199 protein-coding genes, 2 tRNA genes, 6 pseudogenes and 1 other annotated feature (2 of these 208 running past the window's edge) are annotated in these 227,349 nt (G+C 67.6%); of the genes and pseudogenes, 82 read left to right on the top strand and 125 right to left on the bottom strand.

Annotated features, from left to right (window positions below; all coding sequences use genetic code 11):
- Together D9R12_RS01270 and D9R12_RS01260 are read left to right on the top strand one after the other, a co-directional pair.
- On the top strand, positions 1-157 hold the 3' portion of the coding sequence (locus tag D9R12_RS01270; RefSeq protein ID WP_280518452.1) for a LysR substrate-binding domain-containing protein. Its footprint begins 161 nt before the window's first position; only the last 157 of its 318 coding nucleotides appear in the window; its start codon lies beyond the left edge, outside the window; it ends in the stop codon at positions 155-157.
- A 201-nt stretch (positions 158-358) separates the two neighbouring features.
- Positions 359-1,069 carry a LysR substrate-binding domain-containing protein gene (locus tag D9R12_RS01260; RefSeq protein WP_244919609.1) on the top strand — a complete coding sequence of 237 codons (711 nt, stop codon included), beginning with the start codon at positions 359-361 and terminating at the stop codon, positions 1,067-1,069.
- Between the two features lie 315 nt (positions 1,070-1,384).
- Here the strand turns inward: D9R12_RS01260 and D9R12_RS01255 are convergent, their stop codons facing one another.
- The 7 genes from D9R12_RS01255 to D9R12_RS01230 form a co-directional block, all read right to left on the bottom strand.
- Entirely contained in the window at positions 1,385-1,696 is a 312-nt protein-coding gene (locus D9R12_RS01255) for a type II toxin-antitoxin system RelE/ParE family toxin (protein WP_122227141.1), read from the bottom strand.
- A 4-nt stretch (positions 1,697-1,700) separates the two neighbouring features.
- Positions 1,701-1,970, bottom strand: coding sequence for a type II toxin-antitoxin system Phd/YefM family antitoxin (locus D9R12_RS01250; protein WP_014160797.1), 270 nt, complete (start codon positions 1,968-1,970; stop codon positions 1,701-1,703).
- A 500-nt stretch (positions 1,971-2,470) separates the two neighbouring features.
- Positions 2,471-3,169, bottom strand: a complete 699-nt coding sequence (locus tag D9R12_RS15515) for a hypothetical protein (RefSeq protein WP_147475034.1) — start codon at positions 3,167-3,169, stop codon at positions 2,471-2,473.
- An 84-nt stretch (positions 3,170-3,253) separates the two neighbouring features.
- Positions 3,254-4,246, bottom strand: a complete 993-nt coding sequence (locus D9R12_RS01245; RefSeq protein WP_210538839.1) for a COG3904 family protein — start codon at positions 4,244-4,246, stop codon at positions 3,254-3,256.
- Positions 4,247-4,912: 666 nt separating this feature from the next.
- Positions 4,913-5,740, bottom strand: a complete 828-nt coding sequence (locus D9R12_RS01240) for a hypothetical protein (RefSeq protein WP_122227137.1) — start codon at positions 5,738-5,740, stop codon at positions 4,913-4,915.
- A 420-nt stretch (positions 5,741-6,160) separates the two neighbouring features.
- Positions 6,161-7,033 (bottom strand): nucleotidyl transferase AbiEii/AbiGii toxin family protein, encoded by an 873-nt coding sequence (locus D9R12_RS01235; protein WP_122227135.1) that lies wholly within the window; start codon positions 7,031-7,033, stop codon positions 6,161-6,163.
- Entirely contained in the window at positions 7,026-7,649 is a 624-nt protein-coding gene (locus tag D9R12_RS01230) for a type IV toxin-antitoxin system AbiEi family antitoxin domain-containing protein (RefSeq protein ID WP_280524756.1), read from the bottom strand. The genes D9R12_RS01235 and D9R12_RS01230 overlap by 8 nt, the downstream gene beginning before the upstream one ends.
- A gap of 487 nt (positions 7,650-8,136) precedes the next feature.
- On the opposite strand from D9R12_RS01230, the gene puuE reads away from it, so the two are divergent.
- Both puuE and uraD read left to right on the top strand, forming a co-directional pair.
- Positions 8,137-9,072 (top strand): allantoinase PuuE, encoded by a 936-nt coding sequence (gene puuE / locus D9R12_RS01225; RefSeq protein WP_014160802.1) that lies wholly within the window; start codon positions 8,137-8,139, stop codon positions 9,070-9,072.
- Positions 9,069-9,578 (top strand): 2-oxo-4-hydroxy-4-carboxy-5-ureidoimidazoline decarboxylase, encoded by a 510-nt coding sequence (gene uraD, locus D9R12_RS01220; RefSeq protein ID WP_122227133.1) that lies wholly within the window; start codon positions 9,069-9,071, stop codon positions 9,576-9,578. The genes puuE and uraD overlap by 4 nt, the downstream gene beginning before the upstream one ends.
- Before the next feature lie 45 nt (positions 9,579-9,623).
- On the opposite strand, the gene hisIE is transcribed toward uraD, so the two are convergent.
- From hisIE to D9R12_RS01165, 11 genes are all read right to left on the bottom strand, one after another.
- Positions 9,624-10,253, bottom strand: a complete 630-nt coding sequence (gene hisIE, locus D9R12_RS01215; RefSeq protein WP_122227131.1) for a bifunctional phosphoribosyl-AMP cyclohydrolase/phosphoribosyl-ATP diphosphatase HisIE — start codon at positions 10,251-10,253, stop codon at positions 9,624-9,626.
- 23 nt (positions 10,254-10,276) lie between these two features.
- Positions 10,277-11,053 carry an imidazole glycerol phosphate synthase subunit HisF gene (hisF, locus tag D9R12_RS01210; RefSeq protein ID WP_122227126.1) on the bottom strand — a complete coding sequence of 259 codons (777 nt, stop codon included), beginning with the start codon at positions 11,051-11,053 and terminating at the stop codon, positions 10,277-10,279.
- The gene (hisA, locus tag D9R12_RS01205) at positions 11,047-11,814 is read right to left on the bottom strand and encodes a 1-(5-phosphoribosyl)-5-[(5-phosphoribosylamino)methylideneamino]imidazole-4-carboxamide isomerase (protein ID WP_170159114.1); all 768 of its coding nucleotides are present in this window, start codon (positions 11,812-11,814) and stop codon (positions 11,047-11,049) included. Before hisA ends, hisF begins: the two co-directional genes overlap by 7 nt.
- Before the next feature lie 5 nt (positions 11,815-11,819).
- On the bottom strand, positions 11,820-12,419 hold the full coding sequence (hisH, locus tag D9R12_RS01200) for an imidazole glycerol phosphate synthase subunit HisH (RefSeq protein WP_014160807.1): 600 nt from the start codon (positions 12,417-12,419) through the stop codon (positions 11,820-11,822).
- Complete coding sequence (hisB, locus tag D9R12_RS01195) at positions 12,419-13,495, bottom strand: bifunctional histidinol-phosphatase/imidazoleglycerol-phosphate dehydratase HisB (protein WP_122227120.1); 1,077 nt, start codon at positions 13,493-13,495, stop codon at positions 12,419-12,421. The genes hisH and hisB overlap by 1 nt, the downstream gene beginning before the upstream one ends.
- Positions 13,492-14,580: a histidinol-phosphate transaminase gene (gene hisC, locus D9R12_RS01190; protein WP_122227118.1), complete on the bottom strand. Its 1,089-nt coding sequence runs from the start codon at positions 14,578-14,580 to the stop codon at positions 13,492-13,494. Before hisC ends, hisB begins: the two co-directional genes overlap by 4 nt.
- A complete protein-coding gene (hisD, locus tag D9R12_RS01185) occupies positions 14,577-15,908 on the bottom strand; it encodes a histidinol dehydrogenase (protein WP_122227116.1) in 1,332 nt (443 codons plus the stop codon). Before hisD ends, hisC begins: the two co-directional genes overlap by 4 nt.
- The gene (gene hisG, locus D9R12_RS01180) at positions 15,905-16,819 is read right to left on the bottom strand and encodes an ATP phosphoribosyltransferase (protein ID WP_014160811.1); all 915 of its coding nucleotides are present in this window, start codon (positions 16,817-16,819) and stop codon (positions 15,905-15,907) included. The genes hisD and hisG overlap by 4 nt, the downstream gene beginning before the upstream one ends.
- An 11-nt stretch (positions 16,820-16,830) precedes the next feature.
- A complete protein-coding gene (locus D9R12_RS01175; RefSeq protein ID WP_122227114.1) occupies positions 16,831-17,154 on the bottom strand; it encodes a YerC/YecD family TrpR-related protein in 324 nt (107 codons plus the stop codon).
- 206 nt (positions 17,155-17,360) lie between these two features.
- Positions 17,361-17,651 carry a hypothetical protein gene (locus D9R12_RS01170; protein WP_122227112.1) on the bottom strand — a complete coding sequence of 97 codons (291 nt, stop codon included), beginning with the start codon at positions 17,649-17,651 and terminating at the stop codon, positions 17,361-17,363.
- A gap of 41 nt (positions 17,652-17,692) precedes the next feature.
- Positions 17,693-20,083 (bottom strand): glycoside hydrolase family 15 protein, encoded by a 2,391-nt coding sequence (locus tag D9R12_RS01165; protein ID WP_210538846.1) that lies wholly within the window; start codon positions 20,081-20,083, stop codon positions 17,693-17,695.
- Between the two features lie 365 nt (positions 20,084-20,448).
- Here D9R12_RS01165 and D9R12_RS01160 point away from each other — a divergent pair, with 365 nt between their 5' ends.
- Positions 20,449-20,697, top strand: a complete 249-nt coding sequence (locus D9R12_RS01160; protein ID WP_122227644.1) for a type II toxin-antitoxin system ParD family antitoxin — start codon at positions 20,449-20,451, stop codon at positions 20,695-20,697.
- A gap of 6 nt (positions 20,698-20,703) precedes the next feature.
- Positions 20,704-20,997 (top strand): type II toxin-antitoxin system RelE/ParE family toxin, encoded by a 294-nt coding sequence (locus D9R12_RS01155; protein ID WP_122227110.1) that lies wholly within the window; start codon positions 20,704-20,706, stop codon positions 20,995-20,997.
- A 288-nt stretch (positions 20,998-21,285) separates the two neighbouring features.
- On the opposite strand, the gene D9R12_RS01150 is transcribed toward D9R12_RS01155, so the two are convergent.
- From D9R12_RS01150 to folD, 8 genes and pseudogenes are all read right to left on the bottom strand, one after another.
- The gene (locus D9R12_RS01150; protein ID WP_122227108.1) at positions 21,286-21,729 is read right to left on the bottom strand and encodes an Hsp20/alpha crystallin family protein; all 444 of its coding nucleotides are present in this window, start codon (positions 21,727-21,729) and stop codon (positions 21,286-21,288) included.
- A gap of 243 nt (positions 21,730-21,972) precedes the next feature.
- Positions 21,973-22,491, bottom strand: coding sequence for a dienelactone hydrolase family protein (locus D9R12_RS01145; protein ID WP_244919608.1), 519 nt, complete (start codon positions 22,489-22,491; stop codon positions 21,973-21,975).
- A 159-nt stretch (positions 22,492-22,650) separates the two neighbouring features.
- Positions 22,651-23,967, bottom strand: coding sequence for an erythromycin esterase family protein (locus D9R12_RS01140; RefSeq protein WP_122227104.1), 1,317 nt, complete (start codon positions 23,965-23,967; stop codon positions 22,651-22,653).
- Entirely contained in the window at positions 23,964-24,623 is a 660-nt protein-coding gene (locus tag D9R12_RS01135) for a phosphoribosyltransferase (protein ID WP_122227102.1), read from the bottom strand. The genes D9R12_RS01140 and D9R12_RS01135 overlap by 4 nt, the downstream gene beginning before the upstream one ends.
- Before the next feature lie 266 nt (positions 24,624-24,889).
- Positions 24,890-25,471, bottom strand: a pseudogene (locus D9R12_RS01130) (tyrosine-type recombinase/integrase); the annotation flags it as partial.
- 50 nt (positions 25,472-25,521) lie between these two features.
- Positions 25,522-27,102, bottom strand: coding sequence for a glutamine-hydrolyzing GMP synthase (gene guaA / locus D9R12_RS01125; RefSeq protein ID WP_122227100.1), 1,581 nt, complete (start codon positions 27,100-27,102; stop codon positions 25,522-25,524).
- A 139-nt stretch (positions 27,103-27,241) separates the two neighbouring features.
- Positions 27,242-28,699, bottom strand: a complete 1,458-nt coding sequence (gene guaB, locus D9R12_RS01120) for an IMP dehydrogenase (protein ID WP_014160870.1) — start codon at positions 28,697-28,699, stop codon at positions 27,242-27,244.
- A gap of 124 nt (positions 28,700-28,823) precedes the next feature.
- Positions 28,824-29,699 (bottom strand): bifunctional methylenetetrahydrofolate dehydrogenase/methenyltetrahydrofolate cyclohydrolase FolD, encoded by an 876-nt coding sequence (gene folD, locus D9R12_RS01115; RefSeq protein ID WP_122227098.1) that lies wholly within the window; start codon positions 29,697-29,699, stop codon positions 28,824-28,826.
- A gap of 49 nt (positions 29,700-29,748) precedes the next feature.
- Between folD and D9R12_RS01110 the strand changes: the two genes are divergently transcribed.
- Positions 29,749-30,045: a DUF1244 domain-containing protein gene (locus D9R12_RS01110; protein WP_122227641.1), complete on the top strand. Its 297-nt coding sequence runs from the start codon at positions 29,749-29,751 to the stop codon at positions 30,043-30,045.
- Between the two features lie 106 nt (positions 30,046-30,151).
- On the opposite strand, the gene D9R12_RS01105 is transcribed toward D9R12_RS01110, so the two are convergent.
- From D9R12_RS01105 to ndk, 11 genes are all read right to left on the bottom strand, one after another.
- Positions 30,152-31,549 (bottom strand): FAD/NAD(P)-binding protein, encoded by a 1,398-nt coding sequence (locus tag D9R12_RS01105; protein WP_122227096.1) that lies wholly within the window; start codon positions 31,547-31,549, stop codon positions 30,152-30,154.
- 175 nt (positions 31,550-31,724) lie between these two features.
- Positions 31,725-33,551, bottom strand: coding sequence for a monovalent cation:proton antiporter-2 (CPA2) family protein (locus D9R12_RS01100; protein ID WP_122227094.1), 1,827 nt, complete (start codon positions 33,549-33,551; stop codon positions 31,725-31,727).
- Between the two features lie 204 nt (positions 33,552-33,755).
- Positions 33,756-34,850, bottom strand: a complete 1,095-nt coding sequence (moeB, locus tag D9R12_RS01095; RefSeq protein ID WP_122227092.1) for a molybdopterin-synthase adenylyltransferase MoeB — start codon at positions 34,848-34,850, stop codon at positions 33,756-33,758.
- A 27-nt stretch (positions 34,851-34,877) separates the two neighbouring features.
- On the bottom strand, positions 34,878-36,095 hold the full coding sequence (locus D9R12_RS01090; protein WP_122227090.1) for a molybdopterin molybdotransferase MoeA: 1,218 nt from the start codon (positions 36,093-36,095) through the stop codon (positions 34,878-34,880).
- Between the two features lie 4 nt (positions 36,096-36,099).
- Positions 36,100-37,500 carry a ribosome biogenesis GTPase Der gene (gene der, locus D9R12_RS01085; RefSeq protein WP_122227088.1) on the bottom strand — a complete coding sequence of 467 codons (1,401 nt, stop codon included), beginning with the start codon at positions 37,498-37,500 and terminating at the stop codon, positions 36,100-36,102.
- 161 nt (positions 37,501-37,661) lie between these two features.
- A complete protein-coding gene (gene bamB, locus D9R12_RS01080; protein WP_122227086.1) occupies positions 37,662-38,849 on the bottom strand; it encodes an outer membrane protein assembly factor BamB in 1,188 nt (395 codons plus the stop codon).
- The gene (locus D9R12_RS01075) at positions 38,849-39,487 is read right to left on the bottom strand and encodes a YfgM family protein (RefSeq protein WP_122227084.1); all 639 of its coding nucleotides are present in this window, start codon (positions 39,485-39,487) and stop codon (positions 38,849-38,851) included. Before D9R12_RS01075 ends, bamB begins: the two co-directional genes overlap by 1 nt.
- Before the next feature lie 63 nt (positions 39,488-39,550).
- Positions 39,551-40,429: a helix-turn-helix domain-containing protein gene (locus D9R12_RS01070; protein ID WP_122227082.1), complete on the bottom strand. Its 879-nt coding sequence runs from the start codon at positions 40,427-40,429 to the stop codon at positions 39,551-39,553.
- The gene (locus D9R12_RS01065) at positions 40,426-41,220 is read right to left on the bottom strand and encodes a tetratricopeptide repeat protein (protein ID WP_425479027.1); all 795 of its coding nucleotides are present in this window, start codon (positions 41,218-41,220) and stop codon (positions 40,426-40,428) included. The genes D9R12_RS01070 and D9R12_RS01065 overlap by 4 nt, the downstream gene beginning before the upstream one ends.
- Before the next feature lie 7 nt (positions 41,221-41,227).
- Positions 41,228-42,439 carry a dual-specificity RNA methyltransferase RlmN gene (rlmN, locus tag D9R12_RS01060; RefSeq protein WP_122227078.1) on the bottom strand — a complete coding sequence of 404 codons (1,212 nt, stop codon included), beginning with the start codon at positions 42,437-42,439 and terminating at the stop codon, positions 41,228-41,230.
- A gap of 12 nt (positions 42,440-42,451) precedes the next feature.
- Positions 42,452-42,877, bottom strand: coding sequence for a nucleoside-diphosphate kinase (gene ndk, locus D9R12_RS01055; RefSeq protein ID WP_122227077.1), 426 nt, complete (start codon positions 42,875-42,877; stop codon positions 42,452-42,454).
- 217 nt (positions 42,878-43,094) lie between these two features.
- Here ndk and D9R12_RS01050 point away from each other — a divergent pair, with 217 nt between their 5' ends.
- The 3 genes from D9R12_RS01050 to D9R12_RS01040 all read left to right on the top strand — a co-directional run bounded on the left by D9R12_RS01050 (position 43,095) and on the right by D9R12_RS01040 (position 47,492).
- Positions 43,095-43,730 (top strand): TetR/AcrR family transcriptional regulator, encoded by a 636-nt coding sequence (locus D9R12_RS01050; protein WP_122227076.1) that lies wholly within the window; start codon positions 43,095-43,097, stop codon positions 43,728-43,730.
- Positions 43,731-43,758: 28 nt separating this feature from the next.
- Complete coding sequence (locus D9R12_RS01045; protein ID WP_122227075.1) at positions 43,759-46,158, top strand: 3-hydroxyacyl-CoA dehydrogenase/enoyl-CoA hydratase family protein; 2,400 nt, start codon at positions 43,759-43,761, stop codon at positions 46,156-46,158.
- Between the two features lie 125 nt (positions 46,159-46,283).
- The gene (locus D9R12_RS01040; protein WP_122227074.1) at positions 46,284-47,492 is read left to right on the top strand and encodes an acetyl-CoA C-acyltransferase; all 1,209 of its coding nucleotides are present in this window, start codon (positions 46,284-46,286) and stop codon (positions 47,490-47,492) included.
- Between the two features lie 98 nt (positions 47,493-47,590).
- On the opposite strand, the gene galU is transcribed toward D9R12_RS01040, so the two are convergent.
- The 8 genes and pseudogenes from galU to cmk all read right to left on the bottom strand — a co-directional run bounded on the left by galU (position 47,591) and on the right by cmk (position 55,889).
- Positions 47,591-48,493 carry a UTP--glucose-1-phosphate uridylyltransferase GalU gene (gene galU, locus D9R12_RS01035; RefSeq protein ID WP_122227072.1) on the bottom strand — a complete coding sequence of 301 codons (903 nt, stop codon included), beginning with the start codon at positions 48,491-48,493 and terminating at the stop codon, positions 47,591-47,593.
- Positions 48,490-50,397 (bottom strand): polysaccharide biosynthesis protein, encoded by a 1,908-nt coding sequence (locus D9R12_RS01030; protein ID WP_014160888.1) that lies wholly within the window; start codon positions 50,395-50,397, stop codon positions 48,490-48,492. The genes galU and D9R12_RS01030 overlap by 4 nt, the downstream gene beginning before the upstream one ends.
- Positions 50,394-51,377: an MraY family glycosyltransferase gene (locus tag D9R12_RS01025; protein ID WP_122227070.1), complete on the bottom strand. Its 984-nt coding sequence runs from the start codon at positions 51,375-51,377 to the stop codon at positions 50,394-50,396. Before D9R12_RS01025 ends, D9R12_RS01030 begins: the two co-directional genes overlap by 4 nt.
- Positions 51,377-52,555 carry a lipopolysaccharide assembly protein LapB gene (gene lapB, locus D9R12_RS01020; RefSeq protein WP_014160890.1) on the bottom strand — a complete coding sequence of 393 codons (1,179 nt, stop codon included), beginning with the start codon at positions 52,553-52,555 and terminating at the stop codon, positions 51,377-51,379. The genes D9R12_RS01025 and lapB overlap by 1 nt, the downstream gene beginning before the upstream one ends.
- A gap of 4 nt (positions 52,556-52,559) precedes the next feature.
- A complete protein-coding gene (locus tag D9R12_RS01015; protein WP_122227068.1) occupies positions 52,560-52,853 on the bottom strand; it encodes a LapA family protein in 294 nt (97 codons plus the stop codon).
- Between the two features lie 114 nt (positions 52,854-52,967).
- Positions 52,968-53,291, bottom strand: a pseudogene (locus D9R12_RS01010) (integration host factor subunit beta); the annotation flags it as partial.
- 66 nt (positions 53,292-53,357) lie between these two features.
- The gene (gene rpsA, locus D9R12_RS01005) at positions 53,358-55,049 is read right to left on the bottom strand and encodes a 30S ribosomal protein S1 (RefSeq protein WP_122227064.1); all 1,692 of its coding nucleotides are present in this window, start codon (positions 55,047-55,049) and stop codon (positions 53,358-53,360) included.
- A gap of 159 nt (positions 55,050-55,208) precedes the next feature.
- On the bottom strand, positions 55,209-55,889 hold the full coding sequence (gene cmk, locus D9R12_RS01000; protein ID WP_122227062.1) for a (d)CMP kinase: 681 nt from the start codon (positions 55,887-55,889) through the stop codon (positions 55,209-55,211).
- A 176-nt stretch (positions 55,890-56,065) separates the two neighbouring features.
- Between cmk and ykgO the strand changes: the two genes are divergently transcribed.
- From ykgO to D9R12_RS00965, 7 genes are all read left to right on the top strand, one after another.
- Positions 56,066-56,191: a type B 50S ribosomal protein L36 gene (gene ykgO / locus D9R12_RS00995; RefSeq protein ID WP_010342887.1), complete on the top strand. Its 126-nt coding sequence runs from the start codon at positions 56,066-56,068 to the stop codon at positions 56,189-56,191.
- A 250-nt stretch (positions 56,192-56,441) separates the two neighbouring features.
- A complete protein-coding gene (locus D9R12_RS00990; RefSeq protein WP_014160895.1) occupies positions 56,442-56,768 on the top strand; it encodes a hypothetical protein in 327 nt (108 codons plus the stop codon).
- Between the two features lie 120 nt (positions 56,769-56,888).
- On the top strand, positions 56,889-57,920 hold the full coding sequence (locus D9R12_RS00985; RefSeq protein ID WP_122227637.1) for an agmatine deiminase family protein: 1,032 nt from the start codon (positions 56,889-56,891) through the stop codon (positions 57,918-57,920).
- 124 nt (positions 57,921-58,044) lie between these two features.
- Complete coding sequence (locus tag D9R12_RS00980) at positions 58,045-58,929, top strand: carbon-nitrogen hydrolase (protein ID WP_122227060.1); 885 nt, start codon at positions 58,045-58,047, stop codon at positions 58,927-58,929.
- 109 nt (positions 58,930-59,038) lie between these two features.
- Positions 59,039-60,271, top strand: a complete 1,233-nt coding sequence (locus tag D9R12_RS00975; RefSeq protein WP_014160898.1) for a TraB/GumN family protein — start codon at positions 59,039-59,041, stop codon at positions 60,269-60,271.
- A 228-nt stretch (positions 60,272-60,499) separates the two neighbouring features.
- Positions 60,500-60,916, top strand: a complete 417-nt coding sequence (locus D9R12_RS00970; protein WP_043290507.1) for a c-type cytochrome — start codon at positions 60,500-60,502, stop codon at positions 60,914-60,916.
- Between the two features lie 7 nt (positions 60,917-60,923).
- A complete protein-coding gene (locus D9R12_RS00965) occupies positions 60,924-61,394 on the top strand; it encodes a c-type cytochrome (RefSeq protein WP_014160900.1) in 471 nt (156 codons plus the stop codon).
- Positions 61,395-61,489: 95 nt separating this feature from the next.
- Here D9R12_RS00965 and D9R12_RS00960 read toward each other — a convergent pair whose 3' ends face one another.
- A complete protein-coding gene (locus D9R12_RS00960) occupies positions 61,490-63,307 on the bottom strand; it encodes a hypothetical protein (protein ID WP_122227058.1) in 1,818 nt (605 codons plus the stop codon).
- A gap of 12 nt (positions 63,308-63,319) precedes the next feature.
- Positions 63,320-63,913 (bottom strand): NfuA family Fe-S biogenesis protein, encoded by a 594-nt coding sequence (locus D9R12_RS00955; RefSeq protein WP_014160903.1) that lies wholly within the window; start codon positions 63,911-63,913, stop codon positions 63,320-63,322.
- A gap of 117 nt (positions 63,914-64,030) precedes the next feature.
- On the opposite strand from D9R12_RS00955, the gene D9R12_RS00950 reads away from it, so the two are divergent.
- Both D9R12_RS00950 and D9R12_RS00945 read left to right on the top strand, forming a co-directional pair.
- A complete protein-coding gene (locus tag D9R12_RS00950) occupies positions 64,031-64,378 on the top strand; it encodes a 4a-hydroxytetrahydrobiopterin dehydratase (protein ID WP_014160904.1) in 348 nt (115 codons plus the stop codon).
- On the top strand, positions 64,375-64,812 hold the full coding sequence (locus D9R12_RS00945; protein WP_014160905.1) for an energy transducer TonB: 438 nt from the start codon (positions 64,375-64,377) through the stop codon (positions 64,810-64,812). Before D9R12_RS00950 ends, D9R12_RS00945 begins: the two co-directional genes overlap by 4 nt.
- A 79-nt stretch (positions 64,813-64,891) precedes the next feature.
- Here the strand turns inward: D9R12_RS00945 and D9R12_RS00940 are convergent, their stop codons facing one another.
- Positions 64,892-65,872 carry an RluA family pseudouridine synthase gene (locus D9R12_RS00940; protein WP_122227056.1) on the bottom strand — a complete coding sequence of 327 codons (981 nt, stop codon included), beginning with the start codon at positions 65,870-65,872 and terminating at the stop codon, positions 64,892-64,894.
- A 406-nt stretch (positions 65,873-66,278) separates the two neighbouring features.
- Here D9R12_RS00940 and D9R12_RS00935 point away from each other — a divergent pair, with 406 nt between their 5' ends.
- Positions 66,279-69,584 carry an Rne/Rng family ribonuclease gene (locus D9R12_RS00935; protein ID WP_244671834.1) on the top strand — a complete coding sequence of 1,102 codons (3,306 nt, stop codon included), beginning with the start codon at positions 66,279-66,281 and terminating at the stop codon, positions 69,582-69,584.
- A gap of 28 nt (positions 69,585-69,612) precedes the next feature.
- On the opposite strand, the gene D9R12_RS00930 is transcribed toward D9R12_RS00935, so the two are convergent.
- The 3 genes from D9R12_RS00930 to D9R12_RS00920 form a co-directional block, all read right to left on the bottom strand.
- The gene (locus D9R12_RS00930; protein ID WP_122227052.1) at positions 69,613-70,260 is read right to left on the bottom strand and encodes a response regulator; all 648 of its coding nucleotides are present in this window, start codon (positions 70,258-70,260) and stop codon (positions 69,613-69,615) included.
- A gap of 89 nt (positions 70,261-70,349) precedes the next feature.
- Positions 70,350-70,829: a DUF421 domain-containing protein gene (locus D9R12_RS00925; protein WP_014160909.1), complete on the bottom strand. Its 480-nt coding sequence runs from the start codon at positions 70,827-70,829 to the stop codon at positions 70,350-70,352.
- 322 nt (positions 70,830-71,151) lie between these two features.
- A complete protein-coding gene (locus D9R12_RS00920) occupies positions 71,152-71,517 on the bottom strand; it encodes a response regulator (protein WP_014160910.1) in 366 nt (121 codons plus the stop codon).
- 169 nt (positions 71,518-71,686) lie between these two features.
- Between D9R12_RS00920 and D9R12_RS00915 the strand changes: the two genes are divergently transcribed.
- Genes D9R12_RS00915 through D9R12_RS00900 form a run of 4 tightly spaced genes read left to right on the top strand, consistent with a single transcriptional unit; the run spans position 71,687 to position 77,323 of the window.
- On the top strand, positions 71,687-74,806 hold the full coding sequence (locus D9R12_RS00915) for a response regulator (protein ID WP_122227051.1): 3,120 nt from the start codon (positions 71,687-71,689) through the stop codon (positions 74,804-74,806).
- On the top strand, positions 74,779-75,627 hold the full coding sequence (locus D9R12_RS00910; RefSeq protein WP_014160912.1) for a CheR family methyltransferase: 849 nt from the start codon (positions 74,779-74,781) through the stop codon (positions 75,625-75,627). The genes D9R12_RS00915 and D9R12_RS00910 overlap by 28 nt, the downstream gene beginning before the upstream one ends.
- A gap of 2 nt (positions 75,628-75,629) precedes the next feature.
- Complete coding sequence (locus tag D9R12_RS00905; RefSeq protein ID WP_014160913.1) at positions 75,630-76,208, top strand: chemotaxis protein CheB; 579 nt, start codon at positions 75,630-75,632, stop codon at positions 76,206-76,208.
- The gene (locus D9R12_RS00900; RefSeq protein WP_014160914.1) at positions 76,205-77,323 is read left to right on the top strand and encodes a hybrid sensor histidine kinase/response regulator; all 1,119 of its coding nucleotides are present in this window, start codon (positions 76,205-76,207) and stop codon (positions 77,321-77,323) included. Before D9R12_RS00905 ends, D9R12_RS00900 begins: the two co-directional genes overlap by 4 nt.
- Positions 77,324-77,349: 26 nt before the next feature.
- Here D9R12_RS00900 and D9R12_RS00895 read toward each other — a convergent pair whose 3' ends face one another.
- From D9R12_RS00895 to ispG, 6 genes are all read right to left on the bottom strand, one after another.
- Complete coding sequence (locus tag D9R12_RS00895; RefSeq protein WP_014160915.1) at positions 77,350-77,586, bottom strand: hypothetical protein; 237 nt, start codon at positions 77,584-77,586, stop codon at positions 77,350-77,352.
- Positions 77,587-77,603: 17 nt separating this feature from the next.
- Positions 77,604-77,777 (bottom strand): hypothetical protein, encoded by a 174-nt coding sequence (locus D9R12_RS15670; RefSeq protein WP_014160916.1) that lies wholly within the window; start codon positions 77,775-77,777, stop codon positions 77,604-77,606.
- Positions 77,778-77,886: 109 nt separating this feature from the next.
- Positions 77,887-78,126, bottom strand: coding sequence for a hypothetical protein (locus tag D9R12_RS00890; protein WP_043290510.1), 240 nt, complete (start codon positions 78,124-78,126; stop codon positions 77,887-77,889).
- Positions 78,123-86,786: a glycoside hydrolase family 94 protein gene (locus D9R12_RS00885; RefSeq protein ID WP_244671835.1), complete on the bottom strand. Its 8,664-nt coding sequence runs from the start codon at positions 86,784-86,786 to the stop codon at positions 78,123-78,125. Before D9R12_RS00885 ends, D9R12_RS00890 begins: the two co-directional genes overlap by 4 nt.
- Positions 86,787-87,008: 222 nt before the next feature.
- Complete coding sequence (locus tag D9R12_RS00880; RefSeq protein WP_425479026.1) at positions 87,009-87,719, bottom strand: phosphatase PAP2 family protein; 711 nt, start codon at positions 87,717-87,719, stop codon at positions 87,009-87,011.
- Complete coding sequence (gene ispG / locus D9R12_RS00875; protein WP_425479022.1) at positions 87,700-88,977, bottom strand: flavodoxin-dependent (E)-4-hydroxy-3-methylbut-2-enyl-diphosphate synthase; 1,278 nt, start codon at positions 88,975-88,977, stop codon at positions 87,700-87,702. The genes D9R12_RS00880 and ispG overlap by 20 nt, the downstream gene beginning before the upstream one ends.
- Before the next feature lie 94 nt (positions 88,978-89,071).
- Between ispG and xseA the strand changes: the two genes are divergently transcribed.
- Positions 89,072-90,415: an exodeoxyribonuclease VII large subunit gene (gene xseA / locus D9R12_RS00870; protein WP_122227043.1), complete on the top strand. Its 1,344-nt coding sequence runs from the start codon at positions 89,072-89,074 to the stop codon at positions 90,413-90,415.
- 339 nt (positions 90,416-90,754) lie between these two features.
- Complete coding sequence (locus D9R12_RS00865) at positions 90,755-91,423, top strand: TetR/AcrR family transcriptional regulator (RefSeq protein ID WP_122227041.1); 669 nt, start codon at positions 90,755-90,757, stop codon at positions 91,421-91,423.
- Positions 91,424-91,618: 195 nt separating this feature from the next.
- On the opposite strand, the gene D9R12_RS00860 is transcribed toward D9R12_RS00865, so the two are convergent.
- The 14 genes from D9R12_RS00860 to rlmE form a co-directional block, all read right to left on the bottom strand.
- Complete coding sequence (locus tag D9R12_RS00860; RefSeq protein WP_122227039.1) at positions 91,619-92,068, bottom strand: hypothetical protein; 450 nt, start codon at positions 92,066-92,068, stop codon at positions 91,619-91,621.
- A 136-nt stretch (positions 92,069-92,204) separates the two neighbouring features.
- Positions 92,205-93,269 carry a class III poly(R)-hydroxyalkanoic acid synthase subunit PhaC gene (locus D9R12_RS00855; protein ID WP_122227037.1) on the bottom strand — a complete coding sequence of 355 codons (1,065 nt, stop codon included), beginning with the start codon at positions 93,267-93,269 and terminating at the stop codon, positions 92,205-92,207.
- A complete protein-coding gene (locus tag D9R12_RS00850) occupies positions 93,266-94,456 on the bottom strand; it encodes a poly(R)-hydroxyalkanoic acid synthase subunit PhaE (protein WP_170159099.1) in 1,191 nt (396 codons plus the stop codon). Before D9R12_RS00850 ends, D9R12_RS00855 begins: the two co-directional genes overlap by 4 nt.
- Positions 94,457-94,511: 55 nt before the next feature.
- Positions 94,512-95,132 (bottom strand): CDP-diacylglycerol--serine O-phosphatidyltransferase, encoded by a 621-nt coding sequence (pssA, locus tag D9R12_RS00845; protein WP_043290513.1) that lies wholly within the window; start codon positions 95,130-95,132, stop codon positions 94,512-94,514.
- A 437-nt stretch (positions 95,133-95,569) separates the two neighbouring features.
- Entirely contained in the window at positions 95,570-96,058 is a 489-nt protein-coding gene (locus D9R12_RS00840) for an NUDIX hydrolase (protein ID WP_014160928.1), read from the bottom strand.
- A gap of 150 nt (positions 96,059-96,208) precedes the next feature.
- Positions 96,209-98,317 (bottom strand): polyribonucleotide nucleotidyltransferase, encoded by a 2,109-nt coding sequence (gene pnp / locus D9R12_RS00835; protein ID WP_122227033.1) that lies wholly within the window; start codon positions 98,315-98,317, stop codon positions 96,209-96,211.
- A 159-nt stretch (positions 98,318-98,476) separates the two neighbouring features.
- Entirely contained in the window at positions 98,477-98,737 is a 261-nt protein-coding gene (gene rpsO, locus D9R12_RS00830) for a 30S ribosomal protein S15 (protein ID WP_014160930.1), read from the bottom strand.
- 157 nt (positions 98,738-98,894) lie between these two features.
- Positions 98,895-99,932 (bottom strand): tRNA pseudouridine(55) synthase TruB, encoded by a 1,038-nt coding sequence (gene truB / locus D9R12_RS00825; RefSeq protein ID WP_014160931.1) that lies wholly within the window; start codon positions 99,930-99,932, stop codon positions 98,895-98,897.
- Positions 99,932-100,309, bottom strand: a complete 378-nt coding sequence (gene rbfA / locus D9R12_RS00820) for a 30S ribosome-binding factor RbfA (RefSeq protein ID WP_014160932.1) — start codon at positions 100,307-100,309, stop codon at positions 99,932-99,934. Before rbfA ends, truB begins: the two co-directional genes overlap by 1 nt.
- 180 nt (positions 100,310-100,489) lie before the next feature.
- Positions 100,490-103,159 carry a translation initiation factor IF-2 gene (gene infB / locus D9R12_RS00815; RefSeq protein ID WP_170159098.1) on the bottom strand — a complete coding sequence of 890 codons (2,670 nt, stop codon included), beginning with the start codon at positions 103,157-103,159 and terminating at the stop codon, positions 100,490-100,492.
- 95 nt (positions 103,160-103,254) lie between these two features.
- Positions 103,255-104,766 (bottom strand): transcription termination factor NusA, encoded by a 1,512-nt coding sequence (gene nusA / locus D9R12_RS00810; protein WP_043290514.1) that lies wholly within the window; start codon positions 104,764-104,766, stop codon positions 103,255-103,257.
- 49 nt (positions 104,767-104,815) lie between these two features.
- Entirely contained in the window at positions 104,816-105,376 is a 561-nt protein-coding gene (rimP, locus tag D9R12_RS00805) for a ribosome maturation factor RimP (protein ID WP_122227030.1), read from the bottom strand.
- 448 nt (positions 105,377-105,824) lie between these two features.
- Complete coding sequence (ftsH, locus tag D9R12_RS00800) at positions 105,825-107,765, bottom strand: ATP-dependent zinc metalloprotease FtsH (RefSeq protein ID WP_043290515.1); 1,941 nt, start codon at positions 107,763-107,765, stop codon at positions 105,825-105,827.
- Between the two features lie 74 nt (positions 107,766-107,839).
- On the bottom strand, positions 107,840-108,472 hold the full coding sequence (gene rlmE / locus D9R12_RS00795) for a 23S rRNA (uridine(2552)-2'-O)-methyltransferase RlmE (protein WP_014160937.1): 633 nt from the start codon (positions 108,470-108,472) through the stop codon (positions 107,840-107,842).
- Positions 108,473-108,570: 98 nt separating this feature from the next.
- On the opposite strand from rlmE, the gene yhbY reads away from it, so the two are divergent.
- On the top strand, positions 108,571-108,876 hold the full coding sequence (gene yhbY, locus D9R12_RS00790) for a ribosome assembly RNA-binding protein YhbY (protein ID WP_014160938.1): 306 nt from the start codon (positions 108,571-108,573) through the stop codon (positions 108,874-108,876).
- 71 nt (positions 108,877-108,947) lie between these two features.
- Positions 108,948-109,322, top strand: a complete 375-nt coding sequence (locus tag D9R12_RS00785) for an Mth938-like domain-containing protein (RefSeq protein WP_122227028.1) — start codon at positions 108,948-108,950, stop codon at positions 109,320-109,322.
- Positions 109,323-109,359: 37 nt separating this feature from the next.
- Here the strand turns inward: D9R12_RS00785 and D9R12_RS00780 are convergent, their stop codons facing one another.
- The 4 genes from D9R12_RS00780 to surE are packed head-to-tail and all read right to left on the bottom strand — an operon-like array spanning position 109,360 to position 112,239.
- A complete protein-coding gene (locus tag D9R12_RS00780) occupies positions 109,360-110,169 on the bottom strand; it encodes a peptidoglycan DD-metalloendopeptidase family protein (protein ID WP_122227026.1) in 810 nt (269 codons plus the stop codon).
- Positions 110,166-110,780: a YqaA family protein gene (locus tag D9R12_RS00775; RefSeq protein ID WP_122227024.1), complete on the bottom strand. Its 615-nt coding sequence runs from the start codon at positions 110,778-110,780 to the stop codon at positions 110,166-110,168. Before D9R12_RS00775 ends, D9R12_RS00780 begins: the two co-directional genes overlap by 4 nt.
- Positions 110,780-111,463: a protein-L-isoaspartate(D-aspartate) O-methyltransferase gene (locus D9R12_RS00770; protein ID WP_122227022.1), complete on the bottom strand. Its 684-nt coding sequence runs from the start codon at positions 111,461-111,463 to the stop codon at positions 110,780-110,782. The genes D9R12_RS00775 and D9R12_RS00770 overlap by 1 nt, the downstream gene beginning before the upstream one ends.
- A complete protein-coding gene (gene surE, locus D9R12_RS00765; protein ID WP_122227020.1) occupies positions 111,460-112,239 on the bottom strand; it encodes a 5'/3'-nucleotidase SurE in 780 nt (259 codons plus the stop codon). The genes D9R12_RS00770 and surE overlap by 4 nt, the downstream gene beginning before the upstream one ends.
- A 92-nt stretch (positions 112,240-112,331) precedes the next feature.
- On the opposite strand from surE, the gene D9R12_RS00760 reads away from it, so the two are divergent.
- The gene (locus D9R12_RS00760; protein ID WP_122227018.1) at positions 112,332-112,868 is read left to right on the top strand and encodes a Smr/MutS family protein; all 537 of its coding nucleotides are present in this window, start codon (positions 112,332-112,334) and stop codon (positions 112,866-112,868) included.
- Positions 112,869-113,067: 199 nt separating this feature from the next.
- Here D9R12_RS00760 and D9R12_RS00755 read toward each other — a convergent pair whose 3' ends face one another.
- The 16 genes and pseudogenes from D9R12_RS00755 to D9R12_RS00685 all read right to left on the bottom strand — a co-directional run bounded on the left by D9R12_RS00755 (position 113,068) and on the right by D9R12_RS00685 (position 127,543).
- A complete protein-coding gene (locus tag D9R12_RS00755; RefSeq protein ID WP_043291180.1) occupies positions 113,068-114,450 on the bottom strand; it encodes an ATP-binding protein in 1,383 nt (460 codons plus the stop codon).
- 17 nt (positions 114,451-114,467) lie between these two features.
- Positions 114,468-115,157 (bottom strand): response regulator, encoded by a 690-nt coding sequence (locus tag D9R12_RS00750; protein WP_014160946.1) that lies wholly within the window; start codon positions 115,155-115,157, stop codon positions 114,468-114,470.
- 24 nt (positions 115,158-115,181) lie between these two features.
- Positions 115,182-115,853, bottom strand: a complete 672-nt coding sequence (locus D9R12_RS00745) for a tetratricopeptide repeat protein (protein ID WP_122227016.1) — start codon at positions 115,851-115,853, stop codon at positions 115,182-115,184.
- A complete protein-coding gene (locus D9R12_RS00740) occupies positions 115,834-116,673 on the bottom strand; it encodes an SDR family oxidoreductase (protein ID WP_122227014.1) in 840 nt (279 codons plus the stop codon). Before D9R12_RS00740 ends, D9R12_RS00745 begins: the two co-directional genes overlap by 20 nt.
- Entirely contained in the window at positions 116,673-117,347 is a 675-nt protein-coding gene (locus D9R12_RS00735) for an iron-containing redox enzyme family protein (RefSeq protein WP_122227012.1), read from the bottom strand. Before D9R12_RS00735 ends, D9R12_RS00740 begins: the two co-directional genes overlap by 1 nt.
- The gene (locus tag D9R12_RS00730) at positions 117,344-118,843 is read right to left on the bottom strand and encodes an AMP-binding protein (RefSeq protein WP_122227010.1); all 1,500 of its coding nucleotides are present in this window, start codon (positions 118,841-118,843) and stop codon (positions 117,344-117,346) included. The genes D9R12_RS00735 and D9R12_RS00730 overlap by 4 nt, the downstream gene beginning before the upstream one ends.
- The gene (locus tag D9R12_RS00725) at positions 118,840-119,511 is read right to left on the bottom strand and encodes a thermostable hemolysin (RefSeq protein WP_122227008.1); all 672 of its coding nucleotides are present in this window, start codon (positions 119,509-119,511) and stop codon (positions 118,840-118,842) included. The genes D9R12_RS00730 and D9R12_RS00725 overlap by 4 nt, the downstream gene beginning before the upstream one ends.
- Before the next feature lie 117 nt (positions 119,512-119,628).
- Positions 119,629-120,672, bottom strand: coding sequence for a tRNA pseudouridine(13) synthase TruD (gene truD / locus D9R12_RS00720; RefSeq protein ID WP_122227006.1), 1,044 nt, complete (start codon positions 120,670-120,672; stop codon positions 119,629-119,631).
- A 174-nt stretch (positions 120,673-120,846) separates the two neighbouring features.
- A complete protein-coding gene (gene ispF, locus D9R12_RS00715; protein WP_122227626.1) occupies positions 120,847-121,323 on the bottom strand; it encodes a 2-C-methyl-D-erythritol 2,4-cyclodiphosphate synthase in 477 nt (158 codons plus the stop codon).
- A 9-nt stretch (positions 121,324-121,332) separates the two neighbouring features.
- Positions 121,333-122,145, bottom strand: a pseudogene (gene ispD / locus D9R12_RS00710) (2-C-methyl-D-erythritol 4-phosphate cytidylyltransferase); the annotation flags it as partial.
- Positions 122,142-122,513 (bottom strand): cell division protein FtsB, encoded by a 372-nt coding sequence (ftsB, locus tag D9R12_RS00705; protein ID WP_014160954.1) that lies wholly within the window; start codon positions 122,511-122,513, stop codon positions 122,142-122,144. The gene ftsB and the pseudogene ispD, both read right to left, overlap by 4 nt.
- Positions 122,514-122,562: 49 nt before the next feature.
- Complete coding sequence (gene eno / locus D9R12_RS00700) at positions 122,563-123,855, bottom strand: phosphopyruvate hydratase (RefSeq protein ID WP_122227004.1); 1,293 nt, start codon at positions 123,853-123,855, stop codon at positions 122,563-122,565.
- Complete coding sequence (locus D9R12_RS15510; protein ID WP_147475033.1) at positions 123,852-124,229, bottom strand: hypothetical protein; 378 nt, start codon at positions 124,227-124,229, stop codon at positions 123,852-123,854. The genes eno and D9R12_RS15510 overlap by 4 nt, the downstream gene beginning before the upstream one ends.
- A gap of 100 nt (positions 124,230-124,329) precedes the next feature.
- Positions 124,330-125,988, bottom strand: a complete 1,659-nt coding sequence (gene pyrG, locus D9R12_RS00695; RefSeq protein WP_122227002.1) for a CTP synthase — start codon at positions 125,986-125,988, stop codon at positions 124,330-124,332.
- A gap of 154 nt (positions 125,989-126,142) precedes the next feature.
- Positions 126,143-126,418 carry a hypothetical protein gene (locus D9R12_RS00690; RefSeq protein ID WP_147475032.1) on the bottom strand — a complete coding sequence of 92 codons (276 nt, stop codon included), beginning with the start codon at positions 126,416-126,418 and terminating at the stop codon, positions 126,143-126,145.
- An 81-nt stretch (positions 126,419-126,499) separates the two neighbouring features.
- Complete coding sequence (locus D9R12_RS00685) at positions 126,500-127,543, bottom strand: glucokinase (RefSeq protein ID WP_122226998.1); 1,044 nt, start codon at positions 127,541-127,543, stop codon at positions 126,500-126,502.
- Positions 127,544-127,787: 244 nt separating this feature from the next.
- Between D9R12_RS00685 and parE the strand changes: the two genes are divergently transcribed.
- From parE to D9R12_RS00600, 16 genes are all read left to right on the top strand, one after another.
- Entirely contained in the window at positions 127,788-129,692 is a 1,905-nt protein-coding gene (gene parE, locus D9R12_RS00680) for a DNA topoisomerase IV subunit B (protein ID WP_122226996.1), read from the top strand.
- A 191-nt stretch (positions 129,693-129,883) separates the two neighbouring features.
- On the top strand, positions 129,884-130,609 hold the full coding sequence (gene pyrH, locus D9R12_RS00675; RefSeq protein WP_014160961.1) for a UMP kinase: 726 nt from the start codon (positions 129,884-129,886) through the stop codon (positions 130,607-130,609).
- Between the two features lie 65 nt (positions 130,610-130,674).
- Complete coding sequence (locus D9R12_RS00670; protein WP_014160962.1) at positions 130,675-131,652, top strand: cation diffusion facilitator family transporter; 978 nt, start codon at positions 130,675-130,677, stop codon at positions 131,650-131,652.
- Positions 131,653-131,733: 81 nt separating this feature from the next.
- Positions 131,734-132,291, top strand: a complete 558-nt coding sequence (frr, locus tag D9R12_RS00665) for a ribosome recycling factor (protein WP_014160963.1) — start codon at positions 131,734-131,736, stop codon at positions 132,289-132,291.
- A 27-nt stretch (positions 132,292-132,318) separates the two neighbouring features.
- Positions 132,319-133,065, top strand: coding sequence for a polyprenyl diphosphate synthase (gene uppS, locus D9R12_RS00660; protein WP_014160964.1), 747 nt, complete (start codon positions 132,319-132,321; stop codon positions 133,063-133,065).
- The gene (locus D9R12_RS00655) at positions 133,062-133,931 is read left to right on the top strand and encodes a phosphatidate cytidylyltransferase (RefSeq protein WP_014160965.1); all 870 of its coding nucleotides are present in this window, start codon (positions 133,062-133,064) and stop codon (positions 133,929-133,931) included. The genes uppS and D9R12_RS00655 overlap by 4 nt, the downstream gene beginning before the upstream one ends.
- Positions 133,932-133,936: 5 nt before the next feature.
- A complete protein-coding gene (gene dxr, locus D9R12_RS00650; RefSeq protein ID WP_122226994.1) occupies positions 133,937-135,145 on the top strand; it encodes a 1-deoxy-D-xylulose-5-phosphate reductoisomerase in 1,209 nt (402 codons plus the stop codon).
- A complete protein-coding gene (gene rseP, locus D9R12_RS00645; protein WP_122226992.1) occupies positions 135,142-136,500 on the top strand; it encodes an RIP metalloprotease RseP in 1,359 nt (452 codons plus the stop codon). Before dxr ends, rseP begins: the two co-directional genes overlap by 4 nt.
- A gap of 90 nt (positions 136,501-136,590) precedes the next feature.
- A complete protein-coding gene (gene bamA, locus D9R12_RS00640) occupies positions 136,591-139,077 on the top strand; it encodes an outer membrane protein assembly factor BamA (protein ID WP_122226990.1) in 2,487 nt (828 codons plus the stop codon).
- Positions 139,078-139,162: 85 nt separating this feature from the next.
- Positions 139,163-140,182 (top strand): UDP-3-O-(3-hydroxymyristoyl)glucosamine N-acyltransferase, encoded by a 1,020-nt coding sequence (gene lpxD, locus D9R12_RS00635; RefSeq protein WP_122226988.1) that lies wholly within the window; start codon positions 139,163-139,165, stop codon positions 140,180-140,182.
- Positions 140,183-140,188: 6 nt separating this feature from the next.
- A complete protein-coding gene (fabZ, locus tag D9R12_RS00630; RefSeq protein WP_014160970.1) occupies positions 140,189-140,647 on the top strand; it encodes a 3-hydroxyacyl-ACP dehydratase FabZ in 459 nt (152 codons plus the stop codon).
- 2 nt (positions 140,648-140,649) lie between these two features.
- Positions 140,650-141,438, top strand: coding sequence for an acyl-ACP--UDP-N-acetylglucosamine O-acyltransferase (gene lpxA, locus D9R12_RS00625; RefSeq protein ID WP_122226986.1), 789 nt, complete (start codon positions 140,650-140,652; stop codon positions 141,436-141,438).
- On the top strand, positions 141,435-142,697 hold the full coding sequence (lpxB, locus tag D9R12_RS00620) for a lipid-A-disaccharide synthase (protein ID WP_244671837.1): 1,263 nt from the start codon (positions 141,435-141,437) through the stop codon (positions 142,695-142,697). Before lpxA ends, lpxB begins: the two co-directional genes overlap by 4 nt.
- The gene (locus tag D9R12_RS00615; protein WP_122226982.1) at positions 142,694-143,314 is read left to right on the top strand and encodes a ribonuclease HII; all 621 of its coding nucleotides are present in this window, start codon (positions 142,694-142,696) and stop codon (positions 143,312-143,314) included. The genes lpxB and D9R12_RS00615 overlap by 4 nt, the downstream gene beginning before the upstream one ends.
- 158 nt (positions 143,315-143,472) lie before the next feature.
- A complete protein-coding gene (gene dnaE / locus D9R12_RS15975) occupies positions 143,473-147,624 on the top strand; it encodes a DNA polymerase III subunit alpha (protein WP_244919616.1) in 4,152 nt (1,383 codons plus the stop codon).
- A gap of 94 nt (positions 147,625-147,718) precedes the next feature.
- Positions 147,719-148,678, top strand: a complete 960-nt coding sequence (locus D9R12_RS00600) for an acetyl-CoA carboxylase carboxyltransferase subunit alpha (protein WP_122226980.1) — start codon at positions 147,719-147,721, stop codon at positions 148,676-148,678.
- A gap of 177 nt (positions 148,679-148,855) precedes the next feature.
- Here D9R12_RS00600 and D9R12_RS00595 read toward each other — a convergent pair whose 3' ends face one another.
- The 11 genes and pseudogenes from D9R12_RS00595 to D9R12_RS00545 all read right to left on the bottom strand — a co-directional run.
- Entirely contained in the window at positions 148,856-150,748 is a 1,893-nt protein-coding gene (locus D9R12_RS00595) for a M61 family metallopeptidase (protein WP_122226978.1), read from the bottom strand.
- A 179-nt stretch (positions 150,749-150,927) separates the two neighbouring features.
- Positions 150,928-151,287, bottom strand: a complete 360-nt coding sequence (cyoD, locus tag D9R12_RS00590; RefSeq protein ID WP_122226976.1) for a cytochrome o ubiquinol oxidase subunit IV — start codon at positions 151,285-151,287, stop codon at positions 150,928-150,930.
- Positions 151,287-151,922 (bottom strand): cytochrome o ubiquinol oxidase subunit III, encoded by a 636-nt coding sequence (cyoC, locus tag D9R12_RS00585; protein ID WP_193384100.1) that lies wholly within the window; start codon positions 151,920-151,922, stop codon positions 151,287-151,289. Before cyoC ends, cyoD begins: the two co-directional genes overlap by 1 nt.
- A complete protein-coding gene (gene cyoB / locus D9R12_RS00580) occupies positions 151,919-153,919 on the bottom strand; it encodes a cytochrome o ubiquinol oxidase subunit I (RefSeq protein WP_122227623.1) in 2,001 nt (666 codons plus the stop codon). The genes cyoC and cyoB overlap by 4 nt, the downstream gene beginning before the upstream one ends.
- A gap of 233 nt (positions 153,920-154,152) precedes the next feature.
- Positions 154,153-155,016 (bottom strand): annotated as a pseudogene (gene cyoA, locus D9R12_RS00575) (ubiquinol oxidase subunit II); the annotation flags it as partial.
- A 463-nt stretch (positions 155,017-155,479) separates the two neighbouring features.
- A complete protein-coding gene (locus D9R12_RS00570) occupies positions 155,480-156,643 on the bottom strand; it encodes a zinc-dependent alcohol dehydrogenase (protein WP_122226972.1) in 1,164 nt (387 codons plus the stop codon).
- Positions 156,644-156,727: 84 nt separating this feature from the next.
- Positions 156,728-157,066: a hypothetical protein gene (locus tag D9R12_RS00565; protein ID WP_122226970.1), complete on the bottom strand. Its 339-nt coding sequence runs from the start codon at positions 157,064-157,066 to the stop codon at positions 156,728-156,730.
- 57 nt (positions 157,067-157,123) lie between these two features.
- Complete coding sequence (locus tag D9R12_RS00560) at positions 157,124-157,660, bottom strand: hemerythrin domain-containing protein (protein WP_122226968.1); 537 nt, start codon at positions 157,658-157,660, stop codon at positions 157,124-157,126.
- 217 nt (positions 157,661-157,877) lie between these two features.
- Positions 157,878-158,780 carry a manganese catalase family protein gene (locus tag D9R12_RS00555; RefSeq protein WP_122226966.1) on the bottom strand — a complete coding sequence of 301 codons (903 nt, stop codon included), beginning with the start codon at positions 158,778-158,780 and terminating at the stop codon, positions 157,878-157,880.
- A gap of 247 nt (positions 158,781-159,027) precedes the next feature.
- A tRNA-Thr gene (locus tag D9R12_RS00550) sits at positions 159,028-159,103 on the bottom strand.
- 152 nt (positions 159,104-159,255) lie between these two features.
- A pseudogene (locus D9R12_RS00545) lies at positions 159,256-160,322 on the bottom strand (IS3 family transposase); the annotation flags it as partial.
- Positions 160,165-160,281, bottom strand: a sequence feature (AL1L pseudoknot). (Overlaps the previous pseudogene by 117 nt.)
- 299 nt (positions 160,323-160,621) lie before the next feature.
- On the opposite strand from D9R12_RS00545, the gene zorA reads away from it, so the two are divergent.
- The 4 genes from zorA to D9R12_RS15970 are packed head-to-tail and all read left to right on the top strand — an operon-like array spanning position 160,622 to position 168,045.
- The gene (zorA, locus tag D9R12_RS00535; RefSeq protein WP_122226964.1) at positions 160,622-162,511 is read left to right on the top strand and encodes an anti-phage ZorAB system protein ZorA; all 1,890 of its coding nucleotides are present in this window, start codon (positions 160,622-160,624) and stop codon (positions 162,509-162,511) included.
- Positions 162,512-162,515: 4 nt separating this feature from the next.
- Entirely contained in the window at positions 162,516-163,232 is a 717-nt protein-coding gene (locus tag D9R12_RS00530; protein WP_122226962.1) for a flagellar motor protein MotB, read from the top strand.
- Complete coding sequence (locus tag D9R12_RS00525; RefSeq protein WP_244671838.1) at positions 163,232-164,851, top strand: EH signature domain-containing protein; 1,620 nt, start codon at positions 163,232-163,234, stop codon at positions 164,849-164,851. The genes D9R12_RS00530 and D9R12_RS00525 overlap by 1 nt, the downstream gene beginning before the upstream one ends.
- Positions 164,848-168,045, top strand: coding sequence for a DEAD/DEAH box helicase (locus D9R12_RS15970; RefSeq protein ID WP_244671839.1), 3,198 nt, complete (start codon positions 164,848-164,850; stop codon positions 168,043-168,045). Before D9R12_RS00525 ends, D9R12_RS15970 begins: the two co-directional genes overlap by 4 nt.
- Here D9R12_RS15970 and D9R12_RS15965 read toward each other — a convergent pair.
- From D9R12_RS15965 to murJ, 6 genes and pseudogenes are all read right to left on the bottom strand, one after another.
- Positions 168,045-168,190: pseudogene (locus tag D9R12_RS15965) on the bottom strand (transposase); the annotation flags it as partial. The gene D9R12_RS15970 and the pseudogene D9R12_RS15965 sit on opposite strands and share 1 nt — an antisense overlap.
- Positions 168,191-168,416: 226 nt before the next feature.
- Positions 168,417-169,367, bottom strand: coding sequence for a 4-hydroxy-3-methylbut-2-enyl diphosphate reductase (gene ispH, locus D9R12_RS00510; protein WP_014160985.1), 951 nt, complete (start codon positions 169,365-169,367; stop codon positions 168,417-168,419).
- Between the two features lie 113 nt (positions 169,368-169,480).
- Positions 169,481-169,954, bottom strand: a complete 474-nt coding sequence (gene lspA / locus D9R12_RS00505; protein ID WP_122227615.1) for a signal peptidase II — start codon at positions 169,952-169,954, stop codon at positions 169,481-169,483.
- 143 nt (positions 169,955-170,097) lie between these two features.
- Positions 170,098-172,929, bottom strand: coding sequence for an isoleucine--tRNA ligase (gene ileS / locus D9R12_RS00500; RefSeq protein ID WP_122226960.1), 2,832 nt, complete (start codon positions 172,927-172,929; stop codon positions 170,098-170,100).
- Positions 172,930-173,008: 79 nt separating this feature from the next.
- Positions 173,009-173,959, bottom strand: coding sequence for a bifunctional riboflavin kinase/FAD synthetase (locus D9R12_RS00495; RefSeq protein WP_122226958.1), 951 nt, complete (start codon positions 173,957-173,959; stop codon positions 173,009-173,011).
- Positions 173,960-174,065: 106 nt separating this feature from the next.
- A complete protein-coding gene (murJ, locus tag D9R12_RS00490) occupies positions 174,066-175,658 on the bottom strand; it encodes a murein biosynthesis integral membrane protein MurJ (protein ID WP_122226956.1) in 1,593 nt (530 codons plus the stop codon).
- A 152-nt stretch (positions 175,659-175,810) separates the two neighbouring features.
- On the opposite strand from murJ, the gene rpsT reads away from it, so the two are divergent.
- Positions 175,811-176,080, top strand: coding sequence for a 30S ribosomal protein S20 (gene rpsT / locus D9R12_RS00485; protein WP_014160990.1), 270 nt, complete (start codon positions 175,811-175,813; stop codon positions 176,078-176,080).
- Positions 176,081-176,385: 305 nt separating this feature from the next.
- Here rpsT and obgE read toward each other — a convergent pair whose 3' ends face one another.
- The 3 genes from obgE to rplU form a co-directional block, all read right to left on the bottom strand.
- Complete coding sequence (gene obgE / locus D9R12_RS00480; protein ID WP_122226954.1) at positions 176,386-177,453, bottom strand: GTPase ObgE; 1,068 nt, start codon at positions 177,451-177,453, stop codon at positions 176,386-176,388.
- 175 nt (positions 177,454-177,628) lie between these two features.
- Entirely contained in the window at positions 177,629-177,889 is a 261-nt protein-coding gene (gene rpmA, locus D9R12_RS00475) for a 50S ribosomal protein L27 (RefSeq protein WP_014160992.1), read from the bottom strand.
- Positions 177,890-177,901: 12 nt separating this feature from the next.
- Entirely contained in the window at positions 177,902-178,222 is a 321-nt protein-coding gene (gene rplU, locus D9R12_RS00470) for a 50S ribosomal protein L21 (RefSeq protein WP_122226952.1), read from the bottom strand.
- A gap of 299 nt (positions 178,223-178,521) precedes the next feature.
- Here rplU and uvrA point away from each other — a divergent pair, with 299 nt between their 5' ends.
- The 3 genes from uvrA to D9R12_RS00455 all read left to right on the top strand — a co-directional run bounded on the left by uvrA (position 178,522) and on the right by D9R12_RS00455 (position 182,796).
- Complete coding sequence (gene uvrA / locus D9R12_RS00465; RefSeq protein ID WP_122226950.1) at positions 178,522-181,473, top strand: excinuclease ABC subunit UvrA; 2,952 nt, start codon at positions 178,522-178,524, stop codon at positions 181,471-181,473.
- Entirely contained in the window at positions 181,470-181,907 is a 438-nt protein-coding gene (locus D9R12_RS00460) for an acyl-CoA thioesterase (RefSeq protein WP_014160995.1), read from the top strand. Before uvrA ends, D9R12_RS00460 begins: the two co-directional genes overlap by 4 nt.
- A 115-nt stretch (positions 181,908-182,022) precedes the next feature.
- Positions 182,023-182,796, top strand: coding sequence for an enoyl-CoA hydratase/isomerase family protein (locus tag D9R12_RS00455; RefSeq protein ID WP_014160996.1), 774 nt, complete (start codon positions 182,023-182,025; stop codon positions 182,794-182,796).
- Here the strand turns inward: D9R12_RS00455 and D9R12_RS00450 are convergent.
- From D9R12_RS00450 to D9R12_RS00440, 3 genes are all read right to left on the bottom strand, one after another.
- Complete coding sequence (locus D9R12_RS00450; RefSeq protein WP_014160997.1) at positions 182,786-183,643, bottom strand: sulfurtransferase; 858 nt, start codon at positions 183,641-183,643, stop codon at positions 182,786-182,788. The two genes, D9R12_RS00455 and D9R12_RS00450, sit on opposite strands and share 11 nt — an antisense overlap.
- Positions 183,640-184,440: a CoA pyrophosphatase gene (locus D9R12_RS00445; RefSeq protein ID WP_014160998.1), complete on the bottom strand. Its 801-nt coding sequence runs from the start codon at positions 184,438-184,440 to the stop codon at positions 183,640-183,642. Before D9R12_RS00445 ends, D9R12_RS00450 begins: the two co-directional genes overlap by 4 nt.
- Before the next feature lie 98 nt (positions 184,441-184,538).
- On the bottom strand, positions 184,539-185,273 hold the full coding sequence (locus D9R12_RS00440) for an FKBP-type peptidyl-prolyl cis-trans isomerase N-terminal domain-containing protein (RefSeq protein ID WP_014160999.1): 735 nt from the start codon (positions 185,271-185,273) through the stop codon (positions 184,539-184,541).
- A gap of 176 nt (positions 185,274-185,449) precedes the next feature.
- On the opposite strand from D9R12_RS00440, the gene D9R12_RS00435 reads away from it, so the two are divergent.
- From D9R12_RS00435 to nth, 3 genes are read left to right on the top strand one after another with little or no spacing between them, the layout of a single operon-like run.
- Positions 185,450-186,232, top strand: a complete 783-nt coding sequence (locus D9R12_RS00435) for an enoyl-CoA hydratase/isomerase family protein (protein WP_043290518.1) — start codon at positions 185,450-185,452, stop codon at positions 186,230-186,232.
- Positions 186,232-186,597 carry a hypothetical protein gene (locus tag D9R12_RS00430; RefSeq protein WP_122226948.1) on the top strand — a complete coding sequence of 122 codons (366 nt, stop codon included), beginning with the start codon at positions 186,232-186,234 and terminating at the stop codon, positions 186,595-186,597. Before D9R12_RS00435 ends, D9R12_RS00430 begins: the two co-directional genes overlap by 1 nt.
- Positions 186,594-187,316, top strand: coding sequence for an endonuclease III (gene nth / locus D9R12_RS00425; RefSeq protein WP_122226946.1), 723 nt, complete (start codon positions 186,594-186,596; stop codon positions 187,314-187,316). Before D9R12_RS00430 ends, nth begins: the two co-directional genes overlap by 4 nt.
- A 114-nt stretch (positions 187,317-187,430) precedes the next feature.
- Here nth and arsH read toward each other — a convergent pair whose 3' ends face one another.
- The 5 genes from arsH to D9R12_RS00400 all read right to left on the bottom strand — a co-directional run bounded on the left by arsH (position 187,431) and on the right by D9R12_RS00400 (position 191,141).
- Positions 187,431-188,201, bottom strand: a complete 771-nt coding sequence (gene arsH / locus D9R12_RS00420; protein ID WP_122226944.1) for an arsenical resistance protein ArsH — start codon at positions 188,199-188,201, stop codon at positions 187,431-187,433.
- A complete protein-coding gene (gene arsB, locus D9R12_RS00415) occupies positions 188,198-189,292 on the bottom strand; it encodes an ACR3 family arsenite efflux transporter (protein WP_122226942.1) in 1,095 nt (364 codons plus the stop codon). Before arsB ends, arsH begins: the two co-directional genes overlap by 4 nt.
- Positions 189,289-189,735 carry an arsenate reductase (glutaredoxin) gene (gene arsC, locus D9R12_RS00410; protein WP_014161005.1) on the bottom strand — a complete coding sequence of 149 codons (447 nt, stop codon included), beginning with the start codon at positions 189,733-189,735 and terminating at the stop codon, positions 189,289-189,291. Before arsC ends, arsB begins: the two co-directional genes overlap by 4 nt.
- Before the next feature lie 120 nt (positions 189,736-189,855).
- Entirely contained in the window at positions 189,856-190,215 is a 360-nt protein-coding gene (locus D9R12_RS00405; protein WP_425476592.1) for an ArsR/SmtB family transcription factor, read from the bottom strand.
- A gap of 74 nt (positions 190,216-190,289) precedes the next feature.
- Positions 190,290-191,141, bottom strand: coding sequence for a 2OG-Fe(II) oxygenase (locus D9R12_RS00400; RefSeq protein ID WP_014161007.1), 852 nt, complete (start codon positions 191,139-191,141; stop codon positions 190,290-190,292).
- 269 nt (positions 191,142-191,410) lie between these two features.
- Here D9R12_RS00400 and D9R12_RS00395 point away from each other — a divergent pair, with 269 nt between their 5' ends.
- The 21 genes from D9R12_RS00395 to rnt all read left to right on the top strand — a co-directional run bounded on the left by D9R12_RS00395 (position 191,411) and on the right by rnt (position 213,138).
- A complete protein-coding gene (locus D9R12_RS00395) occupies positions 191,411-192,901 on the top strand; it encodes a hypothetical protein (protein ID WP_014161008.1) in 1,491 nt (496 codons plus the stop codon).
- Between the two features lie 104 nt (positions 192,902-193,005).
- Positions 193,006-195,642, top strand: coding sequence for a TonB-dependent receptor domain-containing protein (locus tag D9R12_RS00390; RefSeq protein ID WP_014161009.1), 2,637 nt, complete (start codon positions 193,006-193,008; stop codon positions 195,640-195,642).
- A 143-nt stretch (positions 195,643-195,785) separates the two neighbouring features.
- Positions 195,786-196,580 carry a type II secretion system protein N gene (locus D9R12_RS00385; RefSeq protein WP_122226940.1) on the top strand — a complete coding sequence of 265 codons (795 nt, stop codon included), beginning with the start codon at positions 195,786-195,788 and terminating at the stop codon, positions 196,578-196,580.
- Positions 196,577-198,688: a type II secretion system secretin GspD gene (gene gspD, locus D9R12_RS00380; RefSeq protein WP_170159094.1), complete on the top strand. Its 2,112-nt coding sequence runs from the start codon at positions 196,577-196,579 to the stop codon at positions 198,686-198,688. Before D9R12_RS00385 ends, gspD begins: the two co-directional genes overlap by 4 nt.
- Positions 198,685-200,184, top strand: a complete 1,500-nt coding sequence (gspE, locus tag D9R12_RS00375) for a type II secretion system ATPase GspE (RefSeq protein ID WP_122226936.1) — start codon at positions 198,685-198,687, stop codon at positions 200,182-200,184. Before gspD ends, gspE begins: the two co-directional genes overlap by 4 nt.
- On the top strand, positions 200,171-201,391 hold the full coding sequence (gene gspF, locus D9R12_RS00370) for a type II secretion system inner membrane protein GspF (protein WP_014161013.1): 1,221 nt from the start codon (positions 200,171-200,173) through the stop codon (positions 201,389-201,391). Before gspE ends, gspF begins: the two co-directional genes overlap by 14 nt.
- A 95-nt stretch (positions 201,392-201,486) precedes the next feature.
- Positions 201,487-201,906 (top strand): type II secretion system major pseudopilin GspG, encoded by a 420-nt coding sequence (gene gspG / locus D9R12_RS00365; protein ID WP_043290523.1) that lies wholly within the window; start codon positions 201,487-201,489, stop codon positions 201,904-201,906.
- Positions 201,907-201,913: 7 nt separating this feature from the next.
- Positions 201,914-202,378 (top strand): GspH/FimT family pseudopilin, encoded by a 465-nt coding sequence (locus D9R12_RS00360; protein ID WP_014161015.1) that lies wholly within the window; start codon positions 201,914-201,916, stop codon positions 202,376-202,378.
- On the top strand, positions 202,362-202,757 hold the full coding sequence (gene gspI, locus D9R12_RS00355) for a type II secretion system minor pseudopilin GspI (RefSeq protein WP_014161016.1): 396 nt from the start codon (positions 202,362-202,364) through the stop codon (positions 202,755-202,757). Before D9R12_RS00360 ends, gspI begins: the two co-directional genes overlap by 17 nt.
- A complete protein-coding gene (gene gspJ, locus D9R12_RS00350; protein WP_014161017.1) occupies positions 202,754-203,389 on the top strand; it encodes a type II secretion system minor pseudopilin GspJ in 636 nt (211 codons plus the stop codon). The genes gspI and gspJ overlap by 4 nt, the downstream gene beginning before the upstream one ends.
- On the top strand, positions 203,389-204,387 hold the full coding sequence (gene gspK, locus D9R12_RS00345) for a type II secretion system minor pseudopilin GspK (protein ID WP_014161018.1): 999 nt from the start codon (positions 203,389-203,391) through the stop codon (positions 204,385-204,387). The genes gspJ and gspK overlap by 1 nt, the downstream gene beginning before the upstream one ends.
- Positions 204,384-205,493: a type II secretion system protein GspL gene (gene gspL / locus D9R12_RS00340; protein WP_122226932.1), complete on the top strand. Its 1,110-nt coding sequence runs from the start codon at positions 204,384-204,386 to the stop codon at positions 205,491-205,493. Before gspK ends, gspL begins: the two co-directional genes overlap by 4 nt.
- Positions 205,490-205,981: a type II secretion system protein GspM gene (gene gspM / locus D9R12_RS00335; RefSeq protein WP_122226930.1), complete on the top strand. Its 492-nt coding sequence runs from the start codon at positions 205,490-205,492 to the stop codon at positions 205,979-205,981. The genes gspL and gspM overlap by 4 nt, the downstream gene beginning before the upstream one ends.
- Positions 205,978-206,694: a type II secretion system protein N gene (gene gspN / locus D9R12_RS00330; protein WP_014161021.1), complete on the top strand. Its 717-nt coding sequence runs from the start codon at positions 205,978-205,980 to the stop codon at positions 206,692-206,694. Before gspM ends, gspN begins: the two co-directional genes overlap by 4 nt.
- A gap of 353 nt (positions 206,695-207,047) precedes the next feature.
- Positions 207,048-208,148: a phosphate ABC transporter substrate-binding protein PstS gene (gene pstS / locus D9R12_RS00325; RefSeq protein ID WP_043291212.1), complete on the top strand. Its 1,101-nt coding sequence runs from the start codon at positions 207,048-207,050 to the stop codon at positions 208,146-208,148.
- Positions 208,149-208,325: 177 nt separating this feature from the next.
- Entirely contained in the window at positions 208,326-209,285 is a 960-nt protein-coding gene (gene pstC, locus D9R12_RS00320; RefSeq protein WP_014161023.1) for a phosphate ABC transporter permease subunit PstC, read from the top strand.
- Complete coding sequence (gene pstA, locus D9R12_RS00315; protein WP_014161024.1) at positions 209,285-210,136, top strand: phosphate ABC transporter permease PstA; 852 nt, start codon at positions 209,285-209,287, stop codon at positions 210,134-210,136. Before pstC ends, pstA begins: the two co-directional genes overlap by 1 nt.
- A complete protein-coding gene (gene pstB, locus D9R12_RS00310) occupies positions 210,129-210,986 on the top strand; it encodes a phosphate ABC transporter ATP-binding protein PstB (protein ID WP_425479021.1) in 858 nt (285 codons plus the stop codon). The genes pstA and pstB overlap by 8 nt, the downstream gene beginning before the upstream one ends.
- Before the next feature lie 180 nt (positions 210,987-211,166).
- Positions 211,167-211,895, top strand: a complete 729-nt coding sequence (phoU, locus tag D9R12_RS00305) for a phosphate signaling complex protein PhoU (protein WP_014161026.1) — start codon at positions 211,167-211,169, stop codon at positions 211,893-211,895.
- 116 nt (positions 211,896-212,011) lie between these two features.
- Complete coding sequence (locus D9R12_RS00300) at positions 212,012-212,362, top strand: RcnB family protein (RefSeq protein ID WP_043291215.1); 351 nt, start codon at positions 212,012-212,014, stop codon at positions 212,360-212,362.
- Between the two features lie 122 nt (positions 212,363-212,484).
- The gene (gene rnt / locus D9R12_RS00295; RefSeq protein WP_122226926.1) at positions 212,485-213,138 is read left to right on the top strand and encodes a ribonuclease T; all 654 of its coding nucleotides are present in this window, start codon (positions 212,485-212,487) and stop codon (positions 213,136-213,138) included.
- A 297-nt stretch (positions 213,139-213,435) separates the two neighbouring features.
- On the opposite strand, the gene D9R12_RS00290 is transcribed toward rnt, so the two are convergent.
- The 6 genes from D9R12_RS00290 to D9R12_RS00265 form a co-directional block, all read right to left on the bottom strand.
- Complete coding sequence (locus D9R12_RS00290; protein WP_122226924.1) at positions 213,436-215,001, bottom strand: fatty acyl-CoA synthetase; 1,566 nt, start codon at positions 214,999-215,001, stop codon at positions 213,436-213,438.
- A gap of 306 nt (positions 215,002-215,307) precedes the next feature.
- Positions 215,308-216,090: a 23S rRNA (guanosine(2251)-2'-O)-methyltransferase RlmB gene (gene rlmB, locus D9R12_RS00285; RefSeq protein WP_122226922.1), complete on the bottom strand. Its 783-nt coding sequence runs from the start codon at positions 216,088-216,090 to the stop codon at positions 215,308-215,310.
- Between the two features lie 21 nt (positions 216,091-216,111).
- On the bottom strand, positions 216,112-216,585 hold the full coding sequence (locus D9R12_RS00280) for a GFA family protein (RefSeq protein WP_122226920.1): 474 nt from the start codon (positions 216,583-216,585) through the stop codon (positions 216,112-216,114).
- A gap of 8 nt (positions 216,586-216,593) precedes the next feature.
- The gene (rnr, locus tag D9R12_RS00275) at positions 216,594-219,158 is read right to left on the bottom strand and encodes a ribonuclease R (RefSeq protein WP_122227612.1); all 2,565 of its coding nucleotides are present in this window, start codon (positions 219,156-219,158) and stop codon (positions 216,594-216,596) included.
- A gap of 420 nt (positions 219,159-219,578) precedes the next feature.
- The gene (locus tag D9R12_RS00270; RefSeq protein WP_122226918.1) at positions 219,579-219,905 is read right to left on the bottom strand and encodes a type II toxin-antitoxin system PemK/MazF family toxin; all 327 of its coding nucleotides are present in this window, start codon (positions 219,903-219,905) and stop codon (positions 219,579-219,581) included.
- Complete coding sequence (locus D9R12_RS00265; protein ID WP_244919614.1) at positions 219,902-220,072, bottom strand: antitoxin MazE family protein; 171 nt, start codon at positions 220,070-220,072, stop codon at positions 219,902-219,904. Before D9R12_RS00265 ends, D9R12_RS00270 begins: the two co-directional genes overlap by 4 nt.
- 239 nt (positions 220,073-220,311) lie before the next feature.
- Between D9R12_RS00265 and D9R12_RS00260 the strand changes: the two genes are divergently transcribed.
- The 5 genes from D9R12_RS00260 to D9R12_RS00240 all read left to right on the top strand — a co-directional run.
- Positions 220,312-220,398, top strand: a tRNA-Leu gene (locus D9R12_RS00260).
- 136 nt (positions 220,399-220,534) lie between these two features.
- Positions 220,535-222,364 carry an SLC13 family permease gene (locus D9R12_RS00255; protein ID WP_014161036.1) on the top strand — a complete coding sequence of 610 codons (1,830 nt, stop codon included), beginning with the start codon at positions 220,535-220,537 and terminating at the stop codon, positions 222,362-222,364.
- A gap of 200 nt (positions 222,365-222,564) precedes the next feature.
- A complete protein-coding gene (gene parC, locus D9R12_RS00250) occupies positions 222,565-224,811 on the top strand; it encodes a DNA topoisomerase IV subunit A (protein WP_122226914.1) in 2,247 nt (748 codons plus the stop codon).
- 83 nt (positions 224,812-224,894) lie between these two features.
- Positions 224,895-225,551 (top strand): thiopurine S-methyltransferase, encoded by a 657-nt coding sequence (locus D9R12_RS00245; protein ID WP_122226912.1) that lies wholly within the window; start codon positions 224,895-224,897, stop codon positions 225,549-225,551.
- Positions 225,552-225,618: 67 nt separating this feature from the next.
- On the top strand, positions 225,619-227,349 hold the 5' portion of the coding sequence (locus D9R12_RS00240) for a penicillin acylase family protein (protein WP_122226910.1). 693 nt of this gene lie beyond the right edge of the window; only the first 1,731 of its 2,424 coding nucleotides appear in the window; its start codon is at positions 225,619-225,621; its stop codon lies off the right edge, out of view.

Raw genomic sequence — 227,349 nt, 5'->3', positions numbered from 1 at the left:
CCTGCAGCTGGCCGTGTGCACCGCCCCGCGCCGCCAGCCCAGCCGCGCCGCCCAGCTGGTGCTGGCGAGGATGGTGGCTGCGCTGCAGGAATTGCCGGAGCGGCTGGTGCGCAAATCGGGGCAGAAGCTCGGGTCCAGAAAGTCTCCCAGCGGCTGAAGGCACCAGAAAGACTCACAGCGGCTGAAAGCAAAAGCGCCCGCTTTGTTCGTCATTCCCGCGAAGGCGGGAATCCAGGGACCTCGATTGGCTCCCAGAGATGAGAAGAGGGAAAGTGCACTCTGACCCCTGTTCGCTAGCGAGCTGCTGCTGGACGATCTCACCCGCTGGCGCAAGGAACACACCCGCACGCTGGAGCGCGTGGGCGACCTGCGCGGGCTGCGCCGCGGCCACGTCAGCATCGCCCTGATCGACGCCCTGAGCGAAGGCTTCGTGCCGCAGCTGCTGGCCGAGCTGACCTGCGAATATCCCGGCTTCTCCTTCGACCTGCGCGTGGTCAAGAACCGCATCGCCAGCGAGCTGGTGGCCGCGGCCGAAGTCGACTTCGGCCTGCTGCTGGACCCGGTCGAGCACGGCAACCTGGAAGTGCGCGCGGCCATCGAGGTGCCGGTGGGCGCAGTCCTGCCGCCCGCTCACGCCCTGGCCGGCGAGAAGACCCTGGCCATGAGCCGGCTGCTGGACCAACGCCTGCTGGTGCCGGCCGCGCCGCTGGTGATCGAGGAGCGCACCCGCAGCCTGTACCTGCGCCACGGCGTGGACCCGCGCCGGGTCACCACCTGCAACGACACCCGCCTGATCCGCTCGCTGATCCGCGCCGGCGGCGGCGTGGGCGTGCTGAGCCTGGTGGACGTGGCCCACGATGTCGAACAGGACACCCTGGCCTTCGTCCCCCTGCACGGCTGGCAGGCGCGCCCCCTGCAGCTGGCCGTGTGCACCGCCCCGCGCCGCCAGCCCAGCCGCGCCGCCCACCTGGTGCTGGCGAGGATGGTGGCTGCGCTGCAGGAATTGCCGGAGCGGCTGGTGCGCAAATCGGGGCAGAAGCTCGTGTCCAAAAAGTCTCCCAGCGGCTGAAGGCACCAGAAAGACTCGCAGCGGCTGAAGGCACCAGAAAGACTCACAGCGGCTGAAGGCAAAAGCGCCCGCTTTGTTCGTCATTCCCGCGAAGGCGGGAATCCAGGGACTTCGATTTCTTCGTCATTCCCGCGAAGGCGGGAATCCAGGGACTTCGACTTGTTCGTCATTCCCGCGAAGGCGGGAATCCAGGGACTTCGATTTGTTCGTCATTCCCGCGAAGGCGGGAATCCAGGGACTTCGATTGGCTCCCAGAGATGAGAAGAGGGAAAGTGCACTCTGACCCTGAGGTATCGCATCGCCCACGCTCATCGCTCATGGTGCGTCTTCGTCTGGCACGTCGAGCAGGCGCTCATTGCGCCAGACCCGAACCACGCGCACCTGCTTCAGGTCACGCCGATAGACGATGCGAAACGGTGGCCGGATCAGCTCGCGCAGAAAAGGCTGGTCGAACTCGGGGACGATACGCCCAAGGTCCGGATGATCGGCGAGTGCCTCGATGCGCGTGACGGTTTCGCCGAGCAAGCGCTCGCCCACTTCAGGCACACCCCGTTCGGCGTACCACGCCCGTATCGACTCTGGATCGACCAGCGCGGATTCGGCGAGCCGGACGGCAACCTTGGCCACGCCGCTACTTCAAACCGAGCCGCGCCTTGGCCTGCGCCAATGACAGCTCCCGGCCCGCCTCGAGGTCGGCGAGACCGGCAACGACCGCCCGCATGAATGCGCGTTCCTCTTCGGCCGTCTCGTAGTCGCGCATCGACTGCACCACGGCCACGCCGCGCCCGCGGCTGGTGAGCAGCACAGGGCGGTGCGCGTCCGCCGCATGCTTGACGACGCGGCCGGGGTTGACCTTCAGGTCGGTCAGCGGAATCACGTCCTCGGAGAACTTGGTGCCCATACCGGTATCCTCAAGGCTCTGTAGACAGGACCAACAATAGCACCCGTTCAAGAACCTATCCAACCCAATACGCCTGTAGGAGCGGCGTTCCCGCCGCGATCGGGCTTTCCCGGCGAACCAAGCCATCGGCCCGAGGGCGGGCCTCCTACAACCGGTGCCCGGCGCGCCCGTAGGCGCTGCCCCCGCCGCGGCCGGCGGGCCTCGCCGCGACGGGGCTTTCCCGCGAACGTGGGGAAGTCGGGGAAGAAGGTCGAGGCCCGAAAGACTCACAGCGGCTGAAAGCAAAAGCGCCCTCTTTATTCGTCATTCCCGCGAAGGCGGGAATCCGGGGACTTCGATTGGCTCCCAGAGATGAGAAAAGGGAAAGTGCACTCTGACCCTGAGGTATCCGAGATGGGAAGAGGGAAAGTGTACTTTGACCCTGAGGTTTTCGCTGAGGTTTTCGCTGAGGTTTTCGCTGAGGTTTTCGCTGAGGTTTTCGACCCTGAGGTTTTCGGTTTTTAGGCAGACCTGGATACCGGTAGAGACTCTCTGAGCTCCCGAACTACACGAACAAATGCAAGGCAATCTTCATCAGGGATGCGTAGAATGAAAGCTGGCTTATGACCTAGTCCGTTGAATGAGGCCCCAACAGACCAGGCTACTTGATCATCAGCGAGCCAGACACGGTCATGGAATTGCTCAGTTCTTCTGCAGGTAATTTTTAGCCGTCTGCGCCTACAAAGCTCATTAACTTGTCCAGCTATATCTACGTCACGAGCACGTGGCTTGATGAATATTTCAAGTTTTCTTGTCGATTGTGGGATCAGCTCGTCAAGTCCATTGATCAAGTCAGCTGCGGTCATATCACGACGACCCCTTAGAAGGTACGGATCGCAGATGGTTACTTGATATGGATTTCCAAGGCCTTCCCGGAGATAATTGATTCCGCTCCTTCGTTCGGCAGGGCCAACACTTGTCATAAGATGCATGAAATCTTGAGCGGCGGGCTCTTGCAGTCTGCACCGGAAATGTTCCTGCTCTAGTAACTTATCGAGGCGATCCTCGATTAGAGAAAGCCGATAGTCGTACCAAGATGATCCCCAAAGAAACCAATCAGCCAACGGCAAATCCAGCTGAGCCAGATCATCATCGTTGGTAAACTCTCTCAACCTCGCTATCGATCGGCTCAAAATTTCAATCGCGTCTTTTCGATTCACAACGGACCTCCGTTTTCCGCATAACGCCTGAATTAGTCCAACCCGCGAAGCCTGTTCGGCTTGAATTACTTGTTAGGCAAAAGCCTAGCGACCTTGCAAACAGTTTTTTATGAAGTAAGCCATCTTCTGCCTCGCGGGGCGGACATCTATAGTTATCCCCCATCTGGTTGGCCCGCCGTTCTCAGTCCAAATGCCAATTGTGTTAGTCTTGAGCAAATTTAATAGGTCGGAGTTAGAGGGCAATCGCTGCAGCCAAAGCACGCTGTCAACTGCACTGGTTCCCGATCGTGCTTTTGCAACCAGCAATTCGCCCGAGTCCGTTTCAAGATAGTTTCTAGCCAGGCCAAATTGCTTCTCTCTTGACAGATCTTGAGTCGTGACAATTCCCGCCAGCAGGATGATGCTATTATCCTCGCACCCAAATAAGAGCCTTGCTGTCCCATTGCTACTCCTCTGCTCTAGTTTTAAGTATGGAGTTGCACCAACCATCTTGATCTCAGCCACAGTCGGATTGGCGCCATTGTTTGAAAGCCCCAATGAAATGGCCTGACCTTCGGTCAGCCAGAACATCGAATCGCCGCGGGCAGTGCTTGCAACGACAAATGCCTGCGGATCAACTCCCATGGACTGTAAATAATCGACGATAACCGAGCTGACAATTTGAGTTTCTCCAATGTCGACTTGGTTGGTGCCAGATGAATAAAACTGATGTATCCCGAGCCTCTCTTTGCCACCGTAATAGAAACGGTATTCACCCCCTGCGAATGCATAGGCACAAGAGCTTGCACACATGCCCTGATATAGGCGCCCGCCGTTCTGGCCATACGAACCTACGCCTGTATCAAAGCGCATAGATCGAATCGCCTTCCCCAGTCTCAACCCTTCGGATAGCGATCCGCCCGGGGAATCAAATAACACGATTGCGTCATTGATCGCATTTGCGGTGACGAACTTTTGAAATCTCTCAGAAGCTCCTCTGTCGATCTCACCAAAAGCGAAGATCTCGTACTGGCCGCCACGTAGCGCAGCCCGAAAGAGATTGTTCTTAGGGGTGTTAGGAGCGATCTTGAACTGCATTGGCTCAGCTGCATAAGCAGGGACAACTAACGCCAGCGCCAGGGTTAATAATCGAGACATGCCGAGGCCTTTCCCATGCAAACGAATTAGGCCGGCCCGCGAAGCGGTTTTTCTTGAACTAGTTGTTGGCATTAGCGTAAAGCCCCGAGACCTAGCTTTCTATATTGGAACATCACCCATGGACGAAGTAGTAAATCTTGCTTCGGCCCTAACTCACCCTACGACAACAGGAATATGCCGTCGCTGGCCCGATGGAATGTTCCGCCATCCTATCAAGTTTCAGTTTACTGGAAAGAGGGGTTAGAAGGAAATGCGGATGAAACCTCAGGGTCGAAGCCTCAGGGTCAGAGTGCAACATGCACGCAGGCCCCCACCTAGCCAGTGCCTGGCGATAGCCAATTTGGCGTTCGCCATCAACATTGTGCATCGCACCAGCCCCGGCTCAGTTCTTGGCTTGCCCCCGTTGAGCATGCCCGATGTCCCGCGCACTGCCCTCGCCTTCTCCGATCGATGCGGTGCCGCCGGCCGGTCCTGGTTCCTGCTCGCCATCCAGCACGTCGTGCTGATGTGTGCCGGGCGGTGGCGGTGCCATTGGTCGTGGCGGGCGCCGATACCGCCTTCCCGCTCAGCGCCGACCTGTTCTCATCCGATGGCTGACATGGTCGTTCAGATCCCCTTGAACTCGATAATGTCTTCATCCGTGAGCGTCGGCATCTGCGGCTCCACCGGTGAACGGAGCGATAGAGCGATCGCGAGCTGAACAAATCGGTCGAACGTGGAGGCTAGGTACTCCAGCGCATCAGGTTCATGAGAGCGGTTCGGTTCTGTCGGCTCAATGGGGATGGTCGGTGTACGCGTGGCGGAACCTGAAGATCGCTGTTGAACCAACAGCTGCGGATCACGCCGGAGCGGGTAGTAGAGTTGCGGCACCGAACGCGTATAGAGAGTGCGCGTGTCCTGGTACGTGTGGTGAAAGCCTTGGACGCTTCGAAGTGAAGCGGCGTGGGTGAACAGGTTGCGATAGCTCGTGAAAACAGAAATCCAGCCTCCGGCGTCGCCCGCGGCGCGAAGCTTGACCGCGAGATCGGGATCAGGCGTGGAGTCGCGTTTGAGCTTGTCCAGCAATCCCTTGTAGGTTGCGATGCCGTCATGTCCAAAAATGTGCCCTGCGGCGAACTCGGCGAGCAAGTCGCGTAGCACGGCCAGTTGCCAGAAGAAACTGTGGATGGCCGGATACACTGCTTGCGAATGGCTGTCGGAGAAGCATCGGGATGGAAGCTCCCAGGTTTCCGCGTCCTGCGCACCCAATTGGACGGCATAAGCCTCGCAAAGGTTTTGCAGGTGGGTCTGACATTCATCGACAGCGCAGGCGAGGCGGTCTGCAAGATCGGCCAAGCGCGTCTGGCTTGCGACTTCAGCGCCGTGGCTCACCATGTTCCAGCGGTCGTGAGCCTGCTTGGCTCCCCACCAGTACTCTGCGTCCTGCCACGCCATGAAAAGCGGAACACGTCGACCAGTAAATTCGTCCCTGAGCTGGTAGGCAGTGATGCCCCAGGATCGGCAGGCCGCATGTAGATAGGCAGGAGAACAGCTTGTCCAACTGCAGCGATTGCAGCGAAGCGAACACCAGCTCGTTTAGTCCGTGCGTGTGGTCGAGCTGGCACTTGCTCGCGCTGTAGAGCGCGACTTGGCCGCCGCCAAACCATACCTGGTATGCCAGTGCCGGCGGAGATCGGTAGTTCATGTCAGGGAAGCGGAAGGTGGCGGCGTCGGCCATGGCGCGGAGGATGTCTGTGCGTTGCGAGAAGTATTCATCATGGTGCACTTGCCAGAGATCCTGTCAGGAGCTTGGCTGCCCATGAGGTCGAGCCATGTTCGTGCGTCGGCGATCCGATCACTGCAGCTCAATCTGGTTTAGGAGTGCTGCTGGGCGAAAAGCCGCAGTACAACCGGCATCAGCCGCGCCTTCAGCTCGGCGACTACCACCTCCAGCGCCGGTGCCTCTTGTTCGACGTTTCGCGTGAAGGCACGCCATTGACTCTTGTGCGTGTCGTCCTCTGCAAAGGTCGCGCTCAGCGCGTCCGGCGTCCCGCCAGGCAGGGCAGTGCCTCGGCGTTCGAACGTGGCGCGAATCGCGCTGGCGAGTCGTTCGAGGTCAGGTTCCCGCGTCATCAACAGCGCCCACACGTCGTAGTAATCCTTGATCCGGGAGTTGGCCAGTCCGAGCTTGACCATGGCCTCGAACTTCTCGGCGATCACCGTTTCAGGTGGATAGGCCAGCAGGTGCGGTGCCGGCATGTCCAGCAGCACGGGCAGGTCGATCTCCTGCAGGCCAGGCTCGGTCGCGTCGCCGAACCCGACGTCGATGACGATGGGGATACGTGCGCCGGCCAGCCTCGCGGTCGTCCGCAAGCGCACGCCGCCGTAGTGCTGATCGTCGCGGATCAGCTCCGCTTTCAATGCATCGATGTCGTAGACCAGGCCGTCGTCGACCGGGATCGCCGCGATCTCGCGGAATCGCGCCAGCAGGACGTCCATCGATGGGTCGCCGAAAGCGAGGAAGTCGACGTCGCGGGTCGGACGGTGTGGGCTTTTGAACCAGGTCGTGACCAGAAGCGCACCCTTGAGCACGTAGCGGTCGCGGTAAGCCGAAAGGCTGAGGCGATACAGCAGGCGTTCCAATGCGTAGCGGGTCAGCAGCTGGTCCAGCGGACGCTGCGTTTCGCGGGCGAGATTCAGCAATCGCGCGCGTACCGATGCCGCGATGTTGGTCGGGGGCTTAGCCATCGGAGGTCAGCGTGGTCAGGTAGGGCTGCATGGTCTTCCAGACGCCCGCCTGCTTGGCAAACCTGGCGATGTCGGCCGGGTTGGCCTTGCGCTGGCGAAGCGTTTCCCGGAGTGCTTCGATCACCACTGCCTCGCCGACCGTGCGGCGATAGCGGAACAGGTCGGCAATTGTCTTGGCGACGCCGAAGATCGACACCGGGATGTCTTCGATGAGGTGGCGCTCGACGCCGGCCGCCAGCTGTTCGGCAGGGAAGCGGACGATCCGGACCGGGGGATAGGCGATGCGAGGGCGCCAGTCCTTCCTGTCCAGTGCCACCCACACCCGAGCGGGCAGCTGGTCGGTCAGGCCGTGGAAGGCCAGCGCCGAGGTCAGGCAGACGACTCCCTTCGGGATCAGCTTGGCCACTTCCGCCAGCGTGTGCTGCTGGTCGAGGTCCGCGTCGGCAAGCTGGTACAGGCCTCGTGCCAGTCGCACGATGGCACCATCCCGCTCGAGCCGGGAGACGGTCGTGGCCGTCACCCCAGCTTCGCCGAACTCGCGCAGGCGCATCATCCCGCGGCGTTGCAGCAGCGAGAGGGCGTGTTCGCGTTGGGTACTGGTTGGGGGGATGGGCACTGTTACAAAACCTTGGCCGAAACCACTATCAGCCGAGGTTTTATAACACGCCTCCCGCCGGCGGGTCGATGCGGGCAGCTTCCACGTGGGGAGCGTCAGCGGAATCCGAACTTCGGGCTGGCCGATACGCCAGGTGCCTATTCGACACTTGGCATTGCGCTCCACGGCGTGCCGTCAGCAGAGTTCGTACGGATGCCGGAGCAATTCGCGCCCCCGGCGTAGCGGGGCGTCGATTGCAACTGCTGAGTAGCCTGCTGCGGAGGCGGCATCCGGGAGCACTGCCGGCGACGGGCGAGCGCCGACAGGGCGTCCTGCATCGTACGACCCTGTCTTTGTGAACAAGGATGAAAACCTGTTCCGCTGCAGACTGGCCACGCCGGTGCAACCAGACCCAGATCGCGCCAGACTGCGCGCAAGCCGCGCGCCTTTCCATTTGCGGGCGGTTGTTCCTAAAGTGCGTTTTCCACCGCCTGCGTGACCCGTCCCGATGCCCGATGATGCCTATCCCCGCGACCTGATCGGCCATGGCCGCCACCCGCCGTTCGCCGACTGGCCGGGCAAGGCCAGGATCGCGGTGCAGTTCGTACTCAATTACGAGGAGGGCGGCGAGAACAACGTGCTGCATGGCGATGCCGGTTCGGAGCAGTTCCTGTCCGAGATCGTCGGCGCGGCCAGCTATCCGGCGCGGCACATGAGCATGGAGTCGATCTACGAATACGGCTCGCGGGTGGGCGTATGGCGGATCCTGCGCGAGTTCGAGCGACGCGGCCTGCCGTTGACCGTGTTCGGCGTGGCCATGGCGCTGCAGCGCAATCCGGAAGCCACCGCGGCGTTCGTCGAACTGGGCCACGAGATCGCCAGCCACGGCTGGCGCTGGATCCACTACCAGGACATGGACCCGGCGCTGGAACGGGCGCACCTGGAGCGCGCGGTGCAACTGCATGCGCGCCTGACCGGCAGCGCGCCGCTGGGCTGGTACACCGGCCGCGACAGTCCCAACACCCGCCGGCTGGTGGTCGAACACGGCGGCTTTGCCTATGACGCCGATTACTACGGCGACGACCTGCCGTTCTGGACCCGGGTCGAAACCTCCAGCGGCGAGCGCAAGCCGCACCTGGTGGTGCCCTACACGCTGGACGCCAACGACATGCGCTTTGCCACGCCGCAGGGCTTCAACACGGCCACGCACTTGTTCGAGTACCTGCGCGACAGCTTCGATGCGCTCTATGCCGAAGGCGAGGAGGCGCCGAAGATGCTCTCCATCGGCATGCATTGCCGGCTGCTCGGTCGGCCCGGGCGCATCGTGGGCCTGCAGAAGTTCCTGGACCACATCGCAAGACACGACCGGGTGTGGGTGTGCCGACGGATCGACATCGCCAACCACTGGCGGCAGCGGCATCCGTTCGTGGAAGCTGCGGCATGATCGCCCTGGCCGAGCTCAACGCGCTGCCCGCCGATGCCTTCATCGGCGCGCTGCAGGGCATCTTCGAGCATTCGCCGTGGGTGCCGGCCGGCGCGGCGGACAGGCGGCCCTACCCCTCGCGCGAAGCCCTGCACGCGGCCATGTGCGCGGTGGTGCGCGAGGCCGGCCTGGAGGCGCAGCTGGGCCTGATCCGCGCCCATCCCGAACTGGCCGGCAAGGCCGCCATCGCCGGTGAGCTCACCGCCGCATCGGCCAGCGAACAGCGCGGCGCCGGCCTGGATCAATGCAGCGCCGACGAATACGCCGAGCTGGTGGACTTGAACCACCGCTACCACCAGCGCCACGGCTTCCCCTTCATCCTGGCCGTGCGCGGCCACACCCGAACCAGCATCATCGCGTCCCTGCGCGAGCGGCTGGCGCGCGACACGGCGACCGAGATCGCCGAATGTCTGCGCCAGATCGAGCAGATCGCCGCGCTGCGGCTGGCCGACCTGGTCCGGGAATGAGTCGTGCAAGGCCGCTTCAGCGGCGGCGGCCAAGCGCCAAGCGCCTCAGCGCGGATCATGCCGCTGCTGCAGCACGGCCACCGCATCGGCCAACGACAGGCCGCGCGCGCGCAGCAGCACGGTCAAGTGATACAGCAGGTCGGCGCTTTCGCCGAGCAGGTCGGCATCCTCCTGCGCCACGGCGGCCAGCGCGGTTTCCACGCCCTCCTCGCCCACTTTCTGGGCGATGCGGCGGATGCCGCCTTCGAACAACCTGGTCGTGTAGCTGCCGGCGGGCTGTTGTGCATGGCGCTGGGCGATCAGCGTGTCCAGCTCGGCCAGGAACGCGATACCGCCGGAGGCAGGTGCTTGCACGCCCGGCGCGGCAGCGAAACAGCTGGGCCGCTGCAGGTGGCAGGTATCGCCGTGCGGACGCGCCAACACCAGCAGCGTGTCGGCATCGCAGTCGATCTGCACGTCGACCAAATCCAGGAAATGCCCGGAGCTCTCGCCCTTGGTCCACAGCCGCTGCTTGCTGCGGCTGAAGAAGGTGACATGGCCGGTGCTGCGGGTGACCTGCAGCGCCTCGGCGTTCATGTAGCCCAGCATCAGCACGCGCAGCGTGTCGGCGTCCTGGACCACGGCCGGCAACAATCCATCGCCCTTGGCCCAGTCCAGCGTATCGGTCGTGCTCATGATTGCGATCCAGTCACGGCCGCTCAGGCGGCCAGGCGCATCGGGATGCCGGCCGCGGCCAGCGTGCGCTTGAGGTCGGGGATGGCGATGGCGCCACTGTGGAAGACGCTGGCCGCCAGCGCGGCGTCCACGTCGGCCTGCTGGAAGGCGGCGATGAAATGCTCCGGCGCGCCGGCCCCGCCGGAGGCCACCAGCGGCACGTGGCACACCGCACGCGCGGCCTTGAGCTGCTCGATGTCGTAGCCGCGACGCACGCCGTCGCTGTCCATGCAGTTGAGCACGATCTCGCCGGCGCCCAGCTCCTGCGCCTGCACGATCCAGTCCAGCGTGCGCAGCGGTTGCGCACGGGTCTTGCTCGGATCACCGGTATGGCTGCGCACGCGCCACTGGCCGTCGGCCTCGCGCACCGAGTCGATGCCCACCACCACGCACTGCACGCCGAAGGCGGTGGCCAGCTCGCCAATCAACGCCGGCCGCTCCAGCGCCGGGGTGTTGATCGAGACCTTGTCCGCGCCGGCATGCAGCACCGCCCGCGCGGTGGCCACGCTGCGGATGCCACCGGCCACGCAGAACGGGATGTCGAGCAGGCGCGAGACCTTTTCCACCCAGGCATAGTCGACCGAACGGCCTTCCGGGCTGGCGCCGATGTCGTAGAACACCAGCTCGTCGGCCCCGGCATCGCGGTAGCGCAGCGCCAGCTCGGCGATGTCGCCCATGTCGATGTGGTCGCGGAACCTCACGCCCTTGACCACGCGCCCGCCGCGCACGTCCAGGCACGGCACGATGCGACGGCTCAACATGCGCCCGCCTGCGCAAAGGCCTGCGCCAGGGTGAAGCGGCCTTCCAGCAGCGCGCGCCCCAGCACGATGCCGCCGCAACCGGCGGCCTTGGCCTGGCTGACATCGGTCACCGCGTGGACGCCGCCGGAGGCCTGCACCTGCACCTGCGGCAGCAGCGCGACCAGGTGCCGATACAGGGCGAAGTTGGGCCCGGTCAGCATGCCGTCGCGGGCGATGTCGGTGCACAGCAGGTGCGCCAGGCCGGCCCGGGCATAGCGCACCGCCAGCGCGTCCAGCAGCACGCCCGAGCCTTCGGTCCAGCCGTGGATCGGCAACTGCCACACGCCGGCCGCGTCCTGGCGTGCATCCAGGGCCACGGTGATGCGCTCGGGGCCGAACTCGTCCAGCCAGCCCAGCACCTGCAGCGGCGCACGCACCGACAGCGAGCCGATCACCACCCGCGAGGCGCCCGCCTGCAGCAGCGCGGCCACGTCGCCATGGCTGCGCACGCCGCCGCCAGTCTGGACCTGCAGCCCGGTGCTGGCGCGGATCTGCTGCAGCAGCGGCAACAGCGTGTAGCCACCGGCGCGGGCTGCGTCCAGATCGACCAGATGCAGCCAGCGCGCACCCTGCGCGGCATAGGCCTGTGCCGCGGCGAGCGGATCATCGCCATAGGTCGTTTCGCGGTCGTAGTCGCCCTGGGCCAGGCGCACCACCCGGCCACCGCGCACGTCGATGGCCGGATACAGCTGGAACGCCGTGGCGGCGCTGGTGTCGGGCACGGCACTCACGCCAGGCCTCCTTCGATGAAGTTCTGCAGCAGGCGCGCGCCTACCGCAGCGGAGCGTTCGGGATGGAACTGCGCACCGGCCACCGCTCCGCGCTGGACGATGGCGGCGAAGGTCTGGCCGTGCGTGGTCGCACTGAGGCAGTCCTCGCTGACCGGCGCGGCGTAGCTGTGCACAAAGTAGGCCTGGTCCTGGGCGCCGATGCCGCGGGTCAGCGAAGCCTCGCGCCTGGGCGTGAGCGTATTCCAGCCCATGTGCGGCACCCGGATACCCTCACTGAGCGGCAGCTTGGCGACCTTGCCGGCCAGCAGGCCCAGGCAGGGCGTGTCGTCTTCCTCGGAATGCTCGAACAACACCTGCATCCCGACACACACCCCCAAAAGCGGCGCCTGCAGGGTCTTGATCGTATCCACCAGCTGCAGCTCGCGCAGCCGGCCCATGACCTGCGCCGCCGCGCCGACACCCGGCAGGATCACCCGGTCGGCGCTGCGGATCACCTGCGCATCGGTGGTCAGTTCGGCTTCCACCCCCAGCCGGCCCAGTGCGTAGCGCACCGAGCCGATGTTGGCGCCGCCGGCATCGATCAGGGCCAGCCGCATCACAGCGCCCCTTTGGTCGAAGGCAGCTCGGAGCCTTCGCGCCTGATCGCCTGGCGCAACGCGCGCGCCAGCGCCTTGAAGCAGCCTTCGACCTGGTGGTGGTCGTTGTCGCCGCGCACCTGCAGGTTGAGGTTGAGCCCGGCCGCATCGCACAGCGAGCGGAAGAAATGCGGCACCAGCTCGGTCGGCATGTCGCCCACGCGCTCGCGCTTGAAAGTGCCGTCGAACACCAGGTACGGCCGTCCGGAAAAATCCAGCGCCGCGCTGGCCAGGCACTCGTCCATCGGCAGGGTGAAGCCGTAACGGCCGATGCCGCGCTTGTCGCCCAGCGCCTGCTTCAGCGCCTGGCCCAGGGCCAGGGCGGTGTCCTCGATGGTGTGGTGCTCGTCGATGTGCAGGTCGCCGCTGGCCTGGACCGTCAGGGCGAAGCCACCGTGCTTGCCGATCTGCTCCAGCATGTGGTCGAAGAACGGCAGGCCGGTGTGGACCTTCGGCTCGGCCGCCTGGTCCAGGTCCAGTTCGACCAGGATGTCGGTTTCCCTGGTCTTGCGGTGCACGCGGGCCGTGCGCGGCGCATCGGCCAGGACGTGGGCGATGCCGGCCCAGTCCCACTGCCCGCCGAACTGCTCGGTCCTGAGCTGGAAGCCGCCGATGCCCAGGTTCTGCGCGAACTGCATGTCGCTGTCGCGGTCACCGACCACCGCCGAGCCGTCCAGGTCGATGCCGCGATCGCGCAGGTAGTGCATCACCAGGGCCAGGCCCGGCTTGCGCGTGGGCGCGTTGTCGGCCGGCCAGCTGCCGTCCACCAGGATTTCGCGAAAGGTGATGCCCTGGCTCTCGAAGATCTGCAGCATCAGGTTGTTGGGGCCGTCGAAGCTTTCGCGCGGATAGGCGTCGCTGCCCAGCCCGTCCTGGTTGGTGACGATCACGAACTGAAAGCCCGCATCACGCAACTTGAGCAGCGCCGGGATCACGCCCTTGACCAGGCGCAGCTTGTCGTAAGAGTCGATCTGGAAGTCGGCCGGCTCCTCGATCAGGGTGCCGTCGCGGTCGATGAACAGAATTTTCTGGCTCATGCGGCCACCGCCTGCGCGCTCAGCGCGGCCAGCACCCGGGCGTTCTGCTCCGGCGTGCCGATGGTGATGCGCAGCGCGTCCTGCAGTTGCGGGGCGGCGCGCTGGTCGCGCACCACCACGCCGGCGGCCAGCAATGCGCGGAACGCACCCTCGGCATCGGCGAAGCGCACCAGCAGGAAGTTCGCATCGGAGGCGTATACCCGGCGCACGCCGGGCAGCGCCGACAGCGCGCAGGCCAGCCGCGCGCGTTCCTCGATCACCAGCGCGATGCGCGCCCCGGTGGATGCCAGCGCGCCCGGCGAGAGGCCGGCCACGGCCAGTTCGGCGCACGGCGTGGGCACCGGATACGGCGCCTGGCAGGCGCGCAGCACCGCGATCAGGCGCGGGTCGGCGATCACCACGCCCACTCGCGCCGCAGCCAGCGCATGCGCCTTGGACAGCGTGCGCAGCACCGCCACTTCCGGATGGCGCGCACGCAGCGTCAACGCCGAAGGCACCTGCGAGAATTCGCCATAGGCTTCGTCGACCACCACCAGCGCCCTGCCCTGCAGGGTCTGCAGCAGCGCTTCGATCCGGGCCAGCGCAATCGAGGCCCCGGTCGGGTTGGCTGGCGAGCACAGGAACACGATCTTCGCGCCCTGCTCCAGCACTGCCGCGGCAATGCCATCGAAATCCGGGGCGAAGCCTTCGGCGCCGTCGATCAGCGGCACCGTGATCAGCCGGGCATCCTGCAAGCGCGCACTCACCGCATACATGCCGAACACCGGCGGGGTGGCCACCACCGCGTCCTGCCCGGCCACGCACAGCGCGCGCACCAGCAGGTCGATGGCCTCGTCGCTGCCGCGGCCGATCAGCAGCTCCTCCGGCGCGCAGCCATACAGGCCCGCCAGCGCGGTCTTCAGCGCAGCCGGCTGCGGATCGGGATAGCGGCGCAAGCTCGCATTGGCATCGGCCGGATTGTTCCATGCGCTTTCGTTGGCGTTGAGCCACACATCGCCACGCAGATCCTCGCTGCGCGCGGACTTGTAGCCGCCAAAGCCGCGTAGGTCCGGGCGCACCAGCTCGAGCAGATCAGGCTTGCTCATCGCCCGGCCTCCTGCAGGCGCAGGCGCACGGCGTTGGCGTGGGCCTCCAGGCTTTCGGCCGTCGCCAGGGTCACCGCCGACGGCCCGATGGCCAGGATGCCGGCCGCACTGGCTGCCTGCACGCTGACGAAATTCTGGAAACTGGCCACCGACACGCCGCTGTAGGCGCGTGCCGCGCCGCTGGTGGGCAGCACGTGGTTGGTGCCGCTGCAGTAATCGCCCAGCGCCTCGGGCGTGTAGTCGCCCAGGAACACCGAGCCGGCGGCCTCGACCTTGGCCAGCCACATGCGCGCATCGCGCAGCGCCAGGATCAGGTGTTCCGGGGCGTAGGCATTGCTGATGGCGAAGGCTTCATCCAGCGAGTCGACCTGCACCAGCCGCGAGGCCGACAGCGCCTGGCGCGCGATGTCCGCACGCGGCAGCGCGGCCAGCTGCGCTGCGAGCTCGGCTTCCACCCGATCCAGCAGGCCGGCATCGTCGGACAGCAGCAGCACCTGCGAATCCGGGCCGTGCTCGGCCTGGGAGAGCAGGTCGGCGGCGACGAAGGCGGCATTGGCGCCGGCATCGGCGATCACCAGCACTTCCGAAGGACCGGCCGGCATGTCGATCGCCGCCGCGCCGTTCTGCGCCACCTGCTGCTTGGCTTCGGTCACATACGCGTTGCCGGGCCCGAACAGCTTGTCGCAGGCCGGCACCGGGCCAGCGCCGTAGGCCATCGCCGCGATTGCCTGGGCTCCGCCCAGCACGAACACCCGGCTTACCCCGGTCAGGCGCGCAGCCACCAGCACCGCAGGATCGGCGCTGCCGTCCTTGCGCGGCGGCGTGCACAGCACCACCTGGCGGCAGCCGGCCAGGCGCGCCGGCACGCCCAGCATCAGCGCGGTGGAAGGCAGCGGCGCGCTGCCGGCCGGCACATACAGGCCGACCCGAGCGATCGGCCGGATGATGCGTTCGCAGACCACGCCCGGGGCGGTTTCCACCGCGTAGGGCTGGGCGATGCCGGCCCTGTGGAAGGCTTCGATGCGCGCGGCGGCTTCGACCATGGCCTGCTTCAGCGCCGGGCCGATGGCCGCCTCGGCCGCGGCGAACTCGGCTTGGCCGACTTCAAAGGACGCCGGCGCCGCCCCATCCAGACGCGCGGTAATGGCACGCAGGGCTTCAAGCCCGCCACTGCGCACCTCGTCGATCAATGCGGCGACCGTGCGCCGTGTCTGCGCAGCCACCGTCTGCGCCGGGCGTTGCAGGGTGCGTGCCTGCGCATCGGCATCCAGCGCGCGCCAGAGGCTGCGCTGCACGGCCAGCGATTGCGTGCGAAGCGATGCGTTCATGCCAGCGAGCGCTCCACCGACAGCACCATCAGCCCGCGCGCGCCCGCCCGCTCCAGTTCCTCCAGCTGCTGCCAGCTGATCGCGGTGTGGCACATGGTCTGCAGCGAAATGCCTTCGGCGTGTTCGCCCGGCAGCTGCACCAGCGGCTCGGCATCGACCAGCAGGCGCGTCAATGCCGGCACCGTATCGGGCGCGGCGCGGAACATCAACAGCTTGCTGTCCTTGAGCTTGAGCACCCCATCCATGCGCCGCAGCAACATCGCCGAAAGGTCAGCGCGCGCATCGTTGAAGCCATGCACCGGGCCTGCCAGCACGGCCTGGCTTTCCAGCAGGGTTTCGACCGGCTTGAGCTGGTTGGCGCGCAGCGTGGCGCCGCTGGAGACCAGGTCGCAGATCAGGTCGGCGGTGCCCAGCTTGGGCGCAATCTCGACCGAACCGGACAGCTCGACCACCGCCGCATCCACACCGCGCGCGCCGAGCCACTGGCGCAGGATCGCCGGATAGCTGGTGGCGATGCGCAGGCCCTGCAGCTGCTGCGCGCCTTCCCATTCCCAGGTCTCGGGGATGGCGAGCATCAGCCGGCAGCCGCCGAAGCCAAGCGCGCGCACTTCGCGATAGGCCGGTGCCAGGCCAAGTTCCAGGCGCGCGTTGGCCTGCTCATCCAGCTCGTTGCGGCCGACGATGCCGTAGTCGCACACGCCATCGGCGATCAGGCCGGGAATGTCGTCATCGCGGACCAGCAGCAGGTCCACGGGTAACGATTCGCCGTAGCAGAACAGCCTGTCGCGGCTCTCGCGCCAGCTCAGGCCGCAGGCGGCCAGCAGGCTGCGCGCGGGTTCGGCCAGGCGGCCGGATTTCTGGATGGCGATGCGCAGACGGTCGCGCGTCGCGTTGGCGACGATGGCAGGCATGAGGGTGGACTTCACTGTGCGGCGCTGGTGCGCGACTGCTGGCGACGCAGCGCAGCGGCATAGCCGCCGGCGCCGGTCTCCAGCGTGCGCGCGACGCGCCCGATGGTGGTGACGCTGACTTCGGTCAGTTCGTGGATTTCGCGATACGGCACACCCTTGAGGATCAGCGGCACCACCCGCCAGCGGTCGGCCATGGCCTCCAGTTCGGCGGGGGTGCACAGGTCCTGCAGAAACGCGCGCACGTCCTCCGGCCGGGACAGGCCGGCCAGGGCCCGGGCCAGCGCCTGCAGGGCCAGGCTGGCGGTCTTCTCGTCGATGTCGGTGCGACGCTTCATGGATGTCTCAATGTATTAACGCGCTATCACGTTAACACAATCCGTGCGCCCGGACAACCGATGGAACGTCCCCGAGCTGCGCCCCCCGCTTGCGGCCATGCGGCTCGCATCCGTGGATTGAGTCAGCCGAAGACGCCTGCAAGGATCCCGAGCTTGCCCGCATGTTCGTGGGCCGCCGCGCCCCGCCCCGGATTGGCGGCAGATGGTTATCCGGGATGCACGTCGTGGCCAGCCGTTCCGACGGGGGCGGAAGCAGAGGCCTCGGTTGCCGGGGCACACCAATGGCATTCATGGGAAATGCGCGCCGACAGGGGCTGGCCACTGAATCGGGTCCCCTGGAACAGGCAGGCCAGGAAGATCGGACGGTCGACCGCCGCATCCACCACGACTTCACCGCCCTCGAAGGTGCAGCGGACAAAGGCCAGTTCATCCTGGCCTGCCTCGATGTCGATTCGGGTTCCCGCGGGGAACCAGCTATCCCGGATCACAAGTCTCATCGGACGCCTCCGGCCGCAGTGCGGACCGCAACCGACCCCAGTCAGTCGGTTTCCACCCTCACATGATAGTCGCAGCCCACCCAGGTGCTGGACACCTGCCATCGGAACGTGAAATCCAGGCGCTGGCCGGGCCGCAGGGACCGGACGTCCAGCTCCGCCACCTGAAAACCCAGGCCGCTGTCGACGCTGATCAGGTCCTGGGTGTCCTGCCAGCCGTCGACGCCCCAGTGGATCAGGGCTGGCGCAGGCAACAGGATCACCAGCCCAAGCCCGGGCTGGAGGGTGCCGATGGGCGCCATCTGCGACCAGAACGCGCGCTGGATGCGCGGACGCTGTCCCTTGTAGCGCGCCCAGACCGCTCGGGGCCGGTCGAACGGAGCGCCCAGATGGCGCGACACCATCAGCTTGGTGAACTCCGCATGGGCCCAGACCAGGGGCATGGCCGCCCCCGTCGGACGCCCGAAGACCAGGCGCCGCGCCGGCACGTCCGGGCCATCCCAGACCTGCTCGGGGATGAGGCCAGTGGCATTTGCCAGCCCCGCCATGGTCTCCAGCCAGGGCAAGGGGTCCTGACCTGCGGCCAGCGCATAGTGCCCGCGCTCGCCGGTCAGCAGGGGCCAGGGCCGTCCGCGACCGGTGCCGTCGTAGGCGCGGCCATCGTCGTGTTCGCCATAGCCGTCGCCGTTGTAGCGCCGCCACACCGGTCCGGCCGGCGTGTCGACCTTGAGCAGATGATCCACCACCGCCAGGCTGTCGAGGATCAAGGGATCATCGGCAAGCCGCAGACCGAAGCGCACCAGCTGGAGAAAGTCGGTGGAAACGTGCTCATCGGCCGGCAGGATCAGACCATCTTCGCGGTTGCGGACCGGCAGCGGCCGGCGCAGGGCGGCCGCTCCCTGCTGCAGCACTTCCGCGGGAGCGGTGCGCACATGGTAGGCCGGCACGCCCAGACGGTCCGCCAGTTCGGTGTTGCGGGCCACGGCCCAGGATTCGAGGCGATCATTCCAGTAGTCGGCCAGCGCCAGCACCCATTGGCGGGCGTCCTCGGCCACGAAGTCACTGCCCGCCACCAGGGCAGCGATACAGGCGGCAAGCGTGAAGCTGTTGATGCCGCTGTTTTCTTCCCAGCGATCCTGCTGGGTGACCGGCCCCTGCAGGGCAATGAAGCCCAGCGCCTGGCCGACCATGGCGCCCACTTCGATTCCACCCAGGCCGCCCCGTTCATCGATTGCTGCAGCCAACAGCACCGGGAAGGCCGTTTCGTCCAGCTGGACCCCCGACCAGAAGGGTTTGCCGCCCAGCCATTGGTTCTGGCTCCAGTGGCCGCCCTCGTGCTGGCTGGCGATCAGGTAGCGCAGGGTGTCGCGGGCTTCCTCCTCGGCGCCCAGGGCCAGCAGCGCGCCTGCACATTCCACCAGGTCGCGCGGCCAAACCAGGTGGTAACCGCCCCGCTCTTCCCCCGTGTCGCCCCAGGGAACGCTGAGGCTGGCCACCATCGCCCCCGGATAGGTCTTGTCCAGATGGGTGCGCAGGACCATGGCCGAGACCTGCAACTGCCGGCGCAGGGAATCGGGAAGATCCAGCGGCACCGCAAAGCGCTCACTGCGGCGCGCCTGCCAGGCCTCCCAATCGGCGACCTGATGTTGCAGGAGCATGTCGAACGGTTGCAGCAGGCTGGAGATGGCCAGAGTCGCCGCCGCGCTCATGCTGCTGCCGAAGCCCAGGGCCAGCACTGCCCGGCGCGGCAGTTCGCCGGTCAGGGCGACATTGCCCGGACCGGCACTGGGATAACGCCAGGTCAAGGCACCGTTGCGGGCAAAATCCTGCCAGCCGTCGCTGTGACCCACGTAACCGGCGCTGGCCGCGCTGAACGCGTCGCGCTGGTCCTCATCCACGGCGGCGAGGGCCAGCGCGAAAGGCCCTTGCCCGGCCAGCAGCACGCAGCGGCCACGATGGCGCCCGACCGTGGCGCGGTTGCCATGGCCGGTTGCCCCCAGGCGGGGGGCGAGCAGCACGTAGGGCCGCAGCTGCGCGTCGCCGTCCAGCCGAACCTCGATCGCCAGCACGTCGCGTCGCGGATCTGGCGAGATCCGCAACCGCAGGGTGTACCGCGGGTGGTGGTGGCTGATTTCCAGGGCCGCAACCCCCGGCGCCACGAAATTTACCGTGTAGTTTTCCAGTCGCTTGACTTCGGACCAGAAGCCGCGGCCATCGGCCACGATGAAGCCCAGATCGCGGATCTGGGGAAGGTCGACACGCGGGTAATAGACCTCGTTGAGGATCCCGAAGCCGGTGGTGAACCACAGCCGCGAAAGCCCGAGCGAACAGCCCACGGCATCTTTCGCACTGCTGCTCCAGGTCGGCGCGATGCCGGGACGGCCGGGAGCATCCAGGGCGAACTGCGGTTTCTTCAAATCGTCCAGATCACCCATCGTGTTGCCCAAATCCTCTGCGAGCTGACGCACTTGTGTCACGCCGGGCCCGTTGATTGCCATGGAATACCGCGTCTGCCTGTGAAAGCACCAGCATGGCGCGGCGAACCGCCGGAGTCAGGAGCCACCGATGCCAATGGGCGTTGACCGCCCTGACATGTCAATCATAGATTGTCGGCCCGGTGCGAGGCGTGCTGCCCGATGCGGCGCTGACACAGGATTACGCGCACATCATTTTCGACACGGCCCCTATCGGCGACAGCAGCCACGGCAGAAGCCAGCGGGCAGTTGGCGACCGAAAGGCGTCTTGATAACAGTTATCAAGCGAGCTATCCTTGGCCAGCTTCCTAGTGAAGGTGAACACCATGATCAGCGCCGACCTCGGCCAACTACTTGAGCACTATGTGGCGCAGCTAGTCGCCTCTGGCCGTTACGGCTCGAAGAGCGAAGTGCTGCGCGAAGGGGTGCGCCTGGTTCAAGATCGGGAAACCCGTCTCGCAGCGTTGGACGCTTCCATCGCCCGTGGCATGGCCGACGCCGACGCCGGGCGGACGAAGCCTGCCGAAGCCGTGTTTGATCGGCTTGAAGCGAAGTATCGAGCGCAGGCGGGCTAGCACCGCATGATCGTGCAGCTGTCGGCGGAGGCCGAGGGCGACCTTGAACGCATCGGCGATTACATCGCCAAAGATAACCCGCGCCGAGCGCTGACCTTTGTGCGCGAACTGCGTGAAAAGTGCATGGATTTGGCGCTGACACCGGAGGCTTTCCCGCTCGTGTCCCGCTATGAGCGGCACGGCATCCGCCGCTGCGTGCATGGCCCCTATTTGATCTTCTATCGTGTCGCGGCGGATCGAGTGCTGATCGTCCATGTGTTGCACGGCGCGATGGACTACGCACCGTTGTTGTTCGCGTAGGCGAGCCTTCTGCGGCTCGCCTGCTCGGTGGTGGTGCCTTTTGCTTTTGGCCCTTCTGGGGCGAAGTGGGTGCAGGCGGGGGCCAAGGTGTGGGCGGCGTCAGCCGTCCATCGGCTTGTCCCCGGTCTGTGCCCACGGTGGCCGCAGGCCCTCCGCCTTGCATCCTCCCCGTCTGGGGGACAACGCGGGTGCACAAATGGAGTGGCCATGGGGGAGGATCGGCCACCGCATCTGGCAGGACACCAACAGGCAGCCCGCCAGATGCGACAGACAGACCGGAAAATCCGGTCACTCCACCTTGACTTCGATGCCTTTGGGCTTGGTTTCGGCTGTCTTGGGGATTTGCAGGGTCAGCACGCCATCCTTGAAGGTCGCCTTGGCCGCACTTGCGCTGACATTATCGGGTAGCGAGAAACTGCGGCTGAAACTGCCATAGAACCGTTCGATGCGATGGAATTTCTTGTCCTTTTCTTCTTTCTCCTGCTTGCGCTCGCCCTGGATGGTGACCACTCCGTTGTCGATCGTGATCTTGACATCGTCCTTGTTCACCTCGGGAATCTCGGCCTTGATCGTGAACTCGTCCGGTCCCTCCGTGATGTCCACCTGCGGGGACCAATCCGCCACGGCGGCGATCTCGCTTCCGCCCCCTGTACGACGCATTCCCATGGCGCGGGTATACCGGTCGAACATGTCTTCGATTTCATGCCAAGGATCCCATTTCACTAAAGCCATGATGCACCTCTCGTCAGCGGGCCGTGAATGAAGATGCTGCCGTCAAATGACCCGCATGCTTTGAACGGCGGCCGGTGAAGGGAATGATTCCGATTGGCCGCGGCGGGGATTGCGCGACCGGGATGCGTAAGGACCTCTTCGACTTGCATGTTGATTCCCGCTCTCGATGGGGTGATCGATACGGTGTTCACTTGAACTGTTCCCACGCACTGCAGCGAGACCAGGCCACTTGGCCGATACACATCAGGCACCGGCGGCGCTCAGGCACCTCACGAACCACGCGCTGGCCAGCCTGGACACCTCGTCCAGCTTGCCCGGCTCCTCGAAAAGATGGGTCGCCTCCGGGACGATGGTGATGCGATGCTCGCAGGAGAGCCGCTGCGCTGCCCGTTCGTTCAGTGCGATGACGTCTGTGTCCCAGCCGCCGACGATGAGCAGGGTCGGCGCGCGAACCCGGCCGAGCGCCTCGCCAGCCAGGTCGGGCCGGCCACCGCGCGACACCACCGCGGCGACCGAATGCGGACGGTCTGCAGCGGTGATCAACGCGGCCGCAGCGCCGGTGCTGGCACCAAACAGCCCAACCGCCAGTGATCGCGACACGGTTTCATTGCCCAGCCAGTCGACGGCAGATGTCAGGCGCCTTGCAAGCAGTGGAATGTCGAATCGATATTCGGCGGTGGCCAGATCGCGCGTGTTTTCCTCGGCAGTGAGCAGGTCGAACAACAGGGTGGCAAGCTTCGCCTGATTCAGGAATTGCGCCACACGCTGGTTGCGACGGCTGAAACGGCTGCTGCCGCTGCCGTGTGCGAAGGCCACGATGCCGAGCGCGTTCGGTGGCATGACCAGACTGCCCTGCAGCAGGGCTCTTCCGGAAGGGATGGCCACGTCGAGGATCTGGACGGGGGACATGGGCATGGGTCTTCAGGCCGCAGCTTCCACGGCTTCGGGCCAGTGCCAATGGCGCGGCGCATCCAGGGGTTCGAGCGCAGCGGTTTCGTCGAGATGGAACACTGCATCGAATTGCTGGGCCAGCGAGGTGACGAAATAATGGCTCGCGCGCTCGGTCTGCGGCACATAGATCACCCCAATGGCGCGCTCCAGCATGGTTTCTCGCAGGGGTTCGGCCGCGGGGTCGTTCAGCTTCAGGAAGAAGCGGTCGATGCCCGTACTGTGAAACAGGTATTCGTAACTGTCATGCAGCGCGGGCCGGACCCATTTGTGTTCGACCTCGCCATCCCACTGCGAGGCCGCCGAAACGTGGCCTGTGTAGGTGGTGAAACCCACCAGCAGCGCCTTGTCCCCGACCTCCTGCCGCATGAGCTGGCCCAGGTTCCATTCGCCGCGCAGATGCGCCTCGGTCGCTCGCGCGTCGCCCAGATGCGAGTTGTGCGCCCAGACGACCACCTTGCCGGTCCCGCCACGGCGAATCCGGTAATCCGCCAGCGCCAGCAGGGTATCGCGCATATGGGCGTCGCGCAGATTCCAGGTGTTGATGCGTCGACCGAACATGGCGCGGTAATAGGTCTCGGCATTGACCACCACGGCCGCGTTGCGCTCGGCAAAGAAATGCGCATCGATCGCCGCCAGGCCGTTGCGTTCGAGATAGGCCTGCGCGTCCTCGCGCAGCTGCAGCAACTGCGCCACTGTCGCCTCGCGGGCGGCCGGACGCTGGCCGAAGGCCGCCTGATAGCCGTACACCTGGGGCTCGCGCACATGATCGAGCGCTGCATAACGACCGCGGGCGATTTCCGCCTGCTCGGGATCGACTTGCTGCAGGTAGCGGATCACGGCGTCGGTTGAGCGGTAGAGGCTGTAGAGATCCAGCCCGTAGAAACCGACGCGGGCTTGCGGACCGAGATCGGCGTTGCAAGTGCGCAGCCATGAGATGAAATTCAGGACTTCGCGGTTGCGCCACATCCACTGGGGAAAACGCTCGAAGTCGTCGAGCGCCGATGCGGCATCGTCATCACCGTCGCCCTGAACGTAGCGGTTGACCCGCCACGCATCGGGCCAGTCGGCCTCGACGGCAACGGCATCGAAGCCGTGCTCGGCAATCAACCTGCGGGTGATCTCCGCGCGCATGCGATAGAACTCCTGCGTGCCGTGGGTCGCCTCGCCGAGCAGCACGAAACGCCGGTCGGCAGCCATCTCCAGCAGGGCGTCATAGTCCGTGGCGCGCTCTTGCAGCCGCTGCGCCAGTGCGCGTGTCGCCAGAAAGGGCGTCATCGGTGTGGTCATTTCAGTGCTCCGGTGGAGTCGAATTTCGCCAGCAGGGTGCGCACCTCGTCGTCGCTGGTCTGATCGAAGTTCCGGTAAAACTGACCGACCGCCTGGAAATCGGCCGGACTGAGCACGCAGACGAATTCGTCGGCCACATCCTGCAGGCGTTCTCGCGTGTCGATGGGTGCAACGGGAACGGCGACGATGATTTTTGCCGGCTTGCGCGTGCGAAGCGCCTTGAGTGCGGCGCGCATCGACGCTCCGGTGGCAATGCCGTCGTCGACGACGATGACCGTGCGCCCTTCGATCCGCGCCGCAGGACGGGCGCCACGGTAAAGCGCTTCCCGCCGTGTAAGTTCGCGATATTCCTGCGCCAGCACGCCTTCGATGTCGCGCTGGGTGACGCCGGACATTGCAATCACATTGCGGTTGAGATCGATTGCGCCACCGGACGCGATGGCGCCCATCGCCAGTTCCGGGTGATGTGGCAGACCGAGTTTGCGCACGATGAGCACGTCGAACTCGGCGCCAAGGGCCTTGGCCACCTCGTAGCCCACGGGAACTCCACCGCGAGCAAGCGCCAGGACAACGAGGTCGCTTCGACCAGCATAGGCACGAAGCGCTCCAGCCAGAAGTCGGCCAGCTGCATGCCGGTCTTCGAAATGACTTTCCATCGCACTACCTCGCGCTGGATGTTGCGATGCCGGGATATCGGCATGTTCTTCACGCTAGGCGCCGTGCAACCCCGGCGCCTTGATCTGGATCAAACCGGCGTTGGCAAGGCCCGGGCGTTCAAGGGTGTGCCGGGTGCATTACACCTGCGCGACAATCCGGGACCGCGACAGTTCCAGCACAGACGGCTTGGTCGCGACGTCGCGGATGCAAACGCTGCCCTGCCCGCCAACAGCAATTCCCGAGGGAGTCATCATGCGGCCTTTCTTCACAAAGCCGCGCTGAGCACCGGGACCGATACGTTCTCCGGCAGCAGCTTCGGCATAAGGGTTCGCCCGTCGATCCAGGCATCGACCATGTCCGCCCACTCCTGCAGCATGTGGCGCCGTTGCTCTGCATACTCGGCCTTGTTGTAGACCGAGCGCGAGGAGCGCCCCTCTTCGTGCGCGAGGCACTTTTCGATCCAGTCGCCGTTGAAGCCCCTCGTTGAGCAGCGTCGAGCCGGTACGGCGCAGGTCATGTACGGTAAAGGGCTCCAGCGGCAGTCCGGCCGCCTTGGCCCGCTCCACGATGAGTTGGGCGACCCGGTTCAGGGTCGCATGCGACATGCAACGGGTCGGCCCGTAGTGCGAGGGCAGTACGAACATCGAGCCAGCCGCGCAGGTGTGCAACGCCACCAGGATGTCCAGGGCCTTACGTGACAAATAGGCCACGTGAGGGTTGCGCCCCTTCATGCGCTGCTTCGGGACGTCCAGGTCGCGTTCTCGAAGTCGATCTCGCTCCAGGTGGCCTCGATCAGTTCGCTCTTGCGCACCAGGGGCAGCAGGACCATGCGCAGCGCCAGCCGGATCTCGGCCGGATTTCTTCGATAACTTACGATAGTCCCCGAAGGACTCGATTTCACTCCCACTCGATCGTCGCCGGGGGCTTGCCGGAGATGTCGTAGACCACGCGCGAGACGCCGCGCAGTTCGTTGATGATGCGGTTGGACACCGTGCCGAGGAACTCGTAGGGCAGCTGCGCCCAGTGCGCGGTCATGAAGTCGATGGTCTCCACCGCACGCAGGGCGATCACCCATTCGTAGGCGCGTGCGTCGCCGACCACGCCGACCGACTTGACCGGCAGGAACACGGCGAAGGCCTGGCTGGTCCTATCGTAGAGATCGGCCTTGCGCAGTTCGTCGATGAAGATCGCGTCGGCCTTGGCCAGCAGCTCGGCGTACTCGCGCTTGACTTCGCCCAGGATGCGCACGCCCAGGCCCGGTCCGGGGAACGGATGGCGGTAGACCATGGTGCGCGGCAGGCCCAGTTCCACGCCCAGGCGGCGCACCTCGTCCTTGAACAGCTCGCGCAGCGGTTCGACCAGGCCCAGCTTCATGCGCTCGGGCAGGCCGCCGACGTTGTGGTGGCTCTTGATCACGTGGGCCTTGCCGGTCCTGCTGCCGGCCGACTCGATCACGTCCGGATAGATGGTGCCCTGGGCCAGCCACTTGGCGTTGGCCAGCTTGCTGGATTGCTCGTCGAAGATCTCCACGAACAGGTTGCCGATGATCTTGCGCTTGGCTTCGGGGTCGCTGACACCCTTGAGCGCGTTGAAGTAGCGATCGGCCGCATCGACCCGGATCACCTTGACGCCCATGTGCTCGGCGAACATGGCCATCACCTGGTCGCCCTCCTGCCAGCGCAGCAGGCCGGTGTCGACGAATACGCAGGTCAGCCTGTCGCCGATGGCCTTGTGCAGCAGCGCGGCCACCACCGACGAATCCACCCCGCCGGACAGGCCCAGAATCACCTCGTCATCGCCGACCTGCGCGCGCACCCGGGCGATCTGGTCGTCGATGATGTTGGCCGCGGTCCACAGCGTGGCGCAGCCGCAGATGTCCACCACGAAGCGGCGCAGCAGGGTCTGGCCCTGCAGGGTGTGGGTGACTTCCGGGTGGAACTGCACGCCGTACCAGCGCCTGGCCTGGTTGGCCATCGCCGCGACCGGGATGCGGTCGGTGGTGGCGGTGATGGTGAAGCCCGGCGGCACCCTGGAGACATGGTCGCCATGGCTCATCCACACATTCAGCCTGGGCGCGCCGGCATGGTCGGACAGGCCGGCGAACAGCGCATCGGCATTGACCACGTCCACTTCGGCATGGCCGAACTCGCGCTGGTCGGCCGCTTCGGTGGCCCCGCCCAGCTGCACGGCCATGGTCTGCATGCCGTAGCAGATGCCCAGCACCGGCAGGCCGCTGTCGAACACTTCCTGCGGCGCCCTCGGCGCATCGGGCAAGGTGGTCGATTCGGGGCCGCCGGACAGGATGATGCCCTTGGCGCCGAAGTCGGCGATCTGGCTCGGATCATGGTCCCAGGCCCAGATTTCGCAGTACACCCCGATCTCGCGGATGCGCCGGGCAATCAGCTGGGTGTATTGGGCGCCGAAGTCGAGGATCAGGATCTTGTCGGAATGTAGGTCGTCGCTGCGGGTGTTTGACATCGGGACTCGGGACTCGGGACGCGGGACTCGGGCTCCCATGTCCGCTGGCGATGTAGAAACGGCGACCAAGGATGCGCATCCTCCGCCGCCGATGAACTGCTTTGCCGAGTCTCGAGTCCCGAGTCCCGAGTCCCGGCTCTTACCCCATCCGGTAGTTCGGCGGTTCCTTGGTGATCTGCACGTCGTGGACGTGGCTCTCGCGCTGGCCGGCGCCGGTGATCTTCACGAACGTGGGCTTGGTGCGCATGTCTTCGATGGTGGCGCAGCCCACATAGCCCATGGTGGCGCGCAGGCCGCCGGTGAGCTGATGGATGATCGAGCTCAGCGGCCCGCGATAGGGCACCCGGCCTTCGATGCCCTCGGGCACCAGCTTGTCGGCATCGGAGGCGTCCTGGAAATAGCGGTCCTTGGAGCCCTTCTCCATCGCCCCCAGCGAGCCCATGCCGCGGTAGCTCTTGTAGCTGCGGCCCTGGAACAGTTCGATCTCGCCCGGCGCTTCCTCGGTGCCGGCGAACAGGCCGCCGATCATCACCGTGGAGGCACCGGCCACCAGCGCCTTGCCTATGTCGCCGGAGTAACGGATGCCGCCATCGGCGATCAGCGGGATGCGGTCCTGCAGCGCCTCGGCCACCATGTTGACCGCGGTGACCTGCGGCACGCCCACCCCTGCCACCACCCGGGTGGTGCAGATCGAGCCCGGGCCGACCCCGACCTTGACCGCATCGGCACCGGCATCCATCAGCGCCAGCGCCGCATCGCCGGTGACGATGTTGCCGCCGATCACCTGGACCTGCGGATAGGTCTTCTTGACCCAGGCCACGCGGTCGATGACGCCCTGCGAATGGCCGTGCGCGGTATCGACGATCACCACATCCACGCCGGCGGCGGCCAGCGCCTCCACGCGCTGCTCGGTGTCGCCACCCACGCCCACCGCGGCCCCGACCAGCAGGCGGCTGGAAGCGTCCTTGGCGGCGTTGGGGCTGTCGGATTTCTTCTGGATGTCCTTGACCGTGATCAGGCCACGCAGGTGGAAGCCGTCGTTGACCACCAGCACCTTCTCGATGCGGTGCTTGTGCAGCAGCTCCAGTACTTCCTCGTCGCTGGCCCCTTCGCGCACGGTGATCAGGCGATCCTTCTTGGTCATGATGTGGCTGACCGGATCGTCGAGCTTCTTCTCGAAGCGCATGTCGCGGCTGGTGACGATGCCGACCAGCTGGCCGCCGTCGACCACCGGCACGCCGGAGATGTTGCGCGCGCGGGTCAGCTTGAGGACCTCGCCGATGGTGGTCGTGGGGCCGACGGTGAACGGTTCGGTGATGACGCCGGATTCGAACTTCTTGACCCGGGCCACCTCGGTGGCCTGGTCGTCGATGCTCAGGTTCTTGTGGATGATGCCGATGCCGCCCAGCTGGGCCATGGTCACCGCCAGGCGGTGCTCGGTGACGGTGTCCATCGCGGCCGAGAGGATCGGCAGTTTCAGCCGCAGCTCGCGGGTCAGCCGGGTCTCCAGGTTCACCGCATTGGGCAGCACGGTGGAATGGGCCGGGACCAGGGAAACGTCGTCGTACGTCAGTGCTTCAGCCAGGATGCGCAGCATCGGCCACCTAACCAGGTTCTGGGGAAGCGCGACATTCTAGCGCAGCGCGGCAGCCTTTTCCCCCGCCGCTCGGGCGGGCTGCCACGCTGGCGCGAGGCGGGAAACCGCCCGCCGGCCTGCCCGTTCAGCCAGCGTCGCTGGCCTCGGCCGCTTCCAGGGTGTTCTGCATCAGGGTGGCCACGGTCATGGGCCCCACGCCACCGGGCACCGGGGTGATCCAGCTGGCGCGCCGGGCGGCGGCTTCATAGCCGATGTCACCGGTCAGGCGGCCGTCTTGCAGCCGGTTGATGCCCACATCGATCACCACCGCGCCCGGCTTGACCCATTCGCCGGGGATCAGGCCGGGACGGCCTACGGCCACCACCAGGATGTCGGCATCGCGCACCCGCGCTTCCAGCACGGCCGGCGGGGTGAACTTGTGGCAGCTGGTCACCGTGCAGCCGGCGATCAGCAGTTCCAGCGCCATCGGCCGGCCGACGTGGTTGGACACGCCGACCACGGTGGCGTTGCGGCCGCGCACCGGCTGGTCGGTGTGGCCCAGCAGCGTGACGATGCCGCGCGGGGTGCACGGACGCAGGCCGAACTCGCGCAGGGCCAGGTGGCCGACGTTTTCCGGATGGAAGCCGTCCACGTCCTTGCGCGGGTCGATGCGGTGGATCAGGCGGCGCGCATCGGCGATGCCCGGCAGCGGCAGCTGGACCAGGATGCCGTGGACCTTGGGGTCGGCATTGAGCTGGTCGATCAGCGCCAGCAGCTGGGCCTCGCTCGTGCCGGCCGGCAGGTCATGGTCGTAGGCGACGATGCCGACCTTCTCCGCCGCCCGGCGCTTGTTGCGCACGTAGACGGTGCTGGCCGGGTCGCCGCCCACCAGCACCACCGCCAGGCCCGGCGCGGCCTTGCCGGCGGCCACCCGCGCATCGACCCGCTGCTTGAGCTGGTCCAGCAGGTCCTCCGCGATGCGGCGGCCGTCGAGGATGCGGGCGGGGGCGGAAGCGGTCATCGAGTCGCGTTGTAAAGTGCGTGGCTCCGCATTGTCCCTGATTGCCACCATGACCGACACCACGCAGTTCGAAGCGGCCGCCTTCCGCCGCCTGCTCCAGCACCTCAACCAGGACCGGCACGACGTGCAGAACATCGACCTGATGACCCTGGCCGGGTTCTGCCGCAACTGCCTGGCGGACTGGTATCGCGAAGCGGCCCAGGCCGCCGGCACGCCGATGAGCAAGGACCAGGCCCGCGAGGCGATCTACGGCATGCCCTTCGCGCAATGGAAGGCCAGATATCAGGCCGATGCCAGCCCCGAGCAGCTGGCGGCGTTCCAGGCGGCGCAGCAGCGCCACGGTTGAGCCCGGGCGCTCGCGGTGGGCGGCTCTGGTGCCGGCGCCCGCCTTGCCGATGAAGTGCCGGTGCCAGCCGGCGCGGGGGCACGAAAACCCCCCGCGCCGACCCGCCTCAGCCGGCTTCGCGCAGATCGCCGTCGGCGTCGGCGGCGCCCCGCCCAGCACCGGCCTGCTGCGACAACAGGCGCCTGGCCAGGTCGCGGGCGGCGGCGCGCAACTCGGGCACGGCGGTGATTTCCCACAGCTGGCCGCGCAGCAAGGGGCCCAGGCAGTACAGGCCGGTGACCGGGCTGCCGAACCGATCGCGCAACCGCAGGTGTGCATCGGCATCCACACCCAGGCCCAGCGGATCGGCGCCGATCAGGCCCGCATCGCGCAGCGTGGCCACCAGCGGGTGGCTGCTGCGCTCGATGTCGGTATCCAGCCCGGTGGCGCGGATCATCACGTCGAAATGGCCCAGCCAGGCACTGTCGGCGCCACGTGGGCGGATCAGCGCTTCCACATCGCCCACCCCCACCCGCGCGCGCAGCAGGCGCCCGGCCACCACCCGCAGCTGACCGGCCGCCTGCATGGCCTGCAGCTGCCCGGCCACGGACGGGGCGAGGCGATGGCGCAGGGTTTCCCAGTGCGAACGCAGGTGGCGCAGGAAGCGCGCGCGCGTGGCCAGGTCCAGGCCGCGCCAGAACGGCTGCAGGTGTGGCCGCAGCGCATCGACCACCCGGCGCCAGTCGTCGACCACCGTGGACAGCTGGCGCAGGGTGCGCACCAGGCCGCGCAGGTCGTGATCGCGCAGCGCCTGGTGCACGCCCGGCGGCAGCTCCAGCGGCGCGCCGGGCACCTCCAGGTGCGCCTGCGGCACCAGGCCGTGGCGCGAAAGCGCGGTGATCGGCCCGCGGTGGCCGCGCTGGCGCAGGGTCACGGCGACATCGGCCATGGTCAGCCCGGCGCCGACGATCAGCAGCCGCGCCTCCGGCGCGATCGTGTCGATCGCCCCGTCCTGCCACGGCCAGCCGATGTAGCGCCGGTCCACCGCCAGGCGCGGACCGACCCCGGCCAGGCGCTGCGGCGGCAGCGCGCCCACCGCCAGCACCACCACCTCGCTGAAGAAATCCTCGCCATTGGCCAGCAGCACCTGGAACCCACCGGGCACCCGGTCCACCGCGACGGCTTCCTCCTCGATCCGGGCAAGGCCGCTGGCCGCTTCGGCGGCCTGCTGCAGGCGCGACTGCAGGTATTCCCCGTAGGCAAGGCGCGGCAGGAAGTCCAGACGGCCGCGCTCGCCCAGCGCCAGGGTGTCGGCAAAGCCGCTGGGCACCGCCGCATCGGCGCCCAGGTCCTTGGCGCGCACGTTGAGCAGGTGTTCGGGCCGCGCCGCGCCGTAGGCCACGCCGCGGCCGAAGGTCTCCGGCTGGCCGACCAGGGTCACGCGCGTGTCCGGGCCGCCCTGGCGCAACAGCTCCACGGCCAGGGTGCTGCCGCAGAAACCGGCGCCGATCAGGGTGATCTGCATGGAAACGTTCTCCTCTCTCCAGGGGAAGGGCGAGTGGAACCCAGCGGCGCCGGCCACGCGTAAAGGTCTGGTTAGGATGAGCGCCGCCGGCCTGCATCCGAGTGCATGAACTCATGCCGCACCGTCATCATCGCCGCCGGCCAGCCGGCCGGCGCGATGGCGCGCTGCGCGGGGCTCAGGGGTCTTCCAGGTTCACCGGACTGGAGGGATTGAGGACCTGGCTCTCACGGCGCGGGGCGGTCAACGGGGTCGGCGTCCCGGGCGCGGTGTTGCCGATCAGCAACGGAAATCCGGCGCGGATATCGCCGGCGGCCAGTTCAAGGTCGAAGCGTTCGCCATCCAGGCGCCGGACCTGTTCGGCCGTGCGCGCGGCCTCGTCGGCGTCCACGCCCATCTCCACCAGCGCCGCCTGGCCAAAGCGCAGCGCCGACTCGAAGGTTTCGCGGATCTGGTAATCCACCCCGGCCTTGACCAGCTGCAGCGCGTGCTCGCGGTCGAACGAACGCGCCAGCACCTTGGCCTGCGGAAATGCCTCGCGCACCAGCGCCACGATCCGGCTGGTCACCGCGCGGTCATCGGTGCAGACCGCGATGGCCCGCGCGGTGGCCGCGCCCGAGGCGTGCAGCACGTCCAGGCGGGTGCCATCGCCGAAGAAGATCCTGAAGCCGAATTCCTCGGCGCTGCGGACCATGTCGATGTCGTTGTCGATGATGGTCACCGCGATGTCGCGCGCCAGCAGCAACTGGCTCATGACCTGGCCGAAGCGGCCAAAGCCGATGATCAGCACGCTGCCGCTGCGGTCGTGGAGCGCTTGCACCACGTCCATCGAGGCGGCCACCCCGGGCATGAACCGGCGCGCGCCGACCACCACCAGTGGAGTCAGCGCCATCGACAGCACCACCACCGCGGTCATGGTGGCGCCGACCCCGGCATCGATCAGCCCGGCGGCCGCGGCGGCCGCGTACAGCATGAAGGCAAATTCGCCGCCCTGGGCCATCAGCACCGCGCGGTCGAGCGCCTCGCCATGGGAGCTGCGGGTCAGCCGCGCGATGAGATAGATGCACAACGCCTTGGTGATCATCATCGCAACCACCAGCGCCGAGACCAGCAGCCAGTTCTGCGCCACCGCGGCCAGGTCCAGCGCCATGCCCACGGCCAGGAAGAACAGACCCAGCAGCACGCCACGGAAAGGCTCGATGTCCGCCTGGATCTGGTGGCGAAAGGTGGACTCGGACAGCAGCACGCCGGCCACAAAGGCACCCATTGCCATCGGCAGCCCGCCCAGCTGCATCAACAGCGCCGCGCCCAGCACCACCAGCAACGCAGCCGAGGTCATGACCTCGCGCGCCTTGGCCTTGGCCAACACCCGGAACAGCGGATTGAGCAGCCACATCCCGGCCGCGATCAGGGCGGCCAGGCAGGCGATGCCCAGGCCGATCGCGCGCCAATCCCAGAGCCCGCCTTCGGCCGGCGGCCGTGGCGAGAGCAAGGCCACCAGCGCCAGCAGCGGCACGATCAGCAGGTCCTCCAGCAGCAGCACCGAGACGATCTTCTGCCCGTGCGGCAGCGTGATGTCGCCGCGTTCGCCCAGCAGCTGCATCACCGTGGCCGTGGAAGTCAGCACGAACCCGGCCGCGGCGATGAACGCCGCCGGGCCGTGCAGGCCAAAGGCCAGGCCGACCCCGGTCAGCGCCAGCGTGCACACCGTGATCTGCAGCGTCCCCAGGCCGAAGATCTGCCGGCGCAGGCTCCACAGATGCAGGGGCCGCATCTCCAGCCCGACCACGAACAGGAACAGCACCACGCCCAGCTCGGCCACGTGCAGGATGGCCTGCGGATCGTGGAACCACTTCAGCCCGAACGGGCCGATCGCCAGGCCGCCAGCCAGATAACCCAGCACCGAACTGAATCCAAGCCGGCGAAACACCGGCACGGCCACCACGGCCGCCGCCAGCAGGACGACGAGCTTGATCAGTTCATTGGACGGGGGCAGTGCGCTCATGGCGGAAAGTCCAGCCAGGCCATGGGCCTGCACAGGCCGGGGCCAGCTGGAGCGGGCACAGCGGGCATGGCGGGCATGGCGGGCGCTGCATTTTCATCATCTGGCACAGGCTTGCAAGACCGGTGCGCAAGGGCCGTCGCTGGTTTGCCGGCCTGCGCCCGAGCGCGCATGGCGCCACCGCATCCGCGGCCGTCGCGGGTCTCGTCAGCCGCTGGCCGGCGCACACACCGGGCACGACGGATCGGGGTCGAGCCGCATCTGGTGGAAGCGCATCGCCAGCGCATCGAAGTTGAGCAGCCGCCCGGCCAGCGACTGGCCGATGTCCAGCAGCAGCTTGATCGCCTCGGTGGCCTGCAGCAGCCCGATCACGCCGGGCAGCACGCCCAGCACGCCGGCGTCGGCGCAGTTGGGCGCCAGTTCCGGCGGCGGCGGTGCCGGGAACAGGCAGCGATAGCACGGCGCCTGCCCGCGCCGGCGGCCGGCATCGAACACGCTGACCTGGCCCTGGAACTGCAGCACCGCGCCATAGACCAGCGGCTTGCCGAGCTCCACGCAGGCATCGTTGAGCACATAGCGGGTGGCGAAGTTGTCGGCGCCGTCGATCACCACGTCCACGCCTTCGAGCAGGCGCCGGGCATTGCCGGTGGTGACCCGTTCGGCGATGGCCTCCACGCGCACCTGCGGGTTGAGCGCACCGAGGGCGCGCTCGGCCGAGGCCACCTTGGGCTCGCCGATGCGCGCCTGGGTGTGCAGGATCTGGCGCTGCAGGTTGCTCAGCTCGACATGATCGTCATCGACGATGCGCAGCGTGCCCACGCCGGCCGCGGCCAGGTAGAACGCAGCCGGCGATCCCAGCCCGCCGGCGCCGACCACCAGCACGCGCGCCGCGCGCAGGCGTTGCTGGCCGGCCTCGCCGACCTGGGGCAGGCGCAGGTGGCGCGAATAGCGCTCGAGGAAATCGACACGCTCGGCGTCCAGCACCGGCTTGACCAGCGGCAGGCCGTCTTCGACCCAGCGCGTGGTGCCACCTTCGACCGAGGCCACCTGTAGGTAACCGGCCGCCACCAGCGCCTGGGCGGCGGCCAGCGAACGTCCACCGATCTGGCAGATCAGCACCACTTCGCCGGCGCGATCGGGCAGGTGCGCGGCCGGGTCGGCTTCCAGCGTGGCGCGGGCGATGCCCAGCGCGCCTTCGGCCTGGCCGCCGGCGCGCTCGTGTTCTTCGCGCACGTCGATCAGCACGGCGCCGGCGGACTGGCGGGCGCGGGCCTGGGCGGGGGTGAGGCGGTGGATCTGCATGCGCCGATTATCGCCCGCGCCGCGGTATCAGTACGGCAACACCGGCACCGGCGCGCCGGCCGGGTAAGCGCGCGCGCCGGCTTCCAGCACGATCAGGGCATCGCTGTCGGCCGCGCCGCGCAGCTGGTGCGAGGCTTGGGCCGGGTTGGGTTCGACCAGCAGCACGCCGTCCTCGCTGCAGCGCAGGCGGCCGCGCAGGAACTCCAGCCGCTCGTGCGATTTGTTCCAGGCACAGGCCAGGCGCGCGGTCAAGCGCGGACGTGGCTCGGCCCGGCCCTGCAGCGCGTCCAGCAGCGGCCGGCCCAGCGCCAGGAAGGTGGCCAGCACCGAGACCGGATTGCCCGGCAGGCCCAGCAGCAGTGCCTGTTCCAGCGTGCCGAACAGCACCGGCATGCCAGGCTTGATCTTCACCTTCCAGAAATGCACCTGGCCATGCGCCTGCAGCAGGCCCGGCAGCAGGTCCTTCTCGCCGGCAGATACGCCGCCGGCGGTGATCACCACGTCGAACGCGCCGGCGGCATCGCGCAGCGCCGTTTCCACCCGCTGCGGATCGTCCGGCAGGCGCGGCCAGGCCACCGGCTCCAGGCCGAGCTGGCGCAGCAGGCCCATCAGCAGCGCGCGGTTGCTGTCGTAGATCTGGCCCGGCTTGAGCGCGGTGCCCGGCTCGGCCAGCTCGTCGCCGGTGGAGAATACCGCCACGGTCGGGCGCGGCTGGATCGCCAGCTCCGCATGGCCCAGCGCGGCGGCCAGCGACACCCGCGCCGGGGTCAGCACCTGGCCGGCGTGCAGCACCTGCTGGCCGGCCTGCACGTCCTCGCCGGCGCGGCGGATGTCATTACCGGCCAAGATTCCGGGCGGCACGGTGACCTGGTCGCCGTGCAGCTGCACCAGTTCCTTCATCACCACCGCATCGGCCCCGCCCGGCAGCGGCGCGCCGGTGGTGATGCGCGCGCACTGGCCGGCCTGCAGGACCAGGCCGGCATCCGGCCCGGCGAACTGCTCGCCGGCCAGGGTCAGCGTGGTCGGCACATCGGCCGCCAGGTCGGCGCTGCGCACGGCAAACCCATCCATGCGGCTGTTGTCGAACCGCGGCAGCGGGAACTGCGCGGTGACCGCCTGCGCCAGCACCCGCCCGTCGACCCGCTGGATCGCGACCCGTTCGCTGCCCGGCCGGCGCGCGCCGGCCACGCGCTGGACGATTTCCAGCGCGCGGGCGTAATCGATCCGGGTCGGGACATCGGCCACCGCGCTACTTGCGTCCCTTGACGTGACGGATCAGGCGCTTCTTCTTGGCGATCTGGCGCTCGGTCAGCACGTTCTTCTTGCCTTCGTACGGGTTGCTGCCTTCGCGGAACAGGAACCGCACCGGCGTGCCGACCAGCTTGAAGCGCTTGCGGAAGAAGTTTTCCAGATAGCGCTTGTACGACTCGGGCAGCACTTTCAGGCGGGTGCCGTGGACGATGAAGGTCGGCGGATTCTCGCCGCCCGGATGCACGTAGCGCAGCTTGGAGACATGGCCGCGGATGCTGGGCGGCGGATTGGCTTCATAGGCGATCTCCAGCGCGGTATTGACCTCGCTGGTACTGAACACCTTGGTCGCCGAGGCATGGGCCCGGTGCACGGCCTGGAACAGTTCGCGCAGGCCCGAACCATGCTTGGCCGAGATGCGCACCGCCTCGGCCCATTCGACGAAGTTGAGCTTGCGCGCCAGCAGCGACTCGGCCTGCTGGCGCTGGTATTCGGTCAGCCCATCCCACTTGTTGACCGCCACCACCAGCGCCCGCCCGGCATCCAGGATCGCACCAAGCACGCTGGCGTCCTGGTCGGTCACCCCTTCGGTGGCATCCAGCAGCAGCACCGCGACCTGGCACTGCTCGATGGCCTGCAGGGTCTTGACGATGGAGAACTTCTCCACTGCCTCCTCCACCTTGCCCTTGCGGCGGATGCCAGCGGTGTCCACCAGCCGGTACAGCTTGCCGTCGCGTTCCAGGTCCACGGCGATCGAATCGCGGGTGGTGCCCGGCACTTCCGAGGCGATCATGCGTTCAGCGCCCAGCAGGCGGTTGACCAGGGTCGACTTGCCCACGTTGGGCCGGCCGACGAAGGCGATGCGCATGCGCGCCGGATCCTCGTCCAGGGTCGCGCCGGCGCCTTCTTCCGGCAGGCGCTCGTGGATCACTTCCAGCAGCTCGTCCAGGCCCTGGCGATGCGAGGCCGACAGGGTCAGCACGTCGGTGAAGCCGTAGCGGGCGAAGTCCGAACGCGCGTTGTCCTCGTCCACCCCGTCGATCTTGTTCAGCACCAGCAGGGTCGGCCGGGCGGTCTTGCGCAACCAGGCCAGGATCTCATCGTCCAGCGCCGAGGCGCCTTCGCGCGCATCGACGATGAACAGCACCAGGTCGGCCTCGGCCGCCGCGCTGCGGGCCTGGCGCGCGGTGGCCCCGGACAGGCCCTGCTCGTCACCGGCGATGCCGCCGGTATCGACCAGCACGAATGGATGCTCCGGATCGAGCCGGCAGATGCCGTAGTTGCGATCGCGGGTCACCCCGGGCTGGTCGTGCACCAGCGCATCGCGGGTGCGCGTGAGCGCATTGAACAGCGTGGACTTGCCCACGTTGGGACGGCCCACCAGGGCGACGAGAGGCAGCATGTGAGCAGGGCCGGAAAGACAAAAACGCAGGGCACCTCAGCTCCAGAGCCATCCGGGAACCGGAGCTGAGGCCATGACAGGCGCGACGAAGCGACACAGGATACGAAAACGGGGAGCCGGACGCATGTTCCGGCTCCCCCCGACAGGCTCGCAGGCCTGGTTCAGTTGATGCGGAATGCGGTCAGCTTGCCATCGGTGTTCTGCACCAGCAGCACGCCGTCGGCGACCACCGGCTGGGCCCGGACCGGGTCGCCACCGGCGCGCTCGCGGGCCACGATCTGGCCATCGTCCAGGCGCAGCCAGTGCACATAGCCCTCGTAATCGGCGACCACCGCGTAGTCGCCGTGCACCACCGGCGCGGTCAGCGAGCGGCGCAGCAGCTTCCGGTTGGACCACAGCGAACCGCCACTGTTCTTGTCCAGCGACCACACCGCGCCGCCGTTGTCGGACAGGACCAGGCTGGTCGGCCCCATGCCCAGGCCGCCCGGACCGCCGTTGTCGCGGTTCCACAGCGGGCGACCGCTGGGGCCGTCGATGGCGATGGTCGAGTTCTTGTAGCTGGTGGCGTAGATGGTGGTGCCATCCAGGGCCGGCGCGCCATCCACATCGGCCATGCGCTCCAGCTCGGTGCGGCCCTCGGGCCGGCCGACGGTCTGGTCCCAGATCGGGTGGCCATCGTTGAGCGCCAGTGCGCTCAGGGTGCCGTCGTCGTCGCCGACGAAGACCAGGCCAGGGCCCAGGGTGACCGGACCATTGCCGCGCACGATCAGCGCCGGCTGGTCCCGGTTCCAGAACCAGCGGCGGGTGCCGTCGGTGAGCTGATAACACAGCACCTGGCCATCGTTGGCGTGCACGACCACGTTGCCCTGGCCGATCACCGGCGGGGCGATGATCTCGTTGTTGGCCTGGGCCGACCACTTCTCATCGCCGGTGGCCGGATCCAGCGCGATCACCTTGCCCGACAGCGTGCCGACCACCACCAGACCCTGGCCTGCGCCGACGGCCGAGACCCGCTCTTCCTTCATCTTGTGCTGCCATAGCTCCTTGCCGGTCTGTAGGTCCAGGGCGCGCACGCCACCTTCGATGGCCGCTGCATAGACACGGCCCTCGAGCACGGCCGGCCCCTGGCGCGTGCCGAGCAACTGCTCGCCCTTGCCGGCGCTGGCCGACCACAGCTTGTCGACCTTGATCGCGTTCTCCAGCTTGTCCAGCGGCAGCGGCTCGGTGGCGGCCTTTTCGGCGGCCTTCTGGTCATCGCCGAACCAGCCCTTGATCGTGCTGCAACCGGACAACACTGCGACCAGCGCGACCACCACGGCGGCGCGCTTCATGTTGACAACCACATTCATCAGATCGACTCCGCGGGCCCGGGCGGGGTTCCGCCGGCGTTGGTGAGTTTGACTTCCACCAGGCGGCGCTGCGGCGAGGCAACGTCCAGGCTGGTCAGCGCCTTGAGATAGGAATCACGCGCCTGTTCGCGCTTGCCGGCCAGGACCATCGCATCGCCGCGCACTTCAAGGGCCAAGGCGCTGTCGTAGGCGGACAGCAACTTGATCGCATCCTCGGGCTTGCCGGCGTCGTTGAGCAGGCGCGCGGCATGCAGGTCGGCGTAAGGCTTCATCGCCGCCTCGGCCGGCATGGACTTGAGCGTGGCCAGGGCGGCATCGGCCTGCCCGGCCTTCACCTGCGCCTGGGCCAGCTGCAGCACGGCCAGCTGGGCATAGACCGAATCGCCCTGCTTGCGCAGTGCGACGACCTTGTCCTGGGCAGCCTTCAGGTCGGTGCCGGCGATGGCCTTGACCGCCGCGGCGTAATCCCCATGGCCGGCCTGGGCCTGCTGCTCCCGGTGCTGGCCCCACCACTTCCAACCGAAGATCAGCGCCAGTCCGAGTGCGATACCGCCGAGCAGGCCGGCGCCGTTGTTCTTGAGCCAGGTGCGGACGCGCTCACTCTGTTCGTGCTCGTCCAGCAGGTCATCGATTGCCATGCGTACTCTCGCCCCGCGCCGATGCGGGGTCATCTGATTGCGACTGTCTGGACCCTTCGCGGGTCAGTCCTGAACCGGCGCCAGTGATCCATCAGAGGATACCGCAAAGCGCGCCACGTTGGCCCGCTGGTACGGCGCCAGATCCACCGTACTCCCGCCTTGCTGAACCTGAACCGCGCTCGCATTGCCGAGCTTGACCCGTGCGACTTGACCGGGCTGGAAGTGGCGCTGCTGACCTGCCCTGAGCAGCCCGCGCTCGATGATCTGGCCGTTCGGGCCGTCGATCTCGACCCAACTGTCGCCGCTGAATTGCAGCTTCAGCGCAGGCGTGGCATTGGCCGCCGCTGGCGGCTCTCGATTCAGGCGCGGCGCCATCGACGCGGTAATCGGGGCGTCGGCCACCACGGCCGGCACCACCACCGGCGCGGACGAGGGCGCGGGCACGGCAGCACCTGGCCTGGCCTGCGCCTCGGTCGGCGGCTTGGGCAGCACGTCCAGCGAGGCGGTCCTGAGCACCTGCTGGCCGGCGCCGTCGGACAGCAGCAGCCACACCGGCACGGCGAAGAAGCACAGGGTGATCACCACGTACACCGCGCGCCGCGAAGCGCTCTCGAACATGCGCTGGTAGCGCGGGGTGTGGGTGTGGCTGACCAGTTCCACCGGCCTGATGGCCTGCAGGGTGGAGTGCTCCAGGTCATCGTCCAGGTTCACCCCGACCAGCCGGGCGTAGCTGCGCAGGTGGCCGCGCACGAACACCGCCGCACCCAGCTGCTGCCAGCGCCCGGCTTCGATCGCCTCGACGATCCGCGCAGGCAGCTTCAGCGCCGCAGCGGCCTGCTCAAGCGTCATGCCCTGCTGCTCACGGGCGCGGCGCAGGCTTGCGCCAGTCTCCTTCTGCTGCCCGTTCTCGGGCGCCGAATGGGTCCTGTTCGGATCGGTCATGGCCGTGCACTTTCCCCGGAGCTTGCCGCAGCGGCATCGGGGAACTCCGCCCGCAGCCGCTGCCGATATTTCTCGGCGGCTGCCCTGTCGCCGAGCTTGGTTTCAATGTCGGCTGCAAGTTGTAACACGCCCGGGTCGACAGGTGCAGCTGTCATCCTGCGTTCGATGAAGGCACGCGCATCCATGAACTGGCCCAACCTGTATTTGTTGCGGGCCATCGACACCAGGGCGTACGCGTTGGTCGGGTCCAGCGCCAGCGCCTTGCGCAGGTCGGTTTCCACCCGCTCGTACTGGCCGGTCTGCAGTGCGCAGCCGCCGGCATTGGCCAGGGCGCCGGCCGGGTTGTAGTTGGGCGCGGCGATGGCGCGGTCGAACCACACCAGCGCCTCGGCCGGGAAGCCGTTGCCGCAAAGCCAGGCGCCATAGTTGTTGAGCATGCCGCCATCGTTGGGCGCCAGTTCGGCAGCCTTGCGGTAATACTCGCCAGCCGCCTTGGACTGGCCGCGGCGATCGGCCACGATTGCCAGCAGGGTCAGTGCGCCGACCGAACCGGGATTGCGCCCGAGCACCTTCGACGCTTCCTGCTCGGCGGTCTTCAGGTCGCCGACCCGCAGGCGCTGTTCGGCCAGCCCCAGGCTGTCCTGTTCTTCCAGGCGTTGCCGGGTGGCCTTGCTGTCGCTGACCCTGTATTCGCTCTTGGGCGCATCGAACTCCCTGATGCCGCCCTTGGGACGGACGAAGGTCAGCCGCGAGCAGCCGCTGGCGGCCACCGCGATGAGCGTGGCAACCAGCAGCAGGTTACGCAGCCGCATCACCCAGGCCTTGTTCGCGCAACTGGCGGTTGAACGCGGCCTGGCGGCGGGTGCGATCCATCACCTGTCCCTTGAGCTGGCCACAGGCCGCATCGATGTCGTCGCCGCGCGTGCGGCGGACCATCGTCAGTACCTGCTGGTCCAGCAGGATTTTCTGGAAGGCGCGGATGTCGCTCTCCTCCGAGCGCTGGTAGCGCGTGCCGGGGAACGGATTGAACGGGATCAGGTTGACCTTGCCCGCCTCGCGCGACTGCATCTGGTTGCCGAACTGGCGCATCAACCGGGCCAGTGCGCGCGCATGCTCGGGCTGGTCGTTGACGCCCTTCATCAAGGTGTACTCGAAGGTGATCGAATCGCGCCTGGGGCTGGCTTTCAGATAGCGCGCGCAGGCGGCCATGAGCTGCTCGATCGGGTACTTCCTGTTGAGCGGCACCAGCTCGCTGCGCAGCGCATTGTCGGCCGCATGCAGGGAGACGGCCAGCGACACGTCGCTTTCGCTGGACAGGCGATCGATCATCGGCACCATGCCGGCGGTGGAGAGCGTCACCCGCTTGCTGGCCAGGCCGTAGCCCAGGTCGTCGCGCATCACGCTCATGGCGCGCACGACGTTGTCGAAATTGGCCAGCGGCTCGCCCATGCCCATCATCACCACATTGGTGAGCCGGCGGATCTGCGCCGGGACGTTGCCCAGATGGCGTGCAGCCACCCAGACCTGGCCGATGATCTCGGCCGTGGACAGGTTGCGGTTGAAGCCCTGGGTGGCGGTCGAGCAGAACTGGCAGTTCAGCGCGCAGCCGACCTGCGAGGACACGCACAGCGTGCCGCGGGTCCTGTCGGGGATGTAGACCGTTTCGATGGCGTTCTTGCCATCGGCGCCCATCGACAGCAACCACTTGTGGGTGCCGTCGGTGGAGGGCTTGTCGAACACGATGTTCGGGACGATCACCTCGGCATGCTGCTGCAGCTTGGCACGCAGGGCCTTGCCCAGGTCGGTCATTTCGTCGAAATCGGTGACGTAGCGGTGATGGATCCACTTCATGACCTGGTGGGCGCGGTAGCGCTTCTCGCCGAGGGTGTCCTCGAAGAAGCGCTCCAACCCGAGGCGATCGAGATCGAGCAGGTTCTGCTTGCGCACCGCTGCCACGGCGACGGAGTCACCGGGCGTGGTCACGCTGGGAAGCGACACGATCTCGTTCACGATGGCGCGACCTCAGCGCGAAACCACATCGGTGGAAGCGAACCAGTAGGCCACTTCAATGGCCGCATTCTCGACCGAGTCCGAGCCGTGGGCGGCATTGGCCTGGATCGAATCGGCAAAGTCGGCGCGGATGGTGCCCGGCGCGGCGTCCTTCGGGTTGGTCGCGCCCAGCAGGTCGCGGTGGGCCAGCACGGCGTTCTCACCTTCCAGGACCTGGATCATCACCGGCCCGGAGATCATGAACTCGACCAGCGCATTGAAGAAGGGGCGGTCCTTGTGCACCGCGTAGAAGCCTTCGGCCTCGCGACGCGAGAGTTGCCTGTACCTGGCCGCGACAACCTTCAGGCCGGCCTGCTCGAAGCGGGTATAGATCTGACCGATGACGTTCTTGGAGACGGCGTCGGGCTTGATGATGGACAGGGTGCGCTCCAGCGCCATGGGGTCTTCTCCGAAGGGCGGGCCACTTGAGCCCAAGGTTACATGAAAAAACCCGCGTGGGAACGCGGGCTTAGGTTTGATTGTTGTACAAATTCTAACGTATCACCGGGCATCATGCAGCGCTTGGCCGCGCACTGATTTTGCGGCGATGCAGCATGACTTGGACACACTGCAGGCGCAGACTCAAACAAGCGTTTGATTCACCCAATCGGAACCCATGGCCGCAGGCACTCCATTTTCCACCAAGGACCGCATCCTGGGCGCGGCCGAGGAGCTGTTCGCGGTGCACGGATTCGCCAGCACCTCGCTGCGTCAGGTCACCACCCGCGCCGATGTCAACATCGCCGCGGTCAACTACCACTTCGGGTCCAAGGAAAATCTGGTCAACGAGGTCTTCCGCCGGCGCATGGACGTGATGACCGCGGCCCGCCTGAGCCAGCTGGAAACCGCGCTGCAACAGGCACCGGGCAAGCTCGAGCCGATCCTGGCCGCGTTCGTGGAGCCGGCGCTGGCCATGGCCCAGGACGGCCAGGGCGGCGGCGCCTTCGTCCGGGTCATCGCCCGGGCCTATGCGGAGAAGAACGACAATCTGCGCAAGTTCCTGTCCGAACACTATGGGCATGTGCTGCGCGAGTTCGGCAAGGCCATTGCCGAATGCCTGCCTGAACTGAGCAAGGAAGCGCTGTACTGGCGCCTGGACTTCCTGGCCGGCGCCCTGACCTATGCCATGGCCGATTTCGGGCTGATCAAGCGCCCGGCCCACGTCGCCGAAGCTGCGCATCGCCAGCGCGCCGCACGCGAACTCATCCGCTTTGCCGAGGCCGGGCTTCGCGCCGGCAGCGTCGAATCGTAATTTCAACCAAAACAAAGGCTTGTTGACTATGTCTGAGAAACTGCTTGTCCGTCGTGCCGCGGTGCTGGGCGCCGGCGTCATGGGCGCCCAGATCGCCGCGCACCTGACCAACGCTGGCGTGGACACGGTCCTGTTCGACCTGCCGGCCAAGCAAGGCCCTGCCGACGGCATCGTGCTCAAGGCCATCGCCAACCTGGGCAAGCTCTCGCCCGCGCCGCTGGCCAGCAAGGCCCTGGCCGAGGCGATCACCGCGGCCAACTACGGTACGCCTGATGACAGCAGCGGCCTGGAGCAGCTGCGCGAGTGCGACCTGATCATCGAGGCGATCGCCGAGCGGATGGACTGGAAGCAGGAGCTGTACCGGAAGATCGCCCCGTTCGTCTCGCCTACCGCGGTGCTGGCCTCCAACACCTCGGGCCTGGGGATCAACGCGCTGGCCGATGTCCTGCCCGAACAGCTGCGCCACCGCTTCTGCGGCGTGCATTTCTTCAACCCGCCGCGCTACATGCACCTGGCCGAGCTGATCCCGGCCCGGACCACCGACAAGGCCGTGCTGGAAGGCCTGGAGGCCTTCCTGGTCACCACCCTGGGCAAGGGCGTGGTCTACGCCAAGGACACCCCGAACTTCATCGGCAACCGGATCGGGGTGTTTTCGATCCTGTCCACGATCCACCACACCGAAGCATTCGGCCTGGGCTTTGATGAAGTCGACGCGCTGACCGGCCCCCTGGTCGGGCGGCCCAAGTCGGCCACCTACCGCACCTCGGATGTGGTCGGCCTGGACACCATGGCTCACGTGATCGCGAACATGGCCCAGACCCTGCCCGACGACCCGTGGCACCAGTACTTCAAGTCGCCCCAGTGGCTGGAAGCGCTGGTTTCAAAGGGCGCACTGGGCCAGAAGACCGGCGCCGGCATCTTCCGCAAGGCCGGCAAGGACATCGTGGTGCTGGACCTGGAAAAATTGGGATCGGCCAATCCCTACCGCCCGGCCGACCGCGCCGCGGCACCGGAAGTGGTCGAGATCCTGAAGATCAGGGATCCGGCCGAGAAGTTCGCCAGGCTGCGCGAAAGCCAGCACCCGCAGGCCCGGTTCCTGTGGGCGACCTTCCGCGACCTGTTCCATTACAGCGCCTACCACCTGGCCGACATCGCCGAAACCGCGCGCGACGTGGACCTGGCCATCCGCTGGGGCTACGGCTGGTCGCTGGGCCCGTTCGAGACCTGGCAGGCCGCAGGCTGGAAGCAGGTGGCGCAGTGGATCGCCGATGACATCGTCACCGGCAAGAGCATGTCCAGCGCACCGCTGCCGGACTGGGTGTTCGATGGCCGCGACGGCGTGCATGCGGCCGAGGGCTCGTACAGCCCGGTGCAGAACGCCAAGCTGCCGCGCTCGGCGCTGCCGGTCTACAGGCGCCAGCGTTTCCCCGACCCGCTGCTGGGCGAGCAGTTCGCGCAGGGTGAAACGGTGTTCGAGAACCAGGGCGTGCGCATGTGGCACGACGGTGACGAAGTGGCCGTGGTCAGCTTCAAGACCAAGATGAACACCGTCTCGGACCAGGTGCTCGATGGCCTGCAGGAAGTGGTCGGCCGCGCCGAGCGTGACTTCAAGGGCCTGGTGATCTGGCAGCACGCCGAGCCCTTCTCCGCCGGTGCCGACCTGGCCGGCGTGCTGGGCCTGCTGCAGGCCGGCAAGATCGATGCGTTCGAGGCGATGGTCACCAACTTCCAGGCCACCAGCCAGCGGATCAAGTATTCGCTGGTCCCGGTGGTGGCCGCAGTGCGCGGCCTGGCCCTGGGCGGTGGCTGCGAGTTCCAGATGCACGGCGCCAGGACGGTGGCCGGGCTGGAAAGCTACATCGGTCTGGTCGAGGCCGGGGTGGGCCTGCTGCCGGCCGGCGGCGGCCTGAAGGAGCTGGCGGTGCGCGCCTCCGAGGCCGCCGGCCCGGGCGGCGACGTGTTCGCCGAGCTGAAGAAGATCTTCGAGACCATTGCCATGGCCAAGGTTTCCACCTCTGCGATCAACGCCAAGGAGCTGGGCCTGCTGCGCACCACCGACAAGGTGGCCTTCAACCCGTACGAGTCGCTGTACATCGCCCGGAACGAAGCCTGCGCACTGGCCGAGTCCGGCTATCGCCCGCCCCTGCCCGCGCGCCGCATCCAGGTGGCCGGCGACGTCGGCATCGCCACCTTCAAGATGCTGCTGGTCAACATGCTCGAAGGCCGCTTCATCAGCGAGTACGACTACGAGATCGCCAGCCGTATCGCCACCGTGCTGTGCGGCGGCGAAGTCGACCGCGGCGCGCTGGTGGACGAGCAATGGCTGCTCCAGCTGGAGCGCCGCCATTTCGTCGAACTGGCCCAGCAGGACAAGACCCAGGCGCGCATCAGCCACATGCTCAAAACCGGCAAGCCGCTGAGGAACTGATTGAAGCCGGGACTCGGGTTGCGGGACTCGGGACTCGGAAAACGCCGGCCGCCCTGGCTTTTTCGAGTCCCGAAACCCCAGTCCCGAGTCCCGATCGCCCATCGCCCAAAATTTTCGAGAAGCCCATGACCAGACAAATCCAGGATGCCTACATCGTCGCCGCCACCCGTACTCCGGTGGGCAAGGCGCCCAAGGGCGTGTTCCGCAACACCCGGCCCGATGACATGCTGGCGCACGTGCTGAAGTCGGTGATCGCCCAGGCACCGGGCATCGACGTGACGCGCATCGACGACGCCATCATCGGCTGCGCCATGCCCGAGGGCGAGCAAGGCATGAACGTGGCGCGCATCGGCGTGCTGCTGGCCGGCCTGCCAAACACCATTGCCGCCCAGACCATCAACCGCTTCTGCTCCTCCGGGTTGCAGGCCGTGGCCCTGGCCGCCGACCAGATCCGCCTGGGCAACGCCGACCTGATGCTGGCCGGCGGCACCGAATCGATGTCGATGGTGCCGATGATGGGCAACAGGATCGCGCTGTCGCCGTCAGTGTTCCACGACGACCACGTGGCCATCGCCTACGGCATGGGCATCACCGCCGAGAAGGTCGCCGAGGAATGGAAGGTCTCGCGCGAAGACCAGGACGCCTTCGCCGTGGCCTCGCACCAGAAGGCCACCGCCGCAATCCAGGCCGGCGAGTTCAAGTCGGAAATCTCGCCTTACCAGGTCGTCTCGCACCAGCCGGACCTGGCCGCTGGCGGCACCATCCGTTTGCGCAAGCTGCTGGTGGAAAACGACGAGGGTCCGCGCCCGGATTCGTCGATCGAAAGCCTGGCCAAACTGCGCCCGGTATTCCGCAACGGCCAGTTCGGTGGCAGCGTGACCGCCGGCAACTCCTCGCAGATGAGCGACGGCGCCGGCGCGGTGCTGCTGGCCTCCGAGCAGGCGATCAAGGACTACGGTCTGACCCCGCTGGCGCGCTTTGTCAGCTTCTCGGTCGCCGGCGTGCGACCGGAGGTGATGGGCATCGGCCCGATCGCCGCGATTCCCAAGGCGCTCAAGCAGGCCGGCCTGAACAAGGGCCAGCTGGACTGGATCGAACTCAACGAAGCCTTCGCCGCGCAGGCGCTGGCGGTGATCCGCGACAGCGAGCTGGATCCATCCAAGGTCAACCCGCTCGGCGGCGCGATCGCCCTGGGCCATCCGCTGGGCGCGACCGGCGCGGTCCGCACCGCCACCATCGTCCACGGCATGCGCCGTCGCCAGCACAAGTACGGCATGGTGACCATGTGCATCGGCACCGGCATGGGCGCAGCCGGCATCTTTGAAGCACTTTGATCGGATCCTGGCAGCGCCCTGGAATCGAACCTGGCGAACCGGCATGAAGAAGGCGGCCATTGGCCGCCTTCTTCGTCAGCACACTGAAACCGGCAAGATCATTCGGACTCGCGAACGCCCAGTTCCTTCAGCGCATTGCGCATGGCTTCGGCCGCGGCTTCGCCGATTTTTTCGCTATGCAGCGCGTAATGGATGGTGGCCTCGACCAGGCCAATGTGCGCCCCGCAGTCAAAGCGCGTGCCCTTGAAGCGATACGCATTCACGGGCTTGCGCTTGAGCAGCGCGGCGATGGCATCGGTCAGCTGGATCTCGCCGCCGGCACCGGGCCTGGTGTCTTCCAGCAGTTTGAAGATGCTGCCATCGAGCACGTAGCGTCCGACCACGCCAAGGTTGCTCGGCGCGTCCTCTGGCTTGGGCTTTTCGACTATCGCATTGATCCTGCCACTGCGACCGTCAAAGGCATCGGTGGCGACGATGCCGTAGCTGGCGGTCTGTTCAGGCTCGACATCCTGCACCGCGATCTGGCTGGCGCCGGTGGATGCATGGGCGTCGGCCATCTGCTTGAGCGCGCCGTCACCGTTGCGATTGACGATCAGATCGTCAGGCAACATCACCGCAAATGGCTCGTCGCCGACAATGGTCTTGGCGCACAGGACCGCATGGCCCAGGCCCAGGGCTTCGGTCTGGGTCACGAAAATGGCACGCACGCCCTTGGGCAGCGGATTGCGGACCTTGTCCAGCAGCTCCAGCTTGCCCGCGGCCTCGAGCTTGTCTTCCAGCTCGTAGGCCTTGTCGAAGTAGTCGCCGATCGCATGCTTGTAGCGGTTGGTCACGAAGATCAGCGTATCGCAGCCGGCTTCGACGGCCTCATCGACCGCGTACTGGATCAATGGCCTGTCAATGATGGGCAGCATTTCCTTGGGCACCGTCTTGGTTGCCGGCAGAAAGCGCGTGCCAAGCCCGGCAACGGGAAACACTGCCTTGTGGATACGCTGGGTCATCGGTAAGTCCTGGCCTCTCGGGTTGGGAAGGGAACCACGGTGCTGCTCGCCTTGTGCTCCGGCGCGGGGCTGAACTCTGGGATCGCCGCGTGCAGGATGCGGGTGATCGCATCGGTGTCGTAATCGGCGACAGCTTGCCGCAGCTGTTGCAATGCACGCGTGATGGATTCGCCGGAAACCTCGCGCGCGCGCGCTTCCAGGATCTTGGAATGGGCCGTGGGTTGATACAGCTCATCGGCATGGAACAGGGTCTCGTGCAGCTTCTCGCCCGGACGCAGGCCGGTGTAGGTGATGGCCACGTCGCGTCCGGGCTGCTTGCCTGCAAGGCGGATCATCTGTTCGGCCAGCACGCGGATCGGGATCGGCTCGCCCATGTCCAGGGTGTAGATCGACGCATGGGCCGCGCTGGCGGCGGCCTGCACGATCAACTGGCAGGCTTCCGGGATGGTCATGAAGTATCGGGTCACCTCGGGATGGGTCACCGTCACCGGGCCGCCATTGCGGATCTGTTCGCGAAACAGCGGCACCACCGAGCCGGCCGAATCGAGCACGTTGCCAAAGCGCACCGTGGTGAAGCGGGTCCGGCCACGTTCGTCCAGGCTCTGGCAGGCCATTTCGGCCAGGCGCTTGCTCGCCCCCAGCACGTTGGCCGGGTCGACCGCCTTGTCGGTGGAGATGAAGACAAAGGTCCCGACCTCGGCCTGGCGGCAGGCGCGCGCCATGGTTTCGGTCACCAGCACGTTGTTGCAGATGGCCTCGCGCAACTGGCCTTCCAGCAAGGGCACGTGCTTGTAGGCCGCGGCGTGGAAGACCGCGTCGGGCCGGGCCATGTCCAGTGCACGCCTGATCGCGGCCGGATCGCCGCAGTTGCCGAGAAATGGCAGGATTTCCAAGTCGGGAAACGCCCGGGTCAATGCCTCGTGCGACTTGATCAGGGCCAGCTCGCTGATTTCCATCAGCGCGATGCGCTGCGCACCGTGGCGCGCGCACTGCCGGCACAGTTCCGAACCGATCGAGCCGCCTGCACCGGTCACCAGCACCGTGCGCCCACCCAGCCAGCCGCGGATCAGCTTCCAGTCAGGGGTGACCGGCTTGCGGCCCAGCAGGTCGTCGATCGCCACTTCCTTGAGCTCGCCCGGCAGCGAGCGCCCCTCGAGGATGTCGACCAGCCGCGGCACGGTCCGGAACGGCAGGCCGGTGCCTTCGCAGATGCCGACCACGCGCTGCATCGCGGTGGCATCCAGGGAAGGCATGGCGATGACGATCAGGCGCGCGGCGGTCTCGCGCGCGATCGTGCCGGCGTCGGCCAGTTCGCCCAGGACCGGCACCCCGCGCAGCTTGGTGCCGTGCAGGCGTTTGGCATCGTCGAGGATGCCCACCGGCTCCCAGGCGCCGCTGCGGCGCAGGTCACGCAGCAAGGCCTCGGCGGCGCGCCCGGCGCCCAGCACGAGCACCCGCTTGGCCCCCAGCTCCATGACATCGCTGGTCTGGTTGTCCTTCCATGCGCGGTACAGCAGCCGGGGCAGGCCCAGCAGGCCTACCAATGCGAACGGATACAAGACCAGCGCAGCACGCGACACCGCATCAATGCGGTTGTAGATCACCAGCCCGATGGCAATGGCGAGCAGGCCGACCAGACCGGCCTTGAAGATGTTGCCCAGGTCCGGGACGCTGGCAAAACGCCACAGCCCGCGATACAGGCCGACCCGCCAGAACACCAATCCCTGGGCGCCCAATACGATCCACGATTCGGTCGACCACCAGGGGAGCGCAGGGGCCCCGGGCACCATCGCGTAGCGCAGCCAGTGCAGTCCATGCCAGCACAGCCAGACCATGACCAGGTCGTGGCAAATGATGGCCACGCGTGGCAGCGAAATGGACAGGCGTGTGCGCCATTGCTTCATTCAGCGTTCCTTATCCCTGGAGTTTCGAGCCTTTGCTGCCGCGACCAGATCCAGGACGCGAGCACACACACACCCAGTGCGACCATCAGCGCGACCATGAAAGTGGTCTGCCAAAGGGTCACCATGGAAATGGTAGCGGCGATTGAGAACAAAGCACAGAGGACGGTCACCGGTGTGTGCCCATGGCGACGCGCAGCGCGCTGGTAGGCATGCGTGGTGTGCGGCTGCCACCAGGCTTCTTGGCAAAGTACACGACGGAGCAGAGTGAAGCCTGCGTCAATGCTGAACGCGCAGATCGGCAACAGCGTCAATGGCAGCGCTTCCACACCCGTGATCGACAGTGCGATCAGCCCGGCGAGCACATAGCCCAGCGCCCCGCTGCCGACGTCGCCCATGAAGATCCTGGCGCGCGGGAAGTTCATCGGCAGAAAGCCCAGGCATCCGGCACACAGCGCCCAGGCAATCCAGGCCCACGGTGCGGGCAGCACCAGGGCATAGCCGGCGGCGGCAATGGCCGCCTGGCTCGCGGCCAGGCCGTTGATGCCGTCCATGAAGTTCCAGATGTTCACCAGGCACACGGCAAACAGCCAGCCCAGCACGACCTGCCACCATGGCAACGCCTGCATGGCCAGTGCGCCGGCCAGCAGCGAGGCGGCCAGCAGGTGCACCACGAAGCGTCGCGCAGCAGGCAACGGGCGATGATCGTCCATCCAGCCGATCGCCGCCACCATCAGCAGTCCACCTGCAAACAGGCCGATCGACCGCGCATGCGTCGGCGCGCGCCAGGCCAGCCATGCACAGGCAAGCAGGACCACGGCCGCGATCGCGATGCCGCCACCGCGCGGGGTGGGCACCCGATGGCTTCGGCGTTGGCCCGGCGCGTCCAGCAGGCCACGCCACAACGCGTAACGACGGGTTCCCCAGGTCAGCGCAGCAGCGGCGCCTGCGTGCAACAACAGCCACGGCAGCAGGCCCGGCATCAGACGACGGCGTAGTTCAGCAAGGGCTTGACCGTGCCCCACTCCTTGCAGCTGGGACATTGCCAGTGGTGGGTCCGTGCGCCGAAGCCACAACGGGTGCAGCGATAGCTGGGGTTGCGCACCAGCAACTGGTCGGTGATGTGCTTGAGGTCATGCAGCGTGGCGTCCGGATCGGTGCCTTCCTGCAGGGTCAGATCGATCAGGGCCGCCTCGCCACGCACCGAGGGGCGATCCTTGAGCTGGCGGGCCAGGTACACGCGCGCCTGGTGCAGGCCGTCGTGCTTTTCCACCAGCTTGGCCAACGCCAGCACTGGTGCGATGCCGCGATAGTGCTCGCACATCTCCGACAGGAACGCCCGTGCACCCGGCACATCCCCCACCTTCTCGTAACTGTCCAGCAGTCCGGGCAGGACTTCGGGCAGGTAGTCTGGATCGTGCCGTGCGGCACGCTCGAAGGCGCGAATGGCCGCCTCGGGGTTGCCTGCCTCCACTTCCAGCCGCCCTTCCAGGATGCCGGCCCGCACCGACTTGGCATCGGCCTGGTAGGCACGGGCGATGGCGGCGCGGGCCGAATCAATGGCATTGGCCGTGCGATAGCGCTCGGCCAGCTCGCATTCGAACTGGGCCACCAGCTTGCCCATCGGCTCGCCCGTGGCTTCCTCGAAACGGGTCGCGTTGTCGATCGCCTTTTCCCAGTCGCGCTCGGCCTGGTAGATGCCGATCAGATGGCGCAGCGCCTGCGGCGCGCGCTGGTCGATCCGGGCCAGGTCGGTGAATACGGTTTCGGCGCGGTCCAGCAGCCCGGACTTCATGTAGTCCTCGCCCAGGGCCAGCAGCGCCTGGACCCGCTGCTGATCGCTCAGGTCGTTGCGCTGGACCAGCCCCTGGTGCAGGCGGATCGCGCGATCGACTTCGCCACGACGACGAAACAGGTGTCCCAGGGCGACCTGGGTCTCGAAGGTTTCCTTGTCCAGCTCGGCCACATGCAGGAACAGCTCGATGGCCTTGTCCGGCTGTTCGTTGAGCAGGTAGTTCAGGCCGCGGAAGTAGGTACTGGACAGATGGCTGACCTGGCTGACGTTGTGGCGCTGGCCACCGCGGCGGCCAATCACCCAGCCGATCAGCGCAGCCAGCGGCACGAACAGGACAAACCAGAACCACTGGTCGAGGAACTCCATCGAATCAGACTCCGCTGCCCGGGGGGGCGTCGGTGGTGGGCGGGGGCACGGGCGCGGCGGCAACGGGAAGCTTGCCAGCCTTGCGCAGGCGCGCATACAGCGGCCAGGCGACGGTGGCCAGGACGATCAGCGCACCGATGCAGACGCCGGCCAGCAGCGAGACGATGATCGCCGCGCCCGAGCCGGTGGAGATCTGGGTAAACAGCAGGTTGAGCGTGATCGGCTGGGTATTGAGAATGCCGATGACCAGCCCGATGGCCAGGAATGTCAGGGCAATGACCAGGCGGATGATATTCATGCAGCCCCTTCCGGGAACGTTGGCGCCTAGCTTAGCCGAGGCGGGACCGAGGGACAGGTCAAACGCAGGCCGCCGAAGGCGGACCTGAAAGACGCTGGGGACCGCACGCGACCTTCAGTCGCTGCCGATCTCCTCGATGGGCGCCACGGTGCTGACGCGTTCGCGCAGCTCCTTGCCGGGCTTGAAATGCGGCACATGCTTGGCCGGCAACGCGACCGGATCGCCGGTCTTGGGATTGCGGCCCATGCGTGGCGGACGATAGTGCAGCGAGAAACTGCCGAAACCGCGGATCTCGATCCGCTCGCCACGCGTCAGCGCCCCGCCCATCATTTCCAGCAACGACTTGACCGCGAGGTCGACGTCGTCCGGCTTCAGGTGTGGCTGCTTGCGGATCAGGATTTCGATCAGTTCGGATTTCGTCATCGTCTGCGATGTGGAACATGGGGCATGACCACAGCCGGCCCGGACGAACCGGGCCGGCGTGGCTTCACGCGTACGACTGACTTACTCGGACTTGCCGCCGTCCAGCTGCGCGCGCAGCAGGGCGCCCAGGCTGGTGGTCCCGGTGGAGGCTTCGGCCGTGGTCTTGTTGTACTCGGCAAGGGCTTCGGCGGTGTCTGCCTCGTCCTTGGCCTTGATCGACAGCTGCAGGGTGCGGCCCTTGCGGTCCATGCCCATGAACTTGGTTTCGATCTTCTGGCCGACCTTCAGGTGCTGGCTGGCATCGTCCACCCGGTCGTGGGAGATGTCACGGGCCATCACGTAGCCTTCGACGCCGTCGGCCAGTTCGATCGTGGCACCCTTGGCATCCACTTCCTTGACCGTCCCTTGGACCTTGGAGCCCTTCGGATGGGCGGCCATGTACTGGCCGAACGGATCCTGCTCCAGCTGCTTGACACCCAGGCTGATGCGCTCGCGCTCCGGGTCGACGGCCAGGACCACCGCTTCCAGGGTGTCGCCCTTCTTGAAGTTGCGCGCGACATCTTCGCCGGTGGAGTTCCAGCTGATGTCCGACAGGTGGATCAGGCCGTCGATGCCGCCGTCCAGGCCAATGAAGATGCCGAAGTCGGTGATCGACTTGATCTGGCCGGACACCTTGTCGTTCTTCTTGTGGATCGCAGCAAAGGTTTCCCACGGATTGGCGGCAACCTGCTTCATGCCCAGCGAGATGCGGCGACGCTCCTCGTCCACGTCCAGGACCATGACTTCCACTTCGTCACCGACCTGCACCACCTTGGACGGGTTGACGTTCTTGTTGGTCCAGTCCATCTCCGAAACGTGCACCAGGCCTTCCACGCCCGGCTCGATCTCGACGAACGCGCCGTAATCGGTGACGTTGGAGACCTTGCCGAACACCCGGCTGTTGGACGGGTAGCGGCGGGCGATGTTGTCCCACGGATCCTCGCCCAGCTGCTTCAGGCCCAGGCTGACGCGGTTGCGCTCGCGGTCGTACTTGAGCACGCGCACTTCCAGCTCCTGGCCCACTTCGACCACTTCGGATGGATGGCGCACGCGCTTCCAGGCCATGTCGGTGATGTGCAGCAGGCCATCGATGCCGCCCAGGTCGACGAAGGCGCCGTAGTCGGTGAGGTTCTTGACCACACCCTTCAGCACCACGCCTTCCTGCAACCGGTCCATCAGCGCCTCGCGCTCCTCGGAGTGCTCGGACTCGACCACGGCGCGGCGCGAGACCACGACGTTGTTGCGCTTGCGGTCAAGCTTGATGAGCTTGAACTCCAGCTCCTTGCCTTCCAGGTAGCCGGGATCGCGCACCGGGCGCACATCGACCAGCGAACCTGGCAGGAAAGCACGCACGTCCTTGATGTCGACGGTGAAACCACCCTTGACCTTGCCGCTGATGCGGCCGGTGATGGTTTCGTTCTTTTCCAGCGCTTCTTCCAGCTCGTCCCACACCATGGCGCGCTTGGCCTTCTCGCGCGACAGGACGGTTTCGCCAAAGCCGTTCTCGAGGGAGTCCAGCGCGACCTTGACCTGGTCGCCCACACCCACATCGATCTCGCCGGCGTCGTTACGGAACTGTTCGATCGGCACGATGCCTTCGGACTTGAGGCCGGCATTGATCACCACCACGTCGTTGCGCACCTCGACCACGGTGCCGACCACGATGGAGCCAGGCTTCAGCTTGGCCAGATGGGTCTGGCTCTGCTCAAACAGTTCTGCAAATGATTCGGTCATTGTTGAATACTCGGTTGGACACACGGACAGGTGGCGGCCTTTCGGCCATCGCCCCTGTCCACCCTTCAAGGCACCAAGACGGCTGCCGTGTGTAGTTGGTTTAAGGTAAACCGCGACGGCGACATGCCGGCGTGGCGCTGTTCTGCTGCGAAGGACCTTTCAGGCCACCGGTGTTGGCACCAGGGCCAACACCCGCTGGACGACGGCATCGATGGCCAATCCGGTGGTGTCGATGAGGACGGCGTCTTCGGCCGGCCGCAGCGGCGCCACCGTGCGTTGGGCATCGCGGGCGTCGCGCGCGAGGATCTCGCGCAGCAGACCGTCAATTGTCACCGAAACCCCCTTGTCTTTCAACTGCTTATAGCGACGCTCCGCGCGCTCCTCGGCGCTGGCGGTCAGGAACACCTTGTAAGGAGCGTCCGGGAAGATCACCGTGCCCATGTCGCGGCCGTCGGCGACCAGGCCAGGTGCGACCCGAAACGCCCGCTGGCGCTCCTTCAGCGCCGAGCGCACCTCCGGGATGGCGGCGATGGCCGAAGCGACCGCGCCGGTGGTTTCCAGGCGCAACTCGTCGGTGGCATCGACCCCGTTCACGATGACCCGCATCTCCGCGCCGGCCTGTTCACGAAAGGTCACGGTCGTGTCGAACGCGCAGCGCACCAGGGCGGCCGAATCGGACAGGTCCAGGTTGGCCCAGCTGGCCGCCACGCCGACGGCGCGGTACAACGCGCCCGAATCCAGGTAGTGCCAGCCCAGCCGCGAGGCGACCATGCGGCTGACCGTGCCCTTGCCAGCGCCGGACGGGCCATCGATGGTGAGCACGGGGATCGGTGAAGTCATTGCAGGACCTGCGTGGGGGGCAAGCGTGAAATTATGGCCGAAGCGGCCGCGCGCCCGGCCCCATTTCCAGGCGCCGGAACACATGTCCGTTCAACTGCTTGAATCGGCTGGGAAAGGAAGGCTAGAATGGGCGGCTTGAGTCCGCTTCAATCCATTCTACGCCGAGGTTTTACATCATGAAGGTCCTGTCCTCCCTGAAGTCGGCGAAGGCCCGTCACCGCGACTGCAAGGTGGTTCGCCGTCGTGGCAAGGTCTTCGTGATCTGCAAGTCCAACCCGCGCTTCAAGGCCCGCCAGCGCTGAGTTGCAGCGCCGGCCGGTCCAGCAGAAGCCGCCCGCCCGGGCGGTTTTTTGTTGCCCACCATCCCTGGCGGCCACCCTTCGGGCCGTTGCTGCGCAACGTCAAAAATCGCTCCAGGCGATTTTTGGTGGCCCACCATCCCTGGCGGCCACCCTTCGGGCCGTTGCTGCGCAACGTCAAAAATCGCTCCAGGCGATTTTTTGTGGCCGGCACTGCTGTTATAAAGACCGCCTCACCCGGGGGTCCCTTGCCATGAAAGCTCACCTGCGCGCGCTGTCCCTGCTCGTCCTGACCAGTCTGGGCACGCCGGCATGGTCGGAAACCCTGCTGGTGGACCGTACCCGCGACCCGGCGTCGAACCTGCCCGTGCGTGGCCTGACCACCGCGCAGGTGGAGGCCAGGTTCGGTGCGCCCGCCCAGCGCCTGGAGCCGCGCGGCGGCCAGAAGCGCCAGTGGCCGACGATCAACCGCTGGGTCTACCCGGACTTCACCGTGTACTTCGAGAAGAACAAGGTGATCGACGTGGTGGCCAACAAGGCCAGCCCCAACGAGATTGGCCCCAAGCCGCCGATCCGCTGACACGACGTGGCGCGCGTGCCGCGTTGCGCCGTGCCGCTTGCCTGCCCGGCCAGCGAGGCGGCCCAGCGCATCCTTGAAAATCGCCGGTGACCCATCCCGGCCCAGCCGATGGAAAATCCGATGACCAATGTCCGTTTGCCCGCGGAGTGGGAACCCCAGTCCGCGATCCTGATCGCCTGGCCGCACGCAGGAACCGACTGGGCGCCGCGCCTGGAGTCCGTCGAAGAGACCTATATCGCCCTGGTGGCCGGCATCACCGGCTTCGAGCCGGTGGTGATCTGCGTGGCCGACGCCGACCTGCAGATCTACGCCGAAGCACGGCTGCGCTCGGCGTGCGTGGACATGGGCCAGGTGCGCTTCATCGAGGCACCGTACAACGACACCTGGCTGCGCGATTCCGGCCCGATCTGCCTGCGTGGCCAGGACGGCTTCAAACTGATGGATTTCCGTTTCACCGGCTGGGGCGGCAAGTACGAAGCCTCACTGGACGACCAGCTGGTCGGCACCCTGACCGGCGCGGGTGTGTTCCGCGATGACTATGTGCAAAGCGTGGATTTCGCCCTGGAAGGCGGCGCCATCGAAACCGATGGCCGCGGCACGCTGCTGACCACCTGGCGCTGCCTGCACGAGCGCCATCCGGATGCCTCGCGCGAGCAGATCACCCAGACCCTGCAGTCCACCCTGCACCAGCAGCGCGTGCTGTGGCTGGACCATGGCTATCTGGAAGGCGACGACACCGACGCGCACATCGACACCCTGGCCCGCTTCGCCCCGGACAACGCGATCGTCTACCAGGCCTGCGATGACCCTACCGACGCGCACCACGCCGAACTCACCGCGATGGCCGGCGAACTGGCGGCCTTGCGCACGCTCGACGGTGCGCCCTACACGCTGTATCCGCTGCCGTGGGCGCAGCCGATCCTGGACGGCGGCCGCCGTCTGGCTGCCAGCTATGCCAACTACCTGATCGTCAATGGCGCAGTGCTGATGCCGGCCTATGGCGATCCGGCCGATGACCTGACGGCCAAGGTGCTGGCCAAGGCGTATCCAGGCCGCCAGATCGTGCAGATCCCCTGCCGTGCGCTGATCTGGCAGAACGGCAGCCTGCATTGCGTGACCATGCAGCTGCCCGAGGGGCTGCTGGCGCTGTGAACGTTCGCCGCGTCGCTTCACTCCAGGACGGGTGATGCGACCCGTGGAGCATGATGCAGCGCGCGCCAGGTGTTTTCGCCATCCGCGTTACCATGGCTTCTCCCCGCCGTCCCGCCACAACGCCATGACCCGTAATCGCTTGCCCGTCGCGCTGATCCAGGAAAACAACCATGGGGACGCCGATGCCAACCTGGCGGTAATCGAGCAGCGCGTGGCCGAAGCGGCCCGCCGCGGCGCCAGGCTGGTGCTGCTGCAGGAACTGCACAACGGCGCGTACTTCTGCCAGCACGAATCGGTCCAGGAGTTCGACCTGGCCGAACCGATTCCCGGCCCCAGCACCCAGCGCCTGGCCGCACTGGCCAGGCGGCACAAGGTCGTGCTGGTCAGCTCGCTGTTCGAGCGCCGCGCCGCCGGGCTGTATCACAACACCGCGGTGGTGTTCGACGCCGACGGCAGCACCGCCGGCAAGTACCGCAAGATGCACATCCCGGATGATCCGGGCTTCTACGAGAAGTTCTACTTCACCCCGGGCGACCTGGGCTTTACCCCCATCGACACCTCGGTCGGCCGGCTGGGCGTGCTGGTGTGCTGGGACCAGTGGTATCCGGAAGGCGCGCGCCTGATGGCGCTGGCCGGTGCGGACCTGCTGCTGTATCCGACCGCGATCGGCTGGGACCCGGATGATGCACAGGACGAAAGGAATCGCCAGTGCGATGCCTGGGTGCTGAGCCATCGTGGCCATGCCGTGGCCAACGGCCTGCCGGTGCTCAGCTGCAACCGGGTTGGCCATGAACCCTCGCCGCTGGGCGCGGCGGGCATCGACTTCTGGGGCAACAGCCACGTGCTGGGACCGCAGGGCGAATTCCTGGCGCAAGCCGGCGGCGGACCGGAAATCCTGAGCGTGGAAGTGGACCTGCAGCGCAGCGAGCACGTGCGCCGGATCTGGCCGTTCCTGCGCGATCGCCGCATCGACGCCTACGGCGAGCTGACCAAGCGCTACATCGACTGATGGCGATCCCCGCGGGCATCGGCCGCAAGCACGGCCGCTGGCTCGACACGGTACACAGGCAGCGGGCGCCGGCGACGGCACCGCATGCGATCCCCTTGATGAGTAATCCATGACCGATCCCGACTCCCCCGCCCTGCCCGCGCCGCTGGTGCTCGACGATGCGGTCGAACAACCCATGCGCGTGGTCGAGCGCGATGGCGTGCGCTACACCCTGCTGGGCACCGCACACGTGTCCAGGGCCAGCGTCGATGCGGTGCAGCACGCCATCGATTCGCATCCCTACGATGCGGTGGCGGTGGAACTGGACACCCAGCGGCTGCAGGCCCTGAGCGATCCGGATGCGCTGGCCAAGCTGGACCTGGTACAGGTGATCCGCAAGGGCCGGGTGGCGCTGTTCGCCGCCAACCTGGCCCTGGCTGCCTACCAGCGTCGCCTGGCCGAGCAGCTGGGCATCGAGCCCGGCGCCGAACTCAAGCGCGCGGTGGCCGCCGCACACGAACGCGGCATGGCCGTGCACCTGATCGACCGCGAGGTCGGCCTGACCTTCAAGCGGGCCTCGGCCAAGCTGGGCTTCTTCGGCAAGCTCAAGCTGGGCACCAGCCTGCTCGGTGGCCTGTTCGCCTCCGAACACGTGGGCGAAGCGGAGATCGAGCAGCTCAAACGGGGCGACATGCTGGAAGCCAGCTTCGGCGAGTTCGCCAGGGAAAGCCCGGCCCTGTTCGAGGCGGTGATCGCCGAGCGCGACCGCTACATGGCCGCCAGCCTGCGCCAACACGCCGGCACCGCGCGCGAAGTGCTGGCGGTGGTCGGGGCCGGCCACCTTCAGGGCCTGGCCCGGCACCTGGCCGAGGACCACGACGACCCGGCCACCGTGCGTGCCGAACTTGAACACGTGCAGGCCCGGCGCAGGCTGCCGTGGATCATGATCCTGCTGAGCGTGCTGGTGCTGGGCGGCATCGGCTGGGGCTTCTACAGCGGCGGGTTCAAGCTCGGCAGCACCCTGCTGCTGCAGTGGCTGGTGCTGACCGGCGGCCTGGCCGGCCTGGGTTGCCTGGCCGCGGCCGGCCACCCGCTGAGCATCCTGGCGGCGGTCATCGCCGCCCCGCTCAAGCCATTCCGTCCCGGCCTGCCGGCCGGCGCCTTCAGCGCCCTGGCCGAAGTGCACCTGCGCAAGCCGGCCTACGGCGATTTCCTGGCCCTGCGCGACGATGCGCAGACCCTCAGGGGTTGGTACCGCAACCGGGTGTGCCGGGTGGTGCTGACCTTCCTGCTGACCAACCTGGGCAGCATGCTCGGCTTCTGGATGACCGGTGCGCTGATCGCCGGCAAGCTGCTGGGCTGACCACCGCAACCTGCCCATGCGCGCAAGGGCACGGCCAGCTGCGCGCCCGCCGCAGCACATGGCCTGGTTCTCGCAAGGCCAGGTCCGCACCCGGAACGTGCAAGTTGTTGCGATGCATCAATTTTTTCCCCGGCATGTGCCTTGCCGGAGACGCTGAACGGCAGGCTATACTCGGCATGGCCAAGCGCTGCGGATCGAACGCGGCGCGCGCAAATTTCGGAACACGACATGACGCGACCGCTGTTGTTCGCCGCCTGTTTCGGCTTGCTGCTCGCTGGGGTGATCCCCGCCAGCCAGGCTCGCCAGGATGCCAAGGATCCCGTTTCCCCACCCGCAACGCCGGCACCTGCCGCGCCGGCTGCCGAACCGGCTCCGCCCGCGCCGACGGCCCCCAAGCCCAACCTGGAAGCCGGCAAGCAGCTTGCCTACACCTGCCAGGGCTGCCATGGCGTCACCGGCTACAAGAACGCCTACCCCAACTACCATGTGCCGCGGATCGGCGGGCAGACGAGCCAATACCTGGTCCAGGCGCTGACCGAGTACAAGGCCGGCAAGCGCAAGCATCCAACGATGCAGGCCCAGGCCCAGAGCTTCTCCGACCAGGACATCACCGACCTGGCCGCCTACCTGTCCAGCCTGAAGTAAGCCGACCATGCGCACAGCCGTCCTCGTTCCACGCCCGCCACGCCTGCCCCTGATCGTGGCCCTGCTGGCCGCCCTTGCGCTTGGTGCCTGTTCCAAGACCGAGACCTCCGACACCGCCGCGGCCAACCCCGGCCACGCCAGCGGCGAATACGGCAGCGGTTCGTCCGCAGGCCTCCCGCCCGGCAACATCGCCGCCGGCGAAAAGCGCGCCCAGGAAAAGGGCAAGGCCACCGGCCAGAGCTGCGTGGACTGCCACGGCCCGGAAGGCAACCAACCCATCGCCGCCAGCTACCCGCGCCTGGCCGGTCAGTACGCCGACTACCTCGCCCAAGCGCTGCAGGCCTACCGTGCCGGCGATCGCGATCAGGCCCTGATGACGCCGCAGGCCAAGGACCTCAGCGATGCGGACATCGCCAACCTTGCCGCGTACTTCGCCTCGCGCAAGGGCCAGCTGCGCGACCTGCATGGGTTGGACTGAGTCCGGCTCCGCCGAACGAATAACGGGGCTGCAAGGCCCTTTTCCCCTGATACAGCCGCGACCAGCTGCGACCTCAGGCCGGTGCAGCCGCTGCGTCAGCTGCCCACCGGGATCGGCTTGCGCTTGACCGGGATGTCCGGCGGCGGTCGCGCGCCTGCAGGTTGCGCATTCTTGTCCGGATCGAACAGACCGCACGCGCCGCCTGCCTGCAGCACCGAGATCACGCAGCGGATCCGCTTGCCGGTGCCGGGGATCGGGATCTCCATCTCGCGCACGCCGGCACGCACCCAGTCCTGCAGCAGCGAGCCGCCGGGGATCCAGTACTTGTCGAACATGGTCGGCTCGTAACCGAAGGACGGGCGGTCGAGCCAGGTGCCGGCGTGGTCGGCATCGATCCTGGCCTGCTGGCGCGAGCCGGGCACACCCGGCTTGACCGTACTGCCGCCGGCCAGCCCGTCGGGCAGCCTGGCGCTGCCGTCGGCATTGAACAGGCCCTTCAGCCCCTGGCCGGCGCCGGCCTCGGTTCCTGGCGCGGCCTTGCTGGACCGACCCCAGTCGTCGGCGGCCTTTGGACCCGGCGTGCCCAGGCCGTCGCTGGCTTTGGCGCCGGCACCAGGGGCGTTGGCCAGGCTGCCGGCGGTCTGCCCGCCCGGCGTCGGTGAAGGAGGCGCGCCGCTGTCGGCGGTGCTGCTGGACGCCTGCGCGGCTTGGCCCTGCTCGGCCTGGGCACTGGCCGTGGAGGGGCGGCTGGCGCTTGCAGAAGCGGCGGCGGTCGCCTCCTCCGCTTCTGCAGCCTGCGTGGCGGCGGCGCTGGAGGCTGCACTGGCCGTGGCCGGGGCGGTGGTGTCCGCTGACACGGCGGGCGCGGGCGGCATCGGAATCTCGCGCACGCGGGCCTGCGCCGGCTGGGCGGCGCGCAGCGGGACCTCGGCGGCCGTGGTCGCGGCCGGGCGCACGCCCTGCAGGGTCGGCGCCTGCACCGTGGGCACCTCGGCCGGCATCGGAATCTCGCGCTGGCGCACCGGGGTTTCGGGCTCACGCGGGCCGGGCACGTCGAGCGGCCGCGGCGCCACCTGCTGGACCGCCACCGGGCGCTGGTTCTGCACGGTTTCGATCTCGCGCACGCGCGCGGCGGCTTGCGGCAGCTGGACCGCCGGCGCCTGCAGCTGGACCTGCGGCAGTGTCACCGGCGGCAGGACGAAGTCCTGGGTCGGCTGCGGGGTTTGGGTGACCTGCAGCGGCTGTTCGGCCGGCGCCGGTTGCGGCGGTTCGGGCTGCGGTTCGGCTTGCGCCGCCGCGGGCGGCGCGGCGAGCGGCGGCTGGGCCGCGGGTGGCGGTGGCGCGGGCTCGGCAGGCGCCGGCGGCGCCGCCACGGGTGCCGCCGCCGCGCTGGCCCGACGCGGCGGACTGGGCGCACGCGCCGCTGGCGCCGCCGCGGCCTGTGCACCGGTGTCCGGGGTCTGCGGACCGGCGCCACCGCCCTCGCCCTGGCTGCCGCGTCCGATCAGGGTCAACTGCACGCGCGTGCCGTCAGTGTCCTGTTGCGGCGCGGGCATGTTGATCAGGCTGGCCAGGATCAGTAACGCGAAGAACCCCAGGTGCAGCAGCAGGCTGCCCAGGCCGCCGGCCCAGCGCGTGCCGCGTTCCTCGCGCGGCGGCGGATCCCAGTGCTGCCACAGCAGCGAACGCAGCGCGCGCCAGCGGCCCATCGGCACCACCGGCGGCGTCGGCCTGGCCGCACGCGCGCCCAGCTGCGCGATCAGCGCATCGATCGGCTCATAGGTCAGCCGGCCATGGCGCGGCGCGTTGCGCAGCCAGATTTCCCAGCCATGTGGCAGGCCGGTGGTCCTCTGGATAATGGGCGCGGTCCTGCGTGACAGCAGGAAGGCGATGATCTCGGTGGCTGTCGTCACCGGGCCGCGGAATCAGGCAGCGTCGCGCGGCATGTACGGTGCTTGGCCGGTGTCATGGTCGGTCGCGTCGCGTACCGCGGTGACCCCCGGCACGCGCGTGAGCAAGGTCTTCTCGATGCCCTGCTTCATTGTCACATCGGCCATGCCGCAGCCGTGGCAGCCGCCACCAAAGCGCAGCAGCACCACGCCTTCGCCGGTCACCTCCTCCACCGCCACCCGGCCGCCATGCGAGGCCAGCTGCGGATTGACCTCATGCTCGACCACCCAGCGCACGCGCTCGACCAGCGAGGCGCCCTCGGCCGGCGCCTTGCCCTTGATGTGCGGCGCCTTGATGGTCAGCTGACTGCCGGCGCCCCGGGTGACGAAATCGATCTCGGCATCGCCCAGCCACGGCACGCTGGCCGCATCGATGTAGACGGTGAATCCCTCGCAATCCACGGCCCATTCGTCGCCGGCCAGCTCGCGCGGTTCGGCGAACTCCAACCGCGCATCGGCGCGCGGCGTACCGGGGTCGACCGCGCTCAGGCGCACGCCCAGGCCGGGCGTGGCCTCGCGTTCGATCAGCTTGCGGAAATGGGCTTGGGCAGTGTCGGTGATCTGGATCATGGCCGTATTCTACCGAGCCCACGGCCGAGCGGTCAGAACACAGCGGTCACGCCGGGCAGTGGTACGTTCAGCTGGTTGAACCCCATACGCACATTGCACCCACGCAGGAGATTGTCCATGTCCGATCTGATTCCCCTGGCGCAGGCGCACTGCCTGCGGCGCAGCGGTGTCGAACACCGCCTGGGACAGGCGCGCGTGGCCGAGTTGCTGCCGCAGATTCCCGGCTGGGAACTGGCCGAACAGGGCAAGGCCCTGACCCGCACGTTTCGTTTCCCCGACTACTACCGCACCCTGGCCTTCGTCAACGCCATGGCCTACATCGCCCACACCGAGGACCACCATCCCGACCTGGGCGTGCACTACGACCGGGTGGTGGTGCGTTTCTCCACCCATGACGTCGGCGGACTGAGCGAGAATGACTTCATCTGCGCCGCCAAGGTGCAGGCACTGGAGCCCGACGCATGAACCTTTCTTTTGTCCGTACCCCGCTGCGTGTCGCGGCGTCCTGCTCGCTGGTTGCGCTGATCGCCGCCTGCGGCCGGCAGCCCGAGGCCGCCGCCCCGGCCACCCCGCCACCGACCGAACTGGCCGCCCTGGAAACCCCGCCGCCACAGTACCCGCTGGAAGCAGCCTGCAACGGCAACGGCGGCACCTCCACGCTCAAGGTCACCGTGGGCACGGCCGGCACCCCGACCGAGGTCACCGTCCTGCGCGGCAGTGGCACGCCTGCGCTGGACGAGGCCGCCGTGGCCGCGGTCAAGACCTGGAAGTTCAAGCCCGCCACCCGCGCCGGCCAGCCGGTTCCGCAGACCATCAACGTGCCGGTGAACTTCCCCACCCCACAGGTCCGGCCGGACGCCTGCCTCACGCTGGACGAGAACAAATCCGCACAACCCTAGACCTGATTGTGCGGCCGGCTCGGGCAGGGCCGCGAGAGGCTTTACCGGGAACGCCCCATCGCGCCCCTGCGGTGCGCTCCTACGCCAGCGCGTCCAGCGCCGCGGCCAGGTCGTCGGCCAGCGGCGCATTCAGGACATAGGGCGTGCGTCCGGCATCCAGCGAGAACTCCAGCGAGGCGGCGTGCAGGAACAGCCGCTTCAGCCCGGCCTGTTCGCGCAGGCGCCTGTTGGCCTGCGGATCGCCGTACTTGTCGTCCCCGGCCACCGGATGGCCCAGGTGCTGGGCGTGCACGCGGATCTGGTGGGTGCGGCCGCTTTCGATCAGCACCTCGCAATAGGACTGGCCGCCGCGGCGTTCCAGTACCTTGAAGTGACTGACGCTGGGCTTGCCGGCGTCGTTGACCTGGACATGGCGCTCGCCGCCCTGGCGCAGGCCGACCAGCAGTGGTGCGTCCACGGTCATGGTGCCGTCGGGCAGGCGCCCGGTCAGCAGGGTCAGGTAGCGCTTGCGAATGCCCTTGTTCGGGCCGGCGTCCTCGCGCAGCAGCGCCTGCAACTCGGTCAGGGCCGCGCGCTTCTTGGCCAGGACCAGCAGGCCGGAGGTGTCCCGGTCCAGGCGGTGGACCAGTTCCAGCGCCTGCTTGGGGCGCAGCGCGCGCATGGTCTCGATCGCGCCATGGCTGATCCCGCTGCCGCCGTGGCTGGCCACCCCGGTCGGCTTGTTGATCACCAGCAGGCGCGCATCCTCGAACACGATCGCCGCCTCCATCCGGGCCAGAAACCCGGCCGGCGGGGCTGAACCGGGCGCGGTGTCCTCCAGGTTCACCGGCGGCACCCGCACCTGGTCACCGGCCAGCAGCTTGCGCTCGGCCTTGGCCCGGCCCCCGTTCACCCGGACCTGGCCGCTGCGGACCAGCTTGTAGACCAGGCTGCGCGGGGCCCCCTTGAGCTGGCCCAGCAGGAAATTGTCCAGCCGCTGGCCCTCCCGATCCTCGGGCACCACCACGGTCCGCACGGCGCTGCGCGCGGCGGGATGTTCGGGGCGTGCGGGGGCAGTCATTCGTCCATCTTGTCTGTTACACTCGGCGTGCGAGATAAGGGTTTGATTTCGCAGGGAAGTTGCTTCATGGGCCAGAAGCCCAGCTTTCCTGGCGAAGCCCGGCACAGTACGCGACCACCGTCCCCGGGGCGGCCATGTTAGCGGCTCGCCGGCAATCCCTGACACCGCCGGGTGCGTCAGACATCCGAGCTGAACACGTCCCGCGCGGCACAACCGGCCTGATGGCCGGATGGCCGACGGTCCCGCAACACCGACAACAACAACAAGCGCTCCCGCGGCTCGCCGTGGTGTCGAAGCGCTGGAAGCTCCAACCCGCCCACCCGCGCCTGCGCGGGAAGCGGCCGAACGTTCCAGAAGCAAGAACGCCATGGCGTTTGTCGCGCGGTAGAGCGCGAGGAACGCGACAATGAAACGTATGTTGATCAATGCCACGCAGGCAGAAGAACTGCGCGTGGCCATCGTCGACGGGCAGACGCTCTACGACATCGATATCGAGCAGCCGTCCAAGGAACAGAAGAAGTCCAACATCTACAAGGGCCGCATCACCCGGCTCGAGCCGTCGCTGGAAGCGGCTTTCGTCGACTATGGCGCCGAGCGCCATGGCTTCCTGCCGCTCAAGGAAATCTCCCGCGACTACTTCCAGTCCGGGGTCGACCACAACAAGGCCGGCCTGCGCGAACTGCTGCGCGAGGGCCAGGAAGTGGTGGTCCAGGTCGACAAGGACGAGCGCGGCAACAAGGGCGCGGCCCTGACCACGTTCATCTCCCTGGCCGGCCGCTACATGGTGCTGATGCCCAATTCGCCCACCGCCGGCGGCGTCTCGCGCCGGATCGAGGGTGACGACCGGGCCGCGCTGAAAGCCGCCATGGATGCGCTGACCATTCCCGAGGACATGGGCGTGATCATCCGCACCGCCGGCGTCGGCCGCGATGCCGAAGAGCTGCAGTGGGACCTGGATTACCTGTTGAGCGTATGGAAGGCCGTGGCCGAAGCCGCCCTGTCCAGGCCGGCGCCGTTTCTGATCTACCAGGAGTCGCGCCTGATCGTGCGTGCCCTGCGCGACTACCTGCGCGCGGACGTGGGCGAGATCCTGGTCGATACCGAGGAGCTCTACGCCACCGCCCAGGAATTCATGCAGCAGGTCATGCCGCACAACCTGCGCAAGCTCAAGCTTTACACCGACGACATTCCGCTGTTCAACCGCTTCCAGATCGAATCGCAGATCGAGGCGGCCTACGAGCGCAACGTGCGCCTGCCCTCGGGCGGCTCGATCGTGGTCGACCAGACCGAAGCGCTGACCGCCATCGACGTCAATTCGTCCCGCGCCACCAAGGGCGGCGACATCGAGGAAACCGCGTTCCAGACCAACTGCGAGGCAGCCGAGGAAGTGGCCCGCCAGCTGCGCCTGCGCGACCTGGGCGGCCTGGTGGTGATCGACTTCATCGACATGTCCTCGGCCAAGCACCAGCGTGAAGTCGAGAACCGCCTGCAGAACGCGCTCAAGTACGATCGCGCCCGGGTCCAGCTGGGCCGGATCTCGCGCTTTGGCCTGATGGAAATGAGCCGCCAGCGGCTGCGCCCCAGCCTGGGCGAGTCCAGCCAGATCGTCTGCCCGCGCTGCGAAGGCCACGGCCGCATGCGCAGCGTCGAGTCGCTGTCGCTGTCCATCATCCGGGTGGCCGAAGAGCACGCGATGAAGGACAACACCGGCCAGGTGCTGGTGCAGGCGCCGCTGGAAATCGCCAACTACCTGCTCAACGAGAAACGCAACGCCCTGCGCGAGATCGAGCAGCGCCACGATGCGCCGATCATCATCGTCGCCGACGAGCAACTGCAGACCCCGCACTACGAGGTCACCCGCCTGCGCGAGAACGAGCTGGGCGAAGAGTCCGCCAAGCCCAGCTACCAGCGCGGCACCCCGCGCAAGCTGCCGGTGCATGCACTGACCAAGGCCCAGCTCAACATCCCGGCCGCACCGGCGGTGACCACGGTCAAGCACGCCCAGCCGGCGCCGGTGCGTCAGGAACGCGAGGCCCCGGCCCCGGTCGAAGCCACGCCGGCACCCGTCGTCGCAGCGCCGGTCGCCCAGCCCGCAGCCGGCGGCGTGGTCGGCTGGTTCAAGCGCGTGTTCGGCGCCGCCAGCAGCCCGGCCACCGCGCCAGCCCAGCCGCAGCGCAGCCAGACCGCTCCGGCCCGCAACGATCACGCTGGCAACACCGGCCCGCAGCGTCGCGAGGGTGGCCGCGGCCAGGGCGGCAGCCATGCCCGCGGCGGCCAGCAGAACGCTCAGCGCCGTGACCGCGATGGCCGCAACAAGGACAAGGATGCCGTGCAGGCCCCGGGCAATGGCTCGCCGCGCACCCGCGCAGAACCGCCGGCCCGGTCGCAGCAGCCGCAACAGCAGGCCAAGCCACAGCAGCCGCCCAGGCCGCCCCGGCCGCAGCACGACGGCGCCCAGGAGCAGCCGGCCAACGGCAACCGTCCGCCCAGACCGCCGCGCGAGCCACGCGAGCCGCGCAAGCCGCTTGAGAGCAGTGATGCGGTGACTGCAGCGGCGGTCGCGACCGCCCTTCAGCCCGAAGGTGCCACACCGGTCCAGGCCGCGCCCGCGCCGCAGGCCGAAGCGCCCGCAGCGGTGACCGAAGCCAGGGCCGAGCCGCAGGCAGAACCGCGCAAGCCCAGGCCGCCGGTCGCCCCGGAGGAAGACCAGACCCTGGCCGATGCCGAGGATGGCAGCGATGAGGCGGGTGACGACAACCAGACCGAGGGTGTCGATGAAACCGGCACGCCGCGTCGTCGTCGCGGCCGTCGCGGCGGTCGTCGCCGTCGTCGCGGCAGTGGCGACACTGCCAATGCCGCCGGCGAACTGGGCGAATCCGAGCTGGGGGGCGAGGAGGAACCGGTGGTGGTGCCTTCCTCCTCGCAGCCGGAGTTCGACTTCGACGACGCCGAACCGGCGACCGCCAGGCCGACTCCGCCACGGGCCCAGGCCAATGCCGCCAGCACCGCGGCGGTGGCCGCCGCCAGCGCGACCGCCGTGGTGGTCGAGGCGAGCACCGGCAAGCAAGCGCCGATCGCGCCCGCATCGGGCACTGAAGCAGCGCAGCCCGCCGGACCGGCCGTGATCGCCTCGCCTGCCCCGGTCGCCGAGCAGGTGAACCCGCCGAGCCCGGCCGCCGCTGCAGCCTCGGCCGAAGTCGCATCGGCGACCGAGATCGAGGACGAACCGAGGATCGCCAGCCACCGGCCCGCCGGACCCGAGGCCGTCGTCGCCGAACCGGCACAGGCGCAGGTCCAGGTGGTGGCCAGCGAGGCCGCACCGAGCATCGACACGCCTTCGGCTGGAGCCCCGGAACCGATCGCCGTGGCCCCGGCCCAGGACACGCCAGCCCGGCACGCCCCGATCGCGCAGCCGCAGCCGGACCTGCCGGTCGAAGCCCAGTCCGCGCCGTCCGTGCGCCAGGCCGAGGCCGCCCGGCCCATTGAGGACGCGTCGGTCGGCCCGGCGCCGCCGGCTGCAGCACCGGCCATGCCGGCCAGCGGCCCGGCAGCAGGCTCGCCGTTCTTCAGCGCCGACCCCGACCTGCCGGAGTCGATGACCGGCCACCTGTTCGAGCCGGTGTCGGCCCCGCGTCCGACCCAGGGGGAAACCGAAGCCCACAACGACGACCAGCGCGCGCCGGACAGGCCCGGGAGCGAACGCAGCGCCTGATTCCGGGCGCTGCTCGACAGGCCCGCGTCTAGACGACCCGGGCCGTGTCGACCAATCCATATTGCGCGGCCAACCGGGCCAGCGCCACCGTGTCCTGCACCCGGGCCTTCTGGAACACGCGGGTCTTGTGCGTGCTCACCGTCTTGGGACTCAGGCTGAGCCGGGCAGCGATTTCGTTCTGGCGCAGGCCCTGCACCAGCAGCATCACCACTTCCAGCTCGCGTGCGGTCAGCCCGTCAAACGGCGAGGCGTCCTGGCTCATCGACGACAGCGCCAGATTCTGGGCCACGTTGCTGCCCAGGTAGCGCTTGCCACGCGAGACATCGCGCACCGCGCGCAGCAGTTCGTTGGCATCGCCACCCTTGCCCACGTAGCCCGAAGCACCGGCTTCGAGCACGCGCTTGGGCAATGGCCCGTCCTCCAGCACCGAGACGATGATCACCCGGCTGCCGGAGTCGCCGCGCACGATGCGCTCGGTCACATCGAACCCGCTCAGGCCCGGCAGGTGCATGTCGCACAGCACCACGTGCGGCTTGAGCCTGCGGATCTGCGGCAGTGCCTGCTCGCCGCTTTCGGCTTCCCCGACCACCTCGATATCGACCTGATCGGCCAGAATCATCTTCAGCCCGGTGCGGACCAGCGCGTGGTCGTCCACCAGAAAGACCCGGATCGTCATCCCTGTCCCCCTTGTCAAACGCGGCAATTCCCCGCCCCGGAGCCTACCCCCGGCGTCTGCGAGGGGCAAGCCTGAGCCTGCCTGCCAGGCTAGTCCCTCTTGCGCAGCACGGTGATCCTGCCGGAGGTCTCCAGGATGGCCAGGTCGATCTCGCTGTCGTCGCGGCAATCGGCCTCACGCTTGGAGGTTTCGAAATCGGCGTAGCTGACATTGCGCTTGACCAGTTCTTCCCAGGCGATCTGGCCGTCGCGGGCCAACACCACCGGCCTGCCCTGGACCAGCAGGTCCAGACGCCTGCTGCGCGCGGTGGCGAAGCCCACCAGCCAGTTCAGCAGCAGCAGCACCGCCGCCAGGATCAGCCCGCCCAGCAGCGAGGTATCCTCGCCGATCAGGGAGTTCTGCACCGCCTCGCCCAGCAGCACGATCACCAGCATGTCGAACGGCGCTGTCTGCCCCAGGGCGCGCTTGCCGGTCACGCGCACCATCAACAGCACCACCACGTACACCGCGACCGCGCGCAGGACGAACTGCCACCACGGCATCGCCAGATCAAACAGGCTGTGTTCCATTCCCGCGCTCCTTCCCCGGGCGCACCGGCGGCCCGATCATGGCGCGCAGCTTGCGCACGCGCCGACGTTCAAGGTGTGAACAGTGCGCGCTGTCGCGTCAGCGCTCCGGTCCTTGCAGGACAGCCGGACCGACCCTGATGGCGGGCAACGGCATTGACGGGCCGCGCGCCCGGCAGTGACTTTTCCGGGAAACACCCGAGCAGGACCACGGGGCTCCACCTTGCCTGCCGGACACGCCACGATCGACCCACGATCACGCTGACCCTCCCACCCGCAGGTGATGTCACCCGACAATTGGCTGGAGGCGCCGCGCGCGAACCCCTCAGGCCGAGGCACGATTGCGCAGCAGGCCGATGAGCTGGGCCAGGCTGTAGGGCTTCTGCACGAACTCCACACTGGCCGGCAGCTCCGGCAGTTGGTGGCGGCCCTGGCCCGAGGCCAGGATCACGCGCACCTCGGGAAACTTGCTGCAAACGCGCACGGCCAGCTCGGCGCCGCTCATCTGGCCGGGCATGTAAACGTCGCTCAGGAGCACGTCGACGACCGGGTCCGCATCGAGCAGCGACAAGGCACTGTTGGCATCGGCGGCGGTGGCGACCTGCATGCCAAGGCCGGTCAAGGCATCGGCCATCAATTCGCGAAGGTCGGCCTGATCCTCGACAAGGAGGACGCGCAAGGGTTGGCTCATGGAAAACCTGTCCTGACGATCAAAAACGGCGGCGCGGCGCGCCGCACGCAGCCCACGCCCCGGAGTCTGGCAAGCTGCGGCGTGAAGGATTCGTGCATGCGTCAAAGGCGGCTGCGCGCGCTGGTGATCGGATAAAATCCTCCGTCTTTTTCGACTTCCACGATCAAGCATGAGCGCTGCGCCCGTATCGCGTGACCCCTGGATCTGGGCGGCCGCAGCCGCCCTGTCGATCGCAACGCTGTTTGCGGAACTGGTCACACCGCTGGGTTATGCGGTATGGCTGGGCTACTTCCTGGCCGTGTCCGTGTGCCTGTTCCAGCGTCGTCCTCAGGTGCCGCTGATCCTGGCCCTGCTCGCCTGCGTACTGCTGGTGGTGGGCTACCACCTGGCACCGGCCAGCAACAGCGCATCGTTCTCCATCGTCAACCGCAGCATGGGCGGGATCTGCTTCATCGCCACCGGGTTGATCGCGATGCAGGCCATCCGCGCACGCCTGCACGCCGAATACATGCTGTGGCTGCAGGAGAGCGAAAACGCGGTGGCGGTCAGCCTGCAGGGCGATCTGGAACCTGCGCAGATGGCCGAACTGGCACTGCGCATCCTGTGCGAGCAGCTCGATGCGCAGGTCGGCGCCCTGTATCGGGTGCAGGGCCAGCGCCTGCTGCTGACCGGCGGCATTGCCCTGCCCCTATCAGCCGTGCACGAGCTGCCGCTGGACAACGGCCAGTTGGGCGAAGTGGTGCAGCAGGCACGCCCGCGCCATCTGCGCGGCCCGCAGGGCGCACACTTGCCGATCGAATCGGCACTGGGGCGCAGTGCGCCGGCCGAGCTGTTCATCGCGCCGGTCACCGCCGACGGGCGCGTGGTCGGCGTCCTGGAACTGGGCCGACTTGCGGTCAGCGACGATGGCCGCCGTGCGCTGGCGCTGCTGGAGCGCTGCATGGAAACCATCGGTGTGGCCCTGCGCACCGCGCAGCTGCGTTCGGAACTGGTCGAACTGCTGGAAGAAACCCAGCGCCAGAGCGAGGAACTGCAGACCCAGCAGGAAGAACTGCGGGTGACCAACGAGGAACTGGAGGAGCAGAGCCGCAGCCTGCAGCAATCCCAGGCCAACCTGGAGCAGCAGCAGGCCGAGCTGGAACAGATCAACGTGCACCTGGAAGAACGCACCCACGAGCTGGAATCCCAGCGCCACCTGCTGCTGGGTGCGCAGGCCGAACTGGTGCGCAGCAGCCGCGAGCTGGCGGCCTCCTCGCGCTACAAATCCGAGTTCCTGGCCAACATGTCCCATGAGTTGCGCACCCCGCTCAACAGCTCGCTGATCCTGGCCAGGCTGCTTGCGGACAACCGCGAGGGCAACCTCAACGCCGAGCAGGTCAAATATGCGCAGGCGATCCATTCGTCCAACACCGACCTGTTGGCATTGATCAACGACATCCTGGACCTGTCCAGGATCGAGGCCGGCCACGTCGAACTGGCCGAGGAGACCGTCGCCACCGAAGCGATCCTGCTGCGCCTGCGCGAGACCTTCGAGCCGCTGGCCGCACAGAAGGGCCTGCAGCTGCAGATCGCCGCCAGCGCCGACGCGCCGGCACAGCTGCAGGTGGACAGCCATCGCCTGCAACAGATCCTCAACAACCTGCTGGCCAACGCGGTCAAGTTCACCGAACGCGGCAGCGTCACCCTGGACGTACAGGCCCACGGCCCGCAGCGGGTGCGCTTCGTGGTCCGCGACACCGGCATCGGCATCGCCCCGGAACAGACCGAGGTGATCTTCCAGGCCTTCCGCCAGGCCGACGGCAGCACCCAGCGCCGCTTCGGCGGCACCGGCCTGGGTCTGTCGATCTCGCGCGATCTGGCCGTGCGCATGGGCGGTGCGATCAGCGTGGCCAGCACGCCCGGCCAGGGCAGCAGCTTCACCCTGGAACTGCCGGTGGACGGCGCGCCCGCCGCCGCGCTGGCACCCGCCGTGCCGGCCAGCAGCCAGGCCACGTCGGCGCCGGTCGCAATGCCTGCACCGGCGGCGGTGGCGCGCACCCAACGCCCCGCCACTGCAGCCGCGCAGTCCGCGCCGGTGCCCAGGGCGCAGGACGACCGCGATCGTGGCCACCGTCCGGGCCGGATGATCCTGGCGGTGGAGGACGATCCGGCCTTCGCCCATGCACTGGTCGAGCTGGCGCACGACATGGACTTCGACTGCGTGGTGGCGTCAACGGCCGAGGAAGCCATGGCCCTGGCGGCCGAGCTGCGACCCAGCGGCGTGCTGCTGGATCTGGGCCTGCCTGACGTGTCGGGCCTGAGCGTGCTCGAGCGGCTCAAGCGCGATCCGTCCACGCGCCACATCCCGGTGCACGTGGTCTCGGCGCAGGAGCACAGCCAGGTGGCGATGGAACTGGGCGCGGTGGGGTACCTGCTCAAGCCGGCCACGCGCGAGCGCCTGGTCAGCGCGATCCGCCAGCTGGAGGAAACCAGCGCGCGCGACCTGCGCCGGCTGCTGATCGTCGAGGATGACCGCGAGCTGCGTGAAAGCCTGCGCCGCCTGCTGGCCCACGAGCAGCTGGAAATCACCACCGTGGGCAGCATCGCCGAGGCGATGGAGCAGCTGGCCGCGGCCACCTTCGACTGCATGGTCACCGACCTGGCCCTGCCCGACGGCAGCGGCTACGACCTGCTCGAACGCATGGCCGACAACGAGGCGGTCGCTTTCCCGCCGGTGATCGTCTACACCGGCCGCGCGCTGACCCGCGACGAGGAACAGCGCCTGCGCCGTTACTCCAAGAGCATCATCATCAAGGGCGCGCGCTCGCCGGAACGGTTGCTGGACGAGGTCACCCTGTTCCTGCACAGCGTGGAGGCCTCGCTGCCCAGCGACCAGCAGCGCCTGCTGCGCGAGGCGCGCCGCCGCGATGCGGTGCTCGACGGACGCACCGTGCTGCTGGCCGAAGACGACGTGCGCAACATCTTCGCCCTGTCCAGCGTGCTCGAGCCGCTGGGCGTCAAGCTGGAAATCGCCCGCAACGGGCTGGAGGCGCTGGAGCGGCTGAAGGTGCGCCAGGTCGACCTGGTGCTGATGGACATCATGATGCCGGAGATGGACGGCCTGACCGCGATGCGCGAGATCCGCAAGATCCGCCACCTGCAGCATCTGCCGATCATCGCGCTCACCGCCAAGGCCATGGCCGACGATCGCGAGCGCTGCCTGGAAGCCGGCGCCAACGACTACATCGCCAAGCCGATCGACGTGGACAAGCTGGTCTCGCTGTGCCGGGTGTGGTGCTCGCGCCAGTGAAGGAGGCCGAGCTCTTCGACCTGGAGCTGAAGCTGCTGCTGGAGGCGATCTACCAGCGCTACCACTACGATTTCCGCCAGTATGCGATGTCCTCGCTGCGCCGGCGCGTGCGCCAGGCGATGGCGCGCTACGACTGCACGCAGGTGGCGCAGCTGCAGCACCGGCTGCTGCACGAGCCGGAGCTGTTTGCCCAGGCCATGCAGTTTTTCACCGTGCAGGTCTCGGAAATGTTCCGCGATCCGGATTATTTCGGCGCATTGCGCGAGCAGGCTGTCCCGGTGCTGCGCACCTATCCGTCGATCAAGCTGTGGGTGGCCGGCTGCAGCACCGGCGAGGAAGTGTGGTCGCTGGCGATCCTGCTGCGCGAGGAAGGCCTGCTGGAGCGCAGCATCCTCTATGCCACCGACATCAATCCCGAGGCGCTGAGCACGGCCGAGGCCGGCATCTTCGACCTGGAGCGGATGGCCTTGTTCAGCCGCAACTACCTCAAGGCCGGCGGCAAGGGATCGCTGTCGGACTACTACACCGGCGCCTACAACGGCGCGGTGTTCGACCGCACGCTCCGGCGCAACATCGTGTTCGCCGACCACAGCCTGGCCACCGACACGGTGTTCTCCGAGGTGCACCTGGTGTCGTGCCGCAACGTGCTGATCTACTTCAACCGGGCCTTGCAGGACCGGGCGATCGGCCTGTTCCACGAGGCCCTTGTGCATCGCGGCTTCCTGGGCCTGGGCAGCAAGGAGTCGCTGCAGTTCGGCGCCCATGCCCGTGCCTTTGAAGCCTGTGCGCGCGAGCAGCGCCTGTACCGCAAGGTCGCATGAGCATGCCGGCGCCCAGCTCGCGCTTCGACGCCATCGTCATCGGCGCATCGGCTGGCGGCGTGCTGGCGCTGCAGCAGCTGCTGGCTTGCCTGTCCGCGCAGCTGCCGGTGCCGGTGCTGATCGTGTTGCACCTGCCACGCGACCGCACCAGCCGCATCGCCGAACTGCTCGCCACCCATTGCCGCCTGCCGGTCAGCGAGGCGCAGGACAAGCAGCCGCTACAGCCCGGCACGGTGGTGTTTGCGCCGCCGGACTACCACCTGCTGGTGGAAGATCGCAACACGCTGGCGCTGTCGGTGGATGCGCCGGTGCTGTTCTCGCGCCCGGCGATCGATCCGCTGTTCGAATCGGCCGCCGAGGTGTTCGGCACGCGATTGCTGGCGATCCTGCTGACCGGCGCCAGCAGCGATGGCACGGCCGGCATCGCCGCGGTGCGCGCGGCCGGCGGCACCGCCTGGATCCAGTCGCCGCAGGAAGCCAGCTCGCCGCTGATGCCCGCTTCGGCCCTGGCCCACGCCGGCGCCGATGCCGTGCTGACCCTGCAAGATCTTTGCACCCATTTGAGGCAGCTTTATCCATGAAGCTCACCCAGTCCGACGCCACCCCACCGCCCAGCGAGCCGGTCAACCTGCTCATCGTCGATGACGTTCCGGAGAACCTGGTGGCGATGGAGGCGCTGCTGCGCCGCGACGGCCTGAACATCCTGTGCGCCAGTTCCGGCGCGCAGGCGCTGGAACTGCTGCTGCAGCACGAGGTCGCCCTGGCCCTGCTGGATGTGCACATGCCGGACATGGACGGCTTCACCCTGGCCGAGCTGATGCGTGGCTCGCAGCGCACCCGGCAGGTGCCGATCATCTTCCTCACTGCCTCGCCCAACGATCCCACGCGTGCATTCAAGGGCTATGAAAGCGGCGCGGTGGATTTCCTGCACAAGCCGATCGAGCCGCATGTGATCCTGGGCAAGATCAAGGTGTTCATCGAGCTCTACCAGCAGCGCCAGCTGCTGGCCAAGCGCAACGCGGCGCTGGAGCGTGCGCTGGAACTGAACGAGACCATGATGGCCGTGCTCACCCACGACTTGCGCACGCCGCTGTCGGTGGTGCTGCTCTGCGCCGAGAAGCTCAGCCACGAGCTTCCACAGGACCAGGGCACCCGGCGCACCCTGCGCTTTCTGGAGAGCAGCGGCCGGCGCATGGCGCGCATGGTCGAGCAGCTGCTGGATTTCTCGCGCATCCGCAGCGGCGGGCTGCGCATGAAGTTCAGGCCTGGCGACCTGGCCGAGCTGGCCCGCGCAGCGGTGGAGGAATCAGCCCAGGCTCACCCCGGCGCGGACATCCAGCTGACCTGCACTGGCAACCTGCAGGCCAGCGTCGATGCGGACCGCTTCGCCCAGGTGATGTCCAACCTGATCGGCAATGCGGTGGTCCACGGCGGCGGCGCGCCGGTGCAGGTGGAACTGGAAGGCCTGGACGCGGACAAGATCCGGCTGCGGGTGCGCAACGCCGGGGCCATTGCCGATGAACTGCTGCCGCGGTTGTTCGAGCCGTTCAAGGGCCGCTTCCGGGCCAGCGATGGGCTCGGGCTGGGCTTGTATATCGCGCAGCAGTTCGTACAGGCCCACCGCGGCACCCTGGTCGCACGCAACGAGGATGGACAGGTGGTGATGGAAGCATTGCTGGCGCGTGGCAACAGCTGAGGCAACGCCGCCGGCCTGGGCGCTGCTCAGCGGGCGCGCATCAGCCGGAACAGGAAGCCCTCGCCTTCCAGCATCTGGCGCATGCGCTGCTCGGCGTCGTGTTCGAGCACGTCCATATGCGCGGCCAGAAGATAGGTGCGATCGTCCTGCTGTCCTGGCTGACGTGAGACGCTGATATCAGGGCAGGCGCAGGCCATTTTCCACATCTGCTGCAGGCGCGCCGGGCCGATCGACTGGCTGCGGCCCAGGCGCAGGATGAACATGTGATTTCCGGCTGGCCTCACCGCAGGCGCGGTTCGGGCGCAACAAACGAGGGCAGCAGCGTCGCCGGGTCCAGCGGGAAAGCCGGCGGCTGACCATCGTTGCTGGCGCGCTCGGGCACGCCGCCGCCGGCGATCACCGTGCCCGGCGCAAAGGATCGACACACGATCCGATGCAGCTTGATGCCGTCCATGCCAATCCTTCTCGAGCGGGCGTAGCTGCCACCTTCGGCACGCTACGCTGATTCACTGCAGCGCATGCGGGATTCGGACAGACGGTGCAGGCCCTGTCGCTGCAGGGCTTCAGCGATCATCGTAGCCACCGGGCCCATGGCCCCGGTGCAGGCCATGTTGCTGTTGCATCAGCGCCAGGCGGTGCTGCACGTACTGGACATCCTGCGGCGGGGCGTCGTCGACGATGGCCTGGGCCAGAGCATCGAACTGCGGCCAGAACTCGCTCGGGTGGCGCAGCTTCTCGATCCAGATCGGCAGCATCTGCTCCAGCTGGTCCAGTTCGCGGTCCAGCTGCATGCGCGTACTCATCGCCCGCCTCCCGGCCAGACCAGCGTCACCGCGTGGTCGGCCCCGTCATCGATCAAGGGAAAGTCCAGTCCGTCCTGGACGATGCCATCCAGCTGCAGGCTTGGCGCCGCGTCTGCGCGCTGGACCACATCGATCACATAGCCGCTGCCGCCGTGACGATAGCGCAGCTGATAGCCCGGCCAGGCCGCGGGCATGCACGGCACGATCCGCATGCGGGTGCCGTCACGCTGCAGGCCCAGCAGCGATTCGGTCAGCAGCCGATACATCCAGCCGGCCGCGCCGGTGTACCAGCTCCAGCCACCGCGGCCCTGGTGCGGGGGCACCGCGTAGACATCGGCCGACAGCACGTAGGGTTCGACCTTGTAACGTTGCACCGCCGCCGCGTCGCGGGCATGGCCGATGGGATTGATGATGCCGGCCAGTTCCCACGCGCGCTGGTGGTCACCGAGCTCGGCGAAAGCCATCGCCGCCCACACCGCAGCATGGGTGTACTGGCCACCGTTCTCGCGCACGCCAGGGACATAGCCGCGGATGTAACCGGGGTCGTGTCCGCTCAGGTCGAACGGCGGTGCCAGCAGCTTGACCACCTGCGCATCGGCATCGACCAGCTGCGCGTACATCGCCTCCATCGCCTGCTGGCGCCGCGCCGGGCTGGCCGCGCCGGACAGCACCGACCAGCTCTGCGAGAGCGAATCGATCCGGCATTCGGCCGACGCACTCGAGCCCAGCGGCGTGCCGTCGTCGAACCAGGCCCGTCGATACCAGGCGCCGTCCCAGGCGTGGGTTTCCAGTGCATCGCGCAGGGCCTGCGCCTGGGCGATGCACTCGGCGGCAAACCCGGCATCGCCCTGCCGGGTGGCCAGCGGCGCAAACCGCAGCAGCGCATCGTGCAGGAAGAAGCCCAGCCACACGCTCTCGCCCCTGCCGTCCTTGCCGACCCGGTTGAGGCCATCGTTCCAGTCGCCGCTGCCGATCAACGGCAGCCCGCGCGCACCGCGCTGCGCCAATCCGCGCTGCAACGCCAGCCGCGCATGCGCATACAGCGACTGCGCCGGGCCGGCTGGCTGCGGCTGGTCGTAGTAGGACTCCTCGTCGGCATTCAACGCACGGCCGTCGATGAACCCCACCGGTTCGCCCAGCACCGCCGCATCGCCGGTGACCTCCAGATAACGACACAGCGCCTGCGGCAGCCACAGGAAATCATCCGAACAATGCGTGCGCACGCCGCGATCGTGCGGCGGATGCCACCAGTGCAGCACGTCGCCCTGCAGGAACTGGTGGGCCGCACTGCGCAGCAGATGGGCGCGACTCAGCGCCGGCTGCGCGTGGACCATGGCCATGCTGTCCTGCAGCTGGTCGCGAAAGCCGAATGCCCCGCCCGACTGGTAATAGCCGCTGCGCGCCAGGAACCGGCAGGCGATGGTCTGGTACAGCAGCCAGCCGTTGGCCAGCAGGTCCACCGAAGGCTCCGGCGTGCGCACCTGCACCGCGCCCAGGGTGTGGTCCCAGTAGCGGCGCACCGCCTGCAGCGCCGCCTGCGCGGCCGCCACGCCGCGCACCTGGGTGGCCAGGGCCAGCGCTGCATCGCGGCCCTGGCTTGCGCCGAGGCGGAACACGGTCTGGAACTGCTGGTCGATGCCCAGTTCGATCGGGACCTGCAATGCCGCGCACGGGTCCAGCCCGGCGCCCACGCGCCCGGACAGCCGCTGCCGGCGCAAGGCTTCCGGCGCGGCCAGGCTGCCGTTGCGGCCGATGAATTCCACCCGGTCGGCGCTGACGCTGCGCACCTGCGCATCCACATCGAAGAACGCCACCCGTCCGTCGAACTCGGTGTTGTAGGGATTGCGCGCGGTCAGCACGCCACTGGCCAGGTCCACCTCGCTCACCACGTGCAAGTGCGAGCGCGCGCGGATGTCGCCCAGCACCCATTCGACATAGCCGGTGGCGCTGAGCCGGCGCGCACGACCGCTCAGGTTCTTCAGGCGCAGCAGGCTGTACTTGACCGGTTGCTCGACATCCACGAACACCCACAGCTCGCTGTCGATGCCGTGCTCGAGGTGGCTGTACACGCTGTAGCCGAAGCCGTGGCGCACCTGGTAGCGGCCGTGGCCGCGGCGCGGCAGCGCCATCGGCGACCACACCTGGCCGCTGTCCTCGTCGCGCAGGTAGAAGGCCTCGCCGCTGGCATCGGCCACCGGATCGTTGTGCCAAGGCGTGAGCCGGAATTCGTGCGCGTTCTCGGCCCAGGTGTAACCGGCGCCGCTGTCGCTGAGCACGGTGCCGAAGCCGGCGTTGGCCAGCACGTTGGCCCAGGGCGCGGGGGTGGGTGCGCCCTCTTCCAGCACGATCCGGTATTCGCGGCCGTCGGCGGCGAAGGCACCGATTCCATTGTCGAACAGCAGCGCCGCCTCATCCGGCGGCGGCGTTGTCGCAGGCGCCGGCTCGAGCGTGCCGGCGGCCATTGCATCGCCTGCAGGCGCCAACGCGATCGGCTCCAGCAGCGGTGGCTGCATGCGCAGGGTGGGATGGCGTTCCAGCTGCGCGGCCAGGCTGCCGTTGGCATCGCTGAGGATGGCGCGCGCCACGGTCTGCAGCAGCACCCGGTCTTCGTGCGGGATGTGTTCGATCGCGCGCACGAAGATGCCGCCGGGACGGTCGAGCACGTTGGCTTCCGGGTCGGCGGCAAGCAGGCCGACGATGGTGTCCTGCAGCTGCTGGCGATAGCCGGCCTGGCTTTCGTTCCAGATCACCAGGTCCACGCGCAGGCCCTTGAGGCGCCAGTACGCGTGCGCCTGCACCATCTGCCTGACCAGGGCCATGGTGTCCGGGTCGGCCAGGCGCAGCAGCACGATCGGCAGGTCGCCGGAAATGCCATGCGCCCACAGTGCCGACTGCCCGCGCCGGTTCTGCAGCAGCACCTCGGCCTCGGCCCGCAGCTGCGGATCGGCGAACAGCACGCGCGCAGCCAGGCGCTCGTACAGCAGCGCATCGTTCAGCGAGGCGTTGATCTGCCGACGCGTCACCTGGCTCTGGGTCAGGGCCAGGTCGAACACCCGGTCGGCCAGGCGCCGGTCGCGATACTTGTCGATCAGCGCCACGCAGGCCGCGCGGTCCCCGCCGAGGCCATAGACCATGTCCACCTGCGCCTGCTGGTCCGGTGCCAGGGTGATCCGGCAGCGGATCGCCACGATCGGGTCGAGCACCGAGCCGGCGGTGCCGGACAGGGCTGCGGTCTCCACCAGCGCAATCGGATCGCGCGTGCTGCGGCCGCGACCGATGAAGGCCGCGCGGTCGGTCTGGTAGGAAATCGTGGCGATGTCCGCGTCATGCACGGCCACCAGGTGCAGCATCCATGGCTGCGCCTCGTCATCGGCGCGCGGACGCCGGGTGCACAGCAGCGCCTGCCTGTCGGCCAGTAGCTCGGTCTGCACGAACAGGTTGCTGAAGGCCGGGTGCATCTCGTCGGACAGCGCCGGGGCCAACACCACTTCGGCGTAGGTGGTGATCTCGATCACCCGCGCGTGGCGCGAACGGTTGCGGATGCGCAGGCGGCGCAGCTCCACGTCGTCCTCGGCGGAAATGGCGATCTCCAGGTGGCTGTCGTAGCCAAGGTGGCTGCCCTTGAACTCGGCCTTGGCGTCGGAAAAGATCGCCTCGTAGCGGTCCACCGGCACGCAGGTGGGCTGGTGGGTGGCCGACCAGAACGCGCCGCCCTCCACCGCCCGCAGGTAGCAGAACGTGCCCCACGGATCGCGCGTGCCGTCCTCGCGCCAGCGGGTGACGGCCATGTCGCGGACCCGGCTGTAGCCGCCGCCGGCGCTGGTGAGCATGCCGTGGTAGCGGCCGTTGGACAGCAACTGCAGCGCTGGCTGGGCCTGGTCGGGATCGCGGAAGATGCGCAGCGGCATGCCGGTGTCCAGCGGTGCGGCGCGTGCGGCCACCTCGGCCAGGCCCTTGGCATACACCCCGCCGGTGCGTGGCGCGCGCTCCTGCAGCAGCAGCAAGGTGGCCTGGAACTCCGGATCGGCCACGAAGCGCTTCTGCATCGGCCCATCGCGCAGCACGTGGTCCAGCGCCAGCAGCGCCATGCCCTGGTGGTGCGACATGAACGAGCGCACCAGCACATGGGTTTCGCCGCGCGGCACCCGCGAAGGCGTGTAGTCGATCGCTTCGTACAAGCCGAAGCGCCCGCCGAAGCCCAGTCCGTCCAGCCGCTGCAGGTTACGGCAGGCCGCGTCGGGTTCGACCATCAAGGCCATCGCGCTGGCATAGGGGGCGATCACCAGGTCCTGGCCCAGCCCGCGCTTGAGCCCAAGGCCGGGCACGCCGAAGGCGCGGTACTGGTAGTTGCGGCGGGTGTCGACGCTGTTGTAGCCGGACTCGGACACACCCCAGGGCACCTGGTGCTGCGCGCCGTAGCGGATCTGCGCCTGCACCGCGCCATGCGCGGTCCGGTCCAGCAGGGTATGCGGATAGCTGGGCATCACCAGCTGCGGCATCAGGTACTCGAACATCGAGCCGCTCCAGGACAGCAGCGTCGGTTCGCCGCCGGTCTCGGTGAGCGTGCGGCCCAGCGCGAACCAGCTTTCCTGCGGCAGCTGCCCCTGGGCGATGGCCACGAAGTTGCCCAGCCGCGCCTCGGAGGCCAGCAGGTCGTAGCGGCTTTCGTCCAGGCGCCGCTCCTCGACGTTGTAGCCGATCGAGAGCAGGTGCTGGGTGCGGTCGTAGAGGAAGCCGTAGTCCATCAGCGACAGCTGCCCGGCCACGTGCGCCAGGCGCTCCAGCTGCTGGATGCGCTCGCCGGCCCAGCGCTGCACGCTGGCGATCTGACTGGATTGGCGCAGCTGGCGCAGGCTCGGCACCGCGCGCAGGCCATGCTGCTCGCCGTCCAGGGCCGCGCTGACCAGCCACGGCGCGCAGTGATGCAGATCGGCGCGCGCCGCCTGGCACGCGCTGACCAGGCGCTGCGCCCAGGGTTCGTCGCCGTCGCTGCCTGCCGCCTGGCCCGCCATCACGATCAACTCGCCCTGCTCGATCAGCGTGCCCAGGGCATCGGACACCTGGCGCAGGCTGGGGTCGGGCAGCGCCCGCATCTCGTTGAGCGTATGGCCGAACACGGCGGTGGCCCGCTCGGCCGCTTCGCTCTGGCGAGCCTGCGGCAGGCGCAGCAGGCCCAGGGTGTCGGCCAGCCCGTCGAAGGTCGCCATCGACATGGCCGGCGCATCGACCAGTGCCAGCAGCCCCTGGCGCAGGGTCAGCAGATGGCCGCCCAGGTTGCCGCTGTCCACGCTGGAGACATAGCGCGGCGGCAGTGGCACCAGGGTCTGGGTGTCGTACCAGTTGAAGAAGTGGCCACGGTGGCGCGGCAGGGTCTCCAGCGTGGCCAGGGTGTCGGCCACGCGCGTGATCACGCCGGACACGGCCAGGTATCCCAGGTCATAGGCGGCCAGGTTGGCCAGCAGCGCCAGGCCGATGTTGGTCGGCGAGGTCCGGCTGGCGACCACGGCCACGGGATGCTCCTGGATGTTGTCCGGCGGCAGCCAGTGGTGCAGTGCGGTGCAGTGGGTTTCGAAGAACGCCCAGGTGCGCCGCGACAGGCGCCCCAGGAAGGCGCGCTGACCGGCATCGAGCTGGGTGCCCGGCGCCGGTGGCGGCGCGCCCAGCCAGGCCATCAGCCAGGGCGCGGCCACCCACGCGGCCAGCAACGGCAGTGCGGCCCACAGTGCCGACGGCGACCGCCACGCCACCACGACCGCGATGGCCACCGCCAGGCCTGCGGCCGGCGCCATCAACCGGTGTTCGGGCTGGCCACCGCGCAGGCTGCGCTCGACTTCGCTGGATGGGCTCCACTGCAGCAGGTGGCGCCGGCTCACGCCCATGCGGTAGAGCGTGCGCACGATCGCCGAGACCTGCAGGCCGGCCTCGAACGGCAGGCAGGCCAGGGTCACGCCCACCCGCCGCAGCTGCTGGCCCAGGTCCCGCGCCACCTGGCGCGCGTGATGGCGCATGGTCATGCCTTCGGGCACGTGCACCAGGGCGTGCACCGCCGAGGCCAGGCCGGGCAGCAGCCACAACACCAACAGCCACAGCGTCCAGCGCAGCGGTGCGGGCGAATACAGCCAGCCAGCCACCAGCAGCACCAGCGCGGCCGGCGCGACCAGGCTGCGCCGCAGGTTGTCCAGCAGCTTGCCGCGCGAGAGCCAGGACAGCCGATTGCGCACGCGCCCGCCCGTCGCGGTGGGCACCCACGGCAGCAACCACGGCAGCAGCTGCCAGTCGCCGCGCACCCAGCGCGCTCGGCGCTTGGCGTCGGCGGCATAACGCTGCGGATGCTGTTCGTACAGGCGCACGTCGCTGACCAGCCCGGCACGCGCGTAGCAGCCTTCCAGCAGGTCGTGGCTGAGCACGCGGTTATCCGGGAAGCGACCGGCCAACACGTGTTCGAACGTGGCCACCGCGTAGATGCCCTTGCCGATGAACGAGCCTTCGCCGAACAGGTCCTGGTAGACGTCCGACACCACCCGCGTGTACGGGTCGATGCCCGGCTCGATCCCGAACATGCGCGCGAAGCGCGAGTCCTCGCCGCGGCCCATGCCCGTGCCCAGCCCGGGCTGCAGGATCCCGTAACCGGCCTGGACGACCTGCCCGGTCGGATCCAGGCGCGGCACGTTCAGCGGATGCGACATCGCCCCGACCAGCGCCCGCGCCGCATCGCGTGGCAGCTGGGTGTCGCTGTCCAGGGTGATCACGTAGCGCACCTGGCGCAACCCGGCCAGCTCGCCGCGGGTCTGCAGGAAATCCCTGGCCGCCTGGGCCGGCATGTCCGGCGCACTCAGCAGGCGGTTGAGCGCCTCCAGCTTGCCGCGCTTGCGCTCGGCGCCCATCCAGCAGCCCTCGGCCGCATTCCAAAGGCGCGGCCGGTGCAGCAGGAAGAACCGGCTGCCGTGTTCGGGCGCATAGCGGCTGTTGAGCCGGTCGATCTGGGTGGCCGCGTGATCCAGCAGCGCCAGGTCTTCGGCCAGCAGCGCCTGGTCGGCATCGAGGAAATCGGTGAGCAGGGCGAAATGCAGCTGCCCGTCGCGATTGGCCAGGTAATGCACTTCCATCCCGGCGACCAGTTCGTCGATCGCCTCGCGCCCGGCCAGCATGCTGGGGATCACCACCAGCGTGCGGCAATCCTCCGCAATGCCCAGGCGCAGGTCCATGCGCGGCAGCGGTCGCGGCGGCACCTGCAGCGTGGCGACCCAGTTGACCAGGACGATGCCCAGCTCGCTGGCCGCCAGCAGCGCAAGCGCGCCGGCCAGCCACCACCAGCCTGCCGCCACATGCGCCGGCATCGCGCGCAGCAGCACCGCGCTCCACAGCAGCATGACCGCCGCGATCGGTGCCAGGTAGGCGGCCAGCGGCACGCGCCGCGCCCGATGCCGCGGCAGACGCGCTGGCGATGCCTGCGCCTGGCCGCGCAACACCGCGCGCAGCAGCGGCAATCCGGCGTCGATCAGGAAATAGCCGACGTGGGCCTGGAGGGCGGCCGGCGATGGCGCGCGCCGGGCCAGCGTCACCACTTCGCGCGCCACATCCGGCTCGTCGCGGCCACTGCGACGCGCCAGGTTTTCGACCACGTGGCGATAGGCGTCGCGGGTCTGGAAATCCATGCGCGCGTACACCCCGGCCGGATCCTCGCGCAGCGCCTGTTCCACCACGCTCATGGCCTCGACGAACTCGCGCCAGTCCATGCCATCCAGAAACCGCAGGCTGCCGATGCTGTTGCTCACCGACACCTGGTCGGCGGCCTGGCGCTGGCTTTCGGCATGGACCAGCCCACCCACGCTGTGCCCTTCGGTTGCCAGCCACTGTTCGACCCAACCGCTGGCCATCGACAGCACCGGCCCGCGCCCGTGCAGACCACGGGTCAGTTCGGCCACGAACGCACCGGTGGCCGGTGGGCGCGAGCGGGCCAGGTCGGCCACCACCAGCACCAGGTCCGCCGGTGCACGCGCGGCGGTCGCGTTCAGGCGCTCGGACCAGGCGTTGGCCAGGCGATGGTCCTCGCCGTCACGCATGATGGCGTCGGCGATCCGGCGCAGGTTATCGATCAACGCCAGCCGCAGCATGATCGGGATCGCCCACAGCTCGCCCAGTTTCAGCGGCGATACGCCTTGGTAAGCGGCGATGAAACGGCTCAGCGTGAGCGCATCGACCCGGCCATCGCCATGGGCGATGACCTGCTGAGCCAGCGCATACACGCGCGGCAATCCCGGCGCGGTGCCGCTCTGCAGGCGCGGCAACTGCCGGCTGTAGCCTGGCGGCAGGTGCAGCCGGGCCACCCGCATCTGTTCCTCGACCAGGTAGTAGTTGTCCAGCAACCATTCGCCGGCCGGATGCAGGCGCAGGCCATCGCCGGTCAGCTGGGCCAGCTTCGAGGCGGCCTCGGCCAGGGCATGTTCGTTCGACTTCAGCCGCGCCAGCAGCAGTTCGCGCGAAGAGCCAGCAAGCAGGACGTGCTCCTGCGCCAGCGCACGCCCCAGCACTTCCATCTGCTCGTCACCCAACAGGGCTGCACGCAGTGGCGGCGCTTCCACGCGCCGATCGAGCTGCGGCTCGAGCAGCGCTGCTGCGCGTGGCTGAAAGACCCGGCGCCATGCAGAAAAACGGGACATCCTCCCAACTGGAGGCATGGTGATGCGCCTGTGCAGCGTCAGCGCCGCTCGTGTGAACGATCATGCGCGCCCACCCCCTCGATCCTGTGAAGGACGCGTGCAGCCGCACTTGCAGCGCGACGCGACAACCCGCCACGCGCACCGTTGCGAAAATCCGGGCGCCAGGCTGCGCAGCCGGGCGCGTAAGGCCACCACCCAAGGGAGCAGCCCGTCCCGGCCGGGTCAGCGCGGCGCGCCCGCTTGCGGCGTCCTCCACGGCCGGCGCAGGCCGGAGAACACCGCCGCATAGACCCCCATCGTCCAGGCCATCGCCGCGGCCCAGCCGCCCAGCACGTCCGAGGGATAGTGCACGCCCAGGTAGATGCGCGAGACGCCCACCGACAGGCCGAACAGCACCGCCGGCACCAGCACCGGCCAGCGCCAGCGCGTGCCCCAGGCCAGCAGCACCAGCACCATCACCAGGGTCATCGAGCCCATCGCATGGGCACTGGGAAAACTGAAGCTGTCCTGCGGCGAGATCGACGGCCACAGGCTCGGACGGGCACGTCCGAACAGCTGCTTGGTGCCCACGTTCAACAGCGCCGAGCCGATCACCGCCACGCCGGCAAAGGTTGCCTCGCGCCAGCGTCGCAGCGCCAGCAGGGCCACGATCAACAGCACATCGGCGATGATCACGCCCTGGTAGCCGGCCCAGCTGATGGCCAGGAAGGCCTGGTCCAGCCACGGACCCGAGGCAGCCCTGGCGCGCAACAGCAGCGGCTGGTCGAAGACAAAGCTTTCCGCTTCATGGACCTCCTCGCCCAGTTCGGCAAAGCCCCACAGGGGCAGCAGGATCGCCACGAACAACAGGCCCGTGCGCCAGCCGATCCGCCGCAGCACGCGGCCGACGACACCGGCGCCGCCGACCCCCGGCTCAGGCGGCACTGCGCGAATAATGCGCGTCGACGTATTCGTCGATCAGTGCGACGAATGCCTGGGCGATGTTCTCGCCGCGCAGGGTGACGGTTTTTTCGCCATCGACGAACACCGGCGCCGAAGGCGCTTCGCCGGTGCCCGGCAGCGAAATGCCGATGTTGGCGTGGCGCGATTCGCCCGGGCCATTGACCACGCAGCCCATCACCGCCAGGGTCATGTGCTCGGCGCCGGGACGGGTGATCTTCCACTCGGGCATCTTGCCGCGCACGTGTTCCTGCACGACCTTGGCCAGTTCCTGGAAGAACTCGCTGGTCGTGCGCCCGCAGCCCGGGCAGGCGGTGACCATCGGCGTGAACGCGCGCAGGCCGGTGGTCTGCAGCAGCTCCTGGGCGACGATGACTTCCTGGGTGCGCGAGGCGCCCGGCTCGGGGGTGAGCGAGATGCGGATGGTGTCGCCGATGCCCTCCTGCAGCAGCACCGCCAGCGCCGCGCACGAGGCGACGATGCCCTTGGAGCCGATGCCGGCTTCGGTCAGGCCCAGGTGCAGGGCGAAGGGGCTGCGGCGGGCCAGGTCGCGGTACACCGCGATCAGCTCCTGCACGCCGGAGACCTTGGCCGACAGCACGATGCGCTCGGCCGGCAGGCCGATCTCCACCGCGCGATGGGCCGAATCCAGGGCCGAACGGATCAGCGCCTCGCGCAGCACCGCGGTGGCGTCCCACGGGGTGGCGCGCCGGGCGTTCTCGTCCATCAGCTGCGCGGCCAGCGACTGGTCCAGCGAGCCCCAGTTGGCGCCGATGCGCACCGGCTTGTCGTACTGGATGGCCAGCTCGATCAGCTGGGCGAACTGGGTGTCGCGCTTCTTGCCGAAACCGACGTTGCCCGGATTGATGCGGTACTTGGCCAGCGCCTGGGCACAGGCCGGCTCATTGGCCAGCAGCTGGTGCCCGTTGTAGTGGAAGTCGCCGATGATCGGCACCTCGATGCCCATCATCGCCAGCTTGTCGACGATGCGCGGCACCGCGGCAGCCGACTCGGGGTTGTTGACCGTGACCCGGACCAGCTCCGAACCGGCGCGCCACAGCTCGGCAACCTGCCTGACCGTGCCGGCAACGTCGGCGGTGTCGGTGTTGGTCATCGACTGCACCACCACCGGGGCGCCACCGCCGAGCTGCACCTTGCCCACCTGCACCGGATGGGTGATGCGCCGGGGCTGGCCGGCGGCGGCCACGGGCGTGGGTTCTGGGGTCGCAAGCGGGGCGGGAATGGCGTTCATGCCTGCCATTTTAGCGGAGCGCCGGTGACCGCGAGGCGACCGGCAGCCGGCAGGCCACTGGCGAGCTGACCGGCCTCGGTACACTGGTGCGCAGATGAACGACCTGCCCGCCCGCGACATCCTCACCCCCTCCCAGCTCAACATCCTGGCCCGCGACCTGCTGGAAGGCAGCTTCCCGGCGATCTGGATCGAGGCCGAACTGGGCAACGTCACCCGCCCTGCGTCCGGGCACCTGTATTTCACCCTCAAGGACGCCCGCGCCCAGGTGCGCTGCGCGATGTTCAAGCCCAAGAGCAGCTGGCTGAAGTTCGTCCCGCGCGAGGGCCTGCGCGTGCTCGCCCGCGGCCGGGTGACCCTGTACGAGGCGCGCGGCGAGTACCAGCTGGTGCTGGACCACATGGAAGAGGCCGGCGAAGGCGCGCTGCGTCGCGCATTCGAGCAGCTCCGGGCGCGGCTGGCGGGCGAAGGCCTGTTCGCCAGCGAACGCAAGCGGCCCTTGCCCGCATACCCGCGGCGGCTGGCGCTGATCACCTCGCCCAGCGGGGCGGCGGTGCGCGATGTGATCAGCGTGCTGGGCCGGCGCTTTCCGCTGCTGGAAGTCGAGGTGCTGCCGACCCAGGTGCAGGGCGCCACCGCCGCGGCGCAGATCGCTGCACTGGTGCGCGCTGCCGGTGACAGCGGCCGTTACGAGGTGGTGCTGGTGACCCGCGGCGGTGGCTCCATCGAGGACCTGTGGGCCTTCAACGACGAGGCGCTGGTCCGCGCAGTGGCCGCCTGCGCGGTGCCGGTGGTGTGCGCGGTGGGCCACGAAACCGACTTCACCCTGTGCGATTTCGCCGCCGACCTGCGCGCGCCGACGCCCTCGGCCGCGGCCGAGCTGCTGGTGCCGTCCCAGCCCGATCTGGACATGCGCGTGCGCGGGCTGGGCCGGCGCCTGCACAGCCTGCACGCGCACCGCATGGACCGGGTGCAGCAGCGCGTGGACCGCGCCTGTCTGCGCCTGCAGGCACAAAGCCCGCAGGCGCGGCTGCAGCTGATGCGTCGCCGCCATGCCGATGCACTGCGCCACCTGCAGGCGCAGTGGCAGGCGCAGCTGGATCGCCGCCGCGCGCGCCTGCGCCACGCGCTGAGCGCACTGCGCGCGCATTCGCCACAGCGCCGCCTGGCGGCCCTGGCCGAACGCCTGGCCGCCCTGCAGCCGCGTCCGCAGGCGGCCATCGCCCGCCAGCTGCAACGCGACAGCCTGCGCCTGCGCGGCCTGGTGCGTTCGCTGGAAGCGATCAGCCCGCTGGCGACCGTCGCCCGCGGCTATGCGCTGATCACCACGGCCGACGGCACACTGGTGCGTTCGACCACCCAGGTGAAGGTCGGTGACCGTCTGAACGCGCGCCTGGCCGACGGCCAGCTCGGCGTGCGGGTGGAAACGACCCCGGACTGAGAGGCTGAGAAAAATCGCCCGCCTACTGCGACCGTCGCCAAACGCCCGTGCCGGCGGCGCTCTCGCTACGGCGGTCGAATTTTTCTCAGCCTCTGAGGGCCGCCACCGCGCCGGGCGGCAACCCGCGCCCGGTGATCGGCGCGGCCGCTGGCGCCGCCCCCTTCCGCGATGGCGCTGGTGCGCTTGCCGGCGGCGCCTCGCGTCACGCACAAGCAGGGCGCCCACGCCCCGGCCGGCCTTGCCCGCGCGGTCCGCCGTCCCGGCTATTGCGGCGCAACATCGTGGGCGCACCGTTCTTGCTAGATTGGCCAGCGTCGCCGCTCCCCGGATCGCCTGCCCATGTCTGCCTCCGCAACCCCAACCCCGGTCCCGCTGGCGCGCGCCGCGCGCAAGGTCGGGCTATGCCGCCGCGGCGAGCGGCGCGTGGAGAAATTTCTGGATGCGGCCACTGAGGTGTTCGCCGAAAAGGGCTACCAGCACGCGCGCCTGAGCGAGATCGTGGCGCGCGCCGGGGGTTCGCTGGCCACGCTGTATCGCGCCTTCGGCGACAAGGAAGGCCTGGCCTTCGCCATCGTCGAGCGCCGCCTGCAGGACATGACCCGGCAGCTGGACGCCATGGAGCTGAAAGGCCTGCCGCCGCCGCAGGCGCTGCGCAAGGCCGCCCGCTCGATCACCGAAAGCCTGACCACACCTGATGCCTACCTGGTCAACCGCATCGTGATCGGCGAAGGCCGCGATTTCCCGGCGCTGCGCGACTGGTACTTCGACAACGCGGTCACCACCATCCGCAACCGCCTGGCCGGCTATTTCCAGCAACAGGTCGCCAGCGGCGCGCTGGTCCTGCACAGCACACCGGAGCTGGCGGCAAGCCAGTTCTTCATGATGCTGTTCGGCGACCTGACCATCCGCACCGCGTGCGGCTACATGCCCAACCCCGAAACCGACCAGGTGCTGGCCTTCATCGACGGTGCGGTCGAACAGTTCCTGCACGGCGCGCTGCCGCGCTGAGCGCCTGCACGCGGCCTGCATGGGCCGACATGCAACGGACGGTGGACCCAGCCGATATCCCAAGAGATTGGCCGGCGGCGTTGCCAGATCTGCGCATATTCGGCCAGGGCCGCCCGGCGTGCGCCCTGATCCAGAACCCACCACACCCATTGCACGCGCGTCTGGTTCCAGCGCCTGACCTGCAGCCAGGCGACGTCAGTCGCGCAACTGCGCCGGCCACCAGCCGCGCCCGGTCAGCGCATAGCGGTCGGCGGCGCGTTCGAACCGGTTGCGCACGCTGATCCCGCCGCACAGCAAGTACAACGGCAGGAACAGCGGCCCCAGTGCCATGTATTGCAGCACGTGGGCACGTTCGTGATCGCCCAGGCGCACGGCCGGCTCCACGCAGCGCCCGGCCCGGTGCGCATAGGTGGGGCAACGCTGGTCGAGCGAATCGCCGGTATGGACGATGCTGTTGCCGAAGGTGATCGCCCCGCCCGGCCCCCACGGCCAGCGCGAAAACACCAGCGCATGTTCGCTTCGACTGAGGTGCACGCGTGCGCCGCGCAGCATCCCGAGCGAGCCGATCAACAAGCCGATCGCCGTATTCGGTGCAGTCCACAGCGCGCCGGCACCCCAGGCCAGCGCGCGCAACCAGGCCGGCATGCGCGGCCGCTTCAAGCCGGGTCGGGAATCAGCAACCACGGCGGCAGGCAGAGCCCGATGCCCGGGTGCAGGGCCCAGGCCATGACACGATCAACACCACCCTCGGCACGCGTCCGACAGTGGCAGTGGGTGCGCTTCAACGTTCGGCCAGCCAGCCGGCGATGGCGGCGGGGACTTCGCGCTGGGCGCGGCTGGAAACGTAGATGCCGATATGGCCGCCGCGGAAACCGAGCTCGCTGTAGTCGTCACTGGCGGCCAAGCCACGCAGCGCCCTGGAGGCATCCGGTGGCACCAGATGGTCCTGCTCGGCGTAGATGTTCAGGATCGGCATCGTGAGCCGCTTCAGATCGATGGTGTGATCACCGATGACGATGCCGCCGTGGACAAACCCGTTGCCCTGGTAGAACTGCTTGACGAACTGGCGGAAGGATTCGCCGACCTGATCGGGCGAATCGAAGATCCACTTCTCCATGCGCAAAAAGTCCTGCACCGCACGGCGGTCATCCAGGATGTCCAGCAGGCCCACGTACTTCTGCACGTTCAGGCGGAATGGCTTGAGCATCAGGTAGCTCAGGTTCATCAGGTCGGCCGGGATGTTGCCCAGGGTGTCCACCAGCAGGTCCACATCGACCAGCCGCGCCCAGTTGGAGAGCATGTTGTCGGGGGTGTGGAAGTCCACCGGGGTAACCATGGTGATCAGGTTGCGCAGCTTGTGCGGGTGCAGCGCGGCATGGCACAGCGACAGCGCGCCGCCCTGGCAGATGCCCACTACGTTGATCGCGCGCTGGCCGCTGGCCTGGCGCAGGTAGTCGATCGCGCCGTCGATGAACCGATTGATGTAGTCGTCCAGCAGCAGGAACCGGTCCGAACGATCCGGGTAGCCCCAGTCGATCAGGTACACGTCCTGGCCCTGGGCCAGCAGGCCCTTCACCAGCGAGCGGTCCTCCTGCAGGTCCACCATGTAGGGCCGGTTGACCAGCGCGTAGGTGATCAGCAGCGGCACCCTGGCGGTGGGCGCCTGCTGGCCGATGAAGCGATACAGCACCACCTTGCCATCGCGCCAGACTTCCTGGCGCGCAGTCACCCCGTAATGCACGTCGCCCACTTCCGGCAGGGTACGCAGGCCGGCGCCCAGCTTGTGCCGCAGCGAAGCGGCTTCGGCCGCCAGGGCCTCGGCGGTGACCTTCAGCGGGCTGCTCATGGGCGCGACTTGGTGCGAGTGCGCGTGGTGGCCGGCGCCTTGCCCGTGCCGCGCCTGCTGGCGGCGGCGACCGCCTTGGCAGTGGACTTGGCAGCCTTGCCGGCGCTGGCCTTGCGTGCCGGGCGCTTGGGCGCCGGGTCAGGCGCGGCCTTGGCCTGGGTCTTGCGCCCTGCCGCCTTGGAACTGGACTTGCGTGCAGCGGACAGGGGCCCGGCATCGGCCGACCGCCTGGACTTCGGCCGCGCTGCAGATGACCCAGCGGATGCGCCTGGCGTGGCTGGCTCGGTCGGCGCCGCAGCCAGCCCGGAGGCGCGCATCAGCCCACGCAGCGCACGTTCGAGCTCCTGGATCTTGCGGTGCGCGGCATCGACTTCGGAACGCGAGGGCAGGCCCAGCATGTCGCCGACCTGTTCGACCTCGCGCTGCATGCCTGCGCGCATGCGCATCTGGGCGTTGGCCAGGGCCGCGTAGACCTGGCTGAATTCGGGGGACAGGGCCATCTTCTCGTAGGCGTCCTCGGCCGCGTCGATCCACTCGTCGAACAACGCGCGGGCGCTGTCCAGCGGCGCGGCTGATTCGGCGCGCTTGCCCAGCTTCTGTTCGAACAGGACATACGCCTGACGCGAGGCCTCTTCCAGCAGGCGCTGGCAGCTTTCGGCGGCCTCGCGCAGCGCCTGCTGGGTCTGCACCAGCGCCTTCCAGCGCTGCTGATGTTCGCGCGCGGGGCCGAAGGCGGGCATCGCGGCCCATTCGTCCAGCGGACCGCGCAGCGCCTCCAGCCACGGCATCCACTGTTCGCCCAGCCCTTCCAGGCCGAACGCGCCGGGTCCGAACAGGCTGCTGAACAGGTCCGGATACGGCCTGGCCTCGGTCGCCCCCAGGGCCTTGCGCCAGGCGGCCACGATTTCCTCGGGGGTATTGTCGCGGTCGGCGAACTGCGCGGCAACGTGCTGCATGCGGCCAAACCAGTGACGGGCGATGCCTTCGGATCGCTCCATCACATCGCCATCGTTCACGCCCTGCGGCGGGGTCCAGCCCGGCCAGCCGCCCGGCACCTGCTGCCAAGCCGGCGCGGCGATCTCAAGCGGCACCGCCGCGGCCTTGCGCAGTGCTTGGCCCCAGGCCTCCCAGGCCGTGCGACCCAGGGCCTCGGCCCGCTCATCCCACCCCGACTGCGCACCCGCCATCACCGCACTCCCGACGCCAGTCCAGATCATAGCAACCTGCGCGTTCGGCCAAGCGTCAGGGCTTGGGAACATGCAGCGTCTTGCTGATCATCAGCGAGCCGGACAGCGCAAACAGCAGCACCAGCGGATGGAACTGCCACGGCCCCAGCTGCCACTGACCCCACCAGATGTCCGCCCCGATGTCGCCCATGGCCGCGGCGACGGCCAGGACCACCACCAGCGTCAGACTGGTCGGGATGGGGGTGCCCTCGAAATATTTCACCTTGCCCTGGTCAGCGGACAGCGCCTCGGCGGTGACGTTGTAGCGCGCCAGGCGGCTCACCCCGCAGCAGATGAAGTAGCTCAGCACCAGCCAGTCCCAGCCGCCCTGCAGGCCGCAGGCATAGGCCAGCGCGGCCGGTGCGACGCCGAAGGAGATCACGTCGGCCAGCGAATCCAGCTCGCGCCCCAGGGTGGAAGCCGAATTGCGCCAGCGCGCCACCCGGCCATCGAGCGCATCGAAGATGAAGGCCAGCGGGATCAGCGCCATGCCCATCAGCAGCACGCCGACCCGACCCTGCTGCATGTAGTGCAGCGAGGCGAACACCGCACCACTGCCGCAGAACGCGTTGCCCAGGGTGAACCAGTCGGCCAGCTGGAAATCGCGCAGCATCGAAAAATGGCGTTGTCGTGGCATGGGCCTGACCGGTAAGCGAAGAGAAGAGAAGCCACAGCCTGACAAGGCCGGTGTCGCCTGGCAATCAAGGCCACGCGGTGCGGATCCTGCGGCCAGCACCGGCACCGGACGCGGCCGGCGCGGTCCATCCGGGCAAGCGCCCCTGGCCGGCAGTCACCCCGCCACCGGTTTTCAGCAAGGCGCGTCGAAATCCTTCAACAGGGCTGGTCATTTTTTCGCCAAACCACTTGACACGCCTGCCGCGCAACGCGCTCCGGCGGTTGTCCACATCCTTGCCCGGAAGTCATCCACAGCCCCTGTGGATACACCGCTACGCACGGGTCATTTTTTCGCCATCCCGGCCGGGACGTCGCGCTGCAGGCGCACACCGAAGTTATCCACATCCTTGTCCCGAAGGTGATCCACATCATCTGTGGATGAAGCCGCCCCACGCAGGCTCAGGCGCGCGAGACGTTCCACGAGACCATGCGGCCATCCTTGTACGGCATCACCGCGTGGAAGCTGCGCGGGTCACCATCGAACACCAGCGGCAGGAAATGCTGGTCGCCCTCCCACAGCGGCAGCTCCAGCAGCCGGTCCAGGTCCACCCACTCCAGCGTGCCTTCCGGATTTTCGGCCAGCGGGGTGCCGGTCCAGGCGCTGACCACGAACACGAACGCCAGCCAGTCCTCGCCGTGCTTGCCGAAGCCCGGCCAGCTGATCGTGCCGCGCAGGCTCAGTGCCTGACATTCGATGCCGGCTTCCTCGCCGATCTCGCGGCGCATGCAGGCCAGCACGTCCTCGTCCGGCTCGAGCTTGCCACCCAGCCCGTTGTACTTGCCCAGGTGGATGTCATTGGGCCGCGCGTTGCGATGGATCATCAGCACCTGCTTGCCGTCGGCTGACAGCACGTAGCCGAGCGTGGCAACGATGGGAGTATAAGGCATGGAGAGCGCCACGGCAGTGAAGGATCGACCATTGTAGGAGGCCCACGCCGCAGCGCGTCCGCCTGCCTGAAGGCGCTGTTTTTTACTTGCGCAGACGCGAAAGGCGGGCCACTGGCCCGCCTTTTTCGATTGCAGCCATTGCGCGGACCGTTACTCGACCGGCATGCCCTCACCGTCTTCCACCGCCTTCATGGACAGGCGGATGCGGCCCTGCTTGTCCACTTCCAGCACCTTGACCCGGATCAGGTCGCCTTCCTTGAGCTTGTCGGAGACCTTTTCCACGCGCTCGACGGAAATCTGCGAGACATGGACCAGACCATCCTTGCCCGGCGCGATGGTGACGAACGCACCGAAGTCCATCAGCTTGGCGACCTTGCCCTCGTAGATGCGGCCCGGCTCGATGTCCGAGGTGATCTGCTCGATGCGGGCCTTGGCGGCCTGGCCGGCGGCGCCGTTCACCGATGCGATGGTGATGGTGCCATCGTCCTGGATATCGATCTGGGTGCCGGTTTCCTTGGTGATGGCCTGGATCACCGCGCCGCCCTTGCCGATCACCTCGCGGATCTTGTCGGGGTGGATCCTGATGGTGATCAGGCGTGGCGCGAACTCGCTCAGCTCCTGGCGCGGCGTGGTCAGCGCGTGGGCCATCTCGCCCAGGATATGCAGTCGACCGGCCTTGGCCTGGGCCAGGGCCTGCTTCATGATTTCCTCGGTGATGCCTTCGATCTTGATGTCCATCTGCAGCGCCGACACGCCGTTGGAAGTGCCGGCGACCTTGAAGTCCATGTCGCCCAGGTGATCCTCGTCACCGAGGATGTCCGAGAGCACCACGAAGTCGTCGCCTTCCTTGACCAGGCCCATGGCGATGCCGGCCACCGGCGCCTTGATCGGCACGCCGGCGTCCATCAGCGACAACGAGCTGCCGCACACCGAGGCCATCGAGGAGGAGCCATTGGACTCGGTGATTTCCGAGACCACCCGGATGGTGTAGGGGAACTCCTCCATCGTCGGCATGACCGCCAGCACGCCACGCTTGGCCAGACGGCCGTGGCCGATCTCGCGACGCTTGGGGCCCATCATGCGGCCGGCCTCGCCCACCGAGTACGGGGGGAAGTTGTAATGGAACAGGAAGTTGTCCTTGTACTCGCCCGAGACCGCATCAATCACCTGGCCGTCGCGCGCAGTGCCCAGGGTGGTGACCACGATGGCCTGGGTCTCGCCGCGGGTGAACAGGGCCGAGCCGTGGGTGCGCGGCAGCACGCTGACCTTGGCGCTGATCGGACGGACCGTGTCCAGCGCGCGCCCGTCGATGCGGACCTTGGTGCTCAGCACCGCGCCGCGCAGGGTCTGGTATTCCAGCTCGGAAAATTCCTTGGACAGCTCGGCGGTGCTCCAGCCATCGGCCTGCACGCGGCCGGCCAGCGACTCCAGCACGTCGGACTTGATCGCGGCGATGGCGTCGCGGCGCTGCAGCTTGTCGCGCACCTGGAAGGCTTCGGCCAGCTGGTCGCCGACGGCTTCCTTCAGCGCCGAGACCAGGGCCTGGTTCCTGGCCGGGGCGGTCCAGTTCCAGGACTGGGTGCCGGCTTCGACGACCAGCTCGTTGATGACGTGGATGACCTTCTGCATCTCGCGATGGCCAAACATCACCGCGCCCAGCATCACCTCTTCGGACAGCTCGGCCGCTTCGGATTCGACCATCAGCACGGCGCCGGACGTGCCGGCCACGACCAGCTCGAGCCTGGACTCCTTCAGCTCGGACACGGTCGGGTTGAGCACGTACTGACCGTTGATGTAGCCGACCTTGGCCGCGCCGATCGGTCCGCTGAACGGCGCGCCGGTCAGGGCCACGGCGGCCGAGGCCCCGATCAGGGCCGGGATGTCGCCGTCGATGTCCGGGTTCAGCGACATCACCGTGGCGATGACCTGGACCTCGTTGCGGAATTCTTCCGGGAACAGCGGACGCAGCGGTCGGTCGATCAGGCGCGAGATCAGCGTCTCCTTCTCCGTGGCGCGGCCTTCGCGCTTGAAGAAACCACCGGGAATGCGGCCACCGGCATAGAACCTTTCCTGGTAATCGACCGTCAGCGGGAAGAAGTCCTGGCCTTCGCGGGCCTTCTTTGCGGCCACGGCCGAAACCAGCAGTACGGTGTCATCGAACTTGACGATGACCGCGCCGCCGGCCTGGCGTGCGATTTCGCCGGTTTCCAGGGTGACCTGGTGCTTGCCGTACTGGAAGGTCTTTGTGATTTTTGCCACGTGGGTTTTCCTAAGTGTCTCGAACTGGTTGACCCGGTTGCGACCCTTGTCGCGCGCGGGTGGCCGGCGTATGCGGCCGTTGTTGCAGTGCGATTTTTTCCGATCGCCGGAAAAAATGAACCGCGGCGCATCACTGCGCCGCGGTCGGTCATTCTGGTTTTAGCGGCGCAGACCCAGTTTCTCGATCAGGGCCTTGTAGCGCGGGGCGTCCTTGCGGTGCAGGTAATCCAGCAGGCTGCGGCGCTGGTTGACCAGCTGCAGCAGGCCGCGGCGGCTGTGGTGGTCCTTCTTGTGGGTCTTGAAGTGGCCGGAGAGCTGCTCGATGCGGGCGGTCAGCAGCGCGACCTGGACTTCCGGCGAACCGGTATCGTTGGCGGCGCGCTTGTTCTCTTCGATGATCTTCTGGGTGTCGATGGACATGGTGGTGGCTCTCTTGTGATGCGCGACCTGCAGGAACGCGGACTGTCCACCGCGCGCACCGCCTGGTCCGCCGCTTGCGATTGAGGAAATGGCCCGTGGGCCAGGCGCCTGAAAAGGCCGCAGCATTGTAGGCGGGGCCACCTTGCGGCACAAGGTTTCAGTCCGGCGACAGGCCGCCGCCGGTCGGCCAGTTGAACAGCCGCTGGGGCGAAAGCACCCCGTCCCTGGACAGCTGGGCCAGTCCCACCACCGCGCCGGTTTCGGAAAACACCGCCACTAGGCCGGCCGGCCCGGGCACCTTGTTCAGGCGCTGGCCCTGACCGAAGCGGGCGGCGGCCTCGACGGTCAGGTCGATCCGCGGCAGGCCGACCAGGCCCGCCTCCACCGGCAGCAGACAGGCCTGCAGGGCGCGTGGGTCGCGTTCGGCCAGGGCCTGGAGCTGCTCGATGGTCCACATGCGCGGCTCGCGGAACGGATCGACCCACAGCCGGCGCAGCTGCGCCACGTGCGCGCCACACCCCAGCGCCTCACCCAGGTCGCGGACCAGGCTGCGCACGTAGGTGCCCGAGCCGCATTCCACGTGCAGGCGCAGCAGCGGACGGCCGTCGTCGAGCAGGTCGTCGGCGGCCTGCAGCTCGAAGGTGCGCACGAACACCTCGCGTGCCTGGACCTCCACCACTTCACCGCGACGGGCCTTGGCATACAGCGGCTCGCCCCCGCGCTTGAGTGCCGAATAGATCGGCGGGCGCTGCTGGATACGGCCGGTCAGCGAACGCAGGGCCGCGTCGATCCGGTCGATCGGATAGGCCTGGACGTTGCGTTCGCACAGCACCTGGCCCTGGGCATCATCGGTATCGGTGACCTGGCCCAGGCGGGCCACGGTGTCGTAGGCCTTGCTGGCGCCGAGCAGGTTGCCGGCGATCTTGGTCGCTTCGCCGAAGCAGATCGGCAGCAGCCCGGTGGCCAGCGGATCCAGTGCGCCGGTGTGGCCGCCCTTCTCGGCGCAGAACAGGTGCCGCACCCGCTGCAGGGCCTGGTTGGAACTCATGCCGGCAGGCTTGTCGAGCAGCAGGATGCCGTCGACGCGACCGAACCTGGTGCGCGCACGCTGCGGACGCCGGCGGCTGCTGGCCGGCGCCGGACCGCCACGTCCGGCACCGTCGTCCGGGGTCGCGGCGGGGTCGATCGACACCATCAGTCCTGGTCAGGCTCGGGTTGCAGCGGCGGCAGCGGGTTTTCGCGCAGCAGCGTTTCGATGCGCTCGCCCTTGTCCACCGAATCGTCGTAGTGGAAATGCAGTTCGGGCACGTGGCGCATCTTCACCGCGCGGCCCAGGGCGTAGCGGATCTGCGGCGCCAGTTCCTTCAGTGCCTTGAGCGCCTCGCGCGAGCGTTCGGGCATCAGCGCGGTGACGAACACCTTGGCGTGGGCCAGGTCGCGGGTCACTTCAACGTCGGACACGCTGACCGACGGCAGGCCGTGCTCGCGCACGGTGTCATGCACGATCGTGCCCAGCTCGCGGCGGAGCTGGGCCGAGACGCGATCGCTGCGGTGGAAGGATTTGGTGGGCATGGTCGGGAACCTCTCTGATTCGCGGGACTTGCGGACTCGGGACTCGGGTTCCTGGACTCGGGAAGTCAGAAGCAGCTGCAGCAATGCCGGGGCCGTGGGCTCGGGACCGGGGAGCCGGGAGAGCAGGGTTGGCGCCTTGCTTTTCCCGAGTCCCGGGTTCCGAAACCCGAGTCCCGGCTCTTACAGCGTGCGCTGGACCTCGATGCGCTCGAAGCACTCGATCTGGTCGCCGACCTTGACGTCGTTGTAGGCCTTCACGCCGATGCCGCACTCCATGCCGTTGCGCACCTCGTCGACGTTTTCCTTGAAGCGGCGCAGCGATTCCAGCTCGCCCTCGAACACGACCGTATTGTCGCGCAGCACGCGGATCGGCTTGGACCGCTTGACTGTGCCTTCGATGACCATGCAGCCGGCCACCGCGCCGAACTTGGAGCTGCGGAACACGTCGCGGACCTGGGCGACACCGATGATCTCCTCGCGGATTTCCACGCCCAGCAGGCCCGAAGCGACCTGCTTCACCTGGTCGATCACGTCATAGATGATCGAGAAGTAGCGCATGTCCACGCCATTGGCCTCGACGATGCGGCGGGCCGAGGCGTCGGCACGCACGTTGAAGCCGATGATGGTGGCCTTGGAGGCGACCGCCGAATTGGCGTCCGACTCGGTGATGCCGCCCACGCCGGAGCTGATGATGTTGATCCGGATGTCCTCGTTGGACAGCGCAACCAGCGCGTGGCGCAGTGCTTCGACCGAACCCTGGACATCGGCCTTGATGATCAGGTTCAGGCTGAGCTGGCCCTCGCCCTTGCCCAGCTGGGCCATGATGTCTTCCATGCGGCTGCCGGCCGAGGCGACCAGGCGCGACTCGCGACGCTTGGCATCGCGCTGCTGGGCCACGTCCTTGGCCAGGCGCTCGTCCTCGACCACCACGAAGTCATCACCGGCATCGGGCACGCCGGACAGGCCCAGGACCTGCACCGGGATGGAGGGACCGGCCGAGGCCGGCTGGCCACCGGTTTCGTCGAACAGCGCGCGCACGCGGCCGTACTGCACGCCGCACACCAGGTAGTCGCCGCGCTTGAGCAAACCCTGCTGGACCAGCACCGTGGCCACCGGGCCGCGGCCCTTGTCCAGCGAGGACTCGATGACCGTCCCGCTGGCGCGGCCTTCCGGTGCGGCCTTGAGCTCGAGCACCTCGGCCTGCAGGCTGATGGCATCGAGCAGGGTGTCGATGCCCTGGCCGGTCTTGGCCGAGACTTCGATGAACTGGGTGTCGCCACCGAACTCTTCGGCGACCACGTCATGGGCCAACAGCTCGTTTTTTACCCGCAGCGGATCGGCGCCGGACTTGTCGATCTTGTTGATCGCCACGATCAGCGGTACGCCGGCGGCCTTGGCCTGCTGCACCGACTCGATGGTCTGCGGCATGACCCCGTCATCGGCCGCCACCACCAGCACCACGATGTCGGTCAGCTTGGCGCCACGGGCGCGCATGGCGGTGAACGCCGCGTGGCCCGGGGTATCCAGGAAGCTGATGACGCCCTTGTCGGTTTGGACGTGGTAGGCACCGATGTGCTGGGTGATGCCGCCGGCTTCGCCGCTGGCGACCTTGGTGCGCCGGATGTAGTCCAGCAGCGAGGTCTTGCCGTGGTCGACATGACCCATGATGGTGACCACCGGCGGACGCGGCGCGGTCTTGCCCTGGACGTCCTCGACATGGGCCAGCAGCGCGTCCTCGGCGTCCTCGCTGTCCGCGCGCACGACCTTGTGGCCGAGCTCTTCGGTGATCAGCGCTGCGGTGTCATGGTCGATGGTCTGGGTGATGGTGGCCATCACGCCCATCTTGAACAGCGCCTTGACCACATCGCCACCCTTGAGCGCCAGCTTCTGGGCCAGGTCGCCGACGGTGATGGCTTCGCCGATCGCCACTTCCCGCACCACCGGTGCGGTCGGACGTTCGAACTGGTGGCTGCCCGAGCCGCCGCGGCTCTGTTCCAGCTGGCGACGCGGCTTGGGCTTGCCGCGGGCGGCCCCGCGACGGGCGCGATCGGCGGCCGACAGGTGCAGCTGGCCGGCAAAGCGCTGGGTGCTCTCGTCGTCCTCGACCCCGGCGACCATCGCGTGCGAACCACGGGTCTTGTGCTTGGCCGCAGTGGTGGCGCGGTCGGGTTCCTTGCGCGCCGGCGCCGGCGCGGTGCGCGGCGGATGGGCGGCACCGGCCTTGGCCGGGACCCGGATCGAGGTGCCCGGCGCAGGCCCGACGCTCTCGTCGATCGGCGTGCGCACGGGGGCAGCGGCTTGTTCGGCGTCCTCGACGGCGGCGCGGGCTTCGGCCTCGGCCTGGGCGCGCACGGCGGCCTCGGCCTGGCGCTTGCGCTCGTTTTCCTCGTTGCGGGCGCGGTCCATCTCGGCCAGGCGCGCCTGCTCGGCCAGGTTGCGCTGGCGCGATTCTTCCAGCTTGCGCAGGATCTCGGCGCGCTCGTCGCCACCGGCGGCGGCGCCGGCACGACGGGCCTCGTTGGCCTGGGCTTCGGTCGGCTTGACGTAGGTGCGCTTCTGGCGCACTTCCACGGCCACGGTCGCATTGCTGCGGCCGGTCTTGACGGTCACTTCCTGCACCTTGCGGCGGGCCAGGGTGATCTTCTTGGAAGCCTCGCTCTCTTCGCCGCCACCCTCGGTCTTGCCGTGGGTGCGACGCAGGAAGCCGAGCAGCTTCATTTTCTCGGTACTGGACACTTCCTGGTCGGGGCCACTGAACTTCATGCCGGCCTCGGCCAGCTGTTCGATCAGTTTATCGACTGGGGTATTGACCAGTTCGGCGAGCTTGCGGATGGTGGTTTGCTGCGACATTCGGATCCTATGATCTGGTTGGCGCCCCCTCGCCCAGAGCAAGGGAAGCGCGAATTCTAAGCCCTGACGCCATCAGGGCGATGGTCATGGCTGGCTCATTGGCCGCGCTCCAGTCGGGCGATCTCCTCGGCGCGTGCGGCCAGGATCAACGTGGCCGCGCGCGCCTCGTCCAGCCCTTCGATGCCGAACTCGACGACCTCGTCGGCGGCCAGGTCGGACAGGTCCTCGCTGGTCTTCACGCCATGGCTGGCCAACGCGTGGGCGGTGTCCTCGTCCATGCCTTCCAGGGCCAGCAGGTCGGCGGCCGGACCTTCGTCCTCGGCACCTTCTTCCTCGGCCAGGGCCGCGTTGAGCAAGGCATCGCGGGCACGGGCGCGCAGCTCCTCGACGATGTCCTCGTCGAAGCCTTCCACCGCCAGCAGTTCGCCGACCGGCACGTAGGCGATTTCCTCGACGGTGTTGAAGCCCTCCGACACCAGGATCGCGGCGATTTCCTCATCCACTTCCAGCTTGTCGATGAACAGCTGGCGGGCCACGGCCTGCTCGGCCTCGGACTTGGCCGAGACCTGGTCCTGGGTCATCACGTTGAGCTGCCAACCGGTCAGCCGGCTGGCCAGACGCACGTTCTGGCCGCCCTTGCCGATCGCCTGGGCCAGGCGATCCTCGGCCACTGCCAGGTCCATCGAATGACGTTCCTCGTCGACGATGATCGACTGGACTTCAGCCGGCGCCATGGCATTGATGACGAAGTTGGCCGGGTTCTCGTTCCACAGCACGATGTCCACGCGCTCGCCGTTGAGCTCGTTGCTCACCGCCTGCACGCGCGAACCGCGCATGCCGATGCACGCGCCGATCGGATCGGTCCGGGTGTCGTGGGCCAGCACGGCGATCTTGGCGCGGTCGCCCGGGTCGCGTGCGCAGGCCTTGATCTCGACCAGGCCCTGGCCCACTTCCGGCACTTCCAGCTTGAACAGCTCCATCATGAATTCCGGCGCGGCGCGGCTGATGAACAGCTGCGGGCCGCGCGGCTCGGAACGCACGTCGTACAGATAGCCGCGGACGCGGTCGCCGGCGCGCAGAACGTCGCGCGGAATGCCCTTGTCCTTGGAGATGAAGGCCTCGGCGTTGCCGCCCAGGTCCACGTAGATGTTGCCGCGCTCGGCACGCTTGACGATGCCGGTGACCAGCTCGCCCACCCGATCCTTCCAGGCGTCCACGACCTGGGCACGCTCGGCCTCGCGCACGCGCTGGACGATGACCTGCTTGGCGGCCTGGGCGGCGATCCGGCCGAAATCGGGGTTTTCGATCTTTTCTTCGATGTACTGGCCTACCGCCACGCCCTCGGCCTCCTCCACCGCATCCATCAGGCGGATCTGCCGGTCCGGCGACTCCATGACCACATCGTCGGCCACCACTTCCCAGCGCCGGAACGTCTCGTAGGTGCCGTCCTTGTGGTTGATGGTCACCCGGATCAGCACATCCTGCTCGGGATAGCGCTTTTTGGCGGCCGAGGCCAGGGCAGCTTCGATGGCGTCGAAGATCACTTCACGCGGGACGCCTTTTTCGTTGGCGACCGCGTCCACCACCAGCAACAATTCCTTACTCATCTTTCACTCCGCGCGCGACCCTTGAGGCCGTCGTTGGGTTGGGTTGTCATCAATGCAGCTTCCTCGGCGCGGCAGGCTTTTTCCTGGGCTTGCCTGCACCGATGTTCTTCTTTGGTTGTGGCGCCATGCCCAGCGCCACCCAGTCAGGCATCAGCCGCGCCTTGTCCAGGTTGTCGGCGGCAAAGGTCAGCTGGCGGTTGTCGAAGGCCAGGGTGATGCGGTCACCTTCGACCGAGACGATGTGGCCTTGCACGCGGCGGCGCCCTTCCTGCGGCAGCTTCAGCACCACCTTGACCTCTTCGCCGATGAAACGGGCGAAATGCGCTGCGTTGAACAGCGGGCGATCGACCCCGGGCGAGGACACTTCCAGGGTGTAGTGGTCGTTGATCGGGTCCTGGACATCGAGCTGGGCGGAAACTTCGCGGCTGACCGCCTCGCAGTCCTCGATGTTGACCACGCGGGTCTGGCGCTCGGCCTGGCTCACGTCGATGTACAGACGCAGGGTCGCATTGCCGGCGGCCGGCAGGTATTCCACGCCCAGCAGCTCCAGGCCCAGGGCCTGGACGGTGGGCTGCAGCAGCTCTGCAATCTCGGTTGCCTTGTCGCTCACGTCGCTGAAGATCTCGTCCTGTGTTTGTTCCAGAAACCGAAAAGGGCCCGAACGGGCCCTTGTCCGATGACGCTGGATGTGGAGGCGCCATCGCACCTCTACGAGCCCAGGCTTCTGGCCAGCGGAAGGCTTCACCTCGAAGCGTCCGGCATACCTGAAACGTTGGTCGCGGCACACAGGGGAAAGGTCGTCCACAAAAGGACCACCGGCATCACACCGTGCCGCAGCAGCGCATCATAAAGAGACCGGGCTTGCCGCGCAACCTGCAGCCATTCAGGAGCAACGGCGCGGCGCCCATCCCATGCGCGCCACGCCGCGTCGGTATCGTGGCCGCCCGGCGCACAAGCGCAACGCGCGGCTACAGCGTCGACCGCCGACCCAGCGTCCGCGCCCGGAAACGAGAAGGCCGGGACGCTGCCCGGCCTTTGCGCTCCACCTTGCCGCTGGCTCAGGTCTGCGCAGCCGGTCCGGCAATGGGTGGCAGCGGACGCTTGGGCGTGCCACCGCCGTCGTTGTCGCCCTTGGTCGGGGCCTTGGCCCAGCCCATCGGCGGCGGCGGATCACGACCTTCCATGATCGCGTCGATCTGCGGCACGTCGATGGTTTCGTATTCCAGCAACAGCCTGGCCATCGTGTGCAGCTTGTCCAGGTTGTCGCTCAGGATCTTGGTGGTGCGCTGATAGGCATTGTCCAGGATCGCGCGGACCACCTCGTCGATCTTGCGTGCGGTGTCGTCCGAGACGCTCTTGTGCTGGGTCACCGAACGGCCCAGGAACACCTCGTCGTCCTCCTCGCCATAGGCGATGGGCCCCATCTGGTCGCTCAGGCCCCACTTGGTGACCATGTTGCGGGCCATCTTGGTCGCCCGCTCGATGTCGTTGGAGGCGCCGGTGGTGACCTTGTCCGCGCCGAACACCAACTCCTCGGCCACGCGGCCGCCGTACAGCGAGCACAGCTGCGACTCGATCGCGGTACGGTTGTAGCTGTACTTGTCGCCTTCAGGCAGATACATGGTCACGCCCAGCGCGCGGCCACGCGGAATGATGGTGACCTTGTAGACCGGGTCGTGCTCGGGCATCAGGCGGCCGACGATGGCGTGGCCGGCCTCGTGGTAGGCGGTCAGGGTCTTCTCGTCCTCGCTCATGGCCATCGAGCGACGCTCGGCGCCCATCAGGATCTTGTCGCGCGCCCGGTCGAAGTGATCCATGCGGACCTCCTTCTCGTTGTGGCGCGCGGCAAACAGCGCCGCCTCGTTGCACAGGTTGGCAAGGTCCGCGCCGGAGAAGCCCGGCGTGCCGCGCGCGATGGTCATCGGCACCACGTCATCGGCCAGCGGCAGCTTGCGCATGTGGACCTTGAGGATCTGCTCGCGGCCCTTCACGTCCGGCAGGCCGACCACCACCTGGCGGTCGAAGCGGCCCGGACGCAGCAGCGCCGGATCCAGCACGTCCGGACGGTTGGTCGCGGCGATGATGATCACGCCCTCACCGCCCTCGAAGCCGTCCATCTCCACCAGCAGCTGGTTCAGGGTCTGCTCGCGCTCGTCATGGCCGCCGCCCAGGCCAGCGCCACGATGGCGGCCGACCGCGTCGATTTCGTCGATGAAGATGATGCACGGGGCGTGCTTCTTGGCCTGCTCGAACATGTCGCGCACGCGGCTGGCGCCGACGCCGACGAACATCTCGACGAAGTCCGAACCGGAGATGGAGAAGAACGGCACCTTGGCTTCGCCGGCGATGGCCTTGGCCAGCAGGGTCTTGCCGGTCCCGGGCTGGCCGACCATCAGCACGCCGCGCGGGATCTTGCCCCCGACCTTCTGGAACTTGGTCGGCTCGCGCAGGAATTCGACCAGTTCGCTGACCTCTTCCTTGGCCTCATCGCAGCCGGCGACATCGGCGAAGGTCACCTTGACCTGATCTTCGCCCTGCAGCTTGGCCCGCGACTTGCCAAAGGACATCGCGCCCTTGGCCCCGCCGCCACCGCCCTGCATCTGGCGCATGATGAAGATCCAGAAGCCGATGATCAGCAGCACGGGCAGGAAGTTGAGCAGGATCACGCCCAGCGAGATGCCGCTGTCCGGCTCCTGCTGGGTGACGTTGACGCCCTTGTTGATCAGCTGGTTGATCAGGCTGTCGTCCTTGGGCCCGTAGACCATGCCCTGGGTCCCATCGCTGCGCTTGTAGCTGATCGCGTTGGTCTTCAGATCGCCCTTGTTGGTGAAGTCGACCGAACTGATCTGGCCGTTGTTCACTTCCTGCAGGAACTGGGTGTAGGTGGTCTGGCCGCTGCCCTGGCCGGCGCCCATGCGCGGCGAGAAACTCTGGAACACCACCATGAGCACTACCGCCACTACGACCCACAGCAGCAGATTCTTGGTCAAGTCGTTCATCCTCATGGGCCTCGGTATTCCCCTGGCTGTGTCACTACGTTAACGCGGATATTCGTGCCGGCTCGAGGCCGGCTTCACTGGGGCAGGCTGCGCTTTCCCTGCCCCAGTGCGTAAACCTCCGGCGACCGCTTGCGCGAGGCGTCCGGCTTGCGGATCACCACGCGCTCGTAGCGCCGGCGCATGTCACGGATGTAATCATCGAACCCCACGCCCTGGAACAGCTTGATCAGGAACGCACCACCGGGCTTGAGATGGCCATCGGCGAAATCGATCGCCAGTTCGGCCAGATGCATCATTCTCGGCTGGTCCACCGCATCCACACCACTTTTATTGGGGGCCATGTCGGAAAGCACAAGGTCCGCCTGCCGGCCTTCGAGCATGGCCTCCAGCCGGGATAACACGACCTGCTCCCTGAAGTCCCCGTGAAGGAAGTCGACCCCGGCCAGCGAGGGCATCTCCAGGATGTCCATTGCCACGACCCGGCCCTGCCCGCCCATGGCCTGACGCACGTACTGCGACCAGCCGCCCGGGGCCGCGCCCAGATCGACCACGACCATGCCTGGTTTGAGCAGGCGGTCACGTTCGATCAGCTCTTCCAGCTTGTACGCCGCACGCGAGCGCAGACCCTCGGCCTGCGCCCGTTTGACATAGGGGTCGGCGAAGTGTTCCTTGAGCCAGCGCTGGCTGCTTTGACTGCGTTTGGCCATGGTTGCGAAAACGGCGACCTGCCAGGCCGCGCGATTCAAGGTGGGGATGGCGCCCATGATACGCTGAACGCCCCTCGTCACCTGAAAGCCCCGTCTGCATGTCCGTTGCCCTGACCGCCGCCCAGAACCGTTTCCTGCGTGGGCAGGCCCACGGGCTCAAGGCCGTGCTGCAGACCGGGGACAAGGGCCTGAGCGAGGCTTTCCTTGCCGGGCTGGAAGAAGTGCTGGAACGCCATGAGCTGATCAAGGTGAAGCTGGCCGCCGAGGACCGCCAGGCCCGGGAGGCGATGATCGGGCAGATCGCCCAGCGCACCGGCGCGGCCGTGGTCCAGCGCATCGGCCACGTGGTCATCCTGTACCGGCCCAGCCGCGACAAGCGCACCATCGTCCTGCCGCGCGCCTGACCGAGCCGCCGGCGCCTTCCGGCCTGCCGGCCTCGCCAGGGTCGGCCGTCCGATTCTTGCGGAGCCCCTCCATGCAGCTCAGCCACGAACGCCCCGACTACCCTTACAGCCTGCGCACGGCCAACGGGCACAGCGCCACGGTCAACGACCAGGTCCTGCAGCGCAGCTTCATCCTGACCCCATCGGTCCTGCAGACCGATTGGCCGGCCGTGGCCGCCGAGGCCTTGGATCCGGCCGCCCTGCAGCCGCTGCTGGCGCTGGAGCCGGAAATCGTCCTGCTGGGCACCGGCGCGCGCCAGGTGTTCCCGCCGGCCGAGGCCATGGCCGCCTGCCTGACCCGGGGGGTGGGGATCGAAGTGATGGCCAATGCCGCCGCCGCGCGCACCTTCCATATCCTGGCCGGTGAGGGTCGGCGGGTGGTGGCCGGGTTCATCCTGCAGGCCTGAGCCGCGCGCCGCCGGGCCGCGTCGCCGCAGCGGATACTTACCGCGCCGGCAGGTAACCCAGCGGATCGACCGGCTTGCCGTTGTAGCGGATCTCGAAGTGCAGCATGTCGCGCGAGGCACCGCTGCGGCCCATCTCGGCGATCTGCTGGCCGGCCTTGACATTCTGGCCTTCATTGACCAGGCGCTTGCGGTTATGACCGTAGGCCGAGAGCCAGGCTTCGCTGTGCTTGACGATGATCAGTTCGCCGTAACCCACCAGGCCGGCGCCGGAATACACCACCACGCCGTCGGCCGCGGCCCGCACTGCATCGCCACCATGGCCGGCGATGTCCACGCCCTGGTTGGTGGCATCGCCGGCAACGAACCGACCCACCAGCTGGCCGTCGGCCGGCCAGCGCCATTTGATGTCGCTCTTGATCGGCGCGGCGGCCGCGGCCGTGCCGCTGGCGGATGCGCTGGCCGCACGGCCGCTGGCCACGCTCGTGCCGGCGGAACCGCGCGCAGCGGCGCCACCGGGTGGATACAGCTTCAGGGACTGGCCCGGATAGATCGTGTACGGCGGCGCCAGGCCGTTCCAGGCGGCCAGGTCGCTCGGCACGATGCCGTTGTCGGTGGCGATGCGGTACAGGGTCTGGCCGCGCTGGACGGTGGCGCTCTGGCCATATTTGGGCCTGGACACCGCCCGTGGCGCGCTGGCCGAAGCACTCGTCCCACGACCGGGAGACGCGCTGCCGGTGCGGGTGACCGTGCTGCTGCACGCAGCCACAAGCAACGCTGCGCCGGCGACCAGCCCCAGTTGCGCGGCACGCGCTTTAAAGGAAACGGCCAGGTCCATGCGCTTGTTCATCCGTACTCAGCTCTCCACACCAGGTAACCCACCACCGCCAGCAGCAACACGCTGGCGATCCAGCCGACCGGTTCGATCCAGCGCCGCAGCGCCGCCTCGGCGCGCACCCCGCCCAGGCGCAGCGCCAGGGCGACCAAGAACACCCGCTTGCCGCGCCCCACCACCATCGCGGCGATGAACGGTAGCAGCGGCACTCCGACGATGCCTGAGGCCCATGTAAATATCTTCAGCGGGATCGGGGTGAATCCGGCCAGCACCAGCAGCCAGAAGGCGCGCCGGGGGGAATGGGCCACCAGCTCGCGCAGCTGCGCGACCTGCCCATCGACCGCCGCCCGCCAGCCCATTGCGTCGATCAACGGCTGCACCGCGTGATAGGCAAAATGGCCCAGGCCATAGCCGGCCAGCGCCCCCAGCAGCGAGCCGGCCAGGCTGGTGGCGGCAAAGGAGAACGCGCGCCGGGGGTGGGCCAGCGACATCGGCGCCAGCATCACTTCCGGCGGCACCGGGAAGAAGATCGCTTCGATCAGGCTCAACCCGAACAACAGGCGCGGGGCATGACGATGGCGCGACCAGGCAATGGTGCGCGCATACAGCGGTGCGAACACCTGCATCAGTCCAGGGTTCCCGACAGCAGGGGCACGAACATCACCGGGGCCAGCGTGGCCTGCTGCAGCTGCCCGTCGGCATCGCGGGTGACCTGCACCAGTTCCTGCGCCGCGGCGCCGCCGACCGGCGCCACCAGGCAGCCGCCGGGCGCGAGCTGTTCGACCAGGGCCGACACCAGCGCCGGCCCGGCCGCGGTGACGATGATGGCGTCATAGGGCGCATGCTCGGGCCAGCCGACGCGGCCGTCGTCATGCTTGCTGCGCACGTTCATGCCCAGCTGGCGCAGGCGCTTGCGGGCCAGGCGCAGCAGGTCGCCGATGCGCTCGACCGTGTAGACCTCGAGCCCCAGCGCGGCCAGCACCGCGGCCTGGTAGCCCGAGCCGGTGCCCACTTCCAGCACGGTCTTCGGATTGCGGCCGGCCAGCAGCACTTCGGTCATGCGCGCCACCACCCACGGCTGGGAAATGGTCTGGCTGTGGCCGATCGGCAGGGCGGTGTCCTCATAGGCACGCGTGGCCAGGGCTTCGTCGACGAAAAGATGCCGGGGCACGGTACCGATGGCGTCCAAGACATTCTCGTCGGCGATGCCCGCCGCGCGCAGGCGCTGGACCAGGCGGTCGCGCACGCGCTGGGAGGTCATGCCCGAGCCGCTGGCCTGCCCAAGGTGCACCCGCAGCCGCAGGGTCATGCCGACGACTCCAGGCTTGCGCTCAGCCCGCCGACCCAGCTGGCCACCGTTTCCAGCGCCTGGTAGCGGGTCAAATCGACGTGGATCGGGGTGATGGAGATGCAGCCGCTGCGCACGGCGTGGAAATCGGTACCGATGCCGGCGTCCTGCTCCGGGCCGGCCGGGCCGATCCAGTAGACGGTGCCGCCGCGCGGATCGTTCTGCGGCATGCAGGCCTCGGAACGGTGGCGGTTGCCCAGGCGGGTGACCTCGAAGCCCTGCACCTGTTCCCACGGCAGGTCCGGCACGTTGACGTTGAGGATGGTGTTGGCCGGCAGCGGATCGGACTTGAGCCGGGCCACGATCTCCACCGCGGCGCGCGCGGCGGTCTGGTAATGCTGGGCGATGTGGTCGCGGGTCACCAGGGAGACGGCCACCGCCGGCAGGCCCAGGAAACGCCCTTCCATCGCCGCCGAGACGGTCCCCGAATAGATCACGTCATCGCCCAGGTTGGCCGCGTTGTTGATCCCGGACACCACGATGTCCGGATCGAAGTCCAGCATGCCGGTCAGGGCCAGGTGCACGCAGTCGGTGGGCGTGCCGTTGACGCGGATGGTGCGTTCGTCCAGCTGGCGGATGCGGATGGGCAGGTCCAGGGTGAGCGAATTGCTGGCGCCGGAGCGGTCGCGGTCCGGGGCCACCACCCACACCTGGTGCCCGGCGCCGCGCAGGCCTTCGGCGAGGATCCGGATTCCGGGGGCGTCGACGCCGTCGTCGTTCGATACAAGTACGCGCACTTGGCTTCCTTCGATGGTGCGCGTCGATGATACCGGATCGACCCGGACGCTTCGCCCTTGCACCCGGCCACATCCGACGTAACCTGCAAGCCATGAGCGATGCAGGCGACGAAGACGACCAGGCCCGCCTGTTCCGCGAGGCGATTGGCCAGGTGCGGCGCATCGCGCCCGCGCCCACGCCGCCGCGCAAGCCGCGGCCGCGCCCGCTGGCACGCATGGCCCAGGCCGATGAACGGGCCGCGGCCAGCGAATTCCGCCGGGCGCTGCAGGCCATGCCGATTGGTGCCGGCGATGTGCTTTCGCACCGGGTCCAGGCGCTGCCGGTGGGCGTGTTCAACCGGCTCAGGCGCGGCCAGTTCTCGGTCCAGGACGAACTGGATCTGCACGGGGCCACCGCCGCCCAGGCAGAAGCCGCGCTGTGCCAGTTCCTGCGCGATGCCCAGCGCAGCGGCAGCGCCTGCGTGCGCATCATCCACGGCAAGGGACTCGGCTCGCAGGCCGAGATTCCGGTGCTGAAGAACGTGGTGGACCGCGTGCTGCGCCACCGCAGCGATGTGCTGGCGTTCCATTCGGCCACCCCGGCCCAGGGCGGCACCGGCGCGGTGGTGGTGCTGCTGGGCGCGCGCTGAGGGGCCCGAGCGGGCCTGCATGGCCATGGCGCCTGGTTCAGGCCGGTGAGCGGTGTTCGTGCCCCTGCGCAGGCGCCTGGTTCGTCAGGGCGATGCCTGGTACCGCAACCCGAAGATATCGAAACGTGAAAGCGCGTCTTCAAGCCCAGGGCTTGAATCCATCACTTTCACCATGTTCCGTTATCTCCGGGCTACGGTACTAGCCAGGGCAGGTGCCGCAGGTCAGCGGGAGCAGGACTTTTGCCTCCAGCCCGCCGAGCGTGTTGGACACGCCGAGCTCGATGCGCCCGCCGTGCGCGATCACCACCTCGTTGGCGATGGACAGGCCAAGGCCACTGCCCTCCACGCCGGTTCCCAGTTCGCGATGAAACCTCAGGAACACCCGCTCACGGGCTTCCTCGGCAATGCCCGGCCCGGAGTCCTCGACGCAGATCATCGCAACGTTGGCCATCAGCTGGGTCGAGACTGCGATGCAACCGCCTTCGGGCGTATAGCGCACCGCGTTTTCCACCAGGCTGCGCACCAGCAGCGCCAGCGTGAACTCATCGCCGCGCAACTGCACCCCTGCCAGCGACAGGGCCAGGACCTGGCCCTTGGCCCGCGCCAGCGCCCGCACGTCCTCCACCTCCATGCTGACCACGGTGTCCAGGTCCAGCAAGGCCGGCCTGTGCGCTTGCGGGCCCTGCTCGGCGCGACTGAGCGCCAGCAGCTGCGCGACCAGTTTTTCGAGCCGGCTGGCGCTGGCCTCCACATGCTGCTGCGACTCAGCCCGCTCATCGTCATTGCTGGCCTGGAGCAGGTTGGCCACATGCACCTTGAGCGCACTGATCGGCGTGCGCAATTCGTGCGCCGCATCGGCGATGAAGCGACGCTCCCGCGCCAGTGCCGAATCCAGCCGCTGCAACAGTCCGTTCACCGCACGCACCAGGCCGTGGACTTCAGCGGGCAGGTTGGAAAATTCCAGGGGCGACATCCGTTCGGGATCGCGCTCGCCGATCTGGTCAGAGACGCGGACCAGCGACCGGGTCGCCCACCGGACCACGATCCAGATCAGCGCGGCCATCAGCGGCAATGCCACCAGCAGCGGAACCAGGGTGGCCATGGCGATGTCCGCGGCCAGCTCCTGGCGGATGTCGGCATGCTCGGCCGACTGGAACCACCACCCTTGCGGCGAGCGCAGCGTGAACACCCGCCAGGTCGCCTGATCGATCCGCTGGTCGGTGAAGCCGGGCCGCAGCGGGGCGAAGGCCTGCACCGGCGCACTGTCCGAACGCAGCAGCAGCCGCCCCTGGGCGTCCCGGATCTGGAAGGCCAGCTTGGTTTCGTAGGCATGCCCGTCCGCAAACGCCAACGCCTCGCCGACCCCTTCCACCCGACCGTGCCAACCATGCAGCACGATGGGTTCGCCGGGATGCTCGGCAAGATCTGCCAGCGACTCGTCGACCAGACCGACCAGGACCCGGGCCGACTGCACCAGGCGCGCATCGAACATTTCGCCGGCTTCCTGCAGACCGGCTCGGTAACTGAATGCCGCCGCCAATGCCATCAGGATCGAGAGCAGGCCGATCAGCGCAACCAGCAGTACGCGCCGGATCGAATTCAAGCAGGCGTCTCGCCGGCACGCGCCACCGCGTCCTGGTCGAAGGCGTAGCCGATCCCGTGCACGGTGCGCACCACTGAAGGATGGAGCTTGCGGCGGAGCTGGTGGACATGCACGTCGACCGCGTTGCTGGCCACGTCCTCGTTCCACCCATACAGGTGCTGCTGGATCGTCTCGCGGCCCAGCGGGCGGCCGCGTTGCTCCATGAGCAGGCGCAGCAGGGCGAATTCGCGACGGGTCAGATCCACGCCCCGGCCCTGCCAGGTCACCGTCAGGCGGGCCGGATCTAGGTGCAGGGGGCCCGAGTCAAGGGCCGGCTTGGCACGGCCGGCGCTGCGCCGCAGCAGGGCCCGGATGCGGGCGTGCAGCTCGGCGGTATCGAACGGCTTGCCCAGGTAGTCGTCGGCGCCGACATCCAGGCCCAGGGTGCGATCGGCGGCGCGCTCACGCGCGCTCAGGACCAGGATGGGAACATCGCTGTCCTGGGCCCGGACCTGGCGGATCACCTCGATGCCGTCCACCCGCGGCAGGCCCAGGTCGAGCAGGACCAGGTCCACCCCGCCATCGTTGATCGCGGCCAGGGCACTGGCCCCGTCACGTACCCAGTCCACCGCGAAGGCCTCGCGCCGCAGCGCGATGCAGATGCCCTGGCCCAGCGAAACGTCGTCTTCAACCAGCAGGATGCGCATGGGCCCAGTCTCTGTCGGGTCGGCTCAGCGGCCGGCAAGGTGGGCGTTGACTTGTTTCAGTTTCGCCTCGGCCTCCTGGCGCCGGCCGCTGTCGGCCAGCGCCCGCCCGGGGCGCGCCGGCGCGGCCAGGGCCTTCTGCAGGGCCGCCGCCGCGCCCGCCCAGTCCTTCTGGTCACGCAGGAAGTCGCCATAGAAATAATTCGCATCGATGCCGTCGGGGTTGATCTCCAGGCCCTTGCGCAGCATCTGGCGCGCGGTGTCATCGTTGCCAAAGCCCAGCGGCCAGCCTGGGACCTGGTAATACAAGGCGCCCAGGCTGGTATAGGCCGAACCATCCAGTGCGTCGGGATCGAGCTTCAGCGCCGCTTCGAAGTCCGCCCTTGCCTGCTTGACCAGGCTCAGCGCGCCCATGCCGCCTTTCTCGCCGGCCCAGCTGGACAACACGATGCCCTCCCAGATCAGCGTCGCCGCATCCCTGGGCTGGGCCTGGCGCGCCTGCGCGGCCTGCCCGGCCAGGGCCTCGAAAGCCGCCTGGCGCTCGGACTTGGGCACCTGGTAGTTGATCTGCGCCCAGCGGTCGCGGATCTGGGCCACGGCCGGCGACACGGCCTGGGCGGCGGCCTGGGCCAGGCCGGCGAGCAGCAACAGCGCGCCCAGCCCGAGCACGCGCAGCGCGTCAGCGCGAAGACGGTTCATGGATCGGTTCCTCCAGGGTGACCGGCGCCTGACGGCTGGCGTGGCGCCGGATGATGGGAAGCTGGGCGCGCAGGCTGCGGTCGACCAGCGCGGGCAAGGCGCCATTGAGGCGCGCGAACAGTTTCTCCGGCCAGCCCAGCTGGCGCCGCAGATCACCGCGCTCGATGGCCCGGACCAGCTGGCGGGCAACCTCCTCGGGCGTATCCGAGCGGGTCTTCAGCTCGGCATTGAGCGCATCGACGCGGGCCGAATTGAATGCGGTGCGGGTGGCGCGCGGCGACAGGTACTGGAAACGCACCGGGCTCTCGGCGTACTCCCGGGCCAGGGCCTCGAACAGGCCGCGCAAACCAAACTTGCTGGCGCTGTAACCGGCAAAGGCCGGAAAACCGATGCTGCCGAAGGTGGAGCCGATCGCGACCACCGCCGCCTGCGGATGCTGGGTCAGCACCGGCAGCAGCGCATGGACCAGCAGCGCGGGGGCCACCAGGTTGGTGTGCAGCACGTTCTCCAGCTCCGCTGCGCTGTGCTGGCCGAACAGGCCGAACGCGCTCTGTGCATGGCCCAGCACCAGCAGCGCCGGGGTCGTGGGCTGTTCCCGTGCGGCCTGGACCAGCCGCGCCCGTCCTTCGGGCCCGGACAGGTCGGCGACCACGGTCACCACCCGACCCTGCGGCTGGGCCGCGGCCAGCGCCGCCAGGCGCGCCGGATTGCGTCCCACCGCCAGCACCTGTGCGCCCGATTGCACCAGCGCCGCGCACAGCGCCGCGCCGATGCCACCGGTTGCGCCGGTCACGATCACGTTCTTGCCGCGCAGGTCCATCAGGCGGCCTGGGCCAGGCGCATGCCGTCGCGGCGCAGGGTGCGGAAGATGTCGCCGTAGAGCACGTAGAAGCGCCGCGCGGCGTGGATCACGGCCTGCCGATCGGCTTCGTCGTCCAGGCGGTTCATCAGTCCTTCGAAGAATCCGGTGTGCTCCACGTCCAGCTCGCCATGCGAGAGCAGGTAGCTGAAGGCATTGCGCGGCAGGCCCAGGGCGGTCTGGATGGTGTTGGCCGCGCGGGTGGCCAGGGCCACGCTGGCCCCTTCCAGGACCAGCACCATGCCGAAGAAGCCCACCGGATTGCCGCGGGCGATGGTGTCGTAGGCATAGCTGACCATCAGCTCGGTGGCCAGCGACGGCTGCGAAGCGGCGCAGGTGGCGCGGTCTGCGCCGCAGGCGACCAGGTCGTCCAGGACCCACTCGTGGTGGCCCATTTCCTCGCCGATGTATTCGCCGATCGCGGCCCGCAGCCATTCCAGCCGGGCCGGCAGGCGCGCGCCGCAGGCCATCAGCAGCGGCACGGTGTGGCGCACGTGGTGGTAGGCCTGGCCGAGGAAGGCCACATAGTCCTCGCGGGCGATCTGGCCGGCCAGCGCGGCCTTGAGGATGGGCACGGACAGCAGGCCGGCGCGTTCGGCCTGGGTCTGCTCGAGCAATGTGTCGTGAAAGGTCATGCGGCAACTCCGGAAGCGGGGATGGTAGCCGGGCGGCGATAGCAGGCATCCACCTCGGACTGGTAGCGGGACAGGATCGCCTCGCGGCGCGGGCGGCCGTTGGCGGTGAGCAGGCCGTCGGCGGCGGTGAACGGCGCCCGGGCCCGGACGAATCGCGCCACCCGCGCGTAGTCGGGCAGTCCGGCGTTGACCTCGGCCAGGGCCTGGGCGATGAGCGCGTCATCGGCGTCGGGCCGGCGCGGCCAGAGCACGGCGATGTTGTCGGCCTGGGCCTCGCCCCAGACCACCGCCTGGGCCAGCACCGGGTGCTGCAGCAGCTCGCTTTCGACCCACTCGGGCGAGACATTGCGCCCGAAGGAGGTGATGAACACATTCTTGCGGCGGCCGGTGATGTGCACGAAACCCTCGCCGTCCAGGTGGCCCAGGTCGCCGGTCCGCACCGGCCCGGGCGCAAGCGCTTCACCGCCGAGGTAGCCCAGCGCGCGCACGCCATCGACCAGGATCTCGCCGCCATCGAAGGACACCCGGGCATGTGGCAGCGGTTGGCCGACGCTGCCGGCGCGCTGCGCCCCGGGCCGGTTCAGGCACACCACCGAGGCGCATTCGGTCAGGCCATAGCCTTCGAACACCGGCAGGCCCAGCGCCTGGGCGCGTGCCAGCAACGCCGGGCCGACCCGGCCCCCGCCCACCGCGATGTAGCGCAACGAGGCCGGCAACGGCGCGCCCTGTTCGGCTGCCATCACCAGCGCCAGCAGCAGCTGCGGCACCAGGATCACGCTCTCGGGCTGGTAGCGGTGCAGGCAACCGAGCAGGGTGGGCACGTCCAGGCCGGAGGCACCGGTGTAGCCGATCTCGCTCAACGACGGCAGCGCGATCTGGGCATCGGCCAGCAGCGCGGCGTAGAGCCCGGCGACGTTCTCCAGCAGCGTGGACAGCGGCATCAGGCACAGGTGGCGGCGCGGGGCGATGGCGCTGGAGGCCTGCACCAGCGAGCCAGCCACGGTCAGCAGGCTGGCACCATCCAGGCACACGCCCTTGGGCCGGCCGGTGGTGCCGGAGGTGTAGGTGACGCAGGCGGTCCCGGCTGGCAGCGCGACCGGGCGATCGGCAGCCAGCCGCCAGCCGGCCAGCCCGGTGCCGGCCAGCAGCGGCCCGAGCGCCGGGGCACCGCCCGGCAGCGGCGTGGCTTCGGCCACGATCACCGCCTGCGCACCGCTGGACGCCAGCGCATGGTCCACCTGTTCGGCCGAGAAGAACGTCGGCAGCGGCACGTGCACCCCGTCGATCAGGTGCAGGGCCAGGTCCAGTTCGAGCCAGGCCACCCCGTTGTCGAGGCGACTGGCGATGCAGGTCGTGCCGGCGCGCTGCAGGCGCTCGGCCAGGCTGCGCACGCGCCCGGCCAAGGCCGCATCGCCGATACCGCCATCGGCGACGATGACCCGCTCCGGGACCCCGCGCAGCGCATCGAACAAGGCCTGTGAGACCGGCGCACTCACAGCGACACGGCCAGGCAAAATCCCGAGGCGTCCGCCACCGGCTCGGCACGGGCCTGTTCGGCCTGGCGCATGACGTAGCCGTAGCCGGAGGTCACGTTGCCGCACATCACCCTGGGCTGGGCCTGGTAATAGCGGCCCCACTCGCTTGCATCGCCCTGCAGCCGGTCCGCGCGCGCCTCGGCCAGCTCGGTCAGCGACAGATGCAGACGGTCGAACGCATTGCGCAGCTGGCGGGTGGCGGCAAACAGAACCCAACGCACGTGTGCGGCATGCAGTGTGCAGGTCAGCTGCAGGATCAGTTCGCGCGCCGCGCCCGGGGTCGATGCAGCAAAGCTGCCGACCTCGGCCAGGTCGCGGCGCTGCACGCCCTCGGCCAGCTGCCGCGAGGCCAGCAGTGTCTCGGCGGGGACATCCAGGTATTGCTCGACGAACATCGGGCCCTCCTGGCCCAGCCGCAGGCCCACCGCCGCCAGCAGCTGCCCTTCGCTGTCGCGATAGGCCAGCAGATGAGGCAGGAAACTGTGCAGTTGCGCGCCATGGCGGTCGCGGTAGACCTGGGCGATGAACGCCTCCACCACGGACCGCTGCGGATGGTGCGCCTGAACCAGCTCGGCGCGCGCGAAACGTCCCTCCAGCGGGACAAGGGAGGCGGTGGGGATCCAGGACATGGCGCCAGACTGGCGTGGCCAGATTAAGTCGCAATTAGCCAAATGTTAGCCGTTCATTCGCTTTTCGATCAGGAATCGTTGCGCGCGGCCGATACGAAAGACCAAAGCCGTTGCCCTTCATGCGCTGCGGTTGGCCTCGCGCACCGGCCCCAGTTCGTGCAGCAGCGCGGTGGCATAGCTGCCCGGCGCCAGGGCGAACCCAAGCTCCAGCGTTTGCCCATCAAGCCAGGTCCAGCGCAGATCGACCGCCTGCTGGCGCAGGGCGCGGCGCTCCTGCTTCAGGCCCGCCGCCTCCAGGCCCGCGCGCAGGGCCGGGCCGTCAGCTTCTGACAGCACGCGCAACTCCAGGGCTGCGCACACGCCCTGCGCACGCAGCTCGCCCTGCCCCCCTTGCGGGCCAGTGGGATGGATGTCGAACGTGGCCAGGCGCCGGGCCAGGGTGTCGCTGCAGGGTTCCGGGCCGAACACACTGCGGCTGCCGGCGAGCATCCAGACCTCGCCATCCAGGCCGCGCTCCCAGCTGCCGTCGGCCACGCGCGCGGCCAGCACCCGGTTGAACAGTTCCGAGCGTGCGGCCGAAAGCAGGATCGAGCGCTGCTCGCGCCTGACCCGGCGTCCTTCAAACATGGCCAGGGCCTGGTTGACGTTGCCGCCGCCACGGCCGAAACGCTGCTCGCCGAACCAGTTGGGCAGGCCGCGATCGGCGATCGCCTGCAGCCGAGCTTCGATGGCCGAACGCTCGCCCTGGACCTGGCGCAGCACCAGCGTGAAGCGATTGCCGGCCAGCGCCCCGCGCGGCAGCTTGCGGTTGTGCCAGGCCGAATCGACGATCTCCAGCGGGCCGCCGGCCAGGGCCGCCAGCGCCGGCGCCACGCGCCTGGGCAGGTGCACGCTGAAGCGCTGGGTGGTGACCGCATGGCGGTCCTTCAGCCCGGCGTAGCCGATGCCGACCTCGCCGATTCCGGCCCATTGCGCCAGCCGGCGCGCGACCTCTGAGGTGTTCAGGCCGCGCTTGCGCAGGGTCAGCAGCAGGTGTTCGCCCTCGCCATGGGCGGCGAAGCTGTCGATCTCCACGACCTGGAAATCTTCGGGCTGGCTGCGGAATGCCGCACTCAGCACGGATGGACCATAGGCGCGGGGAAGAAGAGATGTCTCGGTCATGGACCTTGCAGTTCAAAGCCCCTCTCCTTCACCACGGAGAGGATGCCGGGGTGAGGATACACGGGCAACGCCTATGCCGAATCCGGTATGCGTGGCTTCGCCCGTACCCTCATCCCGAACCTGCAATTGCAGGTTCACTTCGCGCCACCTTCTCCCGATGGGAGAAGGAAGAGCTCACGCCCGCACCAGCAGCACCACGGCCTGCGCGGCGATGCCTTCACCGCGACCGGTGAAGCCCAGCTGCTCGGTGGTGGTGGCCTTGACGCTCATCGCATCGACCTCGATGCCCAGCACCTGGGCCAGGTGCGTGCACATCGCCCGGGCATGGGGGCCGACCCTGGGCCGCTCGCAGATCACCGTGACATCGGCATTGCCCACCTGCCAGCCACGCGCACGCAGCAGACCGTCGCAGTGCCGCAGGAAATCGGTGCTGTCGGCATCCTTCCAGCGCGGGTCGCCGGGCGGGAAATGCCGGCCGATATCACCCAGCGCCAGCGCGCCCAGCATCGCATCGCACAGCGCGTGGATGACCACATCGCCATCGCTGTGCGCCAGTACGCCACAGCGGTGCGGCACGCGCACACCGCCGAGCATCAGGTGGTCGCCGTCGGCGGCGAAGGCGTGTACGTCCAGGCCTTGGCCGATGCGCAACGGGGTGCCGGGACTCGGGACTCGGGACCCGGGACCCGGAAGAGCCGAGACGGCCGAATCGGCGCTGGAGGCTTGTTGCTGTTGCTGTTGTTGCACCTGCTCTTGCTCTCCCCGAGTCCCGGCTCCCCTGCCCCGGGTCCCGACGATATAGGCAAAGCGCTCCAGATCGGCCCAGGTGGTGATCTTGAAGTTGGTTTCGCTGCCCTCGACCAGCAGCGGGCGCAGGCCCAGCCGCTCCATGGCCATCGACTCGTCGGTCACATCGATGCCGGCGCCGGCGGCCTGGTCCAGCGCCCGGGTCAGCTGCAGGCGCCGGAACATCTGCGGGGTCAGCGCGCGCCACAGCCGCTCGCGCGGCTCGGTGCCGTCCACGCCGCCGTCATCGCCGGCCCGCTTGAGCGTGTCGCGCAGCGGCGCGGCCAGCAGCGCGCCGACCGGATCCTGGCGGCCGCGTTCGATCAACTGCTCCAGGTCGGCCCCGGCCAGGTTCGGCCGCGCCGCATCGTGTACCAGCACGAAGTCATCGCCGCGCACCTGCTCGGGCAGCGCCTGCAGCGCGGCCAGCACCGAGGCCGCCCGGGTGCCGCCACCGAGGCAGGCCAGCACCGGCTTTCCGCCGAATTCGGTCCAGCCCGGCCACCACGGATCGTCGGCCGAAATGGCCACCACCACGCCCTCGACCAGCGGGTGCGAGAGCAGCGTGGACAGCGTCCAGGCCAGGACCGGTTGGCCACCGACCTGCAGGTATTGCTTGGGGACCTGGCCACCGAAGCGCAGCCCACGGCCGGCCGCGGGCACGATCACCCAGATACCGCGCATCAGTGGCCCTCGGCCTGCGCCGGGGCCGGATCCTGCGCGGCCTGCGGGACGGCAGGCAGCTGGTCACCGGACATGCCGGCCTGGCCTGCGGGCGTGTCGACCACGCGATAGAACTTCTCGCCCGGCTTGATCATGCCCAGCTCGCTGCGGGCACGCTCTTCCACCGCCGCCTCGCCGGACTTGAGGTCTTCCACTTCCGCCGCCAGCGCCGCGTTGCGCTGCTGCAGGCCCTGATTCTCGCGCACCTGGCTGGCCACCTGCGCACGCATGGCGATCACCTCGCCCGAGCTGCCGCGCCCGAACCACAGGTGGTACTGCAGGAACACCAGCAGCAACACCAGCACCAGCAGCAGCCAGCGCGGCTTGGCCATCTCAGTTTCCCAGGGTGAAGGTGAAACCGCCCAGGCCCATGGCGCTGCCTCAGCGCCTGAGCGAGACGAACGCGTCGCGGCCGGCGTAGCGTGCGCCCTTGCCCAGTGCTTCCTCGATGCGCAGCAGCTGGTTGTACTTGGCCACGCGGTCGGAGCGGCACAGCGAGCCGGTCTTGATCTGGGTGGCGGTGGTGGCCACGGCGATGTCGGCGATGGTGGTGTCCTCGGTTTCGCCCGAGCGGTGCGAGACGATCGCCGCGTAGTTGGCATGGTGGGCCATGGCGATGGCTTCCAGGGTCTCGGTCAGGGTGCCGATCTGGTTGACCTTGATCAGGATGGCGTTGGCCGTGCCGGTCTCGATGCCTTCCTTGAAGATCTTCGGGTTGGTGACGAACAGGTCGTCGCCCACCAGCTGCACCTTCTTGCCCAGGCGCTCGGTCAGCTGCTTCCAGCCGGCCCAGTCGTCCTCGGCCATGCCGTCCTCGATGGTGATGATCGGGTACTGCACGACCCAGTCGGCCAGGAAGTCGATGAACTGCTCGGAGGTCAGGCGCTTGTTCTCGCCGACCAGGTTGTACTTGCCATTGTCGTGGAACTCGCTGGAGGCCACGTCCAGGCCCAGCAGGATGTCTTCGCCGGCGGTGTAGCCGGCCTTGCCGATCGCTTCCAGGATGGTGTCCAGCGCTTCGACGTTGCTGCGGAAGTCCGGGGCGAAGCCGCCCTCGTCACCGACCGCCGTGCTCAGGCCGTGGCCCTTGAGCACGCTCTTGAGTGCGTGGAAGATCTCGGCGCCGGCGCGCAGCGATTCGGAGAACGAATCAAAGCCCACCGGCAGCACCATGAACTCCTGGAAGTCCACGTTGTTGTCGGCGTGGGCACCGCCGTTGATGATGTTCATCATCGGCACCGGCAGGCTGATGTCCGATTCGCTGGTGTCGGCCAGGTGCTGCCACAATGGTTTGCGCTTCGAGGCGGCCAGCGCATGCGCGTTGGCCAGCGACACGCCGAGCAGCGCGTTGGCGCCCAGGCGGCCCTTGTTCTCGGTGCCGTCCAGGTCGATCAGGCGGCGGTCCAGGCCTTCCTGGTCCAGCGCATCGAAGCCCTTGAGCGCATGGGCGATGGCGGTGTTGACGTTGTCCACCGCCTTGCGCACGCCCTTGCCCAGGTAGCGGGTCTTGTCGCCATCGCGCAGTTCCACCGCTTCCCTGGCGCCGGTGGAGGCGCCGGAGGGCACCGCCGCACGGCCAAGGGAACCATCGGTGAGCGTGACTTCCGCCTCCAGCGTGGGGTTGCCACGGGAGTCGAGGATTTCGCGGGCGTGGATCTTGGCGATGTTGGTCATGAGGTCAGTCTTGGCTCTTTCGATCGGATGAAGGTCGGCGGCCAGTCTGGCGATGGCCGAGTGAGGTCAAGAACGCGATGTGACGCGCTTCGGCCTCGCGGCCGTCGTGCACGTACGCGCGCGAAGCGATTGTAGAGGGTGCAGGCCAGCAACGCGCCGCCCAGCACGGCCAGCATCGGGCCGCCGGTCGATGCGGCAGCCGAGTCGGTGGCATCGGCTGCAGCCAGCGTGCCGCTGGCGACCCGTTGCTGCAGACGCGGCACCAGCAGGTGCCAGGCATTCAATTCAGCGGCAAGGGTGAGCAGGACCCAGGCCACCACCTGGCGATGGCCCAGCCCGGCAAAGCCGCGCGATGGAGGTTGCCCGTCGGACATCAGGCACAGGCGCCTGCGGATGCGTGAGCGCGTTCCATGATGATCGCAGCGGACACGGCGGCCCGTCCGACCCACACGCGCGGGGCGGGCGCCAGGCCATTCACGCCCGCGCTTCCTTGAGCAGCTTGCCGCCGGCCTTGCGCTCGCGCGCGGCGCGGATGAAGCCGACGAACAGCGGATGTCCGTCGCGCGGGGTGGACAGGAATTCCGGATGCGCCTGGCAGGCCAGGTACCACGGGTGCCTGTCGCGCGGCAGTTCGACCATTTCCACCAGGGTGTCGTCCATCGACTTGGCGCAGATCACCAGGCCGGCGTCTTCCAGCTGGGCGCGGTAGCGGTTGTTGAACTCGTAGCGATGACGATGACGCTCGGACACCACGTCCGCACCATACATCTCGCGTGCCAGGGTGCCCGGCTTGAGGCGCTGTTCCTGCAGCCCCAGGCGCATGGTGCCGCCCAGGTCGGAACGCTCGTCGCGCTTTTCCACCTCGCCGGCGGCGGTGCGCCATTCGGTGATCAGGCCGATCACCGGATGCGGGGTCTGCTTGTCGTTCTCGGTGCTGTTGGCACCTTCCAGGCCACAGACGTGGCGCGCGTAATCGACCACTGCCGCCTGCATGCCGTAACAGATGCCGAAGTACGGCACGCCATGTTCGCGTGCGTACCGGGCGGTGAGCACCTTGCCTTCGAAACCGCGGTCACCAAAGCCACCCGGCACCAGGATGCCGTCGACGCCTTCCAGGGCACTGGTGCTGGCCTCGATGTCCTGCGATTCGAGCCATTTGAGGTTGACCCGGGTACGCTGGCGCAGACCGCCGTGCTTGAGCGCCTCGCCGACCGACTTGTAGGCGTCCTTGTGGTCCACGTACTTGCCGACCACCGCGATGGTGACCTCGTCCAGCGGATTGACCGTGGCGTCCACGGCCGCTTCCCACTCGTGCAGGTCGGCCTGGTTGCGCACCGGCAGATGCAAGCGGTCGACCACGAACTGGTCCAGGCCCTGCTCGTGCAGGTTCAGCGGGATCTTGTAGAGCACATCCACGTCGCGCAGGGTGATCACCGCGCGCTCGGAGACGTTGGTGAACAAGGCGATCTTGCGGCGTTCGCCATCCGGGATTTCCTGCTCGGAGCGGCACAGCAGCACGTCGGGCTGGATGCCGATCGAACGCAGTTCCTTGACCGAATGCTGGGTCGGCTTGGTCTTCAGCTCACCGGCGGCGGCGATGTACGGCACCAGGGTCAGGTGCACGAAGACCGCCTTTTCCTGGCCGCGCTCGCTGCGGATCTGGCGGATCGCCTCCAGGAACGGCAGCGATTCGATGTCGCCCACGGTGCCGCCGATCTCGATCAGGCCCACGTCGAAGCCGGCGGTGGCTTCGTCGATGCTGCGCTTGATCTCGTCGGTGATGTGCGGGATGACCTGCACGGTCGCACCCAGGTAGTCACCGCGGCGCTCCTTGCGGATCACGTTCTCGTAGATGCGGCCGGTGGTGACCGAGTTCTTGCGGCTCAGGCGGGTGCGCACGAAGCGCTCGTAGTGGCCCAGGTCCAGGTCGGTCTCGGCGCCATCGTCGGTGACGTAGACCTCGCCATGCTGGAACGGGCTCATGGTGCCCGGATCGACGTTGATGTAGGGGTCCAGCTTCATCATCGTGACCTTCAGGCCGCGCGACTCGAGGATGGACGCCAGCGACGCGGCGGCAATGCCCTTGCCCAGTGAGGACACGACCCCGCCGGTCACGAAAATCAGGGGAGTCATAAAGTGAAGGCTCCTGGAAAGCCATAGTCTACCGGCTGCGGCACCGGCGGCCAAACAACCGGCCAGCCTGTGCCCAACGCTGCGCAAACGGCGAAAACACGCACGCCCCGACAAGCGGGGCGTGGGCGATCGAGCGAGGCAGGAATCGTTCGCGTTACGGCTTGCGCGCCTGTTTCAGCTCTTCTTCCTCCTCCTCGATCGGCGCCGGCTGGCTCGCAGCGGGGTCCTGGCCCTTGAGGCGTTTCTCGTTGGCGGCACGGCGCGCGGCGCGCTTTTCAGCCTCGCTGCGGGTGTCCTCGGTCTTGACCGGACCGGAGCTGGCGTCCTTGCGCTCGGCCTGCGGCGCGCCCGCATTGGCCAGGGCCAGGGCGGCAGTGGACAGCAGCGCGGCCACGGCACCGGCCAGCAGCAATACGGTTCGGGATTTCATGGATGACTCCTGGTGACGAACCTTGGGGTGTCGCCGCGCGCAGGAGCGCGCAGCAACGCGACAAAGGCTACGCCTGTCGCTTTAGCGCGCCCTGAATGTCGTGCCCGTATGCCGTGCGCGGTACCACGCGGCCGCCCCGACGATCCCCAGCCAGCCATGTTCGATACGGAACACCGGCACCTGCTGCAGGGCCGGCGCGAGCACGCCCTTGTCCAGGAACCGGCGCAGGAAGCCGCCACGGCTCAGGTGTTGACCGATATGGCCGGTGATGCCGCCGGCCAGGTAGACCGTGCCGGCGCAGAAGGTGATCGCCAAATCGCCGGCCAGGCTGCCCAGCCAGGCGCAAAACACCTCCAGGCACTGCGTGGCCAGCCGATCGTCACCGGCATCGGCCGCGGCGATCACCTCGGCCGGGGTGTGCCAGCGCGGCGCCTGGCCCTGCTGCGTGCACAGCGCGGCGTACAGCCGCACCAGGCCAGTACCGGACAGGATGCGCTCGTTGTCCACGTGGTCGAACTGGTCCTGCAGCCGGCGCAGGATCTCCAGCTCCAGCGGGTTGCCGGCGCCCAGCGCGGCGTGGCCGGCCTCGCTGGGCAGCACCCGGTAACCGCCGCCCTCGGGCACCACCAGGGCCGCGCCCAGGCCGGTGCCGGGGCCGAGCAGCAGCGCCGGCAGCCTGGGGACCAGCGCCGCATCGGCGTGCAGCGGCAGCATCTGCCCGGGCGATAGCTGCGGCAGGGCCCAGGCCAGGGCCTGGAAGTCGTTGATCAGCTGTAGCTGCTCCAAGCCGGCCTGGCTGCGGGTGGCGGCCAGCGACACCGGCCACGGCAGGTTGCTGTTGAGCAGCCTGTCGCCCTGCAGCACGCCGGCGATGGCCACCACCGCCGCGCTCGGCGCCTGGCCCTGTCCTGCGGCCTGCAGCTCCTGGCCAAACTGGCGCAGCACGGCCGCCAGGCTGGGGAACTCGGCGCAGGCATAGCGCCGCTGGGCAATGACCTCGGGCGCGCCCGGGCCGCCATGGGCCAGCCCCAGCCGGGCGAACGTGCCGCCCACGTCGGCGGCGATGAAACCGCTCTGGCCATCCTCCACATCACCCGCTCGCAGCGGCGCGGTTGTCTCCACCACCGGTTCCCTCTCCTGGCATCCAGCGCCCGCGCGGGTCGCCACGCCGCCACGCGCAACGGGCCGCACGCGCCGTCGTTGGGTGATTGTATCGGCCGACGCCGCCGCGACGGCAGTGCGCATGGCAAAGCACCTCCTGGCCTGAGCCATTGCGCCTGCAGCCCACCTGCGCGCAGGCGTGCAAAACCGCGCCCCAGCCCCCACACTTGCCCGCCCTTGGTGGCTGCCACACGACCTGAATGACCGCATGAACACCCGCTACAACGCCGCCGATATCGAAGTCCTCTCCGGCCTTGACCCGGTCAAGCGCCGTCCCGGCATGTACACCGACACCACCCGCCCCAACCATCTGGCGCAGGAAGTGATCGACAACTCGGTCGACGAGGCATTGGGCGGGCACGCCAAGGTGGTGGAAGTGACCCTGTTCAGGGACGGCAGCGTCGAGGTCTGCGACGACGGCCGCGGCATGCCGGTGGACATCCACCCGGAGGAAAGGATCTCCGGCGTCGAACTGATCCTCACCCGGCTGCACGCCGGCGGCAAGTTCAACAACAACAACTACACCTTCTCTGGCGGCCTGCACGGGGTGGGCGTGAGCGTGGTCAACGCGCTGTCCACCCTGGTGGAGCTGCACATCAAGCGCGACGGCAGCGAGCACCGCATCACCTTCCGCAACGGCGAGCGCGCCAGCCCGCTGGAGGTGGTCGGCAGCGTCGGCAGGAAGAACACCGGCACCCGCCTGCGCTTCTGGCCCGATCCCAAGTACTTCGACACGCCCAGGATCAACGTGCGCGCCCTGCGCCACCTGCTGCGGGCCAAGGCCGTGCTGTGCCCGGGCCTGACGGTCAAGCTGTATGACGAAGCCAGCGGCGAGCGCGAGACCTGGCTCTACGAGGACGGCCTGCGCGCGTATCTGCAGCAGGAACTGCTCAAGGGCCAGATGGATGAGCGCGAGCTGTTGCCCGCGCAGCTGTTCGTGGGCGGCCTGAAGAAGCAGACCGAGATCGTCGACTGGGCGGTGGCCTGGGTGGCGGAGGGCGAGCTGGTCCAGGAAAGCTACGTCAACCTGATCCCCACCCCCCAGCACGGCACCCACGTCAACGGCCTGCGTTCGGGCCTGACCGATGCGCTGCGCGAGTTCTGCGATTTCCGCAACCTGCTGCCGCGCGGGGTCAAGCTGGCCCCGGAAGATGTGTGGGACCGGGTCGCCTTCGTGCTGTCCCTGAAGATGACCGACCCGCAGTTCTCCGGGCAGACCAAGGAACGGCTGTCCTCGCGCCAGGCCGCCGGCTTCATCGAAGGCGCCGCGCACGACGCTTTCAGCCTGTGGCTGAACCAGCACGTGGAGACCGGCCTGCAGATCGCCCAGCTGGCCATCGACCGGGCCAGCGCGCGGCTGAAGACCGAAAAGCAGATCGTGCGCAAGAAGGTCACCTCCGGCCCGGCCCTGCCCGGCAAGCTGGCCGACTGCATCAGCCAGGACCTGTCGCGCACCGAGCTGTTTCTGGTGGAAGGCGACTCGGCCGGCGGCAGCGCCAAGCAGGCCCGCGACAAGGATTTCCAGGCGATCCTTCCGCTGCGCGGCAAGATCCTCAACACCTGGGAAGTGGCTTCGGGCAGCGTCCTGGCCTCGGAGGAAGTGCACAACCTGGCCATCGCCATCGGCTGCGATCCGGGCAAGGACGACATCAGCGGCCTGCGCTACGGCAAGGTGGTGGTGCTGGCCGACGCCGACTCGGACGGACTGCACATCGCCACCCTGCTGAGCGCGCTGTTCCTGAAGCACTTCCCGGCGCTGGTCAACGCCGGGCACGTGTTCGTGGCGATGCCGCCGCTGTTCCGGGTGGACGTGGGCAAGCAGGTGTTCTACGCGCTGGATGAGGAAGAAAAGCGCCTGCTGCTGGAAAAGATCGCCCGCGAAAAGCTCAAGGGCCAGGTCAACGTGACCCGCTTCAAGGGCCTGGGCGAAATGAACCCCTCGCAGCTGCGTGAATCGGCCATCCATCCCGACACCCGCCGCCTGGTCCAGCTGACCGTGGAGGACGGCGACCAGACCCACGGCCTGATGGACATGCTGCTGGCCAAGAAGCGCGCCGGCGACCGCAAGACCTGGCTGGAGACCAAGGGCGACCTGGCCTCGCTGGAAGTCTGAAGGCCAGAAACGAAGGGAGATGAGTGAGAAACGAGAGAAAGCCGGGTCGCAGTGCCTGACCCTCGTTTCTCACTCCTCCCCCCTCGCCCCTCGCTCCACCCCCCTCGCCCCTCGCTCCTGCGCCCTCGTTTCTGGCCGTTTCGGCTAGACTTGCCGGCGTTTGCCCCCACCCCCCAAAGAGGCCACCCCCGATGACCGCGCCCCTCGCCTATCGCCGCATCCTGTTGAAACTTTCCGGGGAGGCGCTGATGGGATCAGAGGATTACGGCATCGACCCCAAGGTCATCGGCCGCATCGCCCGTGAAATCATCGAGGCCCGCGACGCCGGGGCCGAGGTCGCGCTGGTGATCGGCGGCGGCAATATCTTCCGCGGCGCCGGCCTGGCCGCCAACGGCATGGACCGGGTCACCGGCGACCAGATGGGCATGCTGGCCACGGTCATCAACGCGCTGGCCATGCAGGATGCGCTGGAAAAGCTCGGCGCCAAGGTCCGGGTGATGAGCGCCCTGAAGATCAACGACGTGTGCGAGGGCTACATCCGCCGCCGGGCCGTGCGCCACCTGGAAAAAGGCCGGATCGCGATCTTCGCCGCCGGCACCGGCAACCCGTTTTTCACCACCGACTCGGGCGCGGCGCTGCGCGCGATCGAGATCGAAGCCGACCTGCTGCTCAAGGCCACCAAGGTCGACGGCGTGTACGACAAGGATCCGCGCAAGTTCCCCGATGCCAGGCGCTTTGACACCCTGACCTACGACGAAGTCCTCAACCGCGGCCTGGAAGTGATGGACACCGCCGCGTTTGCCCTGTGCCGCGACAGCGAGGTGCCGCTGCGCATCTACGACCTGTCGGTGCCCGGCAACCTGATGAACATCCTGCGCGGCCAGAACATCGGCACCCTGGTCCAGGGCCGCAGCTGAGCCGGCACGCAGGCGCCGCGCGCCTGTCATTGTGTCCGCGGCCACCGCGCGGCACCCTGGCGGCCATGGCACACGCACCTTCCGACGATCACGCAGGCCACGGCCACGCCCACCCCGCCACCGGCGGTCGCGCACACGGCACCGGCACCGGCGGCTATGCCATGGCGATGCTGGTCAACCTGGGCTATACCGCGCTGGAGGCCGGCTACGGCCTGCACATCAACTCCCTGACACTGCTGTCCGACGCCCTGCACAACCTGGGCGACGTGCTTGGCCTGGGCCTGGCCTGGGCCGCTGCGGCCATGGCCCGACGCCGGCCCACGGCCCACCACACCTACGGCTGGCGCAAATCCACCCTGCTGGCGCCGCTGGCCAACGCGCTCGTGCTGATGGCGTTCTCCGGCGGCCTGGCCTGGGAGGCGATCGGCCGCTTCAGCGCGCCACCATCGATCCCTGCAGTGCCGGTGATGGTGGTGGCTGCGATCGGCATCGTGGTGAACCTGGGCGCGGGCTGGCTGCTGCACGGCGGCGGCAGGCATGCGCACGAAGGGCAGGACCTCAACCGCCGCGGCGCAATCCTGCACCTGATGGCCGATGCGGCCGTGTCGCTGGCCGCAGTGATGGCCGGCGCCGGGATGTGGTGGCTGGGCTGGGCCTGGCTGGACCCGGCCACCGCGCTGTTGGTGGGGGTGATGATCGCCGCGGGCACCTATGGCCTGCTGCGCGAAAGCTTTTCGGCGGCGATGGATGCCGTTCCCCGCCATATCGACCAGGGCGCAGTGGCCGCGTTCCTGTCCGGCCAGCCGGGCGTAAGCGCCATCCACCATCTGCATATCTGGCCGCTGGGCGCCGGCGAAGTGGCCCTGACCGCGCACCTGGTGCGGCCCGAGCCGGGCGACGACGATGCCTTCATCGATGCCACCGCGCTGGCGCTGTCAGAGCAGTTCGGCATCAGCCACGCGACCTTGCAGCTGGAACGCGGCCAGGCCTGCACCCAGCCCTGCCATGGCGCCCCCACGGCCGGGCCCGCACACCACCACTGAGCCTTCCTGCACGCAGCCCAAGTCCGGCCGGTGCGGGCTTTCGCCTATAATCCCCGGTTTGACGAAACCCGGGACCCGGCGATGCTGAACGACATCAAGAAAGACGCGCAGGCGCGCATGAACAAGAGCATCGAATCGCTGCGTCATGACCTGACCAAGCTGCGCACCGGCCGGGCCACCACCGCGCTGGTCGACCACCTGAAGGTCAACTACTACGGTTCGGACATGCCCCTGACCCAGGTCGCCTCGGTGGTGGTCAGCGACGCCCGCTCGCTGACCATCACCCCGTGGGAAAAGCAGATGGTCTCGGCGGTGGAGAAGGCGATCCTGGGCTCGGACCTGGGCCTGACCCCCAACACCGCCGGCACCGTCATCCGCATCAACATCCCGGCCCTGACCGAGGAACGCCGCCGCGACCTGTCCAAGGTCGTGCATGCCAACGGCGAGGATGCCAAGGTGGCCATCCGCAACATCCGCCGCGACGCCAACCAGCAGATCAAGGACCTGCTGAAGGAAAAGGAAGTCACCGAGGACGAGGTGCGCCGCGCCGAGGAAGAGATCCAGAAGATCACCGACAAGGCAATCAAGGATGTGGACGAAGTGGTCAAGGCGAAAGAACAGGAACTGATGGCCGTCTGAGCGGGTCACACCACCTCCGTGACCGCCATGTCGCCTCCCCTGCCCCGGATCCCGCGCCACCTGGCCATCATCATGGATGGCAACGGGCGCTGGGCCGAGCGCCGCCGCCGCCCGCGCATGATCGGCCACCGCGCCGGCGCGCGCGCGGTCAACCTGTGCATCGACTTCTGCCTGGACCGCGGGGTCCAGGTGCTGACCCTGTTCGCCTTCTCCAGCGAAAACTGGGGTCGCCCGGCCGAGGAGGTCAGCGCGCTGATGAAGCTGTTCATGGGTGCGCTGGAGCGCGAGGTGGACGAACTGCACCGCCGCGGGGTGCGCGTGCGCTTCATCGGCCAGCGCGAGAAGTTCCAGCCGGCCATCGTCCAGCGCATGCACGCGGCCGAAGCGCTGACGGCCGGCAACGCCCGCCTGACCCTGGTCATCGCCGCCAGCTACGGCGGCCGCCAGGACCTGGCCCAGGCCGCCCGGGCGCTGGCCGAGGAGGTGGCCGCCGGCCGCCTGCAGCCGGCAGACATCGACGAGGCCCGCCTGGCCGCCCAGGTGGCGCTGGCCGACCTGCCGCCGCCGGACCTGTTCATCCGCACCGGTGGCGACCACCGCATCAGCAATTTCCTGCTGTGGCAGCTGGCCTACACCGAACTATGGTTCACCGAGACGCTGTGGCCCGACCTGGATGCCACGGTCCTGCAGGCCGCGCTGGACGACTTCGCCGTGCGTGAACGCCGCTTCGGCCTGACTGCCGCCCAGGTGGCCACGCAAGGAACCTGCCCATGACCCGGACCCGCGTGCTTGCCGCCCTGGTCATGGGCCCGTCGGCGATCCTCGCCATCCTGTTCCTGCCCACGCGGTGGATGGCGGCCATCGCGGCGCTGATGTTCCTGGTCGGCCTGTGGGAGTGGCTGAAGCTGGCCGAGATCGAGGACACGCTGTCGCGCACCGTGCTGCTGCTGTTGAACCTGGCGCTGATGGTGGTGCTGACCTGGGCCAGCCGTTCGACCAGCGGGTTTTCGCCGGCGCTGTTCCAGATCGTGTCGCTGGTGGGCGCGGCCTGGTGGCTGGTGGCGCTGCTGTGGCTGCGTTTCTACAGTTTCGCCTCGGACCACCAGACCTGGGCGCGGCTGTTCAAGCTGGCCGCCGGCACCCTGGCGATCGTGCCGGCCTGGTGCGCGCTGTGCCTGATCCATTCGGACAATTTCACTGCCCAGGGCGGTTTCCAGGAAAATCTGTGGCGGCAACACCTGTGGCTGCTGACCGCGCTGGCCATCGTCTGGGCCGCCGACAGCGGCGCGTATTTCGCCGGGCGTGCGTTCGGCAGGCACAAGCTGGCCCCGCGCATCAGCCCCAACAAGACGGTCGAAGGCCTCCTCGGCGGCCTGGTCAGCGGCCTGGTCGTCGGCCTGCTGGGTGGCTGGCTGGCCGGGGTGCAAGCCTCCCAGCTCGGGGCGCTGGCGCTGGTCAGCGTCACCACGGTGCTGGTCTCGGTGGTCGGCGACCTGTTCGAGAGCCTGCTCAAGCGGCATGTGGGTGCCAAGGACTCCGGCAACCTCATCCCGGGCCATGGCGGGATCCTGGACCGCATCGACAGTGTGATCGCCGCGCTGCCGGTGTTCCTGATCGGCCGCGAACTGCTGGGCTTCTGATCGCGATGGACACCACCACGCTCCCCTCACGCAACGTCGCGGTCCTGGGCGCGACCGGCTCGATCGGCAGCTCGGCCCTGGATCTGATCGCGCGCCACCCTGGCAGGCTGCGCGCCACCGTGCTGGCCGCCGGCAGCAATGTCGCCGCGCTGGTCGCGCTGTGCCGCAGCCATCGCCCCGAGCACGCCGTGATCGCCGACCAGGCCTGCTTCACCCAGCTGCGCGACGCCCTGGCCGAGGCGGGCCTGGCGACCCAGGCGCACGCCGGCAGTGCGGCGCTGGATGCGCTGGTGGCCGGCGACGCCTGCGACACCGTGGTGGCGGCCATCGTCGGTGCCGCCGGCCTGTCCTCGACCCTGGCCGCGGCCGGCGCCGGCAAGCGGCTGCTGCTGGCCAACAAGGAATCGCTGGTCCTGGCCGGCGCGCTGGTGATCGCCATCGCCGAGGCCTCCGGCGCGCAGATCGTGCCGATCGACAGCGAACACAACGCCGTCTTCCAGTGCCTGGGCTCGCGCCAGGCCGGCGCGCAGGTGCGCCGGATCGTGCTGACCGCCTCCGGTGGCCCGTTCCGCGGCCGCAGCCGTGCCTCGCTGGAAACGGTCACCGTCGCCCAGGCCGTGGCCCATCCAAAGTGGTCGATGGGCCCGAAGATCTCGGTCGACTCGGCCACCCTGATGAACAAGGGCCTGGAGCTGATCGAGGCCGCGCACCTGTTCAACGTCGGCCGCGAGCGCCTGGACGTGCTGGTCCATCCGCAGAGCCTGGTCCACTCGCTGGTGGAGTTCATCGACGGCTCGACCCTGGCCCAGCTGGGCCTGCCGGACATGCGCACCGCCCTGTCGGTGGGCCTGGGCTGGCCGCAGCGCATCGATTCGGGGGTGGCCGGGCTGGATCTGCTGCGCCACGGCACCCTGGAATTCGAAGCGCCGGACCTGGACGCCTTTCCCTGCCTGCGCCTGGCCTGGAGCGCACTTGAGACTGGCGGTGCGGCCCCGGCGGTGCTGAACGCCGCCAACGAAACTGCTGTTTCAGCGTTTCTTCAGGGCAAAATCGGTTTCCTAGCGATCCCTGCATTGGTCGAGGACGCCCTCGCCGCCCACGCGCATGCCCCGGCCGGAAGCCTGGAGGCGCTGCTGGCGGCCGATGGTCTCGCGCGGCATTTCAGCCAGGGCTGGATCCACCGCACCACCACAGGCCAAGCCCGTTCCGCATGAGTGAAATCGCAGGCTCCATCTGGTGGATGATCGTCGCCCTCGGCGTGCTGGTCACGTTCCACGAGTTCGGCCACTACTGGGTCGCGCGCCGTTGCGGGGTGGGCGTGCTGCGGTTTTCGGTGGGCTTCGGCAAGCCGATCTGGTCGCGCCGTGACCGGCACGGCACCGAGTTCGCCATCGCCCCGATCCCGCTGGGCGGCTACGTCAAGATGGTCGACGAGCGCGAAGGCGAGGTTCCGGCCGAGCGCCTGGGCGAGGCCTTCAACCGCAAGCCGGTCCTGCAGCGCATCGCCGTGGTGGCCGCCGGCCCGATCGCCAACCTGCTGCTGTGCGTGGCCCTGCTGTGGGCCATGTTCGTGATCGGCAAGGAGGATTACGCACCGGTGGTCGGCCGCGTGGACGGCATCGCCCAGCAGTCCGGCCTGCGTCCGGGCGACCGGATCGTGGCCGTCGACGGGCGCGCCATCGCCACGGCCACCGAGGCGGTGATGGGCCTGACCGGCGCGGCAATGGACCGGCGCGATGTCCAGCTGCGCGTCGAGGACGCCTCGGGCAACGACATCAGCCGTCGGGTCTACACCTCACGCCTGCCGGCCGGCTTCGACGAACAGGACGTCACCGGCGCGCTTGGCCTGCGCTGGCAGTTCACCGTCGAACCAGCCGAGGTCCGCCAGGTCAGGCCCGGTTCGCCGGCCGCCGGCACGCTGCAGGTCGGCGACCTGATCACCGCCATCGATGGCCAAGCGGTGGACACTGCCGACACCTTGCGTCCGCTGCTGCAGAAGTTCGGCGCACGCGGCGGCGAGGTGATGGTGGAAGTCGAGCGCGAAGGCAGCCGCCTGGCCCTGCCAATGCAGCCGCAGCGCATGACCGATCCGGACACCGGCGCCGAGTTCTGGGCCCTGGGCATCGCCCTGGGCCGCGGCCATGCGCCGGCCTACGACGCCCTGCAGCGCTACGGTCCGCTGGCGGCGATCCCGGTGGCGGTGCGCCAGACCGGGCAGCTGGCGGCCGATTCGCTGGGCATGATCCGGCGCATGGTCACCGGCCACGCCTCGCTGCAGAACGTGTCCGGCCCGGTGACCATCGCCAAGGTGGCCAATGCCTCGGCCGATCGCGGGCTTACCTGGTTCCTGCAGTTCCTGGCCCTGCTGTCGCTGAGCCTGGCGATTGTGAACCTGCTGCCGATCCCGGTCTTGGACGGCGGACACCTGCTGTATTACCTTATCGAGTTGGTCAAGGGCAGCCCGCTGAGCGAGCGGGCCATGGCCGCTGGCCAGTTTATTGGCCTGGCCATCCTGGCCGGCCTGATGGGGCTGGCGCTCTACAACGACATCCTGCGCCCGGTGATCTGAATGCCTTTGCCTGTTTTTCCTGCGGCCGCCCAGCGGCGGCCTGCCCCCTGCGGGGGCCTTTCCGAAACCAGTTCCCCGACGGATGTGACGATGACGCGACTCCCGACCCGCCGCCTGCTCGCCCTTGCCCTGGCGTCCGCCATCGCGGCCCCGGCGATGGCTCAGTCCAGCGGCATGGTGCCGGCCTTCGGGTCCGAGCAGCAGCAGTCCCAGGCACCGGCCTTCGGCATGCAGCCTGCGCCGGCCGCTTCGCCGTCGGACTTCGTCGCCACCGACATCCGCATCGATGGCGTCCAGCGCATTTCCAGTGGCACGGTGCTGACCTACTTGCCGATCGAGCGCGGTGACACCGTCACCCAGGCCAAGATCGGCGATGCGATCCGCGCGCTGTACCGCACCGGCTTCTTCGAGAACGTCAAGCTCAGCCGGCAGGGTTCGATCCTGGTGGTCACGCTGCAGGAACGGCCGGCCATCAACAAGCTGACCCTGACCGGCAACAAGGACATCAAGACCGAGGACCTGACCAAGGGCCTGAACGACATCGGCCTGTCCGAAGGCGGCACCTTCGACCGTCTGGCGCTGGACCGGGTGACCCAGGAGCTGGTGCGCCAGTACAACAACCGCGGCAAGTACAACGTCCAGATCACCCCGACCGTGAGCCCGCTGGACCGCAACCGTGTGGACATCACCATTGCGGTCAAGGAAGGCAAGGCCGCCAAGATCCGCCACATCAACCTGATCGGCACCGACAAGTTCGACCAGGAAGAAATCCGCGCCGGCTGGGAATCGCAGGAACACAACTGGTTGTCCTGGTATCGCCGCGACGACCAGTACTCCAAGGAAAAGCTCTCCGGCGACATCGAGAAGCTCAACTCCTATTATCTGGACCGCGGCTATGTCGATTTCAGCCTGGACTCGACCCAGGTGGCGATCAGCCCGGACAAGAAGGACATGTTCCTCACCGCCGGCGTCACCGAGGGCGAGCAGTACACCGTGTCCGACGTCAAGGTCAGCGGCGACACCGTGCTGCCGCAGGAGCGCGTGGAGAAGATGGTACTGGTGCGCAAGGACCAGATCTTCTCGCGCCGGCTGCTGGAGGTCAGCTCCGACGGCATCACCGCGACCCTGGCCAACGTCGGCTACGCCTTCGCCCAAGTCAACCCGATCCCGACGGTGGACCGCGAAAAGCGCACCGTGGCCATCAACATGCAGGTCGTGCCCGGTCCGCGCGTCAACGTGCGCCGGATCGAGTTCAAGGGCAACTCGCGCACCGCCGACGAAGTGCTGCGCCGGGAGATGCGCCAGTTCGAAGGCGCCTGGTACTCGCAGGCTGCGATCGACCGGTCCAAGGTGCGCCTGCAGCGGCTGGGTTACTTCGAAACCGTGGACGTAGCCAACCAGCCGGTGCCGGGCACGCGCGACCAGGTCGACGTGGTCTACACGGTGAAGGAGACCACGTCGGGCAGCTTCGTGTTCGGCCTGGGCTACTCGCAACTCTCGGGGGTGACCACCTCGATCCAGCTGTCGCAGAACAACTTCCTGGGCGGCGGCAACCGGGTCGCGATCGAAGCCTCGCGCAGCGACTACCTGAGCCGCTATTCGTTTTCGTTCACCAACCCGTACTTTACCGACGACGGCGTGTCGCTGGGCTACAACCTGTCCTACAGCGACCTGGACTATTCGGACTACAACACCGCCGCGTATTCGTCAAAGAACACCGCCGCGCAGGCGATCCTGGGCATTCCGCTGAGCGAAAGCGACAGCGTGTCGCTGATGTTCGGGGTCGACTCCACCCAGGTCAGTGTCTATGAAGGCACCACCCCGCAGGCGATCGTCGACTATATCAACGCCCTGGGCAGTCGGACCTTCCACGCCTGGCGCAGCCAGATCGGCTGGGCGCGCGATACCCGCAACGACTATTTCATGCCCACCCGTGGCATTTTCCAGCGGGTCTCGGCAGAAATCTCCCTGCCCGGGTCGACGGTGGAGTACTACAAGCTCAACTACGAGTTCTCCAAGTACTGGATGCTCAGCCCGGCCTTCGTGCTGCGCACCGGCGGCGAAGTCGGCTATGGCGACAGCTATGGCGACGACGTCACCCGCACGGTCTGCTATGACCCCACCACCGGGCTGGCGGTGTCGTGCGACACCAGCGGCGCCGCATCGCGCACGCTCACCGCCTCGGGCCTGCCGTTCTACGAGAATTTCTACGCCGGTGGCGTGCGTTCGGTGCGCGGCTTCGAGGACAACACCCTGGGCCCGCGTTCGGAGCCAACGCCCTACTACAGCGACGGCCAGCCGCTGGGCGGCTCGCTCAAGACCATCGGCCAGCTGGAGCTGATCTTCCCGAAGCTGTTCGACTCCAACGCCGCGCGCGTCTCGGCGTTCATCGATGTCGGCAACGTCTACGACGGTTACGACAATTTCAAGGCCAACGAGCTGCGCGCCTCCACCGGCGTGTCGCTGCTGTGGCGGGCACCGGTCGGACCGATCTCGATCAGCTACGCGTTCCCGCTCAAGAGCGAGGACCAGGACAAGGTCGAGCGCCTGCAGTTCACCTTCGGCGGTTCGTTCTGAGCCAACGCGCCGGCGCTGGCGTGGCGGGGGCCCGGCTTGTCCGGGCTTTCGTTTGTGCGCTGCGGGCTCGGTTAAAATCCTGCGCATGAGCCCTTCGATCCACACTGCCGGCGCACTGGCCGAGCGCTTCGGCTTGGTCCTGCATGGCGACGCCGACGCGGCCGTGACCGGCGCTGCGCCCCTGGCCACGGCCAGGCCCGGCCAGCTGTCCTTCCTGGGCAACCCGCGTTATGCCGATCTGCTGGCGACCACCCAGGCCTCGATCGTGATCGTGGACCCCGACCATGTCCAGGGCGTGCGTGGCACCGCCCTGGTGGCCAGGGACCCGCACGTGGCCTTTGCCAAGGTGTCCGAACTGTTCGAGTCCAGGTTCGAGCGCCCGCCTGGCATCCATCCCACCGCGGTGATCCACGCCAGCGCGCAGGTGGCCGCCAGCGCCAGCATCGGCGCGCACGTGTACATCGGCGAAGGCAGCCGCGTGGGCGAGCGCAGCATCATCGGCCCGGGCTGCGTGATCGGCGAGCACTGCAGCGTGGGCGAGGACTGCGAGCTGGTCGCCCGGGTCACCCTGGTGCTACGCGTGCGCCTGGGCCGCAATGTCCGCATCCATCCCGGCGCGGTGCTGGGCGCGCAGGGTTTCGGCATGGCCATGGAACACGGCCGCTGGCTCAACGTGCCGCAGCTGGGCGGGGTGGTGGTCGGCGACGACTGCGAGATCGGCGCCAACACCACCATCGATCGCGGCGCGCTGGAAGACACCGTGCTGGAAGAGGATGTGCGCCTGGACAACCAGATCCAGATCGGCCACAACGTCCACGTCGGCGCGCATACGGCCATGGCCGCGCAGGTCGGCATTGCAGGCAGCGCCAGGATCGGCCGCTACTGCATGCTGGCCGGCAAGGTCGGCGTCTCCGGCCATCTGGAAATCTGCGACAAGGTCACCGTGCTGGCCATGTCGATGGTCGCCGGGCCGATCACCGCGCCCGGCACCTATGCCTCTTCCCTTCCCATCACCGATGTGCGCACCTGGCGCCGGAACGCGGCGCGTTTCCGCCAGCTGGACGCACTCGCCCGGCGCATTCCCGCCGAGAAAAAGGACTCCTGAGACTCGATGAACATGACAATCAAACTGCCCCTGGACATCCAGGCCATCCAGCACCTGCTGCCGCATCGCTATCCGTTCCTGCTGGTGGACCGGGTGACCGAGTTCGAGCCGGAAAAGCGCATCGTGGCCTACAAGAACGTGACCTTCAACGAGCCGTTCTTCAACGGGCACTTCCCGGGCCGCTCGGTGATGCCGGGGGTGCTGATCATCGAGGCCATGGCCCAGGCCGGGGGCCTGATCACCCAGCTCGGCTATGGTCCCGAAGCGGGCAGCAAGCTGTTCTACATGGTCAAGGTCGAGAACACCAAGTTCAGCCGCACCGTGGTCCCGGGCGACCGCCTGGACATGGAGGTGGTCATCAAGCGCCGGATCCGCAACATGGCGCTCTACCACGGCATCGCCCGGGTCGACGGCCAGCAGGCCGCCTGCTCGGAGATCCTGTGCGCAGAAACTTCCAGGGACTGAGCATGACGACCGGCACCCTGATCCATCCTTCCGCGGTCATCGAACCGGGCGCCAAGCTCGGCGTCGGCGTACAGGTGGGTGCCTTTGCCCTGATCGGGACCGAGGTGGAGATTGGCGATGGCACCATCATCGGCCCGCACTGCACGGTGAGCGGGCCGACCCGCATCGGCCGCGACAACCATTTCGTCGGCCATGCCGCCATCGGCGGCCCGCCGCAGGACAAGAAATTCAACGGCGAACGCACCGAACTGGTGATCGGCGAGCGCAACGTGGTGCGCGAGTTCGTCACGCTCAACCGCGGCACGGTGACCGGCCAGGGCGTGACCCGCATCGGCGACGACAACTGGCTGCTGGCCTACACCCATATCGCCCATGACTGCCAGGTCGGCAACCACTGCGTGTTCTCCAACAACACCACCCTGGCCGGCCACGTGACCATCGGCGACTGGGTGATCATGAGCGGGTTTTCCGGCGCCCATCAGTTCTGCCGGATCGGTGCGCATGCCTTCATCGGCATGGGCGCACTGGTCGGCGGCGACGTCACCCCCTTCACCATGGTCGCGGCCGACGAACATGGCCGTCCGCGCGGCATCAACAGCGAGGGCCTCAGGCGCCGCGGCTTCGATCCCGAGCGCATCGCCGCGATCAAGCGCGCCTACCGCACCCTGTACGTGGCCGGCCTGCCGCTGGCGCAAGCCCAGCAGCAGTTGGCCGAGCAGGCACGCGACAGCGAGGACGTCAAGGCGATGCTGGACTTCATCAGCCACGGCGAGCGCCGGCTGCTGCGATGAACATGTCCGGGACCCGGGACCCGGGACCGGGGACCCGGGAGAAGCAGGGAACTGCCGGGGACGCCCCCGGGTCCGGGGTCCCGGGCCCCGGGTCCCGGCTCCACATCGCCCTGGTGGCCGGCGAAGCGTCCGGGGATCAGCTTGGCGCCGAGCTGATCGCCCAACTGAAGCAGCGCCATCCCGATGCGCAGTTTGCCGGGATCGGCGGCGATGGCATGCGCGCGGCCGGGCTGGAGGCGTGGTGCGATGCCAGCGAGCTGGCGGTGATGGGCCTGGCCGAGGTGCTGCGCCACCTGCCCCGCCTGCTCAGGCTGCGCCAGGTGTTGCGCCAGCGGCTGCTGGACTGGCAGCCGGATGTGTTCATCGGCATCGATGCGCCCGACTTCAACCTGGCCGTGGAGGCCTGGCTCAAGCGGCGCGGCGTGCGCACCGTGCATTACGTCAGCCCGTCGGTATGGGCCTGGCGCGAGCAGCGCGCCGGCAAGATCGGCCGCAGCGCGGACCTGGTGTTGTGCCTGTTCCCGATGGAACCGGCGATCTACGCCCGCCACGGCGTCGACGCGCGCTATGTCGGCCACCCGATGGCCGATGCGTTGCCGCTCTTGCCCGACCGCGACGCCGCGCGCGCCACCCTGGGGCTGAACCCCAACACGCCGGTGCTGGCCGTGCTGCCCGGCAGCCGGCTGGGCGAGATCCATCGGCTGGCCGCGGATTTCATCGAAGCCGCGCGCCTGGTCGCCGAACAGGTGCCGCACCTGCAGGTGGTCATCCCCGCCGCCAACGCCGCGTGCCGCGCGGCGCTGGAGCCGCTGCTGGCGGCCACGCCGTTTCCCTCGCCGCGGCCGCAGTTGCTCTCTGGCCGGGCGCGCGAGGCGATGGTCGCCAGCGATGTGGTCCTGCTGGCCTCGGGCACCGCGGCGCTGGAGGCGATGCTGGCCAAGCGGCCGATGGTGGTGGGCTACAGGGTCGCCCCGCTGTCGGCCTGGATCGCCCGCACGCTGGGCCTGCTCAAGGTCAAGCGCTTCGCCCTGCCCAACGTGCTGGCCGGCGAAGACCTCGCCCCGGAACTGATGCAGGAAGACTGCACGCCGCAGGCGCTGGCGGCCGCCGTGCTGCACTGGCTGCGTACGCCCGAGGCGGTCGCAGCGCTGCAGCCGCGCTATCAGCAGCTGCACGCACTCCTGCGCCAGGACGCCTCGGCGCGCGCAGCCGAGGCCGTGGACCAACTGCTGGCCGCCGCGCCCAGGGACCTGCCATGAAGATGGCTGCGCCCGCGCTGCGGGTGGCCGGGGTGGACGAAGCCGGCCGCGGTCCGCTGGCCGGTCCCCTGACCGTGGCCGCGGTGGTGTTCGATCCGGCGCGCCCGCGCATCAACGGGCTGGACGATTCCAAACAGCTCAGCGCCGACAAGCGCGCGTTGCTCTACGGTCGCATCACCGAACGCGCGCTCGCCTGGCACGTGGTGGTGGTGCCGGTGGCCGACATCGACCGGCTCAACATCTACCAGGCCACGCTGCTGGGCATGCGCCTGGCGGTGGAGGCGGTGGCGCACGTGGCCGAGGTGGCCCACATCGATGGCAACTGCGTGCCGCCTGGCCTGCCCTGCAGCGGGCATGCGCTGATCGGCGGCGACGGACGCGACCGCGCGATCATGGCCGCCTCGATCCTGGCCAAGGTCACCCGGGACCGGCTGATGCTGGGCCTGCACGCGCAGCACCCCGAGTACGACTTCGCCGCGCACAAGGGCTACTGCACGCCGACCCATCTGGCTGCGCTGCGCCTGCATGGCCCCTGCATCCACCATCGCCACAGCTTCGCGCCCGTGCGCGAGGCCGCCGATGCCCGCGCCGGGCTGGGCCAGGCGAGCCTGTTCTGAAAGCCGCCGCCCGCCGCGCCGCCGTTCCAACCTGACGCAGCACGCGGCCTGGATGGCCTGAACAGGCCACGCGCCTGCCGATCGCGCGTCCTTCCCGGGGCCCGGCCCGGCGCTGTCAAGCCTGCCCGGCCCTCCCTGCCTTGCGTACACTGCCCCGGATGTCCTCGCGCTTCATCCACCTGCACCTGCACACCGAATTCTCGCTGGCGGATTCGACCATTCGCGTGCCCGAGAAGCCGGACGAAGGCTTCCCGGCCAAGGCCAAGCGGCCCAACCTGGTCAGCGCGGCGGTGCAGCTGCAACTGCCGGCGCTGGCGGTCACCGACCGCAACAACCTGTTCGCGCTGGTGAAGTACTACAAGGCCTGCGAGGCGGTCGGGATCAAGCCGATCGCCGGTGCCGATGTGAGCATCGTCGAGGAAGACGGCACGCCGTGGTCGATCACCCTGCTGTGTCGCGACCACAGCGGTTATCTCACCCTCTCGCGGCTGCTCACGCGCGCATGGCTGGAAGGCCACCGCAGCGATGGCGTGGCGATCGATCCGGCCTGGCTGCGCGGCGACACCACCGGCCTGTTCGGGCTCATCGGCCGCAACAGCCAGGCCGGGCGGTTGGCCGGCGGCGGCCGCCACGACCTGGCCGAACAGCACCTGGCCGGCTGGCAGCGCGCATTCGGCGAGAACCTGCACCTGGAACTGACCCGCACCGGCCGCGAGGGTGAGGACGCCTTCAACGCCTTTGCCCTGCACGCGGCCGCCGCGCGCGGCCTGCCGGTGGTGGCCAGTAACGATGTGCGCTTCCTGGAGGCCTCCGGCTTCGACGCGCACGAGGCACGGGTGTGCATCTCCTCGGGCCGTGTGCTGGACGATCCCAAGCGTCCGCGCGAGTACAGCCCCGAGCAGTTCCTCAAGTCCGCCGCGCAGATGTCGGCCCTGTTTGCCGATGTGCCCGATGCGATCGACAACACCTGGGCCCTGGCCCAGCGCTGCAATCTCGAACTGAAACTGGGCACCTATTTCCTGCCGGCCTATCCGGTGCCCGCTGATCAGACCCTGGACAGCTGGATCCGCAGCCAGGCCCGCCACGGCCTGGAGGCGCGCCTGGAGAAGAACCCGCTGGCGCCGGGCAAGACCCGCCAGGACTACCTGGACCGGCTCGAGTTCGAGCTGGACACCATCATCAAGATGGGCTTTCCCGGCTACTTCCTGATCGTGGCCGACTTCATCCAGTGGGGAAAGCAACAGGGCATCCCGATCGGCCCGGGTCGCGGTTCGGGCGCCGGTTCGCTGGTGGCCTGGGCGCTGCAGATCACCGACCTGGATCCGCTGCCGTACAACCTGCTGTTCGAGCGCTTCCTCAACCCGGAGCGGGTGTCGATGCCCGACTTCGACATCGACTTCTGCATGGACCGGCGCGATGAGGTCATCGACTACGTGGCGCGCAAGTACGGGCGCGACCGGGTCAGCCAGATCATCACCTACGGCACCATGGCGGCCAAGGCCGTGGTCCGTGATGTCGGCCGCGTGCTGGGCTTTCCGTACGGGTTTGTCGACGGCGTGGCCAAGCTGATCCCCAACATCCTGGGCATCACGCTCAAGGACGCGCTGGGCGAAGGCAAGGACGAATCCATGCATTCGTCCGAGCTGAGCCAGCGCTATCGCGAGCAGGACGATGTGCGCGACCTGATCGAGCTGGCGCGCCAGCTCGAGGACCTGACCCGCAACGCCGGCAAGCATGCCGGCGGCGTGGTGATCGCGCCCTCGCCACTGTCCGATTTCTGTCCCCTGTTTGCCGAACACGACGAAGGCACCCGGGGCAGGAACCCGGTCACCCAGTTCGACAAGGACGACGTGGAGGCAGTGGGCCTGGTGAAGTTCGACTTCCTCGGCCTGCGCACGCTGACGATCATCGACTGGGCGGTGAAGGCCATCAACGGCCGGGACTCGGGACCCGGGACCCGGGACCCGGAAGAGCCATCCGGCGGCAATCCTGCCGCGGTGCCAAGGGAGAACACCTCGCGAAACGCTCGGGACCCGGGACTCGGGACCCGGGACCCGGAAGAGCCATCCGGCGGCAATCCTGCCCCGGTGCCAACGCAGAACACCTGGCGAAACGCTCGGGACCCGGGACTCGGGACCCGGGACCCGGAAGAGCCATCCGGCGGCAATCCTGCCCCGGTGCCAAGGGAGAACACCTCGCGAAACGCTCGGGACCCGGGACCCGGGACCCGGGACCCGGAAAAGCCATCCGGCGGCAATCCTGCCGCGGTGCCGACGGCGAACACCTGGCGAAACGCTCGGGACCCGGGACTCGGGACCCGGGACCCGGAAGAGCCATCCGGCGGCAATCCTGCCCCGGTGCCAACGCAGAACACCTCGCGAAACGCTCGGGACCCGGGACCCGGGACCCGGGACCCGGAAGAGCCAACCGGCGGCAATCCTGCCCCGGTGCCAAGGGAGAACACCTCGCGAGTAGAAACAGCGGCAGCGTTGGCGGAATGCCACGACCTTGCCATCGCTTCTCCCGGGTCCCGAGTCCCGAGTCCCGAGTCCCGGCCTCTGCTCGACATCGCCGCCATCCCGCTCGACGACCAGGCCACCTACCGCGACATCTTTGCCGCCGGCAACACCGGCGCGGTGTTCCAGTTCGAATCGGCGGGCATGCGCCGGTTGCTCAAGGATGCCCGGCCGGACCGCTTCGAGGACCTGATCGCGCTGGTCTCGCTGTACCGCCCCGGCCCGATGGACCTGATCCCGGACTTCAACGCGCGCAAGCACGGCCAGCAGCAGATCATCTATCCCGATCCGCGCACCGAAGCGATCCTCAAGGACACCTACGGCATCATGGTGTACCAGGAGCAGGTCATGCAGATGGCCCAGATCGTCGGCGGCTACTCGCTGGGCGGCGCCGACCTGCTGCGCCGGGCGATGGGCAAGAAGGTGCCGGCGGAAATGGCCAAACACCGCGAGATCTTCCGCACCGGCGCGGCCGCGGGCGGGGTCAGCGCGGCCAAGGCCGACGAGATCTTCGACCTGATGGAGAAGTTCGCCGGCTACGGCTTCAACAAGTCGCACGCGGCCGCCTACGCGCTGGTCAGCTACCAGACCGCCTGGCTCAAGCGCCACTACCCGGCCGAGTTCCTCGCCGCCACGCTGTCCTCGGACATGGACAACACCGACAAGGTGGTCGGCTTCCTGGGCGAGGCGCGCGTGATGGAACTGGAAATCCTGCCGCCCAAGGTGAATCACTCCGACTACATGTTCGTGGCCACCGACGCCAGGACCGTGCGCTACGGCCTGGGCGCGATCAAGGGCGTCGGCCAGGGCGCGTGCGAGGCGATCGTGGCCGAGCGCGCCCGTGGCGGGGCATTCACCGACCTGCTGGATTTCTGCAAGCGGGTCGGTTCGGCCAGACTCAACCGGCGCACGCTCGAAGCGATGGTCAATGCCGGTGCGCTGGATGAGCTGGGCCGCAACCGCGCCTCGTTGATGCTGCAGCTGCCCGAAGTGATCAAGGTGACCGAGCAGCTCGCGCGCGAACGCGCCTCGGGCCAGAACTCGCTGTTCGGCGGCGGCGACAGCGGCCCGGCGCTGGAGGTCGAGCTGCCGGAAGTGGACGAATGGCCGCTGGCGCACAAGCTCAATGGCGAACGCGAGACGCTGGGCCATTACCTGTCCGGCCATCCGATGGATCCCTATCGCGATGACCTCAAGGCGCTGGTCGGCAATGACCTGGGCAGCCTGGAGACCATCGTCAACGCCCAGTTCAGCGGCGGCGAGAAGAAGGGCTGGCGCCCGGGCGTGACCGCGGTGCTGGCCGGCAAGGTCGTGGCGGTGCGCCAGAAGGGCGACAGCCAGAGCTTTGTCACCCTCGAAGACGGCCGCGGCCGGGTCGAATGCAGCGCCTTCTCCGATGCGATGGGCGATTTCGGCCACCTGCTCACCCGCGACCGCATCCTGGTGGTCAAGGGCGAACTGCGCGAGGACGAATTCAACGGTGGCTACGCCCTGCGCCTGCGCCAGTGCTGGGACTACGCGCAGCTGGTGCAACAGGCGCAGAAGCTGTCCATGCGCCTGGACCTGCGCGTGCCCGGCGTGCTGGCGCGGATCGAGTCGCTGCTGGCCGAGCGTCGCCCCGGCAGCACCTCGCTGCGTCTGGACCTGCTGCTGCCCGAGGGCGTGGCCGGCACGCTGGAGATCAACGGCAGCCAGTCGGTGCGCGTGGATGCCGAGCTGGTCGGCACCCTGCGCGAGCTGCCCGGCGTGCGCGCGGTGAAGATGGCCATGGGCCAGCGCCCCTGGACGCATTGAAGCCGTGCCAGCCGTTGCGCCGCCGCACTGCCCGCTGCCGGGGCCTGGCGCCGGCTTGGGCTAAACTGCCCGCTTTACGGCCACGCGCTTGTCGATGACTCCCAATTACCTCGATTTCGAACAACCCATCGCCGACCTGGAAGCCAAGATCCAGGAACTGCGCAACGCCAGCGCCGGCACGGCGGTCAATGTCGATACCGAAGTGCGCGCCCTGCAGGACAAGCTGCGCGTGCGCACCGCCCAGATCTTCCGCGATCTCACGCCCTGGCAGGTCTCGCAGCTTTCGCGCCATCCGGCCCGTCCCCACACCGCCGATTACATCAAGGTGTTCTGCGAACAGTTCCAGGAACTGGCCGGCGACCGCGCCTTCGCCGACGACAAGGCCATCATCGGCGGCCTGGGCCGGATCAACGGCCGCGCGGTGATGATCATCGGCCACCAGAAAGGCCGCGCCACCAAGGAAAAGATCATGCGCAACTTCGGCATGCCCAAGCCGGAGGGCTACCGCAAGGCACTGCGCCTGATGAAGATGGCCGAGCGCTTCGGCCTGCCGATCCTCACCCTGATCGACACCGCCGGCGCCTGGCCGGGCATCGATGCCGAGGAACGCGGCCAGTCCGAAGCCATCGCCCGCAACCTGATCGAAATGGCCGAGCTGAAGGTGCCGATCATCTGCACCGTGATCGGCGAGGGCGGCTCCGGCGGCGCGCTGGCCATCGGCGTGGGCGACCGCACGATCATGCTCGAATACAGCACCTACTCGGTCATCACCCCCGAGGGCTGCGCCTCGATCCTGTGGAAGGACGCCGGCAAGGCCAAGGATGCGGCCGAACAGCTGGGCCTGACCGCCAGGCGCCTGCAGGGCCTGGGGCTGGTGGACAAGGTGGTGCGCGAGCCCAGCGGCGGCGCCCACCGCAATCCGCGCGCGATGGCCACCCGGCTCAAGGCCGTGCTGGTCGGCGAACTGGCATCGATGGACAACCTGCCGATCGACCTGCTGCTGCAGCGCCGCTACGAACGCCTGCGCAGCTACGGCGCCTACGAGGTGGCCTGATCGCCGGCGATGGCCCGCCACGGCCATCGCTTGTCCCCAAAAAAAACGAAGCAGATCGCAGTGCGAGCGCCGGCGCCTGAGCGGTGAACCACGCCCGCTGCAGGCGGTGACTGCGACGAGAAAGGGCCGCACCGGGTGCGGCCCTTCAACTTCCGCGATTGCCTGCGCGGCGTGCGACTACCTGGCGGTCAGCAGTTTGGTCAGCGTGTCGGTGGTGCCGGCAATGCGTTCCAGCGACGGATACTGCAGGCCGCCGTGGTAGTCGACCTTGAAGGTCTCGTAGCGGTCCAGGCGCTTGACCAGCAGTTCGATCGGCGCCTTGTCGGTCCTGGCCGCGGTCACCGCGTCCTTGATCGCATCACCGGTGAAGGCCAGGCCGTTGACCGCCACCACGGTCATCTCCGGGGCGATGCCGGCCTGAAACGCCGGGCCGTCCCACAGCACGTCGCCCACGTTGCCGTCGTTGCCCACCACCATGCCCAGCGAGTAGGTCAGATTGACGTTCTTGCCGCGGGTCTCGCCCGCCTTCACCGACACACTGGGCTTGTCGCTGAACACCAGCTTCCAGCCGCTGGCCTCGATGCCGCCGGTCAGCCCCGTCTTGCCATCCAGACGATCGCGCAGGAAGCTGGCCCAGTCGTCAGGCGCAACGCCGTTGAGCGTGGCCACCACTTCCTCGAAGTCATACGGTCTGACCACGTAGCTGCCGTTGTCCATGCCGAAGAACGCCCTGGCGAAATCGTCGATGGACTTTTTGCCCTTGCTCAGCGCCCGCAGCCTGGCGTCGGCTTCCAGCCAGATCATCTGGCCGCCGGCGTAGTAATCCTCGCTCAGCTGGTAGTTGCGATACGCCTGCGGCTGGCGACGGTTGATGGTCGGGTCGTTGGTGGTGTCCTGCAGCGCGCGCCATTCCAGGCCCGGACGGCCCCTGGCGTAGGTGGCTGCGACATTGGCCAGCGAATCCATCGCCTGGTCCCTGGACCACAGGCCCGAGCGCGCGGCCAGCACGTAGCCGAAGAACTGGGTCTGACCCTCGTACACCCACAGCAGGCTGTCGCCCATGGGCACGTTGAAGTTGGGCGTGGCCAGGTCGGCGCCGCGACGGAACTTGCCGTTCCAGGAGTGGTTGAACTCATGCGGCAGCAAGTCGCGGCCGGCCCAGGTCTCGTCCCACTTGCTGAAGTAATCCGGGCTGCCGCTGTTCTCGCTGGAGCGGTGGTGCTCTAGGCCGATGCCGCCCAGCTGGCTGGTCAGGGCCAGCAGGAAATCGTAGTGATCGTAGTGGTGCGCGCCGTAGAGCTTGTAGGCCTGCTCGACCAGCGCCCTGTGCCTGGCAACCTGCTCGGGCTTGGCCTCCAGCGACTTGGGCGTGTCGGCAAACACGTTGAGCTTGACGGGCGTATCGCCCACGCTCAGGTCGAACTGCCTGTAGTACTGGCCGGCGAACAGCGGCGAATCCTGCAGCATGTCCCAGCCCAGGGTCTTGAACTGCACTGTATCGCCGGCCCTGGAGGCGGTCTCGGCGGCAGTGGCGTACGACCAGCCGGCCGGCAACTTGACGCTGGCCTGGACCGGGATCTGACGCGCGAAGTAGCCGGCCGGATACAGCGTGGTCAGGTTCCACTGCAGGTTGAGCATGCTGGGCGTCATCACCACCCGGCCCTGGCCCGGCGCCAGCGGCGAGAGGTATTCGAACGCGACCTGCAGCTCGCTCGCACCTTCCGGCACCTGCACCTTGAACGCGTACACATCGTACTGATCGCGCTTCCACTCCAGCTTGCTGCCATTGGCGGTGAAGGTCAGGCCGGCGACCTTGTTGATCTGGCCGCTCGGGCTGTGATTGCCGGGAATCCACTGCGGGTACAACAGGGTCAGCTCGCCAGGCTTGACCGGCAGGGTCTGGCGCACCTTGAAGATGCGGCGATTCAGGTCGGTGGCGTCCACCTCCACGCGCAGCGTGCCCGGATACGGGATGTCCTGCGGGGCAGGCGTGGACGACTGCTGGGCGTGGACAGTCCCGGCCAGCGCGCACAATACGGCCAGTGCGACGGGCGGGAAGATGATCTTCATGGCGACTCCAGACGGATTCGAGAGGGAGAGGTAGCGCACCTGTCGATCCTATCGCCTGACATGGCACTGGCGTTCCTGCCATTGGTCATGGTCCGGGTCCGCACCAGTGCACCGTGCACCCAACGCACAAGGCCACCGCTGCGGGTGGCCTTGTGCGCGGGCAAATCCTGGTAGCAGCCTCAATGCATCATGTTTGCGTTCATGTTGTGCATCACCCACAGCGACCCCACGATCACGATGCCGATCACCAGCACGGTGAACACGAATACCAGCACGTTCCAGCGCTGTGTGGCCGAGCGGTCCATGTGCAGGAAATACACCAGGTGCACCACGATCTGCACCGCGGCCAGGACCGCCGCGACCACCGCGGTGACGCCCGCCGGGAAGAAGCCGGTCATGGCCAGCGCGAACGGGATCACCGTCAGCAGCACCGCCCAGAAGAACCCGACCAGGTAGGACTTCACGCTGCCATGGCTGGCACCGGCGTCGTGCAGCGCGCCGTGCGCGTGATCATCGGAGGGGTGGACAGGACCGCTCATCACAGGACTCCCAGCAGATAGACAACGGTGAACACGCCGATCCAGATGATGTCCAGGAAGTGCCAGAACAGGCTCAGGCACGACAGGCGCGTCATCATCTTCGGCGTCAGGCCACGCATCAGCACCTGGATGACCAGCACGATCATCCACAGGATGCCAGCGGTGACGTGCAGGCCGTGGGTGGCCACCAGGGTGAAGAAGGCGGACAGGAACGCGCTGCGGCCCGGGCCGGCGCCCTCGGCGATCAGGTGGTTGAACTCGTACAGCTCCATGCCCAGGAAGCCGGCACCCAGCAGGAAGGTCACCAACAACCAGCCCAGCAGCGTGGCCTTGCTGCCCTTGTGCGCCCCGATCATGGCCAGGCCAAAGGTCAGGCTGGAGCAAAGCAGCAGGAACGTCTCGCCCAGCACGAACTTCAGGTCGAACAGTTCCTTGCCGGTCGGTCCATCCACGGTGGAACCGGACAACACCGCATAGGCAGCGAACAGCCCCGAGAACAGCAGGCAGTCGCTCATCAGATAGATCCAGAACCCGAACACCGTGGTGCCGCCGGCATCGTGGTGCCCGTGATCCTGATCATGGTCATGCCCGTCGGGGCGCGCGTGGTTGATCGTGGTCGTGGCGGACATGGTCAGACAGCCTCCTGCGGCTTGGCGGCACGCAGCCGATCGAGCTGGTCGTAGCGCGCGTTCTCGATGCGAGCGACCTCGGCGGCCGGCACGTAGTAATCGGTGTCTTCATCGAAGGTGCGCACGATGTAGCTGCCGATCATGCCGACCAGGCCAACAATGGCCATCCACCAGATGTGCCAGACCATCCCAAAGCCCAGCAACACCCCGAAGGCTCCCATGAACACACCGATGGACGTATTGCGCGGCATGTGGATGTCTTCGTAGTGGGTCGGACGCTGGTAGGCGGTCCCTGCCTGCTTGTCGGCCCAGTGTTGATCACGCCCGGTGACCTTGGGCAGGTGCGCGAAATTGTAGAACGGTGCCGGCGAAGAGGTCGCCCACTCCAGTGTGCGGCCATCCCATGGATCCCCGGTGAGATCCCGGTTGTCGTTGCGCTTCCAGATGCTCCAGCCGATCTGGATGATGTTCAGCGCAATGCCGCAGGCGATGATCACCGCGCCACAGGCGGCCACGTAAAGCCACGGCACCCATTCGGGATTGTTGTAGGTGTTCAGGCGACGGGTCATGCCCAGGAAGCCCAGCACGTACAGCGGCATGAAGGCGATGAAGAACCCCACGATCCAGCACCAGAACGAGGCCTTGCCCAGCTTGTCCACCAGCTTGAAGCCGAAGGCCTTGGGCCACCAGTAGGTCAGGCCGCACAGGCAGCCGAACACCACCCCGCCGATGATCACGTTATGGAAGTGCGCGATCAGGAACAGGCTGTTGTGCAGCACGAAGGACACCGCCGGGATCGCCATCATCACGCCGGTCATGCCGCCGATGGTGAAGGTGACGATGAAGCCCACCGTCCAGTACATCATCGAGGTCATCTCGATGCGGCCGCGGAACATGGTGAACAGCCAGTTGAAGATCTTCACCCCGGTGGGCACCGCGATGATCATCGTGGTGATGCCGAAGAACGCGTTGACGTTGGCGCCCGAACCCATCGTGAAGAAGTGGTGCAGCCACACGATGAAGGACAGCACGCCGATGGCGCTGGTCGCCCACACCATGGAGGTGTAGCCGAACAGCGGCTTGCGCGAGAACGTGGAGACCACCTCGGAGAACACGCCAAAGCACGGCAGGATCAGGATGTAGACTTCCGGGTGACCCCAGATCCAGATCATGTTGATGTACATCATGGCGTTGCCGCCGCCGTCGTTGGTGAAGAAGTGCGTGCCCAGGTAACGGTCCGCGGTCAGCAGCGCCAGGCTGATGGTCAGGAACGGGAAGGCGGCGATCATCAGGATGTTGGTGATCAGCGCGGTCCAGGTGAAGATCGGCATGCGCATCAGGGTCATGCCCGGAGCGCGCATCTTGAAGATGGTCGCCACGAAATTGACGCCGGTGAGCGTGGTGCCCAGGCCGGAGATCTGCAGGGCCCAGATGTAGTAGTCGACGCCGACCCCCGGACTGTACTGGAGCTCGGACAGCGGCGGGAACGCCAGCCAGCCGGTCTGGGCGAATTCGCCGACGAACAGCGACAGCATCATCAGCACCACCCCGGCCACGAACAGCCAGAAGCTGAGCGAGTTCAGGAATGGAAACGCCACATCGCGTGCGCCGATCTGCAGCGGCACGATCAGGTTCATCAGGCCGGTGATGAACGGCATGGCCATGAAGAAGATCATGATCACGCCGTGCGCGGTGAAGATCTGGTCGTAGTGATGCGGCGGCAGGAAACCCTCGTTGCCGCCATGTCCCATCGCCAGCTGCATGCGCATCATGATCGCGTCGGCGAAGCCGCGCAGCAGCATCACCAACGCCACGAAGATGTACATCACGCCGATCTTCTTGTGGTCCACCGTGGTCAGCCACTCACGCCACAGCCAGCCCCACTTCTTGTAGTAGGTCATCAACGCCACGACGAGGACACCGGCCAGGCCGACACCTGCGGCGGTCGCGATCAGGATGGGCTCGTGGTACGGAATCGACTCGAGCGTCAGCTTGCCCAGCAACATTAGTGCTTCTCCTGCAAAGTCTGCGTGCCACCCGCCGGCGCCGGGGCGTCGTCGTGGTGCGTGTCCCCCATGCCGGGCATGGAATCCATCGAATGGGTGTCGTGTGCGTCCGAATCGCCGTTGTCGGCCGCCCCGGAAGCGGCATCCGGGGTGGCGTAATCGCCGGCGTGTGCGTTGGCCTGCGCGGCCGCTTCGGTGCCCGGCTCGGCCGGGTTGTCCCTGCCTGGCATCCTGTGCTCACCGGTGCCGTGCGAACCCATCATGTACTTGGCGATGATGGCGTCGAACAGCTCGGGCTGTACCGAAGCGTAGTAGGTCGGAGGCACGTCTTCGCTGGGCTTGGCCAGTTCTGCGTAGGCCGCCGCATCCAGGGCACGGCCCGAGGCCCTGACCTTGGCGATCCAGGCGTCGAAGCCAGCCTGGTCGGTGGCCAGGGCCTTGAAATGCATGCCCGAGAAGCCCTTGCCGCTGTAGTGCGAGGACAGGCCACGGAAGCTGCCCTGCTCGTTGGCGATCAGATGGAGCTTGGTCTCCATGCCGGCCATCGAGTAGATCATCGTGCCCAACTGCGGAATGAAGAACGAGTTCATCACCGAATCGGAGGTGATGCGGAAGTTCAGCGGCGTTTGCTCCGGGAACACCATCTCGTTGACCACCGCGATGCCCTGGTCGGGATAGATGAACAGCCACTTCCAGTCCAGCGATACCGCCTCGATGGTGACCGGTGCGACCTCCGAATCGAGCGGGCGGTATGGATCCAGTGCGTGCGAGGAGCGCCACACCAGCACACCCAACACCGTGATGATCACGCAGGGGATGGCCCACACGACGATCTCGATCGGCGTGGAATGGTGCCACTCCGGCTCGTAGCGGTGCTGCCTGGTGGCGCGGTAGCGGTAGGCGAATACCAGGGTCATCACGATGACCGGGACCACCACCAGCAGCATCAGTACCGTGCAGGTCACCAGCAGGTTGCGCTCGTCGATGCCGATCTGACCCTTGGGGTTGAGAATGGCGGACTGGCATCCGCCGAGAAACACACTGGCCAGCAAAATCCATGGACGCGCTCGTCCAGGAAGCTTCAGCAGGGACATGGTCAATCCAGTTGCGAGAAGAAATCGACTCCTAGCGGACGGCCGTGCCTCTGGTCGCCCGTAACACTGTCGCGCGTGGCGGTCGCCTTCAGGCAGGCCGTGTCGCAGGCGGGCAAGTGCTAGAACCGCTCCATTTTATGCTGTCCCGCAGCATCTGGGAAATCCCCTGGCAGATCCCCTTCCTCGGCCTTGCCGCAATCTCGCCCGGGCAGGCGCCGGATGCACAGCCTTCCCATCCCCGGACAAGCGGAACTGGCCACCGCCCGCGCGCGACTCCCAAACAGCGCGCGGGCTGACCCCTGCCCAGCCAGCATGCGGGCAGCGGCGTTGCTGCCGACCACCCGGGGCCACGTGATCGGCCAGGGCCACCGTGGCCATCGTGCGAGCGGCGGCGCGGGGGATCGCCCGCGCCGCCATGTCACCATCAATCCAGGAGTTCGCCCCCGCGTCCTGGCAATTCCCGTCAAGGGGTAAGCACGACCTTGCGGCAGGCGTCCTTCTTCTCATCGAAGATCCTGTAGCCCTGCGCAGCATCGGCCAGCTTCATGCGATGGGAGATGATGATCTCAGGGTCCAGGGTCCCTTCCTCGATGTAGCGCAACAGTTCAGGCAGGTACTTGTGCACATGGGTCTGTCCCATGGCAAAGGTCAAGCCCTTGTCGAAGGCATCGCCAATCAGGAACCCATGGATGAATCCTGCATAGACGCCAGGGACGCTGACAACGCCGCCGCGCCGCGTTGCCGTGATGCATTGGCGGATCACTTCGCCAGAGCTGGTTTCGAGCTTGAGCGTACTCAACACGGTTTCTGTCGTGCTGCCCTTGGCTTCGAACCCCACCGCATCGATGGAAGCAGACACGCCCCGCCCGTTGGTCTTCTCCAGGATGCGTTCGGAGGGATCGCCGTCACTGAGGTTCACCGGAATGACGCCATAGGCGGTCACGCCGAAGTCGAGGCGGTACTGTTCCGAATCGACCATGAAGATTTGCTCTGCGCCCAGCATGCGCGCGCACGCCGCCGCCATCAGGCCAACCGGCCCGGCGCCGAAGATCGCCACGCTGGAGCCAGCCTGGATCTTGGCGTTGAGCACGGCCTGATAGCCGGTGGGGAGGATGTCGGACATGAACAGCACCTTCTCATCGGCCAGGCTGCCCGGCACCGCAAACGGGCCCACGTTCGCCTTTGGCACCCGCACAAACTCGGCCTGGCCTCCGGGCACGCCCCCGTAGAGATGCGAGTAGCCAAACAAGGCCGCGGGCGGGGTCATGCTCGCGCGTTTGCGCAGACTCGCGCCCTGGTCGGGGTTGGTCGCCTCGCACGCTGCAAACAGGTCGTTTTCGCAGAAAAAACACTGGCCGCACGCGATGACGAAGGGGATCACGACCCGATCGCCCGCCTTGAGCTCGGTGACTGCCGGCCCTGCTTCCTCCACGATGCCCATGAACTCGTGCCCGAAGATGTCCCCGTGCCTGGTTTCGGGAATCTTCCCGTGGAACAGATGAAGGTCTGACCCGCAGATGGCGGTCGCGGTGACCCGCAGCACGATGTCGTCGGACTCGATCAGCGTGGGATCGGGGACTGTCTCAACCCGAACGTCCCTGGAACCGTGATAGGTCAATGCCTGCATTGCTTTCTCCGTGGATGGATGTCTGAAACCACTGGGCCTGGCCATCGCGCGAATCCGGCATCGGCCCATCCCGCCATGCCGCGCTCAATCCCGCTGCCCACTTGGATCCGAGTAATCGTGCTCTGGATCCACGTGCGATTCCTTTGGATCGTCGGGCATGTCGTGGTGCTTGCGCAGCGCCTTCTCATCGTTGAGCCAGGTCTCGGCGGTATGTCCCTTGGCCTGATCGCTGTGCTCATTGGTGGCGAATTCTTCCTTCCCATTCCCCGGGTCCCGGACCGCCGGTACGAAGGGCGAGATCGGATCGCTGGCCGGAAAGGTTTCTTCCAGCGCCTCATCATGCTGCGCGTCCTGATTCGGTTTTTCTGAAGCGCCCTGCGCACCGGACCTGGGCAAGACAGACTTCCGGGGGTGATTGCTCATGGTGGCTTCCCTCATAATGGCGGGCCGTGGCGGGCCGTGGCGGCCCGCCTGTGTTTGTCATTGAGCCAGGGTCCGCGCAGTGGACTTGACCGCCCCCTTGACCTTCTCGGCACCGATCTGCGCAAGGCCTGCAGCCGATGCCTTCCAGTCCTGGTATTGCTGGTCGAACTGAGCCAGTTCCTCGACGCTGAACAATGCCCGGGCTAGCTTGAAAACCGTGCCTTCTTCTTCGGTGGCGTGGTGATCGAGTTGCTCGCCAAATACCTTCGCCGCGCCGGCAAACTCCGGGCTTGCCGTGTCCGAGGCCTTCACTTCCGGTATCACCACCGATTCGATGGCGTGGTGCTCCAGATAGGCTTCGGCGATGGCCTTCTTGCCGTCTCGATCCGCGCGCTCGCGGATCGCCGGATAGAACACCTCTTCTTCCCATTTGGCGTGCGGCAGCAGCCCCGCCTCCACCTTGCCGAGCAGCTCGGCGCGCGTTTTGACCGCGCGGTCGGTCGTGGCATTGATCTGCTCGAACAGGGCGCGCAGTTCGTCGTGCTCACTGCGCAGGGTCTTGAGGATGTCGCGTTTTGGGGTTGCCGTTGCCATCTCCGATCTCCTACAGGGTGGGATGCCTACCCTCCCCCATGCCTCGTTATCGCCGCGATGCGCTTGCCGGCGATGAGCATCAAACCGATTTAACGAATGAGGGGAGGCGCAATACCGCATGCAGCGGCCAAACGAGATCCAGGCCAAAAATGACCTGCTGACTTCCAGCGCCGCTCGCAAACGGCGCGGTCCTGATCGGGGCGTATCAGACGGCAGATCAGGGCTCGGCTGCCGGATTCTTGGTCGCCCCCGCCCCGGGCCCGGCGCCCAGATCGGCACCGGTCAGCGGGTCGCCTTCCGGATTGGAGGCCGTGCGAGCGGCAAAGGCCTGCAACGCGGCCTTCTGCGTTTTCGAAAGCTCCACGCTTGCGCTGCCGTCCCCACCATCGACCGCCGACTGGGCGTCGCGATCGTCCACGACTTCCCATTGCGCGCCCTGATTCCAGGGGCCGCTGGCATTGCCGGCGCCCTGGGAAATATCGAAGTACAGGTCGGTGTATGCGGGATCGCCGGGCAGTTTCCCTGGCGGGAAGTTTGGCGTGATGGCGTACAGGGCCTTTTCGAAGGACTTCTGGTGCGCGATTTCGCGCGTCATCAGGAACGTGAGCGCATCCTTGATTCCCGGATCGTCGGTCACGTTGATCAGGCGTTCGTAGACCATCTTGGCGCGCGCTTCTGCGGCAATGTTCGATCTCAGGTCTGCAGTCGGCTCACCGATGGTATCGATGTAGGCCGCCGTCCACGGCACGCCCGATGAGTTCACCAGAGCCGCGCCACTGCCGTACAGAATGGCTTCTGTCTGACTGGTGCTGTTGCCGGTGAGAAGCCGCATTCCAGCGGCCTCGATCATGCCTTCGGCCAGCTCGCCCTTGGTGCCCTTGTTGAGCAGGGTAATGATCGAGCCGATGATCTCAAGGTGGCTGAGCTCCTCGGTGGAGATGTCGTAAAGCATGTCCTTGCGGCCAGGATCATCTTCTGCCAGGGCCTGGGTGAAGTACCTCATGGCCGCGGCCAGCTCGCCCTGCGGCCCGCCGAACTGCTCCAAAAGCAGGACCGCCAGTTGAGGATTGGGTTCAGCTACATGGACGGTGTACTGGAGGCGTTTGTTGTGCATGTACATGGCAGGCTCCTATGGTGTGTGATCCCCCTCGGGCCCAGACCATAGGACGGCCTCAGTAAATCGACATGAGACCTGCCAAAAATCGCCTTCACCGACGCATAGCACGTCCCGGCAACAGGCACCCCGTTCGCCGACCACCAGATCGCGGCTGCTGCGTGCCTGATTTTCAGAAGGGCATACAGACGAAAGGGTCGGACGGAAACCGGCCAACCCTTGATCTGATGGAGCGTTTTTATCGGCTTGAACCTGGTGCCGGAAACAGGAGTCGAACCTGCGACCTACGCATTACGAATGCGCCGCTCTACCAACTGAGCTATTCCGGCGAGGCCATTCATCATAGCAACGGCCCGGAATTCCAAGCAAGAAGGAAACATACTTTCCGTAAAATTCAATGACTTGGGTAAATTTTGACGATCCAAGCCGATGCCGCACATAGCCCGCCAACGCCACAGATCTGCCACGGATCCCGGCTAAGTCATTGATCCGTCAGGCATGAACTACGCATTGCTGATGCGTCGCTCTGAACCGTCCGGGTTTCCCGGAAGCTGGTGGGTTTGAGCCAGGTCGCAACTGTACTGTCCAGTTGCCAAGAGTAGGCCGCTTCGGCCTCCGCTGGCGGGATGTTCCCGATCGGCTCCAGCAGTCGTTGGTGATTGAACCAGTCAACCCGGTCGAGCGTGGCCAATTCCACCGCCTCGCGTTTGCGCCAGGACTGTCGGTGGATGACCTCTGCTTTGTACAGCTCGTTGATCGCCTCAGCCAGTGCGTTGTCGTAGCTGTCACCGGCGCTACCGACCGACGGAGGGGCTCGATGCCCGCTTCAGCCAGCCGCTCGGTGTAGCGGTTCGACACATTGCACGCCGCGATCGCTGTGACGGGTGAGCGCGCCATCGCCATCACCGCGTCGGGCATGCAGTGCCTGCTCCAGCGCGTCGAGCACGACGTCTGTGCGAGCCGAGCTGGAGACCTTGCAGCCGACGATGCGGCGGGCGAACACGTGGATCACGAAGGCCACCTAAACCCTTGCCAGGTCGACATGCAGGTTGAAGTCGCTGACTCACAGCGCATTCGGCCGCACGGCCCGGAACTGCCGATTTACTTTGTCTAGCGGACACGATGCCGCATTATCGCTGATCGTGGTCCTCACACCCCTGCCGCGCACCACTCCGTGCAGCCCGAGTCGACCCATCAACCGCGCCACCGTGTAGCGGGCCACACCGACAGACTCACGCCGCAACTGCCGCCAGACCTTGCGCACGCCGTAGACCTGGCAGTTCTCATCCCACACGCGCCGGATATCTCTGCACAGCCGTTCGGCCCGACGGACACGCGAGGGCGCGGTGGCCGGATCAGACCACCGGGCCATCTGCCGGTAGTACGCCGACGGGGCGATCGGCAGCGCTTTGCAGATCGGCTCGACCCGGTAGACGTGGCGGTGTTCGTGGATGAACGCCGTCATGGCTTGAACCGGCGGTCGAGCCCCGCCTGGGCAAAATACGCGCTGGCCTTGCGCACGATCTCATTGGCCTGGCGCAGCTCGCGCTCCAGAAACGGCGATCCGGACTGGAGAGTACAGTTGCGGTGCTGACTGCAGGTTAGTACCGATAGCCAGCGATGGCACTTGGTTCTCGCCTGATTTGATGAGAGGACGCGGTTACACTACCGGCACCAAGGGTGAGAAGGTTGTGGTGGAGAGCTACTTAGAAGCTCTCTCGCAACTTCGGCTGATGCCTAAGTAGCGCTGGCGGAGACCGAATGCCAGTGGGAACTGGGAATCATGGCTGGGATGCAGTGGGAAAACGCCAGCAAGTTGAAGAGCTAATAAAGGGGATTGAGAAGAAATGAACATGCTTTGGGTCGCAGCAACCAGCGATTGGCTACATACTCTGATTGCTTCGATCATCACAGTCCTCTTTCTCTGTTTTCTCTTCTTTTTCTTGTTCCGGGCGACTGCGCTTCTTGTGTCACTGAAGCGACTGGGGAATGCGGTTCGCCTACACGCGGGGAAGTCGCCCCCCCTCGTCAAGCGCGAACTCAGCAAGCTCTTCGCCAAGAGTCGGCTCCGACCAAACTGGGCGGAGTACGAGGACACGCTGCATGAGCAGACTGCCAATCAAGGTATTGATCGAGAAATCGTAGCCGTTCGTGCAACCGTCCCCGCAGAGTCGTTCTTCAATGCGGAGTTGGTGGTCGACAGCACTCTGCACACAGAGTTCTTCAAGCATCTCCCGGGGATTTTTACCGGACTCGGAATCATCGCGACCTTCAGCGGGCTTATCGCGGGCTTACAGAGCTTTGATGTAAAAGCAGTGGAACCAGACGCACTGAAAGCGAGTCTCGGCGGTCTTTTCGGCCACGTCGGTAGTGCGTTCCTTCTGTCTGCGGTTGCGATTGGCCTGGCGATGATCTGCACGATCTTAGAGAAGCTACTGTATGCAGCGAACGTGCACGCGATCACGTCGATTGCATTGGCACTGGACGGCCTTTTCAAGTCTGGTGTCGGCGAGGAGTACCTTTCCAAGTTGGTGAGGTCGTCTGAAGATGGTGCAGTACAGACAAAGCAGCTCAAGGAAAGCCTGGTTGAAGACCTGAAGGCTCTTTTGACCAATTTGACCGAACGTCAAATTGAAGCAACGCATCAGCTTTCGAACGATATTGGTGCAAGTCTGGAGACGAGCCTGCAGGCGCCGCTCCAAAAGATTGCCGATACGGTTCAGCTCGCAAGCCAAGAACAGTCCGCTTCGGCTGGCAAGATGATCGAGAGCTTGATGGGGACCTTCATGGCCCAGATGCGCGACACGATGGGAGCTCAGATGGGACATCTGAGCGTCATGATGCAGCAGACTGCTGCATCAATCATGCGCGTCGAGGAGAGCCTCCGAGAACTTGTCGACGACATGCAGAGCGCTACTAACGCGTCTTCTGAGGGCATCCAGCGTGCAATGGGGGAACTTCTGTCATCTCTCGCATCACATGAGCGCCAGCAATCAGAGGCGCTGGGCGGTGCTCAGGTGCAAATGCTGACACACGTTCAGAATGCAGTAGAAAGGATGGCATCTGCCCAGGCCGCTGGGGCAAACCAAGTGGGCGAGGCTGCTGCGGACGCGACGCGTCGAATTGTTGAAGCTTCCGCTGAGGTGCAGAAGGCCGGGGAAGAGTCTTCTCGCCGAGCAGCAGAGCTCGCAGAAGGCATTTACGATGTGACGCTTGAGTCCATTAGGAAACTTGAGAGCGGTGCTGCGCAGGTTGCATCGATGATGGCGGCGTTGAACGAAGTGGTCGATCGATTGGAGAGGACCAGTGGATCGCTGGCCGGCCTGCATGAGCAATCTGGACAGCTAGGTTCCAGGTTGGATCAGAGTGCAGCCAGCCTCCGGACCAGCACAGACACGCTGACCATTGCATCTCAAGCCTTGTCTCAAGCTAGCAGTCGTGTCGAAGGTATTTCTGGCTTGATGGCGACTGAAGCGAGTGCGCGCGAGGCAACGTTGAAAGATATTCAGCTTGCGCTGAGTAAGGGGCAAGAAGCTGCGCGCGATTTTGGCGAGTATTCGGAGATGGTCACTGACAAGCTTGGTGACGCTATGGAGCAATTTGGCTTTAAGACCGCTGCTGTGCTGAACCATCTCATGACTGACTTTGATAAAGAGCTCGGGAGCGCAGTCCTCATGCTGCGCGATATCGTTGAACGTATGTCCCTGATTGCCGCATCGGACGAGCGTAGGGGATAGGCACATGTTTGGGAGCATGGCCCGAGGACGGCGCCGGAACAAAGATGATGGCGAGAGGCCGTTCTGGATTAGCTATGCAGATTTGATGACGGCGATGATGGTGTTGTTCCTGAGTGCCATGGCGGTCACGATCGCTGCTGTAACGCGAGTAGTGGAGGGGCCCGCGGAGATCAGGGCACGGGAAATTCAATCGGTCTGTGAACAATTGGGCCGTGATCTATCGGGCGTACCTGAAATTCAGATCAACTGCGCAGATCAGCGCATCTCCTTCCCAACCGTTGGAACGTTTGGTTTCAACAGCTACCGGCTCCCAGCAGAGGCAGATGGGGCGCTCGCACAGTTAGTCCCCGCTGTTCTGAATGCTGCAGACGGAGAGCTGGGCAAGAAATGGTTGAAGCAGGTCGTCGTGGAAGGATACACCGACACCAAGGGTGGGTATCTTTACAACCTTCATCTAAGTCTGCAGCGATCCGAGTGGGTTCTTTGCCTCTTGATGGATCCGGCAAAGAATAAGAGCCTTGCTCTGAGTGATGAGCAGTTGGCTCGTGTGCGAAAGCTTTTCCTGGCTGGCGGCGTATCGTTTAATAATCAGAGAACAACAGCTGATGAAAGCCGTCGAGTCGAGCTGAGAATTCAGTTCTACGGCATTGACGAGCCCCATTCCGCTCCTGTTGATGCCGGTACAGATGTCATGGCCAGCGCGGATCGGTGCCAGCTCTGATGTTCACCCACGCTCTCCAGAGGATGATGGCACCCGTGCACGAGTTACAGGTGACGCCTGTTCCGCTGAAGCGGCTCAGAGAAGCGGTCAGTGTCATGCGCGAAGAGCTAGGCACTACCCCGGCAGGCTTCGACTCACCTCAGTGGTTCAACAAATCCCTGAGGCGACTCCTCAATGAGGGCGCTAATGCTTTGAGTGAGCGGGATGATATGATCCTCGCGTCTCAATTTGTTGCGAGCTCGGAACTTCTCAACGGACAGTCTATTGCTGCCAGGCAAGACCTTAGCGTCCCGCTAATGCAGCGTTGGCAAAAAAGGATTGGGGACTCTCTGCTTGGTCCTCTTCTCTGGCGCACTGTCTTCGTCGCATATTTTCTTCTCGGTGAAAGCGTGGAGAGGGAAGTCTACAGAGGTTTCCTGCAAAGGACGTTGCCGAAGTTGAAGGCCCAGAGGGTTCCGCCCGGTTGGCTGCCAACAGTTGAAGAACATAAGGATGTGTTCGGCTTAACCCCCTCCAAGCGCTACGTGATTGAGTGGACGGCTGGCGATGAGCGTGCGCTGGACGCGCTGTCAGATCATGTGGAAATACCTGGTAGCAGTTGGTTCTGGGCCGAATTTGTGGGCAACGCGCTCGCGAAGTTGGAAGACATGAACGACGTTGAGTTCGAGCGGAGTTCCCCGCGATTTCTGAGTCTTTTATCTCGATTTCCTAACCAGCAGGACGCTGTTCTTACCGCATTGGTCGAACGTGCAGCCAAGTCCCCAGACAACTTGCTGAATCAGAAGATCCTGGAGCGTGTGATCGATGCGTGGGGCAATCCCCAGCTGGATCTGAGCGATCGATCTCATCGTTGGTCACAGGTATCCGATGAGGCGAGGCAATGGATCTGCCGCTGTTTGGCAGAGGAAGATTTGGCTGATTTCTTCGAGTTGATCAAGAGCTCATCCAGGGTGCTCAGTGCAATGGATCAGCGCCGCTTCGAGTACTGGAAGAGATTCACGGGAAGGATGCAGTTTACAAAGTTGGTCCTTGGCTCGTTTTTTAATTCCACGAGCAATACGGATATTGGCCGTTTCATAAAAAAAAGGCAGGGACGATTGGGATGGCTTACGAGCTCGACCCCGACCAACATCGCAATGTTAATGAAGCTCGGGGATCATTGGTTTGTTGAATTCGCAGAAACCGGCAATGCGTGCTATGGCTACGAAGAAAGCACGCGGCCATTCAAAGTCAACGACAAAAGTCTTTCGCTATATCAGCTGAAGAATCAGCGATTAGCAAAGTACAGGCTCTCGCACCATGGGCCATGGGAGTCTGAGTTTGACCGGACGCTCGCTCGCGTCGGCATCCGGCCAAACGGAGTTCAACAAGGTGGGCGATCGCCGACAAAGAGAGCGGCCAACGCGCCGTCTGCGATAGCTGACGTTGATCAGCTTCTTCCTTCGTTGCCGGCGCACCTTGCACGGGAGCTGTCATTGACACGAAAGGCGATTGTCGATAACCGCAACAAAGGCGGCAGCTATTGGGTTGAACTTAGCTCTAAACCTTCCAATGAGCTGATTGAGGCAATGAATGTGGCCGGATTCAGATTTGCATCCAGCCGAGGGTTCTATCGATGAAGCTTCGCTTTTGGAAGGGGGAGAGCCCCGAGATCATTCCCATGAATGCTCCTGAGTTCTCTGCTGCATCTGACGGTTGGAAAGGAGCGCCAGAGGAAGGGAGTACTCATCCGGGCTCGATCTATCTGTTGCAGCTCGCCGACGAGGGCTTCGCGCTCGAAGATGGAGCTGGCTACCTGATCCCATGGGAAAAGGTCTATGCGCTTCTTTCCGAGAGCGACCACGTATCAAGCTTGCATCTGCTGAAGTTGCCGCAGACCGCCAGGCTAAGCCCCGTAATTCTCTCGCACGGGACCCCAACCGACACAACATTTCGGGTCACGCTTGAAGGGTGGATCGCGGAAGATGGCCAGGCGCTTGTGGCTGAACGTCTTGGCGCGGTGTTGACCACGCCCGGCCAGGATATCTTACTGCCGCAATCAGCTTTTGCGCTCCTAGAGACGATGGCTGAGCTCGCGCAATGCGGCGAAGACTGGGATGCGGACCGCCGTATGTTGCAAATGGGCAAGGTCCAAGAGGCCGCCAGATGGGCAGGTGCGACAATGGATCGCTATTTGGAGCACTCACCGGTAATTGTCGCCGACAAACTTCAGATCCATTTGAAGCAGGATAAGACTGCTGAAACCCAGGTCGTAGAGGTGGAGCCGCATCCCGTTGGCGCGCCGGAGGGGTGGCTTCCGCAATTTGATCGGTATCAATCGGTCCGCGGTCGCTATGACGTTACGGATGCGGAAGGCGGCATGAGTCACGTTGTGCTTTCCAAACAAGTGCGTGAGGTCAGTCGGCAGATCAAATCTATGCCAGGTCGGCGCTTGGCTGGGAAGCAAGCCGACGCCTTTATGCATGACCCATATGTCGTCCTCGGCGAAGTTGCAGCGCAGGTCATCTCTCCGGAGCGTTTCGCTGAAGCCAAACGTGCGGCTGGTATCGAGGAGTGGGAACTAGAGCTCCAGCCTGCAGACGCTGACGGTAGTTGGGATGCAGTGCTGGTTGATCCGGTTGGCGGGAGTGAGAGCGTATTCGCCGGCAGTTTTCACGCTTCCGAATTCGATTCGCTGCTGGGAGAGGCAAGTGGCTCTGAGGGCTTTGGCGTTGCCCGCTGGAAGAAACATCGGGTTCTGCTCTCTGGCCTGACACTTGAAAGCCTTGCACGTCTACGGCAAGCCCACTTCAAGGAAGCGGTTGGCAGCGTGATCGGTGTCGAGACGCTTTTTGACCTGGCCCACTACAGCGATCGCGTCGTCGGTTTCGATGGCAAGCCCATCATCGTGCCAAAAATACAGAACCGTTCGCCTGCTGAGGGCTGGATCGAGGGTGCCGGCCAGTATGTTGCAGTAGACCCTGCTACGGGAGCGGCGACAGAGGGGCGCCTTGGCCCCGATGATGTCCACGAGCTCGGCCGGCGCGTGGACGTGGCGGAACGTGAAGGCCACACCACTGTGTCTGTACCTGGGATCGAAAAGGAAATCCCAACGCCCGAAGCACGAGCCTGGATGAAAGAACTGGCCAAGCCAGCCGGCGAAAAGAGAATTGAGAGCCCCAAGAACCCCGCGCCTGCGGAAAAGCTTTCGCTCAGAATCCTTCACAACATTGAAGGTCTTGAGTACCCAAGTGAGGAAACTCAGCAAGCGCGAGTGAAGGACGTCTATGAAGCGCCTGCTGCGCTTCGTCCGGAAATTGCGCTGAAAGATCACCAGGTCGAAGGCGTCGCCTGGATGCAAGGGCGTATGCGACAGCGGGGTGACGGTGTGCGAGGGGTGTTGCTCGCCGACGATATGGGCCTAGGCAAGACGCTGCAGGCGCTGACGCTGATGGCCTGGTATCGGCAGACTGCGCCAGCGCCTAAGCCGTGCCTGATCGTGGCCCCTGTATCCCTATTGGAGAATTGGAAAGCAGAGATCAACAAATTTCTCGATGGCAGGCAGGGCGCGACAATCACACTCTATGGTGATGACTTGGCCCTTCACCGGCTGAGTGCGCGCGAGATCGGACCTGAACTTCGGGAGTTGGGCGTCAAAAAGGCACTCAATCCCGGCTTTGCACATGGCGCTGCGTTTGTGCTGACCACATACGAGACCTTGCGCGATTACCAGCTCTCCATGGCGCGGGAGAAGTGGGGTGTACTCGTTTGCGACGAGGCCCAAAAGATCAAAACGCCGTCTGCCATGGTGACTCGGGCCGCCAAGGCGATGCAAGCCGATTTCAAGATCGCTTGTACGGGCACGCCAGTGGAGAACTCACTTGCGGATCTCTGGTGTCTCTTCGACTTCTTCCAACCAGGTCTGCTCGACTCCCTGACCAAGTTCACTAAAGTGTTCAGGCAACAGATCGAGCTCAGGTCTGAGGGTCACGAGCAGAAGGTTGAGGTATTGCGCGAGCAGATTTCGCCGTGGGCGCTACGGCGAATGAAGGCCGAGGTTGCAGATCTCAAGCCGAAGACTGAGATACCCTGCGAACTCGCGATGTCAGCCAAACAGCGCGGTCTCTATGCCGCGGCTGCTAGGCAGTTTCGCGAAACAGTTGACTCCGGAAAGGGTGGCAGTACTGCTGCATTGAGCCTGCTCCATCAACTCAGGCAGATTTGCGCCAATCCTCTTGCGGCTGCGGATGATCGATCGGAGTTCCTGCCGCTAGATGAACACCTTCGTCACTCACCGAAGCTGGCATGGCTGGTCGACAGGCTGCAAGAGATTCGGGCCGCGGGCGAGAAAGTCATCGTTTTCACAGAATTCCGTGACATCCAGCGTTTGATCCAACGCGCCATTGCCAGCCGATTGAACTATCAAGCTTCAATCGTCAATGGCAGCACGAGCGTAGAGGCCGGGGCAAATGACTCGCGCCAAGCGATCATTGATGCGTTCCAGGCCAAGCCGGGCTTTGGAGCGATCGTGCTCTCCACAACTGCGGTGGGCTTTGGTGTGAACATCCAGGCCGCAAATCACGTCATCCACTTCACCCGCCCATGGAATCCGGCTAAGGAAGATCAGGCGACGGATCGCGCTTATCGGATTGGGCAAGAAAAGGAAGTTTTCGTCTATTACCCAACCGTGTTGGGCGATGGCTTTGAGAGCTTTGAGGAACGCGTTGCCAAGCGCCTTGCGACAAAGCGTGTGCTATCGAACGATATGTTGGCCCCGGAGCAAGGGCTTACCTTGGAAGAATTTTCGGATTTGTCTCTTGGCTTTTCCGTGTAAGAACTCAACAACCAGATGTGATCCTTGCTCACCACTCCCTTCACAATCCTGATCTCGAACGCCTCACAAGTCTCCCGAACTAAGTCCCGCACCCGCTCCGCAAGGTCACTATCAACACCTTGTAGAGGCACTTCGTCACCCACACGAAGTGCTACTCGATCGCGTACACCGTATGACTACCGTATCTGTACTCCATGGCTACCCCTCCTCGGTTGCAGCCATTGTCGTAGCTAAAGCTGACCGGCTAAAGCCGGTGGTTTAAACCTTTCCGTGAAACACAATTACCCTGCGCATGTCATTACGAATGCGCCGCTCTACCAACTGAGCTATTCCGGCGAGGAGCGCGATTCTAGGGACCGGGCCTGGCCTGGTCAATTGACCAGCTGCAGGCGCAGCTCCTTGGGCAGGGCGAAGACCATGCTTTCCGGTTCGCCGGCCAGCTCGCTGACCCCGCCGGCGCCCAGCTCGCGCAGGCGCTGGATCACCCCGTCGATCAGCACGTCCGGGGCCGAGGCGCCGGCGGTGACGCCGACCTTGCGCTTGCCGTCGATCCAGGCCGGGTCGATCTCCTGCGCACCGTCGATCAGGTAGGCCTCCACACCATCGCGCTCGGCCAGCTCGCGCAGGCGGTTGGAATTGGAGCTGTTGGGCGAGCCGACCACCAGCACCAGATCGCATTGGCGCGCCAGGTCGCGCACGGCGTCCTGGCGGTTCTGGGTGGCGTAGCAGATATCGTCGTTTTTCGGTCCCTGCATGGCGGGGAATCTGGCCCGCAGCGCGGCGATGATGCCGACCGTGTCGTCCACCGACAGCGTGGTCTGGGTGGTATAGGCAAAATTGTCCGGCTGCTCGATCTGAAGCGTGGCCACCCCGGCGATGTCCTCGACCAGGTAGATGCGCCCGGTGCCGCATTCGCGGTCCCACTGGCCCATCGTGCCCTCCACTTCCGGGTGGCCGGCGTGGCCGATCAGGACCACATCGCGACCGGCCCGGCAGTGGCGGGCCACTTCCAGGTGGACCTTGGTCACCAGCGGACAGGTGGCATCGAAGACCTTCAGGCCGCGGCGCTCGGCCTCCTGGCGCACCGCCTGGGACACGCCATGGGCGCTGAAGATGACCGTGCTGTTGTCGGGCACCTCATCCAGTTCCTCGACGAAGACCGCGCCGCGGGCCTTGAGGTCATCGACCACGAAACGGTTGTGCACGACCTCGTGGCGCACGTAGATCGGCGCGCCCAGCGCCTCGATCGCGCGCTTGACGATCTCGATCGCACGGTCGACACCGGCGCAAAAGCCACGGGGATTGGCGAGCAGGACATCCATGGACGCAGTTTAGAGCGAGGGACGCGGGAAGGGGAGTGAGAAACGAAGGACAGCCCTGCAAGCAACGCCACAGGCCGTGAATCTGACCCGCCACGACTCACGCCCCTTTTTTCTCACTCCTCTTCCCTCGTTTCGCGCTTCAACAGTCCGGACAGGGCAATGCCGACGGCCCCGCAGACGATGGCCGAATCGGCGATGTTGAACGAAGGCCAGTAGTGGTCGCCCACGTACCACTGGATGAAATCGATCACGTGGCCATGCAGCAGCCGGTCGATCACGTTGCCCAGCGCACCGCCGATCACCAGCGCATACGGCAGCGCGGTGCGCCAGTCGCCACGCGGGGTCCGCGACAGCCACCAGCCAAGCAGGCCGCAGACGATCACCGCCAGCGCGGTGAAGAACCAGATCTGCCAGCCGCCGGCATTGCTCAGGAAGCTGAACGCCGCGCCGGTGTTGTAGGTCCGGTACCAGTTCCAGAAACCGTCGATCACCTGGACCGCCTCGAACTCGGGCAGGCGCGCCAGGACCCAGGCCTTGGACCACTGGTCCAGGCCGATCACCAGCGCAGAGAGCAGCAGCCAGACCAGCGCCGAAGGCCGGGACCGGGGACCCTGGGCCGGGGACCCGGGAAGATCCGCTCCGCGAGCTCGCGGAAGATCGGCACCAGGGCTCCCGGCCTGCGGCGACCCGCCCGACCCTGCCGGCGCATTGCCCGGCGTCTTGGCTGCGTTCAGAACCACTGCCGGTTCTCGCCTGCGCCTTCGATGTTGTCCACGCAGCGCCCGCACAGCTCCGGATGGGCCGCGTTGGCGCCGACATCGGCCCGGTGCTGCCAGCAGCGCACGCACTTGGGCTTGCTGGTCCGCGCGGCCCGCACCAACACCCCGTCGGCCTGCACCGCACTCACCGTCACGTCGCCGCTGATGAACAGGAAGCGCAGCTCATCGCCCAGTGCCTGCCAGCGCGCGGCAGTGGCCGGCTCGGCGGAGATGGCGATTTCTGCTTCCAGCGCCGCGCCGATCGCGCCGCTGGCGCGCATCGGTTCGAGCACCTTGGCCACCTGCTCGCGCAGCGCCAGCAGTGCATCGACATCGTCCGCCGACAGCGCGGCATCGGCCGGCAGCGGCGCCAGACCGTCGTAGAAGGTGGCGAACAGCACATTGTCCAGGCGCTTGCCCGGCAGGTAGCCCCACATTTCATCGGCGGTGAAGCTCAGGATCGGCGCGATCCAGCGCACCAGGCCTTCGGCAATGCGGTACATCGCGCTCTGCGCCGAGCGGCGCCCGCGCGAGTCCTCCGGCATCGTGTACAGGCGGTCCTTGGTCACATCCAGGTACAGCGAGCCCAGGTCCACGCTGCAGAAGTTCAGCAGCGCCTGGACGATGGCGGCAAAGTCGTAGCGCTGGTAGGCCGCCTTGATCTTCTCCTGCAGCTCCCAGGCGCGATGCACGATCCAGCGGTCCAGCGCGACCATGTCTTGCAGCGGGCGCAGGTGCACGGCCGGGTCGAAGCCATGCAGGTTGCCCAGCAGGAAGCGCGCGGTATTGCGCAGGCGGCGATAGGCATCGGCGTTGCGCTTGAGGATCTCCTGCGACAGCGCCATCTCGTTGCTGTAGTCGGCGCTGGCGATCCACAGGCGCAGGATGTCCGCGCCCAGGGTCTTCATGATGTCCTGCGGCTCGATCCCGTTGCCCAGCGACTTGGACATCTTGCGGCCATGCTCGTCCACGGTGAAACCATGGGTCAGGCACTGCCTGTACGGGGCCGCCCTGTCGATGGCCACCCCGGTCAGCAGCGAGGACTGGAACCAGCCGCGATGCTGGTCCGAGCCTTCCAGGTACAGGTCGGCCGGCTTGCCGAAGCCGCGTTCCAGCAGCACCCCTTCGTGGGTGACGCCCGAGTCGAACCACACATCCAGGATGTCGGTGACCTTGTCATAGTCCGCGGCCTGCTCGCCGAGCAGTTCTGCCGCGTCCAGGTCGTACCAGGCATCGACGCCGCCCTGCTCGACCTTCAGTGCCACCTGTTCCATCAATTCGACCGAACGCGGATGCGGCTCCTGGGTCTGACGATGGACGAACAGCGCGATCGGCACGCCCCAGGTGCGCTGGCGGCTGATGCACCAGTCCGGACGGCCCTCGACCATGCCGGCGATGCGCGCCTGGCCCCAGGCCGGGAACCAGCGCACCTCCTTGATCGCGGCCAGCGCGTCGGCGCGCAGGTTGGCCTGGTCCATCGAGATGAACCACTGCGGGGTGGCGCGGAACACCACCGGGGTCTTGTGGCGCCAGCAGTGCGGGTAGCTGTGGGTCAACGGGTGGAAGGCCAGCAGCGAAGCGTTGGCCCGGGCCAGTTCGCCGATGACCTCGTTGGCCTTCCAGATGTGCATGCCGGCCAGCTCGGTGCCATCGAACGCGGGCGTGGACGGCAGGTACACCCCGCGGCCGTCGACCGGGTTGATCTGGGCGGCGGTGTACTGCTCGACCAGCCCGTATTCCAGACCGACCGCGTAGTCCTCCTGGCCGTGGCCGGGCGCGGTGTGGACCGCGCCGGTGCCGTCCTCGGCCGACACGTGCCCGCCCAGGATCAGCGGAATGTCGCGCTGGGCGTAGAACGGATGGGCCAGCACCAGGTGTTCCAGCGCTGCGCCCTTGGCGTGGCCCTTCACCACCACGCCGGTCACCCCATAACGGGCCAGTGCGCGCTGCGCCAGCGCCTGGGCCACCACCAGCCAGCGCGGCGCGCCGTCACGTGCCGGCCCTTCGACCAGCACGTAATCCAGCTGCGGACCGACGCTCACGGCCAGCGAGGCCGGCAGGGTCCACGGCGTGGTGGTCCAGATCGGCACGGCCACTTCCACCCCCGCCGGAACCTCGACGCCGAAGGCGGCGCCCAGCGCCTGTGGATCGCGCGCGGTGTAGGCCACGTCGATCGCCGGGGACAGCTTGTCCTGGTATTCGATCTCGGCCTCGGCCAGGGCCGAGCCGCAGTCGAAGCACCAGTGCACCGGCTTGGCCCCGCGCAGCAGGTGGCCGTTGGCGATGATCTTGGCCAGGGCGCGGATCTCGTCGGCCTCGAAACGGAAATTCAGCGTCTTGTACGGGTTGTCCCAGTCGCCGATCACGCCCAGGCGCTTGAAGTCCTTGCGCTGGAGGTCGATCTGCTGCTCGGCATATTCGCGGCACTTGGCGCGGAACTGGCGGGCGTCGAGCTTGCTGCCGACCTTGCCGTACTTCTTCTCGATCGCCACCTCGATCGGCAGGCCATGGCAATCCCAGCCCGGCACGTACGGCGCATCGAAGCCGGCCAGATGGCGCGACCTGACGATGATGTCCTTGAGGATCTTGTTGACCGCGTGACCCAGGTGGATGGTGCCATTGGCGTACGGCGGACCATCGTGCAGCACGAACAACGGCCGGCCGCTGGCGTGGGCGCGCAGCCGGGCGTACAGGTCCTGCTCGTACCAGCGCTTGAGCATGTCCGGCTCGCGCCTGGGCAGGTCGCCGCGCATCGGGAAATCCGTGGCCGGCAGGTGCAGGGTGGCTTTGTAGTCGATGCTCACGGAACTGGCTTTCTCGGCGGCTGTGCTTGGGGGCGTCCACGCCTGGCGGCGCGGACATGGGGGCGGACCGGGGCGCGATTCACGCAGTGGCCCTGAAGCGTTCGGTGGACAGCAGCTGGCGCGCCTGGGCGGCGTCGCGCTGCATCTGCGCGGTCAGGGCATCGAGCCCGTCGAACTTCTCTTCATCGCGCAGCTTGGCGACGAACTCGATCCGCAGGTGGCGTCCGTACAGGTCGGCGTTGAAGTCGAACAGGTGCGCTTCCAGCAGCGGTTCGACACCCTGCACCGTCGGCCGGGTCCCGAAACTGGAGACCGATGGCCACGGCCGCTCGGTCAGCCCATGCACCCAGGTCGCGTAGATGCCCGACAGCACCGGCGTCTTGGGAAAGCGCAGGTTGGCGGTGGGAAAGCCCAGCGTGCGGCCCAGCTGCCTGCCGCGCACGACCCGCCCGCTGATCGCGTACGGACGGCCCAACAGGCGCTGCGCGTGGGCAAAGTCGCCCTGGCGCAGCGCCGCGCGGATGCGCGTGGAGGAGACCCGCTCGCCATCGTCGCACCGCACCGGCTCGATCTGCCCGGCGGCAAAGCCCAGCGCGGCACCCATCGCCTGCAGCAGCGCCAGGTCGCCACCACGCCTGTGGCCGAAGCGGAACTCCGGCCCGATCCACACCTCGCGCGCCTGCAGCCGGCCGACCAGCAAGGTGTGGACGAAATCCTGCGCCGACATCGCGGTCATGCGCTGGTTGAAGCGCAGCAACCCGACCTGGTCGGCGCCGGCCTCGAACAGGCCTTCGACCTTGGCCCGCGGCAGGCTAAGGCGCGGCGGTGGATCGTGCGGCAGGAAGAACTCGCGCGGCAGCGGCTCGAAGGTCAGCGCGACCAATGGCACGCCCAGGGCCCGGGCACGCTGCTGGGCGTGGCGCAGCAACGCCCGATGGCCCAGGTGCAGGCCGTCGAACGCACCGATGCACACCACGCTGCCACCCGGGGTCAGCACCCCGCCTTCGACGTCACGAAACAGCCTGCTCATCGCTGGGACATCGGGCCGCGCGGCGCGCGCACCGGCCGACCCGTGAGATCTCTTGGGAAACCCATGAAGTATAGCCGCCACGCGCCGGCACAAGCCCGCGCCTGGGTCAGTGCTCGCGCAGATCGCGTGGACGGAATCCCAGCAGCACCTGCACCGTGGCGTAGGTCGCCGCGCCGGCCGCCACCAGCGCCAGCAGCAGGCCGATGCGATGCCACTTGTCCATGCCGGTGAAGTCAGGCAGCCAGTGCAGCCCGGCGCCGACCACCGCCGCCATCGCCACGCACGACACCACCAGGCGCAGCAGGAACCGGCCCCAGCCCGGCTTGCGCTGGTAGACGCCACTGCGCCCCAGCCAGCGCCAGAGCAAGCCCAGGTTGATGAAACTGGCCACGGCACTGGCCAGGCCCAGGGCCAGGTGCAGGCCGGGCGTTTGCGCCAGGGCAGCGGTCACACCCAGCGCGCGCACTTCCGGCTTGACCATGACCTGGTACAGCACGGCCAGGAAGATCAGGTTCAGCACCATGTTGGCGATCAGTGCTGCCACGCCTGCACGCACCGGGGTGCGCGTGTCCTGACGCGCATAGAACGCCGGCAGCACGATTTTCAGCAGGGCAAAGGCCGGCAGGCCAAAGCTCAGGCCGAACACCGACATCGCCGCCATGCGCGTGTCGAACGCGGTGAACTTGCCGTACTGGAACAGCGTGGCCACCAGCGGCGTGCTCAGCAGCATCAGCCCGACCATCGCCGGCACCGCGATCAACAGCGTGGTCCGCAGCCCCCAATCGAGCGCGTTCGAAAAGCCGCTTGCATCGGTGCGTACGTGATGGCGCGACAGCGCCGGCAGGATCACCGTGCCCAACGCCACCCCGAACACGCCCAGCGGCAGCTCCAGAAACCGGTCGGCCTGCGACAGCCAGCTCTGCGAACCGGCAAACAGGTACGAAGCGATCACCGTATCCAGCAGCAGGTTGATCTGGGCCACCGACGAGCCGAACAGGGTCGGCACCATCAGGGTCAGCACCCGGCGCACGTCCGGATGGTTCCAACCCCAGCGCGGCATGGCCAGCAGGTTGATGCCGCGCAGCGCCGGAACCTGGAACAGCAGCTGCAGCGCGCCGGCCGCCAGCACGGCCCAGCCCAGCGCCAGGATCGACATGCCCATGGCCGGGGCCAGCCACAGCGCGCCGGCAATCATGCACAGGTTGAGGATCACCGGGGTGAGCGCCGGAATGGCGAAGCGATTGAAGCTGTTCAGCGCCCCGCCCGACAGCGCGGTCAGCGAGACGAACAGCAAAAAAGGAAAGGTCAGCCGCAGCAGGTCGACGATGGTCCGGAACTTGGCCGGGTCATCGACCGAGCCCGGATTGAAGATCATCGCCACCTGCGGGGTGAAGATCAGCCCCAGCGCCGTCACCAGCAGCACGATGCCGCCCAGGGTGCCGGATACCCGCGCCATCAGCTCACGCAGGTCCGCGTGTGGACGGGTTTCCTTGACCTGCGTGAACACCGGCACGAAGGCGGTGGAGAACGCGCCTTCGGCAAACAGCCGGCGCAGAAAGTTCGGGATCCGGAAGGCCACCCAGAACGCATCGGTCACCGCATTGGCACCGAAGCTGTAGGTGATGGCCTGGTCGCGGACCAGCCCCAGCACCCGTGAGACCATGGTCATGCTGCTGAAGGACAGCACCCCGCGCAGCATCCTCGGCGGGCTCACCCGCCCTGCCCCGCCAGCCGGACACCATGCCGTGGCCGGCTCACGCCCGTTGCCTTGACCCAACCCATTGAATAGCCCATAATTTCCCGTTCGTTTTTCCGTCCGCCGTCAACCCCAAGAATTCTCAGGATCCCAACGTGGCCAATATCAAGTCCGCCAAGAAGCGCGCCAAGCAGACCGTCGTGCGCAACGCGCGCAACGTCGCCCAGCGCTCCATGCTGCGCACCGCCGTCAAGAAAGTCATCAAGGCGCTGGACGCCAACGACGCCGCCGGCGCCGAAGCCGCCTTCGCCACCGCCCAGCCGATCCTCGATCGCTTCAGCGCCCGCGGCCTGATCCACAAGAACAAGGCCGCCCGTCACAAGAGCCGCCTGGTCGCGCGCATCAAGGCCCTCAAGGCCGCGTGACATCTGACTGACGGCAGGGCAACAGGAAACCCGGCTTCGGCCGGGTTTTTTGTGGCCCACCCTCCCTGGCGGCCACCCTTCGGGCCGTTGCTGCGCAACGTCAAAAATCGCTCCAGGCGATTTTTTGTGGCCCACCATCCCTGGCGGCCACCCTTCGGGCCGTTGCTGCGCAACGTCAAAAATCGCTCCAGGCGATTTTTTGTGGCCTGCACGCCTGCCGCCTGCAGTTCCAGGGGTGCCAGACGGCCAGGCCCGCTCGGCGCCGCGAGGGCCCAACCCAGGAAACGGGAAAGCACAGCCAGTGCTCAGCCGGCGTTGCGCGCAGCCTCGAGCGCGTCCTCGCGCTGGCGATCGAAGAAGGCCATCACATCCTTCATGATCGGGAAGGTGCCCTCGCGCGAGATCGCCGAGGTCACATACCACGGCCCGGTCCAGCCCAGTTCCTCGACGATGGCCTTGGCCCGCGCGGCCGCCTCGTCGGCGAACATCAGGTCGGCCTTGTTCAGCACCAGCCAGCGCGGCTTGTCCAGCAACTGCGGGTCGTGCTTGCGCAGCTCGCGTTCGATCGCCCGGACCTGCTCGGCCGGAGAGACGGTCACGCCGGTCCCGGCGAATTCCTCGGCCACCGGCGCCATGTCCACCAGGTGCAGCAGCAGGCGGGTGCGCTGCAGGTGGCGCAGGAACTGCGCGCCCAGCCCCGCGCCTTCGGCCGCGCCCTCGATCAGGCCGGGAATGTCGGCGATCACGAAGCTGCGGTGCGCCTCGACACTGACCACGCCCAGGTTGGGATAAAGCGTGGTGAACGGATAGTCGGCCACCTTTGGGGTGGCCGCCGAGACCGCCCGGATCAGCGTGCTCTTGCCGGCATTGGGGAAGCCCAGCAGGCCCACGTCGGCCAGCAGCTTCAGTTCCAGCTTGAGCAGGCGCTGCTCGCCTTCCTCGCCCGGGGTGGCCTTGCGCGGCGCACGGGTGATCGAGGACTTGAAATGCATGTTGCCCAGGCCGCCCTTGCCGCCGCGGGCCACCAGCAGCCGATCGCCATGGGCGACCAGGTCGCCGATGACTTCGTCGGTGCCGACATTGACCACCATCGTGCCGACCGGCACGGTGATCACCAGGTCCTGGCCCGCCTTGCCATACATCTGCCGGCCCATGCCGTTCTCGCCGCGCTGGGCCTTGAAGTGACGCTGGTGACGGAAGTCGACCAGGGTGTTGAGGTTCTCGTCGGCCTGCAGCCAGACGCTGCCGCCGTCGCCGCCGTCGCCGCCGTCCGGCCCGCCCAGCGGAATGAACTTCTCGCGGCGGAAGCCGACGCAACCATTGCCGCCGTTGCCGGCAACGACCTGGATTTCGGCTTCATCGACGAGTTTCATGGGATCGGGACCGCAAAAAGGAAAGAGGATTGGCCAGCGCACCAGGCGCCGGCGGAAAATTCTAGCGGCTGCGACCCCACCGGGCCTTGCCGCGCCAGGCCGCCGCGCGGATGCGCCAGCGCATGAAACGAAAAACCCCGCCGAAGCGGGGCTTTCGCGGCGCTGTCGCGAAGGCTTACGCCTGGGCCAACACACTGACGGTGCGGCGCTTTTTGGCGCCCTTCACCGAGAAGTCGACCTTTCCGTCGACCAGCGCGAACAGCGTGTGGTCGCGGCCCAGGCCGACGCCCTGGCCCGGATGGAACTGGGTGCCGCGCTGGCGGATGATGATGTTGCCGGCTTCGATGGCCTGGCCACCGTAGACCTTCACGCCCAGCATCTTCGGGTTGGAATCGCGGCCGTTGCGCGAGGAACCTACGCCCTTTTTATGTGCCATGAGTGCTTCTCCTTACTGCCTGCTGCCACCGGCGATGCCGGTGATCTCGATTTCGGTGTAGTACTGCCGGTGCCCCTGCTGCTTCATGTGGTGCTTGCGGCGGCGGAACTTGATGATGCGGACCTTGTCGGCACGGCCCTGCGACTTGACGGTCGCGGTGACGCTGGCGCCCTTGAGCGCCTCGCCCAGGGTGATGCCGTTTTCGTCGCCCAGCATCAGCAGGGTGTCGAAGGTGATGTCCTTGCCGACTTCGGCGTCGAGCTTCTCAACGCGCAGGGTTTCACCCTGCATGACGCGATACTGCTTGCCGCCCGTGACCATAACTGCGTACATGGGTGTTTCCTCTAGGTGTTGGCTTTTCGTAGTTATTCTCATGCCTGCCGCCCATCGAGGGGCGCACAGAGCTGGCAATGATAGCTGGATCAGTGACTTGGAGCAAGTCACCGCATGAACCGGACGTGCAGGCCAGGCCTTGGCCCGCGCGCCCCGGCCCCGACGCCGGCAATGCCTGCACCGGCTCTTCCAAACACCTCGATTGCCCCCATACAGGGGACTCGCTAGGCTGACCGATTCGCACTGGATCCACACGCGCCAGCGCTCCCCTTCCCTGCACAGGCCAGACCCCCAAAGGCATGGACAGCATCCGCATCCGCGGCGCACGCACCCACAACCTGAAGAACATCGACCTGGACCTGCCGCGCGACAAGCTGATCGTGATCACCGGCCTGTCCGGGTCGGGCAAGTCCTCGCTGGCCTTCGACACGATCTATGCCGAAGGCCAGCGCCGCTATGTCGAATCGCTGTCGGCCTACGCCCGCCAGTTCCTGAGCGTGATGGAAAAGCCCGACGTGGACCACATCGAAGGCCTGTCGCCGGCCATCTCGATCGAGCAGAAGTCCACCTCGCACAATCCGCGCTCGACGGTGGGCACGATCACCGAGATCTACGACTACCTGCGCCTGCTCTACGCCCGCGTGGGCATCCCGCGCTGCCCGGATCACGGCTATCCGCTGGAAGCGCAGACGGTCAGCCAGATGGTCGACCAGGTGCTGGCGCTGGACGGCGAGCAGCGCTGGATGCTGCTGGCGCCGGTGATCCGCGAACGCAAGGGCGAGCACGCCCAGGTGTTCGAACAGCTGCGTGCACAGGGCTTCGTGCGCGTGCGCGTGGACGGGGCACTGCATGAAATCGATGCGGTGCCGCCGCTGGCGCTGCGGGTCAAGCACACCATCGAGGCGGTGATCGACCGCTTCAAGCCGCGCCAGGACATCAAGCAACGCCTGACCGAAAGTTTCGAGACTGCGCTGAAGCTGGGCGAGGGCATGGCCGCGGTGAGGTCGCTGGATGATCCGGCTGCCGCGCCGCACCTGTTCTCCTCCAAGTATTCCTGCCCGGTCTGCGACTACTCGCTGCCCGAACTGGAGCCGCGCCTGTTTTCCTTCAATTCGCCGGTGGGCGCCTGCCCCAAGTGCGACGGCCTGGGGGTGGCGCAGTTCTTTGATCCGGCCCGCGTGGTCGTGCATCCGGAGCTGTCGCTGTCGGCCGGCGCGGTGCGCGGCTGGGACCGGCGCAACGCGTACTACTTCCAGCTGATCGCCTCGCTGGCCAGGCACTACAAGTTCGACGTCGATGCGCCGTGGATGATCCTGCCGGAGAAGGTCCGGCAGGCGGTGCTGTACGGCAGCGGCAACGAGCTGGTGTCCTTCACCTACCTCACCGAATCGGGCGGACGCAGCCAGCGCAAGCACAAGTTCGAAGGCATCCTGCCCAACCTGGAGCGCCGCTACCGCGAGACCGAGTCGGCGGCCGTGCGCGAGGAACTGGCCCGGTACATCAGCGAGCAGGCCTGCCCCGAATGCGGTGGCGCGCGCCTGAACCGCGCCGCACGCAACGTGTTCGTCGCCGACCGTGCGCTGCCGGAAATCGCGGTGCTGCCGGTCGACCAGGCGCTGGCGTTCTTCACCGGCCTGAAGCTGGCCGGCTGGCGTGGTGAAGTCGCGACCAAGATCGTCAAGGAGATCGGCGAGCGACTGGGCTTTCTGATCGACGTGGGCCTGGATTACCTCACCCTTGAACGCAAGGCCGATACGCTGTCCGGTGGCGAAGCCCAGCGCATCCGTCTGGCCAGCCAGATCGGCGCCGGCCTGGTCGGGGTGATGTACGTGCTGGACGAACCGTCGATCGGCCTGCACCAGCGCGACAACGAGCGCCTGCTCGGCACCCTCACCCGCCTGCGCGACCTGGGCAACACGGTGATCGTGGTCGAACACGACGAGGATGCGATCCGCGCGGCCGACCACGTGCTGGACATCGGCCCCGGCGCCGGCGTGCATGGCGGCGAGATCGTCGGCCAGGGCACGGTCGCCGACCTGCTCAAGGCGCCGCGTTCGCTGACCGGCCAGTACCTGTCGGGCAAGCGCCGGATCGAGGTGCCCAGGACCCGGCACAGGCCCAACCCGGACATGACCCTGCGGCTCACCGGCGCCAGGGGCAACAACCTCAAGGGCGTGGACCTGGAGATCGCCGCGGGTCTGTTCACCTGCATCACCGGCGTGTCCGGCTCGGGCAAGTCGACCCTGATCAACGACACCCTGTACGCGCTCAGCGCCAACGCGATCAACGGTGCTTCGCATCCGGTGGCGCCGTTCGGCGAGATCCATGGCCTGGACCTGTTCGACAAGGTCGTGGACATCGACCAGTCGCCGATCGGGCGCACGCCACGCTCCAATCCGGCCACCTACACCGGCCTGTTCACGCCGCTGCGCGAGCTGTACGCACAGGTGCCCGAGGCGCGCGCGCGCGGCTACTCGCCGGGGCGTTTCAGCTTCAATGTCCGTGGCGGCCGCTGCGAGGCCTGCCAGGGCGATGGCCTGATCAAGGTGGAGATGCACTTCCTGCCCGATGTCTATGTGCCGTGCGATGTGTGCCACGGCAAGCGCTACAACCGCGAAACCCTGGAGATCCTCTACAAGGGCTTCAACATCAACGACGTGCTGGAAATGACCGTCGAGGATGCGCTGAAGCTGTTCGAGCCGGTCCCCTCGATCGCGCGCAAGCTGGAAACGCTGATGGACGTGGGCCTGAGTTACGTCAAGCTGGGCCAGAGCGCGACCACGCTGTCCGGCGGCGAGGCCCAGCGGGTCAAGCTTTCCAAGGAACTCTCGCGCCGCGACACCGGGCGCACGCTCTACATCCTGGACGAGCCGACCACCGGCCTGCACTTCCACGACATCGAGCACCTGCTGGCGGTGCTGCACAAGCTGCGCGACGACGGCAACACCATCGTGGTGATCGAACACAACCTGGACGTGATCAAGACCGCCGACCAGGTGGTGGACCTGGGCCCGGACGGCGGCCACCGTGGCGGTACCATCATCGCCACCGGCACGCCGGAGGAGATCGCGGCCAACCCGGCATCGCACACCGGCCGGTTCCTGGCCAGGCTGCTGCCGCAGACCGCGGCCAAGGCGACCAGGCCAGCGGCAATGGCCAAGGCCGAGGTACTGCCGCCGCGCATGGCCGCCAAGGTCGCGGCCAAGCAGGCGGCGGTGAAAAACAAGATCAAGAAGAAGGCTTCCTCATGAGCGATCACAACGACACCGTCCACGTCCCGCGCCCGGTGCTGGCGCGCATTCCGATCAGCGTGCGCTGGCGCGACATGGATGCCTACGGCCACGTCAACAACGCCAAGTACGTTTCCTATCTGGAGGAAGCGCGCGTGCGCTGGCTGCACGGGGTCACCGACATTTCAAAGATGGGCAGCGGCGTCTCGCCGGTGGTGGCCAATACCCACGTCAACTACCGCCTGCCGATCGTGTGGCCCAACGATATCGTGGTCGAGCTGTTCATCGAGCGCCTGGGCAACTCGAGCATGACCATCGGCCATCGGATCGTGGCCGACAACGACGATACGGTCGTGTACGCCGATGGCCACGTCGTGCTGGTGTGGATCGACACGGCCACCGGCAAGAGCGCGCCCCTGCCCGATGCGGTGCGCGCGGCGAGCACGGTCGCCTGAGGCGGCAGCATCCCGGGGAGCGGATCGGCCCTGCCGCTCCGCCTGCCGCCACCTCCATACCGCGGCGCACGGCGGGCTATCATCCCAAGTTGACCGCTTCCGGGAGGGGCCCGCAATGTCCGAACTGATCCAGGTGGTGCAGCACGACGATGTGCGCGAACTGCGCATGGCCCGCGCACCGGTCAACGCGCTCGACGATGCGCTCTGTGCGGCCCTGCTGGAGGCGCTGCAGGGCGCATTCGACGACGGCGTTGCCGGCGTCCTGCTGTCGGGCAACGAGCGCGTCTTCTCGGCCGGCCTGGACGTGCCGTCCCTGCTCTCGCATGGCGACGACCGCGCTGCGCTGCATGCCAGCTGGAGCGCGTTCTTCAACGTTGCCAGGACCCTGGCCGGCGCGCCGATGCCGGTCGCCGCTGCACTGACCGGCCACGCGCCCGCAGGTGGCTGCGCGCTGGCGCTGTGCTGCGATTACCGGGTGATGACGCGCAGCGCCGATCCGGCGCGGCCGCTGCAGATCGGCCTGAACGAAACCCAGGTCGGCCTGGCCGTGCCGGACGGCATCCAGCACCTGATGCGGCGCGTGGTCGGGGTGCATCGCGCCGAACGCCTGCTGGTGACAGGGGCGATGATCCCGGCCGAACAGGCCGAGGCCATCGGACTGGTCGACGCCCTGGCCGACGATGCCGCTGCCACCGTGGCTCAGGCCCTGCGCTGGCTGCAGGAGATGGCCCGGCTGCCGCGGGCACCGCAGCGCAAGACCCGCCAGATCGCCCGTGCCGACGTGCGCGCGGCGCTGAACCGCGTGGACCTGGACGAGTTCATCAACGACTGGTACCAGCCCGATGCGCAGGCCGCGCTGCAGGCGATGGTGGCCCGACTCAGGAAGTAGTCGCGATCGGACGCGCCGGATCGGAAATCCAGCCACTCCACGAGCCGGGATAGACACGCGGGCCCGCCAGGCCGGCATGTTCGAACGCCAGCAGCAGATGGCAGGCGGTGACGCCGGAACCGCACATCAGCACGACCTGGTCCGGCGCGTGCGCGCCCAGCAATGGTTGCAGCTCACCGCGCAAGGCATCCGGGTCGCGCAGGCGGCCCGCGTGGACGTTGTCCAGGTACGGGCGGTTGACCGCACCCGGCACGTGGCCGGCGATGCGGTCCACCGGTTCCTGGCCACCGCTGAAGCGTTCGGCCGAGCGCGCATCGATGAGCCAGCCCGGCGCCTGGTGCAGGCGCGCGGCCACTTCCCCGGTGCCGGCAATGCGGGCGCTGTCGTAGCCGCCCGGATACGGCGGTTGCCGAGGCGGCCACTGGAGCTCATCGGTCAGCGCCAGGCCGCCCGCCTGCCAGGCTGCCAGACCGCCATCGAGCACCGCCACCTGCGCATGTCCCAGCAGCCGCAGCAGCCACCACAGGCGCGCGGCGGCCATGCTGCCGTCGCCGGCGTCGTAGACCACCACCTGATGCCGGGGCGCGATGCCCCAGCGCCCGAGCGTCCCGGTGAATGCGTCCACTTCCGGCAACGGATGCCGGCCCTGCCCCGACGCGACCCTGGACAGATCGGCCAGGTCCTCGTTGAGATCGGCGTAGACCGCATGGGGCAGGTGCGACTGCGCATACGCCGCGCGCCCGGCACCAGGATCGGTCAGCACGAAGCGCGCATCGACGATGCGCAGGTCCGGATCATCCAGATGCAATGCCAGCACGGCCGGATCGACCAGCGTGGTCCAGTTCATGCAACCGCCTCCAGGCGACGCCGCAGGTTGTAGAGGATGGCCGCGGTCGCGCCCCAGATGCGCTGCTCGGCCCAGTCGTATTCCAGCACGGTGCGCGGGCGGCCCTTCAATTCCAGGGCCACGCTGCGCAGGTTGTGTGGCGCCATCAGGTAGTCCAGCGGCACTTCGAACACCTCGGCCACCTCGCCTGGATTGGGCAGCGGCACGAACCCGGGATGGATCACCGCCACCACCGGGGTGACCAGGAAGCCAGTGATCGTGGCAAAGGTGTCGAGCAGGCCGATCGGTTGCACCTGGGCGCGCTTGAGCGCGATTTCCTCATCGCTCTCGCGCAGCGCGGCGGCCACGGCATCGGCATCGCCGGCATCGACGCGGCCACCGGGGAAACTCACCTGGCCGCCGTGCTGGCGCAGCCCGTCGTGGCGACGGGTCAGCAGCACGGTGGTCCCCGTGCTGCGCGGCACCAGGCCGGCCAGCACCGCCGCCGCGGCCGGCGGACCTGGCGGCAGGAGCCCTTCCAATTGATCGGCGTTCCAGCCGCGCGGCGCAGGGCGCGCATCCAGCGGATGCAACGCGCGTTGCAGGGCGTCGTATTCCGGCAACAGGATGTGCAGATCGTGGGGCATGCGTGCGCGTTCGGGCAGGCGTTCCGTCAGCGCCTTGCGTGCATCATCGCCCATCTGCGGCCAGGCGGCGATCTCTTCCAGCGCGCGCAGGCAGCCACGGCACAGGCCATCGCCACGCAGCGTGCACAGGCCGATGCAGGGCGACAACGTGGGGCCGGTGGCGGGGAACATCGGATCTACCTTGCTGTGGGTACGGGCATGGCCATGTCCAAAACGACGATGCGCCGGACAGGCCGGCGCATCGTCTTGGTCATGCAGTCGGCGTCAACTTACTTGGCGACGCTGACCAGCTTGACGTCGAAGACAACCGCCTGGTTCGGGCCGATCGGCGACTGCGGGGTATTGCCGTAGGCCTTTTCCGGCGGCATGGTCACTTCCCAGCGCGAACCGGCCGGCATCTGCAGCAGTGCATCGCGCAGGCCTGCCAGGGGGATCTCGCTGACCTTCAGGCTGGCCGGCGGCGGCGGGGTGGTCTGGCCCTCCCGCGGGCTGAAGGTGTCGACGAAGGTGCGGCCATCGGACAGCGAGCCCTTGTACTGGATGGTCACGGTGCTGGCCTGGGTCGGCTTGGCGCCGCTGCCGGCCTCCACCACACGGTACTGGACGCCGCCGGGCAGGGTCTGCACCCCGGCCTTGGCCTTGTTCTGCGCAAGGAAGGCGTCGGACTTGACCTTGTTGGCGGCAGCGGCCTGTTCGAAGGCGGCCTTGGCCTTGGCCTGCTGGCGCGCTTCCATCTGCTGGACCGCGTTGCGCAGCTGGTCGACCGGCACGGAAGGCTCCTTTTTCGCATAGCCTTCGCTCAGGGCCTTCTGCACGGTGGCCAGATCGATGGACTCACCGCTCTCGATCAGGTTGCGACCCAGGTCGTAACCCAGCGCGTAGCTGAGCGCGTTGCGCTCCGAGCCCGCAGTGGACGCCGGTGCGGCGGGTGAGGTCTGTGCGGCAGCGGTGCCTGCGGCCAGGGTCATGGCCAGCACGCTGGCAGAAAGCAAACGCAACTTCATGTCTTACAAACCTCCGGGGTTTATGGGAATGGGCTCGCGACCGGCGGCCCAGATTGACGCGCTAGGATAGCCCTGCCCGAACTTAACAGCCAGTGAGGCATTGCCGGCATTGACTCGGTCCTGGGACGCAAAGTTCCGGCTTTACCTTTTATTTACGAAAAAACAAGGCTCCCCATATGGACCAAACACCTGTCTTGACCACCGATTCGGGCGCAATCCGCCAGATCACCGTCAACCGCCCCGACAAGCTCAACGCGCTCAACGCGGCCACCATCGCCGCCCTCACCCAGGCCTTCCAGGCGGCCGAGGCCGATCCGGCCGTGCGCGTGGTGGTGCTGACCGGGGCCGGTGCCAAGGCCTTCGTCGCCGGCGCGGACATCGGCGAGATGGCCGACATGGGCGCCATGGCCGGACGCGACTTCGGTCTGCGCGGCCAGCTGCTGATGCGCACCATCGAGACCCTGACCAAGCCGGTGATCGCCCGGGTCAACGGCTTTGCGCTCGGTGGCGGACTGGAACTGGCGATGGCCTGCCACCTGCGCATCGCCGCCGACACCGCCAAGGTCGGCCAGCCGGAAATCAACCTGGGGCTGATCCCCGGCTTCGGCGGCACCCAGCGCCTGCTGCGCCTGGCCGGCCGCGCCGCGACCCTGGAACTGTGCCTGCTGGGCGCGCCGATCAGCGCCGCGCGCGCGCTCGAGCTGGGCATCGTCAATGAAGTGGTCACCGCCGATGCGCTGGATGCGCGCGTGCAAGCGCTGGCCGTGCAGCTGGCCAACGCCGCCCCGCTGGCGCTGCGCGCGATCCTGGAATCGGTGATCCACGGCGGCGAATGCGCGCTGAGCGAAGGCCTGCAGTTCGAAGGCGCGCAGTTTGGCCTGATGTTTGCCACGCAGGACATGCGCGAAGGCACCGCCGCCTTCGTCGGCAAGCGCAAGCCGAGCTTCTCGGGCCGTTGATGAGCGGCATCGACCACGACTGCAGGCCGCTGCAGCAGCTGGCCGTGTTGCTGGCCGACGGCCAGGTCGATGCGGCGATCGAGGCCGGCCTGATGGAGGCGCCCCCCCGGCCGCAGTGCGCCCAATGCGCCAGCGCCAGCCGGCAGGTCCAGGCCGCACAGCAACGCCTGCGCAAGGCCTGGGCCGCACGCGAACGTTACCGCGCACGCGGCGCACGCCTGACCCGGCGCGCGGCCGAACGCCAGGCCCGCCGTGCGCCGCCGCCTGCGCCTTCGAACACCCCGGTTGCACCCGCCCTGCCGCCGGCCGTGGCCGCGGCGCTGGCACGTGCCAGGGCGCGCGCGGCCGGAACACCAAACGGGTGAGCACCAAGGCCGCACGCCGCGCCCGCACGCTCACGCGCGCGCAGATCGAAGAGATGTTTTCGCGCCTGGCCGAGCTCAATCCACAGCCGACCACCGAGCTGGAATACAGCTCGCCATTCGAACTGCTGATCGCGGTGATCCTGTCGGCCCAGGCCACCGACGCGGGCGTCAACAAGGCCACCGGCAGGCTGTATCCGGTCGCCAACACGCCGCAGGCGATCCTGGAGCTGGGCGAGGAAGGGTTGAAGCGCTACCTGTCCACCATCGGCCTGTTCAACGCCAAGGCCAGGAACATCATCGCCACCTGCCAGATCCTGGTCGACCAGCATGGCGGGCACGTGCCGCGCCAGCGCGAGGCATTGGAAGCCCTGCCCGGGGTCGGCCGCAAGACCGCCAACGTGGTGCTCAACACCGCCTTCGGCGAGCCGACCATCGCGGTGGACACGCATCTGTTCCGCGTCGCCAACCGCACCGGGCTGGCGCCCGGCAAGGACGTGCGCGCGGTCGAGGACAAGCTGGTCAAGGTGATCCCGGCCCGTTACCTGCACAACGCGCACCATTGGCTGATCCTGCACGGGCGCTACGTGTGCAAGGCGCGGCGTCCGGACTGTCCCAACTGCGTGATCCGCGATCTGTGCCGGTATCGAGACAAAACCGCCGGCCAACCCGGGGATGGCGGGCCTGTGGCGCGTGCAGCGCGATCGCTGACACCCGCCTGACGGCCGGTCCAGCAGCAGCACGGTCCTGCTGCTCAGGCGCCGGGTGTGGCGGCCCGGCCCACCGGTCAGGCGGTGCGCGGCGCCATGCCCGGGTGCGCCAGGGGCAACTGCCTGCTAGGCACTGCTGGCCGAGGCAGCGAAGGCGGCCGCCTGCGCCGCATCGGCCTTGCGCTCCGAATACCGGTCGGTGAGCTGGGCGAGGTGCGGGCGCAGCAGCAGGGTGAAGCGCACCAGTTCCTCCATCACATCGACGATGCGGTCGTAGTAAGCCGACGGCAGCATCCGTCCCCGCTCGTCGAACTGTTCCCAGGCACGCGCCACGCTGGACTGGTTGGGGATGGTGAACATCCGCATCCAGCGGCCCAGCAGCCGCAGGGTATTGACCGCGTTGAAGGATTGCGAGCCGCCCGAAACCTGCATGACCGCCAGGGTGCGGCCCTGGGTTGGCCGCACCGCGCCGATGTTCAGCGGCAGGTGGTCGATCTGCGCCTTCATCAGCCCGGTGATCTGGCCGTGACGCTCCGGGCTACACCACACCTGCCCTTCGGACCACAGCGACAATTCGCGCAGGCGTTCGACGGCCGGGTGTGCGTCGCCCGCCACCTGGTCCGGCAGTGGCAGGTCCAGTGGATCGAAAATGCGGGTGTCTGCGCCCAACCATTGCAGGATGCGCGCAGCTTCCTCGGTCGCCAGGCGCGAGTACGAGCGTTCGCGCAGGGATCCATACAGCAGCAGGATGCGCGGCGCATGGCCGGGGTCTGCTTCCCGCCACAGGGGCGCGGGCAACAGGTCCGCCTGCAGCGCAGGCAACCGGTCCGCCTCGCCCAGTGGCCGCAGCCGGTCGGGCCTGGCAGCGGGCAGGCAGGGGGGCGTGGTGGCACTCATGCGCGCCCCTGCCCGACGGGGGCCGCGCGCGGCGCGCTGCCGCGGAAATAGCGCCGGCCCAGGCGCAAGGCCACGTGCACCAGCGCAATCATCACCGGCACCTCCACCAGCGGCCCGATCACCGCGGCAAAGGCGACCGGCGAGGCCAGGCCGAAGCTGGCGATGGCCACGGCGATCGCCAGCTCGAAATTGTTGCTGGCCGCGGTGAAGGCCAGTGCCGTGGTGCGCGGATAGTCGGCGCGGATCAACCGGCCCATGAAGAAACTGACCACGAACATCACCAGAAAATAGAGGGTGAGGGGGATGGCGATGCGCAAGGCATCCAGCGGCAGCCGGATCACGTCGCCGCCCTTCATCACGAACATCGCGGCGATGGTGAACAGCAGCGCCAGCAGCGCCAGCGGCCCGATCCGCGGCAGGAACACGGTCTCGTACCACTGCTGGCCACGCGCGCGGGTGAGCCCGCGCCGGGTCAGGTAGCCCGCGGCGAACGGGATGCCCAGGTACACCAGCACCGCCCGGGTGATGGTCCAGAAGCCGACATCGACCACGCTGCCCTCCAGCCCGAACAAGGGCGGCAGAACACTGAGGAACAACCAGGCGTAGGTGCTGAAAAACAGGATCTGGAACAGGGAGTTGAACGCCACCAGGCCTGCCGCGTACTGGTTGTCGCCACAGGCCAGCTGGTTCCAGATCAGCACCATTGCGATGCAGCGCGCCAGGCCGATCAGGATCACCCCGGTCATGTACTCCGGGGAGTCGTGCAGGAACACGACGGCCAGCGTGAACATCAGCACCGGGCCGATCAGCCAGTTCTGCACCAGTGACAGCAGCAGCACGCGGCTGTCGGCAAACACGCGATGCAGTTCACCGTAGCGGACCCGGGCCAGCGGCGGGTACATCATGACGATCAGGCCGATCGCGATGGGCAGGTTGGTGCCGCCCACCGTCATCGCCTCCAGCGCCTGCGGCAGGCCATCGACCAGCGCCCCCAGCGCCGCGCCCAGTGCCATGGCGGCAAAAATCCACAGGGTCAGGTAGCGGTCCAGGAACGACAGGCCTGGCCTGGCGGCGGACACCGATCCACTCATGCGCGGTCACCCACGCGCCGGCCATCGGCGTCGACCACCACTTCTCCATCCTCCTTGGCGAAGGCGCCCAGTTGCGGCTGGGGCAGAAGCTCCAGCACGCGCTCGGAGGGCCGGCACAGGGCTACCCCCAGCGGGGATACGACGATCGGCCGGTTGATCAACAGCGGATGGGCCAGCATCGCGTCGAGCAGGGCCTGGTCAGGCAAGGCCGGGTCGTCCAGTCCGAGTTGCGCGTAGGGCGTGCCCTTTTCGCGCAGCAATCCGCGCACCGGGATGCCCATGCGCGTGATGAGCCATTCCAGCATGGCGCGGCTGGGTGGCGTCTTCAGGTACTCGACCACATGTGGCTCGATGCCGGCGTTGCGGATCATGGCCAGCGCGTTGCGCGAGGTGCCGCAGTCGGGATTGTGGTAGATGACGATGTCAACAGGATGCGGGGTCATGTGGGTCTCCTGGAATGAATGCTGTGACGGCGATCGCGGTATCGGCACCCACCGCCCGCCGCTTGCCCACCACCAGGCGGGACCGCACCGAGGCCGCCGACGGTTCCTTGCACGGTCAGCTCATTCCCGTTGCCTGCGCCGGGAAGAAGACGGCGGCGCGGTGCGCCGCAGCGGGCGCCGGGCTTCCGGAGCAGTGATTGCGCAGGCGGCCGGGACCCCGCCGCAGCAGTTCTCGGTCAGGAAGTCCAGCAGCTCCTGCATGGCCGCGAAGTCGGCGCGGTACACGATGCTGCGGCCATCAGGCCAGGCCTGGACCAGGCCGGCGTGGGCCAGCGCCTTGAGGTGAAATGAAAGCGTGGAGGGGCTGACGGCCAGGGACTCGGCGATCGCACCCGGTCGCGCACCGACCGGGCCGAGCTGGACCAGATGGCGGAACACCGCCAGGCGCGAGTCCTGGGCCAAGGCGGCGAGACGGGTCACGGCCGTTTTGATTTCCATATTTCCATGATAATGGATCTATCAAATTGATCAAGCCGACCTCGCACCCCGCCGCCTCAGTCGTGCCTTCGTTCCCGCAGCCACTTGGTGGCCACCCATTTCTCACCCTCGACCACGGGCGCTCCGCCGTGCAGGGTGCCGGTCATCGGGTGGGGACGGTCGTAACTGAAATACACGGCGTTGCCCTTGATCGGCGCCACTTCCAAATGCGCGTCGGGGAAGGTGGTGGCTCCGCCCTGGGTCGGCGTGTTCAGGTAGATGACAAGAGAAGCCACGCGCTGGCCCCCACGGCGCAGGGCCACCTCGGCGCCAGGGCGGGCTGGATCGAAATAATCGTAGTGCGGCTCGTACTGCGCGCCGGGGCCATAGCGCAGGACCTGCAGGCCTTCACCATTCTCCAGCGGCCAATTCAACAGGGCGGCGATGCGCGCCTCCACCCGTGCGCACAGCGGGTTGGCACCTCGGCCGAAAAACATGCCCTCACTGGTGCGGGCCTGGTGCTGCTGGTCCTGGCCGGTGTCCGGATCGAACACGGGCGAACGCTTGATCTGCCGCCGCGCAAGGGCGATCAACGCGTCGCATTCCTCGGCCGCAAGCAGGTTGCCGAACACGATCACGCGCGGGTGCAACAGGCTGGCCAGCACCTGGACCTGGCGGTCCCCAGCCTGCAACAGCGCAGGTCCGTTGCGCTCGATCGGTGCTGGCACCGGCACCGGCACCGGCAGCCCGTGGCGGCGGGCGTGGCTCTCCAGGTGCTCGCGCATGGTCCGCTCCACCGCGTCGATCGCCGCCTGTTCGGTCCAACCCTGCGCCAGCATCGCGGCGGTGACCTCGCGCGGATCGGTGCCGGCTTCGGCCTGGGTGAGGATCCAGGCACGCAGGTCCGGAGTGGGAAGCGGGCTGGTCATGGGAAATCCTGTAGCGGGTGGGCCATCCCACGGCATCGGAACACTGTGACATGACGATGACAGCGCCAGCGGCCCTGCCCCGGCCACGACTGTGTGGCGGGTGTAGACGACCATCTCGTCACGATCGCCTTCATTTCGTAATGCATCGGTCACATCGGCGACCTAACGTTTGCCCCGCATTCACGTGGGACCGCCGCGGACGTTGCCACGCGCACCGCCCTGGCGCCGACCCGTACCGCCCGCCAGTCCATTTCCGTTTGGAGAACCCGATGTCCATGAGCAACAGTTCCAAGACCCTGTTGATGACCTTCGGCGCCGTATTGGCGCTGAGCGGCTGCGGCGGCGGTGCAGACCGCGTGGCTTCGCCAGGCGAGGGTGGATTCGCACCGCCGCCGCCGCCGGCCGCGCCGCCACCGCCGCCGCCGGCCGCGCCACCACCGCCGCCGCCAGTGGCCGGCCCGCCCAGCGACTGCCCGACCGGCTTCGTCAATGGCGGCCTGGACGTCAACGACACACTGCGCGTGTGCCGCCTCCCGTCGGAGATCATCGGCAACCTGCTGGTGCCCAACCGCGCTTCCACCGTGTATGCCATTTCCGGCCGGGTCAACGTCGGCCAGGACCGCGGCGGTGATGCGCAGAACCCGATCGCCGGGGCCTCGGCCGGCATCCTGACCATCGAACCCGGCGTGCGCCTGTTCGGTTCCTCCGGCCTGGACTACGTCGTGGTCAACCGTGGTTCGCAGATGATCGCCGACGGCACCCCGACCCAGCCCATCGTGTTCACCAGCGCCGCCAGCATCCGTGGCCAGACCAACGTCGACTCGGTCGGCCAGTGGGGCGGCGTGGTGTTGCTGGGCCGCGCGCCGATCAGCGCCTGTCCGTCCGCCACCATCGCCCCGGGCACTCCGCAGTGTCAGGCGCAGGTGGAAGGCACCAACGCGTTCTACGGCGGCAACTCGGCCACCGACAGCAGCGGCCGTTACCGCTACATGCGGGTGATGCATTCCGGCTTCCAGATCCTGCCCAACGTCGAGCTCAATGGCATCAGCTTGGCCGGACTCGGCAGCGGCACGGTGTTCGAGTACGTCCAGGTGCACAACAGCTCCGATGACGGCTTCGAATGGTTCGGCGGCACGCTCAATGCCAAGTACCTGGTGGCCACCGGCAACGATGACGACAGCTTCGATACCGACACCGGCTGGCAGGGCGCCGTGCAGTTCGGCATCGTCATGCAACGCGCCGGTGGCGGCGATCGCATGAGCGAGATGAGCTCGGCCGGCCAGCAGACCGTCCTGCCCTCGCGTCCCAAGTTCGCCAACATCACCTATGTCGGCCGCGCCGGCGGCGGCGCGGGCATCGTCATGAACAGCGGCACCAACAGCACCTTCATCAACACCGTGGTGACCCGCGCGGCCGGCGGCACCGGCGCGGCTGCGGCCTGCCTGGACGTGGATGACAGCACCACCACCGGTCGCTTCGAGTCGGTGTTCTTCTCCTGCCCGGTGGCCTTCGATGACGATGCCAACGGCCAGGCGGCCGCCCTGTTCAGTGCCGGCACCAACAACACCGCCAATGGCACGTCCACCCTCACCGACGGGTTCATCAACGGCGCCAACGAGACGGCGGTGACCGCGTTCCCCACCATCACCACCATCAGTCCCACCTTCACGCAGGTGAACTACATCGGCGCGGTGCGCAATGCGTCCGACACCTGGTGGCAGGGCTGGACCTGTGGCCTGACCGCGGCCAACCCGTGCTGATCGCTGGATGACGCCCCTCCGGGGCCGCGGCACCCGCCGCGGCCCCGCTGCCCGCCAACCGGGCGCGCGCGCGCCCACTGCCGAATCCAGACAAGGCCACCTCCATGAAACGCACCACCCCCAGGGCTCCGCTACGCAGCGGACTGTTCCTTGCCATCGGCGGCCTGCTGGCCAGCCATGGCGCTGCGGCCCAGACCGTCACGCCCGAGACACCCACCCCCCCCGCTGATCAGGCAACCCAGCTGGATGCGGTGACGGTGCGCGGGGCATTCATTCCCGAGCCGATGCAGATGACTTCCGAAGTCGCCTCGTTCGTGACCCGCGCGGACTTCCAGCGCACCGGCGACGACGACGCCGCCGAAGCCCTGTCCCGGGTCACGGGACTGAGCGTGGCCCAGGGCAAGTTCGTGTACGTGCGCGGCCTGGGCGAGCGCTATTCCTCGGCACTGCTCAACGGCTCGCCCTTGCCCAGTCCCGAACCCCTGCAGCGCGTGGTCCCGCTGGACCTGTTTCCAAGCAGTGTGCTTGAAAGCATCACCGTGCAGAAAACCTACTCGGCCAAGTATCCGGGCGAGTTCGGCGGCGGCGTGATCGACCTGCGCTCGATCGTGACCCCGGACGAACCTTTCCTGACCCTTTCCATCGGCACTGGCGGCAACTCCGAGACCACCAGCCGTGACGGCCTCACCTATTACGGCTCGGAGGATGATTTCTGGGGTTACGACGATGGAACCCGCAAGAAGCAGTCGGACCTGAGCCGCGCGATCGCCACCGGACGGCGCATCGACAGCGGCACCTTCAGCGACGCCGAACTCAAGCGCATCGGCCGCAGCTTCGTCAACGCCCCGCTCAACCTGCTGCAGGTCACCGAGAACGTTGATCCGGATTTCAGCATGGGCGGCAGCGCCGGCACTTCGGTCGAAACGAATTGGGGCAAACTCGGCTTTGTGGCCGTGGCCGGCTTCGAGAACAAGTGGCGCACCCGCGTCGGTACCCAGCAGGAAGGCCTGGTGCAGGGCGATGCGATCGAGGTCCGCACCGACTACGACTACGTGTCCACCCAGAACGACGCCAAGGTCAACGCGCTGCTCGGCACCGGCGCCGAGTGGGGCGACCACAGGGTCGGCCTGACCTCCATCTACGTGCATGACACGACCAAGGAAGCGCGCAGCCGCGAGGGCAACGACGAACTGGCCGGTGCGTACGTGCGCGATGACTACACCGAGTGGTTCGAGCGTGACCTGCTCAGTCACCAGATCAACGGCGAGCACGCCTTCGGCGAGTACCAGGACCTGAAGATCGAATGGCGCGGTGCCTACTCGCGCGCGCGCCGCGACGCGCCCTACGAGAAAGGCATCCGCTATCGGCGCGTCGATGGTCGTTTCGTGCACGACGCGGCGCAGGAGCAGAACTACACCCGCTTCAGCGATGTGGAGGACAAGGTGGCCAGCGGTGGCGTGGACGTCAGCTGGCGCCTGCCGACCGACCGGGAAGTGACCCTGTCCGGCGGCCTGGCGTACTCGGACAACGACCGCAACGCCACCTCGCGCGAATTCCGCTTCCTGGCGCTCAACGGGCCACTGCCCGAAAACGTGCGTCGCGAGCGAGTGGACTTCCTGCTGTCTGACTACAACATCGACCAGGGCCTGATTACCCTGCGCGAGACCACCGGTGGCGATGGCGCCGCGGCCTATGACGCCACCCTCAAGGTCGGCGCGGCCTACCTGCAGGCCGAGGCCGAAATCGTGCCGATGGTGCGGGCCACGCTGGGCGCGCGCTACGAGGATGCCACCCAGGCGGTGCATCCCTACGACATCTTCACTGGCGCGCGGGTCGGCGGGGTCGCGCCGCTGGAGAACGATTACCTGCTGCCCGCGCTCACGGTCACCTGGAACTTTGCCGACAACCAGCAGATCCGCTTTGGTGCTTCCAAGACCATCGGTCGCCCGCAGTTCCGCGAACTGGCCCCGCAGCAGTACTTCGATACCGAGAACGATCGGTTGTTCATCGGCAACCCCTACCTGGTCGACAGCGAACTGCAGAACTTCGACGTCCGCTATGAGTGGTTCTTCGGTGCGGGCGAGTCGTTCACCCTGGGCGGTTTCTACAAGGATATCGACCGACCAGTGGAGTCCCTGGTCAACGAGACCGGTGGCGGGATCCAGCAGACCTACATCAACGCGCCACGCGCCACGCTCTACGGCGCGGAAATCGACGCCAAGAAGTACCTGGACCTGCCGATCGAGGCAGCCTGGTGGGGCGAAAAGCGCCTGTACCTGGCCGGCAACTACACCTATTCCAAGTCCGAGGTGAAGGTGGAAGATGGTGACACCGTGGTGCCGCTGGGGTTCAACGGCGTGCCCCAGGATGCCACCCTGTTCGTGCGCGACGGCAGCCAGATGCAGGGCCAGTCAGAGCATATCGCCAACCTGCAGATCGGCATCGAGGACCCCAACAGCCGCACCCAGGCCACGCTGGCGGCGACCTACGTGGGCGAGCGGATCGCCGCCCGTGGCCGCGCCGGCCAGCCCGACATCATGCAGGAGCCGGGCACCATGCTGGACCTGATCCTGCGCAAGGGCGTGGACATCGGCCAGACCGAGGTCACCGTGAGCCTGGAGGCCCGCAACCTGCTGGACACCGAATATCAGGAGTACCAGGAAATGGGCGGCGGACGGGTCGACATCAACCGATACGACATCGGGACAAGCTTCTCGCTCAACGTCAGCGCTTCATTCTGACCAAACTGTGACAGACGCGGGTCCGGCCGGGCGACCGGTCGGACTTTCATGTCACAAACATTGCCGTTTGAAGCATTACCGTCACAAAACTGTCCCATGCTTGCCCGACCGCAGATCTTCCTGCAGTCCACTGGATCTCGAACGTGCAACTCGCTGCTCATCGCCAGGCCTGGCTCCGGCCGTCTGGTTCGGCCATCAGGCGTGCGCTGCAATGGCTGTTGCTTGGCCTGTTGGCGCTGCAGGCGGTCCGCCTGGCCTGGCTGGTCGCGGTTCCGCCCGCTCCGGTCGGCGCCTTTCGGCCCGATGCGGTGCCGCAGGCCCCGGTCACACCGACCGGACCCACGCTCGACCCGTTCTTCCCGCCCGACTCGGCCGCCAGCCAGGCCACCGCCAGCGGCGTGACCCTGCACGGTATCAGCACCGGGCCAGGGGGCGCCTCGGCGATCCTGGGCGATTCACAGGGTCCGCAGCGATCCCTGCGGGTGGGCGAATCGATGCCATCCGGCGTTCGTCTGGCCGGCATCGGCCCGGACCATGTGTGGATCGAATCAAGCCAGGGCCGCCAGCGGCTCGACTTCGCCGCCGCGCCGGTGTCCCGCTCGGCAGCGGGAACCCTGCCCTCGGCAGCCCCGGTTGCGCCCGTCACGGGCGCCGCGTCGGCGCCCGTGGACCCGGCGCGCCTGCTGGAGCAGGCCGGCCTGGTCCCGCGCGAGGTCAACGGCCAGGTGTCCAGTTACACCCTGATACCGCGCGGCGACGGCGCGGCGTTGCGCAAGGCCGGCCTGCAGGCAGGCGATGTGCTGCTGTCGGTCAACGGCCAGGCACTGACCCCCGAGCGTTACCACGAACTGGCCGCGGAGCTGGCCGGACGGGACAGCGTGGAACTGACCGTCCAGCGCGACGGCGCCACCCGCTCGGTGACGGTGCCGCTGCAATGAGGGTCCACAAGTTGTCCATGCTGACGCTGGCCGCAGTGCTGCTGGTCATGCCCGGAAAGCCCGCGCCGGCCCAGGAAGCGCAGGGCCTGAACCTACAGGAAGCCGACCTGCGCGCCTTCATCCAGGACGTCTCGCGCGCCACCGGCACCACCTTCATCGTCGACCCACGCGTGCAGGGCACCGTGACCGTGTCACGCGATCGGGCCATGTCCGAATCGGAGATGCTGGGCGTGCTGCTGGCGGTGTTGCGCGCCAACGGCCTGGTGGCCGTGCCCACCGGCGCCGGTGCCTACCGGGTGGTGCCAGACGATACTGCCGCCCAGCAACCGGGCACCTATGGCGGCTCGGCCACGGGTTTTGCCACCGAGGTGTTCGCCCTGCGCCGCATCGATGCGCGCATCGCCGCCGAAACCCTGCGCCCGCTGGTGGGCCGCGGCGGCGTGGTCCTGGCCACGCCCCAGGGCAACAGCGTGCTGGTGGCCGACTACGCCGACAACCTGCGGCGCCTGCGCGGACTGGTGGCGCAGATCGACCAGGACCGGGCCAGCATCGACACGGTGACCCTGCGCAACAGTTCGGCACGGGAGATGGCGACCACCATCAACAGCCTGTTCGGCGCCCGCGGGGCGGACACCGCCAGCGCGGTGCTGTCGGTGCTGCCGGTGGAGAGCAGCAACTCGGTGGTCGTGCGCGGTGACCCCACCCTGGTGCAACGCGTGGTCCAGACCGTGCTGGAGCTGGACCGACGGGCCGAGCGCAGCGGCGACGTGCGCGTGGTCAAGCTGCAGCATGCCAACGCCGAGCAGCTGCTGCCGGTGCTGCAGGAACTGATCGGACAGGCGCCGGGCGCGGCCAACGGCGATGCATCGCAAGCAGCCGCATCCGCCAGCCCGGCCAGCAAGGACACCCAGGTGATCGGCCCGCCCGGCGGCAAGCGCCCGGTGATCGCGCGCTACCCGGGCGCCAACGCGTTGATCATCAATGCCGACCCGGAAACCCAGCGCCTGCTCACCGACGTGATCACCCGGTTGGACACGCGCCGCGAGCAGGTCCTGGTCGAGGCGATCGTGGTGGAGATCTCCGACGATGCGGCGCGCGAACTGGGGGTGCAGTTGCTGATCGCAGGCCGCGAAGGCAGCGACGTGCCGTTCATGGCCACCCAGTATCCGAGCGCGAGCCCGGGCATCCTGCCGCTGGCGGCCGGCGTCATCGCCGCCCAGCGCGGGCGCGGCAGCAGCGATGCGGACAATGACGCGCTGGACCTGGCCGGTCGCACCGCATTGCAGTCGCTGCTCGGCCTCAATGGCGGCCTGGCCGGCTTCGGCGGCAGCCGCGGCGATGCCCTGTTCGGGTTGATCATCAACGCGGTCAAGAGCGATACCAGCTCCAACCTGCTGTCCACGCCCTCGATCATGACCCTGGACAACGAGGAGGCGCGGATCCTGGTCGGCCAGGAGGTGCCAATCACCACCGGCGAGGTGCTCGGCGACGCCAATACCAACCCGTTCCGTACCACCGCGCGCCAGGACGTTGGCATCCAGCTGGAGGTCAAGCCGCAGATCAACACCGGTGGCGGCATTACCCTGTTCCTGCGCCAGGAAGTCTCCTCGATCGCCGGGCCGGTGACCACCGGATCTTCCGACCTGATCCTCAACAAGCGCGAGCTGGAGACCAAGGTCCTGGTGGACGATGGCGCGATCGTGGCGCTGGGCGGATTGCTGGACCAGAACGACCGCCAGACCGTCGACAAGATTCCGCTGCTGGGCGATATCCCGGTGGTCGGTGGACTGTTCCGCAACACCGCGCGCGCACGCGCCAAGACCAACCTGATGGTGTTCATCCGGCCCACGATCGTGCGCGGCACGCAGGATGCCCAGCGCATCGCCGGGCCGCGCTATGACTACATGCGTGACAGCCAGGTGCGCGATCCGGGCGAGCAGGCCATGCTCGATGCACTGGTGCGCGACTACCTGCGCACGGTGCCGCCGGTGGCGCCGCCACCGGGGACGACCGTGCCCGGGCCGACCGCGCCGGCAACGCCCCCCGCCGCGACATCGCCCGCCACGCCCGCAGCCGAGCCTGCCCGCGCGCCGAAGCCGGTCCGATGAGCGCACGCCCGGCCTTCGACTATGGCTTTGCGCGCGAGCACGGCGTCGTGCCGATGGCCGCGGCAAGCGATGACACGCTCGGCCAGCACGTTCGCGTCGGCCTGCGCGAGGGCGCCGATCCGCGCGGCCTGCTGGAGGCGCGCCGCTGCCTGGGTGCACCGCTGCAGGTGGAAGTGCTGCAACGGGTCGCCTTTGATCGGCAACTTGCCGAGACCTATGCCGACGCCGGCCACGGCGCTTCGGTCGAATCGCTGGACCTGCACGCAAACCTCGACCTGCTGGTCGAGGACATCCCGGCCACCGCCGATCTGCTGGAGAGCCAGGACGATGCGCCGATCATCCGCCTGATCAACGGGCTGATCGCCGAAGCCGCGCGCATCGGCGCCTCGGACGTGCACATCGAGCCGTTCGAGGCCGCCCTGGTGGTGCGCTTCAGGGTGGACGGGGTGATGCGCGAGGCGCTGCGCCTGCCTGCCCGCGTGGCGCCGCTGCTGGTCTCGCGGATCAAGGTGATGGCGCGGCTGGACATCGCCGAGAAGCGCATCCCGCAGGATGGCCGCATCTCGCTGTCGATGGGCGTCAAGGCGCTGGACGTGCGCGTGTCCACCCTGCCCGCGCGTGGCGGCGAGCGCGTGGTGCTGCGCATCCTGGACAAGGACCAGGGCACCCTTTCGCTCGAGGACCTGGGCATGCAGCCGACCGTGCTGCGCGCGTTGCGCGCCGCGTTGTGCCAGCCCAATGGCATCATCCTGGTCACCGGCCCGACGGGCTCGGGCAAGACCACCACGCTGTACGCGGGCCTGGCCACGCTCAACGACGGGCTGCGCAACATCCTCACCGTGGAGGATCCGGTCGAATACGCGATGGATGGCGTGGGCCAGACCCAGGTCAATACCAAGGTCGGCATGGGATTCGCCACCGGGCTGCGGGCAATCCTGCGCCAGGACCCGGACGTGGTCATGGTGGGCGAAGTGCGTGACCCGGAGACCGCGCAGATCGCGGTGCAGGCCGCGCTCACCGGCCACCTGGTGCTGTCCACCGTGCATACCAACGACGCCGCCGGTGCCATCACCCGCCTGCGCGACATGGGGGTCGAACCTTTCCTGCTGGCGTCCACCGTGCGCCTGATCCTGGCCCAACGCCTGGTGCGGCGGCTGTGCGTGCACTGCCGGCGCGAGCGTGCGTCCGATCCGGCATCGCTGCGGCTGCTGGGCGAGGACTTCGCCGGAATCATGTACGAAGCGGTCGGCTGCCCCCGCTGCAACCACACCGGCTATGCAGGACGGGTCGGCATCTACGAAGCGATCACCGTCGATGACCAGATCCGACGGCTTGTGGGCGCCAATGCCGACGAGGACGCCATCGCCGCGGCCGCGTTCGCCGGCGGACCCCGGCTGGCCGATGCCGCGCGCAGCTGCGTCGCCCAGGGCTTGACCACGCTGGAGGAGGCCCTGCGCGTCACCCGGCAGGAGCTGCACGCCGATGCCGACGTTTGACTACGCCGCCCTGGACCTGGACGGGCGCGTCAGCAGTGGCGTGCTCGACGCGCCCAGCGCGCGCGACGCGCGGCGGCAGCTGGAGCAGCGCCGGCTGGTGCCGGTGCGCCTTCAGCCGGTCGCCGGCACCGGCGCCGGTGAGGCCAGCGGCAACACCCGTCCCGGACGCGGCCGCTTCAGCACCAAGGCGCTGACCCTGTTCACCCGCCAGCTGGCGACCCTGATCGTGGCAGTGCCACTGGAAGAGGCGCTGCGCACGATCGGCTCGCAGTCCGAGCACAGGCCGACCCGCGAAGTGGTGATGGCCACCCACGCACTGGTGCTGGAGGGCTTCCGCCTGTCCGATGCGATGACCCGGCAGGGCAATCGCTTCCCGGCGCTGTACCGGGCCATGGTGGCCGCCGGTGAAGGGTCTGGCGCCCTGCCGCAGATCCTCGAGCGCCTGGCCGACCTGCTGGAGCGCGAACAGCAGGTACGTGGCAAGCTGCTGGCCGCGTTGGCCTATCCGGCCGCGCTGTCGCTGACCGCGGTGCTGGTGGTGATCGCGCTGATGGCCTTTGTGGTGCCGCGGGTGGTCGAGCAGTTCGAGTCGATGGGCCGGGAACTGCCGCTGCTGACCCGGGCGGTGATCGGCGTCTCCGATGGCATGGCAGCCTGGGGTCTGCCGGCTCTGCTGGTCATGGCAGTGGCGGCCGTGGTCTTTGCCCGGCTGCTGCGCCGCGACAGGGTCCGTCTGGCCGTCGATGCCCGCATCCTCGCCCTGCCCGTGCTTGGCCGCATCCTGCGTGATGTCCATGCCGCGCGCCTGGCCCGCACCCTGGCGATCATGCTCACCAATGGCCTACCGTTGATGGAAGGCCTGTCGATAACCGCGCGCACCGTGCACAACCGGGTCCTGCGCGCGGCCACCGAGCGCATGGTGGCGGTGATCCGCGAAGGCGGCAGCCTGTCCAACGCAATGCGGCGCGCGGCCGTGTTCCCGCCCACCCTGCTGTACATGACCTCCAGCGGCGAGAACAGCGGGCGCCTGGCGCCGATGCTGGACCGCGCGGCGGACTACCTGGAACGCGAGTTTAACACGTTCACCAATGTGGTCATGAGCCTGCTGGAGCCGGTCATCATCGTCCTGCTGGGCGGGGTGGTGGCGGTAATCGTGCTGGCCATCCTGCTGCCCATCCTGCAGTTCAACACGCTGGCGATGGCGTGACTGCCACCGTCCACGGAGAAACCCCCATGCGCCTGCGATCCCGCGCCCTTGCCCCCAGCCCCCTGCACCTGCCCCGGGTCGCGCCCGCGTCCGGGATGCACCCCCAGCGCGGCTTCACCTTGGTCGAACTGATGGTGGTGATCGTGATCATCGGCCTGCTGGCCACGGTGGTGGCGATCAACGTGCTGCCCAGCCAGGACCGCGCCATGGTGGAAAAGGCCCGTGCCGATGTCGCCGTGCTCGAACAGGCCATCGAGACCTACCGCCTGGAGAACATGACCTATCCGCGCACCGAGGACGGGCTGAACGCGCTCATGGTCGCGCCACGCGGCCTGCCGCGGCCGGAACGCTACCGCCAGGGCGGCTACATCCGCCGCCTGCCCACCGACCCGTGGGGCAATGCCTACCAGTACCGCTACCCCGGCAGTCATGGTGCCTTCGATGTGTACTCGTTCGGCGCCGACGGCGTGGAAGGTGGCGAAGGTGACGGCGCCGACATCGGCAATTGGAGCTGAGCCGACCATGCACGGCCGCCGCACCGGCGCGCAGGGCTTCACCCTGGTCGAGCTGCTGGCCGTGCTCGCCGTGGTCGCGCTTGCCGGCAGCGCCGTGCTGCTGACCCAGCCTGGCGATGGACAGCAACTGGTGCGCGAGGGCGAGCGCTTCGCCGCGCGGCTGCAGCACGCGCAGGAGGAAGCGATCCTGGGCACGCGGGCGATCGAAGTGGTCGCCGCAGCGGAGGGCTACCGCTTCAACCGCCAGCACTTTGCCGACTGGGAACCGCTGCGCGAACGGCCATTCGGCGACATCGCCTGGGAGCAAGGCACCACGCCGCGCCTGTCGCGCGAGCTGCCGCAGGTGCGCTTCGACTTCGACCCCACCGGCATCGCCGAGCCGGCCGAGCTGGTCCTGCAGCGCGGCGACGCCAGCGTGCGCGTTGCGGTGGATGCTGCCGGACAGGTACGCCTCGATGCGCTGCGCGACTGAACCCCACCATGCCAGGTTCGCCATGCGCGGCTTCTCCCTGATCGAGTTGCTGGTGGCGCTGGCGGTGTTCGCGCTGGCGGTGCTGGCCCTGCTCAACCTGGCCGGCGAAAGCACCCGCACCGCGGTGCTGCTGGAAGAACGGGTGCTGGCCGGCGTGGTCGCCGAGAACCGCGCGGTGGAGTCGATGATCGAACCCCTGGAACGCATTGCCGCCGAGCCCGCCGGCACCGAAAGCGCTGGCGACCTGCAATGGCAGTGGAGCCGCACCGTGCAGGCAACCGAAGAGCCGGGCATCGTGCGCATCGACATCCGGGTGCAGGCGCAGGGCCGCGATCAGGCGTTGGCGGTGTTGTCGGTGTTGCGCGAGACCGGCCGATGAGCACCACGGCAGCGGCCAGCGCCAGCCCTGCGCCGCGCACGGCACGATCCGGCGGCTTCACCCTGCTGGAGGTGATGGTGGCGCTGGCGATCTTCGGCCTGCTCGCGGCCGCCGGCGTCGGCGTGATGGCCTACGCGACCGACAACCAGGGCGCGGTCGGCGAACGCATGGACCGGCTGGCCGAACTGCAGCGGTCGCGGGGCGTGCTGCGCGCCGACCTGGCCCAGGTGGCCGCGCGGCGCATCCGCCAGGCCGACGGCAGCCCCGCGCGCAGCGTGTTCCATGGGGCTCGCGACGGCGATCCGGGTGCCCTGCTCGGGTTCGTACGCCGCGGCTGGGCCAATCCGGGCCAACAACGGCGCCCGTCCCTGCAATACGTCGAATACCGCATCGCCGATGGCCAGCTGGAGCGCTCGACCCGCCCGGTGCTGGACGGTGGCATGTCCGGCACCCCTCAGGTGCTGCTGACCGGCGTGCGCGCGGCCCACATCCGCTATCGCGACCACGGCCAGTGGAGCGACGGCTGGTCCGGCAGCAGCGAGGCGGTCCCCGAGGCGATCGCACTGCAACTGGACCTGGAGCGCATCGGCGCCCTGGAGCAGCTGTTTCTCTTGCCCGGGAGTGGAGGCTGATGCACCCGCGCAAGCCGCAGCGAGGCGCCGCGCTGCTCACCGTGCTGCTGCTGGTGGCGGTGATGGGCGTGCTGCTGATGGCCATGCTGGACGAGATCCGGTTCGGCCTGCGCCGGGTCGGCAACGCCGAATCGGTCGGCCAGGCGCAATGGCAGGCGCTGGGCGCCGAGACCCTGGCGCGCGCGCGCATCCAGCGCATGGCTCGCTCGGGCGATGGCCGCACCACCCTGGCCGGTGGCTGGAACGGACGCACCGTGGTGTTCCCGCTGGATGCCGACGGTGGTGGGCCCGGCATGGTGCGCGCGCGCCTGTCCGATGCAACCGCCTGCTTCAACCTCAACAGCGTGGTCCAGGGCGCGGTCGGGCAGTGGCAGCTCAACGAAATCGGCCTGGCCCAGTACCGAGCGCTGCTGACCGCGCTGGGATTCACCTCGACGCGCGGCGCGGCCCTGGCCGATGCGCTGGTGGACTGGATCGATTCGGACCAGCAGCAGCGCCCGGCCGGTGCCGAGGACCGGGCCTATGCCACGGTCACGCCGCGCCGGCGTACCGCCTCGACCCTGCTGGCCGAACCCAGCGAGCTGCGCGCCATCGCCGGCTACGACCCCGACGCCTATGCACGCCTGCGCCCGCATGTGTGCGCCCTGCCCGAGGCCGCCCTGGCCCCGGTCAATGTCAACACCCTGCAGGCGCAGGATGCGGTGATCCTGTCCATGCTGTCCGACAATGCGCTCGACCTACGGGCGGCGACCAGCCTGCTGGCCCGGCGCCCGACCGACGGCTGGCACAGCGTGGCCGAATTCTGGTCGCATCCGGTCCTGGCCGAGGCCGCGCTGCCCAATCCGGTATTGCAGCAGGTCCAGCTGCGCACCCGCTACTTCGACCTGCATGCCGAGGTGGAGCACGGCCACGCGCAGGCGGTGTTGAGCGCACTGCTGCAGGTAGGCAACGACGGCCAGGTGCGCACGGTCGCCAGGCGCTGGGGGCGCGACGAATGAACACGCGGGTGCTGTTGCTGCCGCCGGATGCGGCCGATCCGGTGCGCTGCCTGGCCGTGGACGGCGAGGGCCGCATCGTGGAGGCGCTGGAGGTGCCGGTCGGCGAACCCGTGCCGGCCGGGTTCGCCGGCGCGGCGCCGCGCACGGTGCTGGTGGTCCCGGGCGAGGAAATCGGAACCTGGCACACGGAACTGCCGACACGCGATGCCGCGCAGGCGCTGGCGGCGGCCAGGCTGGCCCTGGCCGACCGCGTGGCCGAACCGGCCGATGCCCTGCACATCGCCATCGGCCCGCTGCAACCAGGCCAGCCGCGCCTGCTGTGCTGGGTTAAGCCGGCGCGCCTGCGCCAATGGCTGGAGCGGGTCCAGGCCCTGGGCGTGCAGGTCGACTCGGTGGTCCCGGATTACCTGGCACTGCCGGCACCTGCTGACGGCATGATCCTGGCCATTTATCAGGGTCGTTGGCTGGCACGCGGGCAGACGCTGGCCTTCAGCGCCGAACCCGACCTTGCCCGCCAGGTGATTGGAGAGCGCCCGGTCCAATGGATTGCCCAGGACCAGGTGGAGAGCTGCCTTGCCGCCGGCGCGGGCCAGGCACCCATCAACCTGCTGCAATACCAATTCCAGCCACGCCGCGGCGGCCGTGCACAGGTCCCCTCCTGGCGCAGGCTGGCACTGCTCGCCGGGCTGGTGCTGGTTTCACCGGTGCTGCTGCTGCTGGTCGATGCGGCGCGCTATCGACTGGTGGCACGGTCGCTGGAGGCACGCGCCGCAGCGCTGGCCGCCCCCCACCTCCGCCCTGGCGCCAGCGGCGATCCGGCCGCTGGCCTGGCCGCCGAGCTGGCCTTGCGCAAGGGTCCGGCCAGCGCCGCGGCCCTGCGCCAGGCACTGTTCGATGCCCTGGCCGCCACGCCGGGGACCCGGCTGGAATCGCTTGATTCCAGTGTCGCCGCCGGGCTGCAGGCCACCATCGTCCATCGCACCCCGGAACAGCTCGAACAGCTCCGGGCAGCGCTGCTGGCACACGGCCATGCCACCACCTTCGCACCACTGGAACCTGGCGGCGACGGGCAACGCAGCCGCCTGCAAGCGGAGCCGGCCCGGTGAGCAGCTTCCAGCGCCTCCACCACTGGTGGACCCAACGCAACCGGCGCGAGCAGGCGATGCTCGCCGTCATGTTCGCGGCCGTCGCTGCGTTCGCCTTCTGGTATGGAATGCTGTCACCGGCGCGCGCCCTGCGCGAGGCCGCGCGCCGGGATTACAGCGCTGCAGTGCGCCAGCTGCACCGGGTGCAGGCCGACGCAAGCCAGCTGCAGGCGCTGGCCGACCAGCGCCCCGCCGACCGCGACGCGCTGGCCGGGCTGATCGAGCAAAGCGCTGCCCAGGCCGGGGTCGCCCTCTCGCGCCAACGGCGCGACAGCCAGGACCAGTGGGTGGTGGAGATGGACGCGGTGGATGCGCCCGCACTGCTGGCATGGCTGGATCGACTGCAAGCCCAGGGCGTGCAGCCAGTGGCCCTGGTCGCCGAGCGCGACGGAGCCCGCCTGCGGGCGCAGGCCACCTTCGTCCCGGCCTCGCCGCGCGGTCGGCCATGAACCGTCCGCTGCGTGCCAGCCTGATCGTCGCCGCCATGGCAGGGGTGATCGCCGGCACCCTACCGCTGGGCCTGGCCTTCCGAGTCCCGGCGTGGGTTCCCATCGGGCTGACCGCGGACGACGCCGTGGGCACGCCCTGGCACGGTGTCCTGCGCAATGCCCGCTGGAATGGACAGCCGCTGGGTGATGTCCGGGTGGGCCTGCAGCCGCTCCCCATGCTGCTGGGCCGGATCCGGCTGCAGCTGTCCACGCCCACCTTCGCCGGCGTGGCCGAGCGTGGCACCCGCCAAGGGTTCGAAGCGGCCAACGGCCGGTTGGCCTATCCCCTGCCACTGCTGCCCGGTGCGCAGGCCTGGCTCGAATTGCGCGAGGCGGGACTGCTGTTTGCCAACGGCCAATGCCTGCGTGCGGGCGGCCAGGTCCGCGTGCTGGTGCAAATGGCCGGACCCGACGTGCCGCAACTGCAGCTCGCCGGCACTCCCGCCTGCAAGGGCGCCGAAGGCCAACTGGTGCTGGCGAGCGACCCCGGGGCCGCGTTCGACGTGCAGGTGCACGCCTCGATCGGGCAGGACGGCCACTACTCGGTCAGCACCCGGGTCCGCAGCGAGGACCCGGCCGCCCGCCTGGCCCTGCAACTGGCGGGCTTCGATCCGGGTCCGGAGGGGCTGGTGCGCCTGGATTCGGGCCGCGCCGGACAGCCGCCCGCGCCATGAGCGCGGAGCCAGCGGCTGACCTCCAGGCGCCGGCGCTGGTTCCGCGCACCGCAGGCGCCTTCCCCGCCGCTGGCGGCGAGCAACGGCCCGGAGAGCCGTCGTCGTGATGCTGTAAACCTTGGCGCGATTCAATGCCGTCGGCGCGCGCCGACCGCATCGGACAAGCCCCTGCTCATCCGGGCCGGCAGGCCGGCTTTGCCCCCGCGTCGTTGTGCAAGACCGGGCTTGACCAGCCAGGAGATGCCGAGTTTGTACAATATGTGACAGGCCATGTCACGACCCTGCAACAAAAGAATCATTTCATGGCCCCTCTCGGCCCGCGACCCGGCCACGCTTCCATGGAGATCGACCACATGACCGTCAAGCCCCTGCGCGCCAGCCTGTATGCCCTGGCTGCTGCCCTCACGCTGGCCGCCTGCGGTGGTGGCGGTAGCAACCCGCCCCCGCCCGCCGCCGATGGCGCTCCCACTGATGGCGCCCCCGCCACTGACGGCGATGCACGCAGCTCCGTGCAGATCACCGGCGCCGGCGCGACTTTCATCTATCCGCTGCTGTCGCGCTGGTCGGCCGACTACAACCAGGTCACCGGGGTCCGGGTGAATTACCAGTCGATCGGCTCGGGCGGCGGCATCGCCCAGATCAAGGCCGGGACGGTGGACTTTGGCTCATCAGACAAGCCGCTGTCCTCCGAAGAGCTAGCCCAGGCCGGCCTGGGCCAGTTCCCGTCGGCGATCGGCGGCGTGGTCCCGGTGGTCAACCTGGACGGGGTTGAAGCCGGCAAGCTGCGCCTGACCGGCGAGCTGCTGGCCAACATCTTCCTGGCCAAGATCGAGAACTGGAACGACCCGGCCATCGCCGCGGCCAACCCGGGCCTGAAGCTGCCCGATGCCAGGATCAATCTGGTCCACCGCTCCGACGGTTCGGGCACCAGCTTCAACTTCACCAACTACCTGTCCAAGGTCAGCCCGGAGTGGAAGGACAAGGTTGGCGAAGGCACCTCGGTGCAATGGCCCGGCGGTGTCGGCGGCAAGGGCAACGAAGGGGTGGCCTCGTACGTGAAGCAGATCAAGAACTCGATCGGCTACGTCGAACTGGCCTACGCCCTGCAGAGCGCGATGCCCTACACCTCGATGCAGAACGCGGCCGGCCAGTGGGTCGAGCCGAACGCCGAATCCTTCGCCGCCGCGGCCGAAAGCGCCGACTGGGCCAGCGCCAAGGACTTCAACCTGGTCATTACCAACGCGCCGGGCGAGAAGGCCTGGCCGATCACCGCCACCAACTTCATTCTGATGCACAAGCAGCCAGCCAATGCGCAGCGCAGCGCCGCCACCCTGGCGTTCTTCAGGTGGGCCTTCGAAAACGGCCAGCGGCAGGCGCAGGAACTGCACTACGTCCCGCTGCCGGCGCCACTGGTGCAGCAGATCGAAGCCTACTGGGCAGCCGAGTTCAAGTGACGCAACGGCGCGCCCGCGACTTCGCGGGCGCCTTTGCCGTTGCGTCACCCCCGCGCAGGCGGGGATCCAGGGACGTTGCTATTGCTTCTGCGCGCACCTTCACGCACGAACCGCTGAAACATCCCTGACGTATCACTGCATCCCTCCGAAGTCCTCACGCGAGCGCATCGCCCCCGCATGAACGCAACGACACTCCCCGCCGCCGGCAGCGCTCGCGACAATGCACAGGGCGACCGCATCTTCCGCTGGATCCTGGTCGGCACGGTCATCTTCGTGCTGGTCGCCCTGGCCAGTGCCGCCTTGTCCATGCTCTGGGGCGGCCGTGATGCGCTGTTGACCCAGGGGTTTGGCTTCATCACCTCATCGGAATGGAATCCGGTCGAGAACAAGTACGGTGCCCTGGCGCCGATCTACGGCACCCTGGTGACGTCGCTGATTGCCATGGTGATCGCCGTGCCGGTGAGCTTCGGCATCGCTTTCTTCCTGACCGAGGTGGCGCCGCGCTGGTTGCGCGGGCCAGTTGGGACTGCGATCGAGCTGCTGGCCGGCATCCCTTCGATCATCTACGGCATGTGGGGCCTGTTCGTGCTGGTGCCGGTGATGACCAATCACGTCACCCCCTGGCTCAATGACCACCTGGGCACGCTGCCGCTGGTCGGCCCGCTGTTCCAGGGCCCGCCGCTGGGCATCGGCATTCTCACCGCCGGGCTGGTGCTGGCGATCATGGTGATCCCGTTCATCTCCTCGGTGATACGCGAAGTGTTTCTGACCGTACCCACGCCGCTGAAGGAATCGGCCTACGCGCTGGGTTCGACCAAGTGGGAAGTCAACTGGGACATCGTCCTGCCCTACACCCGCTCGGCAGTGATCGGCGGCATCTTCCTGGGTCTGGGCCGTGCGCTCGGTGAGACCATGGCCGTGGCCTTCGTGGTCGGCAACAGCGTGACGCTGTCGGCCTCGCTGCTGATGCCAGGCACCACCATCGCCGCGCTGATCGCCAATGACTTCGGCGAGGCGACCGAGACCTATCGCTCGGCGCTGCTGCTGCTGGGCTTCGTGCTGTTCGTGGTCACCTTCGCGGTGCTGGCGGTGGCGCGCTACATGCTCATGCAGCTCTCGCGCCGGGAGGGCTACTGATGGACGCGCCGGGCCTGTACTGGCGGCGCCGCGTGGTCAACGTGGCGGCCATCGCGCTGTCCTGCGCCACGGCGGCGTTCGGCCTGCTGTTCCTGGTCTGGATCCTGTGGACGCTGCTGGCCAAGGGCATTGCCGGGATCAACCTCAACCTGTTCACCATGAACACCCCGCCGCCGATGCAGGACGGCGGCCTGCTCAACGCGTTCTTCGGCAGCGCGTTGATGTGCACGCTGGCCATCCTCATCGGCGCCCCGCTGGGGGTCCTGGCCGGCACCTGGTTGTCTGAATTCGGCCACACGCGCAAGGCCGGCACGGTGGTGCGCTTCGTCAACGACATCCTGCTGTCGGCACCATCGATCGTGCTGGGCCTGTTCGTGTATGCGATGGTGGTCTCGGTGATCGGCTTCTCGGCGCTGGCCGGCGCGATCTCGCTGGCCTTCATCGTCCTGCCGGTGGTGGTGCGCACCACCGACGAGATGCTGCGCCTGGTGCCGGCGCAGATGCGCGAGGCCGCGCTGTCGCTGGGCGTGCCGCAATGGAAGGTGACCCTGCAGGTGCTCTATCGCAGCGCCTCGGCCGGCATCGTCACCGGCATCCTGCTGGCCCTGGCCCGCATTTCCGGCGAGACCGCGCCGCTGCTGTTCACCGCCTTCGGCAACCAGTTCTGGAGCAGCAGTCTCTTCCGCCCCATGGCCTCGGTGCCGGTGGTGATGAACCAGTTCGCCGGCAGCCCCTACGAATCCTGGCAGACCCTGGCCTGGGCCGGTGCGCTGGTGTTGACCGTGTTCGTGCTGCTGGTCGGCCTGGGTGCGCGCTTCTTCCTGCTGCGCAACAGGATCTCCAATGACTGACTTATCGACGGACCCGACCATGAACGATGTGCAGCACACCGCCCCGAGCCCGCGCCTGAGCCAGGTCACCACCGACCGCGGCATCCTGCCGCCAGCGGCGGTAAAGCTGGAAGCGCGCGGGCTGGACTTCTACTACGACAAGTTCCACGCGCTGAAGAACATCAACCTGCAGATTCCGGAGAAGCGCGTGACCGCGCTGATCGGGCCGTCCGGCTGCGGCAAGTCCACGCTGCTGCGCGTGTTCAACCGCATCTATGCGCTCTACCCCAAGCTCAGGGCCACCGGCCAGGTGCTGCTGGACAATGAGGACATCCTCTCGCCCAAGTATCCGATGAACCGGCTGCGCAGCAAGGTCGGCATGGTGTTCCAGAAGCCGGTGCCGTTTCCGATGACCATCTTCGAGAACGTCGCCTACGGTATCCGCCACCACGAGAGGCTGTCCAAGGCCGAGATGAATGCCCGCGTCGAGCATGCCCTGCACCAGGGCGCGCTGTGGGACGAGGTCAAGGACAAGCTGGGCCAGAGCGCGCTGGGCCTGTCCGGTGGCCAGCAGCAGCGCCTGTGCATCGCCCGCGCGGTGGCGCTCAAGCCCGACGTGCTGCTGCTGGATGAACCCACCTCCGCGCTGGACCCCATTTCCACCAGCCGCATCGAGCAGTTGGTGGAGGAACTCAAGCGCGATTACACCATCTGCATCGTCACCCACAACATGCAGCAGGCCGCGCGGGTAAGCGATTACACCGCCTTCATGTACCTGGGCGACCTAATTGAACACGACGTCACCTCGACCATCTTCTCGCATCCGTCAAAGCAGCAGACCGAGGACTACATCACCGGCCGGTTTGGGTGAGGAACGCGCTCGTCTGACGCCAACCGGTCTGAGATGCGCAAGACGCCCGACCATGGCTGCTTGGGCCAGAGGTCGAAGAAGCCACGGGAGCACGCCGCCGACGGCAGCAGCACCCACGGCCAGCACGGCACGACAGCAGCAGCCACACCCAGCAAGCATTCCCGCTTCCCAGGATCCGTCATGCCCACCACCACCCCCCCGCACGAACACATCGTCAAGAGCTACGACGAAGAGCAGCGCCGTCTGACCGGCGAGATCCTGCACATGGGCGAGATCGCCGTGGCCCAGCTGGAAGCGGCCATGGACGTGGTCGACCGGCGCGATGACCGCGCCGCCCAGCGCATCATCGCCAACGATGAGGCCATCGACCTGCTGGAAGCCCAGGTCAGCCACGACGTGATGCAGTTGGCGCTGCGCGGACCGATGGCGCGCGACCTGCGCGAGATCCTGGCAGCCCTGCGCATCCCCACCGACCTGGAGCGCATCGGCGACTACGCAGCCAACGTGGCCAAGCGCTCGATGGCGCTCAACACGCTACCGCCGGTCCCGCACGCCACCGGCCTGCGCGGGCTGGCCCAGGTCGCCGCGCAACTGGTGCGCGATGCCATGGCCGCCTACCGCGACAGCGATGCTGAACTGGCCCTGCAGGTACGTGAGCGCGATGCAGAACTCGATGCGCTCTACACCGGGCTGTTTCGCGAACTGCTGACCTACATGATGGAGGACGCCCGCGCCATCACCCCGTGCACGCACCTACTGTTCATGGCCAAGAACCTGGAACGCATCGGCGACCACGCCACCAACATCGCCGAGAACGTGTGGTTCCTGGTCCGTGGTGACCATCCGTTGCCACCACGCGACAAGCGCGACGAAAGCCCGTTCGCCGGTGCCCCGACGGCCCGCCTCTGAGGCTCCATCGGGGTCCAGCGCCGGACGAGCAGCGGCCATGGACGTCCTGTTCATCCTGGCGGGTGCACGCTTGGCCCGTCTGAAGGCCATCACGGCCATCCACGATGGAGCACACCATGAGGCGCATGTCCATTCTGATGCTGGCCCTGTCCCTGACCGCAAGCGGCGCCGCAATGGCCACCGCGAAGGACCCCGATGACCGTGGTCGCGGCAAGGACAGTCACGACCAGCGCCATGACAAGGGCCGCGACGATCATCGCCCGCCGGCGCACCATGACAACGGTCGGCGCCGCTATGGCCGCGGCGACCACCTGGACAACGGCCGTCGGGGCGTCCCTGTCGATTACCACCACCACCACCTGAAGCCACCGCCGCCCGGCCATGAATGGCGCCGTGTGGACGAGGACTACGTGCTGGTGGCCGTGGCCACCGGAATCATCGTCAGCGTGATCGCCGCAAGCCAGTAATCCGGCGCGCGTGGTTTACGGCGTGCCGGTTGTCCGCTGCACGGGGCGCACCCTTCCGGGTGCGCCCTTTTTTCCGGCCGATGCCTGGGCGTGCACCTGGCCGGCTCTGCTAGGCTTTCCGGATGCAAGACACCCCCGCCACACCTGCTGCTGCCAGCCCCTGCGTTTCGCCGATGACCCGCCGCTTCCGCGGTTTCCTGCCCGTGGTGGTGGACGTGGAAACCGGCGGCTTCGACTGGAACCGCCATGCGTTGCTGGAAATCGCCGTGGTGCCGATCGACCTGGACCAGGCCGGCCGCTTCATCCTGGGCGACACCGCGTGCGCGCACCTGGAGCCGGCCCCGGGCCTGGAGATCGATCCCAAGTCGCTGGAGATCACCGGCATCGTACTGGACCATCCGTTCCGCCTGGCCAAGCCGGAGAAAGAGGCGCTGGACCACGTGTTCGCCCCGGTCCGCGCAGCCATGAAGAAGCACGGCTGCCAGCGCGCGATCCTGGTGGGCCACAACGCGCACTTCGACCTGAACTTCCTCAACGCCGCGGTCGCACGCACCCAGCACAAGCGCAATCCGTTCCATCCCTTCAGCGTGTTCGACACGGTGACCATGGCCGGCCTGGCCTACGGCCAGACGGTGCTGGCACGCGCGGTGCAGGCCGCAGGCATGGAATGGAACCCGGAACAAGCGCACTCGGCCGTCTACGACGTCGAGCAGACCGCGCGGCTGTTCTGCACCATCGCCAACCAGTGGCCGCAGCCGGGTGCGAGCGGCGCCTGAAGCGGACCGCCACCGAGCCCGTCCCGCCGCTCATTGCCGCCCGACAACCCGGCTGCGGTGCCGTGTGCTTTCGCCATCATCCACACTCCGCGCGCACGGCGGCTGCCGCCACTGCACCTGCCCGCGTGCAACCCAGGTTGGTAGGGCGGGTCTTGACCCGCCACCGCGAAACACGGCCAGCCGCACGATGGATACGGCTTGCGGAAACGAGCAAGCCGAGGCGGGGCGTTGCGAGGACCGGCGAACGAGGGGCTCCTTCGCCGGTGCATGGCGGGTCGAGACCCGCCCTGCGTCTGCTCAGCGCTGGCCGTACTCCTGGCGCAACTCGCGCTTGAGCAGCTTGCCCGAGCCGTTGCGCGGCAGCCCGTCACGGAAGAACACCCGCCGCGGCGCCTTGAAATGGGCCAGGTGCGCGCGCGCATGGGCGATCAGCTCGGCCTCGTCGGCGTGCATCCCGTCCTTGAGCGCCACCACCGCGGCCACGGCTTCGACCAGGCGCGGATCGGGCAGCGCGAACACCGCCACTTCGGCCACGGCCGGATGCCGGTACAGGCATTCCTCGACCTCACGGCTGGACACCACGATGCCGCCACTGTTGATGACGTCCTTCACCCGGTCGACGATGGTCAGGTAGCCCTCGGCGTCCATCACCCCCAGGTCGCCGGTATGGAACCAGCCGCCGGCGAAGGCCTCGGCCGTTTCTTCCGGCTTGTCCCAGTAGCCGCGCAGCAGCTGCGGCGAGCGGTGCACGATCTCGCCCTGCTCGCCGGGCGCCACCGGTTGGCCGTCGGCATCGACCACCCGGGTCTGGACGTTGAAGACCGGCCGCCCGGCCGACGCCGGACGCTGTGCGTGGTCTTCGGGCCTGAGCACCGTGGCCAGCGGGCCGATCTCGCTCTGCCCGTAGCAGTTGAACAGGCGCACCGGCAGGCGCCTTGCCAGTTCCTCCAGCACCGGCACGGGCATGATCGAGGCGCCGTAGTAACCGCGCTTGAGGCAGCTCAGGTCGAAGCCGTCGAACCCCGGATGGCGCAGCAGCGAGATCCACACCGTGGGTGGCGCGAAGAACGAATCCAGCCGGTGCTGGGCAATCGTGGACAGGCACAGCTCGGCCTGGGCCGAGGCCAGGATGTGCACGTAGCCGCCCATGATCAGCTGCGGCACGGTGAACACGTGCATCTGCGCCGAGTGGTACAGCGGCAACGCGGCCAGGGCGCGGTCATGCGCGCTCAGTTCCAGTTCGATGATGGCGCTGGTGTATTCAGCCAGCAGCGCCGCGTGGGTGAGCATGGCGCCCTTGGGCGCGGCGGTGGTGCCGGAGGTATAGAGGATCTGGGCCAGGTCGTCGGCGGCGGGGGTGGGCAGCGGCTGGCGCGGCTGGCCCGGCTCGGCCGAAGCCATCGCCAGCACATCGTGGCCCGACCCGCCATGCAACGTGCCGCACCACTGGACCGCGTCGGCGGCGTGGGCCAGCCGCTCCCGGTCGCCCGGGTCGTGAAACAGCGCGCGGCTGCCGGACTGGCGCAGGATGTAGTCCACCTCATCTGCGGTCAGGCCGTGGTTGATCGGCACATGCACCAGTCCGGCGCGCGCGCAGGCCAACCACAGCAGCACGTAGGCATCGGAGTTGGCGCCAAAGGCGGCCACCCGCTCGCCGCTGGCCAGGCCCAGCGCACGCAGCGCGTGGGCCAGGCCGGTGATGGCCTGCTCCAGCTGCGCGTAGGTCCATTCGCGCTGGCCGAAACGCAGCGCCGTGCGCGGGCCGTGGCGGGCGGCCGAACGGGCAAAGGCGGCGGCGATGTTGTCGGCGCGCGCGGCGGCGATGTGCGAGGCGGAAGTGGACGAGCCGGCGCTGCGGTCCATGCGAGGGTCCCTTGTGAAAGTCCCGCGGCGCGGGTCGATGCGGGAGAGCGTGCACCTTAGCGCGGCGTGCGCCGGGCTGTCGTTCCGCAGCGCAGCAACCGCACCGCTTCGGCATGGTCAGCGGCCCGGCGCGCGATCCTGTCCGGACCACCGCATGGCCTCTTCCGGCAAAGGCTGCCGCCAGGCCGATGCGCCGCTGCCGGAACCATCAACCGTGCTCGCCGCGGCCGCGCCGCTGGGCTGGCGCGGTCGACGCGCTCGTGGAGCCAGGCCGGCGACACGTCGCCGGCCGCAGCGGATCGGCGCTCAGGTGCTCGCCGCACCCGCCGCTGGACCCGGATCTTGCAGGCCGCGCTGGCGGACCGCCTCGAACAGGGTCACGCCGGTGGCCACCGAGACGTTGAGGCTTTCGATATCGCCGGGCATCGGGATCCGCACCAGCCCGTCGCAGTGCTCGCGCGTGAGCCGGCGCAGTCCGTCGCCTTCGCCGCCCAGGACCAGGGCGATGTTGCCCTTCAGGTCGAGCGAATACAGCGAGGTCTCGGCCTCGCCGGCCAGGCCATAGATCCACACGCCCGATTTCTGCATCTCGCGCAGCGCACGGGCCAGGTTGGTCACCGCCACCACCGGCACCCGATCGGCCGCGCCGGCCGAGGTCTTGCGCACGGTTGCGTTCAGGCCAACCGACCTGTCCTTGGGGATCACCACCGCGGTCACGCCCGCAGCCGCGGCGCTGCGCAGGCAGGCGCCGAGGTTGTGCGGATCCTGCACCCCGTCCAGCACCAGGACCAGCGCCCGCCCTGCGGCGGCCTGGATCAGCCCCGCAAGCTCGGACTCGTCCCAGGTCTTGGCGGCGGCATAGCGCGCGGCCACGCCCTGGTGGCGCACCTGGCCGCCCACCCCATCCAGGGCCTGGGTGTTGACGCGGCGCACCTCGATGCCCTTGCGGCGTGCGTTCTCCTCGATCTCGGTCAGGCGCGCGTTCTTGCTGCTGCCGTCGATCAGGACTTCGCGCACGTGGTCGGCATCGTTCTCGATCGAGGAAGCCACGGCGTTGACGCCGACGATCCATTGGTTCTGTTTGCTCATGAGGCTCTTGTGGGCGGGCGGTCAGCCGCGCCCGGGCGGCCAGGTGGGAGTGTCGTGGTCGGGATGCTGGAAGGACACGATGCGCGAGAGGAACGCCTGCGCGGCGATGTCCTCCTCGGTACGGCGCGCCGGCAGGGCGTGCAGGGAATCTGTGAATGGCAGTCGGCCTTCGACGCCGTACTGGATGTGCGGGGGCAACGCCGCCGGATCATCGAACGCACCGGCCGCCAGCGCCACGCCATCGGGCGCCTCGTAGGTCAGCGGCGTGCCGCACTGCGCGCAGAAGCCGCGCGCAACCAGGTTGGAGGACAGGTAGCGCGCCGGAGTGCCGCGCGTCCAGACCAGTGCGGCACCGCGCGTGGAGACCAGCGGCGCGTAGTACGCACCGAAGGCCTTTTGGCACATCCGGCAATGGCAGATGGAGGCATCGTCCAGCGTGCCGGTGACGTGGAAACGCACCGCACCGCACTGGCAGCCGCCGCTGTACTCGACCATGGGCCAGCTCAGTATTTCTGCTTCTTGCGACGAGCGGGCAAGGTCGGCCGAGGCGCGTCGACGCCGGCCTGGTCCCCACCCGGCTCGACCAGGCGGAAGTCGATCTTGCGCTCTTCCATGCTCGCCTTCATGACCTGCACGGTGACCGCATCGCCCAGCCGGAACTCGGTGCCGCGGCGTTCGCCGGACAGGGTCTTGCGGATCGGGTCGAAGTGGTAATAGTCGTGCGGCAACTGGGTCACGTGGACCAGGCCGTTGACCTTGGACTGGTTCAGTTCCACGAACAGCCCGAAGCTGGTCACGCCGCTGATCACGCCATCGAAGATGCCGCCGACATGCTGCTCCATCCATGCGGCGCGGTAGCGCTCGTCGACCTCGCGCTCGGCCTCCTCGGCACGGCGCGAACGCTCGGAACACTGCAGCGACAGCGCGGCCATCTCGTGCAGCGAATACTGGAACTTTTCGGCCCTGGCACCGGTGAGCGCGTGCTTGATCGCACGGTGCACCAGCAGGTCCGGGTAGCGACGGATCGGCGAGGTGAAGTGCGCGTATGCATCCAGCGCCAGGCCGAAGTGACCGGCGTTGTCCGGCGTGTACACCGCCAGGCTCTGGCTGCGCAGCAACACCGATTCCAGCAACGCCGCGTCCGGACGCTGGCGGACCTTCTTCAGCAGCGCGGTGAAGTCGCGCGGCTCGACCTTGCTCCAGGCCGGCATCGACAGCTTGAACTCCTTGAGGAACTCCAGCAGGTCGGCGTACTTGGACTCCGGCGGCCGCTCGTGCACGCGGTATGGCGCGGGAACGCCCTTTTCCAGCAGGTAGCGCGCGGCCTGCACGTTGGCTGCGATCATGCATTCCTCGATCAGCTTGTGCGCATCGTTGCGCACCTGCATGCCGGCCTGGGTGACCTCGCCGCGGTTGTCCAGGACAAAGCGCACCTCGCTGGTCTCGAACTCGATCGCGCCGCGCTTCTCGCGCGCCTTGGACAGCAGACCGTACAACTCGTGCAGGCGCTTGACGTGCGGCAACAGGTCCGGGCCGATCTCGGACTGCGCCTGGGCATCGTCCTCGCCCACCGCCTTCCACACCTGGTCGTAGGTCAGGCGCGCGTGCGAGCGCATCACGGCCTCGTAGAACCTGGCGGCGGTCACTTCCCCGTTCTTGTCCACCTGCATGTCGCAGACAAAGCACATCCGGTCGACCTTGGGGTTCAGCGAGCAGATGCCGTTGGAGATGGTCTCCGGCAGCATCGGCACCACGAACCCTGGGAAGTACACCGAGGTCGCGCGCCTGGAAGCCTCCTGGTCCAGCAGCGTGCCAGGACGCACGTAGTGCGACACATCGGCGATGGCCACCACCAGGCGGTAGCCCGAACGGTTGCTGATGCGCAGGCCCTTGCGGTTGGATTCGCAATAGACCGCGTCGTCGAAGTCCTTGGAATCGGCGCCGTCGATGGTCACCAGTGGCAGCTCGCGCAGGTCGACGCGCCCGGCGATCATCGACGGCGCCACCGCCAATGGCACCGCGCTGGCCTCGGCCAGCACTTCCGGCGGGAATTCGTAGGGCAGCTCGTGGCCGTGGATGGCCGTTTCCACCACCAGCGACGGGGTCAGCTTGTCACCGAGTACCGCCACGATCCGGCCGATCGGATCGCGGCGGCCGTCCGGGGCGTGGGTCAGTTCCAGCACCACCAGCTGGCCGTCGCGCGCCTGGCTGCGGGCATCGGGCGGGATCAGGATGTTGCGCTGGATGCGCTTGTCGTCGGGGATCACGAAGCTCACCCCCGACTCCATCGCAAAGCGCCCGATCAGGCGGTGCACGCGACGCTCCAGCACCTCGACGATGGCGCCCTCGCGGCGGCCACGACGATCCAGGCCGGTGACCGAGGCCAGCACGCGGTCGCCATGCATGACCTTGCGCATCTCCGACGGCGGCAGGAACAGATCGTCGCCACCGGCCTCGGCGCGCAGGAAACCGAAGCCTTCCGGATTGGCGATCACCACGCCGGGCACCAGGTCCATCTGCTCGGCCGGCGCGTAACCGCCGCGGCGGTTGAGCAGCAGCTGGCCGTCGCGGACCATCGCGGTCAGGCGCTTGGTCAAGGCTTCGAAACGCTCCGGGGCGGTCAGGTCGAGCTTGCCGGCCAGTTCCTCGGCGGTCAGCGGACCTTCACTGGCCGCCAGCGTGCCCAGGATCACCTCGCGGCTGGCGATGGGCTGGGCATAGCGCTCGGCCTCGCGCGCGGCATACGGATCGGTGAAGCCGGCCTGGCCCACACCCTGCGCGGGCACCACCACGCGCGGGGCCTGGCGGCCACGGCGTTCAAAGGGACGCGGTGCGTTGCCGTGGTCACCGCCGCCGTGCGGACCCTTGCGTCGGCCACCGGCAGCGTGGGCCTTGCCGCCCTTGCCCGGGCCGGCGGCGGGCGCGGGCATCGATTCAGGCATCCATGGCGGAAGCTTGGACTTGCCGGCGCCTTTGTTTCCCCCTGTGCCCTGGGTCGTCGTCTTTTTCGAGGCCGGGGCCTTGTCCGATGGGGGTCTGCGCCCGCCTGTTCCAGTCTTTTTTGTCATTGCCAAATGGTACACCCCCGCCCTGGTTTCCGCCGTCGTGCGCGCCTCCTGCCAGCGCAGCACACGATGCTGTCCCGACCCAACGACCGAACCGCCGAGCCGTGCGGCGCCTTTTCGCCTTGTCGTTCATCGCAGACACCTCGCTTGCGAAGGAGCGAAGGGATGGACAAGGGAATGGAATCAAGGGTCAACGGGCCCGCCTGAGAAGGGAAAAGGCCCGTTGCCACTGCCTACCGCAGATCGTTCTAGGAGTCTGTCGGGCTTTGGCGGTCGAGGCGAAAATTCGGCTGTGCGAGGACAGATTTTCGGCGATTCGCCGCCCCATAGTGGTTCTATGGGGCAAGAAGCGACGGAAATATGGACCGCACAGCCGGATTTGCAGCCCGGCCGGCCAAAGTCCGACAGGCTCCTAGCCCGCCCTCACTTCGCGATACCGAGGAACAGCGCCAGGCACCGTTCCACCTCGACCAACACGTTCGCATCCAATCGCCCGAAGGTCGGCCCTACCTTCTCGCGCTTGACCGTCATGATCTTGTCGATCATCACCTGCGACGGCTTCTGCAAGCCGTTCTCCATTCCCGGCTTGAGCTTGATCCGCAGCAGTGGCGCAGCCACCAACGTGCTGGTCACCGGCAACACCGTCACGGTCACGCTCTCGCTGAAGTGGTCGGCCTGGATCACCAACGCCGGGCGCGGCTTGCCGAAATCGCCCTGCATGGTGATCGTCACAAAATCGCCGCGCTTCATTCAGTCCAGCCGTCCACGTCGGCCATCGCTTCATCCAGCAACTGCTGCAGGTCGGCATCGGCTTGGTCAGCCTGGGCCACCAACCGCGCTTGGCGATGGCACTCCTGCTCGAAGTCCGGTCGCCGGGTATCGGGCACCCAGATCTGCACCGGGCGCAACCCCGCCACGCGCAGGGCGTCGCGATGCTTCTGGACACGGGAATTTACATGGGCCATCTCATCACTCCACGTTCGTTACATGCAACAAGATAGACCGCCCACGCGTTACATGCAACATTCCCGGAAGCCCTGCGGCAGCAGCCCACATCCCTGTGTACCGGGACGCCGGATGTCCTGCAGCCCCGGCGCGCGTGCGAAAAAACATTTGACACCCTGCGATGACATCCGCAGAATGCGCGCCCTGAGTCGCCCGGGTGGCGGAATTGGTAGACGCACTAGCTTCAGGTGCTAGCGGGGGCAACTCCGTGGAGGTTCGAGTCCTCTCCCGGGCACCATGACCCAGATAAAAAAGCCCCGTCGCAAGCGGGGTTTTTTTATTGCCGATCGTTTGCGCGCGTGCGTGCCAAGACAATGCGTTCGCGCGCTCATGTGCGATAACCACGCGCGCCGTCCCTTCTCGAGTGCCCGCAGTTGCAACCCCAACAGATCCTGTTCCTGGCCATCCTGGCCGTCACCCTGTTCCTGTTCGTCAGCGAGAAGCTGCGCGTGGACCTGGTGGCGATGCTGGCCTTGCTGGCCCTGGCCCTGACCGGCATCCTCGATCCGCGCGAAGCGCTGTCCGGGTTTTCCAGCGAACCGGCGATCATCGTGGCCGCGGTGTTCGTGCTGTCCTCGGGCCTGGCCGCCACCGGCATCACCGACCGGATCGGTCAGGCCATCGGCAGGGCCGCCGGCGGCAGCGAGTGGCGCACCATCGCGGTGGTGATGCCGGCGACCGCGGCGCTGGCCGCGTTCTCGCACCATCTGATGGTCACCGCGATGATGCTGCCGATCCTGATGCGGCTGGCGCGCGAGCAGAAGCTGGCCGCCTCGCGCCTGCTGATGCCGATGTCGCTGGCCGCTTCGTTGGGTACCACGCTCACCCTGATCGGGGCGCCGGCGTTCCTGCTGGCCAACGACCTGCTCAAGCGCACCGGCAGCCAAGGCCTGGGGTTTTTCACCATCACCCCGATCGGCGCGGTGCTGGTGTTGATCGGCACCGCCTACATGCTGCTGGGCCGCTGGCTGGTGCCCAAGCGTTCGGGCGAAGCCGGCAGCGAAAGCTACATGCGCCTGGAGCGCTACTACACCGAGCTGGTGGTGGACGAAGGCTCGCCGTGGATCGGCAAGACCTACGGCCAGTTCCGCGAGCACTTCGACGAGCGCCTGCAGGTGGTGGACTGGCTGCGCTACGGCATGCGCCGGCGCAACCAGCAGGCCGACAGCCCGCTGCGACAGGGTGATGTCCTGCTGGTGCGTGCCTCGCCCGACGAGATCGCCTCGATCAAGGACGAGCCCGGCCTGTCGCTGCACGCAGTGGTCAAGTACGGCGAGCAGCCCAAGGAAGGCGATGGCCGCCAGACCGAACTGCTGGGCGAGGAGCAGCTGGTCCAGGCGGTGGTCGCGCCGAACTCCGAGTTCATCGGCCGCAGCGTGTCCAGCATCGACTTCCTGCACACCCTGGGCGTGGTGGTCGTGGGCCTGTGGCGCAAGGAAGGCTGGCTGCATGGCGAGCTGTCCGAGCTGAAGCTGGAGGAAGGCGACCTGCTGGTGCTGTGGGGCCGCCAGCAGACCTTCGGCAAGCTCGCCCAGCATCACGGCTTCCTGATGCTGATGCCGTTTCAGGCGCAGAAGCGCACCCGCAAGCGCGCCCCGCTGGCCTTGGCGATCATGGTCGCCTCGGTGGTCGCCGCCGCCAGCGGCTGGCTGAGTCCGCAGATCGCCTTCCTGGCCGGCGCGGTGGCGATGGTGATCAGCCGCTGCGTCGGCATCGAGCGCGCCTACCAGGAAATCGATGTGCGCATCTTCGTGATGATCGCCGGGGTGATCCCGTTGGGACTGGCGATGGAGAAGACCGGCACGGCAGCCTGGTTTGCCGACATCCTGAGTGCGCACGCGCAGGGCTGGAGCGCGCTGACCCTGCTGCTGGTGATGTTCGCCAGCGCCGCGCTGCTGACCCAGATCCTGTCAGATGCAGCCACCACCGTGCTGCTGACCCCGATCGCCCTGGCCATGGCTACAACGCTGGGCCAGTCGCCGACCCCATTCGTCATGTGCATCGCGGTGGGTGCGGTGGCCTCGTTCCTGACCCCGATCGGCCACCACGGCAACCTGCTGATCCTCAATCCGGGCCAGTACACCTTCGGCGACTTCCTGCGCGTGGGCGTGCCGCTGACGATGCTGATCGCCCTGGCCACGGCGTGGATGGCGCGCTGGCTGTGGATGGGCGGCCCGCTGCTGCCGTTCGGCGCCGGCGCTTGATGGGCGCGTGGGCAGGGCGGCATCGGCGCCGCGGCCGGCCGGTGGGCGCGGGCTCGAGGAAGGTACGTACCAGGGCGTCTGCCCTGCACGTTCTGCAGCGCCGGCGCGCGGGGCCGATGCGCGGCGCGTTGCACCGGTCGCGGGCGCTGCGACGGGCGCGCGGCTAAACTCCTCAGGTTCACTCCCAGCGCAGTGCCCGCATGACCGACCCGACCGTCCGCCCCACCTTCCACGGCTTCGAACAGATCCCGCTGCGCGAGTACGCCGAGCGTGCCTACCTGGATTATTCGATGTACGTGGTCCTGGACCGCGCCCTGCCCTTCATCGGCGATGGGCTCAAGCCGGTCCAGCGGCGGATCATCTACTCGATGAGCGAACTGGGCCTGGGCGCCGCGTCCAAGCCGAAGAAATCCGCGCGCACCGTCGGCGATGTGATCGGCAAGTTCCACCCGCACGGTGACAGTGCCTGCTACGAGGCGCTGGTGCTGATGGCCCAGCCGTTCTCCTACCGCTATCCGTTGATCGACGGCCAGGGCAACTTCGGTTCGCCGGACGATCCCAAGTCGTTTGCGGCCATGCGCTACACCGAATCCAAGCTCACCCCGATCGCCGAGGTGCTGCTGGGCGAGCTGACCCAGGGCACGGTGGACTGGGTGCCCAACTTCGACGGCACCCTGGAGGAACCGAGCTGGCTGCCGGCACGCCTGCCGCACCTGCTGCTCAACGGCACCACCGGGATCGCGGTGGGCATGGCCACCGACGTGCCGCCGCACAACCTGGGCGAGATCGTCAGCGCGCTGATCCGCCTGATCGACGACCCCGAGGCCAGCGTGGCCGACCTGTGCGAACACGTGCGCGGCCCGGACTACCCGACCGCCGCCGAGATCATCACCTCGCCTGCCGACCTGCAGGCGATGTACCAGACCGGCCACGGCAGCGTGCGCGCACGGGCGACCTTCAGCAGGGAAAACGCCAACATCGTGGTGACCGCGCTGCCCTACCAGGTGTCCCCGTCCAAGGTGATCGAACAGATCGCCACGCAGATGCGCGCCAAGAAGCTGCCCTGGCTGGAGGACATCCGCGACGAATCGGACCACCAGAACCCGGTCCGCGTGGTCATGATCCCGCGCTCGAACCGGGTCGATGCCGAGCAGCTGATGGGGCACCTGTTCGCCACCACCGATCTGGAAAAGAGCTATCGGGTCAACCTCAACATCATCGGCCTGGACGGGCGCCCGCAGGTCAAGAACCTGCGCACCTTCCTGAGCGAATGGCTGGGCTTCCGCTACGACACGGTCACCCGTCGCCTGAAGCATCGCCTGGAAAAGGTCGAGCGCCGCCTGCACCTGCTGGAAGGCCTGCTGACTGCCTTCCTCAACCTGGATGAAGTGATCGGCATCATCCGCAGCCAGGACGAACCCAAGCCGGCCTTGATTGCGCGCTTCGCCCTGAGCGAAGAGCAGGCCGATTACATCCTGGAGACGCGCCTGCGCCAGCTGGCGCGGCTGGAGGAGATGAAGATCCGCGGCGAGCAGGACGCGCTGGCCAGCGAACGCGAGCGTCTGACCGCCACGCTGGGCTCCAACGCCAAGCTCAAAAAGCTGGTCAAGGATGAACTGCTGGCCGATGCGAGCAAGTTCGGCGACGCGCGCCGCTCGCCGCTGGTCTCGCGCCAGGCCGCCCAGGCCCTGGACCAGACCGAGCTGGTCGCCAGCGAACCGATGACCGTGATCATGTCCGAAAAGGGCTGGGTGCGCGCAGCCAAGGGCCATGACATCGACATCGCCAAGCTCGGCTATCGCGATGGCGACAGCCTGCTGGCTGCCGTGCGCACGCGCAGCAACCACCAGGTCGCGTTCCTGGATTCGACCGGGCGCAGCTATTCCACCGCCGTGCACACCCTGCCCTCGGCGCGTGGCAACGGCGAGCCGCTGACCGGGCGGTTCTCGCCGACCGCGGGCGCATCGTTCCAGGCGCTGGCCTCGGGCGAGAACGAGACCCGCCTGGTGCTGGCCTCCAGTCACGGCTACGGCTTTGTCACCCGGTTTGAAAACCTCACCAGCCGCAACAAGGCCGGCAAGGCGATGCTCAACCTGACGCCCAACGCCAGGGTGCTGCAGCCGGCGCTGCTGGCCGACACTGCCAGCGACCGGATCGTGGCCGTGACCAGCGCCGGCAACCTGCTGGCCATCGCCGCCAGCGACCTGCCCGAGCTGGACAAGGGCAAAGGCAACAAGATCATCGACATCCCCAAGGCCAAGCTGTCCACCGAACGGGTGGTCGCCATCGCCGCGATCTCGCCCGGTGGCACCCTGCACGTGCACAGCGGCGCGCGCACGATGACCCTCTCGTTCAAGGACCTGGACCTGTACACCGGCACCCGCGCCACGCGCGGCGCGCTGCTGCCACGTGGCTGGCAGAAAGTGGACGGGCTGGAAGTCCAGTAAGCTCACATCCAGCGCAGCGCGTTGAAGCACTGTGCCTTTTGCCGGCACCGAGCGCGGGGCCGCCTTGATCGGGAGACGCATTGATGCAACCGGAGTTCTGGCACGAACGCTGGCAGTCGCAACGCATCGGCTTCCACCAGAACAAGGTGATGCCGCTGCTGCAGAAGCACTGGCCATCACTGGGATTGCCCACCGGCAGCCAGGTGTTCGTGCCGCTGGCCGGCAAGTCGCTGGACATGGCCTGGCTGGCGGCGCAGGGCCATCGCGTGCTCGGTGTGGAGCTCTCACCGCTGGCCGTGCAGCAGTTCTTCGCCGAACATGATCTGACCCCGCAGATCCGTGGAACCGCTCATGGCGTGCATTACCTGGCCGGTGACATCGAACTGATCTGCGGCGATGCCTTTGATCTGGATGCCCAAGTCCTGGCCGACTGTGTTGGCGTCTACGACCGCGCTGCGTTGATCGCCCTGCCCGAGCCCATGCGCCGCCGTTACCTGGCCGAGCTTTATGCACGGCTGCCGGCGCAGTGCCGGGGCCTGCTGATCACGCTGGAGTACCCGCAGGCGCAAAAGGAAGGGCCGCCGTTCTCGGTCGAGCCGGCCGAGGTGCACGCGCTGTTCGCCCCGCAATGGGGGCTGGAGGAGCTCGAGCATCGGGACATCCTGCCGTATGAGCCGGGGTTCGTGGCCGAGGGCGTGACAGCATTGCAGACCAGGGTGTATCGGTTGGCGCACCGATGATGGCCGCCCTGGCTTCCGGGTTGAAGCCGTGCACGCTGTCCCGTCGCTTCGCGGAGCGAGCTCCCGCATGACCCGCTGGATCCGACGTTCGCTCTTGCTGCTGCTGACGCTGGGCATCATCGCTGCCGGCCTGGGCTGGTGGCTGCTGCGCGGCAGCCTGCCGACGCTGGAAGGCCAGGTCCGCCTGCCCGGCCTGTCCGCACCGGTCGGCATGGCCCGCGATGACCGCGGCGTGGTCACCATCGATGCGGCCAATCCCACCGACGCGGCGCGCGCCCTGGGGTTCGTGCATGCGCAGGAACGGTATTTCGAGATGGACCTGATGCGGCGCAGTTCGGCCGGCGAGCTGGCGGCGCTGTTCGGCGCGCGGGCGCTGCCGCTGGACCGCCAGCGTCGCCTGCATCGCATGCGCGCACGCGCCGAAGCCGGCCTGGCCGATTTCGCCGGGACCCATCGCGCCGAGCTGCAGGCCTACACCGCCGGCGTCAATGCCGGCCTGGACGCGCTCCCGGTGCGGCCCTGGCCGTACCTGCTGCTGCGCCAGAAACCGCAGCCGTGGACCGTGGCCGACGTGGTCCTGGCCGGCGATGCGATGTACTTCGACCTGCAGGACGCCGACGACGCGCGCGGGCTGGCACTGTGGCAGCTGGGGCAGCACCTGCCGCCGGCGCTGTTCGCCCTGCTCACGGCCGATGGCACCGACTGGGACGCGCCGCTGCTGGGGGCCGCGCGGCCGGCCCCGACCTTGCCCGATGCGGCCACGGTCGACCTGCGCCGCCTGCCGGCGCCCGGCCAGGGCACGCCCGCCCGGGACGAAGCCAAGGCGCTGGGCAGCAACAACTTCGCCGTGGCCGGCCGCCTGACCGGTGACGGTCGGGCGATCGTGGCCGACGACATGCACCTGGCCCTGCGCGTGCCCAACCTGTGGTTCCGGGTGCGCCTGCGCTATGCCGATCCACGGGCGGCCGGCGGCAAGGTCGATGTGACCGGCTTCAGCCTGCCCGGCCTGCCGGCGGTGATCGTCGGCAGCAACACCCATGTCGCCTGGGGATTCACCAACAGCTATGCCGACACCGCCGACCTGTTCCGGGTCACGCCCTGTGCCGCCGGGCCCGCGCCAGGCTGCGCGGCGCTGACCGTGCAGCACGAGCGCATCGCGGTGGCGGGCGCAGCCGATGACCTGCTGGAGGTGCGCCAAACCCAGGCCGGCCCCCTGGTGCGCGACCTGCCCGGCGGCCAGGCGCTGGCGCTGCGCTGGGTCGGCCACCTGCCCGGCGCGCTCAACCTGGGCCTGTCTGACTTCGCCCGCGCAGGCGATCTGGATGCCGCGCTGGGCATGGCCGAAACCATCGCGCTGCCGGCGCAGAACCTGGTCATCGCCGATGCCGGCGGCCGCATCGCCTGGCGCGTGCTGGGCCCGCTGCCACGGCGCACGCCCGGCTGCGGCGCCGAACATCACGTCCTGCCCGGCGCCTCGGGCGCCCGCCCTGCCGCCACCGCCTGCGTGCCGTGGTCCATCTCCACCACCGAAGTTGCCGCGCTGGCCGATCCGGCCGATGGCCGGCTGTGGAGCGCCAACAACCGCCTCGCCGATGGCCCGCTGCTGGCCACGCTGGGCGATGGTGGCTATCAGCTGGGCGCGCGGGCACAACAGATCCGTGACGCCCTGCGCCGCCGCGACCGCTTCGACGAATCGGCCCTGCTGGCGGTGCAGCTGGACGCGCGCGCGGTGTTCCTGCAGCGCTGGTGGGCGTTGCTGCAGGACCAGGCCAGGCAGGCGCCGGCCGGCTCGGCGCTG

The sequence above is a fragment of the Pseudoxanthomonas spadix genome (assembly GCF_003703395.1).
Taxonomy (GTDB): Bacteria; Pseudomonadota; Gammaproteobacteria; order Xanthomonadales; family Xanthomonadaceae; genus Pseudoxanthomonas_A; species Pseudoxanthomonas_A spadix.
The sequence above is the reverse complement of the archived record's forward strand: the minus strand, read 5'-3'. Positions and strand labels throughout refer to the sequence as shown.

What these genes read in the sequence shown, in the direction of transcription:
- rpsA (WP_122227064.1), bottom strand. Translation starts at nt 55,049, where the DNA reads ATGACCGAATCATTTGCAGAACTGTTTGAGCAGAGCCAGACCCATCTG.
- D9R12_RS01135 (WP_122227102.1), bottom strand. Translation starts at nt 24,623, where the DNA reads ATGGAAAGTCATTTCGAAGACCGGCATGCAGCTGGCCGACTTCTGGCT.
- puuE (WP_014160802.1), top strand. Translation starts at nt 8,137, where the DNA reads ATGCCCGATGATGCCTATCCCCGCGACCTGATCGGCCATGGCCGCCAC.
- pstC (WP_014161023.1), top strand. Translation starts at nt 208,326, where the DNA reads ATGAACGCAACGACACTCCCCGCCGCCGGCAGCGCTCGCGACAATGCA.
- D9R12_RS01155 (WP_122227110.1), top strand. Translation starts at nt 20,704, where the DNA reads ATGATCGTGCAGCTGTCGGCGGAGGCCGAGGGCGACCTTGAACGCATC.
- D9R12_RS00890 (WP_043290510.1), bottom strand. Translation starts at nt 78,126, where the DNA reads ATGAGTACGCGCATGCAGCTGGACCGCGAACTGGACCAGCTGGAGCAG.
- uraD (WP_122227133.1), top strand. Translation starts at nt 9,069, where the DNA reads ATGATCGCCCTGGCCGAGCTCAACGCGCTGCCCGCCGATGCCTTCATC.
- D9R12_RS00270 (WP_122226918.1), bottom strand. Translation starts at nt 219,905, where the DNA reads ATGAAGCGCGGCGATTTTGTGACGATCACCATGCAGGGCGATTTCGGC.
- dnaE (WP_244919616.1), top strand. Translation starts at nt 143,473, where the DNA reads ATGTCCTCGCGCTTCATCCACCTGCACCTGCACACCGAATTCTCGCTG.
- hisF (WP_122227126.1), bottom strand. Translation starts at nt 11,053, where the DNA reads ATGTTGAGCCGTCGCATCGTGCCGTGCCTGGACGTGCGCGGCGGGCGC.
- der (WP_122227088.1), bottom strand. Translation starts at nt 37,500, where the DNA reads ATGCTGCCTCTCGTCGCCCTGGTGGGCCGTCCCAACGTGGGCAAGTCC.
- dxr (WP_122226994.1), top strand. Translation starts at nt 133,937, where the DNA reads ATGGACACCACCACGCTCCCCTCACGCAACGTCGCGGTCCTGGGCGCG.
- infB (WP_170159098.1), bottom strand. Translation starts at nt 103,159, where the DNA reads ATGTCGCAGCAAACCACCATCCGCAAGCTCGCCGAACTGGTCAATACC.
- lpxB (WP_244671837.1), top strand. Translation starts at nt 141,435, where the DNA reads ATGAACATGTCCGGGACCCGGGACCCGGGACCGGGGACCCGGGAGAAG.
- D9R12_RS15510 (WP_147475033.1), bottom strand. Translation starts at nt 124,229, where the DNA reads ATGTCCGACGGGCAACCTCCATCGCGCGGCTTTGCCGGGCTGGGCCAT.
- D9R12_RS00455 (WP_014160996.1), top strand. Translation starts at nt 182,023, where the DNA reads ATGTCCGAACTGATCCAGGTGGTGCAGCACGACGATGTGCGCGAACTG.
- D9R12_RS00360 (WP_014161015.1), top strand. Translation starts at nt 201,914, where the DNA reads ATGCACGGCCGCCGCACCGGCGCGCAGGGCTTCACCCTGGTCGAGCTG.
- hisC (WP_122227118.1), bottom strand. Translation starts at nt 14,580, where the DNA reads ATGAGCAAGCCTGATCTGCTCGAGCTGGTGCGCCCGGACCTACGCGGC.
- D9R12_RS01070 (WP_122227082.1), bottom strand. Translation starts at nt 40,429, where the DNA reads ATGACCGATCCGAACAGGACCCATTCGGCGCCCGAGAACGGGCAGCAG.
- D9R12_RS00735 (WP_122227012.1), bottom strand. Translation starts at nt 117,347, where the DNA reads ATGACCTTTCACGACACATTGCTCGAGCAGACCCAGGCCGAACGCGCC.
- gspK (WP_014161018.1), top strand. Translation starts at nt 203,389, where the DNA reads ATGCACCCGCGCAAGCCGCAGCGAGGCGCCGCGCTGCTCACCGTGCTG.
- gspJ (WP_014161017.1), top strand. Translation starts at nt 202,754, where the DNA reads ATGAGCACCACGGCAGCGGCCAGCGCCAGCCCTGCGCCGCGCACGGCA.
- gspE (WP_122226936.1), top strand. Translation starts at nt 198,685, where the DNA reads ATGAGCGCACGCCCGGCCTTCGACTATGGCTTTGCGCGCGAGCACGGC.
- rpsO (WP_014160930.1), bottom strand. Translation starts at nt 98,737, where the DNA reads ATGTCCATCGACACCCAGAAGATCATCGAAGAGAACAAGCGCGCCGCC.
- D9R12_RS01175 (WP_122227114.1), bottom strand. Translation starts at nt 17,154, where the DNA reads ATGAAGCGTCGCACCGACATCGACGAGAAGACCGCCAGCCTGGCCCTG.
- D9R12_RS01235 (WP_122227135.1), bottom strand. Translation starts at nt 7,033, where the DNA reads ATGGCTAAGCCCCCGACCAACATCGCGGCATCGGTACGCGCGCGATTG.
- D9R12_RS00760 (WP_122227018.1), top strand. Translation starts at nt 112,332, where the DNA reads ATGAGCGATGCAGGCGACGAAGACGACCAGGCCCGCCTGTTCCGCGAG.
- bamB (WP_122227086.1), bottom strand. Translation starts at nt 38,849, where the DNA reads ATGAATGTGGTTGTCAACATGAAGCGCGCCGCCGTGGTGGTCGCGCTG.
- rlmE (WP_014160937.1), bottom strand. Translation starts at nt 108,472, where the DNA reads ATGGCCAAACGCAGTCAAAGCAGCCAGCGCTGGCTCAAGGAACACTTC.
- gspN (WP_014161021.1), top strand. Translation starts at nt 205,978, where the DNA reads ATGAACCGTCCGCTGCGTGCCAGCCTGATCGTCGCCGCCATGGCAGGG.
- D9R12_RS00920 (WP_014160910.1), bottom strand. Translation starts at nt 71,517, where the DNA reads ATGAGCCAACCCTTGCGCGTCCTCCTTGTCGAGGATCAGGCCGACCTT.
- D9R12_RS01110 (WP_122227641.1), top strand. Translation starts at nt 29,749, where the DNA reads ATGACCGACACCACGCAGTTCGAAGCGGCCGCCTTCCGCCGCCTGCTC.
- D9R12_RS01150 (WP_122227108.1), bottom strand. Translation starts at nt 21,729, where the DNA reads ATGGCTTTAGTGAAATGGGATCCTTGGCATGAAATCGAAGACATGTTC.
- hisB (WP_122227120.1), bottom strand. Translation starts at nt 13,495, where the DNA reads ATGAGCCAGAAAATTCTGTTCATCGACCGCGACGGCACCCTGATCGAG.
- D9R12_RS01140 (WP_122227104.1), bottom strand. Translation starts at nt 23,967, where the DNA reads ATGACCACACCGATGACGCCCTTTCTGGCGACACGCGCACTGGCGCAG.
- D9R12_RS00895 (WP_014160915.1), bottom strand. Translation starts at nt 77,586, where the DNA reads ATGTTCATCCTGCGCCTGGGCCGCAGCCAGTCGATCGGCCCGGCGCGC.
- rbfA (WP_014160932.1), bottom strand. Translation starts at nt 100,309, where the DNA reads ATGCCCACCAAATCCTTCCACCGCAGCGATCGCGTCTCGGCCCAGCTC.
- cyoD (WP_122226976.1), bottom strand. Translation starts at nt 151,287, where the DNA reads ATGAGCGGTCCTGTCCACCCCTCCGATGATCACGCGCACGGCGCGCTG.
- D9R12_RS00965 (WP_014160900.1), top strand. Translation starts at nt 60,924, where the DNA reads ATGCGCACAGCCGTCCTCGTTCCACGCCCGCCACGCCTGCCCCTGATC.
- D9R12_RS00565 (WP_122226970.1), bottom strand. Translation starts at nt 157,066, where the DNA reads ATGAGCAATCACCCCCGGAAGTCTGTCTTGCCCAGGTCCGGTGCGCAG.
- hisH (WP_014160807.1), bottom strand. Translation starts at nt 12,419, where the DNA reads ATGCGGCTGGCCCTGATCGATGCCGGCGGCGCCAACATCGGCTCGGTG.
- rnr (WP_122227612.1), bottom strand. Translation starts at nt 219,158, where the DNA reads ATGACAAAAAAGACTGGAACAGGCGGGCGCAGACCCCCATCGGACAAG.
- uppS (WP_014160964.1), top strand. Translation starts at nt 132,319, where the DNA reads ATGTCGCCTCCCCTGCCCCGGATCCCGCGCCACCTGGCCATCATCATG.
- gspL (WP_122226932.1), top strand. Translation starts at nt 204,384, where the DNA reads ATGAACACGCGGGTGCTGTTGCTGCCGCCGGATGCGGCCGATCCGGTG.
- D9R12_RS00290 (WP_122226924.1), bottom strand. Translation starts at nt 215,001, where the DNA reads ATGGACCGCAGCGCCGGCTCGTCCACTTCCGCCTCGCACATCGCCGCC.
- gspI (WP_014161016.1), top strand. Translation starts at nt 202,362, where the DNA reads ATGCGCTGCGCGACTGAACCCCACCATGCCAGGTTCGCCATGCGCGGC.
- D9R12_RS00560 (WP_122226968.1), bottom strand. Translation starts at nt 157,660, where the DNA reads ATGGCAACGGCAACCCCAAAACGCGACATCCTCAAGACCCTGCGCAGT.
- D9R12_RS00975 (WP_014160898.1), top strand. Translation starts at nt 59,039, where the DNA reads ATGACCGATCCCGACTCCCCCGCCCTGCCCGCGCCGCTGGTGCTCGAC.
- ispG (WP_425479022.1), bottom strand. Translation starts at nt 88,977, where the DNA reads ATGAACGCCATTCCCGCCCCGCTTGCGACCCCAGAACCCACGCCCGTG.
- D9R12_RS01165 (WP_210538846.1), bottom strand. Translation starts at nt 20,083, where the DNA reads ATGGGTGATCTGGACGATTTGAAGAAACCGCAGTTCGCCCTGGATGCT.
- zorA (WP_122226964.1), top strand. Translation starts at nt 160,622, where the DNA reads ATGAACATGCTTTGGGTCGCAGCAACCAGCGATTGGCTACATACTCTG.
- D9R12_RS01025 (WP_122227070.1), bottom strand. Translation starts at nt 51,377, where the DNA reads ATGCCGGGCCTGCTGCCGTGGCTGTTGTTGCACGCAGGCGCCGCTGCT.
- bamA (WP_122226990.1), top strand. Translation starts at nt 136,591, where the DNA reads ATGACGCGACTCCCGACCCGCCGCCTGCTCGCCCTTGCCCTGGCGTCC.
- nusA (WP_043290514.1), bottom strand. Translation starts at nt 104,766, where the DNA reads ATGAGTAAGGAATTGTTGCTGGTGGTGGACGCGGTCGCCAACGAAAAA.
- pstA (WP_014161024.1), top strand. Translation starts at nt 209,285, where the DNA reads ATGGACGCGCCGGGCCTGTACTGGCGGCGCCGCGTGGTCAACGTGGCG.
- D9R12_RS00980 (WP_122227060.1), top strand. Translation starts at nt 58,045, where the DNA reads ATGACCCGTAATCGCTTGCCCGTCGCGCTGATCCAGGAAAACAACCAT.
- D9R12_RS00460 (WP_014160995.1), top strand. Translation starts at nt 181,470, where the DNA reads ATGAGCGATCACAACGACACCGTCCACGTCCCGCGCCCGGTGCTGGCG.
- D9R12_RS00300 (WP_043291215.1), top strand. Translation starts at nt 212,012, where the DNA reads ATGAGGCGCATGTCCATTCTGATGCTGGCCCTGTCCCTGACCGCAAGC.
- D9R12_RS00725 (WP_122227008.1), bottom strand. Translation starts at nt 119,511, where the DNA reads ATGTCCTGGATCCCCACCGCCTCCCTTGTCCCGCTGGAGGGACGTTTC.
- guaB (WP_014160870.1), bottom strand. Translation starts at nt 28,699, where the DNA reads ATGCTGCGCATCCTGGCTGAAGCACTGACGTACGACGACGTTTCCCTG.
- D9R12_RS00935 (WP_244671834.1), top strand. Translation starts at nt 66,279, where the DNA reads ATGAAACGTATGTTGATCAATGCCACGCAGGCAGAAGAACTGCGCGTG.
- D9R12_RS00850 (WP_170159099.1), bottom strand. Translation starts at nt 94,456, where the DNA reads ATGGCGGGTGCGCAGTCGGGGTGGGATGAGCGGGCCGAGGCCCTGGGT.
- D9R12_RS00740 (WP_122227014.1), bottom strand. Translation starts at nt 116,673, where the DNA reads ATGGACCTGCGCGGCAAGAACGTGATCGTGACCGGCGCAACCGGTGGC.
- guaA (WP_122227100.1), bottom strand. Translation starts at nt 27,102, where the DNA reads ATGTCAAACACCCGCAGCGACGACCTACATTCCGACAAGATCCTGATC.
- D9R12_RS00555 (WP_122226966.1), bottom strand. Translation starts at nt 158,780, where the DNA reads ATGTACATGCACAACAAACGCCTCCAGTACACCGTCCATGTAGCTGAA.
- D9R12_RS00945 (WP_014160905.1), top strand. Translation starts at nt 64,375, where the DNA reads ATGAACCTTTCTTTTGTCCGTACCCCGCTGCGTGTCGCGGCGTCCTGC.
- fabZ (WP_014160970.1), top strand. Translation starts at nt 140,189, where the DNA reads ATGAACATGACAATCAAACTGCCCCTGGACATCCAGGCCATCCAGCAC.
- arsB (WP_122226942.1), bottom strand. Translation starts at nt 189,292, where the DNA reads ATGAGTGGATCGGTGTCCGCCGCCAGGCCAGGCCTGTCGTTCCTGGAC.
- D9R12_RS00435 (WP_043290518.1), top strand. Translation starts at nt 185,450, where the DNA reads ATGGACCAAACACCTGTCTTGACCACCGATTCGGGCGCAATCCGCCAG.
- D9R12_RS01250 (WP_014160797.1), bottom strand. Translation starts at nt 1,970, where the DNA reads ATGGGCACCAAGTTCTCCGAGGACGTGATTCCGCTGACCGACCTGAAG.
- D9R12_RS00525 (WP_244671838.1), top strand. Translation starts at nt 163,232, where the DNA reads ATGTTCACCCACGCTCTCCAGAGGATGATGGCACCCGTGCACGAGTTA.
- D9R12_RS00600 (WP_122226980.1), top strand. Translation starts at nt 147,719, where the DNA reads ATGACTCCCAATTACCTCGATTTCGAACAACCCATCGCCGACCTGGAA.
- D9R12_RS00865 (WP_122227041.1), top strand. Translation starts at nt 90,755, where the DNA reads ATGTCTGCCTCCGCAACCCCAACCCCGGTCCCGCTGGCGCGCGCCGCG.
- hisIE (WP_122227131.1), bottom strand. Translation starts at nt 10,253, where the DNA reads ATGAGCACGACCGATACGCTGGACTGGGCCAAGGGCGATGGATTGTTG.
- D9R12_RS01105 (WP_122227096.1), bottom strand. Translation starts at nt 31,549, where the DNA reads ATGCAGATCACCCTGATCGGCGCCGGTTTCTGCGGCAGCACCCTGGCC.
- hisD (WP_122227116.1), bottom strand. Translation starts at nt 15,908, where the DNA reads ATGAACGCATCGCTTCGCACGCAATCGCTGGCCGTGCAGCGCAGCCTC.
- obgE (WP_122226954.1), bottom strand. Translation starts at nt 177,453, where the DNA reads ATGAAACTCGTCGATGAAGCCGAAATCCAGGTCGTTGCCGGCAACGGC.
- murJ (WP_122226956.1), bottom strand. Translation starts at nt 175,658, where the DNA reads ATGCTGCGCGGGGTGCTGTCCTTCAGCAGCATGACCATGGTCTCACGG.
- arsC (WP_014161005.1), bottom strand. Translation starts at nt 189,735, where the DNA reads ATGACCCCGCATCCTGTTGACATCGTCATCTACCACAATCCCGACTGC.
- truB (WP_014160931.1), bottom strand. Translation starts at nt 99,932, where the DNA reads ATGGTGTCGATCGACCCCGCCGCGACCCCGGACGACGGTGCCGGACGT.
- D9R12_RS00860 (WP_122227039.1), bottom strand. Translation starts at nt 92,068, where the DNA reads ATGCCGGCCTGGTTGCGCGCGCTGGCCTGGGGTGCCGGCGCGCTGTGG.
- lpxD (WP_122226988.1), top strand. Translation starts at nt 139,163, where the DNA reads ATGAGCCCTTCGATCCACACTGCCGGCGCACTGGCCGAGCGCTTCGGC.
- ftsH (WP_043290515.1), bottom strand. Translation starts at nt 107,765, where the DNA reads ATGAACGACTTGACCAAGAATCTGCTGCTGTGGGTCGTAGTGGCGGTA.
- D9R12_RS00900 (WP_014160914.1), top strand. Translation starts at nt 76,205, where the DNA reads ATGAAGCTCACCCAGTCCGACGCCACCCCACCGCCCAGCGAGCCGGTC.
- D9R12_RS01240 (WP_122227137.1), bottom strand. Translation starts at nt 5,740, where the DNA reads ATGGCGTGGCAGGACGCAGAGTACTGGTGGGGAGCCAAGCAGGCTCAC.
- D9R12_RS00440 (WP_014160999.1), bottom strand. Translation starts at nt 185,273, where the DNA reads ATGAAGTTGCGTTTGCTTTCTGCCAGCGTGCTGGCCATGACCCTGGCC.
- pssA (WP_043290513.1), bottom strand. Translation starts at nt 95,132, where the DNA reads ATGCCACGACAACGCCATTTTTCGATGCTGCGCGATTTCCAGCTGGCC.
- D9R12_RS00615 (WP_122226982.1), top strand. Translation starts at nt 142,694, where the DNA reads ATGAAGATGGCTGCGCCCGCGCTGCGGGTGGCCGGGGTGGACGAAGCC.
- D9R12_RS00655 (WP_014160965.1), top strand. Translation starts at nt 133,062, where the DNA reads ATGACCCGGACCCGCGTGCTTGCCGCCCTGGTCATGGGCCCGTCGGCG.
- D9R12_RS00950 (WP_014160904.1), top strand. Translation starts at nt 64,031, where the DNA reads ATGTCCGATCTGATTCCCCTGGCGCAGGCGCACTGCCTGCGGCGCAGC.
- D9R12_RS00245 (WP_122226912.1), top strand. Translation starts at nt 224,895, where the DNA reads ATGCAACCGGAGTTCTGGCACGAACGCTGGCAGTCGCAACGCATCGGC.
- folD (WP_122227098.1), bottom strand. Translation starts at nt 29,699, where the DNA reads ATGACCGCTTCCGCCCCCGCCCGCATCCTCGACGGCCGCCGCATCGCG.
- D9R12_RS00840 (WP_014160928.1), bottom strand. Translation starts at nt 96,058, where the DNA reads ATGCCTTATACTCCCATCGTTGCCACGCTCGGCTACGTGCTGTCAGCC.
- eno (WP_122227004.1), bottom strand. Translation starts at nt 123,855, where the DNA reads ATGACCAACATCGCCAAGATCCACGCCCGCGAAATCCTCGACTCCCGT.
- pyrH (WP_014160961.1), top strand. Translation starts at nt 129,884, where the DNA reads ATGACCGCGCCCCTCGCCTATCGCCGCATCCTGTTGAAACTTTCCGGG.
- D9R12_RS00690 (WP_147475032.1), bottom strand. Translation starts at nt 126,418, where the DNA reads ATGAAATCCCGAACCGTATTGCTGCTGGCCGGTGCCGTGGCCGCGCTG.
- D9R12_RS00530 (WP_122226962.1), top strand. Translation starts at nt 162,516, where the DNA reads ATGTTTGGGAGCATGGCCCGAGGACGGCGCCGGAACAAAGATGATGGC.
- ftsB (WP_014160954.1), bottom strand. Translation starts at nt 122,513, where the DNA reads ATGGCCAAGCCGCGCTGGCTGCTGCTGGTGCTGGTGTTGCTGCTGGTG.
- rnt (WP_122226926.1), top strand. Translation starts at nt 212,485, where the DNA reads ATGCAAGACACCCCCGCCACACCTGCTGCTGCCAGCCCCTGCGTTTCG.
- xseA (WP_122227043.1), top strand. Translation starts at nt 89,072, where the DNA reads ATGAACGACCTGCCCGCCCGCGACATCCTCACCCCCTCCCAGCTCAAC.
- D9R12_RS00785 (WP_122227028.1), top strand. Translation starts at nt 108,948, where the DNA reads ATGCAGCTCAGCCACGAACGCCCCGACTACCCTTACAGCCTGCGCACG.
- D9R12_RS00280 (WP_122226920.1), bottom strand. Translation starts at nt 216,585, where the DNA reads ATGGTCGAGTACAGCGGCGGCTGCCAGTGCGGTGCGGTGCGTTTCCAC.
- D9R12_RS00430 (WP_122226948.1), top strand. Translation starts at nt 186,232, where the DNA reads ATGAGCGGCATCGACCACGACTGCAGGCCGCTGCAGCAGCTGGCCGTG.
- D9R12_RS00770 (WP_122227022.1), bottom strand. Translation starts at nt 111,463, where the DNA reads ATGACCCTGCGGCTGCGGGTGCACCTTGGGCAGGCCAGCGGCTCGGGC.
- D9R12_RS01100 (WP_122227094.1), bottom strand. Translation starts at nt 33,551, where the DNA reads ATGAGCGCACTGCCCCCGTCCAATGAACTGATCAAGCTCGTCGTCCTG.
- D9R12_RS15670 (WP_014160916.1), bottom strand. Translation starts at nt 77,777, where the DNA reads ATGGACGGCATCAAGCTGCATCGGATCGTGTGTCGATCCTTTGCGCCG.
- D9R12_RS00395 (WP_014161008.1), top strand. Translation starts at nt 191,411, where the DNA reads ATGTCCATGAGCAACAGTTCCAAGACCCTGTTGATGACCTTCGGCGCC.
- lpxA (WP_122226986.1), top strand. Translation starts at nt 140,650, where the DNA reads ATGACGACCGGCACCCTGATCCATCCTTCCGCGGTCATCGAACCGGGC.
- D9R12_RS00400 (WP_014161007.1), bottom strand. Translation starts at nt 191,141, where the DNA reads ATGACCAGCCCGCTTCCCACTCCGGACCTGCGTGCCTGGATCCTCACC.
- ykgO (WP_010342887.1), top strand. Translation starts at nt 56,066, where the DNA reads ATGAAGGTCCTGTCCTCCCTGAAGTCGGCGAAGGCCCGTCACCGCGAC.
- D9R12_RS01160 (WP_122227644.1), top strand. Translation starts at nt 20,449, where the DNA reads ATGATCAGCGCCGACCTCGGCCAACTACTTGAGCACTATGTGGCGCAG.
- yhbY (WP_014160938.1), top strand. Translation starts at nt 108,571, where the DNA reads ATGTCCGTTGCCCTGACCGCCGCCCAGAACCGTTTCCTGCGTGGGCAG.
- cmk (WP_122227062.1), bottom strand. Translation starts at nt 55,889, where the DNA reads ATGACTTCACCGATCCCCGTGCTCACCATCGATGGCCCGTCCGGCGCT.
- D9R12_RS00570 (WP_122226972.1), bottom strand. Translation starts at nt 156,643, where the DNA reads ATGCAGGCATTGACCTATCACGGTTCCAGGGACGTTCGGGTTGAGACA.
- gspD (WP_170159094.1), top strand. Translation starts at nt 196,577, where the DNA reads ATGAGGGTCCACAAGTTGTCCATGCTGACGCTGGCCGCAGTGCTGCTG.
- lapB (WP_014160890.1), bottom strand. Translation starts at nt 52,555, where the DNA reads ATGGAGTTCCTCGACCAGTGGTTCTGGTTTGTCCTGTTCGTGCCGCTG.
- D9R12_RS00955 (WP_014160903.1), bottom strand. Translation starts at nt 63,913, where the DNA reads ATGATCCAGATCACCGACACTGCCCAAGCCCATTTCCGCAAGCTGATC.
- hisG (WP_014160811.1), bottom strand. Translation starts at nt 16,819, where the DNA reads ATGCCTGCCATCGTCGCCAACGCGACGCGCGACCGTCTGCGCATCGCC.
- pstS (WP_043291212.1), top strand. Translation starts at nt 207,048, where the DNA reads ATGACCGTCAAGCCCCTGCGCGCCAGCCTGTATGCCCTGGCTGCTGCC.
- gspF (WP_014161013.1), top strand. Translation starts at nt 200,171, where the DNA reads ATGCCGACGTTTGACTACGCCGCCCTGGACCTGGACGGGCGCGTCAGC.
- D9R12_RS00915 (WP_122227051.1), top strand. Translation starts at nt 71,687, where the DNA reads ATGAGCGCTGCGCCCGTATCGCGTGACCCCTGGATCTGGGCGGCCGCA.
- D9R12_RS00670 (WP_014160962.1), top strand. Translation starts at nt 130,675, where the DNA reads ATGGCACACGCACCTTCCGACGATCACGCAGGCCACGGCCACGCCCAC.
- truD (WP_122227006.1), bottom strand. Translation starts at nt 120,672, where the DNA reads ATGACCGAGACATCTCTTCTTCCCCGCGCCTATGGTCCATCCGTGCTG.
- D9R12_RS00445 (WP_014160998.1), bottom strand. Translation starts at nt 184,440, where the DNA reads ATGTTCCCCGCCACCGGCCCCACGTTGTCGCCCTGCATCGGCCTGTGC.
- D9R12_RS00990 (WP_014160895.1), top strand. Translation starts at nt 56,442, where the DNA reads ATGAAAGCTCACCTGCGCGCGCTGTCCCTGCTCGTCCTGACCAGTCTG.
- D9R12_RS00930 (WP_122227052.1), bottom strand. Translation starts at nt 70,260, where the DNA reads ATGACGATCCGGGTCTTTCTGGTGGACGACCACGCGCTGGTCCGCACC.
- D9R12_RS01050 (WP_122227076.1), top strand. Translation starts at nt 43,095, where the DNA reads ATGGCCGCAGGCACTCCATTTTCCACCAAGGACCGCATCCTGGGCGCG.
- D9R12_RS00905 (WP_014160913.1), top strand. Translation starts at nt 75,630, where the DNA reads ATGCCGGCGCCCAGCTCGCGCTTCGACGCCATCGTCATCGGCGCATCG.
- arsH (WP_122226944.1), bottom strand. Translation starts at nt 188,201, where the DNA reads ATGAGTGCCACCACGCCCCCCTGCCTGCCCGCTGCCAGGCCCGACCGG.
- D9R12_RS01045 (WP_122227075.1), top strand. Translation starts at nt 43,759, where the DNA reads ATGTCTGAGAAACTGCTTGTCCGTCGTGCCGCGGTGCTGGGCGCCGGC.
- rpmA (WP_014160992.1), bottom strand. Translation starts at nt 177,889, where the DNA reads ATGGCACATAAAAAGGGCGTAGGTTCCTCGCGCAACGGCCGCGATTCC.
- pyrG (WP_122227002.1), bottom strand. Translation starts at nt 125,988, where the DNA reads ATGACTCCCCTGATTTTCGTGACCGGCGGGGTCGTGTCCTCACTGGGC.
- D9R12_RS00940 (WP_122227056.1), bottom strand. Translation starts at nt 65,872, where the DNA reads ATGACTGCCCCCGCACGCCCCGAACATCCCGCCGCGCGCAGCGCCGTG.
- ispH (WP_014160985.1), bottom strand. Translation starts at nt 169,367, where the DNA reads ATGGATGTCCTGCTCGCCAATCCCCGTGGCTTTTGCGCCGGTGTCGAC.
- rlmB (WP_122226922.1), bottom strand. Translation starts at nt 216,090, where the DNA reads ATGAGCAAACAGAACCAATGGATCGTCGGCGTCAACGCCGTGGCTTCC.
- phoU (WP_014161026.1), top strand. Translation starts at nt 211,167, where the DNA reads ATGCCCACCACCACCCCCCCGCACGAACACATCGTCAAGAGCTACGAC.
- D9R12_RS00595 (WP_122226978.1), bottom strand. Translation starts at nt 150,748, where the DNA reads ATGAAGATCATCTTCCCGCCCGTCGCACTGGCCGTATTGTGCGCGCTG.
- D9R12_RS01075 (WP_122227084.1), bottom strand. Translation starts at nt 39,487, where the DNA reads ATGGCAATCGATGACCTGCTGGACGAGCACGAACAGAGTGAGCGCGTC.
- D9R12_RS00925 (WP_014160909.1), bottom strand. Translation starts at nt 70,829, where the DNA reads ATGGAACACAGCCTGTTTGATCTGGCGATGCCGTGGTGGCAGTTCGTC.
- D9R12_RS01170 (WP_122227112.1), bottom strand. Translation starts at nt 17,651, where the DNA reads ATGAGACTTGTGATCCGGGATAGCTGGTTCCCCGCGGGAACCCGAATC.
- rplU (WP_122226952.1), bottom strand. Translation starts at nt 178,222, where the DNA reads ATGTACGCAGTTATGGTCACGGGCGGCAAGCAGTATCGCGTCATGCAG.
- moeB (WP_122227092.1), bottom strand. Translation starts at nt 34,850, where the DNA reads ATGCAGATCCACCGCCTCACCCCCGCCCAGGCCCGCGCCCGCCAGTCC.
- D9R12_RS15970 (WP_244671839.1), top strand. Translation starts at nt 164,848, where the DNA reads ATGAAGCTTCGCTTTTGGAAGGGGGAGAGCCCCGAGATCATTCCCATG.
- D9R12_RS01030 (WP_014160888.1), bottom strand. Translation starts at nt 50,397, where the DNA reads ATGAAGCAATGGCGCACACGCCTGTCCATTTCGCTGCCACGCGTGGCC.
- D9R12_RS00780 (WP_122227026.1), bottom strand. Translation starts at nt 110,169, where the DNA reads ATGAACAAGCGCATGGACCTGGCCGTTTCCTTTAAAGCGCGTGCCGCG.
- D9R12_RS01245 (WP_210538839.1), bottom strand. Translation starts at nt 4,246, where the DNA reads ATGCAGTTCAAGATCGCTCCTAACACCCCTAAGAACAATCTCTTTCGG.
- D9R12_RS01015 (WP_122227068.1), bottom strand. Translation starts at nt 52,853, where the DNA reads ATGAATATCATCCGCCTGGTCATTGCCCTGACATTCCTGGCCATCGGG.
- D9R12_RS01040 (WP_122227074.1), top strand. Translation starts at nt 46,284, where the DNA reads ATGACCAGACAAATCCAGGATGCCTACATCGTCGCCGCCACCCGTACT.
- ndk (WP_122227077.1), bottom strand. Translation starts at nt 42,877, where the DNA reads ATGGCGCTGGAGCGCACCCTGTCCATCATCAAGCCCGACGCCGTCTCC.
- D9R12_RS00985 (WP_122227637.1), top strand. Translation starts at nt 56,889, where the DNA reads ATGACCAATGTCCGTTTGCCCGCGGAGTGGGAACCCCAGTCCGCGATC.
- D9R12_RS00855 (WP_122227037.1), bottom strand. Translation starts at nt 93,269, where the DNA reads ATGAGCAGCCCGCTGAAGGTCACCGCCGAGGCCCTGGCGGCCGAAGCC.
- D9R12_RS00450 (WP_014160997.1), bottom strand. Translation starts at nt 183,643, where the DNA reads ATGAACTGGACCACGCTGGTCGATCCGGCCGTGCTGGCATTGCATCTG.
- D9R12_RS00390 (WP_014161009.1), top strand. Translation starts at nt 193,006, where the DNA reads ATGAAACGCACCACCCCCAGGGCTCCGCTACGCAGCGGACTGTTCCTT.
- D9R12_RS00495 (WP_122226958.1), bottom strand. Translation starts at nt 173,959, where the DNA reads ATGAGCAGGCTGTTTCGTGACGTCGAAGGCGGGGTGCTGACCCCGGGT.
- galU (WP_122227072.1), bottom strand. Translation starts at nt 48,493, where the DNA reads ATGACCCAGCGTATCCACAAGGCAGTGTTTCCCGTTGCCGGGCTTGGC.
- parE (WP_122226996.1), top strand. Translation starts at nt 127,788, where the DNA reads ATGAACACCCGCTACAACGCCGCCGATATCGAAGTCCTCTCCGGCCTT.
- parC (WP_122226914.1), top strand. Translation starts at nt 222,565, where the DNA reads ATGACCGACCCGACCGTCCGCCCCACCTTCCACGGCTTCGAACAGATC.
- D9R12_RS00885 (WP_244671835.1), bottom strand. Translation starts at nt 86,786, where the DNA reads ATGTCCCGTTTTTCTGCATGGCGCCGGGTCTTTCAGCCACGCGCAGCA.
- gspG (WP_043290523.1), top strand. Translation starts at nt 201,487, where the DNA reads ATGCACCCCCAGCGCGGCTTCACCTTGGTCGAACTGATGGTGGTGATC.
- frr (WP_014160963.1), top strand. Translation starts at nt 131,734, where the DNA reads ATGCTGAACGACATCAAGAAAGACGCGCAGGCGCGCATGAACAAGAGC.
- D9R12_RS00750 (WP_014160946.1), bottom strand. Translation starts at nt 115,157, where the DNA reads ATGCGCATCCTGCTGGTTGAAGACGACGTTTCGCTGGGCCAGGGCATC.
- D9R12_RS00745 (WP_122227016.1), bottom strand. Translation starts at nt 115,853, where the DNA reads ATGAACCGTCTTCGCGCTGACGCGCTGCGCGTGCTCGGGCTGGGCGCG.
- uvrA (WP_122226950.1), top strand. Translation starts at nt 178,522, where the DNA reads ATGGACAGCATCCGCATCCGCGGCGCACGCACCCACAACCTGAAGAAC.
- rseP (WP_122226992.1), top strand. Translation starts at nt 135,142, where the DNA reads ATGAGTGAAATCGCAGGCTCCATCTGGTGGATGATCGTCGCCCTCGGC.
- D9R12_RS00970 (WP_043290507.1), top strand. Translation starts at nt 60,500, where the DNA reads ATGACGCGACCGCTGTTGTTCGCCGCCTGTTTCGGCTTGCTGCTCGCT.
- pstB (WP_425479021.1), top strand. Translation starts at nt 210,129, where the DNA reads ATGACTGACTTATCGACGGACCCGACCATGAACGATGTGCAGCACACC.
- D9R12_RS00775 (WP_122227024.1), bottom strand. Translation starts at nt 110,780, where the DNA reads ATGCAGGTGTTCGCACCGCTGTATGCGCGCACCATTGCCTGGTCGCGC.